The organism is Emcibacteraceae bacterium (assembly GCA_041396985.1).
GTDB lineage: Bacteria > Pseudomonadota > Alphaproteobacteria > Sphingomonadales > Emcibacteraceae > Pseudemcibacter.
This window is the reverse complement of record JAWKXO010000005.1, coordinates 171,706-334,153: the sequence shown is the minus strand read 5'-3', so window position 1 is coordinate 334,153 and position 162,448 is coordinate 171,706. Positions and strand designations below refer to the sequence as shown.

The following is a 162,448-nucleotide window of genomic DNA, read 5'->3' as shown; positions in this document are numbered from 1 at the left end:
AAAAATGAAGTAAAAAGTGGGGCAACTCTTGGAAAACGTTTGCATCGACGCAGCCTGCTGAAAGCAGGGGCCATTGCCGCGCCAGTTGCGCTGACGCTTCATGGTGGTGTGCCACTTGCCCATGCTGACTCAGCCGGGCTTTGTGTGATCAACCTGATGAATATTGCCAACAACCCTGCCGATAACCGCTCTGCAATGCTGCAGGTGCCGATTAAGGGTGGACAGGTTGCGGCACCAAACAATGGGACTCATAAATTTGAACTGTTGCCGGAAGATCTTGCAAATGACTATCCTCCCGGGACACAGCTTCAGCCATTTGATGCCAGCAATTTAAATCACTGGGAATTTATCAAAGATCCGCTTAATCAGCGATTTGGTTTCTCCTGTGTTAATTCCATTGAATTTAATTATAAAATCAAAGGAAATAATGGCTGGGGTAACGGTGATCAGCCGGCACCCGGTGGTTCACTGCCAAATAATAATGCGGAAAACGGCCCTGGCGGCAACCCGAATTAATTGGTTTTCCTGTCTGGTAGGACGCGAAAAAACAATAAATAGAATTTTAATGATTAAAGCTCATGATCAGGGTATGATTCGTGAGCTTTTTTCTTTGGGATTTTATAAAAGGGGTTTTGATTATTTTAACGTCCGCAAATTCATTTGATAGAAAACTGGTCTTTCATGTGCCGGATAATGCCGGTCTGATCTGGTCGGAATGGGAAGATGCCAGTATTGTTTATGACCCGCGCAGTGGTCATACACAGGTGCTGAATGAATTTGCCCGTGAACTTCTTGCCCTTTATGAGGATGGTCCCAAAAGCCTTGATCAGCTGCTTGCTGAATTTTCAAAAATTATTGACGCTGAACCTGATGCGACAACAACACAAAATATTATCGAAACGGTTGCCGGTTTTGATAACATGGGCCTGATAGAACCGATCTGAATTGAAAAGAAAAATAATGTCGCCGACCAGTCTTTTTCACAAAACTGACAATCTGATAAACTTTACCGATCAGCAACTTGATGCCCGTCTTGCAACTCATGGCGCCCAACTGGAAATAGGCCCGTTTACAGTCAATGTGGCGCTTAAGTTCAGGAATATCCGTGATGAATTTATCAAAATTTACCGGGACTATCCTTTTTATGATAATCCGGTGGTTCTGGATAATACGATCAGGATATTCGGCCGCAATCTTTACCGCCAGTATATAAAGCCACAGGCCTTTGTTGATGTGGGAATGAACAGTGATTTTATTCCGCTGCCCGCCAGTATGGGAATGGTCAGCTTAGAGATGGGGCTAAACTGGCAGGTGGCATCCGCCTGCAAACAATATCTGATGTTCCATGCTGGTGTGGTGGCAAAGGATGGTGTAGGGCTTGTCATGCCGGCGATGTCAGGTAGCGGTAAAAGCACGCTGGCAGCGGGTCTCTCTTACCGGGGGTGGCAGCTTCATTCTGACGAATTTGGCCTTCTTGATATGGAAAGCGGGGAGCTGGTGCCTTATCCGCGGGCCGTGTCCCTAAAAAACCAGTCCATTGCCGTGATGAAAGACTGGGTCGGACAGGTCAGTGATAACGCGGGTGATTATTTCACGGATGAATATCACGGCACACCAAAAGGGACGATCTGTTATCTGCGCCCGCCAAAAGCATCCATTGAACAGATGCATAAAAGGACAAAACCAAATGTGGTGATCCTGCCGATTTATGATTCATCCGCCAAACCGGCAATCCGGCCGATTACCAAAACGATGGCCTTTTTCAGGATGGTAATGTCATCGGCCAATTACGGCGATATTGGCGAAGATGCGTTTCGTGCCATTTCGGATATCATCAACGCGTCTGATGTCTGTGAAATTATTTACCCGTCACTTGATGATGCGGTTTCGCTGGTGGAAGAATTTGTCGCCAAAAAGGCGAGCGAAATTAAAGCGGGTGGTGATCATGGCTAAAGTAATCACCGATAAAAATATTCTGATCCGTGTGCTTAAAAATCCGGAACTGATGACGTCTTTGGATGCCAGTGAATGGAACGCCCTTCTTCGTGAGGCGAGAATATCCAACCTGGCCGGGCGCCTGGCGGCAGATGCGGAAAGTTTAAAGATAATTGATCTGCTGCCCGCAAAAGTTCAAAACCTTTTTAAATCTTTTACCTATAACAGTCTTTCATCGGCTAGGATGATCCGCTGGGAAATGAACAGGGTCATGCGCGCTTTAAAAGGCAGTGATGAAAAAGTCATCCTGCTTAAGGGGGCAGCCTATCTTGATAAAGATTTAAGCTGCACGCGCGGGCGCATCAGCGTTGATCTTGATGTTCTGGTGCCGAAAAAGCGAATTGACTGGGTCGAGGAAAAATTCATTGCCGCCGGATGGCAGCACCAGCTTGATAATGATTATGACCAGAAATTTTACCGTGAATATGCCCATGAACTGCCGCCAATGGTGCATCCGGACAGGCGGATCAGTATTGATGTTCATCACAGTATCCTGCCTGTGACCAGCCGGGTTTCACCTGATATGTCAAAGCTGATCGCGGACGCGATAAAAAGCAAAAGCGGGTTTTATGTTTTTTCCGATGTGGATATTATCCTGCACAGCGTCGTGCATCAGTTTCAGGACGGGGAAGTGCGTTCAAGCCTAAGAAACCTGCTCGAGCAACATGATATGCTGAATGAATTTGGCAAAATTGCCGGCTTCTGGGACAAACTGGTGCCACGGGCAATTGAGCTTGGCCTGACCCGGGCGCTTTATTATGCGCTGAGATACACGCAAATTATCATGGGAACCGAAATTCCGGAAGCCGTGATGTCGGATATCAGGCCATTTGGTCCGAACCCAATTGTGCGCAAAATCATGGACTGGATGGTGCCGGGGGTTATTTCACCTTCATTCGGGGCAACGGGCTTTGCCCGCTGGGTTGCGGCAAACGGGCTTTATATCCGTTCCCACTGGTTAAGGATGCCGCCGCTGCTGCTTACCCGACATCTGACGATTAAATTTTTCCGTCGCTTCAGTATGGGCGGTTAAAGTCATTCACCGCAGCAAAAAAATCATCAAAATGATCAATGACAATATCCGGGCCCAACTCGCGGACCGGAATTCTGGTATAGCCGAAGGAAACCCCGACGGTGAGCATTTTGGCATCGCGCCCGGCGGCGATATCATTAATGCTGTCACCAACCATAATGGCATCTTTAGGATCCACATTCATCAGATCGCACGTGGCAAAAAGATGCCTTGGGTCCGGCTTTTTAAATTCAAAACTGTCACCGCAGGTTACGGCCGCGAATAAATGATCAATATCCAGCTTTTCAAGCAGCTCACGGGTCAGCACCTCGTTTTTATTGGTGCAGATCGCCATCGGAATATCCTGATTTTTGAGTGAATTAAGCAATTCAACCACACCAGGGAATAATGTGGTATAATCGGCAATATGGGCCCGATAATAGTCAAGATACTGATCAAATAGGATGTCTACTTCTGCGTCTGACGGCCGGTCGCCACTATGGCTGAAGCCTTTGATGATAAGCGCTTTTGCCCCTTCGCCGACCATATTGCGGACGTCGGCGGGGTCAATTTCGGCCCGTCCGTTATTTTTAAGCATGTGGTTTAAAGTAGCAGCAAGGTCAATGGCACTATCGGCGATGGTGCCATCAAGATCGAAGAGGATGGCGCTCGGTTTATTTTTAAGCATTTATTAGGCCGTTTTTAATATATATTTAAAGCATCTGTAGTAAAAAAGGGTTAGTTATTCAGTATTGATTAATCTTATGACATTATGTTGACCCAATTAATAGTCAGAGTACAAAAAAAATAACAGGAAATAATAAAAAACATGGCTAAATCTGAACTTGCTCTCGTTATACTCGCCGCCGGAAAAGGCACGCGGATGAAATCCTCATTGCATAAAGTGCTGCATCCGCTTGGCGGACGGCCCATGCTTCATCACTTGCTCGCGAGTGCCGAGCCGCTTAATCCGACCCGTAAAGTGATTGTGGTGGGTGCCGGAAAGGAGCAGGTTGAAGCGTCCGTGGGAACACAGGCTGAAATCGCCGTGCAGGAACCACAGCTTGGTACCGGGCATGCGGTACAGATGACAAGGGATCAACTCGCCGGGTTTAAGGGCGACGTGCTTATTTTATATGGTGATGTGCCATTGCTGACCACGGCCACCATGCAGAAAATGATTGAAACACGGCAAAAAAGCGGTGTTGCGGTTGTCGTTCTTGGCTTTACACCGGCGGACGCCAAAGCCTATGGCCGGTTGAAACTGGATGCTGACGGCCATCTTGACGCCATTATCGAATATAAGGACGCATCGGAAGACGAGCGGGCCATAAAACTTTGCAACAGCGGTATTATGGCCTTAAGCGGGGAGCATATGTTTACCCTGCTGGACAGTCTTAAAAATGACAATGCCGCGAAAGAATATTACCTGACGGACGTGGGTGAAATTGCCAATAAAATGGGTCTTGGCTGCGCCGTGGTGGAAGCGGACGAACAGGAAGTCATGGGCATTAACAGCCGCAGTGAACTGGCCGAGGCGGAAGAGGTCTTCCAAAATGAACTCCGCCAGTATTTCATGGATGAAGGGGTTAGCCTTAAGGATCCGAAAACCGTTTATTTCAGCCATGATACACTCATCGGACAGGATGTGACGGTTGAGCCTAATGTGGTATTCGGCCCGGGCACAAAAATTGCGGGTAATGTCACCATTAAAGCCTTCAGCCATATTGAAGGGGCAATCATCGGTGCGGGATCAACAGTGGGGCCGTTTGTCAGGCTTCGTCCGGCGGCAGTGCTTGGCGAAGGGGTTAAGGTCGGCAATTTCGTTGAAATTAAAAAGGCCAGCGTAGAAGACGGGGCAAAGGTCAGCCATCTAAGCTATATCGGGGACGCGCGGATCGGAAAAAACGCCAATATCGGTGCCGGAACCATCACCTGTAACTATGACGGTTATTTCAAATATCATACGGATATCGGTGAAGGGGCCTTTATCGGCTCAAACACGGCGCTGGTCGCACCGGTCACCATCGGTGACGGGGCCATTGTCGGGGCGGGTAGTGTTATTACCTTCGCGGTTGAGGGTGATGCGCTGGCGATTGCCCGTGGCAAACAAAAGCAGCTTGGCGGCTGGGCCGCCAAATTCAGAACAGATAAAAAAGCAAAGAAAATGGTATAACAGGGTAACTGTCAATGTGTGGAATTATTGGAATTATCAGTGAACAGGATGTGGCAAGGCGAATTGTTGAAGGACTTCGCCGGCTGGAATATCGCGGCTATGACAGTGCCGGTGTGGCAACGCTTTTTAATGGAAGAACCATTGACCGCCGCCGGGCGGAAGGTAAGCTGATCAATCTTGAAAATGAACTTGACCGTCATGAACTACCCGGCCATGTCGGCATCGGTCATACCCGTTGGGCCACCCATGGTGAACCAACGGTCAGAAATGCCCACCCCCATGCGTCCGAGAAAGTGGCAGTGGTTCATAACGGTATTATTGAAAATTTCCGCGAACTTCGTGAACGCCTCAGCGCCCGTGGTCATAATTTCATGACTGAAACGGACACGGAAACCATTGTTCACCTGATTACCGATTTCATTGATCAGGGTTTAAGCGCCCGTGATGCGGCCAAAGCGGCACTTTCCGAACTGGAAGGGGCCTTTGCGCTGGCGATAATTTTTGAAGGCCAGGAAAACCTGATGATCGGCGCGCGGCGCGGCAGCCCGCTTGTGCTGGGCTATGGTACGGATGAAAATGAAGGCCACGAAATGTATCTGGGCTCTGACGCGATTGCATTATCGCACCTGACCAACCGGATTTCCTATCTTGATGAAGGGGACAGGGTCGAAATCACCCGCACGACAGTGCAGGTTTATAATGCGTCGGGTGAACCGGTGGACCGCGAAATCCACACTGTTGATGCGGCCAGCGGCAATATCGACAAGGGCAATTACAAACATTTCATGATGAAGGAAATATATGAACAGCCAATGGTGGTGGGCCAGACACTGGGGTCACTGATTGATCCCTTAAACGGCCGGGTCAAAATCACCAATATGCCCTTTGATCTGTCGGCGGTTGACCGGGTGACGATCATTGCCTGCGGTACATCATTCTATGCCGCCATGGTGGCAAAATACTGGCTGGAACAGGTTGGCCGCATCAATGTTGATGTGGATATTGCGTCCGAATTCCGTTACCGCGAACCGGTGATGCCGAATGGTGGCCTTTCCATTTTTATTTCACAGTCGGGCGAAACCGCCGATACACTTGCAGCACTTCGTTATGCCAAGTCACAGGGTCAGCATATTTTATCGATCCTTAATGTGGCGCAAAGCTCGATGGAACGGGAAAGCGATTTTGTTCTCCATACCCATGCCGGGCCGGAAGTGGGGGTTGCCTCAACCAAGGCCTTTACCTGTCAGCTGGCGGTATTGGCCTGTCTGGCGATTGCCCATGCCAAAGCGCGCGGCACCATTGACGAGGACGAGGAAGCACGGCTTTGTGTCGCCCTTTCCGAAGTGCCGGCCCGTATGGCAGAAGTCTTAAATCATGATGATGCCATCCAGAAAATGGCTGAGGACGTGGCGAAAGCCCGCGATGTGATTTATCTTGGCCGCGGCCTTGAATATCCGATTGCCATGGAAGGCGCGTTGAAACTTAAGGAAATATCCTATATCCATGCCGAAGGCTACGCCGCCGGGGAAATGAAACATGGCCCGATCGCGCTGATTGACAAGGATGTACCGATTATTGTCATTGCGCCAAGCGGACGTCTTTATGAAAAAACCGTTTCTAACATGCAGGAAGTGATCGCCCGTAAAGGCCAGGTTTATTTCTTCACCGATCTTGAAGGGGCAAAAGCCGACGGCGGGTCCGCCATTGCCACGGTGGCGCTTCCCATGCTCGATGAATTCGTGACGCCGCTGCTTCACGCGATTCCGGTGCAGCTACTAAGCTATCATGTCGCTGTTGCCAAAGGCACCGACGTTGATCAGCCACGAAACCTTGCCAAGTCGGTGACGGTGGAATAATTTATATCTTTTAAATTATCTGATAATTTAAGGATTTCAGTTATGAACCCTGAAAAGCGCATTGAGGTGCTTGAAAAACTGTTGCTGCAGTCGGAAACACGGGCTTCAAAAACGCAGCTAGATGCTTTGCTTGCGGATGATTTTACGGAATTTGGCAGCTCGGGCAGAAGCTGGACCAAAAATGAAATTATTGAGGCTTTGACCGCTCAATCCGATAATCCGCCGATCAGGTTTCACACAAGCGATTTTTCTGTGAAAATGCTTAGTCCGGATGCGGCACTGGTCCGCTATAAATGTGTCAGCAAAGACGCGAATGGGGTCATCCTACGCTCGACATTGCGGTCATCAGTCTGGCGGTATAAAAATGAAAAATGGAAAATCTATTTTCATCAGGGTACCGTGCAAACGGAGTGAGTGTTATGCTGTTTTTGTCCTTATATATCAGTCGCGTCAGTCTGATTAATTCTTCCCAGCCCGAAGTTTTTCAAGCAATGTGATCCAGCCATTGATATGGGGTTCAAGGCGGCCTTCGCCGATTGCAAAGCGGGCACCGTATATCACATAAGGGGGCAGCACGGTCATGCCGGTAGCACGCATGGTTTGCTCAACCGATCTTAAAAATTCATCAACCGTGTAATTGTTACGGTTTCCGGGGCCGAATTTATCAAGCCCCGCCCCGGTGGAGGTGGCGCAGAGGAAATATTTCCCGGTAAATGCCTTTCCCTCCGGCGCGTAGGCATGTTTGGAAAGGATCACTTTATCCTGATATTCCTTAAGCAACGCGGGGGTGGAAAACCAGTGCATGGGGAACTGGAAAATAATGATGTCATGGTCAAAAAGCCTGTCTATTTCCGCCTCAGCATCGATTTTAAAGTCGGGGTAAAGCCGATAAAGATCAATGAAGGTGATCCCGTCCATACCGAGGGCCGCATCAACCATGGCTTTGTTGATGGTGGAGCTATCATGATGTTCATGGGCATAAATGATCAGGATCTTATTCATTGGCTCTCTAAAATCGGCAAAATCACCCGTGACGGGGCGGCTTTGCTACGGATGACGGTTTGCGTGGTTTTAAGGTAGTCGTCCTTGTCCGCGGTATAGATATTCATGAACTGCCCCGGGTTTCTGTCATAAATGGGGAACCAGGTGCTGTGGACCTGGATCATGATTTTGTGGCCTTTTTTAAAAGTGTGGAATTTATCACGGATTTCAAAATTTATATCGGTCGGCGCATTTGGCGTTACCGGTTCGGGGTCTGATAGGCTGTTTCTATATTTCGCCCGCATCCCCTCGGCGCCGACCAGCATCTGATACCCCGGGTTTTCGCCGCTATTTGGAAAAACATCAATGATTTTAACAAACCAGTCGGCATCGGTGCCGGTGGTTTCAGTCACCAGTCTAGCCAGTACCGGCCCGGCAATGGTGATGTCATTTTCCAGCACATCAGTCTGATAGGTCAGCACATCGCCGCGGGTTGACTGCATCCGCTGATCTTCGATCCGGTATTCGCCCAGGGCATAGCCGAATTCGATTTTGGTTGAATAGGGCACGGGTTTATTGGGGTCATTCAAATAGCTGTCGGCACCGTCTTTTTTTGGTGGCTCAAAGGAAAGCTTGAAATTGTCGGTAAGATATAAGGCTTTTTCCTTCATATTTTTTGGCGGCCATTCAGCAAATTTATGCCATTTATTGCCGCCTGTTTCAAACATATAGGCTTCGTTCGGTTTATAGTCGCCCTTGTCTTTTAAGTAATATTCAAAAAACGGCATAAGCATATTTTTATTATAAAAATCAGACGTTTGTGAACCAAACTTAATGTCGCCTAATTTTGAGCCGTCACCGCTGCGCCAGCCGCCATGCACCCACGGACCGGCGACAAGGGTGGTTTTATTTTGGGGATTTTTTTCCTCAATCGCGTGGTAAGTGGCAATGGTGCCATAAGGGTCCGGTGCATCAAACCAACCCATGACAAAAAGGGCCGGCAGGGTGATATCATTCATCAGTTTTGGCATATTGCGGCGCTGGTAATGCTCATCATAATTGGGGTGGTCGATCACATCCTGCCATACGCTGGTGAGCTGCCCGTCAAAATAGGTTTCATTAATTTTATCAAGCGGGCCAGAGTTCAGGAAAAATTCATAACCCCAGTTGGTGCCGTAATCAGGCTTTACAATTTTTTTATTCGGGTCATGACGGTCGGCGGCGGTGGCTTCGATCATACCGTGGCTCCACGCCATGCGGGCCATCAACCGGTTAATGCCGTTACGGTGGGAATCGTCGCCAATGAACGGATCACCCGTCGTTGCCTGCGGCGAGACCGCCTTTAACGCCGGATGGGGGTTAATCATCCCCATGACTGCGAACCAGCCGGGGTGGGAAATACCCCACTGGCCGACGCGGCCGTTGTTATTTTCAATATTCTTGATCAACCAGTCGATGGTGTCATAATTATCGGTGCTTTCATCGGCTTCACCCGGCACTTCGCTTAAGGGGCGAATATCGGAAAAAACCCCTTCGGACATATAGGTGCCACGGGCATCCTGCGTGACGAAAATATAGCCGTCCCGAACCATATCAATATGGGGGGCAAGGGATGTTGCCTTTATATACTCATCCCCATATGGCCCGGCGGAATAGGGGGTGCGCAGTAACATGATCGGATAACTTACCGATTGATCGCGCGGGGTATAGACAACCGTGTGAAGTTTGATGCCGTCCCGCATCGGAATATCATATTCGGCTTTTTGATAATTTGCTTTTAAATCATAGCTTTCCGCTGCCAGTGAAGTTTGCGAGAGTGCCGCCAACATCATGATAATGGATAAATATCCGATCACTTTTTTCATTATTTCTTCCCCTTATTTTGCCTATAAATGAGTATCATCATTAATGGGCTAATGTCTATTTCTGATTTTATCCTGATCGCCGCTTGACTTTTTGGTTCAGAACGCCACTTTAATGAATAAGAAAATTTAAGGACAAATTAAAATGTATGACTATGATTTCTTTGTGATTGGGGCCGGTTCCGGCGGGGTTCGGGCAAGCCGGATGGCGGCAACATATGGGGCAAAAGTCGGCCTTGCCGAAGATTACCGTGTTGGTGGGACCTGTGTAATCCGGGGATGTGTGCCTAAAAAGCTGTTTGTTTATGCGTCCGAATATTCGTCCCATTTCCGCGATGCGGTCGGGTTCGGCTGGTCGGAAGGCAGTCATGATTTTAACTGGAAAACCTTAAAAGCCAATAAGGATAAGGAAATAGACCGCCTTGAAGGGCTATATGGCAAGAACCTTGATAATCATAAAGTTGAGATCATCAGGGCACGGGCAAAACTGCTTGATCGCCATACCATTGAACTGACTGAAGAGGGCGGCAGCCGGACGGTCACCGCCGATAAAATTCTGATCGCGACCGGGGCATGGCCGTCATACCCTGATATTCCGGGGATTGAGCATGCCATATCGTCCAACGAGGTATTTGAATTTGATGAGCTGCCAAAGAAAATCACCGTTGTCGGTGGCGGCTATATTGCTGTTGAAATGGCCGGAATTTTTAACGGGCTTGGCGTTGAAACATCGCTGCTTTATCGCGGGGAAGAAATTTTGCGCGGCTTTGATCTGGAAATCCGTACCAAGCTGCGTGATGAAATGGTTAAAAAAGGCATTGATGTCCGCATTCATCATGATGTCGACGAAATTCTTAAAAATGGTGACAAATATATTCTGAAACTAAGCGATGGTAATGAAATGGCCACCGACTGTGTGCTTTATGCCACCGGGCGGCAGGCCAACAGCAGAAATATCGGGCTTGAAGAGCTTGGTGTGGAAATGAAAGAAAATGGTGACATTATCGTTGATGAATATTACCGCACCAATGTTGATAATATTTTTGCGGTTGGTGACGTGACCGGAGGAATGCAGCTGACCCCGATTGCCATTAAGGAAGGGGCGGCACTGGCCGCGACCCAGTTTAACAACAAGCCGACTTTTGTGAATTATGATAATATTCCGACAGCGATTTTTTCCCAGCCGCCGATCGGCACTGTTGGCCTGTCGGAAGAAGAAGCACGTGAAAAATATGGCGATGATTTAAAAGTCTATCGCAGCGAATATAAATCGATGAAATTTACCCTTGCCGGGCGTGATGAAAGATCGCTGATTAAATTGCTGGTTGATGGGGAAACTGACAAGGTTGTCGGTGCCCATATGATCGGACCGGACAGTGCCGAAATTATACAGGGTATTGCCATTGCGCTTAAAGTCGGTGCGACCAAGGCGCAGTTTGACGATACGGTTGCGGTGCACCCGTCATCGGCGGAAGAATTCGTTTTAATGAAGTAATGGCTTCACAAGGGCGGATAAAAGCCTTATAGAGTGCAGTAATGTACGAAAATTAATGGAATTTGAACAATGACTAAGAAATGGACCCCTGACAGCTGGAGATCAATGCCTATCCGCCAGGTGCCGACTTATCCGGATGAAGCCAGACTTGCGGAAGTGGAAGCAGAACTGAGAAGGTTGCCGCCGCTTGTATTTGCAGGTGAGGCAAGACGCCTGAAAAAGCAGCTTGGCGATGTGGCCAAAGGAAACGCTTTTCTGCTTCAAGGCGGCGACTGCGCTGAAAGCTTTGCCGAATTCCATGCCGATAAAATTCGTGATACGTTTCGCGTACTTCTGCAGATGTCCGTGGCGCTGACCTTTGCCGCGTCATGCCCGATTGTTAAAGTGGGCCGTATGGCCGGGCAGTATGCCAAGCCAAGAAGCGCCGATATGGAAACAAAAAACGGTGTCAGCCTGCCAAGTTACCGTGGTGATATCATCAATGGTATCAGCTTTGACGAGGAATCCCGCATTCCGGACCCGCAGCGTATGATCAAGGGCTATTCGCAGGCCTCATCTACGCTTAATCTGCTGCGTGCTTTTGCCCAAGGCGGATATGCCAATCTTCGGAAAGTGCATCAATGGAACCTTGATTTCGTGGGTCGCGGTGAAGCGGTTCAGAAATATCAGGACCTGGCCGACCGGATTGATGAAGCGCTATCCTTCATGGAAGCCTGCGGGATTGACCCGAACAGCAATGCGCTGCAGGGAACCGATTTCTATGTTTCGCACGAGGCATTGCTTCTTCGTTATGAAGAGGCGCTGACCCGCGTCGACAGCACCACCGGTGACTGGTACGACACATCGGGCCATATGCTCTGGATCGGCGACCGTACCCGAATTCTTGGGGAAGCCCATGTTGAATTCCTGCGCGGTATTCAAAACCCGCTCGGTATTAAGGTTGGGCCAAAAACAGATCTTGATGAGCTGATTAAAATTCTTGATCTGCTGAACCCGGAAAATGAAGCGGGCCGCATCACACTGATCTGCCGGATGGGCGCGAATATTATTGAAGACAAGCTGCCATCTGTTATTAAACGGGTAGAAGGTGAAGGCAAGGTTGTGGTCTGGTCGTCTGATCCGATGCATGGTAACACCATTACCGCGGCAGGAGGTTTTAAAACCCGTCCGTTTGAAGATGTGCTGACAGAAATTCGCCGCTTTTTCAGAATTCACCGCAGCATGGGAACCTATGCCGGGGGCGTTCATTTTGAAATGACCGGACAGAATGTGACCGAATGTACCGGTGGTGCCGAAGCGATTACCGAAGAAAAGCTTGCCGACAGATACCGCACACATTGTGATCCGCGCCTGAACGCAAGCCAGAGCCTTGAGCTCGCGTTTCTGATTGCCGAAGGGCTTAAGGAAGAGCGGCTTGAGCGGGCAAAAGAATTAAAAGCAGCCGCAGCACGCTAAAAAGGACCGATATGTCAGATGGCCAGTGCACTCGCAATCGCAATAGCGACTATAAACCCCGTCGTCGGGGATATTGACGGTAATGCTGTACGCATCCTTAAGGTGCGTGAGCAGACGCCTGATGCCGATCTGATTGTCTATAGCGAACTGGTGCTGATTGGCTACCCACCCGAGGATCTTGTTTTAAAACCATCCTTCCAGCGTGATGCCATGGATAAGGCGGTCGAGTTGGCCAGACGAACCAGTGATGGCGGCCCGGCGATGTTGATCGGCTCGCTCTGGATCGAGGGCGGAAAGCTTTATAACAGCTCGCTCCTGCTGGCAAATGGCACCATTGCCGCGATCCGCCATAAACGCGATCTTCCCAATTACGGGGTCTTTGATGAAAAGCGGGTTTTTGAAAGTGGCCCATGCCCCGAACCAATTGACTTTAAAGGGGTTAAGCTGGGTGTCCTCACTTGTGAAGATCTATGGTGGGAAACTGTCACTGACTATCTGAAAAATAAACAGGCGGAAATTCTGGTCTCCCTTAATGGCTCGCCTTATGATTTGCCGAAATCGGAAGACCGTTACCAAAATGGACGTGACCGGGTGGCGCAGGCGGGTATTCCGCTTATTTATACCAATCAGGTCGGCGGGCAGGATGAGCTGGTCTTTGACGGTGAAGCTTTCGTGATGGATCGGGACGGGACCGTGATTGTGCGCCAGCCCGCCTTTTTGGAAGTGACCACCATAACCAACTGGGAAAAGGACGTCAAAGGCGACTGGCAGTGTGCGCCACAGGACATCCCGCCAAAAAATGACCGCTTGACCGATATTTATCAGGCGATGATGATCGGAACCCGTGATTATGTGAATAAAAACCGCTTTCCCGGGGTGATTATCGGTATGTCCGGCGGAATTGACAGTGCGCTTAGCGCTATTATTGCCGTTGATGCGCTGGGGGCGGACCGGGTTCATCTGGTGATGATGCCGTCAAAATATACATCGGAAGAAAGCCTGATTGACGCGGCGGATGCGGCGCAGATGATCGGCTGCAAAATTGATAATATTCCGATCAATGACGGGGTTATGGCTTTTGAAAAAATGCTGACCGGATCATTTGCCGGGACGTCACCTGACCTGACGGAAGAAAATATCCAGTCAAGAATTCGGGCCGTGATCCTGATGGGGCTTAGCAATAAATTCGGTAAAATGGTGCTGACCACCGGCAATAAATCGGAAATGTCGGTGGGTTACGCGACCATTTACGGCGATATGTGTGGTGGCTATAATGCGCTTAAAGATATTTACAAGCTGGATGTCTATAAAATAAGCGAATGGCGCAATGAAAATCACCCTGTCGGCGGGCTTGGCCCACGTGGACAGATCATGCCCTATAATATCATCAAAAAACCGCCAACCGCCGAGCTTAGGCCCGATCAGAAAGACCAGGACAGCCTGCCACCCTATGAGGTGCTGGATGATATTCTTGAATGTCTGATCGAACGGGAAATGGCAACAAAAGAGATTATTGCCCTCGGCCATGATGCCGAGACGGTTGCGAGGATACAAAATCTGCTTTATACCGCAGAATATAAAAGACGACAGGCACCCCCGGGTGTTAAAATATCAGAAAAGAATTTTGGCCGTGACAGGCGCTATCCCATCACCAATGGGTATCGAGACAAAAAAGATAAATAGGAAACAGAATGTCTGTAAAAGTTAGATTTGCCCCAAGCCCGACCGGGCGCCTTCATGTGGGGAACGTAAGAACCGCCATTTCAAACTGGCTTTATGCCCGCAAAATGGGCGGTGTGTTTTTCCTTCGTATTGATGATACCGATTTGGAGCGGTCAACAAAGGACTATGAAGACGGAATCAGGGAAGACCTTATCTGGCTTGGCCTTAACTGGGACGAGACGGCAAAGCAGTCAGAACGCTTTGACCGCTATGATGCGGCGGTTGAAAAACTGAAAGCGGACGGGCGGTTATACCCCTGCTATGAAACGGCACAGGAACTTGATTTAAAAAGAAAAATTCAACTGGGCCAGGGTAAGCCTCCGCTTTATGACCGTGCCGCCCTCAATTTAAGCGACGCGGAGCGCGCCAAACTGGAAGCAGCCGGTAACAAACCACACTGGCGGTTCAAGCTTGATATTCCGGCCCGTGTTGAATGGGTTGATCATGTCAAGGGACCTCAGAGCTTTGATATTGCCGCGCTTAGTGACCCTATTCTGGTGCGGGAGGATGGCAGCTATCTTTATACCCTGCCATCGGTGGTGGATGATATTGATTTTGGTATTACTCATATTATGCGCGGCGAGGATCATTCGGCCAACAGCGCGGTACAGACCCAGCTTTTTGAAGCACTGGGCTCAAAAGCGCCGGAAATGGCCCATTTTTCGCTGCTTACAGGGGCAAAGGGCGAGGGGCTTTCAAAACGGCTTGGCTCCGCCAGCATCAAATCATACCGCGAGGAAGAGGGGCTTGAAGCCATGAGCATCGTGAGCCTGCTTGCACGGATCGGATCATCCGACCCGATTGAACCCTTCACCACAATGGAGCCGTTAATAGAAGGATTTGAATTTTCAAAATTCAGCCGCGCAACCGCCAAATTCGACCCAAGAGATCTTGAAATCCTAAACGCCAAAATCCTCCATGTTACAGACTATAATTCGGTAAAAGACCGGCTTCCGGCCGCTGTCACGGAAGACATCTGGAACGTCGCCCGGGCCAATATCACTTACATAAAGGATATTGGTGACTGGCTCCATATCGTCAATGGCCCGATTAAACCGGTCATTGACAATGCCGATTTTGCTTTGAAAGCGGCGGAGCTTCTGCCATCCGGCAAATGGGACGGTGAAACTTGGAAAGCATGGACCGCCGCGGTTAAGGAGCAGACCGGTGCCAAGGGAAAGGATCTTTTTATGCCGCTGCGCCGCGCGCTTACAGGGCAGGATCATGGGCCTGAGCTTGGCATATTGCTGCCGCTGATCGGTGAAGATCGTGTCAGGGCGCGACTGAACGGCCAAGAGGCGTAAATGAGCGGCTTAAAAATTTACAACACACTGAGCAATAAGAAAGAAGAGTTCAAACCGATCGACCCCAACCATGTCACCATGTATGTGTGCGGGCCGACCGTTTATGATTATGCCCATGTGGGCAATGCCCGCCCGGTGGTTGTGTTTGATACGTTGGCAAGATTGCTTCGCCATGATTATGGCGGCCTGACCTATGCCCGTAACATTACCGATATTGATGATAAAATCATTGAAGCAAGCCAGAAAACCGGTGATGATATTTCTGTGATCACCGAAAAATTCACCCGCATTTATGAAGAGGATATGGCTGCCTTAAACGCCGAGCTGCCGGATGTGCGGCCGAAAGCTACCGATTATATTGCGGAAATGATCGCGCTGATCGGTGACCTGGTTGAAAAGGGCCATGCCTATGTTGCCGATGGTCATGTGCTTTTTCAGGTATCAACCATGAAGGATTATGGCGAACTTTCCGGACGCACGGTTGAAGACCTTCTGGCCGGGGCGCGGGTTGATGTGGCCGATTATAAACGCGAAGCGCCGGATTTTGTGCTGTGGAAACCATCGACCGATGACCAACCGGGCTGGAAAAGCCCATGGGGCCGTGGCCGCCCAGGCTGGCATATTGAATGTTCGGCAATGATTGAAAAGAATTTTGGTAAAACCATTGATATTCATGGCGGTGGTCAGGATCTGATCTTTCCCCATCATGAAAATGAAATCGCCCAGAGCAAATGTTCCCATGGTGGTGCAGCGCTCGCCAATTACTGGATGCATAATGGTTACCTTACCGTTGACGGGGAAAAAATGTCAAAATCCCTTGGGAATTACGTGACGGTTCATGAATTACTGGACGAATTCCCGGGCAAGGGCGAAGCCATTCGATTGGCGTTGTTGTCAGCACAATACCGCCAGCCGGTTGATTTCAGCCGTGACGGGATCAGGCAGGCAATGAAGCAGCTTGACCGCTGGTACAGAATTACCAATGACGTAATGGCCACCGAACCATCAGACGCGGTACTGGATGCCCTGCGGGATGATCTCAACACGCCAAAGGCAATAATGGAACTTAACCAGCTTGCCAAGGATGACAGCAAAAAAGGCACTCTTAAAGCATCGGCAAGTCTTCTGGGGCTTCTTGAACAGGATAACTGGTTTGAAGCAGGGCTTGATGAGAGTGGCATTTCAGCAGATCAGATTGAAAAATTAATTTCTGATCGTACTGAAGCCAAAAAAGCAAAGGATTTTACAAAAGCTGATCAAATCCGCAGTGAGCTTGCGGCGCAGGGAATTACTTTGCTGGATGGCCCCGATGGCACATCCTGGGAAAAGAAATAGTGGCCGGAACCAACCATAAGGAAGCATCGGTCATATCGGACGAAGGGCCGGCTATTATTCTGGTCATTCCGCAGCTTGGGGAAAATATCGGAAAAGCGGTTCGCGCCATGTATAATTTCGGGCTTACTGACCTGCGGCTTGTCGCCCCTCGGGACGGCTGGCCCAATCCTGATGCGGTGGCCCCGGCGGCGGGTGCCGATATCGTGCTTGAGCGGGCGAAAGTTTTTGACAGTACGGCGGCGGCGATCGCCGATCTTGATTATGTTTATGCGACCACGGCGCGGCCCCGCGATATGATCAAGGAAGTGATCACCCCCAAACAGTGCAGTGCGCTGATGCGCGGCTTTGTGAATGCTGGTCGGAAAGTGGGGCTTTTGTTCGGGCCCGAAAAAGCGGGTCTTAAAAATGATGATATTGCGCTTTCAACGGCGATTGTGTCGGTGCCGCTGAACCCGGCATTTGCGTCCATCAATCTGGCGCAAGCGGTTGGGCTGATGGCATACGAATGGTTTCAGACAGGCACCGAAATTCCGGACAGTTATACCCCGACCCTTGATACCCGCCCGGCAACAGCGGGGGAGTTACAGAAACTGTTTGATCATATGGAGGCCGAGCTGGAGGAGGCGGGATATTTCCGGTCCGACCAGCGGCGCTCATTAATGCGGCGCAATTTAAGAAATATTTTCACCCGCAGTAACCTGACCCACGAGGAAGTGAGCACCTTACGCGGGGTGGTTAAGGCACTGGCCACCGGCGGCGGACCGGGTTGGCAGGCAGAAAAAGCCGAACTTGCCAGACAAATGGCCAAAAAGAAGCCGAAAAGTAAGGAAAAAAGCCAGATTAAGTTTGACAAGGGCTGATAAATAGCTATATTCCGCCCATCTCGAATGACCTGAGTGAGAGTCTCAGGTTGCGTAAGGGACCACATATTGTTCTTTACGGCGCTGATATTAATATCAATTTTAACACAAGAAGCGATTTGGAAAAATGACAAAACGTACACAAGCCAAGTATAAAATCGACCGCCGTATGGGCGAAAACATCTGGGGTCGTCCAAAATCACCGGTAAATACCCGCGAATACCGTCCCGGCCAGCATGGTCAGGGTCGCCGCGCTAAGCTTTCTGACTATGGCGTTCAGCTTATGGCAAAACAGAAGCTTAAAGGTTATTACGGTGATATCACAGAAAAACAGTTTAAAGGTATTTATACCGAAGCGGTCCGCCGCCGTGGTGATACCGGTCAGATCCTTGTTGGTCTGCTCGAAACACGCCTTGATGCGGTTGTTTACCGTGCGAAATTCGTCCCAACCGTTTTTGCTGCCCGTCAGTTTGTCAACCACGGTCATGTTAAAGTGAACGGCCAAAGAGTAAATATCCCTAGCTATATGGTTAAAGTCGGCGATGTTATTGAGATCCGTGAAAAATCACGTCAGATCCCAATGGTTATTCAGGCAATTGACAGCCCTGAGCGCGAAGTACCGGAATATATCACCGTTGAAGAAGATGGCCGCAAGGCAACCTTTGTTCGTGTGCCGTCACTGGATGAGATCCCTTATCCGGTTGTGATGGAACCAAACCTGGTGGTCGAGTTCTATTCAAGATAAGCTTAGTTTATCACGATTTGCTTAAAAAGCCGCTCTGATCATTCAGGGCGGCTTTTTTCTGCTTTAGTGGATAGTTTTAAAGTGAGGAAATAGCCAATCGCCCCGGTCACGATCAGGGTGATGCTGAAGGCAATTTCCTCCGGGTTCTGCACCGTCAGATAGCCGAGGGTCACTGTACTGATCGCAATGAATATTATCGGCGGAAGCGGGTAGAACGGAATCTTGAAGGTTGCATCATGCTGCCCCACGCCGCGTCGGCGCAGGATGAATACCCCGGCCACAACGAATAATGAATTTAACGCCATGGTCGCCCCTGAAAAAAGCAGGATGCTTTCAAATGTCGCGCTCCAGAGAAACAGAAGCGCCAATATGGATTGAAGCCAGATGGCGGTTGAAGGAATGCCGTGGCTGTTTCTTCTGCCCAAAACCTGAAAAAGGCTGTAATCTTCCCCCAGCATTTGCAGCACCCGGGGTGCCGCCACCAGCATGGCACTTACGGTGGAAATCAGCAATAATGAAAGGGATAGTCCCATAACCGTGCCGCCGACACTGCCGAAAGCATGGTTGGCGGCAATGAAGCCGATTTCAAGTTTCCCGGCCATGGCGTCCATTGGCGCCACAGCCAGAAACACATAATTGAGCAGCAGATAACAGGCCATAACAGTGGCGGTGCCGACAATTAGCACCCGGGGCAGGCTTTTTTGCGGGTCTTCCACTTCGCTGGTAAGGTACGTGGCCGCGTTCCAGCCGGTATAGGCATAGCCGACATAAATAAGCGACACGGCAAAGGCCCCGCCGGTAAAAAGGCTAAGATCGGATGTGCTGGGCATATAATTAATGTTCTGCGGTTCATCAACCGCGATCAGCGCGGCGATGGAGAAGCCGACAATCAGCAGGATTTTACCGGTGGTGAAAAAATCCTGTAACCCGCCACTGTTTTTATGACTGGTTGAATGAATGGCGGTCATGATCAGTATCAGAAAAGTGGCAAGCCATAAGGGGTTCAGCGAGGGAAAAACAGAGCTTAAATATTCGCCGAAGGTCATGGCGGCAAGAGCGGTTGGCGCCGCAAAACCGACAGTGACCGATATCCAGCCGGAAATAAACCCGGCGGCCGGATGATAAATTTGGCTCAGGAAATTATATTCCCCGCCCGAGCGCGGCAGCTTTGCCCCCAGTTCCGCATAACATAAAGCGCCGCAAAGCGACATCAGCCCGCCAAGCGCCCACAATGTCATAATCACAAAACCGGAGTGGATATCGGCAAGCTGAAAACCAAGGCTCGTGAAAATACCGGTGCCGATCATGTTAGCAATCACGATCGCAAGCGCGGTTGCGGTGCTGAATTTTCCCTTTTCCGTCATGGGCTTCCCCTTATTTTAAGCGGGATGGTAACACGGGCAACCCACCCCGGCAAGCGGCAAAGGGCATCGGCTTTTTTATTGCGTGAAGACGATATACTGATAAGATGCATGAAAAAAAGAAGGAGCGATGATGGAACCGGTTTTTGATACGCTGTTAAGCGGTTTTCCCTATTTTATTTCCCACTTCGGGCTGACCCTGATCATGCTGGGGGCCGGGGTTTTTATTTATGAGAAAATCACCCCTTATCATGAGCTGGAGCTGGTGCGGCAGGGCAATGTGGCGGCAAGCATTTCGATGGCGGCGGGGATACTGGGCCTTGCCATTCCGCTGGCATCCTGCCTTGAAGGCAGCATCAGCCTTTGGGATATCTTCATCTGGGGATGGGTAATTCTGCTTATTCAGATCCTCGCCTTTTACTTTGCCAATCTGGTGATTGACAATCTAAAGGAACGGATTCAAAATAACGAAATAGGCCCGGCAATTTTGCTTTTTGCCGGGAAAATTTCTATCGCGCTGATTAATGCAGCGGCAATTTCAGATAAATTTTAGGAGCATAATTTAATGTTAAAAATATACGGCGGCAAAACCTATAACGCGGTTAAAGTGGTGATGACAGCGGAGGAGCTTGGACTTGATTATGAGTATGTGAACCTCGATTTTAAGAAGGGCGAGCATAAATTACCGGAATTTTTAAAAGTCCATCCGCTGGGCAAGGTGCCGGCCATGGAACATAACGGCCACCCGATATTTGAAAGCAATAATATGTGCCGCTATCTGGCCAATATTTCGGGTAAAAGGCTTTATTCCGCCGATCCGCTGGAAGCCGCAAAAATAGACCAGACCGTTGATTTTATCGGCTATCATATCGGTCGCTGGATCACCGTCTATTTCGTTCAGGATATTGTCATGAAAGCCTTTTATGACAAGGACCCTGACCCCGCCGCTATCAAGGAAGCAGCCGGATTTTTAGAAGCACAGCTGCCTTATCTTGAACGGTTGTTGGAAGAAAATGATTTCCTTTGTGGCGATGAAATTACCATTGCTGATCCGATTGCCTTTGCGTTGATGATGGCCAATGAATATACCAGTTTTGATATTAAGCCTTATAATAATATCTGCGCCTGGTATGAGCGGATGAAGGCGCGTCCATCATACGCCGCCACCATGAAACATTTGCCCGAAGGGTATAAACTTTAATCGGCGGCATATGACTATTTCGGCAAAAACGGCATTTATTATTCTGGCAATTGTGGTCATTATCGGGGAGCTTTCAAAAGACCCGGAAAACGCACCGCAGCGCCCGGTTATCGTAAAAAAAGAACCGTCCTACCCGCCGCTTAGCCCCATTAAACCGGAAGGGGTCGGGAAAATCGGCCCGGGCAACGGGAGGGACGCCGAACTGGTGATTGAGGAAGAACCGCGTATGCGCCGTGCCCAATATAGCGGCACGGCTTTTTCCATTGATGATCGGGGGCTTTGGGTGACGGCCCGTCATGTCACCCATAATTGCGACCGGCTTATGCTGGCGCGCCCGTTTAAACGGCCACTGGCGGTTAAGGCATTGGTTGAGCATGATCAGGCCGATGTCAGCATAATCCAGACCGATGGCGGCTATGCCGCGCTTGGGGTTGATGTCAGTGCGCCGGATTATAACCAGGACGGCTTTCATTTTGGGTTTCCGCGCGGGGAACCCGGTGAAGTTTATTCAAAACTGATCGGCCGGCGCACCATGAAAACGGTGGGGGCGGAAAGCTATAAGGAAACGGTTTATGTCTGGGCCGAAAAAATCAGGGTACCCGACAGTGATGAAAGCCTTGGTGGCATTAGTGGCGGGCCGATTTTAAATAAAAGCGGCAAGGTGGTCGGTATTCATGTGGCGGGGTCAATCAGACGGGGACGGTCCTTTTCATCGCTGCCCAATCATATTAATGAGCTGCTTATTCAAAACCGGGTAAGCGTCCCGGGGGAGGAAAACCCTGTCGATATCAGCAAACTAAACCCCGGGGACTTTGCCACTGTGGGCAGTGAGCTAAGGGATAGCCTGACCGTTGCCCAGATTATCTGCCGTATGGATTAACAATTATTTTTCAACCACATCACGGTGCATCGGGGCCATCAATGCCAATAATTTATTTTGGGTTCGGTTTGAAATATTGGCTTCGCTCATTGCCTGCTGAAGATGTTCAACAAGTGCATTAAAATGAGCCGTGGTAAGCCCAAGTCCCACATGAGCTTTTTTCATATCCAGCCCATCATATTTACAGGGTCCGCCGGTTAGCTCGCACGTCTGATCTGTAAGCAGTTGGGTAAGTCTTGCAATATCGCTCTTTTCCAGAGTATGAGCAATGCGTTTATCGTCCAGTGATAAAGCCAATGTTCTGGCCATGATTTTATGAATTGTTTCCTTGCCGCCAATGTTATCATATAAGGTTTGCGCCTGTACGCTGCTCGCGAAACATGAGCAAATTACTGTAATAAGTATAATTTTTAGATTTTTCATTTTAGAACCCTGCCTGTAATGATAGATAAAAGCCTCTCTGTCTTCCTTGAAGCGCAATTTCGCCAAGATCAACTCCAGCTACTGTAACGGATAGGTTTTTGTTGAAAAAATAAGCCAGATAAGCTGCCATTGCGTCCTGTTCTTTGGCAAAGGCGAGATTATCGGGCTTTGATCTGAAATCAACACCTGCGACAATGTTTGGCGTAAATAGATAGCTAAGGGAGACTTCCGTCTGAAGTGTATGACCGGATGTTAAACTGCCATAACCCAATAAGCCAAACTGGTTTGCTTCTGTATATCTTGCCGTAGCATTTAAAATAAGGCTTTGGTCCAGAATTATTTTCGTTGCAGAAATATAAAGATCATAACTTTCATCATTTCTTGCTCCTAGTGCACGAACAAGGGCCTGATCACCGTTTCTCTTATAATTTGCCCCAACAGAAATTTGTGGTATCAAACTATCCTGATCATAAACGGCATTGCCGAAAAGGCGTATTTTTGCGCCGATTATATCCTGATCAAATGTGAAGCTTTCACCGATCCCCAGCCTTGCGCCAGCATCACGGGTATCAAACCACTGATGCGAATAACTGAGTTCAACACGGTCATAAAGACCAACTGCAATACCCGATGAGTTAAAAGTAAAATCATTTAACAATGTGACAGTATGATGAGCATTAACCCCAATACCCTTATCAGTTCCGTAGCCTGTAATCAAAGCCCAATTGGTTAGGCCGGAACCGCCAGTTCCTTCTACCTGTGTTACGCCACCTGTTGCAATAAGCTTGCCTTGATTAAATAAACTATCAGCTGTTGCCGGTTGGTATTGAAATGATATTATTAAAACGAAGATTGGAATTTTTGGTAATAGTGCTGCTAGTCTTAACCCCCCTACATGTAAAACATCAGCAGGATTACGAACAAATTTAAAAAACAATTTTTAATCCTTTGGTTAAACTTAAATTAAGCATTACCCCCTAGGTTGTCTTTTAATTTAAAGACCTTAAATAATTCTAAACCAGAGAATAATATGAAAAAATTTTTCCTTTTGCTTTTATTAATTTTGCCTGTTAATGCCTTTTCAGAAACAGTTTGAATTAATATTCTGGACAAAACCGGGGGACCAGTCAGTAATGCTGTAGTAAGTTTTTACTCAGACGATAAATCAAAAAATACCCAACCGAAGGCTATTGAAAAACCGGTTATGGTTCAGCAGGGGCAGGAATTTGTTCCTCATGTTCTTCCAATAAGACTAGGAAGCAGCGTTGATTTTCCTAATAAAGATAATTTCAGACATATGATTTATTCTTTTTCAAAAGCAAAGAGATTTGAAGTCCAGCTTTATGGCGGCGAGGATCAGGTGGTTGTCAATTTTGATAAGCCCGGTGTTATTACTCTTGGCTGTAATATTCATGATAATATGCTTGGCTATATTTATGTGCTGGAAACTGATAATTTTGTCAAAACCGATGATACCGGAAAATCAGAATTAACAGGCATCGAACCGGGAACTTACAAGGTTTCGGTTTGGCATCCTGATCTAAGTGAAAAACCGGAAACATATGACCGTGAAATCACCATTATACCGGGTGAAAATAAAGCCATTGAATTTTCACTTAATTTAAAAGCAACCCGCACATTAAAAGAAAGATAACTATTATAATCGGATGAGCCGGCTTAACTATTTTGGTTCCACATTGAAGGCTATAATGGTTCTGGGCACCATGCTTTTGCTGGGCGGGGCCTGATGGAGCAGCCATGACGGAAAAATAAGGATATCGGTTTCTTCGACCTGGGGGGTATAAAGCGCGTTCGTATTCATCACATCATTGGGGTCAAGATAGGGGCGGAACAGCATGGTGGCCGTGTGAACCTCCGGGTCATATGAGGCATAAAAAACAAGGCTATAGCCAACGGGCTGATGCTGGTGGGCCGAATGATCGGCAAGATTAATATATTGCTGGGCCCAGATATCCTGTAACTTGGTGCCGGTTAAATCCATAAATTCCCTTACCTGCGGTTCAAGAAATTCGCTCCAGATTTTTTCGCGCCATGGCTGCGGGCGGCCATAATCGGTATAAAAGCCTTCGGACGGACGATATTCCGGTCTTTGTTCATTATCAATCATGTCCATTAAATAGCTTTTGTAATTTTCCCACCCTTTTGTCTTCACTTTATGAACCATGACCGGGAAAAGCCGGAAAGAAACAGCATCCATTTATATCATTCCTTATTTTTATCTTTATGCTTCTATAAGCTGCCGACCACTCTATCTTATGGCCTTGTACTTTGCAATTACCAGATGGAAAATGAAAGTTAAGGAAAATTTCCGATGGTTAATCTACTTATCCAGTATCATATCAAAGCCGCCGAAAATCATCCGTTTTCCGTCAAACGGTATGGGGGTATCGGCCATTTCGTTATGCATATCTTCGACAATTTGATTATGTATCCTATCACGGGTTTCCTTATCCGGCCATACGACCCATGAAAAGACAACTGTCTCACCTTCTTCCTTCAAGACGGCCTTGGTCATGGAAGTCAGTTTTCCATCCGGGACATCATTGCCCCAGCATTCATGAATGGAAAGAGCGCCGCGCTTTATATAAATTTCGGCAATCTTTTCAGCAAGGGCAAGATAGTCACCCTTACGGTCATTAGGCACAGGAATTAAAAATCCATCAATATATTTCATATAACCCTCCAGTTTTCAAAAAACTCATTATTGAACAAATGGCAGTCTATTGCCGATCAATTCTGTAATTTCGGCATCGGTCAACCCGGCTTTTTTTAATTCTGCCAAATAAAGATCATAGCCGATTTCGTTGCTTCCGGGGAACCAGTCACTGCCAAACAGCCAGTTTTTAATATTTAGGGTACGAAACGTTTTTACAAATAATGTTTTTCTGTCATCCGCCAGGGACGGCATTATGATGGCGCCGACCCCTAAATATATTCTGTCGCTGATCTGCCTATTATTATTAATGATTTCAATAAATTTTTGCAATGTCGCATGTGTGGCATCATCATAGCCACCCCAGCCCCCGGCATGAGCAATGATCACACGGGCATTTTTAATATGCGGCATCAGGTTCTTAAAAAATATTTCTGCTTCACTGGGGCCATAGTCAGGATTTCTTGTTCTTAAGTGGATCAGAATTGTCATTCTGTCGTTATCAACGGCGTCCAGTAATTCTTGTATTTTTTCAATATGTTCCGGGTTATGAAGATCAACAGCTGAATTGGCAAAATGCAGTTTTAAGCCGGAAAGCTCACCCCTTTTTATCCAATACTGACTTTCTTCTACAGCAAAGGAGGAAAGGGGATTTACGCTAAAAAAACCAAGCAGCTTTTCGGACTGTGAAATCTGACCGGCAATATAGTCATTTTCCCGCCGGGTCAGCTGTTTCTGCTGATTAGCGGAAAGATTAAATTCGGGCATAGCGGCCTGATAAGCCGTGGACATGATAACAACCCGGTTGATGCGGGAATTTTTTAAGTGAAGTAGCAGATCATCTGCGCTTGAGCCGCGGGAGAGCGTTTCAGGGTCGCACTCTAGCATTTTACCGCAGTAACCGGCGAGAATTGTACCCATTTCCGGTGACTGAATATGAACGTGATAATCCGTGTTAAGCTGCGCCTTCGTATCCTTATTTTCTGCCTGCGAACAGGCGGTTGTTACAAAAATTAAGCTGGCGGCCATCACAAAAAACAGCAGTTTCATAAACAATGCAGGATTTTTAAAAACGGCCAATTGTTTCATGGATCACCTTTTAAATTTATTAAGGGCAGATTTAATATTGCCTCTTTCTGCAAAACTATACCCACTTTCATTCAAAATTGCATTTGCAAAATCTATCGTAATGAAAGTTGACACTTTAAACCATAAAGTGCAATGTTGTTACAGATAGTTCCTAATTAGTTATTACAGATTTAATGTATTCGTTACTCTAAATGTTACATCAACAATATAGGAAGTGATCAGATGTCTATTCAAAAAATTCACGAAGGAAAGAAATTATTTTATAGCTTTGCCATATACAAGCTTTCCGGAACCGTTCTCAGCGAGAATACCCGTAGTGAAACGGAAGTCAGTGGGAAAATTTATGGCGGAGGAACCAATTCAACTTATGGTACAACCGCCCCTGTTCAGGGAAAAATTGAATCCAAAACGACACGGTACCAGACAATTTATTTGAGGGAAGATAACGGGGCGGAACATGCAATTGAACTCGTAGATTTGGTTGTGGGATGTCGGGAAGGGCATAAACTGACTCTTTGGCGATTGGGAGACAATCTCTGGTTCCAGGTCGAGAACCATACCACAAACCAAACTTTTAGATACAATGGCTTCAAAAAAATGATGTATCCAAAGGTCATTTATTTCGTTATTGGGATTATATTTGGCATTTATTATGTTGACCAAAGCCATACCGGGGGAAAGTATTTTTTGGCACTTATCTTTTCTATATTGTTTGGGCTTGCTCTAGCGACCATCCCATGCGGTATTATAGCCTGGTTACGGGAAAAAGCCGTATTTGAAGCGGCTACATAGTGCATTTCAGAATTGGCTGGTATTGAGTGTTTATTATTTTTAAAAAAGAAGGTTAATGGAATTGTCATATGCCCGGATGGCAAAGGTTCCTTCTTAAAAAGTGCCCTGAATGGAAAAGCGTAGCTGGGTCAGCCGTTTCCAGTGCTGGACCTTTCGTTCATAGAGATCATCAAAACGGATATGGTCATAATAATAAAAGACGGTGGATGTTCCGCGCGAATGCCTTAAGCCTTCTGCTTCAAGACGGATTTTATAATCATTAAACACGGTTTTTTCAGCAAAAACCTTGTAACTGGCCGCCGGGCTGTTCGGCCAGAAATAATTGATATAATATCGTTTGTAATCACTTCGGGATGTGAGTTCCAGACCATAGGTAAACTGATAGTCCGGTATATCGTGGCGGAAATTAACGGCCCATGTCTGATCCGGCAGAAGGTGGAAGCTGCGTTCAAGCCCGGTAAACTGGTCTGTGGTTTTTCGTTTTTCGACTGTGTAATTAACGCTGAAAGTGGCATTGGGCAGGCCGATAAAGCCAAGACGCAGATTTGATTTTATCTTGGCACCGAATGATCTGGCTTTAGGAATATTACCCTGTTTTGCGGAATATCCCTCACCGGTATCCCCGACATAATCACGTAAAGCCGTATCAGGCGGAAGCGTGAAAAATTCATCTGCCGTAATGGGATTATGATTAAAATCAACATAGTTTGTGAAATCAACGGCCGAAATATGATCGGTATATTTTCGGTAGAAAATTTCCGCTTCCAGTGAGCCGCCATCATCAGGCAGACGGTGCTCATAGGTAAATGAAAAATCCCAGGTCTGCTCAGGGCGGATTTTTGTGTTTCCTGGTTTGAAAATCTGTTCCATCTGATCAAAGCGGGTGACAAAATTATTAAAATCAAGCTGGCTTACCTTTTTTTCAACCAGTAGACGGATCTGATCAAGGTTTGTCACGTCATAGCGGAAATTAAAGCGCGGCTTAAGATAGGTAAAGCTGGTATCCCGCCGGTCAATAGCGCCGCCAACCAGAATATTATCGGCAACAATTTTTGAAAATTCAGTTGTGAGTGAGCTTTGCAGAACCATTTCTGGTGAAATATTAAAACTGTGAACGGCAAAGATTTCGTAACGGTTTTCTTTGATTTTTACATTATCACTGGTTGAAAGCATATAACTGCTGGCGGCGCTTGATCGGGTAAAGCTGTCAAAGGTTTTGTTGAATTTGTTAAAGGCCGCTTCACCACCAAGTTCCAGATTTTGTTCTTTTGTAATATCTTTACTGATCGAGCCGCGGAATATTTTTTCCCGCTGGTCAAGGGAAGTGTCGTCCTTTGTATATTCGTATTTTTCTGTACCCGACCCCTTAAACCGGTCAACCAGATAATCTTCGGCATTTCGGTTAATGACGAATAATGATTTTAAATTGCCAAGCATGCCAAGGGGGCGCGTATAATCACCGCCAATTTCCCATTTGTCACTGTCCCTTGTGGTCACCCAGGCGAGTGGCCGTAATGTATCGCTGGTTTTGTCCCGGGTTTCCAGACCGTCCTGACCGCCGGGTTCAAAAAGGCCGTTTAAGCGCAACCGGCCGCCATCCTCAAATTCGTAAGCCAGGTTACTGTTAAAGGAATGGGCGAAATTCCGCGTGCCGCTCTTAACAATCTGCAAGGCTTTGTAATTATCCTGCGGGTCAAAAAACTCCTCATCAATATCGAGATGGGTATCCTTGTTTTTTCGTTCGTAACTAAAGGTATAATCCAACTTGTCCAATGACCCGCTGTGGGAAACCAGAAATTCAGGGTAAAATTTATTATATTCGGTATATTCTCCTCTGACCTGCCAGAAGGTGGTGGATGTTGAACCACTTTCTGCCATAACAATATTGACGACCAGTCCCTGACTTTGTACGTCAAGTCCACTTACCGCCCCGCGGATCAGTTCAATATGATCGACCTGTGATGCTGAAAAACGTGTCAGGGTATCAGTGATATTATTTGATTTACCGGCAAGACGTTTGCCGTCCATCAGAATCTGATCGCCGCCAGAGCCAAAACCGCGCTGCGCGGCACCACCGCTTCTGCGCGCCTGCCTGATCTGTTCTTCATTGGCATTAAGGATTTCAGGGACGCCCGGCACTGCTTTTAGCATATCAAGCAGGGTAACCGGCGAAAAAGTTTCAAAATAGGCCTTGTCATAAATAACAATTGCACTGTCAGTGACCGGTTCCTCATCTGAATAGGCCAAAGGAACCCAGCCGCAAAGTGCGGTCGTGACGACAAGCGCCGCGAAAATCCTGTTATTCATCCGCAAATTTTGTCTGATCCAGCTTTAAAATTGTGTGTAAAAGCACATTGGCCCCGTTGGCCATATCCTCGGGCGAGGTATATTCATTCGGTGAATGGCTGATGCCGCCGCGGCTTGGCACAAATATCATCCCCGTCGGGGTAATTTCCGCCATATGTTCCGCATCATGCCCGGCCCCTGACTGCATATGCTGATAGCTTAGGCCCAGATCCTTTGCCGATTGTTCAATAATATTGCGCACGGCCGGATCAGTCAGGGCAGGGGTTGGGGTGCCGGACGGGCCGAAGCTGACAGTTACGCCCATTTCCTTTTCAATCGGTATTGCCGCCTCCTGGATCACTTCATACAAATGCTGGATCTTAGCCGCATCAAGATCCCGGATCTGAAGCGAAAATTCGACCCGGCCGGGAATTACATTCGATGCACCGGGGAATGCTTTAATAACCCCTACGGTGGCGACCTGCCGCCCTTCCATATTGGTGGCAATATCGTTAATAGCAACAATCAGTTTTGAGGCGGCGACAAGGGCATCGCGCCGTCCCGGCATCGGCGTGGTTCCCGCATGGTTGGCAAAGCCATCAACTGTTATTGGCCAGGTGCTGATGCCGACGATGCCTTCAACAATGCCGATATTCAGCTTTTTGGATTCCAGAATACCGCCCTGTTCAATATGAAGTTCGACAAAGGCGTGAATTGGTGTTTTTCGTTTTGCTTGCTGTAATTTGGTATGATCCCCGCCGAGACGGTCAAGTCCGTCAGTACGCATAGTGCCGGGGGTTGTGAATTCTTTAATGGTTCGCTCCGGCAGGTCCCCGCTAAATGAACGGCTGCCGATCATGCTGCTTTCCTCGGCGGTGAAAACCAGCATTTCAAGCGGGTGATCGGTTACAATATTTGCGGAATTCAGAAGGTCCATAACCTCAAGCGCGGCCATTACACCGACATCACCGTCATAATTGCCGCCGCCCGGGACACTGTCAATGTGGGAACCAAACAGAATAGGGGCCAAAGCCGGGTTTTTACCCGCGCGCTTACCGATGATGTTCCCGGCTGGGTCAACAGACACATCAAGCCCCGATGCCTTCATCAGCGATACCATAAATTTATGCCCTTCAACATTGGCATCGGAAAAGGCAACCCGGTCGACGCCGCCATCGGCATTTCGTCCATATTGGCTTAAGTCAATAATGCGTTTTTCGAGCCGCTCTGCGCTTGCCTTTGGTAGCTCCGCCGCCGTTAAGCAAAAGGCGGATACATTAAAAATTATAAGTGATGCTAATCCTATAAGCCGTGACTTCACCATCATCCACCTCCCTATCATTATATTTCCCCGGAATTCTGGCAGTATCCCAAGAATAAAATGAAATAACTATAAAAGATATTGGTCTTTAGTCTATATGTCGGGTAGTCCCCATCATTGGTATGACGGTAAAATAGTGCTTGCCTAGTGGCATGATAAATTATTAAATTTATAGAGAAGGGGAAATAGTCCTCTGATCATTTAAAAAATATAGGTGAGATCAAATGAGCAAACTTGTCATCATTCTGTTGTGCATATTCCTGCCGCCAGTAGCTGTCTTTATCATGCGCGGATTTAGCGGGGCATTGTTTTTGAATATAATTCTCGTGCTGCTTTTCTTTTTTCCGGCTGTGGTTCATGCGCTCTGGCTTGCCCTTAGCGATAAAAAATCCATATAAGTTCCAATAAAAAAGGCGCTAATCCTAGCGCCTTTTTATTTCTGGTTGTGGGCTTTATTTTCTCTGCCCATAAAGCAGGTTTAATTTTATTACGAAGCTCTTTTCTGTATATTTTTTACTTCGTTCAAGAACCCTTCGACATTGGCTGCAATTATTTCCGAAATATTTTCAAGTTCTGATGCCGCACCCATCACGTCATTGGACGCAGACCCGGCCATATCGGCATTGACGGAAACCTGTTTAATTTTTTCATTTACCTGTCTGGTGCCATCAGCCGTATATTGAACATTGCGACTGATTTCGCTGGTTGCCGCTTCCTGTTCTTCAATCGCCGCAGAAATACCAAGCATAACATCATTAAGGTTGGTTATGGCTTCTTTAATGGCACTTATGGAATTCACGGCACCGGAAGACATTGACTGCATTTCTTCAATATGCTTTTTGATGTCTTCTGTTGCGGTTGCCGTTTGTGTGGCAAGCGATTTAACCTCATTGGCCACCACGGCAAATCCTTTGCCGGCTTCGCCCGCCCGCGCAGATTCAATTGTCGCATTCAGCGCCAGAAGATTGGTCTGTTCGGCAATATCATTAATAAGATTAACGACATTCTCGATTGTTTTGGAAGCGTGCGACAGTTTTTCAATGGACTCTGTTCCCGCTTCCGTTGCCTTAACGGCCCCTTCGGAGAGCCTTGTGGCGGACTGGATCTGCTGGTTTGCTTCCCTGATAGATGCTGAGAATTCCTCAATGGCGGAAGCCATTGTTGCAACATTTTCCTGCATTTTTTCAGAAGCATCACTCACAGAAGATGCCTGTGTGCCGGTGCTGTCGGCGACTTCGACCATTTCTCCGGCCGTACTGCGCATCTGTGTTGATGAGGCCCGTAATTTCAACAGTGTTTCCTGAATATTATTGTCAAATGTTGAGATCAGTTTTTCAACTTCCTGATTTTGCGCTTCGCGTTTTTCCATCGCCTCTTTTTCGAGGGCGGCTTTTTGGCGGATTTCTTCCTGTTCTTTTATCAGGCGCTGTTTTTCCTGCTCTGCTTTTTCTTCGGCATCCTGACGTGCTTTTTCTTCCAGGATAACCCTTTCTTTGGCGCTGTCCCGCAGATCGGCAATAACACGCGCCATTGATCCCAGCTCGTCTTTTTGGGCGGTACCGGGAACGTCACTTTCATAATCCCCGCCCGAGATTAATTTCAAAGAAGATTCAAGCGCAACGATAGGCTTAACGGTGGTTCTGATGGTCAGGAATGCCACAACAGAACAGAACAGGCCAAAAAATCCGATGACCGAATAAATGGTGATTTCTGCCAGCATCTGTACATTTTCGTAGCTATCATTTGCGGCTTTGCTGATCTCAGTGGCGCTTACTTTCAATATTTCAAACGGTGCATCAGACTCAGCGTAAATATTTGATAGTAAGGCTGTTTCCTTAACCAGTTGCATGCGTTTTGTCGTATATTGATCAAAGGCATCCAGATAGGTATTTAATTTTTCCACCAGTTCGGCTTTAACAGCTGCCGGAATTTTAGCTTTGCTGAGGATCTGCTTAAATTCATTCTGACGCTCGAGCATACTGGCCACATATTTTGGACCATTGGACAGATTGCCGTCCGCGTCTTTGGTTTCAACGCGCAAAATAAAATCTTTTTCATGGCGTCGCATCATCAGCATTTTGACGGTTAAGGCATCATTCTTAAGGGTTGCCAGCTGTTCTTCAAGTGCATGAACATTTTCCTGCATGACGGCATATAAGCCGTCCTGGGTTGTCAGACCGATTTCCTGCCATAAGCCGGACACTTTTTTAAACTGGGCACGGTGGCGTTCCAGAATATCTTTTAATGTCAGTACGGCATCAATGACTTTTGTCTGATCGGTTACTTCAGCAGCCTGGTTCAGCCAGTCAATCGTCGTTGACATATCCTGATTGTATTTATCGACATACTGTGTTTCAAGACGCAGGAAGAAATCCTTTTCCCGCCGTCTGACCATAAGTGAACTTGCTTCTATATGGGATTGGATGAGCTCAAGCGATGTGCCTTTTCTGGCTTCATTGCGTGAAATTTCCTCATAGTTATTGGAGACAATATTTGTCACCAGAATGATGATAAATCCTGAAATCGCCAGTCCGACCAGTGACCAGATTTTTGTTGAAACGCGAAAGTTATTAAAAACTGAAATTATATTCATTGAACTACCTGATTGACCCTTGTTATTGATAAAATCTGGCACTCAGTAGGTCATAATACTTAACAAAATATTAATAAAAGAATGCGTTTTAGGGTTTTTCTAAAATCTCTTTAAAAATGTAATATTATAACGAAAAATGCATGTATTTAGGAAATATATTCTAATAATTTAACATGTTTAAGATTATTCTAATTTAAGAATAAAACGATGCACGAGATATTGTGTACTGCGTCATTTAATAAAAAAAGGCGCTAACCCTAGCGCCTTTTGAATTTGAATATTTATAAAAAATCTTAGTCTTTCGGCTCGATACCGACGGCCTCGAAATGGGCGACGAGTTCGCCATTGGCGGCCATTTCGCGGACAATGTCGCAACCGCCGATAAATTCACCCTTCACATAAAGCTGGGGGATGGTCGGCCAGTCTGAAAATTCCTTAATACCGTTTCGCAGGCTTTCGTCCTGAAGCACATTGTGGGTCTGATAATCCACATTGAAATAATTGAGGATCTCTACCACAGTGGCAGAGAAGCCGCACTGCGGGAACATACGGTCGCCTTTCATATAAAGGACGATGTCATGCGCGTTTACATCATTTTTGATGCGGTCGAATACTGGATTTGTCATTTTCTTAATTCCTGATAATTATTTTGGTGCGGATGTCTGCAATGATAATGCATGCAGTTCTCCGCCGATTTTTCCTTCAAGGGCCTTATAGACCAATTGATGTTGTTGTACCCTGTTTTTGCCAACGAATTGTTCAGAGATCACATGGGCGGCGAACTGGCTGCCGTCCCCGCGCATATCCTGTACCTCGACAGTTGCCCCCGGTAATATTTCCAATATCATTTTTTCAATTTCACGGGCTGACAGGGCCATGTAATATTCTCCTAAAAACTTCCCTAAACTTCGTTTGACATATAGTTTGGCATCCATGATGTATGGGCGTCAAGCAATTCATTTATAGATATAGTAAAGCCATTTTCAACATCAAGAGCATTACCGCCGACGGTACCGATTTTTTCGACATGGACGGTGGTGTTATTGGCCGCTGTCATAATGGCGTCCGCCTTATCCGACGGGACGGAAAGAATGTATCTTGCCTGATCCTCGCCAAAGCCGTATGCGTGTAGCGGGATATCACCGTTATTCAGTTTAATATCCATGCCGCGGCCGGAGGCCATCGCCATTTCGGCTAAAGCAATGAACAGTCCGCCATCGGAAATATCATGGCAGGCGGTGACATTACCATTTTGGATCTGACCACGGACAAAGTCACCATTTTTCCGTTCTAGTTTAAGGTCAACCGGCGGCGGCGCGCCTTCTTCGCGGCCTTCAATAATATCAAGATACTGTGTGCAGCCGATATGGCCATGGCTTTCCCCGACCAGCAGGATATGATCCCCATCATTTTTTGGGGCGATGGTAACCATTTTTGAATAGTCTTTCAGCAGGCCGACGCCGCCAATGGCCGGGGTCGGGTGAATGCCGGTGCCGTTGGTTTCGTTATAAAGCGATACGTTGCCGCTGATCACCGGGTAATCAAGCACTGTGCAGGCTTCACGAAGGCCGTCGATGGCACCGACAAACTGCCCCATAATATCGGGGCGTTCCGGATTGCCGAAATTAAGACAGTCGGTAATCGCCATCGGCTGGGCACCAACAGCGGTGACATTGCGCCATGTTTCGGCAACGGCCTGTTTACCGCCCTCGAACGGATCGGCATAACAATAACGCGGGGTACAGTCGGTGGAAATGGCCAGTGCTTTTTTGGTGCCGTGAACACGCACCACGGCAGCATCGCCGCCGGGAAGCTGAATCGTATCCGCCATCACCTGATGGTCATATTGCTGCCAGATCCATTCCCGGCTGGAAAGATTGGCGCTTCCGACCATTTTAAGAAGCGCGGCCCCTATATCATTTGGCGCGGCAACGTCATTTGCGTCAATTTTGGCGGGCGGCTGTTTTTTCACCCACGGACGATCATATTCCGGGCTGTTGTCGGCCAATGGCTGGGTCGGGATATCGGCGACCACTTCACCTTTAAACATCAGGGTCAGGTTGCCCGTATCGGTAATATGGCCGATCACGGCAAAATCAAGATCCCATTTGCGGAAAATGGCTTCTGCCTCTGCCACGCGGTCTGGTTTAAGGACCACAAGCATGCGTTCCTGGCTTTCGGACAGCATCATTTCGTAGGGGGTCATGCCTTGCTCGCGCTGTGGCACATTATCAAGGTTCAGGGTAAAACCAACCCCGCCGCCGGACGCCATTTCAACAGAAGATGACGTAAGACCCGCCGCGCCCATATCCTGAATGGCGACAACCATGTCGGTTGACATCAGCTCAAGACAGGCTTCAATCAGCAGTTTTTCGGTAAAGGGATCACCGACCTGTACGGTCGGGCGTTTTTCTTCGCTGTCCTCGGTAAATTCGGCGGAGGCCATGGTGGCACCGTGGATACCATCCCGTCCGGTTTTTGAGCCGACATAAATTACCGGGTTTCCGACCCCGGCCGCAGCGGAGAGGAATATTTTATCCTGATCGGCTAGGCCCACGGCCATGGCATTAACAAGGATATTGCCGTCATAGGATGGATGGAAATTGGTTTCACCGCCCACGGTCGGCACGCCGACGCAGTTGCCGTAACCGCCGATCCCCTCGACCACACCGCTAAGCAAATGCCGCATTTTCGGATGATCAGGGCGACCAAAGCGAAGCGCATTCATATTGGCAATGGGGCGCGCGCCCATGGTAAACACATCACGCAGAATGCCACCAACCCCGGTTGCCGCACCCTGATATGGTTCGATATAGGAGGGGTGGTTATGGCTTTCCATTTTAAAAATGGCGGCCTGATTATCGCCGATATCAATCACACCGGCATTTTCACCGGGACCATGGATAACCCATGGGGCCTTGGTCGGCAGGGTTTTAAGATGCAGTTTTGATGATTTATAGGAACAATGTTCGCTCCACATCACCGAAAAAATCCCAAGCTCGGTGAGCGTCGGTGTCCGGCCCAGGATTTTGACCATCAGCGCCCGCTCGTCAGCGGTCAGCCCATGTTCCTTAACCAGTTCATCGGTGATTTCCGGGTTATTGTTCCATTTTATGTCAGTCATACTTATTTCGTCCTTAAATGCCCGGAAGGGAATTAATTTAATCTGTTGATGATGCTTTCAAAAAAGCCGCGGCCGTCCTTGCCGCCTTGAGCATCTTCGATCAGTCTTTCGGGATGCGGCATCATGCCAAGAATATTGCCGCGCTTATTGATAATCCCGGCAATATTATGCTGCGATCCGTTGGGGTTTGCGGCTTCCGTTGCGCTTCCTGATTTATCGACATAGCGGAAAGCGATCCGTCCTTCGCCCTCAAGCTCGCTTAAGGTATCAGTATCCGCAAAATAATTGCCGTCATGATGGGCAACGGGAATATCAATCACCTGTCCGGATTTATAAGCGTTAGTGAAGTTTGTGTCCGAATTTTCGACTTTCAGCTGCACGGTTTTACAGACAAATTTAAGCGATCTGTTGCGCATCAGCGCCCCGGGCAATAGCCCCATTTCAGTCAGCACCTGAAAACCGTTGCAGATACCGATGACATTGCCGCCGCGTTCAGCATGGGCCATGATGCCCTTGATCGCCGGGGAGCGTGCCGCCATGGCACCACAGCGCAGATAATCCCCAAATGAAAAACCGCCCGGCAGGGCGATCAGGTCAACATCGGGAATTTCAGTGTCCTGATGCCAGATCTGATGTGGCCTTTTCCCGGTAATTTTTTCAAGCGCGTCAAACATATCCCGGTCACAGTTGGAAGCAGGGAAGGTAACAACAGCTGATTTCATTTTTTTGTCCCCTTAAAGGATTAATCGATATCGATGGTGTAATTTTCAATAACCATGTTGGAAAGAAGCTTTTTACACATTTCCTCAACATTGGCTTCTGCCTTCGTGCGGTCGGTTTCGGCCAGGTCCAGCTCGATATATTTTCCCTGTCTTACATCATCAACGCCGCTGAAGCCGAGCGCTTCCAGCGCATGCTGGATCGCTTTGCCCTGCGGGTCGAGAACGCCATTTTTTAAGGTAATATGTACACGTGCTTTCAAGGTCTGTTCCTTTGTTTAAATTATTTATCTTCAGTTTCAAGCGAAATGCCAAGACGGCGGGCCACTTCCTGATAGGCTTCCACTTCACCGCCAAGATCACGGCGGAAACGGTCCTTATCCATTTTTTCGCGGGTTTCAAAATCCCAAAGGCGGCAGTTGTCCGGGCTAAATTCATCGGCAAGCACCAGATACTGTTCGCCGTCCTCACCATTAAAGCGGCCATATTCCAGTTTAAAATCAATCAGTTCCAGCCCGATACCGGCAAAAAGCCCGCGCAGGAAGTCATTGATTTTTGCGGTTGCTTCCAGAATTTCAATCAGTTCCTCGTCGGTGGCAATTTCAAGCGCCAGAATATGATTTTCCGGAATAAGCGGGTCACCAAGGTCATCATCTTTCAGTGAAAATTCGATGATCGGGCGGGAAAGGCGGGTGCCTTCCTCAATACCGAATTTTTTTGCCATGGTGCCGGCGACAGTGTTTCGCACGATCACCTCGAGCGGGATAATCTGAACCGCGTGGCAAAGCTGTTCGCGGTCGGAAAGGCGCTCAATAAAATGGGTGGCAATGCCGATCTGGCCAAGCCGGGTCATGACAAGTTCGGTGATCTTGTTATTGATGATCCCCTTACCGGCAATGGTGCCTTTTTTTACATTATTAAACGCGGTGGCATCATCCTTGAAATATTGAATGATGGTGTTCGGCCGGCTTCCTTTATAAAGAATTTTAGCCTTGCCTTCGTAGAGCTTTTCTTTGTCTGACATGATGGTCCCTGGGCAATTAAAAGTAGCAGAATCAAGCGAGGCCAATTTAGCTTATATGCCCCACAAAAACAATGACACTCGAGGCTTTAAAATATTTTTTTTCATATTATATGAAAAACGTGGAAATAGATGATAAAATAACGTAAACAGTCACACTGTATGAACAGTAAATTTGCAAAATTTAAGGAGCAATAACCCATGACACAGTTTAATGATCGGGAAAAAGCCGCGGAAAATAAGTTTTCGCATGATAAGGAAATTGAATTTAAGGCAACGGCCCGCCGCAATAAACTGCTGGGTCAGTGGGCTGCCGGTCTTATGGGTTTTTCCGGCGAAGCGATTGACGCCTATGCCCGTGAAGTGATTGAAAGCGATTTTGATGAAGCCGGTGATGACGATGTTTACCGCAAAGTGAAAGGCGATCTCGCCGAAGCCGGCGTCGAGCAGTCCGAACACCAGATCCGCCGCCAGATGGACGACCTGATGGTCACCGCCATCGCACAGGTAAAAGCCGAAGTTAAATAAGCCAAAAATTTAGCCAAAAAAAATTCAAGCCGTCTGAACTTCTTCAGGCGGCTTTTTTTGTTCAGATTGCCCTAAAAACTTTTCTTTTATTTGTTTTGGCCCCATTAACCCAATTCTATAAAATTCACATTTATAAAAACTACTATCTTGAAAGGCTATTACAGGACGGATGTCGGTTCCCTCATCTATAACAATGAAGTCACCAGTCGCGAAAAATGTATTATATTGTACGTTACATCCAGTTCCAAAAAAAATATAACCTGGACCTCTAAATTGGCATTCTTTAAAGTGTTTTCCTTTATAAAGTAAATCTCCAGGACTTTCAAAATCAATCAAATCAATTACTTTTTTAGAAAATTGATCTTCTAATGGATTAATTTTGTGAGATTTTATAGAGATTGCATAATTTAGCTGAACTTTCGAAATCAATTCGAAAATTTTAACTAAAATCAAGAAAATTAGAGTTATTATTAATGCTGAAATTAATGCAGCAGCAATCCAGGCGATATTCCCATATTTATCTAACCATGGAGAAGTCGAAGCGAAATATGCTGATAAAAAACTAACTATTGGAGCCAGTATAGTATATAGAAAAGTAGCCAATCCTACATTTTCTTTTAGCTTTTTCACGAAATTTTTAAGTATTTTTAACATAGTCTATATCTTATACTTTCTTATAAGTACAGTCGATATTAAAAATGAACTATTAGTTGTATTGTAGTTAGAAATTTATAGTTTTTAGAATAAAAAAGATATGCAATTAGTCAATATATGATAATTAGTTAAAGTCTAACTAACATTTCATTACTCCCCAAACACCCTTTTGAATATCGTATCCACATGTTTGGTATGGTAGCCAAGATCGAATTTATCATCAATTTCGGCATCGGATAATTTGGCGGAGACTTCGGGGTCGGCTTTAAGCTCGTCCGCGAAGTTGGCGCCGTGTTCCCATACCTTCATGGCGTTTCGCTGCACAAGGCGGTAAGCATCTTCGCGGCTGACACCGGCCTGGGTCAGGGCGAGCAGGACCCGCTGCGAATTATGAAGGCCGCCGAGCTTGTCCATGTTCTTAATCATGTTCTCAGGGTAAACCACCAGTTTATCCATCACACCGGTCAAGCGGGCAAGGGCGAAATCAAGGGTCACGGTGGCGTCGGGGCCGATCATCCGTTCAACCGATGAATGAGAAATATCCCGTTCGTGCCAGAGGGCGACATTTTCCATGGCCGGAATAGCCATACCACGCACCAGACGAGCAAGCCCGGTCAGGTTTTCAGTCAGGATCGGGTTACGTTTATGGGGCATGGCGGAGGAGCCCTTTTGCCCTTTTGAGAAAAATTCCTCCGCTTCCAATACTTCCGTCCGTTGCAGGTGGCGAATTTCAACAGCCAGTCGTTCGATCGAGCTGGCGACCACACCAAGCGTGCAGAAGAACATGGCATGGCGGTCACGTGGGATCACCTGTGTCGAAACGGGTTCAGCTTTAAGCCCCATGGCTTTGGCCACATGTTCCTCAACCCGCGGGTCAATATTGGCAAAGGTGCCGACGGCACCGGAAATGGCGCAGGTGGCGATTTCCTCGCGGGCATTTTTAAGGCGCTGCAAATTCCTGTCAAATTCAGCGTAGGCTTCCGCCATTTTAAGGCCGAAAGTGACGGGTTCCGCATGGATGCCGTGGCTGCGGCCGATGCAGACATCCATTTTATGCTCATAGGCGCGACGCTTAACGACGGTAAGAAGCTTTTCAATATCATCAATCAATATATCGGCGGCGCGGACCAGCTGAACATTCAGGCAGGTATCCAGCACATCGGACGAGGTCATGCCCTGATGGACAAAGCGGGCTTCAGGGCCGATATATTCAGCGAGGGAGGTCAGGAAAGCGATCACATCATGCTTTACTTCGCGTTCAATTTCATCAATGCGGTCAATATCAAAATTGCCCTTTTCCCAGATGATTTTCGCACTTTCCTTAGGGATCACACCAAGTTCGGCGAGGGCGTCACAGGCGTGGGCCTCAATCTCGAACCAGATTTGGAATCTTGTTTTCGGTTCCCAAATTGTGGTCATTATTTCGCGCGAATACCGTGGAATCATGGTGAATTTCCCAAACTAAAATTGATCATTAATGCTCTGGCACAGGCTTTAGCACGGGCGAGGGGGCGGGGCAAGTTTTAATCGCCCAAAATTCCCCCCTTATTATTTTGCCTGATTAAGCTTGAGCGGGTTGCTGAGGAGCAGCACCAGCGGCATGGCGCAGATCACCACCCACATCATCAGATAAAAGTCATTGATATAGCCGATGGTGATGGCCTGATTATTAATGACCCCGTCAAGCAGGCGAAAAATCGCAGAGCTCGCTTCGATCCCCTGAGGCATAAGGTAAGCGGGCAGGCGACTTGTGGTATCGGTGATATTTTCCGCCAGATACGAATGGTTGGTCTGGATGCTTTGTCCCAGCAGGGTGACAGCGATGGAAACCCCGATACTGCTGCCCATATTCCTAAGCAGGTTAAAAAGGCTTGAGGCTTCGGTCCGGTATTTCGGGTCAAGGGTCGAAAATGTAATGGTGCTTAAGGGCACAAAAACAAGACCAAGGCCGAGGCCCTGGGTGATGCCGGTGGTGATGATGAACTGCTCTGGCACAAAGGTTGTAAATTCGCTCATTTCATAAAGGGAATATGCCATCAGCGTCATGCCGATCAGCACGAGCTTACGCGGGTCCACTTTTTGGGTGAGCCGTCCGGCAATCATCATGCCAAACATGGTGCCAACGCCGCGCGGTGCCATCAGCACACCGATGCTCATGACCGAATAGCCCATCTGGTTCTGAAGGAACGGCGGCAGCAGGGCCAGCGTTGCCAACAGGATAATGCCGACAATGAAGATAAAGCAGGAGGCGGTCACATAATTTCTGTCCCGGAACATTTCCACATGATAAAACGGGTTTTTGGCGTAACGAGAATGAATGATATACATCCAGAAAAATGCAACTGTTGCCCCGGTATAGGCGATAATTTCATAGGAATTAAACCAGTCTTCCTGCTGACCGCGGTCCAGCATCAGCTGAATGGAGGCAATGGTCAGCGCCAGCATCATAAAGCCGAAGGCATCAAACGGCCGGTCGCTTCTTTCGGATTCAGGCATAAATTTTGAAATGCCGAGCAAGCAGATTATCCCCAGCGGCAGATTGATGAAAAACACATAGCGCCAGTCATAATATTCGGTGAGATACCCCCCAAGGGTAGGGCCGATGATTGGGCCGACCATCACACCAACTCCCCAGATCGCCATGGCGGAGCCATGTTTTTCACGGGGATTAATATCCAAAAGGACCGATTGCGACAGCGGGATCAGGGCAGCACCGCTTGCCCCCTGTATCACACGAAAGAGAACCATTTCATCAATGGATGTGGCAATGCCGCATAATACGGATGAAATGGTAAAGCCGGTTACGGAGATCAGAAAAAGTTCTTTTTTACCGATCCTCCCGGCGATCCAGCCGGTGGGGAGGGTCATAATGGCGGTCGCCACAATATAGGATGTCAGCACCCAGGTGATCTGATCCTGGGTCGCGGAAAGACTGCCCTGCATATGCGGCAGCGCCACATTGGCAATGGTGGTGTCCAGCACCTGAATAATCGTTGCCAGCATGACTGAGCCGGTCAGCATGGCTTTATTGGGAACGATTGAATGTGTCTTCACATCTGACATTAATTTTATCTTTTAATAAATTGGTTTCATTAATTATTTCAGCTTTTTTCCATCATGCGGTCAAGGCGGGTTTTTCCGGTATCAACGGTGATAACGGTGCTCATGCCGGAAAGAAGCCGTGGTTTATTCTGTGTATCGAGAATTTCAAATTTGACCATGATCCGCTGGACAACTTTAACCCAGTTGCCGGAGCTGTTCTGGGCCGGCAGGATTGAAAATTCCGCCCCTGTCGCCGGTGTGATGCTTATCACACGCGCCTGCCATTTGACACCGGGGTAGGCATCTACCTCAACCTCGGCCAGCTGACCTGTCTCCATATGGGTCAGGTCTGTTTCCTTGAAATTGGCTTCAATCCACTGACCATGCTGCTCAACAATGGTAAAAAGTGGCATACCGGCTATGATATATTCACCCATATCCAGCGACATATTGGCGGCAATACCATCAATGGGGGCAAATATTTTTACGCGGGACAGATCAAGTTCACGTCTGTCCAGGTCTGCTTTTGCCTGTTTGTAGCTTGGATGCTCGGTAATATCCATATCCGGGTCGCCGCCAAGTTTTGATCTTATCACTTCGACTTCGCGTTTGGCAGAATCCCGCTCGCGCAGGGCTTTGTTATAATCATATTCGACCTGGTTCAATTTTTCCTGGGATATGACCTGTTTGCCGATCAGGCTTTGATAGCGGTCATTTTCCCCTTTGCGGAAGCGGACATTTTCTTCTTCAACCGCCAGTTCGGACAGGGTTTTCAGATAATCTGAGCGCAGGCTTTCAATTTCCACCACTGTAGAATTCAGTCGTGCTTTTGCGCTTTCAACCGCAATTTCATATGGTTCCGGATCAATGGAAAGCAGAAGCTGGCCTTTCCTGACCGGTTCATTGTCACGGACTTCCACATCGGTGACGCGACCCGTTACCTCGGTACTGATCGAGGTGGTATCGGCCTTGATATAGGCATTTTCGGTCGAAATATAACGGTCACTTTGCAGATAAAACCATGCGCCGGCAGCAATCAGCACCGTGGGGACGCTGATCAGGATCAGGAATTTTCCTTTTTTGGACTTGCCGTCTTTTTTCCATTTTTTGCCATTTTCGGCCGGATCTTCATCTTTATTTGTTTCTGACATAGTTTTTTCCATTCCTTGGAATTTATTTTTTATGACTGCTGCCTATTTCGCAAGCAGCGGCGTTATAAAACTCTTTAATGATTTTTCAAGTAAGTCTTTACGGGTGTTTTTCGGGAAACGTTTAATGCCAAGCAGCATTGGCCAGATAAAGCGTCCCCTGAAAATGCCGAGCAGATTACAGGCTGTCGCCTCCGGATCCGCAACAACAAGCACGCCGGCATCAACCGCGTCCTCAATCCATTTTTGCAGCTGGTTTTCGGTGGTTGAATAGCCTTCCATGGAGATTTCCTCGCCGCGACGGATTGTCTCAATCATCAGTGAACGGTAAAGTTCAAGCATTTCCCGGCTGACGGACTGGTCCATTATTTGAAGAAAATGTTCAACCAGCTGATCTATAATGCATGTATCACTTACATATTTCAGTTTGAAATTGCTGAATTTATTGATGCGGATATATTCAAACACCTCATCAAACAATTTGTCCTTTGAGCCGAAATGCGAATAAAGGGTCGGTTTTGTGGTCTTCGCCTTTTCGGCAATAATATCCATAGACGAGCCCTGAACCCCGAATTCACGGTAGCAATCCATGGCGGCAAAAATAATTTTTTCACCTGTCTTTGTGATTTTTTTACCCATCAATTTTTCTTTAGCAATGTTCCGGCACGGAATATCCGGAGTCGTTCAGATTTAACGGATTATATAGCTTAACTTTACCGTTAAGTAAAGTTATATTTTATGAAGCGGATTTTGGCCCGAAAGAAAAAGGGATAAGGCTGAATAGCCTTATCCCGGATATCTAAAATTTCCCAGTTGTCAGTCTTTTAAAATTCAGCGCCCAGTGTCACCTGGAAAGTACGGGGCGATAACGGACGGTAGGACGCTGTGCCGTTAATGGTGCCAAATGTAAATGACAGGGTATCCTTATCAAATATATTTGTAACGTTTACCCGGACTTTAAGATTTTTAAGTGGCCCTATTTCCTCAACGCCGCTACCGAATTCAATATAACTGTCGACAACAGTATAGGCTTCCATTTCCTGCGTATTGATGAAATCGGCATACCGTTTCCCTGTATATCTTGCACTGATATTGGCAACAATCCAGTCGGTAGGTTCAATTGTCAGGCCGATGGTCGCCAACCATTTTGGACTATCGGCCAGCTGTTTGCCCGGAAGACCCAATAACGGGCCGGAACCAACAGCAAAGTCATCCTTGAAGGTTGCAACGTTATGAGTAAGGTTGGCTGTGATATAAGCATAGTCATTGAAAAACTCGGGTTTCCAGTTTCCGGTAAATTCAATACCGTAGGCTTCCACACTTCCTACATTTTGCGCAACCGATTCAATAAGACCCGGCTGTCCGGCGACTTCACGCCCGGCTGTTTCAATCCGGTCATCGAAATCAATATAGTAAAAAGCCAGTGCGGCATTATAAGTTGGGCGATTGGTTCTGATGCCAAGCTCATAGTTTGTTGATCTTTCACCAGTTATATCAGGTGGCGTCACGTTAGAGAATAAATCATCGGCGCCTCTTGGAATTGAGAAATTCTGCGAGAAGGATGCAAACATTTGTTCTGTATCAGTAATTTCAAAAACGGCCCCGATCATCGGAAGGAAACCATCATTGAAAGACTGGGAAATTGACTGTGGGCCATAGCCGATGACAGGAACACCACCCACAACACGTGAATAGTCATCGTAATCACGGAAACCTGTTAATTTATAGTCAAGTTGCAAGCCTTTAACACCCACTTCGAGGGTCAACCTTTCATCAGCCAGTTTAATGGTGTCTTTGACATAATATTGAAGAAAATCCCTTTCACTGGTGTAGTTTCGCCGGTAATAAGCAACTTCATCTTCAAGCAATGCACCGGCCGGGTTACCACCTTCTTTGTTAAGACGTAACTGGGTACGGTTATAGGTTTCATTTTCAAACCATCCACCGACTTCGATTTTATGATTCTCAATGTGATAGGCAAAACCGAAAGTTGCTCCCTTTCTATCGCCACCAACAGATGACAGTCCATACTGAACGCCTTTGGGCATGACGAGGGGCAGGTTAAAGGCAGCAGGAACGCCAGCGGCAACCTGTTCATTATATTGTGTCAGGGTATTTGAGTAACTGTCTGGTGAAACACCATATCCGTCTTTGTCTTCATAATAACCTGTGGCCTTTACATCCAGATATTCGGTAATATCAGTGGCAATGGTCAGGCCGAAGAGTAAATCTTCACGCACATTGACCCGGTCAATATAGTAACCTGTATAATTGCTGTCCTGAAACTGTACTGAGCTACCGACACCAAAGTCCGGAACTGTCCCTAAATAGGAAATATTTCTTCCGGTCCCTGCGCGTCCGGCTCCTGCGCCAGTCGGGCTTTCATATTGTGCCCGAGTTACGGACGGTGAGTCATAATCAAAAAAGTCGTTATAGACCATCTGAACACTGACATAGGTATTTTCATCGACATCATATCTGGCTTTTGCCTCAATATGTTCCCGGTCAATTGTTCCGGGTCCTCGCCACAGTTTGCTATCTGTTTTTGAGCGGCTTACATAACCTCTGAACCCATCCATGTCACCTGTTTCGAGCTTTACGAAACTACGTCTTAAATTTTCATCGCCTATTGTCATAGACATAATAGCGTGAAATTCTTCTGATGGTTCAGTCGTAATATATTCGACAAGTGGACCTAGGGATGTTGCTGAGGGAAGGACAACATTACCGGCGCCAGGTGAGGCGCGAACCTGTTGAAGATTTTCGTTATCAACATATCGGAATATCGGGCTGCCACCAAAGGCGTCTGGACGGCCCATGGGGATGCCATCCAGAACAAACCCAACCTGCTGAAAATTAAAGGCGCGAACAGTTACCGAGTTACCGAATTCATAAAGTCCCAACGCACCGTCGGTTTGAACGTTAAAGCCAGGTAGCCCTTCAAGTGCCTTTAATCCTGAGATACCGGATGGTGCTGAAAGCAGTGCTTCACGTGTTACGGAAATTGTATTACTAGCTTGACCTTCGCCAACGGCTTCAGCTGCACTGGACATACGTCTGCCGGTAACGACTACTGTATCTTCCTGACCAGATGATGCATTTGTCTGTTGGGCATGACTTGCCGGAATTATGGCAAATGTACTCGTGAGAGCAATCGCTGAAACGCTCGCTAATATACTTATATTTCTGATTTTAATGGTCATATCATCCTCCGAATATTTGTTGAAATTTGGGTAGGCAAATAAACGTACAAACTACCCCCTTAAGTTTGATTGGATACGGAAACAGAATTCCATCACTTTTTAATCTATAGTAGAATTACGCATAAGTCAATTTAGCCTACAAGTGTATGATTTAAGACTAAATCTCGTATAAGAATATTTGGATTATTTCATTAATTCATAAAATTACATTTTATTTGTAGTGAAAAAATATAGATAATTTGGTATAGAATTTGATCGGGAAATTTTGACGAGGCCACATATGACTGATATCCATTTAAAATGCAGTTGCGGAAAAGTGCAGGGGTGTGCCTATGATGTCTCACCGCATGCTGGTGTAAGGGTTGTCTGTCACTGCGATCATTGTCAGGCATTCGCAAAATATCTTGGACGTGAAAAAGAAATCCTTGATGAAAATGGCGGCACCGATATTTTCCAGATGTCCCCCTATCAGGTTTTAATTGAAAAAGGGAAGGACCAGATCAGATCAATCAGGCTGACCAAAAAAGGACCCTACAGATGGTATGCCGATTGTTGCAAAACGCCGATTGGCAATACGCTTCATTCTGAGGTGCCCTTTGTCGGTATGATCCATAATTTTATGGATGATGATGGAAAACGTGATAAAAATCTTGGGCCTGTCCGGTTTTATGTGCAGGGGAAATATGCCCTTAAAAAGCTGCCGGATGACAAGTATAATGAAGGCTTCCCGCTGGCCAGCTATTTAAAGATCATGTTTAAGATCCTTATATGGCGGTTTAGCCCAAAAAAATTTCCATCCCCCTTTTTTGATGAGGACGGCAAAGCGATTTCAAAACCGGTAAAATTATATTCTGAATAATTTCATCTTACTAGATTTTCCAGAACCGGGGGCTGAATAAAATCAAAACGGTCAGAATTTCAAGCCGTCCCAGAAACATGCCAAGACAGAGCACCCATTTCGCATCATCGGGCAGAGTGCTGAAATTTCCGGATGGTCCTATAATATCGCCTATGCCGGGGCCAACATTGGCAATGGCGGTGGCAGCACCACTTAAGGCCGTATCAACATCAAGACCCACCCAGGTCAGAGCCAGGGTAATAAAGGCATTGAGCAGCACATAAAATGAAATGAACCCGATCACATTAATAAGCAGACTATTATCGACCGGGCGACCCTGATAAAAAGACTGAAAAATACCATTCGGATAGACCAGCTGGTTCATTTGTTGTTTTGATCCTTTTAGAAAGACCAGCAGTCTCATCACTTTAAGCCCACCTGATGTCGACCCGGCGCAGCTTCCCAGATAGGTGAGGAAGAAGAAAATACCCGTTGTAAATGGTCCCCACGCGGTATAATCGGTACTGGCATATCCGGTTGTCGTAATGACCGATACAACGTTGAATGCGGTCAGTACAAAGGCTTCTGAAAATGTACTTACATGATTATAAAGAAGATAGAGAATGATCGGGATTGATGTGACAATAACAATCATACAAAAACCCCTGACCTGTTCGTCAAACTGATAGGCCGACTGCTGCATAAAAACAAATCTTACATGAAGCACGAAGGGTAGACCGCCAAGCAGCATAAAAAATGTTGCCGCCAGTTGCAGGGGCCAGCTGTCAAAATATCCAAATGACAGATCATGGGTCGAATAGCCGCCGGTGGAAAGCGTGGTCATGGCATGATTGACCGCGTCAAATCCGCTCATGCCAAGAAGGTAATAGGTGACAAAACAGGCCACACTTAAAATGATATAAACATAGATCAGACGACTGACCAGATGCCTTGTCTGGGGTATAAATTTATCGGATCGGTCGGATGATTCCGTTTGCAGAAGCTGCATTCCTCCGATTTTCAGAAAGGGAAGCAGGACTATGCCAAAGGCAATAATACCGATGCCGCCGATCCATTGAAGGATTGATCGCCAGAGCAGCACGCCGCGTGACATGCTGTCAAGCCCGGCAAGGACTGTTGAGCCGGTCGTGGTAATACCGGAAAGGCTTTCAAAATAGGCGTCGGTATAGGATAAGTTAAGGTCGGAATAATAGAGTGGCAATGCACCGGCTAGGCTTAACAGAAGCCAGCTTGACGTCGTGATCAGGAAACCTTCTCTTATGCTCAGGCTGGTAAAATTATCCTTGTTGGAAATGAATAGGGATGTTCCGATAAACAGGCTGATGAAAGAGCCCATAAAAAAAGCCGTGGCATTGGGAGCTCCATCAGTGAGGTCAATAAAAGCAGGAATTAACATTGCAAACCCGAGAAGGGCTAAAAGAACCCCACCCGTAAATAATGCAAGTCGAAAACTCATCTGTTACGCTCCCTCATTCACGCCTGGACCCCGTACTAATGGTCGGCATGGTCCGAGAGTATGACTAATGCATTATTTTTTCAACCCTGTAAAAATTGTAAAAATTAAAAAGGTGGGGAAAACCATATGCTGTTTTATAAATTGAACGGAATATCGTTTTTTTTGGTTACGGTCCGAAGCGAGAAATTTGATTTAATCTGGCTTACCCCAGGCAAGCAGCTTAGAACATCCATATGGAGTCTTTCATAATCTGACGCATCAGAGACGATAACCCGAAGAAGATAGTCAGCATCGCCGCTCATCAGATAACATTCCATGATCTGGGGGCAGTTTTTGACCATGCGTTCAAATTGACCAAGCAGTTCTTTGGTCTGTTTTTCCACTGTAATCTGAACAAAAACATTATCGGGAAGTCCTGCTGCCGTCTGATCCAGCACGGCGACATAGCCCTCAATCACCCCTTCATTTTCAAGTCCCTTTACCCGGCGAAGGCAGGCGGACTGGGAAAGACCAACCCGGTCAGCAAGGTCGGAATTGCTAATTCGACCGTCATTTTGCAGATTGTCAATGATCGCAAGATCAATCTTGTCTAACTTTAAATTTCGAAACTTATCTCTCATAATTTCCCTTTCACGCAATATTCTGCGAAAATTCAATATTATTTCGATAATAAAAGCAAGGACATTTTTATTGAAACAGGCTAATCTATGGCCACTTTTATTCACAATTTTATTTCAGGGAAAAAGAAATAATGATCATTGGTTGTCCAAAGGAAATTAAAGTCCATGAGTATCGTGTCGGGCTTACGCCATCTAGTGCGTCCGAATTGATCCGTCATGGCCATAAAGTAATTATTGAAACCAATGCCGGTGCCGGTATCGGTATCAGCGACGCAGATTATGAAGCCGTAGGCTGCGAAATCATTGGCGTTGCAGCCGATGTATTTGCCAAAGCAGAAATGATCGTCAAGGTTAAAGAACCACAGCTTAACGAATGTGCTATGCTTACCAAAGACCATCTGCTTTTCACCTATCTTCATCTGGCGGCAGACAAGCCACAGGCGGAAGCCCTTATGGCATCCGGCTGTACGGCAATTGCCTATGAAACGGTAACTGCAAAGGATGGTTCACTTCCACTTCTGGCGCCGATGAGTGAAGTGGCTGGGCGCATGTCCATTCAGGCTGGCGCCCATGCGCTTGAAAAAGCGGCTGGTGGTCGTGGCATTCTTCTTGGCGGCGTGCCGGGCGTTGCCCCGGCAAAGGTTGTCATTATCGGTGGTGGCGTATCAGGAATGAACGCGGCGGAAATGGCCGTCGGACTTGGTGCTGATGTCACTGTATTTGACCGCAACGTTAATCAGTTGCGTCATCTTGACCAGCGTTTCCGGGGAACTGTCAAAACCGTTTATTCAACGGTTCATACACTTGAGCAGGCGGTACTTGAAGCCGATCTGGTTGTTGGTGCGGTTCTTGTAGCCGGTGCGGCGGCACCAAAACTGGTTTCTGCTGAGACTGCCAAAAAAATGAAGGATGGTGCCGTTCTTGTTGATATTTCAATTGACCAGGGTGGTTGCTTTGAAAATTCAAAACCGACAACCCACTCAAACCCGACATTTGTCGTTGACGGTGTGGTTTATTACTGCGTTGCCAATATGCCGGGGGCTGTTGCCCACACATCAACATATGCACTTAACAATGCCACATTGCCATTTGCTGTGGCATTTGCCAATAAAGGCTGGAAAAAGGCCTGTGCCGATGATCAGCATCTTAAAAATGGTGTTAATGTTCAGAATGGAAAAATTACATTTGAAGCAGTTGCGAAAGATCTTAATCTCCCTTATTCGCCTGTTGCCCTTTAATTTTTTGATCTTTTCTTTAAGGGGAAGGGTGTTTGCCCTTCCCTTTTTTTTTGTTTCGCGATAAATTTGTCAAACCAATTTCAGGAAGAATTAAATGGTTGATAATTTTAAAGAAACGTCCCTTAGATATCATATTGATCCAACGCCGGGAAAGCTGGCGATTATTCCCACCAAACCTCTTGCAAATCAGCGTGATCTGGCGCGGGCTTACTCACCAGGGGTGGCATATGCCTGCGAAGCGATTATTGAGAATCCAGCGGCCGCTGCGGAAATGACGATAAGGGCCAATCTGGTCGGGGTGATTACCAATGGCTCGGCCGTATTGGGGCTTGGCAATATCGGGCCACTGGCGTCAAAGCCGGTGATGGAGGGAAAAGCGGTTCTTTTTAAGAAATTTGCCGGGATTAATGTATTCGATATTGAAATTGATCAGGCGGACCCTGCCAAACTGATTGATACCATTGCGGCGCTTGAGCCGACATTTGGCGCTATCAACCTTGAAGATATCAAGGCACCGGAATGTTTTGTCGTTGAAAAGGCGCTTAGAGAACGAATGAAAATTCCGGTCTTTCATGATGATCAGCACGGCACGGCGATTGTCGCCGGTGCGGCCATTTCAAACGGTCTTCGGGTTGTTGGAAAAAAACTGGAAGATATTAAACTAGTGGCAACCGGTGGCGGGGCGGCGTCTCTTGCCTGTCTTGATCTTCTGGTATCGCTTGGGGTACAGAAAAAGAATATCACCCTTATTGATATAGAAGGGGTCGTTTATGTCGGTCGTGAAAAAGACATGAACGAATATAAAGACCGTTATGCGCAGGATACAAAGGAAAGAACGCTTGATGACGCCATTGACGGGGCAGATGTGTTTCTTGGCCTTTCAGCACCGGGAATATTGAAGCCGTCCATGGTCAAGAAAATGGCCAAAAAACCGTTCATTCTGGCTCTTGCCAATCCGACACCGGAAATCACACCGGAAGAATGTAAAGCGGCCCGCCCCGATGCGGTGATTGCGACCGGTCGGTCGGATTATCCCAATCAAGTCAATAATGTGCTTTGTTTTCCGTTTCTTTTCAGGGGGGCGCTTGATGTCGGGGCGACGGAAATTAATGATGAAATGAAAAAAGCCTGTGTCTGGGCGATTGCCGACCTGGCTTACCGGGAAAGTTCTGATGAAGTGGCCAATGCCTACCGCGGAGAAGATCTGAAATTTGGTCCCGATTATATTATTCCAAAACCGTTTGATCCCAGATTAATCCTTGAAATCGCGCCGGCAGTGGCGGAAGCGGCCATGAATAGCGGTGTTGCAACCAGACCGATTGCAGATATGCAGGAGTACCGGGAAAAAATCGGTAACTTTATTTTCAAATCAAACATGCTTATGTCGCCGCTTTTTGAAGATGCGAAGAAAGACCCTAAAAAAGTGGTTTATGCTGAAGGCGAGGAAGAAAATGTTCTGCGCGCAGTTCAGGCGGCTGTTGATGAGGGCATGATCAAGGCAACTCTGGTCGGCAGACCGGATGTGATCCAGAACAGAATTGAACGCCTTGGCCTTCGTATGGAACGGGATAAGGACTATAAGGTTATAAATCCCCATAAGGATGACCGCTATAAGGAATTCTGGACCGAATATCATAAAATTGTCGGCCGCAAAGGGGTTTCAAAAGAAGCGGCAAGGACCATTATCCGTACCAATTCAACGGTGATTGCGGCCATGGCGGTGAAACTGGGCTATCAGGATGCGATGATCTGCGGCACATATGGGCGCTTTGATTTTCATATTCGCTATATCATTGATATTATCGGCCGTAAAAATCCGGCACAGAAAATTTCAACATTGAGTGTCCTTATTCTGCCCCAGCAGACATTGTTCATTGCCGATGCCTTTATGGATGTTGATCCGACATTGGAACAGATTGTTGAAAGCACTATTGCTGCGGCGAGACAGATCGAGCTTTTCGGGATTAAACCAAAAGTTGCCCTGTTGTCCCATTCCAATTTCGGGTCATCAAAAGCCCCGTCAGCGGTCAAAATGGGTAAAGCCGTAAAAATACTTCGAGAACGGGTGCCGGGCCTTGAAGTGGACGGTGAAATGCATGTGGATGCGGCCCTTAATGAGGAACTCAGGGACAGGCTTATTCAGGACTGCGCCCTTAAAGGGTCGGCCAATTTGCTGATTTTTCCAAATCTTGATAGTGCGAACAGTGCCCTTGGGCTTGTTAAAAGCGTTGAGCGGGGATTACTGGTTGGCCCGATCCTGCTTGGGGCGGCGCTGCCGGCCCATATTGTGACACCAACAGTCAGCGCCCGCGGTATTTTAAACATGACGGCGATTGCGGTGAAGGATGCCCAAAATCTTGAAAAGGAAAAATCCCATAAATGGCCGCTTTAAGGGCCGTTGATTTATGATTTGACAATGGCCATAAGGTGACCGGCGGTCAGCAATATTCCAAGAATGGAGATAAATAAAACGCCGTTCCAGGGAATGGCCCAAAGCTTTCCCGGCTCGGCGGGTTGACGTGATTTATAAAATGCCATAGCCGCCAGAAAAACGGCAACGCAGAACATGCCTATCGTAAAATCAAAATCCATTCCCCTGATATAGGCGGAGGGATGTTATTTTTCAACCGATCTTGTGACAATCATATGGTAAGCGCCTTTTTGCCAGCTTTTACCGTTGTCATAAGATAAGTCGGATTTCATTTCAAAACTGTCTTTTTTAATGTTGAAATAAGTTTCCCGGTTGAGAAAATCACCTTTTTCCTGATTATGGGCAAATATTGTGACGACCATATTGTCGCCTTCAGAATGGGCAGCGGTTTCGCGCCAGGCTCCGCCCTGGTAAATATTTCTGCCTTTCCAGCTTTTTGAACTCATATCATAAAATCTGAACTCGCTGCCGGTAACATCAGGCCCGCGCCACTCCTGCATGACCGCATAGCCGTTAATGATCCAGTGGTTATGCCATTTTGCCCTGTATGTATCAGACGGTCTGTCTTCTGTATCCCAGGTGATGACCACATCCCATTCGCCAATCAGAAAATCGAATGCTTCCCCTTCACCGGTCAGTTCGGGGTTCCTTGATAAGATCGGGCTGTCCGGATCGGGATCAAATATGATCGGATCATTGCGGATCTGCTGGGCCCTGACAGGTAGGGCGCAACAAAAAAAGCAGAGAAAAACAGTGAAAAAAATTTTAATCATTTTATTTCTTCTTAAATTATAATGAGTTATTGTCTTTAAATTAGATTATGATTATAAAATATAAACGATTTAAATTAAATGTGTTGTAACATTTCTGTGAGGAAGATTAGTCTTTTGTTAATAACTTGTTAACCATAGGTCGTTAAGGCAGTTTAGGGGATTATGTTGACTAAATTTTTTGGGGAAGGGAAATGCCTACTGAAAACAGAGATATATTTTTTAGCGAAAATGAGGTTAAAATTGCCCTCATGCAGTTTTCTGCACGCAAAGGATTGAATTTTACAGTCGATAATATTACCGGCTTTAATATGACAAATAATGAAACAGTCAGTATTGAGTTAAAAATATATGATGCCCAGAGCGGTAAAACCGGAACAGTAAAATATGGACATCCGGAAATTGCGGCGGCTCTTATGCGCTATTGCATGTTTTTGAAAATTCCGCTGCCTAAGGCCGGAAAAAAATCATTGCAGTCAGGAAAGAACGGGCTATTTTTGAATATTAAAATTTTATAATTTAATTAATTAAGGCTAATTATGCCACTTGAAATAAAACATATCTATTTTACCGAGGCGGAGCTTAAAAAAGCGCTGATTAATTTTTCCGTACTTAAAAAGCAGTTTTTTGAAGCAGAAGATATAAAAGAAATTATCATCGATAAAGCAAAAGCCTTGCGGGTCATTTTTAAAATTGATCCTATCCTTGGATATGAGGATAATAAAATAGTATACTCCCATGCGGAAGTGGCAGCTGCTTTATTTGCCTTTTGCATGGTTTCAAAAATACCGTTACCACGTAGAGGCGTTAAAGAGCTTCATGCGAATGATGAAAAAGTTTATTTAACCATCACGCTGGAAGAAGATGTACAGTTTGAAAAATATGTCATTAGCAATGTTTTAAAAAATTCGTCAAACGTTAAAAAGTCAAACGTTAAAAAATAACTTTAAGCTTATCAGGGAGAAATAAAATGCAGGATAAACATAAAACTATTCTGTTTAAGGTTTTATTTGTGCTTAGTTTTCTGGGTATGTTGCCATTACTAGGCGGGGTTGGCACCAAACTTGGACTTTGGGAGCCGATGACCGGCTTTATGATGACAATGAAATATATGATACCCGCGGCCATATCAGCGGCAATTTTGCTATTTTTCATTTTCGCTTATTTTATCAAGGACAGAAAAAGGGCTTTGAGTTCCTATATCCTTGCTTTGGTTTTTGCCGGTTTTGGGTATGTTTATGGTGTTAATCAGGAACCAACCGACTGGACTGGTCTAAGGGGTGTTCATGACATCACGACCGATATGGAAAACCCGCCTGAATTTCAGGCACTTCTGGATGCGCCGGGCAGAAGAAACAGTTTTGATTATCCACAGGAAACAGCGGAAAGACAAAAGGCAAAATTTCCGTGGGTCAAACCGCTGATTACCGAAATGGCACCGGTGGATGCCTATAATCGGGCACTGGCCGTCGCAAAAGAACTCGGCTGGAACATCGCCTCGGCGGACCCTTCAGCAGGGCGTTTTGAAGCAACTGATTATTCCAAATGGTTCCATTTTAATGATGATATTGTGGTTCGTGTGACGGCTGATGGGGCGGGAAGCCGGGTTGATATCAGATGCCTTACCCGTGTTGGTGGATCAGATCATGGACTTGGGGCGATCAGAATTATGAAATTTGAGAAAGAGTTTCTGGCCACCTGAAATAAATTGATTTAGGTCCTTTTTTTATGGTTAAAAATAACTTATAAGGCGTTTATCAAGACTTAGTAACCGAGATCAGACGTTGAACGCATATATAAAAGCCAAGGACCGAAATAACCGTCATGTTGCCATTTGGCTGTTTATTGTCTGTGCTTTTGTCTTTGCCATGGTCGTGGTCGGGGGCGTTACACGGCTGACAGAATCCGGACTCAGCATGGTCAACTGGGAACCGATCAGTGGTGTAATACCGCCACTGAATGACCAACAATGGACCACTGAATTCGAAGCCTATAAGCAATATCCGGAATATCAGAAAGTCAACAAGGGCATGTCCCTTGATGAATTTAAAAGTATTTTTTACTGGGAATATTCGCATCGCCTCTTAGGTCGGCTTATCGGAATATTGTTCGCGGTTCCGTTTTTTATATTTATGGCAAGGCGAAAAGTCAAACGGGCCTTAAAACCGCATTTATGGACGATGCTTATTCTGGGTGGCTGTCAGGGACTGCTTGGCTGGTGGATGGTCAAAAGCGGCCTGATTGACAGGCCGGATGTAAGCCACTACCGGCTTACGGCCCATCTGGGTTTGGCCATACTGATTTATATTTATATGTTCTGGGTTGCTTTAAGGCTTGTTATGCCAATAAAGGAAAAAACCTTCTACAGACCGACCAAGCTTGCCGCATTCTATGTCGTGATTATCTTCATTCAAATCCTGCTTGGCGGTTTGGTGGCAGGGCTTAATGCCGGACTGGTCAGTGATACCTGGCCCTTAATGTTTGGCAGCCTGATCCCGGACGGTCTATTGGGCAATAACCCGTGGTACAGTAACCTGCTTGATAATCCGCTGACGCTTCATTTCGAGCATCGTACTTTTGCTTATGCCGTGTTGATTGTTGCGGTCACACTCTGGTGGAAACTGCATAATGAGAATAGCAGGTCGGTCAGAATTGCTTCATTTCTGGTTTTATTAACTATTTTATTGCAAATTACACTTGGTGTGCTAACGGTGGTTAATATGGTTCCTATTCCGCTTGCTGCGGCTCACCAGATTGGGGCAGTGCTTACTTTGTCGGCTGCCTTATTTCTTTTAAACCGGGTCAGGTCGTAGGCGAGATTTATTAAATAAAATTTTACATATTGGGGGTATCTTATATTCGGGGAATATAATAATGGTTTCAGTATAAATGAAATTGAAAATACTCAAATGCACCCTGAAAATTGCAATAATACTATTGCCAGTAATTCTACATTCACAAATTGTCCAGGCACAATCATCAATAAATGATGCTGTAATATTTACCTCTGAAGAACAGGAATGGATTGAAAATCATCCTGTTTTGACGGCCACTTTCAAGGATAATGTTGCTCCTCTTGAATTTCTGGAAAATGGCAAACCGGCAGGGTTTTCAACTGACTATCTGTTAATGGTCGCCGAAAAGATTGGCGTCAAAATAGACTTTATCAGGGGCATTCCGTGGACTGAGCAGATTGACATGCTTAAAGAGCATAAGATTGATATTTCCCATAATCTTGTCAATACGGTTGAAAGAAGAAAATTTCTTAATTTTACAGCACCTTATCTTGATCTGCCGATGTATTATTTTATAAAAACCGGCTCGCCGCCCATAAATGATATTAAAGATTTAGAGGGAAAAAAGCTGGGAAGCGTTGCGGGCTGGGCCAGTACTGAACAGTATAGAAATAAATATCCTCAAGTTAATCTGGTTGAGGTGCCGACCATGTCAGATGGCCTTTCGGAACTATCCCTTGGTCATATTGATGTGCTTGCCGGCATTTCACCCATTACAAATTACCTGATTGCCCAAAATATGGTTATGGGGATTGAGGTTTCCGGCAAAACGCCGATCAGTGAAATGAGCAATATAAACAGTATCAGCATTGCCAGTCGTAATGATGATCCACTTCTTGCTCAAATATTAAAAAAAGGCACTGAAGCTATAACCACGGAGGAGTTTCAGAATTTATCTCAGCGCTGGCAAAGCAGATATAGCCTAAATCGAAAATATTTTCTGACGCCCGAAGAATTGGACTATCTTGAAAATCATAAAGTCATCCGCGTCGCCGCCAATGTTGATATGACACCACTGGAATTTATTGATGAAAGTGGAAAAATCAGCGGTATTTCAGGCAGTCTGCTGGAAGAAGTGGGAAAGCGGCTAAACATCAGGTTTGAATGGACAGGAAACCGGTCCTGGGCGGAGGCACTGGAGCAGATAAAAACAGGAAAAGCCGATATTCTGTCTTCTGCAGTATTAACCAGTGACCGGGAGACATATCTGTTGTTCAGTGATAGCTATCTGGACCTTACCAATATGATATTTACGAAGGAAAACGGTAATACTTATAGAACGCTTAATGAATTAGCAGGAAAATCAGTTGCGGTTGAAAAGGGAACGGCGATTGCGGAACAGTTAATGACCAATTATCCGCAAATTAAACTGGTTGAAAAGGAGACGGCGGCTGATGCCGTAAAAGAAGTGGAAAGCGGCAATGTCGATGCATTTGTCGGGGATATTACTTCAACGTCTTTCTATATGAGCAAGGCCGGGATAATTCCACTGGTTGCGACAGGGGAAACCCCCTTTACGTCAAGCCCCCGTATTGCGGTCAGGAAAGATCTGCCATTACTGGCAAGCGCCCTTAATAAAGCCCTGGGATCAATCAGCAATGATGAAAAGAACCAGATCACAAGCCGCTGGTTTTCATATAGGAGTGCTGAAAAAGGTTTATTTGAACAATATGGTAAAGTTTTTACAGTCGCCTTTATCATTTTTATTGGTGTCCTGATCTGGATTTATGTGCTTTATAAAGAAGTCAGAAGACGTAAACTGGTTGAGCAGGAACTGGTCGAAGCCAAAAAAAGAGCAGAAGACGCGCTGGCCATTGCAGAGGAGGCCAATGCTGCCAAATCAAATTTCCTTGCCAATATGTCCCATGAAATCAGAACACCGCTTAATGCCATTATCGGCTTTTCGGAGGTAATGTCATCAGGGCTTTTTGGTGAAATCAAGGAAGAACGATATAAAAATTATCTTAAGGATATTAATAAAAGTGGTCAGCATCTTGAAACAGTGATCAATGATATTCTTGATTTATCCAAGATTGAGGCGGGTAAATGGCAGTTGATAGAAACAACATTTAATCTGGAAGACTGTTTACGTGAATGTATACGCTTTGTCAGTCCCGATGCCAATAAAAAGCAAATTGAAATTAGTATAAAAAATTTTTTAAATGAGGAAATATTTGTAAACGCTGATCAGCACGGCTTTACCCGTGTGTTTATGAATTTGCTATCGAATGCCGTTAAATTTACCCCAAGCGGTGGACAGATAAATTGCCGAATAATCACAACACAAAATGATTATATCCGTATTGAAATCGAAGATAACGGTATAGGAATTCCCAAGGAAAGAATTGAACAGGTCCTTAGCCCATTTGGTCAGATTCATGAAGTGCGTGAAATTAATGAAACCGGAACGGGGCTGGGGCTTGCGATCGTTAAACAACTTATCGAACTACATAGTGGTCATTTCCGGCTTCAGAGTGAATTGGGAGAGGGGACAGTTGCGATAGTCTCAATCCCGAGATACAGAATGGTTGCCTGATAAAGAAGATTATTTTTCTTTAAAATATACCTTACTCCATCATTTAAATTATTTTATAATGTTTTTAGTGACTTATGTTATGGTATTATAATACCATAATTATAACTTATTGAAAAATAGCTTAAAAATATCGTTGACTTTATTTTTTTTACTGGCATATTGCGCGCAATTTTAAACGTGAATTTAACAGGGATTTAATCCAATGAAAACTTACTCTGCAAAACCTGCAGATATTGAGAAAAAATGGTTTGTTATTGACGCCGATGGTCTTATCCTCGGTCGTCTGGCAGCCATTATTGCGACATATCTGAAAGGCAAGCATAAACCAATGTATACGCCTTCCATGGATTGTGGCGACAATATCATTGTTATTAATGCTGAAAAAGTGGCTCTTAGCGGCGGAAAAAAAGATAAAAAAATCTATTACTGGCATACAGGACATCCAGGCGGAATTAAAGAGCGTACCGCTCGTGATCTGCTGGAAGGCGATTATCCCGAGCGCGTCATTGTTAAAGCCGTAAAGCGTATGCTTAATAATGGTCCACTGGGTCGTGAACAGCTTAAAAATCTTCGTGTATTTGCCGGTCCGGAACATACACATGCTGCTCAGCAACCGGAAGTGCTTGATGTTGCTGCAATGAATGTTAAGAATGCAAGGATTACAGAAAATGGCTGAAGATAAAAAAACATTGGAAGACCTTAAAGAGGTTACGAAAGCCGCTACAGCAAAAACTGATGCTGCCGCAGCAACTCAGGTGGCTGGTGATGATGTTGTGTATGTTAAGAAAATTGACGAACATGGCCGTGCCTATGCAACAGGAAAACGTAAGGATGCAATCGCCCGTGTCTGGATTAAACCGGGTAAAGGTGTGATTACCGTCAATGGACGTGAAGAAGCAAAATATTTTGCCCGTCCGACACTTCGTATGATTATCGGTCAGGCTTTTGAAGTTGCCGGTCGTGTTGGTCAGTATGATGTGATCGCAACTGTTAGCGGTGGTGGTCTTTCCGGTCAGGCGGGTGCGGTTCGTCACGGGATCAGTAAAGCGCTTACAAATTTTGAACCAGAACTTCGTGCAGTTATTAAAGCTGCTGGCTTCCTCACTCGTGATGCGAGGGTTGTTGAGCGTAAGAAATACGGTCGCGCGAAAGCCCGTAAGAGCTTCCAGTTCTCAAAACGTTAATTGTTATATTTTTAAAATTATCATTAAAGACCCGCTTGTAATAATGCGGGTCTTTTTTTATGTATTTCAGTAGGTTATTTCTTAAACAAAAGTAATTTTGTAAAATGAACAGTAAAAGAGTTTCATTTTATCCAAATATTGGATATCGTGAAACCGGGGGAAGTTTCAAAGTACGGGTGAGTTGTTTTATGGTGGATTGGGCATTCATCAACAGGTTATTATTTCAGCAAGTGTCTTTGTTTCGGGTGCTATGCGTCCTAATGCTGGGTGCTTTTTTCGTTCCTTTTCTTAATGCCTATGCCCAGAATGCCTCTGTTTCTGTAAATTTAACGGATGAAGAAATAGAGTGGATTAAAGATCACCCTGTCATCAGAACATCGAACTATACAAAATGGCCGCCAATTGAGTTTATTTCAGAAGGGCGTCCTGCTGGTTTTTCCGTAGATTTTATCAGTCTGGTCGCAGTCAAGGTCGGCTTAAAGATTGAATTTATCAGCAATGATAACTGGCCGAGATTAATGGAAATGGCCGGGAATAAGGAAGTTGACGTATTGCTCAGCACCTTAGAGAGTATGAAAAGGGATATCGACTGGTATTTTTCATCACCTTATCTCAATATGCCGATGACATTTTATGGCAGAATAGGGGCCGATAAGGTTGCAGGAATTAGCGATCTGATCGGCAAAAAAATTGGTGTGGTGAAAGACTGGCCTAGTGAAAAAATATTCCGTGAAAATTATAAAAGGCTGGACCTTGTTGTATTTGACAATATCAGGGAAGCATTGATTGCCCTGTCTGCCGGGAATATTGATGTTCTTGTCAGTCGGCATCCAAATGCCAGCTATATTATCGAAAAGAATTTTATTACCAATATTGATGTAATTGGCACCAATATATTGTCAGAAGCATTGGCCGCAAATGAACTGCGGTTTGCTGTGCGCAAAGACTGGCCGATTTTGCTTTCTATCCTAGAAAAAGGCATGGAGCAGGTTTCTGCGTCAGATTATATGGATCTTAACCGAAAATGGCAGACCGAAAATATAATCGACGATCTGGTCGGCTTGAACGGTGCAGAAAAAGAATGGCTTGATAATCACCATGTCATCCATCTCGTCTCTGAAAAAGGGTTGCTGCCCCTTATTGATATCGATGAAAACAAAAATGTCACCGGAATTGCCGGAGCATATCTTGACCTGATTGCCAAGCGATTAAATGTTCGGTTCCAGTGGATTGGCAATAAAACACGGGAAGAAGGACTGGACGCCATCAATAATGGAGAGGCTGATATAATTCTTTCCTCCGGGGCTATATTGAAAACACAGGAAAATCTGTATTTTACGGATAACTATGTGGTTTTTTCTGAGATGATTTTCAGTAAAAATAATGGTCCGGTCTATATAAATATGGCATCGCTTAAAGATAAAAAAGTCGCCCAGGTTAGAGATTATGCCGTATCCGATGAAATCAGAAATGAATTTCCGGATATAGATGTGGTGGATGCCGATGATATCAGTTCAGCCCTGAAGCTGTTAAATGACGGCAGGGTGGATGCCTATATCGGGATCATACCATTAACGTCGCGGCAAATTGCCCTTGATGGCTATAAAGATATTGTTGTGAGCGGTGAAACGCCCTTCAAGTCCGCATATTCATTCGGTATTCGTAAAGACCTTGATCTGCTGGCCAGTTCAATGCAAAAAGCGCTCAATTCAATAACTGCGAGTGAAAAAGCTGCTTTTTCAAGAAACTGGCTTTCCATCAAAGTAGGGCAGGATCAAAGCAAACTTATCCTGAATATTTTTATCGTTGTTATTGCCCTTCTTCTTATTATTTTTATCTGGATGAACAGTCTGCGCCGTGAAATTTCCCGCCGAAAAGTTGTCGAGGGAGAACTTATAAAATCGCAGAAGGAAGCTGAAACGGCAATGGCGGCGAAATCAACATTTCTTGCGAATATGAGCCATGAGATCAGAACCCCGCTGAACGCTATTATTGGGTTTTCAGACGTCATTACGTCAGAAACTTTCGGGAGAGTATCCCAGGAAAAATACCGTGAATATCTTAAAGATATAAAATGGAGCGGTGAACATCTTTCTGTGGTTATCAATGATATCCTTGATTTGTCAAAAATTGAAGCCGGAAAGTGGCATATGACGGACGTGGATTTTGATTTGCTCAGGACAGTGGAAGATTGTCTTAAACCATACAGGCAGGAAGCTAATGAGCGGCAGTTGGCAATTAACATTAATATCAGCGATGAAGACCGTGACGTTGCTTTGTTGGCTGATGAAGGGTGTATCAGAAGAATAATTGATAATCTTATTTCAAATTCCGTAAAATTCACGGCGGATGGAGGACATATCGACATCAATATATATCGGTTGCCGGATGGCTCACTGACCATTGAAGTGACTGATAATGGTGTCGGGATTACCAAGGACCGGCTTAAAGTCGTATTAAGCCCATTCGGTCAGGCATATGAGCTTAAAAATCTGAATAAGGGGGGCACAGGGCTTGGGCTGGCGATCGTTAATCAGCTTGTCACATTACACGGGGGACGTTTTTCAGTGGAAAGTGAAGTGGGAATTGGGACAAAGGCGTCGGCAAATTTACCAAAAGAAAGAGTTATTGGCTAATTTTTCAGCTGTTCCAATTGTTCAACTTGTCCGGGGAATAGTTTGATTTTATTTGTTAATATAAATTTAAGGTTAATCAAATATTCTACTTATTCCTAGGATGAGTAAGTATGGTAAAGTTAACTAAGATTATAATTAAATTAAAATTCTTCGCAAAAATTATTGCCAATTCGCAATATATATCGGCTCTTTTTCTATTTGTTGTATTAACCCTATCAGGTCAGGGTATTGCCGCAGCTGAAGAGAGTGATAACAGCACACCGCTATTGAATTTGAGCCAGGAAGAAAAAAACTGGCTTGCGGAAAATCCGGTTATTAAAGTGGCTGTTGATCCGGCAATCCCGCCCGTTGAGTTCATTGATAAAAATGGCCAGATCAGTGGCATTGCCGGGGCTTATCTCAGAAAAATAGAAAAGAAGCTCAATGTCCGTTTTGAATGGGTTGGCAATAAAGATTTTAATGAAGGCATGTCTATGGTCCAAAACAGTCAGGCCCAGATGCTTTCTGCCGTATCGCCATCAGAAGAAAGAAATAAATATCTTATATTTACAGACAGTTATCTGAATGTTTCCAGTATGATTTTCAGCCGAGATGGGGCAGATATATACGGGGACATGGAAGGACTTCGTGGGCATAAAATTGCTGAAATTAAAGGGTTTGTGCTCAATAAACAGATCAAAGAGGATTACCCGGATATTGAAATAATTGAAGTGCAGACAATTTCGGATGCCCTAAAGCTGGTGTCAGCCGGAAAGGCGGATGCCCATATCGGCAGTGTACCGATTACAAGCTATAATATGACGGCAGAGTCACTGACCAATTTATCAGTTGTCGGTGTCACGCCCTACAAGGGATATATCTCTATGGCTGCAAGGTCAGAATTTCCCCTACTTGCCAGTTCACTGCAAAAAGCGATTGCTTCTATAACAATAACAGAAAGAAACGAAATTCTGCGAAACTGGCTTGTTTTAAAACCCGGTGAAATCCAAAGTAACAATATGGTTTGGTGGGTTCTGATCATTTCCATAATTATTGTAGCCTTAATTCTTGTATGGAATCTGGGGCTTAGAAAAGAAATAAAGCGCCGCAAAAAAGCGGAGGATGAACTGCTGATATCCAGGCTGGATGCGGAAGATGCGAGAGCGGCTGCTGAACATGCAAAATATCTTGCTGAATTATCGCAGGTGGTTGCTGAAGAAGCACAGATCGAAGCGGAAGAGGCCAATAAGGCCAAGTCTGAATTTCTGGCCAATATGTCGCATGAGATCAGAACCCCGCTCAATGCCATTATCGGTTTTTCCGATGTGATGCTTTCCGGAATTTTCGGGGAAATCAAAGAGCCTCGTTATATAGACTATCTCAATAATATTAAAGACAGTGGCGAACATCTGGCAACGGTGATCAAGGATATCCTGGATCTCTCGAAAATAGAGGCAGGGAAATGGCATCTGGTTGAAACCGATTTTTCACTGGATGAATGTGTTGATGATGCTATGAAAATGCTTGAGCCACATGCGCAGCAGAAAAATATCAATTTTACCAAGCAAAAAGGCGAATTTGGACGTCTTATCAGTATTTATGGTGATGCCCATGCCATTAAACGGGCAATTATCAACATTTTATCCAATGCCATTAAATTCACAGGTGAACTGGGCAATGTCACCTGTAAAATAGAGCTCGATGATAAGGGACAGGCTGTAATCAGTGTTGAGGATACAGGGGTGGGTATTCCAGCAAATCGCATTGCGCTTGTTATGAATGCTTTTGAACAGGGTGATGCGTCTTATGATCTTAACGAGGAAGGGACGGGTCTCGGCCTTCCGATCGTTAAAAAACTTGTTGAGCTTCATGGCGGTCAGTTTGAGTTATTCAGTGAAGTCGGTATCGGAACCAAAGCGGTCATTACGCTACCTCAGAACCGTGTTCTACTGACAAAATATGTGCCGATCAAAAAGGTCATTAATAGCTGATCTGATCAATTCTTCCATTTATTTTGCTCTTCTATGATTTTGAAACTCAATTGACTTGTTAATTTCAAAAACGCTTTCTATAATTCTGTCTGCGGGAAGAGTAATTATGGTTGGGTTTTGTGACAGATTATAGGGCAGTTAAATTCATTTTAGGCTTCATTGCAGGATTTATATCCTTATTCTGCATCGTCGTGTCAGCATGGGGGCAGGATGGTGCATCTGTGTCAAAGGCTGGCGATTTTCTAAATGAAAAGGAAAAGGCATGGGTTGCCGAGCATCCCGTGCTTCGAGCTACAAATTATACGAGTTGGGCACCGCTTGATTATTTTGATGGTGAGAAACCGACCGGATTTTCAGTGGATTATCTTAACCTGGTGGCTGAAAAAATAGGGTTCAGTTTAGACTATAATACCAATGACAGTGTTGAGGAAATACACAGGCAGCTAAAAAATCATGAAGTGGATATTACCCACGCACTGGTTATCAATGATGCGCGAAAAGGCTATCTGAATTTTACAAGTCCATATCTGGGGATGCCGTTATATTTTTTCGGGCGTACCGGTTCGCAGCCAATCAAAACAATTGATGATCTTAAAGGGCGACGTATAGGGGTCATTAACGGGATTGCCAGTGCAACGGTGATCAAGGAATATTACGGATATCTTGATCTGGTTGAACAGCAATCCGTTGTTCAGGCGTTCAAATCCCTTCAGGAAGGCGAGATTGATGTTTTTACGGTGGTGTTGCCGGTTGCCAATTATACCATTTCACGCAATTCGATTACTGGCGTAGAGGTTATCGGACAAAGTGTCTTTCCGGAACTTAATCAGGGAAACCCGATCAGGCTAGCCGCCCGTAAGGACTGGCCAATACTGACACAGATTCTTGAAAAGGGTAAGGCACAGGTGAGTGATGCCGAATTTCGTGCACTCTCAAACAAATGGCAGGCAGAATACAGAAGCGAAAATGATATTGGCCTGACAGATGAGGAAAAAGACTGGCTCGCGAATAACCCTGTGATCAGGGTTGCGGCAGACCCGACTATTCCACCACTTGAATTTATTGATCAGAATGGCCGTGTCAGCGGTATGTCCGGCGCCTACCTAGATGAAATTGAAAAAAAGCTCAACGTCCGTTTTGAATGGGTTGGAAATAAAAATTTTGCTGAAGGCATGACTATTTTTCTAAACGGTGGTGCCGATGTTATTTCAGCCATCGTTAATACTGAAGACCGCCAGCAGCTGATGAATTTCACAGATAGTTACATTTCACTTGCCAATGTAATATTCACCAGAAATGGATCACCGGTCTTTAGTACGATGGATGGTCTATTTGGTCACAAGCTTGCACAGATTAAAGGTTTTCGAAACACTGTCGCCATTCGCCGCGAATTTCCTGGAATTGAAATTGTTGAAGTTGACAGTATTGCGGATATGCTTCGTCTATTGGCAACTGGCGAAGTGGATGCCTCGGTTGGCGATATACTGACCAGCAGTTATGCAATTGCACAGGAAGGGTATACCCAGCTTATCGTTGCCGGGGAAACGCCCTATAATACTGAGCTTTCAATGGCAATAACACCTGATAAACCACTTTTGGCCAGTGCAATGGCAAAGGCAATGCAATCTATCCCGGCCAGTAAAAAAGTGGAAATCTCAAGCAACTGGCTATCCGTTAAACTGGATACAAGACAGAATTATGACCTTGTCTGGGCTTTACTTGCCGGATCAGGTGTCGTGATTTTGCTTTTCTTATTCTGGGCGATCAGTTTGAAACGCGAAGTGGCCAGAAGGCAGCGAATTGAGGAGCAGTTAAAGGAATCAAAAGCGAAGGCGCAGGAAGCAAATAAAGCCAGATCAAACTTCCTTGCCAATATGAGCCATGAGATCAGAACCCCGCTTAATGCCATCATCGGCTTTTCCGAAGTAATGTCGTCGGGTGTCTACGGGGACATCAAGGAAGAAAAATACCGTGAATATATTAAGGATATCAAAGACAGTGGCGAACATCTGGCTACGGTCGTCAATGACATTCTTGATCTGACAAAAATTGATACAGGTAAATGGGAAATATTTGAAGGGGAATTTGATATTCTGAAATGTGTTCAGGATACGGTCAAAATGTTAGGTGTCCAGGCGGAGGAAAAAGGCATAAACCTTTCTTTGAATACGGATTATCTTAAACGTGATATAATAATTTTTGCCGATGAACATGCGATTAAAAGAGCGCTGATTAATCTTTTGTCAAATTCAATGAAATTTACCAAACGTGGTGGCAAGGTTACTTGTTATTTATCAAGTGAGGATGATGGAGCCCTCAGAATTGTGGTAAAGGATAATGGTATCGGCATTCCGAAGGAAAAACTGGAGCATGTGCTTATTCCATTCGGGCAGGGCCATGAAGATCATAAGCAAAAGGACGCGGGTACGGGATTGGGTCTTCCTATTGTAAAGCATCTGGCGGAACTTCATCAGGGACATTTCATTCTTGAAAGCGAGGTAGGGGTGGGGACGACAGCAACACTCTGGCTGCCGCATTCAAGAGTGTTTCAGAACACCAAATCAGGTTGAAGGGTAAAAAAAATAAGTGATGCAATTTGCATTTGCCAGTAAGCCAATATATATGTCACTACAGATTTAATAATTTAATTTGAGAATAATAAATTATGGCTACTGATAAAACTGTATCGGCAAAAGAGGCATTGAAAATTGCGGAAGAGGCCGCAGCCAAAGGTGATCGGGAAAAAGCGATTAAATATTATAATGCTGTTTTACAAAAATATCCGGACAATGAGAAGGCAATAGCAGGATATCAAAAGCTGCATCCAAACACTTTGTTTCGCAGCGATATTGATGATCTTGAAAAGTTATTTTCTGAAGGTAAACACAAAGAGGTGGAAGTCAGGGCAGGTATGTATCTGGAACGATATCCGGATGTTGCCGAACTATGGAATTTACTTGGGTCTGTTACATTGATTAATGGCAATGCTGAAAAAGCATTGGGGCATTTCAAAAAAGCTGCAACTATCGAGCCTTATAATGCTGATATTCAATTTAACCTTGGCAACGCTTTCCGGGCAACTGGCGACATCAAACGCGCCAAAATCAGCTATGATCAGTCAATGAAATTTAATGAGAAACATGTCGGGGCCATGAATGCTCAGGGCACTATTTATATGCAGGAAAAGCAATTTAAAAATGCTGTGGGTATATTCATGAAAGCGGCGAAGCTGGCTCCTAAATCAGTTGGAACTTTAGCTAATACTGCCATAGCTTTAAAGGCAATTGGGGATTATAATCAGGCGATAAACTATTACCGTAGGGTTATTGATTTTGATGGAACTCCATTAAGAATATTTATTGATCTGGCAGATTGTGAATTGCTTAACGGTAATCCGGATGAGGCAAGAAGGATATTTGAAATAATTACTAATGAAGGTCCGGAAAATTATATGGCACATTTCCAATATGGTCTGTTTCTGAAAAAAATTGGCGATGAAGCCGGTGCGGATGAGCAATTCGAAAAAGCCATCAAACTTAATCCTGATTTGAAGGTTCCCGGTAAAGTAAATTAATTTGCAAATTGAAAATTACAAATCAGGGCCAAGTTTTGCGAAAATATTGGCAAATATCTCCATGCCGTCCCAAAGATGGCCGATTTTGATATTTTCATTGGGCGCATGCTGATTATTGTCAAAGTTGGCAATGGGCAAAATAACAATATTGGTATCAAGCGCATTATCAATATAGCTGAGTGGCATACTGCCGCCCATGGTCGGCAGCACGATCATATCCCCATTGGTATAATCATCGATAATTTTAATAAGGGCTTTTGATACCGGGGTTGCGGTAGATGTCCTGATCGCTTTATAACTTCCGCGCCAGGAAACTTTTGCCACCTTTTCATGGGATCTTAATGTGTCCACATCAGGATCCTTATCAGTAATAAAATAGCCCTGTTTTTCAATATGGCGTAAAAGCCGGTCGGCAATCACCTCCGCGTCCATATCCGGCACTGTTCTGACACGGATTTGCATGGAGGCCGAAGTGGGGATCACGCCGCCTGTTTCGCCGGATGTTTCAATGCGGCGAATGTTTAAACCGGGCAACATAATACTTTCCTCATAGCGTTTGCCGGGGCTTTCCTGCCTTTTTATGCCAAGGTCATATTTCAGCGCTACATCATTGTTGGCCTGATTATTTATGATTTCGAGCTCTTCATTCGTCGGCATGATGACCTGGTCATAAAAACCGTCTATCAGGATATTGGAATCTTCGTCACGCATGGATGTGATCAGATAGGCCAGTTCCCCATTGGGGTTCGGGCTAAAATTACCGTAATGGCCACTATGAAGCGGACGGGCGGCGCCATAAACGGTCACAGACATGCTAAATCCGCCACGCACCCCGAATACAAGGGTTTTTTTATCGCTCTGATGCAGTGGTGAATCGCAAAACAGCCAGAGGTCGGCCCCAAGCCGGTCTTTATATTTCTCAATATAGTCCGGCACATGGGGAGAGCCGCTTTCCTCCTCGCCTTCTATGAAGAACTTGATATTCATGGATGGGGAAATGCCGGCTTTTTGCATGGCTTCAAGGGCAATCAGCATGGAAATGATCGGTGCCCGGTCATCCGCGGCTGACCGGGAAAATATCCTGATAGTCGGATCAAGCGGATAGGTTAAATCGGAATAGGCTATATCCTTACCGCCGCGATAGGGAAAATCTGTCCGAAAAACGGGCTCAAACGGTGATGATGACCAAAGGGCAGGGTTGACCGGCTGACCGTCATAATGGGCATAAAACATCAGGGTTTTTGTTGCGCCCGGCGTCATCAGTTCACCGTAAATGACCGGCGGTACATCAGGCAGTTCAAGCAGGCTTGTTTTAATGCCGCGCCTTTCCATCATGGAGCGGATATGGGCGGCATTCCTATCCATATCTGATAGGGTTGAGGGTATATTGGGCATTTTTAAAAGTGCCATATACTCGTCAATAATTTCCTTTTCATGGGTGCTGCGATAGGTTCTGACGATATCCGTTACACTTTGGGCATGGACGATGCTCAGCATAAGCGCGTAGACGATGGCGGCTGCGACTGTTCTGGTGATCATTTTTTCCCCTCTATCCTGTTTCTATAAATATCTTAGTCACACTATGTGTTGTTTGACAAGTGGAGGAGGATGATTAATTATCATAAATGGGAAAAAGAGGGAGGCATATTTGCGTAAAATTATCATCATCAGTCTGTTTTTTATAGGGACAATTTCATCCGGTCTGGCGCAGGATAAGGAAAAGCAGGAAGTAAGGAAAATCACCATCATTCAGGCGGGGACCCTGATGGCGGTGGCCGGGGAAAAGCCGCTTAAAGAACAGTCCATCATCATTGAAGACGGCAAAATTGTTGATGTGCTGCCGTCCTACCGATCAGCTTATGAGGAAGCAGAAGTTAAAATTGTTGATCTAAAAGACAAATTCGTCATGGCGGGATTGATGGATATGCATGTGCATCTGGCAATGGCGGGTGGCCCGGGCAAGGATTCAGGCGATGTGGCGCTGGCCGGGGTCAAGAATGCCTATAAAACACTTATGATCGGTTTTACCACGGTCCGTGATCTTGGCGCGACGGATGATACCATTTTCAAGCTGAGGAAAGATATCAACAGCGGGGAAATTATCGGCCCACGCATTCTTGCCGCCGGGCAGATTATCGGCGTTGGCGGAAGGGCGGACGGGAAAGAATGTAACGGCGTTGAAAGCTGTCGCAAGACCACCCGCGATATGATCAGCCATGGGGCCGACTGGATTAAAATATATGCGTCGTGCAGTGGCGGGCTATTATGTTCCAATAAAGATGGCCCGGCTGTTTTTTTTGATGATGAAATCGGCGCGATCATGGATGTTGCCAAAAAATATAAAATCAAGGTCGCGGCCCATACCCATCCGCGTGACAGTGCGCTTCAGGTATTAAAATTCGGTGTATCATCAATTGAGCACGGCTCTTACATCAATGACGAAGCCATGAAAATCATGGTTCGTGACGGGGTTTATTATGTGCCGACGGTATCGGTTATGGACCTGCTGGAAGATGTGGTGGCAAAGGGGGAAAACCCGCCGGAAATGCTGGCCCATGACCAGGCGTTTCTGGATAATAACCCGGGCAATATTTTTAAAGCCTATAAAAATGGGGTTAAAATAGCCACCGGGACAGATGCGGGGGTTGTCCCGCACGGGAAAAATTACCGCGAAGTGGAACGCTTTGTCGAGTTGGGTATGACAAATGCAGATGCCTTGAAGGCGGGAACCATCAATAGCGCTGAACTGATTGATATGTCAGACAGGCTCGGCACCATTGAAAAGGGTAAAATAGCCGACATTATTGCCGTAACCGGAAACCCGCTTGAGCAGATTAAAGACATTGAAAATGTGATATTTGTGATGAAAGAGGGGCGGATTTATAAAAGTACGAAAGATTAAGTCTTGCATATATGAATTTTTGTGAAATAGTGTGCCAGAATGAATAGACAAGTTGCAGGAGAAATAAAATGGCCATCATGCCCATGTCCGAATTTGAACGGTTTTTGATCATGTTTGATCGTCTGTTTGAATTTGTCGAAACCTATATTCATAAAACACCGGAAGATAAATATGAGTGGATCCCGGTTGAAGGGCCGGGGGTGAGTTTTGGTGACAGGCTCGAAAATATCACGATTAAAGGGCTTTATGTGCACCTGACAACGTCTGAGGATGGCTTTATCAATTCGTTATTGGAAATTCAGGATGGCGGCGAAATCCCGCTTCCGATCAATAAGGAACTGACCAGTAAGGTTTATGATGGTGACTTTATCGCCCTTGGCCGCGAGCTTCATGAAAATGCGATGGAAAAATTGAAGAATATTTCACCGGAACGGCTTTCAAAAACCGTTTATTTTCAGGGCGGCGAATATAGCGTTATGGGCTTTTTATGGGCGCTTTATGCGCATTATGCCTATCATTTAGGTAATATTGATACCTATATGCGGCAAGGCAATATGAACCCGACAGCATTTTTCAACTTCCCGACAAGCGAAATGGCATAAACTATATGAAAACAATTGGATTGCTGGGGGGATTAAGCTGGGAAAGTACCGTTGTTTATTACCGGGAAATCAACAGATTGGTTGGCAAGGCGCTTGGCGGTTATCACAGCGCAAAAATCATTTTAAACAGTCTTGAATTTTCTGGACTTGAGGAAATGATGAAAAAGGAAAACTGGGCCGATATTCAACGTGTACTCGTTGAAGGGGCCCGGGTAGTTGAAGATGCGGGGGCAGATTTCTTGCTTATCTGTTCCAATACCATGCACCGTAATGAAATGGTCATTCGCGAAAATATTGATATTCCGGTGCTGCATATTGCTGATGCCACGGCTGACGCGCTGATCCGGGACGGCATTAAAAAAGTCGGGCTTCTGGGCACCATATTCACTATGGAACAGGATTATTATAAAGGACGGCTAAAGGATAAATTTGGACTTGAGGTTATAGTTCCCCCCAAAGCCGAACGCCAGCGGGTTCATGCAATCATTGATGAAATCTGCATGGGGGAAACAAATGAAAAGTCAAAAGCGGATTATCAGCGGATCATAAAGAATATGGCAAAACGCGGTGCAGAGGCTGTTATCCTTGGCTGCACCGAAATCGGCATATTAATCAAGGACGGTGAAGCGGTCGTACCGCTTTATGACACGGCGCTTATTCATTCGGAAGCCGCCGTGAAAATGGCGATAGAATAAGGAAAGATTATGAAAACCATTGGACTGCTCGGCGGTATGAGCTGGGAAAGCAGCGCGCTTTATTACCGGGACATAAATGAAGGCATCAAAAAATCACTCGGCGGGCTTCATAGTGCACAGATTGCTATGGTCAGTGTTGATTTCGAGCCGATTGAGAAACTTCAGCATGCCGGTGACTGGGACGGGACGGCTGAAATTCTGATCAAGGCGGCAAAGGGAATTGAAGCGGCAGGGGCCGATTTTATGCTGATCTGCACCAATACTATGCATGAAGTTGCGCCGCAGATTGAAAAGAATATCGGTATTCCGATACTCCATATTGCCGATGCAACAGCAGAAGTGATTAAGGAAATGGGGCTTAAAACAGTCGGTCTGATTGGCACCGCATTTACCATGGAGCGTGATTTTTACAAGGGACGTCTAACAGATAAGCATTCCATCAATGTTATTACTCCTGATGAAAAAGACCGTAAAATAATCCATGATGTTATTTATCATGAACTGGTTCTGGGCGTCATCAAGGATACATCAAAGGCGGAATATCACCGTATCATCAAGAAACTGTCTGACGATGGCGCGGAGGCCGTTATCCTAGGCTGCACCGAAATCGGCATGCTGGTCAAACAGGTGGATACGGATGTGACTGTGCTTGATACCACATCAATCCATTCCAAAAAAGCGGTTGAAAAGGCCATAGAATAAATTCTTGAATGACGCATTTTTCAGAATAGGCTTGACATTTGGATAATATATCCATAATTCTCGATATATGGATATAAAAAATGCCCTTTCAGCGTTTCAATCGCTTTCACAGGAAACTAGGCTTCGGACCTTTCGGTTGTTGGTTGAGTATGGTGCTAGTGGCTGTGCGGCAACGGTGCTTAGTGATAAGCTCGGTGTGCCACAAAATACGCTTTCTTTTCATCTTTCCCATTTAAGCCATGCCGGACTTGTCACCTCAAAGCGGGAAGGGCGCAGCATCATTTATTTTGCAGCGTTGGAGCAGATAGAGGATCTGATGGATTTCATGGCTGAAAACTGCTGCATTTCTGCCGATGCGGATTGCCTGACCCCATCACGACTGAAAAATAAAAAACACTGCTAACGGGACTTTTAAATGACTGAGCAAGAAAAATCACCGCTCGGGGCTTTTGGCCGGTATTTAAGCCTCTGGGTCGGGCTTTCGATATTGGGTGGTATTTTACTTGGTAATTTTATACCGGGACTGTTTTCACTGATTGCGGGTCTTGACTATGCCAATGTCAATCTGGTGGTCGCGGTCCTGATCTGGGTCATGATCTACCCGATGATGGCGCAGATTGATTTTACCAGTCTTAAAGATCTTGGCAGCCGACCACGCGGGCTTTTCATAACTCTGGTGATCAACTGGCTGATTAAGCCTTTTTCCATGGCAGCGATCGGGGTTTTGTTTTTTAAATATATTTATACCGGGCTGGTGGATGCGAATGACGCGAAAGAGTATATCGCCGGAATGATCCTGCTTGGCGTGGCGCCATGCACAGCGATGGTGTTTGTCTGGAGCCAGTTGACCCGCGGTGATGCCGGTTATACCCTGGTGCAGGTGTCAATCAATGACCTGATCATGATTGTTGCATTTGCGCCGATTGCGGCCTTTCTGCTGGATATGACCGATATTATCGTGCCGTGGCAGACATTATTTCTGTCTGTTATGCTTTATGTGGTTATTCCGCTGGCAGCGGGAGCGCTTACCCGCCGCATGTTGGTCAGAAAAAATGATTTAAGGGCATTAAACAGGTTTACCAAGTCGCTTGAACCCTGGTCAATGATCGGGTTGCTGGCAACAGTAGTAATTCTATTTGGTTTACAGGCTGAGACGATCCTGGCAAAGCCGCTGATTATACTGCTGATTGCTATACCGCTCATCTTACAGACTTACGGGATATTTGCCATTGCCTATGGCTGGGCCTATTTCTGGAAAATTCCCCATAATGTGGCGGCCCCGGCGGCAATGATCGGCACGTCCAATTTTTTTGAATTGGCGGTTGCCGTGGCGATCAGCCTGTTCGGGCTGGACTCGGGCGCTGCCCTTGCCACTGTGGTTGGCGTTCTGGTTGAAGTGCCGGTGATGTTGTCACTGGTCTCTATCGCCAACCGGACAAGGAATAAATTCGCCTGATTTTTTAATCGGCGGCAATCAGCTTGCCGTAACTGCCCCGATCCATGTCAATAATTTCCACCGTCAGACTTTTGGTGTTGCCAATATGGGGGCCAAGGGCGGCGACTAAATGATCGCTTAAGAAATTTTTTTCTTCCGCCGTCCGCCCGGACAATATCCGCAGCTTAACATGAATATAATCATCTCGGCTTTGACCGGATTTATAAATATCAAACGCTATGGCGCGCGCCTTGATCGAGGCACGGTCAAAATGACCGGAAGACAAAACCGCCTCAAAGGCGACATCTAGCAGAGCAGACATATCAACTTTTTTTTCAATATCGCGGGTATATTCAATGACACAATGGGGCATGGTTACATTTCCCCTTCGCGTTCTTTGATGCCTTCAATCGCGCCGACAACCATGCGGTTTACCGCTTTCAGTGTCACCTGTTCCGGATCTTCCGCAGGAATGGAGGCAAACCCAATGGCGGCGGTTTTGGGATATTTTTTGAATATTTCCTTGAATAATTTGGCCAGCTCATAACTGGTTGGACCGTTTTCGGTCGGATAATTATGAAACGGCACTTCAGACGCATCAAGGATATCAAGATCAATATGGACATAGATTTTGTCGGAAACCTTGCTAAGCGCTTCCATCTGGTCATAGACATTTTTGCTCAGATTGCGGATATCATCGACCGTGATATTCTGAATGCGTGCAACATCAAGCATATGTTGCTCCATCGGGTCAACATCCCGAAGTCCGGCAGTGACAATATGACTTGATGGTAGTGGCGGCTCCAGTTTTGAATCGCGACGCACCTGTTGAAGGGCTAAGCCATTGGCAATTGCCAACGGCATACCGCCCATGGACCCGGACCGGGTGGTTTCCGGTGTGTTATAATCGGCATGGGCATCAAGCCAGAGAATACTGACCGATGACGTATCAGTGGAGGTTAAGGACTGCTGAAGCCCGGCCAGCATACCAAGTGATGACGGACAGGTGGCAAGAAAACCAATGGTAAAATAGCCGTCCGCTTCATTTTGCATGACATTGTCGGCTAGGCGGCCATTGGCATAGCCCATTTTGCGCCAGCTGCCATATTCTGTTTTTTCGCGCTCCGAGAGTTCAGCGTTGGAGACGCGCACCGTCGCGCCCAAATCACGCAGCATATCCTGTATGCCGCCATTGGCCATAATATGTGGACCGTCCGCCGCAAGCTTGCCGCCGGAAGAGGGCATTTGCACCTGTTTGGCAATGGCGATGCGCATGGTGCCGTCGTCGTTAAAATAATTATGGCTTGTTGTGTTATCCTTTTTAACCAGCTGCGCAAACGAGACAGCGTGAAAAAGGGCAATGAAAATAGCGTATTTCAGGGACCCTGATTTCATGAAAAGTTCCTTTTCGGATTTAATTTTGCGATTTTGAAAAGCTACTATATTAACAAAGGATAAGTCAATCAGCAGGACTTGATCATTTCGGTCATTCTGGTGATAATAACGAAATAATTGCTATTACTGGCGGCAATGATTAAAATTAGGGGGTATATAAAAATGGGAGAAAAGCATGGGAACATTATTCAGGCGAATGCTGATCATTCTGTCCTGTGTCATTATAACGGGATGTTCGGATAGTGATACATCCGGTGACATGTCCGTAACGATGGACGACGTAAGAGAGGCGACCAGAGACATTATCGGCAATAATGCCTTTCTATATTATAAGAATTATGATGATGCCGTGAAATTTTACGGTAAAATTCTGGGGCTAAAAAATGTCTTTGAATTTCCCGGATTTGCCATCATTTACCAGACCAGCCCGACCACCTTTATAACACTGGTTAATGATGACGGATCAGGCCGGGGAATGCATTCGGCGGATGAGCCAAAAACCATTGCCATTGCGCTGCTGACGGACCAGATTGACGGCTGGTATCAATATGCACAGTCCAGGAAATTAAATATCAAAAGCCCGCCAAAGCCCCTTGGGGATAGTCCCCATAATGGCTTTCTGGTGACGGACCCCGGCGGATATATTCTTGAATTTGAACATTTTGCCCCGCACGAGGAAAATGTAAAATTTATGCCGCTGCTTGAGACGTCAGAAAATATTTATGCTGATCCTTATGCGCAAAGCTCGCGGCCGATGGATCTGGGCTTTAAAGGAAGCATTTACTGGCTTTACCATAAGGATGCGAAAGAAGCCGCTGATTTTTATCATGATGTCATGGGACTTGAAAAAATTGTAGAGCAGCCTTTTTCAGATATTTATACGTCTTCCAGAACCGGATATATCGGTCTGGTGCTGGACGGGCGCGGCATTCATAATGCGACCCACGAAAAAGCGGTCAATGTCGGGTTCCTGACCTCAAGCGCGAAAGCTTGGTATGATCATCTTAAAAATGAACCGACCTTCAAGCTTCGCACAAAAGATCTTTTTCATGAAGCTGACGATGACGGCAATGTGCTGATTGATATTGTGATCGGTTATGATCCTGATAATTATTATATTGAAATTGATCAGTTTCTTGATGAGGAAGCCAACAAAGCGATCCGTGCGGCGGTTGGCCAGGAATAGGAATTTAAATTTTATATCAGCTTTTAAAACTCTGCCGGAAAACCCGGCGGTGTTTTTTATGTCTGAAATAAAAAAATAAACGGTAGGGCGTAATTTTAAGGTTTGTTTAACATTTGTTAAGATTTGTTAACTAATCTGAAATCAGTGCCCGCATTGAACGCTTACAGAAAAGTATTTTCGCGTTGTAAGAATTATTAAATTTTTTCCAGACTATGAGAAAATGAAATGATTTTTAAAAACCGTACATTCATAAAATCTATCTGCCTGATCACGGCAATAAGTTCTGCTGCCATATTTTGCGCAACGTCACAGGCTCAGGAAAATTCATTAACCCTGGCCCTGATAGAAGAAATTACCCCGATGAAAGGGGATGCGGATAATTTTAATGCGCAGCGCCGCAAATGGCTGGCGACAATCAGAGACCAGAACCAGCATACGGAAATTAGCGACGGTCAAATTCGCGTTGAGGAGCTAAGCAATACCTGCGATGGTGAAAATAGTCTACTATCAAGGGAACTTTTGATCAGTTTTATGGATAAATTTTCTGTAGAGCGCAAGAGCCACTAATATCTTTAAAAAATATTCTACCCTTTGAAAAATATGTCAAATTGGCGTCATAATATTTTGCAATAAGCAAAATGATTTGAACGCATGCCCGAAAAGGGCTATATCAGACACAAATTTAGCGAAGGGCAGGATATGACAACATCTCATAAAAAACTCAGAACCGCCATTCTCGGCGCCAGCGGCTATACCGGTGCGGAGCTTATCCGCCTTTTGCAGCGTCATCCTTATGTTGATATTGTGCTGATGACGGCTGACCGTAAAGCCGGAGAGCCGATTGAACAGGTCTTTCCCCATCTCGGCGGAGAGGGGCTTCCCGACCTGATGGCGCTTTCTGATGTTGAATGGGCCGGGCTAGAGCTTGATGTCGTTTTCTGTGCGCTGCCGCACGCTACATCACAACGCATCATTCGCGGCATATTACATGCAACCGGTCATGATTTTATTGATGAAATGGTGATTGAACAGCCGGACGATTATGCCAACGCCATCAAAGGCAGCGTTAAGGTTATTGATTTAAGCGCAGATTTCAGATTGCGTGATCCGGAAGTCTATGCCCAGTGGTATGGAGGTGAGCATGAGGCCCTGTCGCTTCAGAAGGAAGCCGTATACGGACTGAGCGAATTTTACCGGGAAGAAATCAAAAAAGCCCGGCTTGTTGCCTGTCCGGGCTGTTATCCAACGGCTGCCCTTCTTGCGCTGCTGCCGCTTCTGTCCGAAAAAGCGATCAGCAAGGACGGGATTATCATTGATGCAAAATCAGGGGTGACCGGGGCAGGCAGATCACTTAAGGAAGCAAATTTATTCACTGAAGTTTCCGAAGCGATGCATCCATACGGGATTGCCGCCCATCGCCATGCACCGGAAATAGAGCAGGAGCTTTCGCTTGCCTGCGGTGCTGATCTCCTGGTTAATTTTACCCCGCACCTTATTCCCATGAACCGGGGTGAGCTTGAAACCATTTATGTCAGTCTTGAGAAGGGTAAAACCGCCGCCGACCTTCGTGATATTCTTAAAAAACGCTATGCGGATGAACGGTTTGTCACCATCCTGGAGGAGGGCGTGGTCCCGGCCACCCGGCATGTGCGCGGCTCCAACAATGCCCATATCGCGGTCTTTGATGACAGGATCCCGGGCAGGGCCATCATTGTTGCGGTGATTGATAATCTGGTTAAGGGATCATCCGGTCAGGCCATTCAGAATATGAATATCATGTTTGGCTTTGATGAGGCCTTATCGCTGGAGCAAATGGCACTCTTTCCCTAAGCCTGATTTTTCATTTTGGTTGGTAAATCATTTTAACCATTCCGGCCGGTCATTAGACCGGTCGTTTTGTTTATTATGATAAGTGAAAATATGTTTTGCCAATCCTGCAACGGCTGATGTCTTTTCCCATATTAGCAATTCATGAAAAATTAACCAAAATAGGGGATGATCTGTTCATTACTAAAATAATAGAAGGCGGGGAAAATGAACAATAATCATATTATGCCGATAGACATTGAAAATTCATTTGATGACAATGAAGTAATTGTGTCCAAAACGGATATTAAGGGCCATATTATTTATGCCAATGATGTATTCTGCCGGGTCGCGGAAATGACACCAGACGAAGCGATCGGGGCACCCCACAGTATAATTCGTCACCCCGATATGCCGAGGTCTATATTTTATTTGCTTTGGCAGACAATTCAGGAAAAGAAAGAGATCTTTGCCTATGTAAAAAATATGGCTAAAACGGGACATTATTACTGGGTATTTGCCCATGTTACCCCGACTCTTGACGAAAAAGGCGAAATTGTAGGGTACCATTCAAGCCGCAGAACAGCCCCCAAAAAGAATATAGGAATTATTTCCGAGTTGTATAAGAAGGTCCGCGACGTGGAAAAAGCCTATTCCAACCGTAAGGAAGGGATGGAGGCCGGAGTCGCTTTTATCAACAGTTTGTTAGCTGAAAAAAATATGAGTTATGATGAATTTGTCTGGAGTCTTGGTAACTGATTTTGCTTTTCATGAAAAAAATGAAAAAATTTTTTCAAAATTAAATTTTCACAAAATTTGTTAATATCTAAAATTTTACTAAATTCTGATAATTGGAAAAATATATTAAATGATTTATTGGAATGGTTCTAAAAATAGCCCTCTGACCATTGAAAATACTGAAAAAGTGTATTTAAAATACATCTAAGTTTTTGTAACCATTGCTTAACTATTGCACCATAATATCATCCTCAGCCAATTATGAGTCTTTATAACGCCAGTTCGGATTAGTGTTAATTTATTCAAGACGACGACGCTACAAACAGCATTTTTGGGGCTACTGAAATTAGTAAAATTTTGATTATGAAGTGGAGTGGAAATGTCAAAATCAATGGTTACACCGCAAAATGAAGAAATTGCCTTAAGTGACGGAGAAATTATCGTTTCAAAAACTGATCTGAAGGGTGAGATAAAATATGTCAATGACACATTTTGCCGTGTTTCAGAAATGAATGTGGAAGAAATTATAAATCAGCCGCACAGCATTATAAGGCATCCGGACATGCCACGATCAATTTTTCATTATCTGTGGCATCAGATTAAATCGAAAAAAGAAATTTTCGCCTATGTGAAGAATATGTCCAAGACCGGGAAATTTTACTGGGTATTTGCCCATGTGACCCCGACACTTGATAAAAACGGCGAAATTACAGGATATCATTCGAGCCGTAGAAAAGCGGACCCGGATAAAATATCTGCCATTAGCGATATGTACAGGAAACTTCTTGAAATTGAGAATGGCCCACAAAACCGCAAAGAAGGACTTGAGGCAGCTGTCAGCTATCTTGAAGATTTTTTTAAAAGCAACAACACATCATATGATGAATTTATCTGGTCAGTAGGAAAATAGTTATGTTTGGATTTGGTAAAAAAAATAAATCGCAGGAGAGTGACGTAATGAATTCGAACCCTGCCGAAGATGTCGAAGCTCTTAAAGCAAAACTAAAGTTATATGAAGATGCTTTTGAAGTTTTAAAACAGGTTACGCCTGAATTCCGTAAAGGAAACCTGGAAGCAAGAATAGTTCACTGGAACCAGTTTGAAGAATTTTCAGATGTGTTTTGCGATATCAATTATTTGCTTGATATTACGGATGCCTATGTCAGGGAGGCCGGTGCCTCGTTAAAAGCCGCCGAAAAAGGCCAGTATTATAGAAAATTCCTAAGCCGCGGAATGCCCGGCAGCTTTGAAAGCGGTGCAATAGTAATTAACGCCGCCTGCGAAAGCATAGAAGCCACTGAACTAAAATCCGTAAAAGACAGGGAAACTTTGGCAGAAGGGTTTAATGAAAATATTATGGAAATCATTAATTCCCTGAATTCATCAACTTCGGAATTAAAAGTTCTGGGACATGGCCTGACTGAACTTGCCACAGAAACCCAGGCACTTTCCTCTAACGTGGCGGCGGCATCAGAACAGGCAAGTGTCAATGTTCAAACCGTTGCGGCAGCAACAGAGGAATATGGTGTTTCGGTTCAGGAAATTTCCCGTCAGGTAGAAATTTCAACCAATCAGTCGCATGAAGCGTCTGAGCAGGCGGTTTCTGCCAAAAAGTCCATTGACGCGTTACAGAATTCTTCTGCAACGATTGGCGAAGTGATCAAGATGATCAATGATATAGCGGCACAAACCAATCTTCTGGCCCTTAACGCGACCATTGAAGCGGCCCGCGCAGGGGAAGCCGGAAAGGGTTTTGCCGTTGTGGCATCAGAAGTTAAATCACTTGCCGGACAAACTGCTGATGCAACAGAAAATATCAGTGCACAGATTGACAGCATTCAAACCAATGTCAGCTCTGCGGTCAGTGTGGTTGATGGTGTTGCCTCAATCATTAACGAACTGAATGATATTGCGGTTTCCATTTCACAGTCAACCGCAGAACAGCTTCAAACAACTGTCGAGATCAGTAAGAATATTCAGGAAGCATCGGTTGGAACACAGGAAGTTTCCAAACATATCAATAAAGTCAGTGAAGCGGCTGGGCGTGCCTTAAACAGCGCATCCGAAGTTAATGAGGCTTCCGGCACAATTGAAAAACTGGTTCTTGATCTTGAGCAGAGAGCTGCAAGCTTTTTTGAAGTGCTGCTTGATCGAAAAGCGGGCTGATTTTTTATTGTATCTTCTTAACTGATGCTTTAAGAAAAATTCATAACCTATTCAGAATTAAGGCTTCTTTACCTAAATAAAGAAGCCTTAATTTTTTGTTCGATACATAAATTTTACTATTTCACCAGCCATTGCAGCGGTGCCATTGATCAGAAATTTCATCATCATTTTCCATGACGTTATAGGTGTCATACGCGGCGGCTGTCATACAGGCATGATTTGGCAAGATCCGTAGTTTGGTGCCGATCGGGTATTTTTCAAAATCCAGATCGCCAGTTTTCGTTGTAATAAGCCCATGTTCCTGATTGGCACCAATGACGGTCAGGGTATCAATTATATTACCTTTGATATCGGCAACAATGCCATAGCCACAGTCAAAAGCTGTTCCCCTGGTGCTGTAATCCTTGGACAGGGCCATGCCGCCCGCATCGGTTATTAAGCGGTTCTGGTTTCTTTTATGGCTGATAACGGTTGTCAGAACGCTTAACGCTATATCGGAATTTTTGCAAACGCCGATCCCTGCCTGATAGGCATCCTGAAATACAAAGACACCGGCTCGGACCTCGGTAACCCCGGTTAGGTCTTTTGCAAAAGTGGCTGTGGGTGTTGACCCACAGCTGACGATGGGGCAGGGAATACCGGCTTTTCTGATATTTTTAGCAGCAGTGGTAATGGCGTGACGCTCCTGTTCGGCCATTTTAATGAAAGCGTCCTCACCATTGCCATAATAGGATTCACCGGCATGGGTTAAAACGCCGGTCATTTCCGTTCCTTTTCCATCATGCAGGGCGCGGGCAACATTGATCACTTCTTTAGAATCCGGTGCCAGTCCGGCCCTGTGCATATCACTGTCAATTTCGATCAGAACTTTGAATGTGTAGTTTTCTTTTTCGCCGAACGCACTGATTTCTTTTGCAATATCGGCATCATCGATAATGAGTTTCAAATCAATACCTTTTTTCATAAGGGCGAGGGCACGGGGCAATTTTGACGGAACCATGCTGACGGCATAAATGATGTCCTTAAAGCCTGCATCGGCAAAATACTCGGCTTCCCTTAATGTTGATACGGTGATGGGACCCACTTCACCACCCGCACACATTAACGCGACAGGAACAGATTTGGCGGTTTTTACATGCGGGCGCAATTGAACGCCGAGGGCTTGAAGATGATCCCGCATACGGGAAATATTCCGGCTTAATTTTTTCCGGTCCAGCAACAGGCAGGGGGTATATAAATGGTCAACTTTCATATAATTTATCCGTAACATAGTCAGCAATGGCGAGGGAGGCTGTTAAACTGGGAGATTCCATCCCGAACAGATTCACCAGTCCCTTAATACCATGTTCTTTTTCAAATTGAATGTTAAAATCAAGTCCTTCTTTTGAAAGTTTAGGCCTTATTCCGGCGTATCCCGGGTGTAATTTTTCAGGATCAATGCCTGGAAAATAGCGTTCGACAGAATTTACAAACGCATTTTTAAGTGAGGGATCAACGCTATAGTCTTCATGGTCCGTAAAATGAACATCAGGGCCGAACTTAACACCGCCCGCCATATCAAGGGTAAGATGAACCCCGAGCCCGCCGACAAAAGGGATCGGGTAAACAAGATGCCGGAAGCGGGTTTTCCCGGAATAGGAGAAATAATGCCCCTTGGCCATGACAAGGTCAGGAATGCTGCCCGGGTCAAGGTCTTTTATCAGGTGAGCGATATTCATGGCCCCAAGCCCGGCTGCATTAATCAGCATTTTGGAGGAAATCTGATAATCGTCATTGGTTGATACCAGAAAGACCCCGTCAGATTTTTCAATAGACCGAATAGTCACATTATAGGCGATCTTACCGCCTGCCGCTTCCAAATCCCCGAGCAGGGAGACCATATAGCTATGACTGTCAATAATGCCGCTGGACGGAGAGAAAAGTCCAGCTTCAGCGATAATGTCTGGCTCAATATTTTTACACTGCTCTTTTGTCAGATAGTCAAGATCATTGATACCGCAGTTTTTGGCATTTTGATAAATCTGCCGGAGTTTTGGAATTTCATCTTGGCTGGTGGCAACAATCAGCTTGCCGCATCTGTTATGGGGAATGTGACGTGATTTAGCATAATCATAGAGTCTTTCCCTGCCTTTGATACAAAGTGTCGTTTTCAACATCTCCGGCGCGAAGTAAAGGCCGGCATGGATAACTTCGCTGTTTCGCGAACTGATGCCCATGCCAAAGCCAGTTTCCTTTTCAATTACAAGGACTTCATGACCTTTTTCTGCCAGTGACCTGGCAATCGCAAGGCCGATTACACCAGCCCCGATTATGATTATTTCTATATGGTCGGTCATGAAAAATTATTTTTTCTTTTCATCATAAAAATGTCATGTTATAAACTATCATCTTTGAGAGGAGAGCAAAGCGGGAATTCTATAAAAAATATAATACTATCCCGTTAAATGAGTATTTCAAAGGGCAATCGGGCTACACAAAGGCCCCGGGAAAAACATAAAAGGAAATCAATATGAAAAAATTAAACGGACCAAGTCGTCGTAATTTTATGAAGGGCGCGGCTGGTGTGACGGCGCTTATGTCAGCAGCGGGTGCCAGCGGGGCGCTTGCCATGGGACAATCAAGAGGGGGCGGAAAAGGTTATAACTTTGATGATATATATAGCCGTATCGGCCATAACAGCGTAAAATGGGATGCTGCGATCAAACGTTACGGCAAAGACAAGATCACTGTACCGATGGGTATTGCCGACCTTGATTTCAAACAACCACCATTTGTTGTAAAAGCGCTTCAGGAGCGTGCAAAATATGAGCAGTTCGGCTATGAAACCGTTCCGGACAGCCTTTATCAGTCAATCATTGACTGGAACAAACAGCGTTATGGTCTGGATGTGGAAAAAAGCTGGATCAAATTATCCTGCGCTCTGAAGCCGGGCATGATTTCATCCATGCGTGGTCTAAACCCTGTTAAAGGTAAAGTCATTCTTCAGACACCAACATATAGCGGATTTGAAGGCGCCATCCATAAAGCCGGCATGCGCGTTGAAATGAACCCAATGAAAAAAATCAATGGTCGCTGGCATATGGATCTTGAAGATCTTGATAAGCGTCTTGATTATGAAACAAAATGTCTCATTCTCTGTAACCCGAACAACCCATCAGGTGAGTGCTGGACAGCGGATGAGCTTCGTGCTCTTGGCGATCTTTGTATCAGCCGTGGTGTAACAATCCTTGCTGACGAAATCCACTGCGATTACGTCAACAAAGGCCATAAATTTACGCCATATGCATCGATCGGTGAAAAATATGCGCAGCACAGCATCACTTACCGTTCACCATCAAAAACATTCGGTCAGGCTGCTCTTAAAGTGGCTTACTTCTTCACGAAAAACCAGGACCTTATGAACGCAACCATGATCGGTGGCGGTCATGATGAAGGCTGGAACGTGTTCGGTCTTATTGCCTGTGAAACGGCTTTCCGTGAAGGTGGCCAGTGGGCGACTGATGTTTCTGCCTATGTTGATGCAAACTTTGACTATGTTGTTGATTTCATTAACAAAGATGGCAATATGCCAGGCATCAGTTATTCCAAGCCTGAAGGTACATATCTTGCATGGCTTGATTGTAATGAGCTGATGAAAAAGGTCGTTACACCTGAATATATGAGAGCCTATCATGACAAAATGCGTGATCAGGGCAGAAGACATTCAGGTCTTAAGCCTGAAATGGCGCTCGGTGAGTGGATTGTTGACACATGTGGTGTCCAGCTTAACTCCGGTAACTCATATGGTATCGGTGCTGAAGGCTTCATGCGTATGAATATTGCAGTTCCACGTTCAAGCCTGAAAACAGCGCTTGAGAACCTGGATAAAGCCTGTAAAAAAGCTTTTGCATAAGGCTTAGTAATAGCAAATAAAAAAGAGGGCCGTTCCCGTTTCGGGGGCGGCCTTTTTTATTGCGGGACCTTGCTACCGCGCGCAGTTAGTGCAAAGGGTGATTGATGGATCAAACGCAAGGCGTTTTTCATCGATATCGTCGCCGCAGTTCAGGCAATAACCAAAGTCATCTTCTTCAATCCGTCTCAGCGCAGCATCAATTTTTTTAAGGTCATTCAACCGCCTTCTTTTGACCTCTTCGGCCATGGCCTGTCCCTGCATGGCGTCCATGCGGGAAAGGCGACCGACAGTTGACTGATCAAGGGTTACGGCTTTTGAATTATCCTTTGCCCCTTCGATAATAGACAAAAGCGCCTGCTTTTTTTCAAGCAGACGCTTTTTAAAATGATTGAATGATTGAGACACCTAGGCGATCTCGAATGTTGCGATCACTTCGCAGACAAACCCGACCGGTAAGGAGTTGGTACCGACAGCGGCACGCGCGGCAAGACCGCTATCGCCAAAGACATCACGGAACAGTTCAGATGTGCCATTGATGACCAGATGCTGTTCAGTATAATCGCTGGTACAGCGGACAAGTCCCTGTAGCTGCACGCATTGCACAACCCGGTCCAGATCACCGTCGCAGGCGGCTTTTAACTGGCTTAGTACCAGAATGCCAGCCTCGCGGGCCATTTGATATGCCTGTTCAGTGGTATAATCCTTACCGACGACGCCCTGATCACTTGGACCCTGTCCTGCGATATAAACCATATTGCCGACTTTACGGATCGGGGTATAGGCAGCAATCGGGGTTCTTGCCTCCGGCAGTTCAATACCAAGGTCTGCTAGCTTTGCATCAACTCTGCCACCACTCCCGGCGGCAGGTTTAGATGGCATTTTTTCCTCTGACGCCTGTTCCGATTTACCGCAGGCGGCAAGGATACTCGCAACGATTGATGTGAGGAAAGCCCGGCGGAACATTACGCCACCTCGAAGACGGCGAGGACTTCACAGGCAATGCCAAGCGGCAGACTGTTGGTGCCGACAGCGGCACGTGCGGCAAGACCGGCTTCGCCCCAGATATCACGGAACAGTTCGGATGTGCCGTTAATCACCAGATGCTGTTCGGTAAAATCATCAGTGGAGTTAACCAGCCCCTGAATTTGAATGCATTGTTTTACGCGGTCAAGGTCACCGTTCAGGGCAGATTTCAGCTGGCCTAAAATGGAAATACCACAGGCACGGGCCGCTTCGTACCCCTGTTCCGTGGTCATATTGGCGCCGAGTTTACCGATAATGTTGCCGTTTTCATTATGAGGGACCTGTCCGGCGATATAGACAAGATTGCCAACTTTGCGCCAGCCGACATAGGCGGCAACCGGGGCCGCCGCCGGGGCAACTTCAATCCCGAGTTCGGCCAGTTTGGCATCAATTTTCCCGCCTGACTGGGCTGATGCTTTACCTGATAGCATTGTCGCCGCGAGGGCACTGAGGCCGGCTGCGGCAAAGAAACTTCTTCTTTTCATGATAATATCCTCTTTTTTTATGAATATGATTTTTATTGAATGTAGTTAATCATTCTTATACCGTGAATTAAAGGGAAAAATAAAAAAAATCTGAATAGTTGTGGGAGAAGCTAATGAAATTTTCAAAATTCCTGAAGCTGCTGACCTGTGTTTCAGCCGTTATGATCACTTCGGCCGCCTTTGCGCAGGAAGCAGATAACCGCGCGCCAATGGTGGTGATTGATAAAGATCCGTTTCCAAGTACCTATGTGCCGTGGCCGTCGGAAATGACGGCGATTACAAATGCCCATATCCTGACCGGGGACGGTGGGGAGATCGAAAGCGGCACTGTGGTGATGAATGGTGGTAAAATTATTGCCGTTGGCGAGACGATTGATATTCCGGCCGGGGCCAAAATTATTGATGGTACCGGAAAATGGGTCACCCCCGGGATTATCGACATGCATTCGCATATGGGCATCTGGACCGATGGCGGTAATGAGGTAAAGGCGCCAAACACGGCCGATGTCTGGGGCGAGCATTCCATATGGCCGCAAACCCCGAATTTCCCGGCGGCGCTGGCGGCGGGGGTTACAACACAACAGAATTTGCCCGGGTCAGCAAACCGATTTGGTGGTCGAGGCGTAACCCTTAAAATGGTGCCCAGCCGATCAACGGAAGGAATGAAGTTCCCCGGTGCGCCATACGGCCTTAAAATGGCCTGCGGCGAAAACCCGCGCGGGGTTCATCGTTCGCAGGGGAGATTTGCCACGGCCATGGGGCAGTTTGCCGGATACCGCACATCATGGATTGAGGCAACAGACTATAAAAATGCCTGGGATAAATATTACGAAGATTATAAAGCGGGCAAGGATGTCAAAGCACCGAAACGCGATTTGAAACTGGAAACGCTGATGGGCGTTTTAAACGGTGAGATTAGTATCCAGATGCATTGCTACCGTGCTGATGAAATGGTCGATGTGATTAATATGGCCAAAGAATTCCATTATAAAGTCGCCGCTTTTCACCATGCGGTTGAAGCCTATAAAATTGCCGATATTCTGGCGGAAAATGATATCTGTGCCGGAATGTGGGCTGACTGGTGGGGTTTCAAGCTGGAAAGCTTTGACGGGATTGATGAAAATATCCCGATGATGGCGGCAGCAGGTGGTTGCGCCATTGTTCATTCGGACAGTGATACGGGCGGTCAGCGCCTAAACCAGGAAGCGGCGAAAGCCTGGGCAGACGGGGAGCGGGTCGGGCTTCATTTTACCCGGGGAGAAGTGTTCCGCTGGCTGACCCTGAACCCTGCCAAATCAATTGGCCTTGCCGATCAGATTGGATCGCTAGAGGTCGGCAAAAATGCGGATGTGGTAATTTGGAACGGTGACCCGCTCAGTGTTTATGCACTGGCGGAAAATGTGTTTATCGACGGCGCGCTTCATTATGACCGTAATAATAGTGAAAATCAGTGGATCACCGATCATGCCCTTGGCTATGTAACTGCGGGAGATCACCAATGAGATATCTTGCAATTCTTATAGCCTTACTCGCAACACCAGTCATGGCAGAAACAATCGCCATTGTCGGCGGCAAAATCCACACAGCGGTTGGTGCCCCCATTGAAAAGGGGACGGTGCTGATAGAAAATGGTAAAATCACCGCGGTCGGTGCCAATGTTCAGGTACCAGCAAATGCGCGGATCATAGATGCCAGTGGTAAGGAAGTAACCCCGGGCATTATGAGTAGCAGCAGTATTTATGGCCTGTCCGAAGGGGCAACGCGGATTTTTTCATCGGATACAAGTGCCAATGATTCAGGCATGACCGCGTCATTCGATGTTAAATATGCGCTTAACAGCGGGTCCGTCGTGATTGAGGAAGGACGGCGTCAGGGTGTGACCCGGGCCGTATCATCGCCGACATCATCAGGTGATATTTTCAGCGGCACTTCGGCGATCATTACCATGGATAACAAGCCGGATATGCGCTTTGCTGAAGGGCCGATGCATGCAAAGTTTGAAAATGCGCAGAACCGGGCCGTTGCCTGGAACCGGATCAGGGCTATTTTCGATCAGGTGCTTGATTATGAGCGTAATAAATCACGGGTGATGCGCGGACAGTCACAGGGTTATCTGCTTTCCATTGCCGATATGGAGGCGCTTGTCCCGGTGCTTAAGGGTACAAAAAAGCTGGTCATGGAAATGGGCAGTGAAGCGGAAATCCGCGGTGCCATCGAGCTTAAGAAAGATTACGGCGTGGATATTGTCATTCAGGGCGCACAGGAAGCCTGGAAAGTTGCCGATGAACTGGTGGCCGCCGATATTCCGGTGATCATCGTGCCGGAGGATAATTTATTCGGCAACGTCACCATGGCTGGCACCACATTTTCAAATGCGGCGCGGCTTGAAAAGGCGGGTGTTAAATTTTCGCTTATTTCGGGAAATGGCAGCCTTTATTACGGGCATCACATTTTGCAGTTTGCCGGTATGGCGGTTGCCCACGGGATGAGCCATGACGGGGCGATCCGTTCCATAACCATTAACCCGGCGCAGATATTCAGTGTTGATAGGATCGTCGGATCAATCGAGGTCGGCAAGGATGCCGATGTGGTTGTCTGGGACGGTGACCCGCTTGAAGTTACATCAAACACTGATCATGTCATTATCCGCGGGGTTGAATATGATCTTGTCTCCCGCCGTACGATGCTGCGGGACCGGTATCTTAATCTGGATCGCGGCGAGCCATTTGGCAAAAGATATTATCAGAATTAAAAATTAAGGGCGGCATCACTGTCGCCCTTAGCGCTTAATTATAATAGGGAGAAAAAAATTGGGCGGCCAAACAAGAGAACTCGATAGGGGAAAATGGCCGCCCGAGGTTAAGCGTTCTGCCATAATATCGACAAATCTGTTAAAAAAGTTTAAAAATCAGGGTAAAGAAACAGTTAATTGACAGTTTTCAAAATGTGGCATAGGCTCAGGTCACACAAACTATAGGAGAAAGGGAATTCATGGATCTTGTAACAATCGTAATTGGCATTGCGCTGGTAGAATATGTATTTTTTGCAATGATGGTCGGTAAGGCCCGGGTGCAAAGCGGTATTAAAGCGCCTGCAACAACCGGTAACGACGTTTTTGAACGTTATTATCGGGTGCAGATGAATACACTTGAACTTTTGGTGGCTTTTATTCCCGGAATGGTCATGTTTGCCAGAGCTTATGGCTCCGAAATTGCAGCGGGCCTTGGTATAGTCTTTATCATCGGACGATTTATTTATTATAAAAGCTATGTTGCTGATCCGGAAAAACGCAGCATGGGTTTTGGCTTAAGCTTTTTGCCGACGGTTATCCTGGTGATCGGTGGCATAATCGGCGCAGCGATGAATATGGCAAATTCACCAATGTAAGAATGAAATAATCTTCATTTAAAGGCGGTCTTTTGGCCGCCTTTTTTTGTGTTTTATTATTCCGGCGCCCTTATCCGGTCGCTGGCACCACCATCAAAAGCAAGCGGAACAGCGGGACAGGCGGGGTTTTCAGTATTTTCACCAATGGTTTTAAGATCAAGAAATGTGGAAGCCGCATAGGTCACAATAATTTCTATGCCTTTATAAATATCGGTTTCCATGTTTGAATGCTCCACTTCCAGCATAAATGGCTGCCCGGCAAAAAGTTTGGATGCAGGAACTATGAAGCTTTCAGCACGGAAAGTGAGGCTACCGGGATCAAATGCATGACCACTATGAACGGTTTCGATGCCCATGCAGTTTCCAAACATGACATAGATCATATCATCAATGATGCCGTCCGGGTCTGCGGCCCCTTTTTCAAAAGGGCTCCATGTCACCAGCAGGTCATGTTCCGGGTCAATGGTGGCGGGGTCCACCGGGCTTCCATTTTGGGATAAGGACAAGGTAATCGGTCCGGGATTTAAACTTTCATCGCCGTCTTTTTTAAAAATGGCGGGCAGGTTTCTTATTTTCCCGGCGGGGGTGTCAAAGCTGAAATAATAGGTGGAATCAGGAAATATTTTATCAAGTTCTTCAATGGTTCCGACCCTGCCGCCGGTAAGGTAGCGGGTATCACCATCGGAAAATTTAAGTCCATCCTTTGCTTTGCCCGGACCGGTCAGAACACTATTGGTAACACCGATCCCGTCAATTGCCCTTTTTGTCTGAAAAATTTCAGCGAAAAACACGGTATTGAGCAGATTTTTTTCACCGGATTGTTTCTGCCTCGTGTTGACCGATTTTCCGATCACCACATAATCGGCATAATCAGCGGGGGTAAGGGGTTTATCGTCTGCCTGGTCATTTCCACTACAGGCACTTAAAGCAGTACATATAAGGAGTGGCATAATTTTTTTCATTATTTCATATCTTTCATTACCGTTTTTATACTTACCAGCATAGCAAGGCTTGAACTTGGGTTCAATTGCCCTTAAGCTTTCACAAAATAAAACCAATTTGTCAAAAGGGGACGGCCATGTTACGGGCATTTTTCAGCACGTTAGTCATCATTATTTTCTCAGCTTCGGCACAGGCGCAGACCATATCCGATTTTACCAAGGGGATGGAAAAAAAACAGGGTTTTTTTGATATCTATCTGGATCATCAGAAAGGGGCTGTTTATCTGGAAATTAAAAAATTTGATCAGGATTTTATCTATAAAGTCAGTCTTCCCGGGGCGCTTGGATCCAATGATGTAGCGCTTGACCGTGGACAGCTTGGCGATACCAAACTGGTTTATTTCGGCCGTGTCGGTGAAAAGGTGCTGCTGCATCAGAAAAACACCCGCTATATCGCCACCAGTGACAACCCGAGTGAACGGCTGGCTGCGGTCAATGCCTTTGCCCCGTCTATCGTCTGGAGCTTTAAGGCGGTTGCCACCGATAAGGACGGCAGCACACTAATCAACATTACCGATATGATGATGTCGGACCAGCATGGCATAGCTGATAAGATTAAAAGAAGCGGGCAGGGCGATTTCAGCTTTAACGAGCCCCGTAGTTTTGTCAATTTTGATAAGGTCAAAACCTTCCCCAAAAATACCGAACTTGAAAGCTCGGTTACTTTTATGGGGAATAATCCAGGAAATTTTGTCCGCTCGGTGGCGGCCAATCCGAAAATTATTACTCTTAAACAGCGGATATCCTTTGTTGAGCTGCCGGATGATAATTATCAGCCGCGTATTTTTGACCCGGCCATGAGCTTTAATGATACGGAAGTGATGGATTACGGCACTCCGATTGATCAGCCGATCGTGAAACGCTATATCAATCGTCACCGTCTGGTGAAAAAAGACCCGAATGCGGCGATCAGCGAGCCGGTCAAGCCGATCATTTATTATATTGACCGTGGCGCTCCGCCACTGATCAGGGAAGCCTTACGTGAAGGGGTTGAATGGTGGAACGAGGCATTTGAAGCGGCCGGATTTAAAAATGCGTTTCAGGCGAAAATTATGCCCGAAGATATGGACCCGGATGATGTGCGTTATAATGTGGTCAACTGGGTTCACCGCTCAACCCGTGGCTGGTCATACGGGGCCAGTGTCCGTGATCCGCGTACCGGTGAAATTATCAAAGGGCATGTGACTCTTGGCTCACTGCGGTCCCGACAGGATTTTATGATCGCCAATGCGGTGACCGGCCCTTATAAGGACGGTAAAGCCGATATTGATGACAGTATTGCCCTTGTCATTGCCCGGACCCGCCAGCTTGGCGCGCATGAAGTGGGCCATACACTTGGGTTTGCCCATAATTATATCGCCAGCACAAATGATGATGACGATGTGATGGATTACCCGCATCCGAAAATGTCAGTGGATAAGGACGGTAATATTTCCATCAAAAACCCATACCGTGAAAAAATCGGTGAATGGAATAAAATTGCCGTGAACTGGGGGTATCGTCAGTATGCGAATGAAGGGGAAGAAAAAGCAGGGCTACAGAAAATACTGAAAGATGCCTATGCTTCCGGTCATCAGTTTGTGGCAGACGGACCGGACAGCCGCGGCGTATCAAGCCTTCATGCGGACAGCCATTTGTGGGATTTTGGCGATGACGTTTTGAAAGCCACAAAACAGATGTATGAGGTACGGAAAGTCGCGCTTGCCAAATTCGGGCTTGATAATATTGCGGATGGAACACCGCTTTCCAGCCTTGAGGAAACATTGGTGCCGCTTTACTATCTGCCACGGTTTCAGATTAATGCGGCGGCAAAATCAATCGGTGGCATGATTTACGGCTATGAAGTCAAGGGGGCCGGTCTGGTGCCGCGCCATACCATGGTATCACGCGAGCGTCAGGATGCGGCGATGGATCTGGTCTTAGAAGCACTTTCGCCCGATTATCTGACCCTGCCAAAACATATTCTTGACCTGATCCCGCCCAAGGCATTTGGCTATGAGCTGACGAATGAAAGTTTTCCGCGCGACACCGGGGCAAGTTTTGATGCGTTGGCGCTGGTGGAAGCCCATGCCAATCATACACTCGGCCTTCTGTTTGACAGATATCGCCTGGCACGGGTCAATGATTTTAATGTGCGGGACAGCTCACAAATCAGTCTTGACCGTTATATCGTGAAAATTGCCCAAAATACCATATTGGCATCGCGGCTTGATGATCCGCTAAAAGCGGCGGTTCAACGCCGGGTCGGGCATGTGTTTGTCCATTATATGATGATGACGGCGGCGGATCATGATGCTTCACCGGCGGTGCAGGCAATGGTGGCATCGCATCTGGCCGGGCTTAAGGGGATTTTAGAGGAAAAAATCGCGAAAGAGGAAATGAACCGCGAATATAAAGCCCATTATCAGGCGCAGGCACGGCGGATCGGTCTGTTCCTTGAGGGGAAATATATGCCCAAAGCATCAGACCTGGCACAAATCCCGCCGGGAGAGCCGATTTAATAATAACTATATAGGGACAGCTTTATGCTGTCCCTGAAACTTAGCCTGTCAAGATAAGAATATTCCGTTTAAAGGTATTATTGCTGGGAAAACAACCAACGTAATAATTTGCTGGATTTTTCATCAGGCAATTTAAGTATATTTTTGTAATAATCAATTACGATAGTACATATTTTATTTTTCTCATCCAAAGTTGATGGAACTGAATTTAACAGTGCAAGGTCCTGACCATAGGTCTGACTTAATTTTGCCGTAATAAATGCAAACTGCTGACTATTTTCCTCCTGATCAAAACTTTCCTGAATACTATTTGCATTAATAACAATTTCATTAAGTGCAGATAAATCTTTTTGTTGTAATTCTTGAGGAATAAAGTCTGATATCAAAATGGGACCTTCAGATTCAGGATAAAAAAACTCATAACACTTCCTCCTTTATCCGTTTTTCTAAAACTATTCCTTCTTCAATAATTTATTTTCATATAATTGAGTAGTGCTACTGGAAGTTGTTTCATTTTATTATTTGCTAAATCTCCAATAAGAACAATGGTTTAAATAACAGCAGACTCCGATTTTTTTTGCCCATTTTTTACAGCCAAAAATAATTGCATTGCTTTTCGTAAGTTTCTGTTCATGTATTTCTAAAGTTGTATAAAGTGGAATTTTCGTAAGTTCCTGATCAATTTCTTTTTCAACCGGTTTTCATTTATTATAGGCAGAATGATTTTGAAGCTATATTCAGTAAAAAAAACAATGATATGCCAACAACAGATGCAATAATTTTATGTTTTGGAAATTTAATTATAATAAACGCATACAAGGCGCCGCCAATAGCGCCACTTATTCCAGAAAGAAGACTTGAATAATAATCCATAAAGTTTCCCAATTTATTTTATCAAAATATTCTTTATTTTCTTAATAAACTGGCTCTAACTTTTGTAAATATAGTGGTGGAACTATATTGAGCCCGGTTACCTGCATAAATTAGGAAAAATTGTTGTTAAAACTTATATCTTTGCTGGGTGCCGGGAGGCCGTAATCGGTGGTGACGTTATTAAGGCCGACAACACCGTAAAAATTTACGCCCCAGTGATCATTGATCTGGACATCGGTATAGGCGAAGATTTCTCCTTGGGGTTGTTAAAGCCGGGGTGGCGCTTTCGCGGTACTCATAGCTAACCCCGATGCTGGTGTCATAGGTCAGATAATATGAAGCTCCGACGGAGTAAAGAAGCTGTTCTCCTGAAGGTCATAAAGATGGTTTACCAATAAAGTGTAACCCAATGTGGCAAAAAGGCATAAAATTGCCCATGAGATAGGCGAAATCTGCTTTGACTATATAATCGACCTTGCCTGTTCCCAATCCTTTATATTCATTGGCGGTCGGAATTTTAATTCGGCCGGTCAGATCAATATAAAGATCATTGCTATAAGGATTTTCAATGGAATATTTGGCCGATAGATAGACATCACCAAATCCGTCTTTACGCGGGTTTCTGTATCGGTCGGTCGGGGTCAGATCAACATCAGTCACCAATGGCGCCCCTTCGATCACCGGCACAACATTTTTGGGTGCAGCAAAGCTGATATAGCCGCTGTTTATCTTAAATTCCCATTTGCCTGTCTCATACTGGAGGCTATAGGGGATATAACTGATGTTGGTATTGGCGGGCAGATTGAATTTTCCGCTGCTGTAATCATATCCGGTGGTAAAGGTGATCTGACGATCCTTATAAACGGGAACGGATGTATAATCATCTTCTATCGTTTTGCGGTCATAGGTGCGGGCCTGGGTGTCTTCGTTTTCGTCGGAAAAATCCTGCGAATAAACAGAAGACGGTAATACGCTGAGTGCTAAAATAGTTTTTAAAATTGCCGTTTTCCTGGTCAACATTGCAGCCATTTATCCCAATCCCCCAACTTTAAATATTTAGTCACGTGAATAAATAAAATTGTCATTCATCATATATGATTATTAACTTATTTTACCGTGCCCTTTCAAGCGTAAGTTCAATAAAAATCCCCCATAATTCCCAACTCCAATGCGTACGCTGATATTTTGACAAAAAAAAGGCGACCGTTCAAATCAGGCCGCCCAAGTCTGGGGGAGGAAATAATCATTTTCAGGATAATGCAGGATAGATTTACAAATAGTTAATAAATTGATTGTCTTTGATTTATTGCTCGTTCCATAGGTTGAGATTATTCTTAGTTTTTAGAATCTTACTGATAAGTCAGTTGGTTATGAGAAAATACTGTTAAAATTATTATTGATAATTAACAGGTTTATTATCAAATTGTCTGAAAATTTAAAGAGAATTATTACCGAATCATTAACTGTGGATACATAATTTATTAACATTTTCGGAGAATCGGAAACTAGCGCTTGACGAATGACAGTTTATCGTTAATTTTTTGCACTGATATAGTGTAACAGCAGGGTTATTTTTATGCTTCATAAACGAATATTTGCAATACCGTCCCTCTTCATTCTGGGGGCCGGGGCTCTTGCTGTGAATGCAGGTGCACAGGAAGCGACGGCCAATCCTGAAACAGAATTTGTCAAACCTGACGTCAGGGAACTTCAGCAGCAGATTGATGAGCTTAAAACCACTGTAGAAAAATTGACAGATGAGAAAGCACAGAATGAAGCCGCAAAACCGGATGGTCAGAAGAATAATGATTTTATTCTTACCTGGGAACCGGGCCCGGTGTTAAGTTCTGCTGACGGGCGTTTTTCGTTCGAAATAAACGGCCGTATGACTTATGATTATTCGATCATCACTTTCAAGGATGGGGATGGCACATCACGTCCGCTTGATAAAATAAACGGCACCAACATGCGCCATCTTGAACTTGGGGTTCGCGGAAACTTTCTCGGCAGTTTCAGTTACCGGATAGCGACAAAATTTGTTGATAATGAAGTGGATGTCAAGCTGGCCTATATTGATTATTCATTCGGCAATACGACCATTGTTGCCGGGCAGACCAGAACCTATGCCACACTGGATAAGCTGACACCGCCGCCCAATGCGGCGTTTGCCGAGCGGGCGGCCTTTATCAATGCGTTGCGGATTAATCCACAGGTTGGTGTTGGTGTATCACACCACGGGGAAAATTGGTCGGTCAGCGGCGGATATTTTTTTGAAAATGCCTCAACCGGGAATAGTTCTCTCGACGATAATAACATGGTATCTGCCCGTCTTACCTATAGCCCGCGGCTGGAGAATGGCGTTGGTCTTCATTTTGGCGGCTCAGGTTTTTACCGAAATGAGAATGGTCATGCATATGACCTTAATTACAGTACCCGGCCATTCATAAATCAGGGGGATTTAAAACCGCTGGCATCAAGCAGTTTTATGGTTACGGGTGAGACATTTTTTGACGGTGAATTTGTGGCAACCTATAAATCATTCGGCTTTCAAAGCGAATATGGTTTTGTGAAGGATCATCTGAGCAGTATGGAAACACTGACAGGGACAGATCCCATATATGAAGGCGGCTATGTTGAGGTAAGCTTTTTTCCGACCGGTGGCGAGCGGGTGATCGACGGCAAGGATGGCCGTTATGATAATGTAAAAATTGCCAATCCGGTGGGGGCAGGAGGCATGGGCGAAGTGAGGCTGGCAGCCCGCTATGATGTTGCCGATTTTACCCATGAAAATTTTGGACGAAAGCAGAAATCAGTCATAGTTGCCGCTGACTGGTATCTTAATGACCTGATTAAGCTGCAGGGGAATTATGCCTATACTGTGGTTCGTGATTTCAGCAATGAAAAGACAGATATCATAAATTCTGTCAATACGCGGTTAATGGTGAATTTTTAGAAAATTCTGTATTTTATCATTAAACCGAATAAAATTCGGAAAATAAATATGAAAACCGTATTTTTTTCTGGATCGGTATTTTTTTCTATGCTATCAGCTGTGAAATTTTTTATTGGGATTATCCGGAATGATAATTGATTTACAGCAAAAATCTGATGAGGCGGAGGTTGAAAGGCTGCTTGATCTTGCGTTTGGACCTGATCGTCATAAAAAGGCAGCCTATGCTTTTCGGGACGGCGTCCCGGCGATTGAGGATCTGTCCTTTGTGATCAGGGACGGTGGAAAGCTTATTGCGACGCTCCAGTTCTGGCCTGTGCAGATAAAAGGTCAGGATGTGCTTTTGCTTGGGCCGATTGCGGTTGAGCCATCATTGCAAGGCAAGGGATATGGCATCGGATTGATGCGGCACGGGCTTGAACGGGCAAAAATGCTTGGCCATAAAAGGGTCGTCCTTGTCGGCGATGAACCATATTATGCACGGCTGGGGTTTAGCCGCCAGATGGCAGAAGATTTTACCATGGAAGGACAGAAGGACCTGTCGAGACTGCTGGCTCTCGAGCTGGAACCGGGGGCATTTTCCGGCCTCGCCGGCGCTATTGAAAAACAGCATTAAAAAAGAAGATCTTTAAATTGTCATAATATTTTCATATAGTTGCGGTAGGAGTAGCTTATGGAAAACACTGATTATCATAACGGAAACAGGGACGGCTTTCGACCGGCACATTTCATTTCTGAAGCGATGAAAGCCTTCAATAATCAAAAGCGACCTCCGCTTCATCTCTGGCATCCTGACTTTTGCGGCAATATTGATATTCGTATCGACCGGGCAGGAAACTGGTATTATATGGGAACCCTGATTAACCGGGAAAGAATGGTGAAGCTGTTTTCAACCATTCTGCGCCGGGAAGGCGAAGATTATTTTCTGGTGACGCCGATTGAAAAAGTCGGGATCAGGGTTGATGATGCCCCCTTTACCGCGGTTGAAATGGAAATGGATCAGGGGTCGATCATATTTCGAACCAATCTTGATGATTATGTCAAAGTGGATGACAGGCATCCGATTACGGTGAGTATTAATGATGAAACAGGTGAGCCATCCCCTTATGTGCGTGTCCGGGATAATCTTGATGCACTGATATCACGCAGTGTATATTACCAGCTGGCGGAAATGGCGGTTGAGCATGATGGCAGGTTTGGTGTGTGGAGTTGTGGCAGTTTTTTTTCCCTGGACGGACAGACTATATGAGAAGACAGATTACGCGATTATTTGAACGACATGACCCGATCATGAGACGTGCACTGACCCCTGCAGAAGCAAGGGTATGGATCCGTCCGACAAATGGGGATCATTCACTTTACCGTCCGGATGAAATAATGAAGGATATTGGTGATTTTACCCATGAATTACCGCTTAAGGCTTCGGCAGTGCTTGTTCCCATCGTTGAACGGGGTGATCAGCTTTCAATTCTGCTGACCAAACGGTCGGCCCATCTGAAAAGCCATAGCGGTCAGGTCAGCTTTCCCGGTGGGCGTTGTGACGATGATGATCTGCATGCGATGGCAACGGCTTTACGTGAAGCAAAAGAGGAAATCAATCTGCCGCAAAGCCATGTTGAGGTGATCGGGGCTATGGAAGATTATGAAACAGTGACCGGCTATAGCGTGTCGCCGGTTGTTGGCTTTGTTAATCCCGATTTCAAAATGATTTTGCAGCAAAGCGAAGTGGAAGAAGTTTTTGAAGTCCCGCTGGACTTTATCCTCAACGAAAAGAACCATACGATTGAAAGCATTCACTGGCGCGGCAAGAAACGATATTATTATGTATTTCCCCATGAACAGTATAAGATATGGGGAGCAACGGCGGCCATGCTGGTCCGCTTTGCCAGACTGGTCAATGAATATGAACAATGTGCCGCTTAATATCGCCGGTGAAAAATGGCTTGAGGATGAAACCCTTGTCCGGCTTATGGCTGTGCTTAATCATGAAGAATTAAGCGCGCGGATTGTCGGCGGCGCAGTTCGCGATGCGCTCTTTAATATTTTCTGGAAACGGGAGCGTAAAATTGGCGATATTGATATTGCCTCCAGATATTCGCCTGAGAAAAATAGGAAAATACTTGAAAAAGCGGGGATATCAGTCATTCCAACGGGCTTGAAACATGGCACCATAACCGCCCGGTTAAACGATAAAAATTTTGAAATCACCACGCTGCGCCGTGATGTCAGCACCGATGGCCGCCATGCGGAGGTAGAATTTACTGACGACTGGCACGAGGATGCCAGACGGCGGGATTTTACTATAAACGCCCTTTATCTTGATATTGACGGTACTATCCATGATCCGCTTGGGGGTTTCAGGGATATAAAAAAGGCGCGGGTCCGTTTCATTGGCAATGCGCGCGAGCGAATAAAGGAAGACGGGCTTAGAATTTTGCGTTTTTTTCGGTTTTCATCAAATTATGATGTGGGTGGAGTTGATGAGGCGGGCATGCTTGCCTGTGTTGAACGCAAAGCAATGATTGCAAAGCTTTCCGGTGAGCGGGTCAGGGACGAATTTGAAAAGCTGCTGTTGTCAAAACAGGTTGTGCAAATCATTCCGGTGATGGCGGCAATTGGTATATTGCGTGAAATTCTGCCGGAATATGAACAATATGACGAACTGTTAAAATATGCCAAACGGCAAAAGAAACTGGGACAAAAGGATTTTATCGGTCGTCTTTCCTGTCTTTTGCCCGGTGATAAGGAGATTATTTCTAAGGCGTCAAAGCGGCTAAGGCTGTCAAACAGGCAGCGTGATCAGCTGATATCCTTTACAGAGCCTTATGAAAATCATGATCTTAGAAAGGAAACCCTGAGACGGGTGCTTTACCAATATGGAAAAGATGTGGTCATCCATAACCTTACCCGGTTGGGTAAGCTTGATCTTAAGACGCTGAGCTATATTGAAGAGTATGAAATTCCGCAACTGCCGATCAGCGGCAAGGAATTGATGGAGCAGGGCTGGAAAGCGGGCCGCGAACTGGGCGGGGAACTTAAGCGTCTGGAAGAAATCTGGATCAAGAATGATTTTAAAATGACCCTGCATTAACAGGCGATTTTCCTATTATTTTTCAAGAAATTCAAGCATGGCTTTGATGCTGTCAGGGTGATCCATAATGGTGGTATGGATGACATTGACCAATTTAAAGTCATGGGGGCAGTCAAGGTGGGTTTCAGAAACCCTGACAATACCGTCATTATCGCCGCTGAGTATCGGGTTATAGCCGATATCATTGCCCATGCCACCGGCGATGACCAATGTCGGAATAGGGGGTTCTGGCAGGTTTTTGATTTTTTTCATGGGTCTGACATCCTGTCCGGACGGGCCACTGATAAACTGATAAAGTTTCAAACGATTAAGAAATTCTGCAATCTGAGCCCCTTTATTCGGGGTGCCCATCATGACTAGCTTATATGCCTTAACGCCGTTCCATTCTTGCGCACGGCTTAATATTTCCCGCACCACCAACCCGCCGAGGCTGTGGGTGACGAAGGAAACTTTTTTGATGCCTTTCAAATTTTCAAGCAGATGGGTGAAATGATCGGCATGCTGCTCAACACTTTCAAAAAGGGTCGCGTAATTAAGCGAATGGGCCGAAAAGCCAGCCTTACGCAGGGCTATTTTTGGTTTATACATAATACCGGCATGGCGACCAAGACCATGGATCATCAGGACCAGATGATCATGGTCGAATTTAGGAGAAAGTTCGTTAAGTTTATGAAAACAGTCATCATAATCGGAAAGCAGAATCCTTTTTCGAAGGCCATCAAGCAAACGGTAACTGCCCGTTTTGACATTTTTCTGAATATGATATTTGCCCTGGAGAATGACATCAGTCCAGACATAATTGCCGCCAATATTGCGGACTTCATTTTTTATCTGTGCTTCAAAACTAGCCCATTCCATCGGGATAAGTTATTTCCATTTTGCATGGGGCGGCAGCGACATCAAAATGGCATCGACATTGCCTCCCGTTTTAAGGCCGAAGGCTGTACCACGATCATAAACAAGATTAAATTCGGCGTATAACCCTCTGTAATATAATAATTCTTCACGCTCTTCGGCGGTCCATTCCTTATTCATATGGCGCCGTACCAGTGCGGGATAAATTTCATTGAAAGTGCGGCCAACATCCTGGGTAAAGGCAAAATCACGCTCCCAGTCGGTCGAAAGCTGGTCATAAAAAATGCCGCCTTCACCACGGGCACGCTTTCTGTGCGGCACATAAAAATAGTCATCACACCATTTTTTATATTTGTCGTAATAATCATCGCCGTGACGGTCACAGCATTTTTTAAGGGCTTTATGAAAATCCTTGGTGTCAAAATGATTGGGGATAGCCGCATTAAGATCGGCCCCACCGCCAAACCAGCCGCGGGTGGTGACAATATGACGGGTATTCATATGAACGGCGGGCACCTTGGGGCTGTGCATATGGGCCACAAGCGAAATACCGCTGGCCCAGAAGCGCGGATCTTTATCGGCACCGGGGATTTGTGCGGCAAATTCCGGTGAAAATTCGCCGTAAACTGTTGAAACATTGACGCCGACTTTTTCAAAAACCCGGCCTTTCATCACCGCCATGGTGCCGCCACCCTTGGCCGGGTCATCCTCACGGTACCATTTTGTGCGCTCAAACCGGCCGGGGTCAAGGTCGGTATAGACTCCGGTAATATCATCTTCTATTTTTTCAAAGCTGTGACAGATCTGGTCTCGCAGGTCTTCAAACCAGTTTTTTGCTTTTTCTTTTTGTTCTTCAGTGCTCATTTTTAATCAGGGTTCCGGAAATTGCATCGTTTGTCTTAAGGATTCACCCAGAACCATAGCGGCTGAAAGGGCAATATTCAATGATCTTGTCCCTTTTGCCATCGGAATTTTAAGCCGGTGATCAGCCCTTGCATGGACGTCGTCCGGAACCCCGGCACTTTCCCGGCCCAGCAGCAGTATATCATCAGACTGAAATGTAAATTCCGTATAGGGAATTGAGGCTTTGGTGGTCAGTAAAACGATGCGGCTTTTGCCAATTTTTTCAAGAAAATCTTCCCATGATTGGTGGCGGATTATCTTGCTCTGGTCGATATAATCCATGCCCGCACGGCGAAAGGATTTTTCCCCGAACGGAAAGCCGCAGGGTTCAATAATATTGACCATAACATCAAGACAGGCGGCCATACGAATGATGGTGCCTGTGTTGGGGGGAATATCCGGCTGGTATAAAGCGATCTGCATAGGAAACTATTAATCGCTCACTCCGGGCGATGCAAGGGCAATATGAGCCGATCTAAGAAGAACATATAAATAAAATTCTTTTTATTGATCAGGATCATTCACTTATGAATGATAAGACGGTATAGTTAATTTTAGTAAGTCCTCTGAAAACAAATATTGAAAGGGATTTAAATGAAAATATTATTGGCATTTTTTAGCGGCATTATCGGTCTTCTTTTTCTGGCTAGCTGTGATTTTGGACCGGAGTCTTCCTATGGTTTTACATTGCCGGAAGGAAATCCGGAGCTGGGAAAGCGTTATTTCGTTGAATTTCGCTGTATCGACTGTCACATGGTTGCCGGAATGGAAGACGAATTGATCGCCCCTGAAGGGATTGAGCCGATTATGGCCGTGCCCCTTGGCGGGACAACAACCCATATTGCCACATATGGAGAGCTGGTCACGTCCATTATCAACCCGTCGCATAAAGTGTCGGATCAATATCGCCTGACCCCGGCAGTTGGAGAAGGCCAGTCAATGATGCGTAATTATAATTCGATTATGACAGTGTCCGAATTGATTGATCTGGTGGCATTCATACAGAACCAGTATGTTCTGCAACCCTATGCACCGACCATTTATCCGGTTTATCAATAGGGGATCATTTGAAATAATTGGCTACTGCCTGATCAGAAAGTATAGGCAGTACCGATTATAAAACTGTAATCAAATTGTCGCTCAATGGCGGGATTTTCGAGAATATCACCGTCAAGAGCGGTGATTTTCGCCAGAAACAATGTGTTCCAGTGATCATCAATGCGATAAACATTGGTCATGCTGGCGGAAAAGTTAAACACGGATGTGGTAATCCGGTATGGTTCCAGTGTGACTTCATTCGGGTTCGCCAGCGATTTCAGGTAGGTTTTATTATCTATTCCCCACAGATAATTGGCCAGTCCCTCACTTTGATAGGTGATTTCCAGTTTGGGAATGAATAAGAATTTTTTCCCTGGCGTCTGATAGGGAAAGCTATAGGACGCGTTAATTTCCATTCCGCCGGACTGGGCGGAAATATCATGAAGCAGACCCAAAGTAATGGTCCCGGCTATGGACTGATAGCCGCCACTGACACCACCATCGAGCGATATTTTACGGCGGCTGTCCCCCGGTCGGATTCGCGGGCTTAGAAATACATCTAGGAAATATCCCCCTTCACGCGGATTATCGACTTTCTTGATATGATAACCGCCCCGCAACCCACGAATGAACAGATTTTTACTGCTGTAATCAACAACCGGGATTGGTGTTACCGAAATTTTTTCACCCTTAAACGGCGAATTGCTGACAACTGTGCCAAACCCGAGCGACCATTTGCCATTTTCATCAAGCAGGAATTTCTTATAATTCCAAAGACCGTTGGAATCCTGTTCATTGACTGTATTCGATTGGCCTTCGCCATCGTTAGAGGGAATGTCCTTTTCTTCGGCAAGGCATATATTTCCGACTAGAAGTGTCGATAAAAGGATCGGTGTCGATATATGGATTTTCAATTTGTCTCCGGCAGTCATGTCAATATGGTGTCAGATGTTTATTAAATTTTTGTTATGTTGGATTAGACAGTAGAAAAATGTTGAAAATGTGGCTTTGGGTTGAGTTGTTAGAGAGCTTTTCTGAAAGTGAGGTTGTACCTTATATCACCGGTCAGCGGATGAAAAGCATTTTCCAGTTTTTTTACGCCGTGATAGGCGCGGCGGGCCGGACCGCCGAAAATCAGCAGATCCCCTGAGTGAAGCGGGATGTTCAGGGGGCGGCCACTGCGGCTATCACCAAATACCTGAAAAATAGCCGATACCCCAAGCGAGACAGAGACAATCGGCTGGCTGAAATCCTGCTCATCCTGATCAATATGGGCGGTGAGACGCACCCCGGGGCGATAACGGTTAATGAAGCAGCTGTCCGCGACAAAGCCGGAAAAACCCGCCTTGGCGGCGGCGTCACTGATAATGGTGCTGATATCCACCGGAATTTCCGGCCAGGCTTTGCCGGAAAGCGGGTCATTATGTTCATAACGATATCCGCGCCGGTCCGAATACCAGCCGCATTTGCCGATACTGGTGCCAGCAACATTTATTTTTTTTCCGCCCGGGGTCACCATATGGCGAAAGGGAATCTCCTTCGCGGCATAGTCCACCACATCCATGAATTTCTGTTCGTCGACATAGCGCTGAAACAGGAAGATGCCGGGGGCAAGTTCCTCCATTTCAGGGGCAATGGTGCGAAAAAGATCATTTTGCATCATGAAGTATAATTCCAACTGTATGACGTGAGCCGGATTTAAGCCGGGCGACGCCGTGACGTAATCTGGCACGATAATAGCCTTTTTTCCCCAGCTTTGGAAATTCATTTACGGCAAAAATGATGGCATCACCGCGCTTCGGTTTTTCAATATGGGCGACAGACTGCATGCGGAGCCGCTGTTCAATCAGAGTAAATTCACCGCCCGCATAATCATCAGGATTGCTTAACATGATCGCGACCTGATAGGGGAAGTGGATGTCCCCGTATAGGTCCTGATGCAGGGTATTATAATCGCCTTGCGCGTATTTTAGGATCAACGGAGTCGGGCGGCGCTGGCCGGACCCATGACAAAGGGCAAGATAATCGTCATATTTTTCCGGATATTCTGGACTTAATTTCAGGCGCCTCGCCCATTCATTGGCAACCGGGCGCAGGTTTTTATAAAAATACTGCCGTAAATTCTGAATGATTGCGGGCAGGGGATAAGCATAATATTTATATTCGCCGCGGCCAAAATTATAGCGTTCCATAGTGATGGTGCTGCGGTAAATATTATCATCATAAGCGGCGATCAGTTTGTCGCAGGATTCTGAGCTTAAGACATTGGCGACTTTGGTGTAGCCGTTTGCCAGCAGGTCTTCCTGAATAGCGGGCCAGTTTAATTCCACTTGCATGTTTTTGCGATCCTTCCTAGAGTTTGATAAGCTATAGCGATCGGGCGAGGGCGCGGCTATCCGAATATTGTCAGGTTAAAAAGGAATAAAATATGAATTTAAAACAGGTGACGCTTATTTGTGGTTTATCGGCGGTCCTTTCGGCCTGTGGTCAGGGGGATACGCCGGAAATTGCCTGCGAAGCGGCGGATCTTGTCCTTCATAATACGAAAATTTATACGGCGGATGATGATAACTGGACGGCGGAGGCGGTTGCCGTATTAGGCGATAAAATTATTTTTGTCGGCAGTGAAGCGGACGCAGGTAAATATATGTGCGGCACGGCCCGGGTCATGGATATGGCGGGCAAAACCGTTTTTGCCGGCTTTACCGACAGTCATCAGCATCTGGAACAGATTGGTGAGCGGGATAAGACATTAAGCCTTTTTGGTATCCCGACACTAAAAGATACGGTGACGGCGATTAAGGGTTTTGCTGATACGGTACCGGATGGCCAGTGGGTTGAGGGGCGTGGCTGGATTGAACGGGAATGGAGCGACGAGGAGCGTTTCCTGAATAAACATGACGTTGACTCGTTTACCGCGGATAAGCCGCTTTATATTCCGCGGGCGGACGGTGTTTCGGCGCTGGTTAATTCAAAAGCACTAGAGATCGCCGGAATTACCAAGGATACACCGGACCCTGACGGCGGTAAATTTGAGCGGGAAGCGGACGGCACACCGACCGGTTATATTCTTGCCAATGCGTTGAATATATTTACAGACATTATTCCGCCCAAAACGAAAGATTATAAAAAAGACAGCCTGCTGCGCGGCTTTAAAACCAATGCGTCAATGGGATGGACCCAGACCCAGGATGCGGGGATGGCCTATGATGTTGTTGAAATATTAAAAGAAATCCATGATGAAGGGACTATGGCCACCCGCGTTTATGTAGCGGTTCCGGTGGCGCAGGCAGCGGAAATATTAAAGCGCGGCCGCGAAAAAACGGCCGATGATATGGTCGATATTCGCGGGATCAAGGTTTATATCGATGGCACATTGGGATCGCGCGGTGCGGCACTGATTGATAATTATTCTGATGCCGATCATAACGGTTTTATGAACCGGACAAGCAAGGAAGAACTGGAACCGATTTTGCGTGAAGCGATCAGAAAAGGTATTCAGGTTGAAACCCATGTGATTGGCGATCGGGCCGTTCGCTCCCTGCTGGACTGGTATGAGGCAGCCTATAATGACGTGCCCAAATCCGAATGGGCGGTTGATGATGTCAGATGGCGGCTTGAACATGCGCAGATCATCACGCCCGAAGACCAGCAGCGCTTTGTCGATTTAAAAGTAATCCCGTCGATGCAGCCAAGCCATGCGATTGGCGATCTTAACTTTGCCCCGGCGCGGCTGGGGCCGGTGCGGCTTACCTATTCCTATCCGTGGGAACAACTGGTTGAAAAGGGGCTTGTGATCCTGGGTGGGACCGATGCCCCGGTTGAGCTGGGTGACCCGCGTATTGAATTTTATGCCGCGGTTGCCCGTAAGCGCCTTGACGGGACAAGTGGCGAGGGCTGGCATCATGAACTGGCGGTCAGCCGGGAAACGGCACTCAAAATGTTTACGATCTGGCCCGCTTATGGTGCCTTCCAGGAAAATCTGCGTGGGTCGGTTGAAGTTGGCAAATATGCGGATTTCACAGTCTTTGACCGGGATTTGATGACCGTGCCGGAAGCGGATATATTAACAAGCGAAAATTTAATGACCATTGTCGGGGGTAAAATCACCTATGAAAAACCCAATTTTTAGAAACAGCCTGATCCTTATTTTTGTTGTCGCTCTGGCGATTTATGTCGGCTTTTTTTACCGAAAGGCGGGCGGGCAGGATAAGATGGCGGCGGATCTTGTTATCCATAACGCGGCCATCTATACCGCCGATGATGATAACCCCACGGCGGAAGCGGTCGCGATCAAAGGCGATAAGATCATATTTGTTGGCAATAACGCCGATGCGCAAGGTTATATTGGCGAAAGTACAAAAGCATATGACATGGCGGGAAATATGGTGCTTCCCGGGCTGACCGATGCCCATACCCATATCCGATGGGTCGGGCAGCGCGAAACCGGCCTTAATTTGCAAGGGATAGATGATCTTACCGAAACGGTCCAAAAAATTAAGGACTATGCCGATAATGTCCCGGACGGTGAATGGATTGTCGGGGTCGGCTGGATCGAAAAGAAATGGAAGGAAAACCGCTTTTTAAATAAAGACGACCTTGACCCGTTCAGTGCCAATAAACCGATTGTTGCAAACCGGGCGGGGGAGCATTCCATTGTTGCCAATTCAAAGGCAATGGAACTTTCAGGAATCACCCGGGAAACACCGGACCCTCCTGGTGGTCAAATCCTTCGTGATGAAAATGGTGACCCGACAGGGATGTTTGTCGATAATGCCATGGCGCTGATCAGAAACCATATCCCGGCGCCAAGAAGAGAAAAAAATAAACGCTCGCTTCAGGCGGGCGTTGATTTCATGGCGCGGATGGGCTGGGCCGAGGTTCAGGAAGCCGGCGGTAGTTATGATGATCTGGCGCTGCTTAAGGAAATGCATGAGGAAGGTAATTTGAATGTGCGGGTATATTACGCCATGCTTTGGGGTGAGGAAGCCTATAAACTTCTGGAACGTGGCCGCGAGAAAACACCCGATGATATGATTGACGTGCGCGGGATTAAATATTTTGCCGACGGGGCGCTGGGCTCGCGCGGCGCAGCGCTGCTAGCGCCATATGATGATGTACCAAACAGCAAAGGTTCAGTGCTGATTGACCCGGCTGAGGCGCTGCCGGTGATGGAAGCGGCCTTAAGAAAAGGCATTCAGATCGAAACCCATGCCATTGGTGATTATGCCAACCGTTTTACCCTTGATCTTTATGAGCAGGCGTTTAAAGCGGTACCAAAGTCAGAACGGGTGGACGCGGACCCGCGCTGGCGCATTGAACATGCACAGATTATCGACCCGGCCGATCAGAAACGATACAAAGATCTTGATATACTCGCCGTGGTGGAAGCATCGACGGTCAAGGGCGATTTATATTTTGCCCCGGCGCGGATCGGCTCGGAACGGCTTAAAAATGCCTATCTCTGGAAGTCACTGATTGATCAGGGTATCCGTTTTTCCGCCGGGACCGATGCTCCGGTTGAAGTGGGTGACCCGCGGGTCGAATTTTTCTCGCTGGTGCAACGCACCGATTTTAACGGCTTTTATAATGATGACTGGCATGTGGAAGAAAAACTGAGCCATTATCAGGCGCTTAAGACAATGACATTGTGGGCTTCCCGCGCCGCCTTTCAGGAAGATATGCGCGGCAGTATCGAGGTCGGCAAAAAAGCCGACTTAAGTATTTTCGATAAAGACTGGATGAAAATAAAGCCCATTGAAATTATGGACAGTGAAACGGTTATGACCATTGTTGACGGCAAGGTGCGCTATCAACGCTGACCCCGCCGTCAGGGTCATTACCCATTTATCTGTCCAGTATCAGCAGGTTATCAATAACGCCTTTTGTATTGACGCTTTTAAGCTCATGACATAGGTCGGAACTGACCCGTTTACGAAACAGGCTGAATTTATCGGATTTAACAACATCAACGGGATTATCAAACTGAAATGTATAGCGCTTGATATTCGGCATTTTTGACATATGAACCGAATGGACATGACCACTAAAGGCATGACCAAGATAGGTTCCCGAAATTTTGTCACCGATTTCGGGCCAGGATGGTTCCTCCGGCTCCAGTTTAGAACAAAGCACGTTCCAGTCACGGTAGCCGTGCTGATTGGCGATCGCCTCCAGCGCAAGGCTGTGACCGATTTCAATATTTTTGGATGCAAGGAATTTTCGCAGGCGTGTCGCCTGCTGCTTCAGGTTTGAAGCGGTGAGGTCTTGATTAATCATTTTTGTCTCCATTCTTTAAGGACAAAATCGACAGGGCCCGCTTTGCTGTGAAGTCCAAAATGGATCAACAATTTAATTTAAAGGGATTTCACCATGGCATTCGCCGCGGGCGGCAGGTATCCCAAACCGTGGGCATTCTTTAATCCCGGCCGACATTGAAGTCAAGCAAGGAATAAAATTTATATGATCGCAACTATCGGAACGATGGGAAATTGAATTTCCGTAAAATGGGTTTATTATTAACCTATATGGAGCATTCCAATGACCGAAGAACAGTATTTAGATGCAATAAAGGCCAGAGATAAATCATTCGACGGCAGATTTTATTATGGTGTGATTACCACGGGGGTTTATTGTAAACCGTCCTGTCCATCCCGCCCGGCGCTACGGGAAAATATGCGGTTTTTTGATACACCCGATGATGCGGAAAAACAGGGCCTTCGCCCATGCAAAAAATGTAACCCGCGGGATATTAACCCGCTGGCACGCATTGCCGATTATATTGAAAAGCACGCGGACGAGAAAATAACCCTTGATCGATTGGCCGAAATTTCAAACCTAAGCCCCCATCATATCCAGCGGAAATTTAAAGCCGCTTATGGTGTCAGCCCCAAGGAATATCAAAACGGGCTTCGGCTTAATCATTTTAAATCGGCGCTCAGGAGCGGGGATGATATCAGCGGCGCCATATATGAAGCGGGCTACGGATCATCAAGCCGGATATATGAACAGATTGACGGCCGTATCGGCATGACCCCCGCCGCATACCGCTCCGGCGGACGGGGCGAGGAAATATCATACGCAATCCGCGACTGTTCGCTTGGCCTGATCATTATGGCGGCGACTGACCGCGGTGTTTGTATGATCCATTTCGGGGATAGTGTAGAGGGATTAGAGGATGAGTTAAGGCGCGAATATCCCCATGCGGTGCTGAAAAAAACGCCCAAAAGCAGTGATGATCATTTAAACGACTGGATTGAGGCGTTCGAGCGCCATATCAGTTTCGGGGCAAAACGGCCGGATATCCCGCTTCATTTAAACGGAACTGCCTTTCAGATTAAAGTCTGGCGCTTTTTAATGAGCGTAAAACCGGGGGAGGTCTTGAGTTATAAGGAACAGGCCGAGCGCATGGGTATTCCCAAAGCGGTGCGGGCCGTGGCCTCCGCCAATGCCAGAAACAATATCGGCGTGCTGGTGCCGTGTCACCGGATCCTTCGTGGGGACGGCAGCCTTGGGGGTTTTCGCTGGGGGCTTGACCGCAAACGCGCGCTGATTGACCAGGAACGCCAGCAGGCAGGGTAGGTTATCAACCCATCCCAGCCACTCTCCGGCTTGGCCGGATAGTGCAGACTGTCATTTTGTCGAAAAATTTATATATAATTTTGGAGGCTATAATGACTTTTTGTGGTTTATAGTATATTTCTCACAATATTTAAAAAGTGATCTAGTATTAAAAGCTGAAATTGGAAAATTAGTATGTTTGAGTTAGAAGAATTTGAAAATGATAATCAGATATTCCATTTTGAAGTTGAAGAATGGAGACGATATAAGCTGGATAATGATAATGTTTTGCAAATAAGTATAAAGTATGATTTTAGAGGCGATTATTCCATTCCTTATCAAACATTAAAAGCGACAGGTGCAGATATGGATTTGTATGATCCAAATTGGCATCAAATGGAAGAAGAATTGTCAAATTTAGATTGGCTCAATCTAAAAGGTGTAAAATTTATTATATTCATAATAAAAAATGATTTGCAGGATTGGGATCGTCACTTCGCTGATTTTCATGGATTGCTTGTATATTTTACATCAATTGCAAATTCTTGGAAAGTAAGAGGTATTCATATTAAAGTTTTTTTCAGCCATAACCATTCATTTTTTGAAGAGTTGAAAATTATTGAAGCCAAGAAAAAAAAGCTTTTATCTTCAGCTAATAAGTAAAAAATAATAAGAAGCTGAATTTATGTTTCCTGTCCCCTTAGAAATCAAGGGGGGCGTTGTCGATCACTTCCTTCATGACAAAAAATGTGCGGGTCTGGCGCACACCGGGCAGGCCGAGAAGCTTATTGCCATGCATTCTGCTGAAATCCTTTAAATCCCGCACCCGTATTTTGAGTAAATAATCAAAATCCCCCGCCGTCAGGTGACAGTCAAGCACAAAGGGAAGCTTAAGGACCGCGGCTTCAAAATCATGGAAGCTTTCCTTGGTTGAACGGTCCAGCACCACCCCGACCATAAAAAGGGCGCCATGCCCCACTTTTTCCGGGTCAACGGCGGCGCGGACCGATGTAATCAAACCGTCATCAAAAAGTCGCTGGGTGCGGCGGTGACAGGTGGCGGGGGACACATTGACCATTTCGGCAAGCTCGGCATTATTCAGCCGCCCGTCCCGTTGCAGGGCGCGGAGAATCTTAAGATCGGTTTTATCAAGATTTTGCATGATGAAAGAAGCTTTCAATAAATCATAAAAAAATGAACATTATAATAATAAAAACATCAATTTATTGTCAATAATTGATAAAAACTGTTAAAAATTAGAGAGCACATTTCATTATTAATTTGCTATGATCATTGCAGATTTAATTTAAAGGAATATCCCCATGCTTGAGAAATTTGAACGATACCCGCTGACCTTTGGCCCGACACCGATTGAGGAACTTAAATCATTAAGCACCCATCTGGGCGGCGATGTGGCGGTTTATGCCAAACGGGAAGACTGCAACAGCGGGCTTGCCTTTGGCGGTAATAAAATCCGCAAACTGGAATATATTGTGCCGGATGCCATTGCCTCTGGCGCGGATACGCTGGTATCGATCGGCGGGGTTCAGTCAAACCATACGCGTCAGGTGGCGGCGGTTGCGGCCAAGATCGGTTTTAAATGCCGACTGGTTCAGGAAAGCTGGGTTCCCCATGAAGATGTGGTTTATGACCGGGTCGGTAATATCCTGATGTCGCGGGTGATGGGTGCCGATGTTGAAATGGTCGATGAAGGCTTTGATATCGGTATCCGGGAAAGCTGGGAAAATGCGCTGAAAGATGTGGAAGCCAAGGGTGGAAAGCCATACCCGATCCCGGCCGGGGCATCGGTTCATAAATATGGCGGTCTGGGTTTTGTCGGCTTTGCAGAAGAAGTCCGGGCGCAGGAAGCGGAGCTTGGCTTTAAATTTGATTATATTGTTGTCTGCACCGTGACCGGATCAACCCATGCGGGGATGCTTGTGGGCTTTGCCGCTGATGGTCGCGAGCGTAAAGTCATCGGCATCGATGCCAGTGGCACCCCGGCCCAGACCAAGGCACAGGTGCTTGATATCGCCCAGAAAACGGCAAAACTGGTCGAGCTGGATACGGACCTGGTCGAGGACGATGTGGTGCTGATTGAGGATTATGCCTATCCCGCTTATGGTGTGCCGTCGGAAGAAACCAAGGACGCGATCCGCCTTTGTGCGCGGCTTGAGGGCATGATGACTGACCCGGTTTATGAAGGAAAATCGATGCAGGGGCTTATTGATCTGGTCAAGCGCGGTTATTTCCCGAAGGGCTCAAAAATACTTTATGCCCATCTTGGCGGTGTACCGGCCATTAACGGTTATGGCTATGCTTTCCGGAACGGGTAAAATTCACATATGGTCACATTTTATTGATGCCGATATGGCTAGGCAATTGACCATGGATAAGGTACACTTATTCCCAGAGAGAGAATTATGGGAGGGACTGTTATGGTTGATGTCAAGCCAATCGGCAAAAATGAATATGATGACTGGTACCGGCTTTGGCAGGGCTATCTGAAATTTTATAATGCCAGCCTTTCTGATGATATTTCAAAGAATAACTGGCGCCGCTTTCATGATGCGGCGGAACCGGTCTATGCGCTAGGCGCGTACCGCGAAGGGACGCTGGTCGGCTTTGTCCATTATCTATTCCACCGGACAAACTGGTCCTTGAATGACGGCTGTTATCTGCAGGATTTATATGCCGCCCCGGCAGCCCGCGGTACCGGGGTTGGCCGCGCCCTTATTGAAGCGGTCTATGATGCGGCAAAGAAAAATAAATCGGCCACCGTTTACTGGCTGACCCAGGAAGATAATAAAACAGCCCGGCTTCTATATAACCGGATCGGCGGGGTATCCGGTTTTGTCCATTATGAAAAGCTGCTTTAAAATCAGGCAACTTTACGGTCAGGGGGCAGGTGAATGCTGGCGGTTGTGCCGACATTAAGCTGGCTGCTCAGCTCAAACTTTCCGCCATGAAGTTCGACCAGATGTTTGACGATCGGCAGGCCAAGACCGGTGCCTTCCTCGTTAACCTGATGATCATTATGGCATTGTTCAAACGGCTTTAGGACCTCTTCAATGCGGTCGGGCGGAATGCCGATGCCGCTGTCGCTGATTTTAAGGTCTATCCCCCTGTTATCATTGGCGATTGAGCATTTGATCCGGCTGTTCTGATGGGAAAATTTAATGGCATTCGAGAGCAGATTTATAATACAGCGGCGCAGGGCATGGGTGTCCCCGATCATATTAATGGTAATGCCATTGTCATAATCGATATTGATTTTTTTCAATGAAGCCTGCGGCTCAACAATCTTAAGCGCATCGTAAATACAGTCATTAAGCGAGAAGGCTTCTTCCTTTAAAATCCATTTGCCGCTTTCAATTTTTGAAAGATCAAGGATATCATTCACCACAGTGGCGAGATGATCGCCGCTTTTCTTGATGTCGTTTATATATTCCTTGTGTTTCGGGTTTTCAATTTCACCGCCAAGTCCGGCCAGCATGGCGTCGGAAAAGCCGATGATGGCGTTAAGCGGGGTTCTGATCTCGTGGCTCATATTGGCGAGGAAGGTTGACTTGGCTTTGTTGGCCTCTTCCGCTTTTGCATGTGCGTCCTGCAGTTTTTTATTCCAGATAATAAAAAACACCACGATCAGGGAGGCTATAATAAATATTTTCCAGATCAGGTCATAATCCACGGTCGGGGCGGCGGTCATTCCAAGCCAGTTTCTTGAAATTTCGGTTCGTTCCTGAACGGAAATTGACTGCAATGCTTTTTGCATGGCACTTGCGAGCAAAGGCAGATCGGCGCGAATACCAATGGCATTATCATTTCTGAAATCTGTTTCACCAACGATGGTCATATTTGTCAGCGCCTCGGCCGAAATATAATAAGTGGCAAGCGGCATACTGCCAATATAGGCGTCGGCCCCGCCATTGGCGACAAGGCGCAGGGCATCGGGGATGCTCGGGGTTTCGATGACCTCAATATCCGGATAGCGGCTTTTGACCAATGCCGTGTTGGCAAAACCCTTTACAAGGGCCACGGAATGCCCGCCAAGCGCATCCATATTGCGGTAGATCGGTTCATCATCGCGGGCAAAAATCATATATGAGACATTAAAATATGGATCGGTGAAATTTAAATATTGCCGTCTTTCCTCGGTCGCGGAAAGCAGGGTAATAATATCGGCCTCACCCTTTTTGATCTGTTCCATACCATCCGCGAAGGTTGGGTTGCCGATCCATTGGAATGTGACGTTAAGCTTTTCGGCGATTTTATCAAGATAAGCCCCGGTGACCCCTTCAATTTCGCCCTTTGAATTGACAAATTCCAGCGGGATTTGCGATGGGTCAACCGCCGTATTGATGACTTTATGGTTCGAAAGCCAGGCTCTTTCCTCTGCCGTCAGGTCAAGAACATCACTGGTCAAAATGGCCCGGTTGCTTTGCCATTTTTCTGATATCTCCATAAATTCAGGGTCGCTGACGGCGGTCATGCCTTTTTTCAGAATATCAATCAGGATATCATTTTTTTTAAGCGCCCCGAAACGGTGATCAAGGGTGTTGGCGTCCAGTACATAATCCGGACCGATCACTTCAAGATCAGGAATAAAGTTCTGCAAAATAGAATAATTGATAGAGACAATATTGCCGGTGAAAATATCAATCTTGGAGGCTGACAACGCTTTTAAGGCATCGGTCAGAGTGTCAAATTCAACATAGGTCAGCCCGGGATATTTATTACGGTAGGCATAGCTCAGCACATAGCCGCGGATCAGGCCGATGCGCTTGCCCTTCAAATCATCAATATTGTTAAGATGCGCTGTCCCGGCACGGCCCATATTAACAACGGGAATTCTTAAATAGGGCTGCGTAAAGGAAATATACGCTTCCCGTTCTGCGTCCTTAAGGGCACTGTGGATTAAATCGATTTCCCCGGCGCGGAACAATTGCATCATGTTTGTCCAGCTGCCCGGAGCGGCAAATTTTACTTTTAAGCCGACCTTGGATGCGATCAGTTGAAGATATTCCGCTGCAATGCCCTGTACCTTGCCACCGCGGGTCAGGGAAAAGGGTGCTGAATCCTCCGGATTGGCGGCGGTGATAACCGGGTGGGCCTTGATCCAGGCCTGTTCCTCAGGGCTGAGTGCGGGGATTTCAAAAGGGTTTTGGGCATCAGCCGGCAGGATGAGCAGAAACGTCAGCAAAACGGCAATGATGAGGGATAATCCATATCCAGTGTGCCCCCCAGCAAATCGTTTCTTTACGGCCACTTTTTAAGTAATCCTGACGTTTAGCAGTTCAAAATAATTCTGAGCTTAAAAAAATAAATTAAATAGGTTAATTTTCAATTAGCCGCAAGCCTGTTTTCAGCCATTTTCAAGGTTTATGGCTAAATTTCTGCTAACTATTTATTCTTTGTCAGAGTTTTTGTTCAATTCATAATTCCGGAGGGGGTAATTTTCTAACTACAGGAAAAAAATCTATATTATTTACATTTTCTCTATGGTCATTTAACCTCAAAACTAAGAATTGCTTTTTTGGGGAATATTTTGACTCATTTAGTCTTTGATCTAATTGCAGCACTTACTAGTATTATTGCAGGATATGGAGTTTACCACTTTTATCTTAGAAATGCGATAGAAAGAACGGTTAGCAGGCTTACTCCTTTTTATTTTTTAGCCTTAAGTGTGGGAAGCATAGGTGGTGCTTATATTTTAGGGACGGCAAATTTATACCTTTCCGGCGAATTTCTGATCGGACGGAGTATACTAGGGGCACTGTTCGGTGCAATAATTACAATTGAAATCTATAAAATTTTCAAACACATAAAAGGTTCAACAGGCTATATGTATGTTGTGCCTTTTACAGTAATTGTTATTATCGGTCGTTTAGGGTGTTTTTATGCAGGGCTTGACGATCATACATATGGAATTATAACAAATGTGTCATGGGCAGTAGATTTTGGTGATGGAATTCAACGTCATCCCGTACAGCTTTATGAGAGCTTTTCCATGTTCTGCTTTTTGATTATTAGTTTGCTTCTATTTAAATATCAAACTCAATTCTTCATAGCGAACGGCTTTTACCTTTGCACCGGGTTTTATGCCGCACAACGTTTTTTCTGGGAATTTTTAAAACCATATTCAACATGGATCGGTGGATTGAATATATTTCAAGTCGCCTGTTTAATTCTTATTATTTATAGTTTAGTGATGATCGGCAAAGTAAAAAATGGATACTTTACGTAAGCAAATACCTTATATATTTTACGGTGAGACTACTTCAATGTGTGAAGAATGTCTTGACCTTGTTCCTGCAAAAATACTTATTGAGGGGGAAGATGTTTATTACCAAAAACGCTGCCGCACTCACGGGGTTCAGAAAACTAAAGTATCTTCTGATGCGACTTATTTTAAAAGCACAAAAGAGTATATTAAACCTGGCGATCGTCCATTAAAATATCAGGCAAAAACGGAGTATGGGTGCCCGCTTGACTGTGGATTATGCCCGGATCACGAACAACATAGTTGTGTGGCACTAATTGAAATCAATGAAGAATGTAATTTGACCTGTCCGGTCTGTTTTGCTGGGTCATCGCCAACTAAAACGACGAACTTAAGCTTAGAAACAATTGAGGCAATGCTTGATACCCTTGTTTCAAGTGAGGGGGAACCTGATGTGTTACAAATTAGTGGCGGCGAGCCGACGATACACCCTCAAATTCTTGAAATACTTGCGCTGGCAAAATCAAAACCAATTCGCCATCTGATGGTAAATACCAATGGGCTAAGGATAGCGCAGGATAAAAAATTTGTGGAAGAACTGGTCAAATTCTCCCCCGGATTTGAGATATATTTACAGTTTGATAGTTTGGAAAAAGAAGCCCTGCAAAATCTTCGCGGTGCTGACCTTCGCCGCATTCGTTCACAGGCGCTTCAGAACCTTGAAGAAGCGGGGCTATCAACTTCACTGGTGATGACGGTTAAAAAGGGGGTCAATGACCATGAAATTGGCAAAATAATTGATTATGCCCTAAAATTCAAATGTGTACGGGGTATAACGTTTCAACCGATACAGGATGTAGGACGAAACGAAGGATTTAACAAAAATAATGACCGCTTTTTATTAAGCGACGTCAGACGTTCAATATATGAACAATCATCAAAGTTTGAAGCAGATGATATTATTCCTTTACCCTGCAATCCTGAGAGTATTGCCATCGGGTATGCGCTACGTTCCGGGGATAAAATTACGCCGGTAACATCCATGTTTCCGAAAGAAGAAATGATAAAAACACTGCCAAATGCCGTTTCATTCGAAAAACAGCCCGATTTAAGACAGAAAGTCATTGATCTTTTTTCCATGTCCAGTGGTGATGTAAATACGGCAGAACGCATGGAAAGTCTGCTCTGTTGCCTGCCAAAAGTTCCGGCGATCGAGAATTTAAGTTATGAAAATATTTTTCGGATTTCTGTTGTCCAATTTTTGGACCGTTATAATTTCTGTGTAGGCAATGTAAAAAGATCATGTATCCATTTTGTAACCAGGGAAGGTCAGATTATCCCGTTTGATACATACAATTTATTATACAGAAATGGTGAGGTAGAAAAGTTGAGAGAAAAAATTAAATCTTGAATATTGGGGATGTTTTAAAATGACACGTGAAAAATTTGAGGAATATTTCAAAATTATCATATTAGTGCTTTTTACAGCATTTGCAGGATTGTGTACCAGAGCATTTTATGTAGATGAAGGGCTGGGTCATGCATTGGCAATGTTGTGGGGTTATCCAATAATTTTTGTAGGAACTGTTTGGACGTTTTGGTCGATAATAAAATTAATAAATTTTGATAGAAAAGACGATGAAGAATAGCAAGTTAAGGGGAGCATAAAATGACGTTGAGTAAATTTTTTGCCTATTTATTTTTGATATTGGGGATTGCCATGCTGTTTTTTTGTGGAGGATGCACTCTACTTTTTTTGATATCCATGATTTTTTCCTCTGATGAATATTTGAATTTAGGGATAATCATTGTCATTGGCGGTATTCCAACATTTATGGGTTATATCTTTTATGTAATTGGCTCTCACCTGAAGAAAAATGAGCAATCTTAATCAACCGCTACCTCCCTTAAGCCAGACGCCGTTATCATGATAAACGACGCCGCCGTTGGGGGCGGCGACTTCGGCACTGACCAGCTGGTTTATGCCCTTGCCGCCATTAAAGGCGGCATTCTGCCAGATGCCTTCGGCGACCAGCACGCCGGGTTTGGCACCATCCACGATTTTGGCAAATAACGTAACCTCACCCAGTCTATTACCGATTGAGACGGGGTCACCATCATTAACGCCGTGTTTTTCGGCGTCGGATGCGTGAATTTGCAGTGTCGGGCGTATTTCCCGTTTTAATGAGCTAGGTGTGTTGTTAAAGCTGGTGTTGAGGAAATTCCGCGATGGCGGGGTCACCAGCCGATATGGATGATCATCATCAACACCGCCGGGCGCGACATAATGATCGGGCAGGGCGGGAAGCTCGCCCCCGCGCGGGCCGATAGTTTCCCAGCCCGGCTTAAAGCGGAATTTGCCATCGGGGAAATTAAAGCCATTCAGAAAATGATGATTTTCAAAGCTTTCCGCACAGTCATGAAAATGCTTTTGCCGCATGTCCTCAAGGGACGGATAACCCGATTTTTCAAAAGTCTCGGCAATAATGTCATTGGCGGTCATTGAAAATCCGCGGTGCTTGGCGCCAAGCCGTGCTGCCAAAGCACAGATCACATCATGATTTGAACGGCTTTGCCCCACCGGATTAATGATTTTGGGGCCATAATGAAGGAAAGTATGACCGCCGCCTTTATAAAAATCATCATGCTCGACAAAGGTGGTGGCGGGCAGGACAATATCGGCCATCATCGCGGTTTCGGTCATGAACTGTTCATGGACGCATAAAAACAGATCCTCACGGGCAAAACCCGCCCGTACCTTATTCTGTTCCGGGGCGATCGCCATCGGGTTGGTGCCCTGTATGATCATGGCGGTGATCGGCGGGCCGTCGCCAAGGTCGGTTTTATCGCCGGTCAGGGCCGGACCGACCCGGGAATGATCAATGGAGCGAGTATTTTTTCGTTTATTTTCAAGACCCTGAATAAGGGTTTTATCAATATGATAAATACCGCCGCTGGCAAAAAATATGCCTGAACCCGGCACCTTCCATTTACCCGCCACCACGGGGATGGAGGATACCGCATGAACATTGACCGCACCATTGCGGCATCGCGACAGGCCAAAACCCAGCCGGATATAGGCCCTTTCCGTTTTAAAATAAAGTTGGGCCAGATTTTCAATTTCTTCTGCCCTTAGCCCGGTGATATCCGCCGCCCATTCGGGCGTTTTGGTGGCGAGATGTGCTTCCAGTTCCCCCGGCACATCGGTATATTTTTTCATATAATCCCGGTCGGCATAACCATCGCGAAAGGCAATATGCATCATGGCGCAGGCAAGGGCACCATCGGTACCCGGACGTAAGGAAATATGGATATCGGCGGTTTTTGCGGTCGGGTTCTCATAGGGATCAACAACGATCACTTTGGCACCACGGTTCTTTTTCGCCCGCGCAACATGGGTCATGACATTGACCTGGGTTGAGACGGCATTGGTGCCCCAGATGATGATCAAATCCGCTTCGGCCATTTCGCGGGGGTCGGGGCCGATTTTGCGGCCAAACCCGGCCAGCCAGCCGGTATTCACGAGCCCGCCGCAGGTGGTTGAGCGCATGATGGAATAACCCATTTCATGACGAAGTCGTTCAAGCCCGCCTTCCTGCACTAGCCCCATGGTGCCACCATAGCTATAGGGCCAGACGGTTTCGGGGCCGTGCTTTTCTGCGGCTTTTTTGAAAGCGTCGGCGACAGTATCAAGCGCCTCATCCCACGAAATTTCGGCAAATTCCCCTGATCCCTTGGGCCCGGTGCGCTTTAAAGGAACGGTCAGGCGTTCGGGATGGTGGGTGCGTTCAGCGTATCTTGCCACTTTGGCGCAGATCACCCCGGCGGTATAGGGATTATCCGGGTTGCCATTCACGCGACCGATGGTGTTATCATCAAGTTTTTCGACCACAAGCGCGCAGGTGGACGGACAATCATGGGGACAGGCGCTATAATGAATTTCAGGTTTCATAATTTACTTCACATGCTCCCTTAACCAGCGGCGGACGGTGCCGATGACAAAATCCTTCTGCTCGCCCAGTGTGGCATGACCGGCACCGGGCACCACGACATTGGTGGCGTCCTTGACCATGGCGGCATATTTCGCGCATGATTTGGGTGCCGCTTCATCAAATTCACCGCACATCATCAGCACGGGAACTTTTACCGTATTCAGTTTCGGGCTGATGTCATAATTTTCCAGTGTGCCGTTGGCGGTAAATTCGCTAGGTCCCCACATGGTCATATACATATCACGGTTGCCGGGGGCGCCATTATCCCGAAAGCCATAATCAACGCAGTCATTATGGCACATATGTTCATCATAAAAGGCGGCCTCCGCAGCGCGGTATTCGGTATTATCAAAGGTGCCGGCCGCTTCATTTCGTTCAATTGCGGTGCGGTAATTTTCCGGCAATTGGCGGATCCATTCACGGTTATCGGCGACCCACTGCGGCGTGCTGATCAGCGGGCTGCTGAAAATGGCGGCAACCAGCCCCTTTTCATTTTTAACCGCATATTCGGCGCTTAACGTCCCGCCCCAGCTGTGCCCGGCGATGATCACTTTATCCAGTCCCAGTGCTTTTCTGATGCTGCTGATTTCGCTGACGAAATGCTCAACCGTCCAAAGGCTTTGGTCATTCGGATCATCGACAAATTTGGCCGACATCCCGGTGCCGAGCTGATCATAAAGAATGACGGGGTAAGTATCCGACAGCTCAACATAGGGCATAAGGCCCCGGTGGGTGCCGCCCGGGCCGCCATGCATGACGATAATGGCAGGCGTTTTGCCCAGATGTTCAAGCCCGTTAAGCCGGTACCATATTTTGCCGCCCTCAACATCGATAAAGCCCGACTGGTCCGGGTCCTGATGGGCCAGCGCCGGGCTGACGGCGGTGAAGAGAATAATCAGCAACAGGTGAATAATTTTCATGACAAGGTCCGGTTTTTTTGGTTAAGTGAACTCATTAACAGTTTAAGTACAAATTCAGTTTTATTGCAAGAGTGAGTGAGATAATGACAAAAAAATTTACCCATCGTTTGGCACAAATGTCCGATGTTGAGGATATAAAGGCGTTGATGGCGGCGGCCATTTATGAATTACAGAAAAATTATTTAACCAAGGAACAGCTTGAAATCGCCGGGCAGTTTATGGGGGTTGATACAAGGCTTATTGAAGACCAGACCTATTTTTTAATCCTGCATGGGGAGGGAACGGACGAGGAAACCATCGTCGGTTGCGGCGGATGGGGCAAGCGAAAAACCCTTTATGGCGGTAACCATAGCCCGGGGCGGAGCGATGAACTGCTGGACCCGGCCACCGACCGCGCTCGCATCCGCGCCATGTATTGCCACCCCGACTGGGCCAGAAACGGCATCGGCCGCTATATTATGGGGATTTGTGAGCAGGCGGCGCGGGACGCCGGCTTTAGTAAAATGATTTTGGGTTCAACCCTAGCCGGGCAGCCGCTTTATGAATCATGTGGTTATAAAGTGATCGAAAGCGGGGTGGACACTGCACCGTCCGGGGTGACCGTCCCGGTCCTGACCATGACGAAAGATTTTTAAATCTAAGGAATAAAAATTGATACATCATACAAACAGCACCATTCACCTGACGGATATTGTTTTTCCCAGAAACACCAACCATCATGAAACGCTGTTTGGCGGGGCGGCGCTTGGCTATATGGACAAGGTCGCCTTTATCGCCGCGACCCGTTACGGGCGGCGAAGCTTTGTCACCGCGTCCTGCGACAAGGTTGATTTTGTAAAACCCGCCTATAAGGGCAATATCATTGATTTTGCCGCCAAAGTGATCCATGCGGGCAATAGATCATTACAGGTTGAGGTGATCATGCAGGCGGAAAATATGCTGACCAATGAGCGGCATATCTGCACCCGCGGCATATTTAACATGGTGGCGGTGCCGGATAAGGCCGAAAAGGCGGCGGATATTATACCGCTTTCAGACATTGAGCTTACCCCCGGTATACACGCAGAGCCGGATGCGGACCTGCGGATTGTTGAACTGGTCTTTGCCGATGATACAAACCATCTGGGTACCCTGTTCGGGGGGCATGGACTGTCGCTGATGGCCAAGGCGGGCTTTATCGCTTCCTCCCGAAAATGTAAGGAAGTTATGGTGCTGGCCTCTGTCGAAAAGACCAATTTCCTCGCCCCCATTGCCGTCGGCGGCATTGTGGACCTTTCCGCCAAAGTGGTGCGGGTCGGCCGCAGTTCCATGACCGTCAAGGTCAAAATGTGGGGGGAAGAACTCTTAAGCGGAAAGCGCACCTTCTGCGCCGATAGTGATTTTATCATGGTTGCCGTGGGCGAGGACGGCAAATCAAAACCGTTTAAGAAATCAGATTTAGACTTTAAGGAATAAGAAAAGGAATTGAATAATGGCAACAGTGGGCAATGAAAAAAATGTGGTGTTTGTGGTGATCGATGTGCATAAGGCGGTGCTGAAAAACGCATGGCACGCGGATGAGGTCATTGCCAATATATCCCGCGCGCTGGAGAAAGCGCGGACGGCGGGCATCCCCGTGCTCTGGATCAAACATTCAAGCGATGAAATGCCCAGGAACAGTGACGGCTGGCAACTGGTCGATGGCTTAAGCCCATTGGAAGGGGAGCGGATCATTCATAAAAGAAACGAGTCCTCGTTTGAGGATACCGACTTTGCCGAAGCTTTGGCCGAGCATGACTGCGGCCATATCGTGATTTCCGGGGCGGCAACCAACTGGTGCGTGCGGGCAACGGCCTACGGCGCGCTTGACCGCGGTTATGACATTACCCTGGTTAAAGACGCCCACAGCACCAAAAATATCGAGCTTCCCGACGGCAAAGTCATTGACGCGGGCGGGATAATCACCGATCTTAACATTGTCATGACGTACTTAAGCTATCCCGGGCGGAAGACTGGCACCGTATCCTCAACTGATCTCGATTTTGAAAAGCTGGTTGTTTAAAGCTTACTGATCCGGTTCCGCCTCTGGCGCGGCGGCATCATTTTCGGCTGCGGCGTCCTCGGCGGCTTTCTGGTCGGCAGCAATTTGCTCGGCGCGTTCGGTGATCAGGGCCTTTAATTCCTCGGAATGCTCACTTAAGCGCTGAAAACCCATTTCGCCGCCCTTTTGCATTAATTCCGGAATTTTATTTTTGACATTCTGCCCGGTCGGGGACTGGTAAAATTCAATCAGATCATTCAGCTCATCGGTGGTGAAGGCGTCAGTATAAATTTTAATGAAATCGGGTTTTAAGCTTTCGTAGCTCATATACTGATTGGTGAATTTGATTAAAATATCGCTGAACTGGACAAGGGCGGGGTTTGACTGCACCTGCATCATCAGCATTTGTTCCATGGACTGGTTCATGGTTTTTTTGACGTCAAGAATATCCAGTAGCTTCGCCGCTGCCGCATCGGCCGCTTCATCAGCGCGGGCGGGCAGGGTGATAAAAACCATAATGGCGATAAGAAGTGATTTTAATGTGGTCAACGGGCAGTCCAGTCCAAAAAGGTTAAAAGATGTTGCTGATCATAGCGGCGGTCAAAATTAAAACAAGCCGAAAAGCGCGCAACATTTGAGCTATATCAAGTTATTTGCCTTAAAAATTTAATAGGATTAAAGTATGGTGCATTAGTGCCGGACTTTAAAGGTCAAGGAGCAAACCCCGCCATGCTGGACGTGGTCAACGATAAAAATATGGTTTTTAAAACCGATGCCATTACCAAGCAATATGGCATGGGGGAGCTGACCGTGCATGCGCTTCGCGGGGTGACGCTTGAGGTGCCGCGGGGGGAACTGGTGGTTTTATTGGGCCCGTCCGGGTCGGGGAAATCAACCTTTCTGAATATTATTGGCGGGCTTGACCAGCCGACATCAGGCGATGTTCATTTTGAGGGACATGCCCTTGCCGATATGACCGATCGGGAGCTGACCTATTTTCGGCGGGAACATGTCGGTTTCGTGTTTCAAAGCTATAATCTGGTCCCGAGCCTCACCGCGCTGGAAAATGTCGAGCTGATCACCGATATCGCGGAAAACCCGATGCCGGCCAGGGAAGCGCTTGAAATTGTGAAATTAAAAGACCGGCTTAATCATTTCCCGTCGCAGTTATCAGGAGGTGAGCAGCAGCGGGTGGCGATCGCCCGCGCCATCGCCAAACGGCCGGAAGTGATGCTGTGTGATGAACCGACCGGCGCGCTCGACAGTGAAACCGGCATTCTGGTGCTGGAGGCGTTACAGAAGGTAAACCGCACCTACGGCACCACCACCATCATCATCACCCATAATGCGGCGATTGCCAATGTCGCCGACCGGGTTATTTATTTTGCCGACGGGCAGGTCGCCAAGGTGGTGAAAAATGACCATCCCAAAGATATTCACGAGATCGGGTGGTAAAATGCGTCAGGTGATTACAGCCATGAACCGGAAACTGCTTCGTGATCTTTGGAATATCAAAGGCCAGCTGGTGGCGATCATTTTTGTGATGGCGTCGGGGATTATGTCATTCGTGCTGTCATTCGGGGTGATTGACAGTCTGGCGCTCGGCCGTGATGTTTATTATGACCGTTATGAATTTGCCGATGTCTGGGCCAGCGCCAAACGGGTACCGGAAGGGGTTAAGGAACAGATCGCCGAAATAAACGGCGTGGCGCAGATTGAAACCCGGGTCACCTTCGGCGCCACGGTGCAGGTGGAGGGGATGGACGTTCCCGCCAGCGGGCGGATACTGTCCTACCCGGATGAGCGGGAACCGCTCTTGGATAAACTCTACCTAAAAAGCGGAAGATTGCTCAACCCGGATGAAGAGGATGCGATCCTCGCCAGTGAGGCTTTTGTGGTGGCGCATCAGTTCACCCTTGGCGATCATATCGATATGGTGGTGAATGGCAAAAAACGGTCGCTTAAAATTGTCGGCATTGTGCTGAGCCCCGAATATGTCTATAGCCTTGGCCCCGGGGCGCTTTTCCCTGATGATAAACGCTTCGGGGTGTTCTGGATGAGCCGCCGTGCGCTTGAAGCGGCGGTCAATATGGACGGGGCCTTTAACAATGTGGCCCTGAGCCTTAGCCGCGATGCCAATGTGGAGGAGGTAAAAGCGGAGTTCGACCGGATATTAAAGCCATATGGCGGGCTGATTTCCTTTGACCGTTCGGAACAGATGTCCAACTGGTATGTGGAAAATGAACTGACCCAGTTAAAAACAACGGGGACGATCACCCCGATTATATTCCTGTGTGTGGCGGCATTCCTGGTCAATGTGGTGATGACACGGCAGGTCGCGACCCAGCGGGTCCAGATCGGTATGCTGAAGGCGGTCGGATATTCCAATGCGGAGCTGGCGGCACATTATCTTAAAATGGTGATGGTGGTTGTGGTGATTGGCTCAATCCTTGGCCTTGCCGGGGGTGTGTGGCTTGGCTCGGGGCTCTTAAATATGTACAGCCAGTTTTTCCGCTTTCCCTATCTTCATTATACCTATTCCGTCGATATCATGATTTTATCGGTCGGTTTCTGCGCCGCGGCCGCGACGGCGGGCACATGGATCGCCATGAAACAGGCCGCCGACCTTCCCCCGGCGGAGGCGATGAGGCCCGAAGCCCCCACCGAATTTAAGGAAACCATCCTCGAGCGGCTTGATATTGATAAATTTTTCTCCTTTCTTTCAAGGATTGTGCTCAGGCAGCTGGAAAGGCGGCCGATCCGGGCGTTCCTAAGCGCGGTCGGGGTCGGCTTTGCGCTGGCGATCCTTGTGTTTGCCAACAGCATGACCGACAGCATGAATTATATGATGGATGTTCAGTATAATATCGGCAACCGGGAAACGGTGCTGCTTGGCTTTGTTGAACCGCGGGGCATTTCCGCGCTCGAGGAAATAAAACTGATGCCCGGGGTGATGAAGGTCGAACCGCTTCGCGATATTCCGGTGCTGCTTAAACATGGTCATTTAAGCAAACGGACCGGCATTTCGGGGATCAGGCCGGATCCGGACCTGCACCGCGTATTGGACCAGAGCTTAAAACCGGTCGATGTTTCGGGCGGCGGGCTGGTAATGTCGAGAAAACTGGCCGAGCTGCTCGGCGCCAAGGTCGGCGATATGGTTGATGTTGATGTGCTGGAAGAACGCAGGCCGCAGCTGAGCTTGCCGATTTCGGCGATCTATGATGAATTTATGGGGATTGGCGCCTATATGGATATTGACCGGCTTAATTCGCTGCTTAACGAAGGCCCGGTGGTGACCGGTGCGGCGCTCCAGACCGACCCCAACTGGAACGGGCCATTATACCAGAATATCAAAGATGTTCCCGCCATTATCAGCATGGCGATCATGGTTCGCATGCGGGAAATTTTTGAACAGATCATGGACGAAAACATGATGCGGATGATGGCGGTTTATATTGTGTTTGCCGGGGTTATTGCCTTTGGCGTTATTTATAACACGGCGCGGATTGCCTTTTCCGAACGATCGCGGGAACTGGCGGCGCTTCGCGTGCTGGGTCTTACCAAGGGCGAGGTCGCCTATATCCTGTTCGGGGAGCTTGGCTTTGTCGTCATGGTGGCGATCCCCATGGGGCTTTTTATCGGCTATGGGTTATGCGCAGGGATGGTGGCGGCGCTTGATACCGAACTGTTCCGAATGCCGCTTTATATAAAAAATGATACATATGCCTATGCGGTGATTGTGGTGCTGGTCAGTGCGCTGGTCTCTTTTTACCTTGTCTGGCGGCAGGTGGATAAAATTGACCTTGTCGCTGCGCAAAAAGGGGTTGAATGATGATGCGAATAAAGCATAAGAAAAATGGATGAACAAATATGAAAAAAATTAAGCTTTATATCAAAATTGCTCTTGGTGTTTTTGCCGTCGGGCTGCTGATTTTCGCGCTGATTCCGGCCCGTGTTCCGGTCGATATGGATGTGGTCAAGCGCGGTGATGTGCTGGTGACCCTGGACGGGGAGGGAAAAACAAAAATCCATGATATTTATGTGGTCTATGCCCCGATTGAGGGCCGTGTGACAAGGATCGAAAGCGAACAGGGCGACAGTGTCACCGCCGGTGAAACCGTGATTGCCAACATGAAACCGGCTGATCCGCATTTTATCGACAGCCGCACCGAAATTCAGACACAGGCCGATATTCAGGGCGCGGAAGCGGCACTCGGGTTTGAGGTCGCGAAACTGGAACGCGCACAGGCGGAACTGGATTTCGCCAAAGCGGAACTGGCGCGGACCCAGCGGCTATATGATAACGGCAATGTATCGATCGCCCGGCTTGAACAAGCGCAATTAACGGTAAGACTTCGTGAAACCGAGCTTAACACCGCCAATTCAGGGATGGAGGTTGCGAAGAGCACCCTTGCCGCCGCCAAAGCCCGTTTGGTCCAGCCCGGCACCGCGGCTGACGGCACCGACAGTAGCAATCTGATTGTCCGTGCGCCGATCTCTGGTAAAGTCTTACGCATACTGCATAAGTCCGAAGGGGTGATCCCCTCCGGCACACCTTTGGTGGAGGTCGGAAACCCCGAAGACCTTGAAATCGTCATTGAAATGCTGTCCCGCGACGCGGTCAAGGTGAAAAAGGGCGACATGGCACTCATTAAACGCTGGGGCGGGTCGGACGATATCCGTGCCCAGGTGCGGGTGGTGTCCCCGTCGGGCTTTACCAAAATTTCCGCGCTGGGGGTGGAGGAACAACGGGTGAATATTTATCTTAACTTCATCGACGGTCCCGATAAATGGCAGGGGCTTGGAGACGCCTTTAGGGTCGAGGCCAGCATCATCGTTGACCGCGCCGACAATGTGCCCTACGTGCCGATCAGCGCGCTGTTCCGGTACGAGGGCAAATGGAGCGTCTTTCAGGTGGTTGATGGCCGCACGGTCAGGACAGAGGTCGGAATCGGCCGTATCAATGACCAGATCGCCGAAGTGGTTTCGGGCTTAACAGAGGGCGACACCGTCGTCATCCACCCCGGCACCGACATTGACGACGACATGCGGGTTGTGAAGCGGTAGGGGAAATTTGATTTATGTCAGTGGATAACTGAAAACGGTGCAACCAATTCCTTTTTCAATTTTATTTTTAGGTACTATGATAGACCATTGATGTATTTTGCTAACTCTAACATCTCCTAAATTGCTTAAAAGTTTTCCTGTAGTTAGATTTAGATACCCCTGATTCCTATAACCACGATTATCAAGAAATAGATATAAATTTTTCCCTTCACTATAAATTTCGCCACCAATTTTCTTTGCTTCAGGATCTGTATCAACGGAGTTATTTATTAATTCGAAGGTATATTCTTCAATTTGAGTTACAGTTAATCTTTCATTATTATATCTACTAAATGTAAATGGCTGATCACCTGATAAAAAGACGCAAAATTCTCCTATGAGTTCTTCATTTTTATCACTATTTTCTGCTACTTTAAAAACTCCTGCTTTCATAATTAATTGAGATATATCTCCATAATTATTCCAAAAGCATAGGCTACCAATTTTTACATCAGTAAAATTTACTGTATTTAATGTTGATAAATCCATTTTATTCCCAACCTTCTCTATAATCTCTTCTATGACATTTAGGACAAGAAATTGGTGTATAATTCAATCTTTGTCTTTCGAATTCTCTTTTCTCGTCTTCTGTCAATATATCAATTTCAAATCGCTCACCACAATTGTTACATCTATATTTCATCTTAATCGGCATATGAAATTCCTGCTCTTTGTATAAATCTTTCCCAAAGTAATTTTGCCGCAATCTCTCCGTTTGTAATTTTTTCCTCACTTTGTGTTATCCAGCCGATATTAGAAGTTAAAAACAGTTCATAATCATTGTTCTGAACACTAAACCAGCCATTTGTTGTCCTGGTAGTCCCTGGGCGATCTTCCGAATATGAAATGTCTCCAATTCCATAGCTCTCTCTATTTATAAATACAGTAATGTGAGCTGTTCCATTTTGTAAATTTCTGTTAATGATTGTTGCAGTGAAAGTATATGCGTCTATATCAGTATAACTACCTTTAAAACCTTTTATACTATCAAGTTCTGCAACTGCTTTTCTAAAAAACTCTTTTAATTGATTAAATATTTTTTCTTTAAAATGAATTTTATCAATATCATCAAAGTCTTTTTTGGCCTTATATCGAGCGACAGATAGTGGATTATTTGATGGAGGAGATGATTTACTTGCTACAGGTGTTGAAACGTTATTTTCAATAATTGATCTTATTCCGGTTACTACGTCCAACCAAGCTGTATTTTTGTTCGTCCAAGTTGATATGGCTATTCCATCTTTAGGCAAAGCAAGTAAATCTGATAAAGGTGATTTAATCCATTCGCATGGCTCTACAATTATTGGAATAACTGTAAGTTGGCCTTCTTTATGAAGTTCTAAAGCCTTTATCATTTCTTTATCATAGCAATAGTCAGAATTGATAAAATCAGGACTCACTAAAGCCAAAAAAAGGTCAGAGTCAACAAGGTTAGTCGATATTTCTATATGAATGTTACTGCCAGGAAGAATTTCTCTATCAAACCAAGCTGTAATTTTTCCTTCTCTTCTTAATAAGGCTAAATGCTTGTGTAATTCATCAAGTGCCCATTCATCCTGATGCGAATATGATATAAAAGCTTTCATAATTTTTCCTAAATTATTTAAGCATGAGGAGTTGAAATCCAATGCTAATACAATGGATTAATTTAAAGAATAATCGAATTACTAAATTTTGTAGAATTGAGCAATGTTTCCCCCATGCACTGTAGATATAAATATTAGCAGAAATTATACGAAAAGTAAATTGTTAGTTTATGATTATCTAACATTGGTTGTTTAGTATTATCACATTAAAATGTCTTTACAAAAACATTCCCGCTCGCTCCCTCGGTGGTTGTTTGGTATGGTGGGGGTGTGTTTGATGATTTTTTATGGCGGATGATGGTTTATGATGCGGGTGGTTTATTCCTTTATTTTCGGGGTGGTGATGATGGCGGCAAGTGCAAATGCAGGAACGGTTTATGACCATGTGCCGGAAAACCCGCCGACGGACGCGAACTATATTATTTATTCCCACGGGCTTATTGTTGAGGGGACCGAGGAACGCCCGGTCCACCCGGACTACGGGGTTTATGAATTCCCGGCCATCAGGCAAGCGTTATCGACACCCGATTTTACCGTGATCGCGGTACACCGCCCGGCGGGGATTAAGGCAGAGGAGCACAGTAAAACGCTTGTTAAAATGGTGCGGGATTTGATCGCCAAGGGCGTTAAGCCCGAGCAGATCACCCTGGTCGGTTTTTCCCAAGGCGGCTATATCACCGGCATGGCGTCAGGCATGCTATCCGATACACCGATTGACACGGTGATTATGGCGGCCTGCTGGAGCTGGATCGAACAGCAGCCCGATGTCAAACTGAATGGCAATTTCCTCTCGATTTATGAGCGTTCCGACGCTGTCGGCTCCTGCCAGCGGTTGGCGGACCGGAGTGACCATTTAAAATCATTTAAAGAGGTGGCGATCAACACCGGCAAAAAACACGGTGCCTTTTTCCAGCCGCGTGATGAGTGGCTCACCCCCATAAAAGAATGGATAAAAGAAATTAAAAGGTAGTTGGAATATAAAGGATAATTTGTTATCATAATTCTGTAATAGTTTTTATGTATAAAGGGGTTACCAAAGGAGACAATGGTAAATGAGAAGAGGACTTTATGGATAAAATGACTTTGGGGGGCCCTAAAGAACGGCTCTCTTATGAAGAATGGAAGGCGCGGATCCTCCGTGATCAGCGGCTTTTCCCGGAGGTAAGGGTATTCCCGCCTCTAAGTCAAAAATCCGACCACAGACAGCAAAAAAACAGGGCGCCTTTCGCGCCTTTTTTTGTGGCCGGGTCAAATTCAGCAAACAGCAACCAGATAAAGGAAACAGTGAATGGGCCGAAAAGGGTCAATGAAGCGGCGTCCGCCGATAAATATTCACCTGACAATGCGGCTTAATGCCGCCTTGTTTATGATCCCCAAAAGCATCATGAAAGGGTTTTATTAAAATAACGCCTTAGACGACAGTATCCACCGTCGGCGTCAGCAGGGAAAGGGCCAGTTCCGCATCGCTATAGGAATTGGCCGGGATGACCGGACTTTGTATTTCGCTGTTTATGTCGCTGCTTAATTCGCTGTTTGTCGCGCCACCTTCATTGGTTTCGCCCGTTTCAGCTGCTTCTGAAACGATTTCTGTATCTTCGGCCGGCTCGTTTGGCTCCACTGGTGGCAGCAGGCTGCTTAAATCGCCGCCCCGGGCCAGGGTGGAGACCAGTTTGCCGAAAGGAATCCCCCCAAGGGTAGAAAATTCCTCCGTCAGCAAAGCGGCCTTGGCGCGCTGGGCCGGGGATTTCGGGTTTTTCCCGTTTAAAAGCTCGGTCGCGTCGGTGCTTAAAGTGACCTGATCCGTTGTTGAGTTTTCTGTGCTGCCGTTTTCAACCGTTGTGGAAGGAGTGCTGTTATTACTCTGCGCAAAATGGGCGCTGTGGGTGTAGGCGGCGGCGTTTACATTTGTCATCTGATCCTGTCCATCATTAACCATATTAATTTCAGGGGCTAACTTTAAATGGGTATGGTTAATAAAATGTTAAATATTTGCCCGGCTAATTGCCTTAAAGGACATTTGCCCTGCTTTTTCCAGCATAATTAATCCTTGACATCTTTGGGCCCCCGACTGACCATTTTCATGAAGCGATTTTTATAAAAGGGAACTTTAATCCGGCCTTGCCGGGTTGGTTCTCTTTTTTTGTTTGGTTCCGGTCGCTCACGCGCCCATGAACCGCGCTCAGGGCTGCTTTTGTTTTGGTTCCGTGCGGCTCATGCGCCCATGAACCGGGCAGATTAATAATGACACAAAGATAAAGGATTTAAAAATGACCAACTATTTTTCAAATAAACCACCTTCTGACGAAATATGGGGCTTATTAGTTTTGGTTCCGTGACGCTTCGCGCACATGAACCGAGCTCAGGGCTGCCCGATTACCCTCCAGGAGGGGGGAGTCCGCGAGGCCGGGGGGAGCTCAAGTAGCGCCGAGCGCGGTAGCTCCCCCCTTCAATTATAAAGCGAATATGACAGGCGGCTTGTCCGCGAACTTGGCAGCAAGCGGTCCGGCATCGCGCTGCCATCGAACCATGCGCCGTCATCGGAAATGGTTCAGTATATGAAAAAGCTGCAAAATTACCAGCAGCCGGAAAAACAACCAATAAGTGAATTAGTATTGAATGGTTCAAGCAATGATGATAGTGTTGCTTCCATGAAAATGTCAGAACCACAAAGACCAGCAATTGACCCTGCCATACTTAGCCGCGCGGACCAACAGGCGACGGGGTATAAGCCATTTATCGAGCTAAAGGTGGATGATTATTTAGCCGCGCCACGGGTAGATGCGTCAAAATTACAGGCGAGCAGCCATTTACGCAACCATATCAGAAAACTGGAAACTTATGTGCCAAAAATTGCGGATGACGGATTTGGTAATCCAACGGGCGGTTTTGGTCATACAAAATGGAGTGGTTCAAACAGGCAAATTGGCGATCCGGTATCAACCTATGAAGCAGAGCTTTTGCTAACAAAGGATATTGAAGAAGCGGAAAGAACGGTAAAAAGGCTGGTTGGGAACCTTCCTCTCAGGCAGAATGAATATGACGCCCTTGTTGATCTGGCCTTTAATGTCGGGGCACCAGCCCTGAACAGCACAAATAGCCCTAACCTTAATATAGCCATAAAGGCTGGTGACTATGCAGGAATCGGACAAAATTTAAAATATACAAAAGCAAATAATCAATTTTCATCAGGGCTTGGAAACAGAAGCAAGTCAAGAATTGATCTTTATACTCTTGGAATTTATGCAAGGAGATATGACTAAAAATGACTATTTTAGCATCAATGCTGGTTTTTCTTTCGGCGCTGTCGGTGGGGACCAATTTCCCCGCCAGTATGAGTGATAAGGAAAAAAACTGTCTGCTGACCGTGTGGCAAAGAACCCTGCCGAGTGACGAGGAAAAGCAGTTTGATATGGACCATGATGTGGATATTAATGGGTTATTTTATTCTTGTGAGAATAATATTACGGCATCGGAACTGCAGAAATCACTGACAAAAATAAAAACGGCGTTGAAAAATGATGATGAACAGGCCTTTGCCAGTATGTTCATATACCCTTTTACGTATTTTCCTAAAAGAGAAAAACCGGATGAAAATGGTGATATGTATGATTACAGAAAAGTTAATATTCAGTCTGAATTTTCATTACATTATAAGGATATTAGTGTTCCTTTTTTTAAGGATATTATGGCTTGTGCCACATTATCAAAAATGAGTGCATCCGGTAATTTCGGAATATTGCTGGCCCGAGGTTATATTTATTTTGATCAGGATGCTGCAACGGGTGAGATTAAAATTTCACATATAAATGGCCCGGCAAAAATTCAGGACATGTGGTTTGAGGATCATTGCCAATAATGAATTTGTATGGGGGATATGACTAAAAATGACCATTTTAACATCAATGCTGGTTTTTCTTTCGGCGCTGTCGGCGGGGACCAATTTCCCCGCCAGTATGAGCGAAAAGGAAAAAACCTGTCTGCTGACCGTGTGGCAAAGAACCCTGCCGAGTGACGAGGAAAAGCAGTTTGATATGGACAATGACGTGGATATAGATGGATTATTTTATTCCTGCGAAAATAATATTTCTGCATCGGAACTTCAGAATTCACTGACAAAAATAAAAATGGCCATAAAAAATGACGATGAACAGACATTTGCGTCTATGCTTTCCTATCCTCTTTATTATTTAATTAAAAAGGAAAAGCCGGATAATAAGGGTAGCATTACTGAAAGTAGAACTATTAATAGTCCTTCAGAGATTGATCAGCATTATAAAAATATAGTCACACCGGAATTCAAGGATGTGATGGCTTGTGCTGCTGTAAATAAATTTAGTGTGTTGGAAAATTTTGATATATTGCTGGCCCGTGGTTTTATCCATTTTGAACTGGATAAAACTTATGATGAAGTAAAAATATCCGGAGTAGGTGTTTTTGTTAAAAATCAACAAAACTGGTACGAGAAATATTGCCAATAGAAAGGGTTAGCAATGCATTTGTCCGGGGGAAATGACTAAAAAATAAAAAGGCCCCAAATGATTGGAGCCTTTTTTTAATGTAATGGTTTAGAAAACTAGATGGCGTCGATTGCTTTTTTCATGGCGTTTAGAGCACCGTGCAGTTTTCTATGGGTGGTGGCCAGGTTCATCCGCATATAGTTGACACCATTTTGACCGTAATTTTCGCCCTGGTTAAGGTTGACACCGGCTTTCTGTATGAAGAAATCCTTCAGCATATCGCCAATCCGTTTATCGCCCATTGGTTTGCCAAGCTTTTTGGCAACAGCCGAACAGTCGATAAAGGCGAGGTAGGTGCCTTCCTGCATCTTATATTTAACGTCCTTCATTTCATCGGCGCAGAATTTTTCAAGGAATCTGCAGTTACCGTCAATATAGGCGCGCATATCATCCATATATTCGGCGCCATATTTATAGGCGGCGTTACAGGCGATCATGCCGAGCGCATTGAGCGATCCGCGCTGATGGCCGTGCTTTTTCAGCTCGGTGATATAATCATCATTGTCCGAGAACAGATAGGCCACATGATGGGCGGCGAGGTTGAATGATTTACTGGTTGATTTCAGCGTGTAGCTGTTTTGCGCATATTTGGCGCCGATGGTGGCGTAAGGTGTGTATTTTGCGTGCTTGTTGACAAAGTCGCAGTGGATTTCATCAGCGACAACAAGAACACCTTTGGACAGGCAGAGATCGCCCATCGCCCGCATTTCATCAGCGGTCCAGCAGTTTCCGGTCGGGTTCTGCGGGTTACAGAAAAGCATGACTTTGACATCATTTTCATCAATCTGTTTTGCCATTGTGTCCAGATCCATGGTCCAGCGGCCATCCACCAGCTTAAGCGGGTTTTCAAGAGCCGAGAACTGGGCGGTTCTGATAATGCCGAAGAAGCCGGAATAGCCCGGAGTCTGCACCAGAACGGGTTTTGCTTCCTTGTTATGGGTCAGCAGGATGGAAAGAACGCCATCAAGCACACCAAGGGCATTGAGGATATTTTCGCGTTTCACATCCTGATTATAGCGGTTTTTGTTCCAGGCAATGATATTGTCATAGAAATCAATCGGTGCCGGATGATATCCCCAGTTTTCATGGCCCATGCGGGTCATTAGCGCTTCGGTGATGCGCGGGAATGTTCTGAAATCCATATCGGCAACACCCATTGGGAAGGGTACGTCATAGGGGCGGTTCGCTTTGCGGATCATGTCCCATTTGCTGTCCCCGGCGCCGATACGGTTGAATTCTTCGTTTAGGTCATAGGTCATTGACATGCCCATGCCACCCATGCCTTTGGCAGATGCCAATTGCGGCAGCGCGACACTTCCCCCCAGTGCACTACCGATCAGGGCTGATGCCCCGGCCCCTTTCATAAAAAAGCGGCGATTTAGTTTTGATTTTTCGTCCATTTTATCCTCCCTGATATATTTTTGGGACCTCATCGTGCATCAATCATTGGACGCTGTCAATGTCCTGAATAAAAAAGCCCCGAGAATTCGGGGCTCTTTAGACTAAAGTATAGTATATATGATCAAAGAGCGTTGATGGCGGCTTCGATATTGCTCAGCGCTTTGGTGATCATGGCGCGGTTGGTGGCCAGGTTCATACGCATGAAACCATCACCGCCTTTGCCGTAATCCTGTCCGGCATTGATATCGACCCGGGCCTGATCCATCACCCATTCCTTGACATAGCGACCGGCGTTATATTTTTTAATGACCTCACCTTCGAAAAAGTCCATCTCGGTAATATTGTTTTTGGTGTTATAGTCGGTCAGTTCTTTTGCCTTATTATGGGCGTCCAGTTTGTCATAAAGGCCGGTGCAGTCAAGCCACGCCAGATAGGTGCCTTCATGGGGCTGATATTTGATCAGCGGGATCCGGTCGGCGCAGAATTTTGCCACATAGCGGGTGTTTTCGGTAAGATAGGCATTCTGTTCATCAATATAATCATCGCCATGCTGCAGCGCGACATTTGACGCAATCATCCCCATAACATTCAAAAGAAGCCGTTGATGACCGTTTTCAAGGACACGGTCAATATAGCTGCGATTATCGGAATAGAAATAGGCGGTTCTGTGCGAGGCAAGGTTAAAGGACTTGCTGCTTGATTTTAAAGTGAAGCTGTTTTGTGCGTAAGCCTCCCCCAGTGATGCATAGGGGGTATATTTATGCCCAGCCATGACAAAGTCACAGTGGATTTCATCGGCGATCACAAGGCAGCCGTGTTTGTTGCAGATATCCCCCATTTTACGCAGCTCATCCGCGGTCCAGCAGTTGCCGGTCGGATTTTGGGGGTTGCAGAGGATGAATAATTTTACGCCGCCGGCGATCTGTTTTTCAAAATCGTCATAATCAACCTGATAGCGACCATTAACGCGCTTCATTTCGCTTTCGGCCGAATGCATTCCCGCATCATGGACCGTGTGAAAAAAGCTTGAATAGGTTGGCGTTGTCAGCAACACATGATCCCCTTTTTTGCCAAAGGCCAACAGGATGGACAGAACCCCGTCAAGCACACCAAGGCTGTTTAAAATATTGGCTTTGGGCACATCAATGTTGTAGCGGCGCTTGTTCCAGGCAACGATCGTATCCTGATAATCCATCGGTGGCAGCTCATAACCCCAGTTTTCAATTTCAAGACGCTTTTTCAATGCCGATGTCACCGCGGGCAGGGTGCGAAAATCCATATCGGCAATCCCCATGCCGACATCAAGCGTTTTGCCCGGATTAATCATTTTAATATAATCAAATTTAATACTGTTGGTGCCGACACGGTCATAGCCCGCATCAAAATTGACTTTATTGGACATACTGCTCATCATCCCGCCCATTTGCCCCATAGCGGCTGTTGATAGTGGTACGCTCCCCAAAGTTCCCCCAATGACTGCTCCCGCACCAACGGTTTTCATAAAGAAACGCCGATTTAATTTTGTTTGATTTGTCATTTGAAACTTTCTCCCTTACTCTATTTATCAGAAATTACTTATGAAGTTGAAGGTGCACGATAAAGGTGACGCTGTCAACATGACGTTAAAGGCAGAATTGTAAAATTGACTCAATTTTTTCTATGAAGCCTTGCCACACGGTACTATATAGGTAGGATATTTGAGAATTAATTGACGATCAGGCCCAATTCAGAATGAAAAATAATAATAATGACAATGGTTCCGCTGAAGAAAGGCGGGCTGCGCAGGGGGAGAAGCAGAACCGGCCATCAACCAAAAACCGTCGAAACAGTGAACCGGGCAAAAGCCATGTGTACGGTGTCGTTGATCTTGGCACCAATAACTGCCGGCTTTTGGTGGCGGTGCCGAACGCGAACGGTTTTAAGGTTATTGACAGTTTTTCCCGAATTGTCCGTCTTGGCGAAGGATTAAAGGAACAGAAAAAAATATCGGTGGAGGCAACGGAGCGGACCGTGTCAGCCTTAAAAATCTGTATGGAGAAAATGCGCCGCCGCGGCGTGACCCGCATGTGGAATGTGGCGACGCAGGCCTGTCGGGAGGCGGAAAATGGTGCCGAATTTGTCAAAACCATTGAAGATCAGGTAAAAATCAGCCTTGATATCATCAACCCGCAGGAGGAAGCGCGGCTGGCGGTGATGGGTTGTAAGGAGCTGCTGGACACCAAATATAACAGCGGCATCATTTTTGATATTGGTGGCGGCAGCACGGAAATTATCTGGATCAATTTCTGTAAAAAACGCATTCCCGAAATTATTGACTGGATTTCAATTCCGCTTGGGGTCGTCAACCTGTCCGAGGAATATGGCACACGGGAAGCGCTGCCCATCGCCCACTACGAGGAAATGAAGGAACGGGTTAAGGACCATCTTGTCCCGTTTGAGCAAAAACATAATATTGCCGTCTCTATTGCTGAAAGCCGGGTACAGCTGATGGGCACATCAGGCACGGTGACGACACTGACAAGCATGCATCTTAATCAGGCGATTTATGACCGCAATGAAGTGGACGGTGCCTGGATGAAGGCGGCTGATCTGGTCAATCTATGTCAGGATCTTGCAAAACTTGATTATGCAGAGCGGCTGGCGCTTAACAATATCGGTAATGACCGGGCCGAACTGGTGGTGGCGGGCTGCGCCATTCTGGATGCAATCATTGACGTGTGGCCGATTGATGATGTGCGGGTGGCCGACCGGGGTATCCGTGAAGGGATGCTTCATCATCTGATGGATGAGCAGCGCCAGAAAAACCGGGCTACCCGTAGAAAGCGGTCCCGCAAAAGATATTTCCTGAAACGGAAAAAGAAAAAAGCAGTAAATGCAGAGCAGGGGACAAATGATTAAAAAACCCAAACTCAGCAAAAGCGGTAAGGAAAGAAAGCTTGACCCGCGCGGTATTGTTCGCGGCGAAAAAACACGGGTTAAGACGGCGCGTTACCGCAAATCATCGTCAACACGCTGGCTTCAGCGCCAGCTTAATGATCCCTATGTGGCGGCGGCAAAGCGTGACGGGTACCGCAGCCGGGCCGCTTATAAACTGCTGGAGCTTGATGAAAAATTTAATTTCCTGCACGGGGTTAAATCGGTTGTTGACCTTGGCGCGGCACCGGGCGGATGGGCGCAGGTTGCGGCAAAGCAGTGCGCGGGTGATGTGCGGATTATCGGCATTGACCTGCTCGAAGTGGCGCCAGTGCCGGGGGCCATTATGCTGCAAATGGATTTTACCACCGATGAAGCGGAAAAAGCTCTGCTCGATCTTATTGACGGCCCTGTCGATCTGGTGATGAGCGATATGGCGGCCGCCACAACCGGGCATCAGAATACCGATTATTTAAGGACCATCGGCCTTGTCGAGCTGGCCTTTGATTTTGCCACCAAGGTATTGGTGAAAAACGGTACCTTCGTCGCCAAGGTTTTTGCCGGAGGAACTGACAATAAGCTGCTTGAGGATGTCAAGAAACGTTTTAAATCCGTCCGCCATTATAAACCACCGGCCAGCCGCTCCGAAAGCAAGGAAACATACCTGGTGGCACAGGGGTTTCTTGGGTAACCTATTGCAAATTATAGAAATTTGAAGGGGGAATAAATGCTTAAAAAACCTAATTTTATTATTAGTTTCTTGCATATTTTATTAGTATTTCCCTTTTTTTTGTTAGTTCTTTCCTTGTTTGGCCTTTATGGAGTTCCACTGGTATTCATTTATTGGATGGGAGGAGGTTTGTATTTAAGTTCAAGAAAGTGTGAAAGGTGTAATTCCACTTCATCCTATAATCCTAAGGGATACAGTAGCTATGTGCCAATGTGGTGCCGAGTGTGTGGCAAAAGCTTTATCAGTGACAGATTTGACAAAAAGTTTGATATTAAGCACACACAAAATTCTACAGATAATACTTTTAATGTGTGGTTTTATATAAAATTATTTGGTGAAGCAATTGTTACGATTAGCGGTGTGATTATCCTATTAAGCTTAATATATGATATTATTAATGTAGTGAATGATGGGGAATATTTTATTCCAACCATAATTATTTGGATTATTTTCACAGGAACATTGGTGTCTATCTTACTTTATTGGAGACCAACTAACCAAATTTACAAAACGCTTGTAAATGTAATTGCAAAGTTAGTTTTTATTTCACATGGAATTGTTGGATTTCTCTCAATAATTGATAAGCAATATTTAATCGGAACATTTTTATTCATCATTTCACTATCAGTACTTGCCATTTATGATTTTACTGTGCTTGATAGAAAATAGTATATCATCTTAAATCACTTGCTAACTTTAACCTTCAAAATTCTTGAAGAAAAATTCAAATATAGGAAAAATAAACTAATTATGCGGACTGGCTGTCAAGTGAAGGCTGGATTATATAATTTTCCCAAATTACCGATAGCCATCCATTTCCAATTAATGTTACATAGAAGACTAAGCAATAAGGAAGTGATGAACAGACGGCACCATGGAAGAAGCAGAGATTTTTTTACCGCGAAAAACCCTTGATCTTAACGGTCATGAGGGGGCAGAAGGGCTCTTTCTGGATGCCTTTAATGCCGGGAAAATTCACCATGCCTGGATGATCACCGGCCCCAAGGGGATCGGTAAGGCGACACTGGCCTATAAAATGGCGCGGTTTTTACTGAATAATCCACCCAAAGAGGATGAAGGTCCGGGCCTGTTCGGTGATGTGCTGGAAAAAGTGGCGTTGTCGTCCCTTAATACCAATCTTGAAAGCCGGGAGAATAGCCTGATCAGTGCCGGTAGCCATGCCGACCTGCTGGTTATTGAGCGGACGGAAGACCCGAAAACGGGTAAACTGCGTAACAATATCCTGGTGGATGATGTGCGGCGGATTAATGATTTTTTTCATAAAACATCCACGGCCGGCGGCTGGCGGGTGGCGATTGTCGATACAGCAGATGAAATGAACCGAAATGCCGCCAACGCCATTTTGAAAATACTGGAGGAACCGCCATCAAATTCCATCCTGATTATATTGGCCCATGCGCCGGGGCGGTTGCTGCCGACGATCAAATCGCGTTGCCGGATGTTGCCGCTTAAACCGTTAAAATCGGAAACGGTGAAGGAAATACTGCAAAATAAATTCCCTGCTATGGATGAGCATATCATTGACGGCTATGTCGCCCTGACCAATGGCAGCCCGGGCAAGGCGATATCGCTGATCAATCATGACGGGCTTAAACTTTATGGTGATCTGCTCAGTCTTTTATCATCTATGCCGGATATTAATGTGCCGCTGATGCATGCATTTGCCGATGAGATTACATCGCGGAAATCGGGGGATATGTTCCAGCTTTTTTACGAACTCTTGAGCCGCTTTATCAGCCGCATGATCCGCCATGTCAGTTATCAGGGAACCAGCCATACCCATAATATTAAACCGGCGCTTGAAAATGAATTTGAGCTGATGGAAAAACTGGGGCAAATAATTCCGCTTGATCAATGGGCGGAGCTGTGGGAAAAGATAGCCGAAAAAATGAAGGCGACAGACGCGCTTAATATGGACCCGAAGCAGACGGTTCTTGATATACTGAATATGATCAGTGCGGCGCTTCGCTTAAATTAGACTGTTAAGAAAGAAATTTGTAAATGTCAGGTAAGCCATCCTTTTATATAACCACACCGATTTATTATGTGAATGATATTCCACATATTGGTCATGCCTATACGACGCTGGCATGTGATGTCATTGCGCGCTTCAAGCGGCTCGATGGTTATAATGTCATGTTCCTGACGGGTACGGATGAACACGGGCAAAAGGTTGAAAAGTCGGCGGCGGCAGCCGGGAAGTCACCACTCGAATTTTGTGATACGGTGTCGCAGCGTTTTCGTGAACTTGCCGAATTTATGAATTATTCAAATGATGATTTTATCCGCACAACCGAGGAACGCCACAAACGCGCCTGTCAGGCGCTATGGAAAAAGCTGGAGGAAAACGGGCATATTTACCTTGATAAATATGCGGGTTGGTATTCGGTCAGGGATGAGGCGTTTTTTGCTGAAAATGAACTGATTGACGGGAAAAACGGTGAAAAGCTGGCCCCGACAGGCGCGCCCATTGAATGGGTCGAGGAGGAAAGCTATTTTTTCCGCTTGAGCGCGTTTGAAGAAAAGCTGCTTGATTTTTATGAAAGCCTGCCGCCAACCGTGCTGCCGAACAGTCGAAAAAATGAGGTTAAAAGTTTCGTCAGTGGCGGGCTTCGTGATCTGTCGGTGTCGCGCACCAGTTTTAACTGGGGTGTGCCGGTACCGGGCAATGACAAACATATTATGTATGTGTGGATTGATGCGCTGACCAATTACATGACCGCTGCCGGGTACCCGGATGTGGACAATGAAAAATTCAAAACATTCTGGCCCGCCGATATTCATATGGTGGGGAAGGATATTTTGCGCTTCCATGCGGTTTACTGGCCGGCCTTCCTGATGGGGGCGGGTATTGAACCGGCAAAACGGGTCTTTGCCCATGGCTGGTGGACCAATGAGGGTCAAAAAATTTCAAAATCGCTCGGCAATGTGATTGACCCGTTCCAGATTGTTGAGGAATTCGGACTGGATCAGGTCCGCTACTTCCTGATGCGGGAAGTACCGTTTGGCAATGACGGGGATTTCAGCCGTCAGGCGATGATCAACCGGATCAACAGTGATTTGGCCAATGATCTTGGTAATCTGGCGCAGCGCAGTTTAAGCATGATTTTTAAAAATTGTGATGGTGTTATGCCGTCGCCGGGTGTTTATAGCGATGCGGACAAAGCGATCCTTGCTGCTGCGGATAAAATGCTTGATGAGGTAAGAGCGCATATTGATGTTCAGGCGGTCAATAAATCGCTTGAGGTGATCTGGAAAGTGGTTTCCGATGCCAATGGATATTTTGCGCTGCAGGAGCCATGGGCCTTGAAGAAAACGGACCCAGCCCGTATGGCAACGGTGCTTTATGTGACCGCCGAAATTATCCGCCAGGTCGGCATTCTCATTCAGCCGATTATGCCGGACAGTGCCGAAAAATTATTGGATATCCTGAAAATTGCTGCTGATGAACGTGGATTTGACCAGCTTGGCGGTGGGGAGCGGCTTAAAAGCGGCTGGACAATGGAAAAACCCGAAGGAGTGTTTCCGAGGTTTGTTGACGAATGACGTTTATTGTCGACAGTCATTGTCATCTTAATTATGGCAGCCTTGCCGATGATATGGACGGGGTTCTTAAGCGCGCGGCGGAGGCCGGGGTCGGCACCATGCTGGCGATTAACGCGCGGCTTTCCGAATATGATGACGTGCTTAATATTGCAAAAGCCCATGATCATATCTGGGCCACAGTCGGCAGCCACCCCCATGATGCGGAGGATGAATGGGGGATTAAACCCGAACAGCTGATAGAAATGGCAAAGCATGAAAAGGTGGTCGGGATCGGTGAAACCGGGCTTGATTATTTTTATGAACATTCGCCGCGCGACAAGCAGAAAGAAAATTTCATCGCCCATATTGAAGCCAGCCGGGAAACCGGTCTGCCGCTGATTGTTCATGCGCGGGATGCGGATGATGACTGCGCCGAAATTATGGAAGCGGAAATGAAAAAGGGAGAGTATCCGGCGGTTATTCACTGCTTCACCGCGTCAGAAGAATTTGCCAGACGCAGCCTTGATATCGGATGCTATATTTCGCTTTCGGGGATTGTCACTTTTAAAAGTGCGCGGGAATTACAGGAAGCGGTCAAAATAATCCCGTTGTCCCGGCTTCTGATTGAAACGGATGCGCCGTTTCTTGCCCCGGTGCCGATGCGGGGAAAACCGAATGAGCCAAGTTTTGTCAAATATACGGCAGAATTTTTGAGTAAGCATTTTGATGTCGGTTTTGAGGAACTGGCCCGCGCCACCACGGATAATTTCTTCACATTATTTTCAAAAACAAAAAGACCGGAAAATTCATGAAAATCACCATTCTCGGCAGCGGAACATCACAGGGCGTGCCTAGAATTGGCGGAAAACTGAATAACGGCTGGGGACTGTGTGACCCGAATAACCCGAAAAACAGACGGCGACGTGTGTCCATCATGGTGGAAGAGGGGGATACGAGGATTATTGTTGATACCGGCCCCGATTTTCGGGAACAGGCGTTAAGCGCAGGGATCACGACCCTTGATGCGGTTCTTTATACCCATGATCATGCCGATCATACCCATGGCATTGATGACCTTCGGGCCTTTTCCCAGAATATGAAGAAAAAAGTGCCGATTTATTCCAACAAACACACGCTAAGAATTTTGCAGGAACGGTTCGGTTATATTTTTAAGGGTCGTAAAAATTATGATGCGATCTGTGAAGCCCATGAAATTGACCTTGATCCGTTCCGGATTGGCGGGTTTGATATTCAGCCGATGGAATTGGTCCACGGGGCGATATATTCATATGGCTATCGTTTTGGCAGAATGTGTTACTGCACCGATTTTAACGATATCCCGAAAGAAAGTTACCAGCATTTATACGGTCTTGATTTATGGATCGTTGACTGCCTGCGCGAAGAACCACACCCGACCCATTGCCATCTTGAGCAGACACTGGGTTATATTGAGGAATTTAAACCCAAACATGCAGTGCTGACCCATATGACCGCGGAACTGGATTATGAAACTTTGAAAAATAAGTTGCCAAAGGGGGTCGAACCCGCCTATGACGGGTTGGTTTTAAATATATAGAGTGAATGTGATGGAAAATGTAAAACGCAATTTATTCCTGCTTTCGATGGCGCAGTTTATTTTGCTGTCATCGGTGATTACGGTGATTACCTATTCATCGCTGCTGGGTAAAATGATGACCGGGGATACGGCCCTTGCGACCATACCGTCGGCCACGGCGTTTCTGGCGACGGCGTCATTCGCGTTTCCGGCTTCACTTTTTATGAAACGGTTTGGCCGCAAAACCGGTTTTTATACCGGGGCTTTTTTTGGCGGTCTTGGCGGATTATGTGCTGTCATTTCCATTTATACCAATAATTATTACCTGCTTTGTTTTGCCACTTTCCTGCATGGCATTTATCAGTCATTTGCCAATTATTACCGCTTTGCCGCGATGGAAGTGGCGCCATCACATTATCATAAACAGGCGGTATCATACGTTATTCTGGGCGGGGTTCTGGCCGGGCTTTGTGCGCCGACGCTGGCACGGACATTTGAAAGCCTTTATTTCGAACCGGTTCAGTATGCGGGCACCTATTGTCTGGTGATTGCGCTGAGCCTGGTGGCCCATGCACTTATTTATTTAATTAAACTGCCGCCAAGGAAACCTAGACCGGAAGGATTTGTGCCCGTGGCAAACCCGAAAGTTATGGATGTTCTTAAACGTCCCGCTTTTATCTGTGCGTCGCTTTGTGCGGCGTGTGCCTATCTTTCCATGTCTTTCATTATGACGGCGACGCCGCTTGAAGTGGTTGTGGTCTGCGGTTATCAGATTTCCGATGCGGCGGGGGTCATCCAGTTTCATTCAATGTCGATGTTTGCCCCGGCGATCATTACCGGAACCCTGATTGCCCGCTTTGGGTCAATCCGCATCATCCTGGTCGGGATGGTGGCGATCCTGATATCAACGCTGGTTGCCAAGGCGGGGGTTGAGCTTTATAATTTTTACAGTGCGCTTATATTGATCGGTGTCGGCTGGAATTTCATGTTTACCGCCGGGACAACGCTTCTTGAGCATGCTTACGACGAAAATGAAAAAGCCTATGTTCAGGGATTGAATGATTTGGTGGTCTTTACCCTGGCCGGGCTGGCGACACTGACATCAGGCTTCATGCTTGATAAAATCGGCTGGCAGAATATGAATAATATCGTCATTTCGATACTGGTGCTGCTCATTTTTGTAATTATCTGGTATACGAAAATTGGCAACCGCAAGCCGAAAAAACGCGAAGAGGTCATTATTTTTGACCAGAATTAAGGGGTCAACGATGCTTAGAAAATTTTTAATGCTTTCCATATTTGCCATGTTTTCATCATCGGCTCATGCGGAAAATGTCAATGTAAAGCTTGAGACAACAATGGGCGACATCCATATCGAGCTTTATGCCGATAAGGCGCCGATCACGGTGGCCAATTTTCTTCGCTATATTGATGGCGGCTATTTTGACGGCGGCGCCTTTTACCGTGTTGTCCGTATGGATAACCAGCAGCAGAACAGAATAAAAATTGAAGTGATCCAGGGTGGCATGAGTGGCGACAGCAATATCGGGGCGTTCCCGCCCATTAAGCTTGAGCGGACCACAAAAACCGGGATCAAGCACGAAGACGGCACCATTTCGATGGCACGCGATAACCCGGATTCGGCCAGTTTGGAATTTTTTATTTGTATCAATGATCAACCATCCCTTGATTACGGCGGAATGCGCAATCCGGACGGGCAGGGCTTTGCCGCCTTTGGCAAGGTAACGAAAGGCATGGATGTGGTCCGGGCCATTCAGCAGGTTAAAACCATTGCGCCTAATGACCCGAATGAATATACCGCCGGGCAAAAAGTGATGGAACCGGTCATCTTCAAATCCTTTCACCGCGAATAGTCACAGAAATTACTGATTTACGCGTAAATCCGGAAAACCCGTTTTAAAGATTCTGTCGGCTGCCTTTCTTCATACTTCGTGCAACATTTTTCATGCATCCGGCCCCTCAAATATTAATAAAGAGTTAAATATATCCTGAAAGCGGCGGTTTTTTGCGGCCTTACCCATGCTATTGTTAATAAGCTGTTTACAATGCGGGCGAATAAGGTAAATTAAAATGGATTTTTACCTAAAAAGCATTGCAATATGAAGTTAATATAGGTAAATAAGTCTCGCATGCTATGCGATGGGTAAAGGGAAACACTTAAGCATTGATTTTTTGGTCCTGGACGAAGTCTTTTCCTTTACTTATTAAATAATTAAATAGAACCCTCACGAGGTTTATGTATGACTACACATGATGACGTTGTTGAAGAAAGACGTAATTTTCTTTATATAGCTACCGGTGCTGCCGGTGTGGTCGCTGCAGGTGCTGCAGCATGGCCACTAATTGATCAGATGAATCCTTCAAAAGATGTTCTGGCACTCTCCTCAATCGAAGTTGATTTGACAAAAATTCCACGGGGACAAAACGCCGTTTTCCTATGGCGCGGTAACCCGGTTTTTGTTCGTCACCGTACCGAAGCGGAAATTGCAGAGGCTGTGGCCGGTGATAATACCGATCTGGCTGATCCGGAAAAGGATGAAGACCGTGTACAAAAACCGGAATGGCTGATTATCAGCGCGGTTTGTACCCATCTTGGATGTGTGCCGCTTGAGCATCATGGTGATTTTAACGGATGGTTATGTCCGTGTCACGGGTCGCATTACGATATTTCAGGACGGGTTACCAAAGGCCCGGCACCACTGAACTTGCCTGTTGTGCCCTATGAATTTTTAGATGATTCAACAGTACGTATCGGATAGGATAAAAAATGGCTTCAGAAAATAAATTCGAACCGACAAATCCGACATTGAAGTGGATTGAGGATCGTCTTCCCCTTATGGGACTGATTTATAATTCAATCGGTGGGGGATATAACGTACCACGTAACCTTAACTACTGGTGGAACTTCGGAGTTCTGGCTGGTTTTATGATGGTTGTACAGATCGTAACCGGTATCATCCTTGCGATGCATTATATACCGAATATTGATCTTGCTTTTAACAGTGTTCAGCATATTAAACGTGATGTAAACTACGGCTGGCTGCTACAAGCGATCCACGCCAACGGCGCGTCCATGTTCTTCATTGTTGTTTATGTACATATACTTAGAGGGTTTTACTTCGGGTCATATAAAGCACCGCGCGAAATTCTCTGGTTCCTCGGTATTATCATTTATCTTATCATGATGGCGACAGGCTTTATGGGCTATGTTCTTCCATGGGGACAAATGAGCTTCTGGGGTGCCAAGGTGATTACCAACCTGTTCAGTGTGTTTGACTTTATTCCTTTCATCGGCGACGGAATTGTGAACTGGCTCTGGGGTGGTTTCTCGGTTGGTCAGCCAACGCTGAACCGTTTCTTCTCGCTTCATTATCTGCTGCCGGTTGTTCTGGTCGGTGTGGTGATCCTTCATGTGTGGGCACTTCATATTCCTGGCTCAACAAACCCGCTTGGTATTGATGCAAAAGGCAAACATGACAAGATCCCATTCCATCCATATTACACTGCAAAGGATGCGTTCGGTCTTGGTGTGTTTATTATCTTCTTTGCCGCCTTCGTGTTTTATATTCCGGATTTCCTCGGACATCCTGATAACTATATAAAAGCGAACCCGCTTGTCACGCCAACGCACATTGTTCCTGAATGGTATTATCTGCCTTTCTATGCGATTTTGCGCGCGATCGATAACAAGCTGATTGGTGTGCTTGCCATGTTCTCATCCATCCTGATTATGTTTGCGATGCCATGGCTTGACGGCGCAAGAGTACGCTCCATGCGCTTCCGCCCATTGTCACGCTTCTTCTTCTGGCTGTTTGTTGCAAATGGTATCTTCCTTGGATATCTGGGACAAAGAGCACCGGATGATATTCTGTGGTTCGGGCTTGTCGCGACATCCTATGCACAAATGGCGACATTCTTTTACTTCGCATATTTCATTATCATTATGCCGCTTGTCAGCAGAATGGAAACAACCAAACCGGTACCAACCAGCATTGCCGCTGCGGTACTCGAAGCAAACAAGAAAGGCTGAAGAAATGTTGAAAAACATCAAAATTAAAGGCCTTTTGGCTGGTTTAGTTGGTGCAACAATCGCCTTTTCGGGAGCAACTGCTGCTGAAAGTACAGCGAAGCATCCGGAACGTCATCATTACGAATCTGCCGGTATTTTTGGCAAGTTCGATATTCCGTCCATTCAGCGTGGACTTCAGGTTTACCGCGAAGTTTGCTCTGCCTGCCATTCGCTTGATCTGGTGGCATTCAGAACACTTGGTGATATCGGCTATAATGAAGACGAAATTAAAGCGATTGCCGCTGAATATGAATTTGAAGATACATTTGATGACAGCGGCGAGCTGATTTCCCGTCCGGGTATTCCGGCGGATTATTTCCCGTCACCATATTCAAATGAACAGGCTGCCCGTGCATCAAACAACGGTGCATTGCCGCCTGACTTTTCAACCATTATCAAAGCCCGTGAGCATCTGGCATTCCTGCCATGGTCAAGCGTTTATGGTGAAGATTATGTCGTAGCCCTTATGTCAGGCTACCATGATGAACCACCAGCCGGTTTTGATCTTTTGGATGGTCTGTTCTACAATGATTATTTCGAAGGTAATCAGATCGCCATGACACCACCACTGTCCGACGGCATCATCGAATATGCCGATGGTACAGAAGCAACTGTTGAACAAATGGCATATGACGTTGCCAACTTCCTTGCCTGGGCATCGGATCCAACCATGCAGGCGCGTAAGGAAATGGGCCTTAAAGTTATGCTGTTCATGTTTGTTTTCGTGGTTATGCTTTACTTCACAAACAAGCGTGTCTGGAAAAAAGTGAAAAAAGGCGAAGATATCGATCCTTCAGAAGTTTAAACATTGTTTTTAATTTCTGTTTCGTTTTAAATGTGAGGGCTGCCAACTGGCGGCCCTTATTTTTTTTCAGGAGAATATAATGACAAAAGTGCTCGGGATTATTGGCGGCAGCGGTTTATATGAAATTGATGGTATGGAAAATGGCCAGTGGATTTCAGTTGAAAGTGGTTTTGGCGAGCCGTCGGATGCGCTGTTTGTGGGGGAAGTCGCGGGGCTTGAAGTTGTGTTTCTGCCACGTCATGGCCGTAATCATGTCCTTTCACCGTCCACCATCAATTACCGGGCCAATATAGATGCGCTTAAAAAAGCGGGCGTAACCGACCTGATCAGCATCAGCGCCTGTGGCAGTTTTCGGGAAAATCTGGCCCCGGGTGATTTTGTTCTGGTTGATCAGTTTATTGACCGTACTTTTGCCCGTAAGAAAACTTTTTTTGATGATGGGGTGGTTGCCCATATTTCTGCTGCCCATCCGACCTGCGGCGAGCTTGGCTCGTTAATATTGGAAGCCGCTGCCCTGATGCCATTGACACTGCATAAGGGTGGGACTTACCTCGCCATGGAAGGGCCACAATTTTCAACACTGGCGGAATCGCATCTGTACCGGGCGTGGGGCTGTGATGTGATTGGCATGACCAATATGCCCGAAGCCAAACTGGCCCGCGAAGCGGAAATTTGCTATGCCACCGTTGCCATGGTCACCGATTATGACAGCTGGCATCCTGATCATGGCGAAGTTGATGTGGTTGAAATCATCAAAACGCTGAACGCCAATACCGCCAATGCAAAAATGCTGATTAAAAATATTATTCCGCTTATAAGCACCGCGCAATCGCGCCATCCATGCCCCCAAGGGTGCGATCATGCGCTTGAATATGCTATTATGACAAAAGGGGACATTGATCCGGCGGTGAGGGCCAGGCTTTCATCGGTTGCGGGAAGGGTGCTGAACCGATGAACTGGGTCAAGGATTATGTCACCACCATCGCCAATTATCCAAAACCGGGGATCATGTTTCGTGATGTCACGACCATCTTTGAAAGTGATGTGGCCTATAACCGGATGGTGGAAGAATTTGTCCGGCATCTTGAGAACAAAAAAATTGATAAAGTCGCCGGGATAGAAGCCCGTGGTTTTATCCTTGGCGGGGCGATAGCCCATAGACTGGGGGTCGGCTTTATCACCGTTCGCAAGGCCGGGAAACTGCCGCGGAAAACCCACAGCGTCAATTATATGCTTGAATATGGTGAAGATGCGCTAGAGGTTCATTGTGACGCGATCAGGACGGGCGATAATATCCTGATTGTTGATGACCTGATTGCCACGGGTGGGACCGCCATCGCCACGCACGAGCTGATTAGCATGGCTGGCGGACGGGTTAGCGACTGCGTTTTTATCATTGATCTGCCGGATCTGGGCGGTGCGGATAAATTAAGGGCCAAGGGCTGCGATGTATTTGCCCTGACCAAATATGAAGGGGAGTGATCAGGGTGGCCGCATTTAAAGATCATTTTTCAAAGCAGAGTGATCAGTATAGCAAATTCCGTCCTGATTATCCGGATGCGATGTTCAAATATCTTTCGGGGATATGTTCGGGCCATGATCTGCTTTGGGACTGTGCCACCGGCAGCGGTCAGGCGGCGAGGGGATTTTCCAAATATTTTAAAAAAATAGTTGCCAGCGACGGCAGTGAAAAGCAGATCAGTAATGCGCACGGACCTGATAACATCGACTTTGTCGTGGCCGATGCGGCCAAAAGCGGCCTGGCGGGTCACAGTGTCGATCTTGTCAGTGTGGCGCAGGCGCTCCACTGGTTTGATCTTGCAGCATTTTATGCTGAAGTTAGGCGGGTTTTAAGGCCGGGTGGGATCATCGCGGTTTGGTGTTATGGGTTGATGGAAATTGATCCGGATGTTGATAAGCTTTTCTATGAATTTTATGATGGGGTGGTCGGGCCATACTGGCCACCGGAGAGGGTCCATATTGAGCGGGGATATGCTGACCTTGACTTCCCGTTTGAAAAAATTGAAACGCCGGATTTTTCCATGGACTTAGAATGGGATCTTGATGCGTTTCTTGGGTATTTAAGCACTTGGTCCGCGACCACAAGATATATTGCCGACAAGGGGTACGACCCGGTCGCACTATATGCCGATAAATTCCGTGCAGTATGGCAGGGCGAGCCCCATAAAAAAATCAACTGGCCTATCACATTATTGGTGGGGAGAGTATAATTCTCACAATAAAAAACTAGTTGTATCTAACAACAAACCCTATTATAGTTGTAATATACAACTATAATAGGGAAGTGATTATGACTGAAATAAACGAAATGCAGCTCAGCAATATCCGCTCATCATCAAGAAGGCTGGTTCGTGAGCTTGGGTTCTTAAATTCAACCCTTGCTGACACCCGCTATTCGGCATCAGCAGTTCACGCAATTATCGAAATCGGTGCAAGTGAAGGGGGTATTACCGCAAAAGAACTTTCGGAAATACTGATGCTGGAAAAATCATCGGTCAGCAGGCTTATTAAAAATCTGATCAAAACGGGGGAAGTGGCCGAATTTAAAGCCGAGGGAGATGGTCGACAAAAGGATATCAGGTTAACAGCGCAGGGCAAACAGACCTTAACGGAAATAAACGGGTTTGCCAGAAAAAAGGTCGAAGGGGCGCTTAGCCCGCTTAACCCATATTCAAGAAGCGTGATTGAACAGGGGCTTCAGATTTATTCGGATGCACTTGATAACAGAAGGGTAAGTGCGGATGGGCCAAATATTGAGGAAGGCTATACGCCCGGGCTTATCGGCGGTATTGCCGCTCTACATGGCACATTATATCAGGATATTGTCGATTTTGGCGTAACATTTTGAAGCCAAGGTGGCACTTGGACTGGCCGAATTTATGCCGCGGATCGGGAATTCAAAAAATAACAGCTGGTTTGTGCGAGACGGGAAAAGGATTGCCGCCGGGATCACAATCGATGGTGAGGATCTGGGCGATAATATTGCCCATTTAAGATGGTTTATTGTTGATAAACAGCTGCAGTCTTCCGGTGTTGGCAGGCGTTTGCTTGCAAAGTCACTTGAATTTTGTGAACAGCAGGGGTTCAGGCAAATTGATCTCTGGACTTTAAGGGGCTTGATGCGGCGCGATCACTTTATGAACGAAACGGTTTCAAACTTGTCGATGAATATCCCGACAGTCATTGGGGGGCAGAGGTGCTTGAGCAGAAATTTGTAAAACTGCTCTGAGCTTTATTGTGTCTTTACTATGGCTGCTGCAATCCCGCATACTCAAAAATGTTTGCCGCCTTCGGCAAGAATGGTCAGATCACTCGGTTCATTTTTCCATGCCGCTATCCGCTCGTCGCTGGTTTTAATCTGATCTTCGGTAAGGTTTTCATCAATTTGCGTCACTATCGGTTGGAAAGTTTCAGTGAGTTCCGGGTCATTGTCTTTAAGAAACAGTTTCAGATAGGTTCTGGCATTGACCAGATCCTGTTCAACCATATCACCGCGGAAATTAATAAGGGCCATTGTCTGGAGCGCTTGCGGGCTTCCCTGTTTTGTCGCCAGGTCGAGATAATATGTACCACGCTCAGGGTTGCCGAAATTATAATACATGATCGCCAGATTATATTGGGCGGGTGCATAGCCCTTGTCGGCAGCAAATTTGGTGTTCTGAAAGGCTTTCTGCGGGTCAGCATCCGCTATTTCCCCTTCCTGTCCGGTATAGAAATAGCCAAGTTCATAAGCGCCAAGCGGGTATTTGGCTTCAGCGGATTTTTGGAACCATTTAAAGGCTTCTTCCTTATTGATTTCGGTGCCGACACCATAATTATAAAAATTGCCCAGATGATAGGCGGCTTCACCGTCACCGCTTTGCGCCATTTCAGTGATTTTATTAAAAAGAGCCGAGTAATCCTGTGCAAAAGCAGCAGAATTCAGAAGAAAGAATAGAGCGCAAAACAATAGTTTTTTCATGATGGTTTCCGTGAAATGAGTGGAAGAGCGTTATAGACGGTATTGATCATTTCCTCCAACTGAAATAAGCTTTTATTATAGCCCTTGTCATACATTATTATAGGAATATCGTCATATCCTGTTCAGGGTAATGGCAGGTACAAGAACAGATTAAAAGTTATTTATTATGAAAATGTAATTGGCAGGGTCACCGTAAAAGTGGTGCCGATATCCTTTTGACTTTCAACGCTGACGGTTCCATTTTGTAATTCGGTTAGTTTCTTGACGATGGTAAGGCCAAGCCCGACCCCTTCATGTGTGCGCAGATAAAGTTGAATTCGCCTGCATGAAAGGCAGGAAAATAGCCTCAATTTCATGCTTGTCTATTCCCACACCCTGGTCGGCAATGCTCAGACGATTTTGTTTTTTGTTGATGACAGCTTTATTTTGATGATGCCTTCATTGTGGGAAAATTTAATTGCGTTTGAGAGCAGATTAAGAATAATCTGCCGACAGAGTTTGAGGTCAAGATAGACTTTGTCACCATTATCTTCGAGTTCAGTAAGGTTTTTATGTTTTTGTCTGCCGCTTTTTTGAAAGGCTGTTCAGGGGATATAAATCAAATGGTCAAAGGGAAAATGCTTGGTTGAGGCTCAACCGCATCAAGTTCCAGCCTTGATGTGTCAAGAATTTCTTCAATCAGGGAAAAGCAGATGTTCGCCGCTGCCGTTAATGATTTCAGCATATTCCCTATATTTTTCATGGCCGGTGGTTCCGTATATTTCATCTTTCAGCAAAAAAGAACTGAACCCGATGATCGCATTGAGCGGGGTGCGCAGTTCATGACTGACAACAGCCAGAAACTGGGTGTTTTGCCTGATTGGCCTGCTCGGCACGGGTTTTTGGCAATGATCAGTTCCTGCTCATTCAGCCAGCTTTCCGTAATATCCTGCAGGTGCCGTCCATTCTGGACGGCATTGCCTTTATCGTCCTGAAGACTTCGCCAATTTCGCGTACCACCTTTTCTGTACCATCAGGACAAATTATCCTGTGAATAATGGAATAGGGCTCATCATCCTCCACTACCGCAATGACCGCCTTTTCAACTGTGTCGCGATCATCAGGATGAATTCTTTCAAGAAAGGCGTTCATAGGTAGCCTTGAAATTATTCTTTTCAATTCCGAAAATATTATAAATTTCATCAGACCAGATCAGCTCATTCGGAATTTATTTCCATTCAATTGCCCAGATGGGCAAATTTTCTGGCCCGGGAGAGCCGCTCCTTGCTTTCAATCAGTTGCTTATCCGATTCAATTCGCCTGGTTACATCACGCAGCATGGCGATATAGACGTCTTCATTTTCGATGGTGATTTTGGCAACGGACGCCATTGCGGGAAATATTTCCCCATTTTTCCTTTTAGCGCGTATGTCACTGCGCTGATCCATTGACAGAGTTGATTTCCCGGAATTCTTGAATTTTTCGACATGCTTGTTGTGGGAGTGAACGGCATTTTCCGGCAGAAGAATATTCAGGTGCTTGCCTTTAACCTCTCCCCTTTTATAGCCGAATATTTTATGGGCATTTCCATTCATATACATGATTTTAAGGGCGGGAATTGAACGTGATAACAGCCTGGGGGCCAGCTCCAAGTATGGTTTTCTGACGCAATTCGAGGCGCGTAGCTCTTCCAGAGTATCGGTATTATCTTTACTGGCTTTTTCCCCGCTTCAGCCAGGGCCATTTGCGCTCTTTATTTGCCGCTACCAATTCTTTTCAAATTTTTTCCGTCTTCTTATTTCCTGGTTTTGCTTATAAAAGCCAGAGCAGAATGAATATAAATATTTGCTGCCCAAAGAGATATGTCCCAAAAAATGTTATGACCAGAGGTGGTTGTCTGGAATGCCGTGAACTTTGCAGTTGTATCCTGACTGATGAAATTATTTGCAGAAGTTTGGACCACTTCATTCTTGGAAAACCAAAAGACTGACTAAAGGGATATTTTTAAACAGGATATTATTTTGTTTATTGTTTTTAATCCTAAAATTTTCATCAAGATTTTTCCCCAAAAAATCAGTAAGATGTATTTTTAATACATCAATATTATTTAAACAATAGTAAATAGGGGCTATTTTATTTTATGAGCCGTCTATTCAGCGGCTGTTTTCTGGGAGTTGGCGAGTTGTGGTGGCCAAAACCAAGATCCGCGGCAAAGCGGCGCAGGATAGGTTCGGCCTGATATTCAGCAGCGGGCAAGGGCATCGTTTTCATTGAATTTCTTAAATTATCATCGCTGAAAAATTTTATGATCGGTTGCTGATCTGTTTTTTTTGTTTCAACCAGGAAGCCGTTTTTGCCATCAATGATTAGATCTTGGACCCTTGCAGTTATAGGAAATGACGGGCATGCCGTGGGTGTTTGCCTCTAAGATGACATTACCGAATGTATCAAAGCGCGACGGAAGATGAACAAATCAGCCCGAGATAAAAGGGCGGCAAGCTGTTCTTTTGACTGCCAGCCGGTGAAGACGGCGTCGGGCATCAGTTTTTGAGCTCTTTTTTGGCCGGACCCGATCCTGCAATGACAATTTTAAGGTCCGGTATTTTTTTTCGCGCCCTTTCCATGATTTCCGGCAGTTAAACACGCCTTTTTCCCGGCTTAACCGACAGGCAATGAATAAAACCGGGGTGTCCTGATTGGCGCCGGGGACAATATCGGCTTTCTGGATGGGCTCAATGCTGTAATTTCGCGGTTCACTATGATGGGCAGCGAGATGGATTTTATTTTTATCCAACATCATTTCATGACTGGCAAGCCATTTGCGGTGATCGGTGTTAAGGACAAAGATACCGTCAAATTCATTATAAAATGCCCGAAGCAACCGTCTGACACGGTCGCGTTCATGGATATTAAGATCAGTGGTGTTTTTGATAAAATTGATCCAGTCCGTGTGCATGAAAAAGTAGGACGGCACATTGAATTTCTGTTTAATAAACATGGCGACCAGGGCCATCGGCCCTTCGGTAGAGCAGATAATGCGGTCATACCCCCCTTCATAAAAATGCGGCGATTTCCATCAGATTGGGGGATACGGATGGGCTGACCTCCGAATTTTTCCAATGTGACAGTGGTCAGGGGACGAACAACCCGCAGGTTCTTTTCCTCCACCGCGTCATCATGGCAGATCAGAAAATCAATGGGCATATCAAGGCGTTGAATTTCCCGCAGTTTCCCAAGCAGCGAAGAGGAGACACCATTCTGGTCGCTCCATGTGTCGCTTAAATGCAGGGCTCTTTTCTGGTGGCGGTTTTTGCCGATTTTTTCGGCAAAATCATTCAGCAGGCCGCGGTTCTGATAAAAGCACCCGGTCGCGGCAAAGGCTGGCCCAGTGTTGCCGAAATAAGCAGCGGAAAGGAGAGCGTATCCAAGATCTGGTCAATTTTAATGTTGCTTAAGTTTTTATTTTTCTGGTCCGAGCCAAAAAAGCGCGGTCATCTGGGCAGGGATTTCAAACTTTCTGGTCAGTTCAGCGGTAGAAAATTTTTCAAGCCGGAGATGCTTATTTTTTTTCGGATGCCTTTTTATCCGTTCAATCAGAAGCAGGTTCAGATCATTAAAAGATTAGAACGGCATCATTGACCGTTTTGATGAAGACTTCTAGGGCCGTTCTTGCTTTCAGCAAATTTCCTCAAGATACTTAATAAGAAGCGATAATCTTTCGGGATTTTCCATTTGGTGATACGGTTTATTTTTTTACCATTTAAGGCAAGATGGACAAACTCAAAAAATTTCATGGTTTTTTGTGCTTCTGCATTTCCAGAAGCAGGTTGCTTAAGATGAAGCAGCCGATTTTTGTCACGGGCCGTACCACGGGTGCAGCAGGATGCGAAATAGCCCGGGGTCACTGACCTTACCCACCACTTGCGAAAAAAATAATCAAGCAGGGCAATGGTCAGTTTTTGATTTTCACCAACCCTGCCAACGGGGGCAATGTTACCGTTTCTGATGGCTTCAAGCGCGAGGTCGGAAAGTTTTTCAGTCTTTGATCGTTCGACCAGATTTTCAATATAAAGCTTTGAATAACATTTTCCGGGCAAATATGCCGGTATGATCGTCCGAGCCGCCGGTCAGTATTTTGGGGACGATTGGGATCAACGCCGAATTCAGCAGGAGAAAGATTATGTTTTTTTGCATACTCTAATATTTTCTGCGGGGTCAGGCTTCTGGCCCAATTCAGAGTAAGGACCGATTGCCACAAATCACGTTGCCCGTTAAGCACTTCAAAGCGTTCAAAAAGAACGGCGAATTTTTCAAACAGACTAAAATCGATTTTTCATTTTTGGTATAAAAATAAAGCGGATGCGGCAGGATCAATGGAATATTATGACGGGCGGCATAACGGACAAAGTCATAGATATTCTGGCGGTGATGATCAAGCCGCTCTTCTTCATCCGGGCTAAAGCCATAAGCCAGCACATGGATATAAAGTTCATATTCAGGAAGTAATATAAATTCGCTACCAACCAGTATATCATGACCTTCAGCAATCAGGGTCCAGCAGAGCGGGCATTATTATGGTTGGTGATCGTCACCACATCCATATTATTCTGGCGGAGTAATTTATAAAGCTTGTCGGTTTTAAGCCATGTTTCGGCAGTCTTAAAATCGGCCCCACAGTTCATCTGGTATGTCGCTATTTTCATCATGGCAGTGAAGATCAACAAAAAGGCAGTCATCTGAATGAAACCTGTTTTCCTGCTCTTTCAGATAATCATTAAACTCATCAGCGATCTGTATCCGGAAATTATCATTCTTCAGATAAGGGCTTGGACTGCTCATGCTTGCTCCTGCTTGTTTTAAGGGGAAACTAGCATTTTTTGTTTACAGAACTATTTCAGAAAAAAGACAGTTTTATGTCGATTTAAAGCAAAGCCGTACTAGTTGGCAAAGCGGAAATGCATGATATCGCCGTCAACGACGATATATTCTTTTCCTTCAAGGCGCATTTTTCCGGCGTCTTTTGCGCCGTTTTCGCCACCGAATTTGACATAATCATCGTAGGCAATGGTTTCAGCACGGATAAAACCGGTTTCAAAATCGGTGTGGATAACACCGGCGGCTTTTGGCGCTTTCGTATTGCGCGTAATGGTCCAGGCACGGGCCTCTTTAGGGCCGATGGTGAAATAAGTAATCAGTTTTAGCAGGTCATATCCGGCACGGATCACCCGGCCAAGCCCGGTTTCGCCAAGTCCAAGATCGGCCAGAAACATTTTCTGCTCTTCCGGGTCATCAAGCTGGGCGATTTCCTCTTCCAGTGAGGCGCAGATTTTAACGGTGACGGCGCCTTCAGCTGCGGCTTTTTCCTCAACCCGGCGGGTCAAGTCGTTGCCGCCCACTGTATCTTCCTCATTAACATTACAGACATAAAGAACCGGTTTTGTTGTAATCAGCTGTAATCCATCCAGCAGCTTTTGGTCTTCGTCATCCTTGACGGCGACGTTGCGGGCGGGTTTTCCTTCTTCCAGAACGGTAAGACAGCGGTCGACCATACCCATGATCGCTTTTGCTTCCTTATCCTGACCGCGGATACGGCGCTCAAGGCCGGGTTTTCTTTTTTCAAGGCTTTCCATATCGGAAAGCATCAATTCGGTTTCAACTGTTTCCGCGTCGGCAATCGGGTCGATTTTTCCTTCAACATGGGTGATATCATCATTTTCAAAACATCTGAGTACATGAATGATGGCGTCGACTTCACGGATATTGCCCAGAAACTGGTTGCCGAGCCCTTCGCCCTTGGACGCGCCGCGGACAAGCCCGGCAATATCAACAAAGGAAAGCTGGGTCGGGATGATCTGTTTCGAATGGGCAATTTCAGCAAGCGTGTTCAGGCGCGGATCCGGCACCGGCACCTGACCGACATTGGGCTCAATCGTGCAGAATGGATAATTGGCAGCGGCGGCCTGCGCGGTGTTAGTCAGCGCATTAAAAAGGGTCGATTTACCGACATTGGGAAGCCCAACAATACCACACTTAAATCCCATTATTCATTTTCCTTTTCATTATCGTCTTTGCTTTTCTTTTTTGATTTATCTTCATTGGGTTTCAGGATCAGTCCAATTTCATTTAAAAAATCAATGCCGTCGCGTGAAACGAGCTTGTCTGCAGCGCGGCCAACGGCATCAAGCAGCGGATCAAGCCATTTTTCGTCATTTTTGCTGAAATCCCCTAGCACATGACCGGTCACCATTGATTTGTCGCCGGGATGGCCAATGCCAAGGCGGATACGGTGATAATTTTTATTGATAAACTGATCAAGGCTGCGAAGACCGTTATGCCCGGCATTGCCGCCGCCGGTTTTGAATTTTATTTTTCCGGGTGCTATGTCCAGTTCATCATAAAAGACAAAAATGTCTTCTGATGGAATTTTAAAAAAACTGGCAATTTCACCAACCGATTTACCGGACTGGTTCATGAAGGTGAGGGGCTTTAGGATAAATGTTTTTTCCCCGCCAAGAGTTCCTTCATAAAGGGCGCCCTGAAATTTCATTTTCGGCTCAGAAAAATTATGGCGGAGGATAATTTCATCCACCGCCATAAAGCCAATATTATGCCGGTTGTTTTCGTATTTGATGCCGGGATTTCCCAAGCCAACGATCAGCAACATGGCATTATCCTTTTTTCCGAGGGAAGCTTATTCCTCAGATTTCTGAGAAGTTGCTTCAACTTCTACGCTATGCTCTTCGTCCTCGTCCTCATCAGAATCATCTGATTTAAGACCGCTTGGTGCCGCGATGGTGGCGATGGTGAAGTCACGGTCATCAATAACCGGTTCTACGCCCTTAGGCAGGGTGATTGATGAAATATGGACGCTGTCACCCAATTCAAGACCGGTAAGATCAATAGTAATTGATTCCGGAATGGCGTTTGCAGGACAGTAAAGTTCGATGTCATGACGAACGACGTTAATGATG

166 protein-coding genes (1 of these 166 cut by a window edge) are annotated in these 162,448 nt (G+C 46.2%); 97 read left to right on the top strand and 69 right to left on the bottom strand.

Annotated elements, in window-relative coordinates:
- The 4 genes from R3D86_14365 to R3D86_14350 form a co-directional block, all read left to right on the top strand.
- Nucleotides 1-516: hypothetical protein (locus R3D86_14365; protein MEZ5759402.1), on the top strand; the 516-nt coding region annotated here is incomplete at its 5' end.
- 80 nt (nucleotides 517-596) lie between these two features.
- The gene (locus tag R3D86_14360) at nucleotides 597-944 is read left to right on the top strand and encodes an HPr-rel-A system PqqD family peptide chaperone (GenBank protein MEZ5759401.1); all 348 of its coding nucleotides are present in this window, start codon (nucleotides 597-599) and stop codon (nucleotides 942-944) included.
- Between the two features lie 16 nt (nucleotides 945-960).
- Entirely contained in the window at nucleotides 961-1,953 is a 993-nt protein-coding gene (locus tag R3D86_14355; GenBank protein ID MEZ5759400.1) for an HprK-related kinase A, read from the top strand.
- Nucleotides 1,946-3,028, top strand: coding sequence for a nucleotidyltransferase family protein (locus R3D86_14350; protein MEZ5759399.1), 1,083 nt, complete (start codon nucleotides 1,946-1,948; stop codon nucleotides 3,026-3,028). The genes R3D86_14355 and R3D86_14350 overlap by 8 nt, the downstream gene beginning before the upstream one ends.
- On the opposite strand, the gene R3D86_14345 is transcribed toward R3D86_14350, so the two are convergent.
- Nucleotides 3,012-3,695, bottom strand: coding sequence for an HAD family hydrolase (locus R3D86_14345; GenBank protein MEZ5759398.1), 684 nt, complete (start codon nucleotides 3,693-3,695; stop codon nucleotides 3,012-3,014). The genes R3D86_14350 and R3D86_14345 overlap by 17 nt on opposite strands.
- Before the next feature lie 141 nt (nucleotides 3,696-3,836).
- Between R3D86_14345 and glmU the strand changes: the two genes are divergently transcribed.
- From glmU to R3D86_14330, 3 genes are read left to right on the top strand one after another with little or no spacing between them, the layout of a single operon-like run.
- Nucleotides 3,837-5,183 (top strand): bifunctional UDP-N-acetylglucosamine diphosphorylase/glucosamine-1-phosphate N-acetyltransferase GlmU, encoded by a 1,347-nt coding sequence (glmU, locus tag R3D86_14340; GenBank protein MEZ5759397.1) that lies wholly within the window; start codon nucleotides 3,837-3,839, stop codon nucleotides 5,181-5,183.
- 14 nt (nucleotides 5,184-5,197) lie between these two features.
- Nucleotides 5,198-7,039, top strand: a complete 1,842-nt coding sequence (glmS, locus tag R3D86_14335; GenBank protein MEZ5759396.1) for a glutamine--fructose-6-phosphate transaminase (isomerizing) — start codon at nucleotides 5,198-5,200, stop codon at nucleotides 7,037-7,039.
- A 42-nt stretch (nucleotides 7,040-7,081) separates the two neighbouring features.
- Complete coding sequence (locus R3D86_14330) at nucleotides 7,082-7,453, top strand: DUF4440 domain-containing protein (GenBank protein ID MEZ5759395.1); 372 nt, start codon at nucleotides 7,082-7,084, stop codon at nucleotides 7,451-7,453.
- Nucleotides 7,454-7,498: 45 nt separating this feature from the next.
- Here R3D86_14330 and R3D86_14325 read toward each other — a convergent pair whose 3' ends face one another.
- Both R3D86_14325 and R3D86_14320 read right to left on the bottom strand, forming a co-directional pair.
- A complete protein-coding gene (locus tag R3D86_14325; GenBank protein MEZ5759394.1) occupies nucleotides 7,499-8,041 on the bottom strand; it encodes an NAD(P)H-dependent oxidoreductase in 543 nt (180 codons plus the stop codon).
- Nucleotides 8,038-9,885 (bottom strand): CocE/NonD family hydrolase, encoded by a 1,848-nt coding sequence (locus tag R3D86_14320; GenBank protein MEZ5759393.1) that lies wholly within the window; start codon nucleotides 9,883-9,885, stop codon nucleotides 8,038-8,040. The genes R3D86_14325 and R3D86_14320 overlap by 4 nt, the downstream gene beginning before the upstream one ends.
- 142 nt (nucleotides 9,886-10,027) lie before the next feature.
- Here R3D86_14320 and gor point away from each other — a divergent pair, with 142 nt between their 5' ends.
- The 7 genes from gor (at nucleotide 10,028) to rpsD (ending at nucleotide 18,798) form a co-directional block, all read left to right on the top strand.
- Nucleotides 10,028-11,377: a glutathione-disulfide reductase gene (gene gor, locus R3D86_14315; protein ID MEZ5759392.1), complete on the top strand. Its 1,350-nt coding sequence runs from the start codon at nucleotides 10,028-10,030 to the stop codon at nucleotides 11,375-11,377.
- Nucleotides 11,378-11,446: 69 nt separating this feature from the next.
- Nucleotides 11,447-12,832: a 3-deoxy-7-phosphoheptulonate synthase class II gene (locus R3D86_14310; protein MEZ5759391.1), complete on the top strand. Its 1,386-nt coding sequence runs from the start codon at nucleotides 11,447-11,449 to the stop codon at nucleotides 12,830-12,832.
- Between the two features lie 18 nt (nucleotides 12,833-12,850).
- On the top strand, nucleotides 12,851-14,515 hold the full coding sequence (locus R3D86_14305) for an NAD+ synthase (protein MEZ5759390.1): 1,665 nt from the start codon (nucleotides 12,851-12,853) through the stop codon (nucleotides 14,513-14,515).
- Nucleotides 14,516-14,523: 8 nt separating this feature from the next.
- A complete protein-coding gene (gltX, locus tag R3D86_14300; GenBank protein ID MEZ5759389.1) occupies nucleotides 14,524-15,858 on the top strand; it encodes a glutamate--tRNA ligase in 1,335 nt (444 codons plus the stop codon).
- Entirely contained in the window at nucleotides 15,859-17,193 is a 1,335-nt protein-coding gene (cysS, locus tag R3D86_14295) for a cysteine--tRNA ligase (GenBank protein ID MEZ5759388.1), read from the top strand. It abuts the gene before it with no gap.
- On the top strand, nucleotides 17,193-18,053 hold the full coding sequence (locus tag R3D86_14290) for an RNA methyltransferase (GenBank protein MEZ5759387.1): 861 nt from the start codon (nucleotides 17,193-17,195) through the stop codon (nucleotides 18,051-18,053). The genes cysS and R3D86_14290 overlap by 1 nt, the downstream gene beginning before the upstream one ends.
- Before the next feature lie 127 nt (nucleotides 18,054-18,180).
- Nucleotides 18,181-18,798 carry a 30S ribosomal protein S4 gene (gene rpsD, locus R3D86_14285; protein MEZ5759386.1) on the top strand — a complete coding sequence of 206 codons (618 nt, stop codon included), beginning with the start codon at nucleotides 18,181-18,183 and terminating at the stop codon, nucleotides 18,796-18,798.
- Nucleotides 18,799-18,836: 38 nt separating this feature from the next.
- Here rpsD and R3D86_14280 read toward each other — a convergent pair whose 3' ends face one another.
- Nucleotides 18,837-20,162, bottom strand: a complete 1,326-nt coding sequence (locus R3D86_14280; protein MEZ5759385.1) for an amino acid permease — start codon at nucleotides 20,160-20,162, stop codon at nucleotides 18,837-18,839.
- 127 nt (nucleotides 20,163-20,289) lie between these two features.
- Between R3D86_14280 and R3D86_14275 the strand changes: the two genes are divergently transcribed.
- The 3 genes from R3D86_14275 to R3D86_14265 are packed head-to-tail and all read left to right on the top strand — an operon-like array spanning nucleotide 20,290 to nucleotide 22,240.
- Entirely contained in the window at nucleotides 20,290-20,712 is a 423-nt protein-coding gene (locus R3D86_14275; GenBank protein ID MEZ5759384.1) for a DUF350 domain-containing protein, read from the top strand.
- Nucleotides 20,713-20,724: 12 nt separating this feature from the next.
- Nucleotides 20,725-21,360 (top strand): glutathione S-transferase family protein, encoded by a 636-nt coding sequence (locus R3D86_14270; protein ID MEZ5759383.1) that lies wholly within the window; start codon nucleotides 20,725-20,727, stop codon nucleotides 21,358-21,360.
- Nucleotides 21,361-21,370: 10 nt separating this feature from the next.
- Nucleotides 21,371-22,240: a serine protease gene (locus tag R3D86_14265; GenBank protein MEZ5759382.1), complete on the top strand. Its 870-nt coding sequence runs from the start codon at nucleotides 21,371-21,373 to the stop codon at nucleotides 22,238-22,240.
- Between the two features lie 3 nt (nucleotides 22,241-22,243).
- Here R3D86_14265 and R3D86_14260 read toward each other — a convergent pair whose 3' ends face one another.
- Nucleotides 22,244-22,663 carry a group 1 truncated hemoglobin gene (locus tag R3D86_14260; GenBank protein ID MEZ5759381.1) on the bottom strand — a complete coding sequence of 140 codons (420 nt, stop codon included), beginning with the start codon at nucleotides 22,661-22,663 and terminating at the stop codon, nucleotides 22,244-22,246.
- A gap of 1 nt (nucleotide 22,664) precedes the next feature.
- On the bottom strand, nucleotides 22,665-23,600 hold the full coding sequence (locus tag R3D86_14255; GenBank protein MEZ5759380.1) for a DUF3034 family protein: 936 nt from the start codon (nucleotides 23,598-23,600) through the stop codon (nucleotides 22,665-22,667).
- 267 nt (nucleotides 23,601-23,867) lie between these two features.
- Between R3D86_14255 and R3D86_14250 the strand changes: the two genes are divergently transcribed.
- Nucleotides 23,868-24,317 carry a carboxypeptidase regulatory-like domain-containing protein gene (locus R3D86_14250; protein ID MEZ5759379.1) on the top strand — a complete coding sequence of 150 codons (450 nt, stop codon included), beginning with the start codon at nucleotides 23,868-23,870 and terminating at the stop codon, nucleotides 24,315-24,317.
- Nucleotides 24,318-24,344: 27 nt separating this feature from the next.
- On the opposite strand, the gene R3D86_14245 is transcribed toward R3D86_14250, so the two are convergent.
- The 3 genes from R3D86_14245 to R3D86_14235 form a co-directional block, all read right to left on the bottom strand.
- A complete protein-coding gene (locus R3D86_14245; protein ID MEZ5759378.1) occupies nucleotides 24,345-24,881 on the bottom strand; it encodes a putative 2OG-Fe(II) oxygenase in 537 nt (178 codons plus the stop codon).
- A 123-nt stretch (nucleotides 24,882-25,004) separates the two neighbouring features.
- Nucleotides 25,005-25,358, bottom strand: a complete 354-nt coding sequence (locus tag R3D86_14240; protein MEZ5759377.1) for a DUF1428 domain-containing protein — start codon at nucleotides 25,356-25,358, stop codon at nucleotides 25,005-25,007.
- 27 nt (nucleotides 25,359-25,385) lie between these two features.
- Nucleotides 25,386-26,426, bottom strand: coding sequence for a hypothetical protein (locus tag R3D86_14235; GenBank protein MEZ5759376.1), 1,041 nt, complete (start codon nucleotides 26,424-26,426; stop codon nucleotides 25,386-25,388).
- Between the two features lie 222 nt (nucleotides 26,427-26,648).
- Here R3D86_14235 and R3D86_14230 point away from each other — a divergent pair, with 222 nt between their 5' ends.
- Nucleotides 26,649-27,218, top strand: coding sequence for a hypothetical protein (locus R3D86_14230; protein ID MEZ5759375.1), 570 nt, complete (start codon nucleotides 26,649-26,651; stop codon nucleotides 27,216-27,218).
- A gap of 93 nt (nucleotides 27,219-27,311) precedes the next feature.
- Here the strand turns inward: R3D86_14230 and R3D86_14225 are convergent, their stop codons facing one another.
- A complete protein-coding gene (locus tag R3D86_14225; protein MEZ5759374.1) occupies nucleotides 27,312-29,525 on the bottom strand; it encodes an outer membrane beta-barrel protein in 2,214 nt (737 codons plus the stop codon).
- Nucleotides 29,518-30,831, bottom strand: a complete 1,314-nt coding sequence (locus tag R3D86_14220) for a M20 family metallo-hydrolase (protein MEZ5759373.1) — start codon at nucleotides 30,829-30,831, stop codon at nucleotides 29,518-29,520. The genes R3D86_14225 and R3D86_14220 overlap by 8 nt, the downstream gene beginning before the upstream one ends.
- Before the next feature lie 218 nt (nucleotides 30,832-31,049).
- On the opposite strand from R3D86_14220, the gene R3D86_14215 reads away from it, so the two are divergent.
- Nucleotides 31,050-31,223, top strand: coding sequence for a YqaE/Pmp3 family membrane protein (locus R3D86_14215; GenBank protein ID MEZ5759372.1), 174 nt, complete (start codon nucleotides 31,050-31,052; stop codon nucleotides 31,221-31,223).
- 89 nt (nucleotides 31,224-31,312) lie between these two features.
- Here R3D86_14215 and R3D86_14210 read toward each other — a convergent pair whose 3' ends face one another.
- The 7 genes from R3D86_14210 to R3D86_14180 form a co-directional block, all read right to left on the bottom strand.
- Nucleotides 31,313-33,418: a methyl-accepting chemotaxis protein gene (locus R3D86_14210; protein MEZ5759371.1), complete on the bottom strand. Its 2,106-nt coding sequence runs from the start codon at nucleotides 33,416-33,418 to the stop codon at nucleotides 31,313-31,315.
- A 293-nt stretch (nucleotides 33,419-33,711) separates the two neighbouring features.
- Nucleotides 33,712-34,044: a Grx4 family monothiol glutaredoxin gene (gene grxD, locus R3D86_14205; protein MEZ5759370.1), complete on the bottom strand. Its 333-nt coding sequence runs from the start codon at nucleotides 34,042-34,044 to the stop codon at nucleotides 33,712-33,714.
- Between the two features lie 18 nt (nucleotides 34,045-34,062).
- Nucleotides 34,063-34,296, bottom strand: a complete 234-nt coding sequence (locus R3D86_14200) for a BolA/IbaG family iron-sulfur metabolism protein (GenBank protein ID MEZ5759369.1) — start codon at nucleotides 34,294-34,296, stop codon at nucleotides 34,063-34,065.
- Nucleotides 34,297-34,319: 23 nt separating this feature from the next.
- Nucleotides 34,320-36,542 carry a phosphoribosylformylglycinamidine synthase subunit PurL gene (gene purL / locus R3D86_14195; protein ID MEZ5759368.1) on the bottom strand — a complete coding sequence of 741 codons (2,223 nt, stop codon included), beginning with the start codon at nucleotides 36,540-36,542 and terminating at the stop codon, nucleotides 34,320-34,322.
- Nucleotides 36,543-36,574: 32 nt separating this feature from the next.
- Nucleotides 36,575-37,264: a phosphoribosylformylglycinamidine synthase subunit PurQ gene (purQ, locus tag R3D86_14190; protein MEZ5759367.1), complete on the bottom strand. Its 690-nt coding sequence runs from the start codon at nucleotides 37,262-37,264 to the stop codon at nucleotides 36,575-36,577.
- Between the two features lie 20 nt (nucleotides 37,265-37,284).
- Complete coding sequence (gene purS / locus R3D86_14185) at nucleotides 37,285-37,524, bottom strand: phosphoribosylformylglycinamidine synthase subunit PurS (protein MEZ5759366.1); 240 nt, start codon at nucleotides 37,522-37,524, stop codon at nucleotides 37,285-37,287.
- 20 nt (nucleotides 37,525-37,544) lie between these two features.
- Nucleotides 37,545-38,285: a phosphoribosylaminoimidazolesuccinocarboxamide synthase gene (locus R3D86_14180; protein ID MEZ5759365.1), complete on the bottom strand. Its 741-nt coding sequence runs from the start codon at nucleotides 38,283-38,285 to the stop codon at nucleotides 37,545-37,547.
- 198 nt (nucleotides 38,286-38,483) lie between these two features.
- Here R3D86_14180 and R3D86_14175 point away from each other — a divergent pair, with 198 nt between their 5' ends.
- Nucleotides 38,484-38,810: a DUF1476 domain-containing protein gene (locus R3D86_14175; protein MEZ5759364.1), complete on the top strand. Its 327-nt coding sequence runs from the start codon at nucleotides 38,484-38,486 to the stop codon at nucleotides 38,808-38,810.
- 24 nt (nucleotides 38,811-38,834) lie between these two features.
- On the opposite strand, the gene R3D86_14170 is transcribed toward R3D86_14175, so the two are convergent.
- The 6 genes from R3D86_14170 to R3D86_14145 all read right to left on the bottom strand — a co-directional run bounded on the left by R3D86_14170 (nucleotide 38,835) and on the right by R3D86_14145 (nucleotide 46,857).
- Nucleotides 38,835-39,464, bottom strand: a complete 630-nt coding sequence (locus tag R3D86_14170; protein MEZ5759363.1) for a hypothetical protein — start codon at nucleotides 39,462-39,464, stop codon at nucleotides 38,835-38,837.
- A 150-nt stretch (nucleotides 39,465-39,614) separates the two neighbouring features.
- Nucleotides 39,615-40,910, bottom strand: coding sequence for an adenylosuccinate lyase (gene purB, locus R3D86_14165; protein ID MEZ5759362.1), 1,296 nt, complete (start codon nucleotides 40,908-40,910; stop codon nucleotides 39,615-39,617).
- A gap of 102 nt (nucleotides 40,911-41,012) precedes the next feature.
- Nucleotides 41,013-42,527, bottom strand: a complete 1,515-nt coding sequence (locus tag R3D86_14160) for a DHA2 family efflux MFS transporter permease subunit (GenBank protein MEZ5759361.1) — start codon at nucleotides 42,525-42,527, stop codon at nucleotides 41,013-41,015.
- Nucleotides 42,528-42,565: 38 nt separating this feature from the next.
- Nucleotides 42,566-43,657, bottom strand: a complete 1,092-nt coding sequence (locus R3D86_14155) for an HlyD family secretion protein (GenBank protein ID MEZ5759360.1) — start codon at nucleotides 43,655-43,657, stop codon at nucleotides 42,566-42,568.
- Nucleotides 43,658-43,699: 42 nt separating this feature from the next.
- Nucleotides 43,700-44,293: a TetR/AcrR family transcriptional regulator gene (locus R3D86_14150; GenBank protein MEZ5759359.1), complete on the bottom strand. Its 594-nt coding sequence runs from the start codon at nucleotides 44,291-44,293 to the stop codon at nucleotides 43,700-43,702.
- A 185-nt stretch (nucleotides 44,294-44,478) separates the two neighbouring features.
- Complete coding sequence (locus tag R3D86_14145; GenBank protein ID MEZ5759358.1) at nucleotides 44,479-46,857, bottom strand: TonB-dependent receptor; 2,379 nt, start codon at nucleotides 46,855-46,857, stop codon at nucleotides 44,479-44,481.
- Nucleotides 46,858-47,137: 280 nt separating this feature from the next.
- On the opposite strand from R3D86_14145, the gene R3D86_14140 reads away from it, so the two are divergent.
- Nucleotides 47,138-47,716 (top strand): DUF6151 family protein, encoded by a 579-nt coding sequence (locus tag R3D86_14140; GenBank protein MEZ5759357.1) that lies wholly within the window; start codon nucleotides 47,138-47,140, stop codon nucleotides 47,714-47,716.
- A 10-nt stretch (nucleotides 47,717-47,726) separates the two neighbouring features.
- Here the strand turns inward: R3D86_14140 and R3D86_14135 are convergent, their stop codons facing one another.
- On the bottom strand, nucleotides 47,727-49,172 hold the full coding sequence (locus R3D86_14135) for a TrkH family potassium uptake protein (GenBank protein MEZ5759356.1): 1,446 nt from the start codon (nucleotides 49,170-49,172) through the stop codon (nucleotides 47,727-47,729).
- 134 nt (nucleotides 49,173-49,306) lie between these two features.
- The gene (locus R3D86_14130) at nucleotides 49,307-49,792 is read right to left on the bottom strand and encodes an Lrp/AsnC family transcriptional regulator (protein MEZ5759355.1); all 486 of its coding nucleotides are present in this window, start codon (nucleotides 49,790-49,792) and stop codon (nucleotides 49,307-49,309) included.
- A gap of 131 nt (nucleotides 49,793-49,923) precedes the next feature.
- Here R3D86_14130 and ald point away from each other — a divergent pair, with 131 nt between their 5' ends.
- Complete coding sequence (gene ald, locus R3D86_14125) at nucleotides 49,924-51,030, top strand: alanine dehydrogenase (GenBank protein MEZ5759354.1); 1,107 nt, start codon at nucleotides 49,924-49,926, stop codon at nucleotides 51,028-51,030.
- Between the two features lie 94 nt (nucleotides 51,031-51,124).
- Nucleotides 51,125-53,422: an NADP-dependent malic enzyme gene (locus R3D86_14120; protein ID MEZ5759353.1), complete on the top strand. Its 2,298-nt coding sequence runs from the start codon at nucleotides 51,125-51,127 to the stop codon at nucleotides 53,420-53,422.
- An 11-nt stretch (nucleotides 53,423-53,433) separates the two neighbouring features.
- On the opposite strand, the gene R3D86_14115 is transcribed toward R3D86_14120, so the two are convergent.
- Nucleotides 53,434-53,622 (bottom strand): hypothetical protein, encoded by a 189-nt coding sequence (locus tag R3D86_14115; protein ID MEZ5759352.1) that lies wholly within the window; start codon nucleotides 53,620-53,622, stop codon nucleotides 53,434-53,436.
- Between the two features lie 24 nt (nucleotides 53,623-53,646).
- Nucleotides 53,647-54,234, bottom strand: a complete 588-nt coding sequence (locus tag R3D86_14110; protein ID MEZ5759351.1) for a hypothetical protein — start codon at nucleotides 54,232-54,234, stop codon at nucleotides 53,647-53,649.
- 191 nt (nucleotides 54,235-54,425) lie between these two features.
- Here R3D86_14110 and R3D86_14105 point away from each other — a divergent pair, with 191 nt between their 5' ends.
- From R3D86_14105 to R3D86_14055, 11 genes are all read left to right on the top strand, one after another.
- A complete protein-coding gene (locus R3D86_14105) occupies nucleotides 54,426-54,749 on the top strand; it encodes a hypothetical protein (protein ID MEZ5759350.1) in 324 nt (107 codons plus the stop codon).
- A gap of 21 nt (nucleotides 54,750-54,770) precedes the next feature.
- Complete coding sequence (locus R3D86_14100; protein ID MEZ5759349.1) at nucleotides 54,771-55,175, top strand: hypothetical protein; 405 nt, start codon at nucleotides 54,771-54,773, stop codon at nucleotides 55,173-55,175.
- 26 nt (nucleotides 55,176-55,201) lie between these two features.
- The gene (locus R3D86_14095) at nucleotides 55,202-55,933 is read left to right on the top strand and encodes a DUF1499 domain-containing protein (GenBank protein ID MEZ5759348.1); all 732 of its coding nucleotides are present in this window, start codon (nucleotides 55,202-55,204) and stop codon (nucleotides 55,931-55,933) included.
- A gap of 82 nt (nucleotides 55,934-56,015) precedes the next feature.
- A complete protein-coding gene (locus tag R3D86_14090; protein MEZ5759347.1) occupies nucleotides 56,016-57,044 on the top strand; it encodes a COX15/CtaA family protein in 1,029 nt (342 codons plus the stop codon).
- Nucleotides 57,045-57,120: 76 nt separating this feature from the next.
- On the top strand, nucleotides 57,121-59,562 hold the full coding sequence (locus R3D86_14085) for a transporter substrate-binding domain-containing protein (GenBank protein MEZ5759346.1): 2,442 nt from the start codon (nucleotides 57,121-57,123) through the stop codon (nucleotides 59,560-59,562).
- A 202-nt stretch (nucleotides 59,563-59,764) separates the two neighbouring features.
- Entirely contained in the window at nucleotides 59,765-60,238 is a 474-nt protein-coding gene (rplM, locus tag R3D86_14080) for a 50S ribosomal protein L13 (GenBank protein ID MEZ5759345.1), read from the top strand.
- Nucleotides 60,239-60,350: 112 nt separating this feature from the next.
- Nucleotides 60,351-60,746, top strand: a complete 396-nt coding sequence (gene rpsI, locus R3D86_14075) for a 30S ribosomal protein S9 (protein MEZ5759344.1) — start codon at nucleotides 60,351-60,353, stop codon at nucleotides 60,744-60,746.
- Between the two features lie 260 nt (nucleotides 60,747-61,006).
- Nucleotides 61,007-63,382 carry a transporter substrate-binding domain-containing protein gene (locus R3D86_14070; GenBank protein ID MEZ5759343.1) on the top strand — a complete coding sequence of 792 codons (2,376 nt, stop codon included), beginning with the start codon at nucleotides 61,007-61,009 and terminating at the stop codon, nucleotides 63,380-63,382.
- A gap of 110 nt (nucleotides 63,383-63,492) precedes the next feature.
- Nucleotides 63,493-65,352 (top strand): transporter substrate-binding domain-containing protein, encoded by a 1,860-nt coding sequence (locus tag R3D86_14065; protein MEZ5759342.1) that lies wholly within the window; start codon nucleotides 63,493-63,495, stop codon nucleotides 65,350-65,352.
- Between the two features lie 119 nt (nucleotides 65,353-65,471).
- On the top strand, nucleotides 65,472-67,922 hold the full coding sequence (locus R3D86_14060) for a transporter substrate-binding domain-containing protein (protein ID MEZ5759341.1): 2,451 nt from the start codon (nucleotides 65,472-65,474) through the stop codon (nucleotides 67,920-67,922).
- A gap of 95 nt (nucleotides 67,923-68,017) precedes the next feature.
- Nucleotides 68,018-68,926 carry a tetratricopeptide repeat protein gene (locus R3D86_14055; protein MEZ5759340.1) on the top strand — a complete coding sequence of 303 codons (909 nt, stop codon included), beginning with the start codon at nucleotides 68,018-68,020 and terminating at the stop codon, nucleotides 68,924-68,926.
- A gap of 15 nt (nucleotides 68,927-68,941) precedes the next feature.
- Here the strand turns inward: R3D86_14055 and R3D86_14050 are convergent, their stop codons facing one another.
- The gene (locus R3D86_14050; protein ID MEZ5759339.1) at nucleotides 68,942-70,465 is read right to left on the bottom strand and encodes a M20/M25/M40 family metallo-hydrolase; all 1,524 of its coding nucleotides are present in this window, start codon (nucleotides 70,463-70,465) and stop codon (nucleotides 68,942-68,944) included.
- A gap of 109 nt (nucleotides 70,466-70,574) precedes the next feature.
- Between R3D86_14050 and R3D86_14045 the strand changes: the two genes are divergently transcribed.
- From R3D86_14045 to arsB, 6 genes are all read left to right on the top strand, one after another.
- Nucleotides 70,575-71,828, top strand: coding sequence for an amidohydrolase family protein (locus tag R3D86_14045; protein ID MEZ5759338.1), 1,254 nt, complete (start codon nucleotides 70,575-70,577; stop codon nucleotides 71,826-71,828).
- A gap of 68 nt (nucleotides 71,829-71,896) precedes the next feature.
- On the top strand, nucleotides 71,897-72,430 hold the full coding sequence (locus tag R3D86_14040) for a hypothetical protein (GenBank protein MEZ5759337.1): 534 nt from the start codon (nucleotides 71,897-71,899) through the stop codon (nucleotides 72,428-72,430).
- Nucleotides 72,431-72,435: 5 nt separating this feature from the next.
- The gene (locus tag R3D86_14035; protein MEZ5759336.1) at nucleotides 72,436-73,125 is read left to right on the top strand and encodes an aspartate/glutamate racemase family protein; all 690 of its coding nucleotides are present in this window, start codon (nucleotides 72,436-72,438) and stop codon (nucleotides 73,123-73,125) included.
- 9 nt (nucleotides 73,126-73,134) lie between these two features.
- Nucleotides 73,135-73,827 (top strand): aspartate/glutamate racemase family protein, encoded by a 693-nt coding sequence (locus tag R3D86_14030; GenBank protein MEZ5759335.1) that lies wholly within the window; start codon nucleotides 73,135-73,137, stop codon nucleotides 73,825-73,827.
- A gap of 67 nt (nucleotides 73,828-73,894) precedes the next feature.
- Nucleotides 73,895-74,230, top strand: a complete 336-nt coding sequence (locus R3D86_14025; protein MEZ5759334.1) for a metalloregulator ArsR/SmtB family transcription factor — start codon at nucleotides 73,895-73,897, stop codon at nucleotides 74,228-74,230.
- A 12-nt stretch (nucleotides 74,231-74,242) separates the two neighbouring features.
- A complete protein-coding gene (gene arsB, locus R3D86_14020) occupies nucleotides 74,243-75,283 on the top strand; it encodes an ACR3 family arsenite efflux transporter (protein ID MEZ5759333.1) in 1,041 nt (346 codons plus the stop codon).
- Between the two features lie 4 nt (nucleotides 75,284-75,287).
- Here the strand turns inward: arsB and R3D86_14015 are convergent, their stop codons facing one another.
- Together R3D86_14015 and R3D86_14010 are read right to left on the bottom strand one after the other, a co-directional pair.
- The gene (locus R3D86_14015; GenBank protein ID MEZ5759332.1) at nucleotides 75,288-75,635 is read right to left on the bottom strand and encodes a 5-carboxymethyl-2-hydroxymuconate Delta-isomerase; all 348 of its coding nucleotides are present in this window, start codon (nucleotides 75,633-75,635) and stop codon (nucleotides 75,288-75,290) included.
- A 2-nt stretch (nucleotides 75,636-75,637) separates the two neighbouring features.
- Nucleotides 75,638-76,657, bottom strand: a complete 1,020-nt coding sequence (locus R3D86_14010) for an arginase family protein (protein MEZ5759331.1) — start codon at nucleotides 76,655-76,657, stop codon at nucleotides 75,638-75,640.
- Between the two features lie 175 nt (nucleotides 76,658-76,832).
- Between R3D86_14010 and R3D86_14005 the strand changes: the two genes are divergently transcribed.
- From R3D86_14005 to R3D86_13980, 6 genes are all read left to right on the top strand, one after another.
- Complete coding sequence (locus tag R3D86_14005) at nucleotides 76,833-77,843, top strand: VOC family protein (GenBank protein MEZ5759330.1); 1,011 nt, start codon at nucleotides 76,833-76,835, stop codon at nucleotides 77,841-77,843.
- A gap of 225 nt (nucleotides 77,844-78,068) precedes the next feature.
- Nucleotides 78,069-78,410, top strand: a complete 342-nt coding sequence (locus tag R3D86_14000) for a hypothetical protein (protein MEZ5759329.1) — start codon at nucleotides 78,069-78,071, stop codon at nucleotides 78,408-78,410.
- 132 nt (nucleotides 78,411-78,542) lie between these two features.
- Nucleotides 78,543-79,673 (top strand): N-acetyl-gamma-glutamyl-phosphate reductase, encoded by a 1,131-nt coding sequence (argC, locus tag R3D86_13995; GenBank protein ID MEZ5759328.1) that lies wholly within the window; start codon nucleotides 78,543-78,545, stop codon nucleotides 79,671-79,673.
- Between the two features lie 204 nt (nucleotides 79,674-79,877).
- Complete coding sequence (locus tag R3D86_13990; GenBank protein MEZ5759327.1) at nucleotides 79,878-80,408, top strand: PAS domain-containing protein; 531 nt, start codon at nucleotides 79,878-79,880, stop codon at nucleotides 80,406-80,408.
- Between the two features lie 358 nt (nucleotides 80,409-80,766).
- The gene (locus tag R3D86_13985) at nucleotides 80,767-81,297 is read left to right on the top strand and encodes a PAS domain-containing protein (GenBank protein ID MEZ5759326.1); all 531 of its coding nucleotides are present in this window, start codon (nucleotides 80,767-80,769) and stop codon (nucleotides 81,295-81,297) included.
- Between the two features lie 47 nt (nucleotides 81,298-81,344).
- Entirely contained in the window at nucleotides 81,345-82,553 is a 1,209-nt protein-coding gene (locus R3D86_13980) for a methyl-accepting chemotaxis protein (protein MEZ5759325.1), read from the top strand.
- A gap of 121 nt (nucleotides 82,554-82,674) precedes the next feature.
- Here the strand turns inward: R3D86_13980 and R3D86_13975 are convergent, their stop codons facing one another.
- Together R3D86_13975 and R3D86_13970 are read right to left on the bottom strand one after the other, a co-directional pair.
- A complete protein-coding gene (locus R3D86_13975; GenBank protein MEZ5759324.1) occupies nucleotides 82,675-83,805 on the bottom strand; it encodes an alanine racemase in 1,131 nt (376 codons plus the stop codon).
- Complete coding sequence (locus tag R3D86_13970; protein MEZ5759323.1) at nucleotides 83,795-84,889, bottom strand: NAD(P)/FAD-dependent oxidoreductase; 1,095 nt, start codon at nucleotides 84,887-84,889, stop codon at nucleotides 83,795-83,797. The genes R3D86_13975 and R3D86_13970 overlap by 11 nt, the downstream gene beginning before the upstream one ends.
- A 173-nt stretch (nucleotides 84,890-85,062) precedes the next feature.
- On the opposite strand from R3D86_13970, the gene R3D86_13965 reads away from it, so the two are divergent.
- Entirely contained in the window at nucleotides 85,063-86,445 is a 1,383-nt protein-coding gene (locus tag R3D86_13965; GenBank protein ID MEZ5759322.1) for an aminotransferase class I/II-fold pyridoxal phosphate-dependent enzyme, read from the top strand.
- 72 nt (nucleotides 86,446-86,517) lie between these two features.
- Here R3D86_13965 and R3D86_13960 read toward each other — a convergent pair whose 3' ends face one another.
- Genes R3D86_13960 through R3D86_13950 form a run of 3 tightly spaced genes read right to left on the bottom strand, consistent with a single transcriptional unit; the run spans nucleotide 86,518 to nucleotide 87,953 of the window.
- On the bottom strand, nucleotides 86,518-86,850 hold the full coding sequence (locus tag R3D86_13960) for a TraR/DksA C4-type zinc finger protein (protein ID MEZ5759321.1): 333 nt from the start codon (nucleotides 86,848-86,850) through the stop codon (nucleotides 86,518-86,520).
- Nucleotides 86,851-87,408, bottom strand: a complete 558-nt coding sequence (locus tag R3D86_13955) for a RidA family protein (protein MEZ5759320.1) — start codon at nucleotides 87,406-87,408, stop codon at nucleotides 86,851-86,853.
- The gene (locus R3D86_13950) at nucleotides 87,408-87,953 is read right to left on the bottom strand and encodes a RidA family protein (protein ID MEZ5759319.1); all 546 of its coding nucleotides are present in this window, start codon (nucleotides 87,951-87,953) and stop codon (nucleotides 87,408-87,410) included. The genes R3D86_13955 and R3D86_13950 overlap by 1 nt, the downstream gene beginning before the upstream one ends.
- Before the next feature lie 113 nt (nucleotides 87,954-88,066).
- On the opposite strand from R3D86_13950, the gene R3D86_13945 reads away from it, so the two are divergent.
- The 3 genes from R3D86_13945 (at nucleotide 88,067) to R3D86_13935 (ending at nucleotide 91,340) form a co-directional block, all read left to right on the top strand.
- Nucleotides 88,067-89,455 (top strand): amidohydrolase, encoded by a 1,389-nt coding sequence (locus tag R3D86_13945; GenBank protein MEZ5759318.1) that lies wholly within the window; start codon nucleotides 88,067-88,069, stop codon nucleotides 89,453-89,455.
- On the top strand, nucleotides 89,452-90,705 hold the full coding sequence (locus tag R3D86_13940) for an amidohydrolase family protein (protein MEZ5759317.1): 1,254 nt from the start codon (nucleotides 89,452-89,454) through the stop codon (nucleotides 90,703-90,705). Before R3D86_13945 ends, R3D86_13940 begins: the two co-directional genes overlap by 4 nt.
- Nucleotides 90,706-90,944: 239 nt before the next feature.
- On the top strand, nucleotides 90,945-91,340 hold the full coding sequence (locus tag R3D86_13935; GenBank protein ID MEZ5759316.1) for an MAPEG family protein: 396 nt from the start codon (nucleotides 90,945-90,947) through the stop codon (nucleotides 91,338-91,340).
- 56 nt (nucleotides 91,341-91,396) lie between these two features.
- On the opposite strand, the gene R3D86_13930 is transcribed toward R3D86_13935, so the two are convergent.
- Entirely contained in the window at nucleotides 91,397-92,290 is an 894-nt protein-coding gene (locus R3D86_13930; GenBank protein ID MEZ5759315.1) for a hypothetical protein, read from the bottom strand.
- Between the two features lie 128 nt (nucleotides 92,291-92,418).
- Here R3D86_13930 and R3D86_13925 point away from each other — a divergent pair, with 128 nt between their 5' ends.
- Nucleotides 92,419-94,842 (top strand): zinc-dependent metalloprotease, encoded by a 2,424-nt coding sequence (locus R3D86_13925; protein MEZ5759314.1) that lies wholly within the window; start codon nucleotides 92,419-92,421, stop codon nucleotides 94,840-94,842.
- Nucleotides 94,843-94,919: 77 nt separating this feature from the next.
- On the opposite strand, the gene R3D86_13920 is transcribed toward R3D86_13925, so the two are convergent.
- Nucleotides 94,920-95,228, bottom strand: coding sequence for a hypothetical protein (locus tag R3D86_13920; GenBank protein MEZ5759313.1), 309 nt, complete (start codon nucleotides 95,226-95,228; stop codon nucleotides 94,920-94,922).
- 862 nt (nucleotides 95,229-96,090) lie between these two features.
- Entirely contained in the window at nucleotides 96,091-96,744 is a 654-nt protein-coding gene (locus R3D86_13915) for a hypothetical protein (GenBank protein MEZ5759312.1), read from the bottom strand.
- A gap of 547 nt (nucleotides 96,745-97,291) precedes the next feature.
- Here R3D86_13915 and R3D86_13910 point away from each other — a divergent pair.
- The 5 genes from R3D86_13910 (at nucleotide 97,292) to R3D86_13890 (ending at nucleotide 101,756) form a co-directional block, all read left to right on the top strand.
- Complete coding sequence (locus R3D86_13910; GenBank protein ID MEZ5759311.1) at nucleotides 97,292-98,668, top strand: porin; 1,377 nt, start codon at nucleotides 97,292-97,294, stop codon at nucleotides 98,666-98,668.
- Nucleotides 98,669-98,795: 127 nt separating this feature from the next.
- Nucleotides 98,796-99,281 (top strand): N-acetyltransferase, encoded by a 486-nt coding sequence (locus tag R3D86_13905; protein MEZ5759310.1) that lies wholly within the window; start codon nucleotides 98,796-98,798, stop codon nucleotides 99,279-99,281.
- A 57-nt stretch (nucleotides 99,282-99,338) separates the two neighbouring features.
- A complete protein-coding gene (locus R3D86_13900; protein ID MEZ5759309.1) occupies nucleotides 99,339-99,914 on the top strand; it encodes a DUF1285 domain-containing protein in 576 nt (191 codons plus the stop codon).
- Nucleotides 99,911-100,588 carry a CoA pyrophosphatase gene (locus R3D86_13895; protein MEZ5759308.1) on the top strand — a complete coding sequence of 226 codons (678 nt, stop codon included), beginning with the start codon at nucleotides 99,911-99,913 and terminating at the stop codon, nucleotides 100,586-100,588. Before R3D86_13900 ends, R3D86_13895 begins: the two co-directional genes overlap by 4 nt.
- Nucleotides 100,563-101,756, top strand: coding sequence for a CCA tRNA nucleotidyltransferase (locus R3D86_13890; GenBank protein MEZ5759307.1), 1,194 nt, complete (start codon nucleotides 100,563-100,565; stop codon nucleotides 101,754-101,756). Before R3D86_13895 ends, R3D86_13890 begins: the two co-directional genes overlap by 26 nt.
- A gap of 15 nt (nucleotides 101,757-101,771) precedes the next feature.
- Here the strand turns inward: R3D86_13890 and R3D86_13885 are convergent, their stop codons facing one another.
- Genes R3D86_13885 through R3D86_13875 form a run of 3 tightly spaced genes read right to left on the bottom strand, consistent with a single transcriptional unit; the run spans nucleotide 101,772 to nucleotide 103,937 of the window.
- Nucleotides 101,772-102,614: a hypothetical protein gene (locus R3D86_13885; GenBank protein MEZ5759306.1), complete on the bottom strand. Its 843-nt coding sequence runs from the start codon at nucleotides 102,612-102,614 to the stop codon at nucleotides 101,772-101,774.
- A gap of 9 nt (nucleotides 102,615-102,623) precedes the next feature.
- Nucleotides 102,624-103,475: an oxygen-dependent coproporphyrinogen oxidase gene (gene hemF / locus R3D86_13880; protein MEZ5759305.1), complete on the bottom strand. Its 852-nt coding sequence runs from the start codon at nucleotides 103,473-103,475 to the stop codon at nucleotides 102,624-102,626.
- 6 nt (nucleotides 103,476-103,481) lie between these two features.
- Complete coding sequence (locus R3D86_13875) at nucleotides 103,482-103,937, bottom strand: tRNA (cytidine(34)-2'-O)-methyltransferase (GenBank protein MEZ5759304.1); 456 nt, start codon at nucleotides 103,935-103,937, stop codon at nucleotides 103,482-103,484.
- A gap of 171 nt (nucleotides 103,938-104,108) precedes the next feature.
- Between R3D86_13875 and R3D86_13870 the strand changes: the two genes are divergently transcribed.
- Complete coding sequence (locus R3D86_13870) at nucleotides 104,109-104,573, top strand: c-type cytochrome (protein MEZ5759303.1); 465 nt, start codon at nucleotides 104,109-104,111, stop codon at nucleotides 104,571-104,573.
- A 32-nt stretch (nucleotides 104,574-104,605) separates the two neighbouring features.
- Here the strand turns inward: R3D86_13870 and R3D86_13865 are convergent, their stop codons facing one another.
- From R3D86_13865 to R3D86_13855, 3 genes are all read right to left on the bottom strand, one after another.
- Complete coding sequence (locus tag R3D86_13865; protein MEZ5759302.1) at nucleotides 104,606-105,466, bottom strand: MipA/OmpV family protein; 861 nt, start codon at nucleotides 105,464-105,466, stop codon at nucleotides 104,606-104,608.
- A gap of 107 nt (nucleotides 105,467-105,573) precedes the next feature.
- Nucleotides 105,574-106,215 (bottom strand): alpha-ketoglutarate-dependent dioxygenase AlkB, encoded by a 642-nt coding sequence (locus R3D86_13860; protein MEZ5759301.1) that lies wholly within the window; start codon nucleotides 106,213-106,215, stop codon nucleotides 105,574-105,576.
- Nucleotides 106,202-106,888 carry a 2OG-Fe(II) oxygenase gene (locus R3D86_13855; GenBank protein MEZ5759300.1) on the bottom strand — a complete coding sequence of 229 codons (687 nt, stop codon included), beginning with the start codon at nucleotides 106,886-106,888 and terminating at the stop codon, nucleotides 106,202-106,204. Before R3D86_13855 ends, R3D86_13860 begins: the two co-directional genes overlap by 14 nt.
- 92 nt (nucleotides 106,889-106,980) lie before the next feature.
- On the opposite strand from R3D86_13855, the gene R3D86_13850 reads away from it, so the two are divergent.
- The gene (locus R3D86_13850; protein MEZ5759299.1) at nucleotides 106,981-108,684 is read left to right on the top strand and encodes an amidohydrolase; all 1,704 of its coding nucleotides are present in this window, start codon (nucleotides 106,981-106,983) and stop codon (nucleotides 108,682-108,684) included.
- A complete protein-coding gene (locus R3D86_13845; protein MEZ5759298.1) occupies nucleotides 108,665-110,374 on the top strand; it encodes an amidohydrolase in 1,710 nt (569 codons plus the stop codon). Before R3D86_13850 ends, R3D86_13845 begins: the two co-directional genes overlap by 20 nt.
- Nucleotides 110,375-110,399: 25 nt before the next feature.
- On the opposite strand, the gene R3D86_13840 is transcribed toward R3D86_13845, so the two are convergent.
- Nucleotides 110,400-110,831, bottom strand: a complete 432-nt coding sequence (locus tag R3D86_13840) for a glyoxalase superfamily protein (GenBank protein MEZ5759297.1) — start codon at nucleotides 110,829-110,831, stop codon at nucleotides 110,400-110,402.
- Nucleotides 110,832-111,092: 261 nt separating this feature from the next.
- Here R3D86_13840 and R3D86_13835 point away from each other — a divergent pair, with 261 nt between their 5' ends.
- A complete protein-coding gene (locus R3D86_13835) occupies nucleotides 111,093-112,133 on the top strand; it encodes a methylated-DNA--[protein]-cysteine S-methyltransferase (protein MEZ5759296.1) in 1,041 nt (346 codons plus the stop codon).
- Between the two features lie 174 nt (nucleotides 112,134-112,307).
- Nucleotides 112,308-112,775, top strand: a complete 468-nt coding sequence (locus R3D86_13830; GenBank protein MEZ5759295.1) for a hypothetical protein — start codon at nucleotides 112,308-112,310, stop codon at nucleotides 112,773-112,775.
- A gap of 37 nt (nucleotides 112,776-112,812) precedes the next feature.
- On the opposite strand, the gene R3D86_13825 is transcribed toward R3D86_13830, so the two are convergent.
- Nucleotides 112,813-113,274: an Lrp/AsnC family transcriptional regulator gene (locus R3D86_13825; protein ID MEZ5759294.1), complete on the bottom strand. Its 462-nt coding sequence runs from the start codon at nucleotides 113,272-113,274 to the stop codon at nucleotides 112,813-112,815.
- 160 nt (nucleotides 113,275-113,434) lie between these two features.
- Here R3D86_13825 and R3D86_13820 point away from each other — a divergent pair, with 160 nt between their 5' ends.
- Complete coding sequence (locus R3D86_13820) at nucleotides 113,435-114,448, top strand: 1-aminocyclopropane-1-carboxylate deaminase (protein MEZ5759293.1); 1,014 nt, start codon at nucleotides 113,435-113,437, stop codon at nucleotides 114,446-114,448.
- An 87-nt stretch (nucleotides 114,449-114,535) separates the two neighbouring features.
- Entirely contained in the window at nucleotides 114,536-114,991 is a 456-nt protein-coding gene (locus tag R3D86_13815; protein ID MEZ5759292.1) for a GNAT family N-acetyltransferase, read from the top strand.
- A gap of 2 nt (nucleotides 114,992-114,993) precedes the next feature.
- Here the strand turns inward: R3D86_13815 and R3D86_13810 are convergent, their stop codons facing one another.
- Nucleotides 114,994-117,381: a transporter substrate-binding domain-containing protein gene (locus R3D86_13810; GenBank protein ID MEZ5759291.1), complete on the bottom strand. Its 2,388-nt coding sequence runs from the start codon at nucleotides 117,379-117,381 to the stop codon at nucleotides 114,994-114,996.
- 279 nt (nucleotides 117,382-117,660) lie between these two features.
- On the opposite strand from R3D86_13810, the gene R3D86_13805 reads away from it, so the two are divergent.
- Genes R3D86_13805 through R3D86_13790 form a run of 4 tightly spaced genes read left to right on the top strand, consistent with a single transcriptional unit; the run spans nucleotide 117,661 to nucleotide 120,226 of the window.
- On the top strand, nucleotides 117,661-118,359 hold the full coding sequence (locus tag R3D86_13805) for a prolipoprotein diacylglyceryl transferase (GenBank protein MEZ5759290.1): 699 nt from the start codon (nucleotides 117,661-117,663) through the stop codon (nucleotides 118,357-118,359).
- A gap of 37 nt (nucleotides 118,360-118,396) precedes the next feature.
- On the top strand, nucleotides 118,397-119,746 hold the full coding sequence (locus R3D86_13800) for a radical SAM protein (GenBank protein MEZ5759289.1): 1,350 nt from the start codon (nucleotides 118,397-118,399) through the stop codon (nucleotides 119,744-119,746).
- A 19-nt stretch (nucleotides 119,747-119,765) separates the two neighbouring features.
- Nucleotides 119,766-119,984: a hypothetical protein gene (locus tag R3D86_13795; GenBank protein MEZ5759288.1), complete on the top strand. Its 219-nt coding sequence runs from the start codon at nucleotides 119,766-119,768 to the stop codon at nucleotides 119,982-119,984.
- Nucleotides 119,985-120,004: 20 nt separating this feature from the next.
- Nucleotides 120,005-120,226 carry a hypothetical protein gene (locus R3D86_13790; GenBank protein ID MEZ5759287.1) on the top strand — a complete coding sequence of 74 codons (222 nt, stop codon included), beginning with the start codon at nucleotides 120,005-120,007 and terminating at the stop codon, nucleotides 120,224-120,226.
- Here R3D86_13790 and R3D86_13785 read toward each other — a convergent pair whose 3' ends face one another.
- Complete coding sequence (locus tag R3D86_13785; protein MEZ5759286.1) at nucleotides 120,227-122,287, bottom strand: molybdopterin oxidoreductase family protein; 2,061 nt, start codon at nucleotides 122,285-122,287, stop codon at nucleotides 120,227-120,229.
- Between the two features lie 3 nt (nucleotides 122,288-122,290).
- A complete protein-coding gene (locus R3D86_13780) occupies nucleotides 122,291-123,247 on the bottom strand; it encodes a proline iminopeptidase-family hydrolase (protein ID MEZ5759285.1) in 957 nt (318 codons plus the stop codon).
- An 83-nt stretch (nucleotides 123,248-123,330) separates the two neighbouring features.
- Between R3D86_13780 and R3D86_13775 the strand changes: the two genes are divergently transcribed.
- From R3D86_13775 to R3D86_13765, 3 genes are read left to right on the top strand one after another with little or no spacing between them, the layout of a single operon-like run.
- The gene (locus R3D86_13775) at nucleotides 123,331-123,882 is read left to right on the top strand and encodes a GNAT family N-acetyltransferase (GenBank protein MEZ5759284.1); all 552 of its coding nucleotides are present in this window, start codon (nucleotides 123,331-123,333) and stop codon (nucleotides 123,880-123,882) included.
- A 16-nt stretch (nucleotides 123,883-123,898) separates the two neighbouring features.
- Nucleotides 123,899-124,702 carry an acyl-CoA thioesterase gene (locus R3D86_13770; protein ID MEZ5759283.1) on the top strand — a complete coding sequence of 268 codons (804 nt, stop codon included), beginning with the start codon at nucleotides 123,899-123,901 and terminating at the stop codon, nucleotides 124,700-124,702.
- Between the two features lie 16 nt (nucleotides 124,703-124,718).
- Nucleotides 124,719-125,288, top strand: coding sequence for an isochorismatase family protein (locus R3D86_13765; GenBank protein ID MEZ5759282.1), 570 nt, complete (start codon nucleotides 124,719-124,721; stop codon nucleotides 125,286-125,288).
- Between the two features lie 3 nt (nucleotides 125,289-125,291).
- Here R3D86_13765 and R3D86_13760 read toward each other — a convergent pair whose 3' ends face one another.
- A complete protein-coding gene (locus R3D86_13760) occupies nucleotides 125,292-125,816 on the bottom strand; it encodes a DUF2059 domain-containing protein (GenBank protein MEZ5759281.1) in 525 nt (174 codons plus the stop codon).
- A 144-nt stretch (nucleotides 125,817-125,960) separates the two neighbouring features.
- Here R3D86_13760 and R3D86_13755 point away from each other — a divergent pair, with 144 nt between their 5' ends.
- The 3 genes from R3D86_13755 to R3D86_13745 are packed head-to-tail and all read left to right on the top strand — an operon-like array spanning nucleotide 125,961 to nucleotide 130,334.
- Complete coding sequence (locus R3D86_13755) at nucleotides 125,961-126,722, top strand: ABC transporter ATP-binding protein (protein ID MEZ5759280.1); 762 nt, start codon at nucleotides 125,961-125,963, stop codon at nucleotides 126,720-126,722.
- On the top strand, nucleotides 126,685-129,099 hold the full coding sequence (locus tag R3D86_13750; protein ID MEZ5759279.1) for an FtsX-like permease family protein: 2,415 nt from the start codon (nucleotides 126,685-126,687) through the stop codon (nucleotides 129,097-129,099). Before R3D86_13755 ends, R3D86_13750 begins: the two co-directional genes overlap by 38 nt.
- Before the next feature lie 38 nt (nucleotides 129,100-129,137).
- Nucleotides 129,138-130,334: an HlyD family efflux transporter periplasmic adaptor subunit gene (locus R3D86_13745; GenBank protein MEZ5759278.1), complete on the top strand. Its 1,197-nt coding sequence runs from the start codon at nucleotides 129,138-129,140 to the stop codon at nucleotides 130,332-130,334.
- A 12-nt stretch (nucleotides 130,335-130,346) separates the two neighbouring features.
- Here the strand turns inward: R3D86_13745 and R3D86_13740 are convergent, their stop codons facing one another.
- Nucleotides 130,347-130,862 (bottom strand): hypothetical protein, encoded by a 516-nt coding sequence (locus tag R3D86_13740; GenBank protein MEZ5759277.1) that lies wholly within the window; start codon nucleotides 130,860-130,862, stop codon nucleotides 130,347-130,349.
- Between the two features lie 155 nt (nucleotides 130,863-131,017).
- On the bottom strand, nucleotides 131,018-131,959 hold the full coding sequence (locus R3D86_13735) for a toll/interleukin-1 receptor domain-containing protein (protein ID MEZ5759276.1): 942 nt from the start codon (nucleotides 131,957-131,959) through the stop codon (nucleotides 131,018-131,020).
- Between the two features lie 304 nt (nucleotides 131,960-132,263).
- Here R3D86_13735 and R3D86_13730 point away from each other — a divergent pair, with 304 nt between their 5' ends.
- Together R3D86_13730 and R3D86_13725 are read left to right on the top strand one after the other, a co-directional pair.
- Entirely contained in the window at nucleotides 132,264-132,929 is a 666-nt protein-coding gene (locus tag R3D86_13730) for a hypothetical protein (GenBank protein ID MEZ5759275.1), read from the top strand.
- 98 nt (nucleotides 132,930-133,027) lie between these two features.
- Complete coding sequence (locus R3D86_13725; GenBank protein MEZ5759274.1) at nucleotides 133,028-133,312, top strand: hypothetical protein; 285 nt, start codon at nucleotides 133,028-133,030, stop codon at nucleotides 133,310-133,312.
- Between the two features lie 58 nt (nucleotides 133,313-133,370).
- Here the strand turns inward: R3D86_13725 and R3D86_13720 are convergent, their stop codons facing one another.
- Nucleotides 133,371-133,871, bottom strand: a complete 501-nt coding sequence (locus tag R3D86_13720) for a hypothetical protein (GenBank protein MEZ5759273.1) — start codon at nucleotides 133,869-133,871, stop codon at nucleotides 133,371-133,373.
- 643 nt (nucleotides 133,872-134,514) lie between these two features.
- On the opposite strand from R3D86_13720, the gene R3D86_13715 reads away from it, so the two are divergent.
- Genes R3D86_13715 through R3D86_13705 form a run of 3 tightly spaced genes read left to right on the top strand, consistent with a single transcriptional unit; the run spans nucleotide 134,515 to nucleotide 136,437 of the window.
- Nucleotides 134,515-135,219 carry a lysozyme gene (locus R3D86_13715; GenBank protein ID MEZ5759272.1) on the top strand — a complete coding sequence of 235 codons (705 nt, stop codon included), beginning with the start codon at nucleotides 134,515-134,517 and terminating at the stop codon, nucleotides 135,217-135,219.
- A 2-nt stretch (nucleotides 135,220-135,221) separates the two neighbouring features.
- On the top strand, nucleotides 135,222-135,815 hold the full coding sequence (locus R3D86_13710; GenBank protein ID MEZ5759271.1) for a hypothetical protein: 594 nt from the start codon (nucleotides 135,222-135,224) through the stop codon (nucleotides 135,813-135,815).
- Between the two features lie 28 nt (nucleotides 135,816-135,843).
- Nucleotides 135,844-136,437, top strand: coding sequence for a hypothetical protein (locus R3D86_13705; GenBank protein ID MEZ5759270.1), 594 nt, complete (start codon nucleotides 135,844-135,846; stop codon nucleotides 136,435-136,437).
- 95 nt (nucleotides 136,438-136,532) lie between these two features.
- Here R3D86_13705 and R3D86_13700 read toward each other — a convergent pair whose 3' ends face one another.
- Together R3D86_13700 and R3D86_13695 are read right to left on the bottom strand one after the other, a co-directional pair.
- A complete protein-coding gene (locus R3D86_13700; GenBank protein MEZ5759269.1) occupies nucleotides 136,533-137,876 on the bottom strand; it encodes an aminotransferase class I/II-fold pyridoxal phosphate-dependent enzyme in 1,344 nt (447 codons plus the stop codon).
- A 122-nt stretch (nucleotides 137,877-137,998) separates the two neighbouring features.
- Nucleotides 137,999-139,414: an aminotransferase class I/II-fold pyridoxal phosphate-dependent enzyme gene (locus tag R3D86_13695; GenBank protein MEZ5759268.1), complete on the bottom strand. Its 1,416-nt coding sequence runs from the start codon at nucleotides 139,412-139,414 to the stop codon at nucleotides 137,999-138,001.
- Nucleotides 139,415-139,608: 194 nt separating this feature from the next.
- Here R3D86_13695 and R3D86_13690 point away from each other — a divergent pair, with 194 nt between their 5' ends.
- From R3D86_13690 to R3D86_13610, 17 genes are all read left to right on the top strand, one after another.
- Complete coding sequence (locus R3D86_13690; protein ID MEZ5759267.1) at nucleotides 139,609-140,775, top strand: Ppx/GppA phosphatase family protein; 1,167 nt, start codon at nucleotides 139,609-139,611, stop codon at nucleotides 140,773-140,775.
- Nucleotides 140,768-141,481 (top strand): RlmE family RNA methyltransferase, encoded by a 714-nt coding sequence (locus tag R3D86_13685; GenBank protein ID MEZ5759266.1) that lies wholly within the window; start codon nucleotides 140,768-140,770, stop codon nucleotides 141,479-141,481. The genes R3D86_13690 and R3D86_13685 overlap by 8 nt, the downstream gene beginning before the upstream one ends.
- A 36-nt stretch (nucleotides 141,482-141,517) precedes the next feature.
- A complete protein-coding gene (locus R3D86_13680; protein MEZ5759265.1) occupies nucleotides 141,518-142,189 on the top strand; it encodes a hypothetical protein in 672 nt (223 codons plus the stop codon).
- 205 nt (nucleotides 142,190-142,394) lie between these two features.
- Entirely contained in the window at nucleotides 142,395-143,519 is a 1,125-nt protein-coding gene (locus R3D86_13675; GenBank protein ID MEZ5759264.1) for a DNA polymerase III subunit delta', read from the top strand.
- 23 nt (nucleotides 143,520-143,542) lie between these two features.
- Nucleotides 143,543-145,087, top strand: a complete 1,545-nt coding sequence (gene metG, locus R3D86_13670; GenBank protein ID MEZ5759263.1) for a methionine--tRNA ligase — start codon at nucleotides 143,543-143,545, stop codon at nucleotides 145,085-145,087.
- Nucleotides 145,084-145,878: a TatD family hydrolase gene (locus R3D86_13665; protein ID MEZ5759262.1), complete on the top strand. Its 795-nt coding sequence runs from the start codon at nucleotides 145,084-145,086 to the stop codon at nucleotides 145,876-145,878. The genes metG and R3D86_13665 overlap by 4 nt, the downstream gene beginning before the upstream one ends.
- Nucleotides 145,875-146,642, top strand: a complete 768-nt coding sequence (locus tag R3D86_13660; GenBank protein MEZ5759261.1) for an MBL fold metallo-hydrolase — start codon at nucleotides 145,875-145,877, stop codon at nucleotides 146,640-146,642. The genes R3D86_13665 and R3D86_13660 overlap by 4 nt, the downstream gene beginning before the upstream one ends.
- Nucleotides 146,643-146,652: 10 nt before the next feature.
- Nucleotides 146,653-147,879, top strand: a complete 1,227-nt coding sequence (locus R3D86_13655; protein MEZ5759260.1) for an MFS transporter — start codon at nucleotides 146,653-146,655, stop codon at nucleotides 147,877-147,879.
- A 10-nt stretch (nucleotides 147,880-147,889) separates the two neighbouring features.
- Complete coding sequence (locus R3D86_13650) at nucleotides 147,890-148,495, top strand: peptidylprolyl isomerase (GenBank protein ID MEZ5759259.1); 606 nt, start codon at nucleotides 147,890-147,892, stop codon at nucleotides 148,493-148,495.
- Nucleotides 148,496-148,882: 387 nt separating this feature from the next.
- Nucleotides 148,883-149,401: a ubiquinol-cytochrome c reductase iron-sulfur subunit gene (petA, locus tag R3D86_13645; GenBank protein MEZ5759258.1), complete on the top strand. Its 519-nt coding sequence runs from the start codon at nucleotides 148,883-148,885 to the stop codon at nucleotides 149,399-149,401.
- Nucleotides 149,402-149,409: 8 nt separating this feature from the next.
- Nucleotides 149,410-150,672, top strand: coding sequence for a cytochrome b N-terminal domain-containing protein (locus R3D86_13640; protein ID MEZ5759257.1), 1,263 nt, complete (start codon nucleotides 149,410-149,412; stop codon nucleotides 150,670-150,672).
- A 4-nt stretch (nucleotides 150,673-150,676) separates the two neighbouring features.
- Nucleotides 150,677-151,516: a cytochrome c1 gene (locus tag R3D86_13635; GenBank protein MEZ5759256.1), complete on the top strand. Its 840-nt coding sequence runs from the start codon at nucleotides 150,677-150,679 to the stop codon at nucleotides 151,514-151,516.
- 79 nt (nucleotides 151,517-151,595) lie between these two features.
- Complete coding sequence (locus R3D86_13630; GenBank protein MEZ5759255.1) at nucleotides 151,596-152,471, top strand: S-methyl-5'-thioadenosine phosphorylase; 876 nt, start codon at nucleotides 151,596-151,598, stop codon at nucleotides 152,469-152,471.
- The gene (locus R3D86_13625) at nucleotides 152,468-152,998 is read left to right on the top strand and encodes an adenine phosphoribosyltransferase (protein ID MEZ5759254.1); all 531 of its coding nucleotides are present in this window, start codon (nucleotides 152,468-152,470) and stop codon (nucleotides 152,996-152,998) included. Before R3D86_13630 ends, R3D86_13625 begins: the two co-directional genes overlap by 4 nt.
- A 5-nt stretch (nucleotides 152,999-153,003) precedes the next feature.
- A complete protein-coding gene (locus R3D86_13620) occupies nucleotides 153,004-153,747 on the top strand; it encodes a class I SAM-dependent methyltransferase (GenBank protein ID MEZ5759253.1) in 744 nt (247 codons plus the stop codon).
- An 80-nt stretch (nucleotides 153,748-153,827) separates the two neighbouring features.
- The gene (locus tag R3D86_13615) at nucleotides 153,828-154,385 is read left to right on the top strand and encodes a MarR family winged helix-turn-helix transcriptional regulator (GenBank protein ID MEZ5759252.1); all 558 of its coding nucleotides are present in this window, start codon (nucleotides 153,828-153,830) and stop codon (nucleotides 154,383-154,385) included.
- A 7-nt stretch (nucleotides 154,386-154,392) separates the two neighbouring features.
- Nucleotides 154,393-154,755, top strand: coding sequence for a GNAT family N-acetyltransferase (locus R3D86_13610; protein MEZ5759251.1), 363 nt, complete (start codon nucleotides 154,393-154,395; stop codon nucleotides 154,753-154,755).
- Between the two features lie 53 nt (nucleotides 154,756-154,808).
- On the opposite strand, the gene R3D86_13605 is transcribed toward R3D86_13610, so the two are convergent.
- The 6 genes from R3D86_13605 to R3D86_13580 form a co-directional block, all read right to left on the bottom strand.
- On the bottom strand, nucleotides 154,809-155,498 hold the full coding sequence (locus tag R3D86_13605; protein MEZ5759250.1) for a tetratricopeptide repeat protein: 690 nt from the start codon (nucleotides 155,496-155,498) through the stop codon (nucleotides 154,809-154,811).
- Between the two features lie 164 nt (nucleotides 155,499-155,662).
- Nucleotides 155,663-155,854, bottom strand: a complete 192-nt coding sequence (locus R3D86_13600) for an ATP-binding protein (protein MEZ5759249.1) — start codon at nucleotides 155,852-155,854, stop codon at nucleotides 155,663-155,665.
- Between the two features lie 318 nt (nucleotides 155,855-156,172).
- Nucleotides 156,173-156,373 carry a histidine kinase dimerization/phospho-acceptor domain-containing protein gene (locus R3D86_13595; protein MEZ5759248.1) on the bottom strand — a complete coding sequence of 67 codons (201 nt, stop codon included), beginning with the start codon at nucleotides 156,371-156,373 and terminating at the stop codon, nucleotides 156,173-156,175.
- Nucleotides 156,374-156,404: 31 nt separating this feature from the next.
- Nucleotides 156,405-156,629, bottom strand: a complete 225-nt coding sequence (locus R3D86_13590) for a PAS domain-containing protein (GenBank protein ID MEZ5759247.1) — start codon at nucleotides 156,627-156,629, stop codon at nucleotides 156,405-156,407.
- 86 nt (nucleotides 156,630-156,715) lie between these two features.
- Entirely contained in the window at nucleotides 156,716-157,078 is a 363-nt protein-coding gene (locus R3D86_13585; GenBank protein MEZ5759246.1) for a PAS domain S-box protein, read from the bottom strand.
- A gap of 872 nt (nucleotides 157,079-157,950) precedes the next feature.
- Nucleotides 157,951-158,490: a hypothetical protein gene (locus R3D86_13580; protein MEZ5759245.1), complete on the bottom strand. Its 540-nt coding sequence runs from the start codon at nucleotides 158,488-158,490 to the stop codon at nucleotides 157,951-157,953.
- Nucleotides 158,491-158,759: 269 nt separating this feature from the next.
- On the opposite strand from R3D86_13580, the gene R3D86_13575 reads away from it, so the two are divergent.
- A complete protein-coding gene (locus tag R3D86_13575; GenBank protein MEZ5759244.1) occupies nucleotides 158,760-159,116 on the top strand; it encodes a hypothetical protein in 357 nt (118 codons plus the stop codon).
- Here the strand turns inward: R3D86_13575 and R3D86_13570 are convergent.
- The 7 genes from R3D86_13570 to R3D86_13540 form a co-directional block, all read right to left on the bottom strand.
- Nucleotides 159,110-159,574 carry a hypothetical protein gene (locus R3D86_13570; protein MEZ5759243.1) on the bottom strand — a complete coding sequence of 155 codons (465 nt, stop codon included), beginning with the start codon at nucleotides 159,572-159,574 and terminating at the stop codon, nucleotides 159,110-159,112. The genes R3D86_13575 and R3D86_13570 overlap by 7 nt on opposite strands.
- A gap of 136 nt (nucleotides 159,575-159,710) precedes the next feature.
- Nucleotides 159,711-159,953, bottom strand: coding sequence for a hypothetical protein (locus R3D86_13565; protein MEZ5759242.1), 243 nt, complete (start codon nucleotides 159,951-159,953; stop codon nucleotides 159,711-159,713).
- 71 nt (nucleotides 159,954-160,024) lie between these two features.
- Nucleotides 160,025-160,159 carry a hypothetical protein gene (locus R3D86_13560; protein ID MEZ5759241.1) on the bottom strand — a complete coding sequence of 45 codons (135 nt, stop codon included), beginning with the start codon at nucleotides 160,157-160,159 and terminating at the stop codon, nucleotides 160,025-160,027.
- On the bottom strand, nucleotides 160,137-160,316 hold the full coding sequence (locus R3D86_13555) for a hypothetical protein (GenBank protein ID MEZ5759240.1): 180 nt from the start codon (nucleotides 160,314-160,316) through the stop codon (nucleotides 160,137-160,139). Before R3D86_13555 ends, R3D86_13560 begins: the two co-directional genes overlap by 23 nt.
- A 98-nt stretch (nucleotides 160,317-160,414) precedes the next feature.
- On the bottom strand, nucleotides 160,415-161,518 hold the full coding sequence (gene ychF, locus R3D86_13550; protein ID MEZ5759239.1) for a redox-regulated ATPase YchF: 1,104 nt from the start codon (nucleotides 161,516-161,518) through the stop codon (nucleotides 160,415-160,417).
- Complete coding sequence (pth, locus tag R3D86_13545) at nucleotides 161,518-162,141, bottom strand: aminoacyl-tRNA hydrolase (GenBank protein MEZ5759238.1); 624 nt, start codon at nucleotides 162,139-162,141, stop codon at nucleotides 161,518-161,520. Before pth ends, ychF begins: the two co-directional genes overlap by 1 nt.
- Nucleotides 162,142-162,168: 27 nt before the next feature.
- On the bottom strand, nucleotides 162,169-162,448 hold the final stretch of the coding sequence (locus R3D86_13540) for a 50S ribosomal protein L25/general stress protein Ctc (GenBank protein ID MEZ5759237.1). 374 nt of this gene lie beyond the right edge of the window; only the last 280 of its 654 coding nucleotides appear in the window; its start codon lies beyond the right edge, outside the window; it ends in the stop codon at nucleotides 162,169-162,171.

Coding starts and splice junctions, on each gene's coding strand:
- R3D86_14200 (MEZ5759369.1), bottom strand. CDS start 34,296: ATGGCCCTGTCAGCCCGTGAAATTGAAAAAATGATATTGGAAATATTA.
- R3D86_13650 (MEZ5759259.1), top strand. CDS start 147,890: ATGCTTAGAAAATTTTTAATGCTTTCCATATTTGCCATGTTTTCATCA.
- R3D86_13905 (MEZ5759310.1), top strand. CDS start 98,796: ATGATAATTGATTTACAGCAAAAATCTGATGAGGCGGAGGTTGAAAGG.
- R3D86_14070 (MEZ5759343.1), top strand. CDS start 61,007: ATGCTGGGTGCTTTTTTCGTTCCTTTTCTTAATGCCTATGCCCAGAAT.
- R3D86_13980 (MEZ5759325.1), top strand. CDS start 81,345: ATGAATTCGAACCCTGCCGAAGATGTCGAAGCTCTTAAAGCAAAACTA.
- R3D86_14025 (MEZ5759334.1), top strand. CDS start 73,895: ATGGATATAAAAAATGCCCTTTCAGCGTTTCAATCGCTTTCACAGGAA.
- R3D86_14245 (MEZ5759378.1), bottom strand. CDS start 24,881: ATGGATGCTGTTTCTTTCCGGCTTTTCCCGGTCATGGTTCATAAAGTG.
- R3D86_13560 (MEZ5759241.1), bottom strand. CDS start 160,159: ATGAACTGTGGGGCCGATTTTAAGACTGCCGAAACATGGCTTAAAACC.
- R3D86_13990 (MEZ5759327.1), top strand. CDS start 79,878: ATGAACAATAATCATATTATGCCGATAGACATTGAAAATTCATTTGAT.
- hemF (MEZ5759305.1), bottom strand. CDS start 103,475: ATGAGCACTGAAGAACAAAAAGAAAAAGCAAAAAACTGGTTTGAAGAC.
- R3D86_13925 (MEZ5759314.1), top strand. CDS start 92,419: ATGTTACGGGCATTTTTCAGCACGTTAGTCATCATTATTTTCTCAGCT.
- R3D86_13825 (MEZ5759294.1), bottom strand. CDS start 113,274: ATGCAAAATCTTGATAAAACCGATCTTAAGATTCTCCGCGCCCTGCAA.
- R3D86_14000 (MEZ5759329.1), top strand. CDS start 78,069: ATGATTTTTAAAAACCGTACATTCATAAAATCTATCTGCCTGATCACG.
- purB (MEZ5759362.1), bottom strand. CDS start 40,910: ATGATTCCACGGTATTCGCGCGAAATAATGACCACAATTTGGGAACCG.
- R3D86_13625 (MEZ5759254.1), top strand. CDS start 152,468: ATGAACTGGGTCAAGGATTATGTCACCACCATCGCCAATTATCCAAAA.
- R3D86_13655 (MEZ5759260.1), top strand. CDS start 146,653: ATGGAAAATGTAAAACGCAATTTATTCCTGCTTTCGATGGCGCAGTTT.
- R3D86_13695 (MEZ5759268.1), bottom strand. CDS start 139,414: ATGACAAATCAAACAAAATTAAATCGGCGTTTCTTTATGAAAACCGTT.
- R3D86_14155 (MEZ5759360.1), bottom strand. CDS start 43,657: ATGTCAGAAACAAATAAAGATGAAGATCCGGCCGAAAATGGCAAAAAA.
- R3D86_13630 (MEZ5759255.1), top strand. CDS start 151,596: ATGACAAAAGTGCTCGGGATTATTGGCGGCAGCGGTTTATATGAAATT.
- R3D86_13775 (MEZ5759284.1), top strand. CDS start 123,331: ATGACAAAAAAATTTACCCATCGTTTGGCACAAATGTCCGATGTTGAG.
- R3D86_14110 (MEZ5759351.1), bottom strand. CDS start 54,234: ATGATTAAAATTTTTTTCACTGTTTTTCTCTGCTTTTTTTGTTGCGCC.
- R3D86_14100 (MEZ5759349.1), top strand. CDS start 54,771: ATGCCACTTGAAATAAAACATATCTATTTTACCGAGGCGGAGCTTAAA.
- R3D86_13935 (MEZ5759316.1), top strand. CDS start 90,945: ATGGATCTTGTAACAATCGTAATTGGCATTGCGCTGGTAGAATATGTA.
- purQ (MEZ5759367.1), bottom strand. CDS start 37,264: ATGAAATCAGCTGTTGTTACCTTCCCTGCTTCCAACTGTGACCGGGAT.
- R3D86_14250 (MEZ5759379.1), top strand. CDS start 23,868: ATGGTTCAGCAGGGGCAGGAATTTGTTCCTCATGTTCTTCCAATAAGA.
- R3D86_13700 (MEZ5759269.1), bottom strand. CDS start 137,876: ATGGACGAAAAATCAAAACTAAATCGCCGCTTTTTTATGAAAGGGGCC.
- R3D86_14240 (MEZ5759377.1), bottom strand. CDS start 25,358: ATGAAATATATTGATGGATTTTTAATTCCTGTGCCTAATGACCGTAAG.
- R3D86_13965 (MEZ5759322.1), top strand. CDS start 85,063: ATGAAAAAATTAAACGGACCAAGTCGTCGTAATTTTATGAAGGGCGCG.
- R3D86_14265 (MEZ5759382.1), top strand. CDS start 21,371: ATGACTATTTCGGCAAAAACGGCATTTATTATTCTGGCAATTGTGGTC.
- R3D86_13585 (MEZ5759246.1), bottom strand. CDS start 157,078: ATGTATATGAATGGAAATGCCCATAAAATATTCGGCTATAAAAGGGGA.
- R3D86_13855 (MEZ5759300.1), bottom strand. CDS start 106,888: ATGCAAGTGGAATTAAACTGGCCCGCTATTCAGGAAGACCTGCTGGCA.
- R3D86_14160 (MEZ5759361.1), bottom strand. CDS start 42,527: ATGTCAGATGTGAAGACACATTCAATCGTTCCCAATAAAGCCATGCTG.
- R3D86_14130 (MEZ5759355.1), bottom strand. CDS start 49,792: ATGAGAGATAAGTTTCGAAATTTAAAGTTAGACAAGATTGATCTTGCG.
- R3D86_14310 (MEZ5759391.1), top strand. CDS start 11,447: ATGACTAAGAAATGGACCCCTGACAGCTGGAGATCAATGCCTATCCGC.
- metG (MEZ5759263.1), top strand. CDS start 143,543: ATGTCAGGTAAGCCATCCTTTTATATAACCACACCGATTTATTATGTG.
- R3D86_14225 (MEZ5759374.1), bottom strand. CDS start 29,525: ATGAATAACAGGATTTTCGCGGCGCTTGTCGTCACGACCGCACTTTGC.
- R3D86_14355 (MEZ5759400.1), top strand. CDS start 961: ATGTCGCCGACCAGTCTTTTTCACAAAACTGACAATCTGATAAACTTT.
- R3D86_13575 (MEZ5759244.1), top strand. CDS start 158,760: ATGCAGGGCTCTTTTCTGGTGGCGGTTTTTGCCGATTTTTTCGGCAAA.
- R3D86_14055 (MEZ5759340.1), top strand. CDS start 68,018: ATGGCTACTGATAAAACTGTATCGGCAAAAGAGGCATTGAAAATTGCG.
- R3D86_14260 (MEZ5759381.1), bottom strand. CDS start 22,663: ATGAAAAATCTAAAAATTATACTTATTACAGTAATTTGCTCATGTTTC.
- R3D86_13635 (MEZ5759256.1), top strand. CDS start 150,677: ATGTTGAAAAACATCAAAATTAAAGGCCTTTTGGCTGGTTTAGTTGGT.
- R3D86_13730 (MEZ5759275.1), top strand. CDS start 132,264: ATGATGCGGGTGGTTTATTCCTTTATTTTCGGGGTGGTGATGATGGCG.
- R3D86_14350 (MEZ5759399.1), top strand. CDS start 1,946: ATGGCTAAAGTAATCACCGATAAAAATATTCTGATCCGTGTGCTTAAA.
- R3D86_14220 (MEZ5759373.1), bottom strand. CDS start 30,831: ATGATGGTGAAGTCACGGCTTATAGGATTAGCATCACTTATAATTTTT.
- purL (MEZ5759368.1), bottom strand. CDS start 36,542: ATGACTGACATAAAATGGAACAATAACCCGGAAATCACCGATGAACTG.
- R3D86_13745 (MEZ5759278.1), top strand. CDS start 129,138: ATGAAAAAAATTAAGCTTTATATCAAAATTGCTCTTGGTGTTTTTGCC.
- R3D86_14275 (MEZ5759384.1), top strand. CDS start 20,290: ATGATGGAACCGGTTTTTGATACGCTGTTAAGCGGTTTTCCCTATTTT.
- R3D86_13895 (MEZ5759308.1), top strand. CDS start 99,911: ATGAGAAGACAGATTACGCGATTATTTGAACGACATGACCCGATCATG.
- R3D86_13615 (MEZ5759252.1), top strand. CDS start 153,828: ATGACTGAAATAAACGAAATGCAGCTCAGCAATATCCGCTCATCATCA.
- R3D86_14135 (MEZ5759356.1), bottom strand. CDS start 49,172: ATGAGTTTTCGACTTGCATTATTTACGGGTGGGGTTCTTTTAGCCCTT.
- R3D86_13750 (MEZ5759279.1), top strand. CDS start 126,685: ATGACCATCCCAAAGATATTCACGAGATCGGGTGGTAAAATGCGTCAG.
- R3D86_13840 (MEZ5759297.1), bottom strand. CDS start 110,831: ATGATTAATCAAGACCTCACCGCTTCAAACCTGAAGCAGCAGGCGACA.
- R3D86_13790 (MEZ5759287.1), top strand. CDS start 120,005: ATGACGTTGAGTAAATTTTTTGCCTATTTATTTTTGATATTGGGGATT.
- R3D86_13945 (MEZ5759318.1), top strand. CDS start 88,067: ATGAAATTTTCAAAATTCCTGAAGCTGCTGACCTGTGTTTCAGCCGTT.
- R3D86_13710 (MEZ5759271.1), top strand. CDS start 135,222: ATGACTATTTTAGCATCAATGCTGGTTTTTCTTTCGGCGCTGTCGGTG.
- petA (MEZ5759258.1), top strand. CDS start 148,883: ATGACTACACATGATGACGTTGTTGAAGAAAGACGTAATTTTCTTTAT.
- R3D86_13900 (MEZ5759309.1), top strand. CDS start 99,339: ATGGAAAACACTGATTATCATAACGGAAACAGGGACGGCTTTCGACCG.
- R3D86_13850 (MEZ5759299.1), top strand. CDS start 106,981: ATGAATTTAAAACAGGTGACGCTTATTTGTGGTTTATCGGCGGTCCTT.
- R3D86_13725 (MEZ5759274.1), top strand. CDS start 133,028: ATGGATAAAATGACTTTGGGGGGCCCTAAAGAACGGCTCTCTTATGAA.
- R3D86_14235 (MEZ5759376.1), bottom strand. CDS start 26,426: ATGAAACAATTGGCCGTTTTTAAAAATCCTGCATTGTTTATGAAACTG.
- R3D86_14140 (MEZ5759357.1), top strand. CDS start 47,138: ATGACTGATATCCATTTAAAATGCAGTTGCGGAAAAGTGCAGGGGTGT.
- R3D86_13795 (MEZ5759288.1), top strand. CDS start 119,766: ATGACACGTGAAAAATTTGAGGAATATTTCAAAATTATCATATTAGTG.
- R3D86_13785 (MEZ5759286.1), bottom strand. CDS start 122,287: ATGAAACCTGAAATTCATTATAGCGCCTGTCCCCATGATTGTCCGTCC.
- glmS (MEZ5759396.1), top strand. CDS start 5,198: ATGTGTGGAATTATTGGAATTATCAGTGAACAGGATGTGGCAAGGCGA.
- R3D86_13815 (MEZ5759292.1), top strand. CDS start 114,536: ATGGGAGGGACTGTTATGGTTGATGTCAAGCCAATCGGCAAAAATGAA.
- R3D86_14015 (MEZ5759332.1), bottom strand. CDS start 75,635: ATGCCCCATTGTGTCATTGAATATACCCGCGATATTGAAAAAAAAGTT.
- R3D86_14005 (MEZ5759330.1), top strand. CDS start 76,833: ATGGGAACATTATTCAGGCGAATGCTGATCATTCTGTCCTGTGTCATT.
- R3D86_14280 (MEZ5759385.1), bottom strand. CDS start 20,162: ATGACGGAAAAGGGAAAATTCAGCACCGCAACCGCGCTTGCGATCGTG.
- R3D86_13735 (MEZ5759276.1), bottom strand. CDS start 131,959: ATGAAAGCTTTTATATCATATTCGCATCAGGATGAATGGGCACTTGAT.
- R3D86_13780 (MEZ5759285.1), bottom strand. CDS start 123,247: ATGAAAATTATTCACCTGTTGCTGATTATTCTCTTCACCGCCGTCAGC.
- R3D86_13910 (MEZ5759311.1), top strand. CDS start 97,292: ATGCTTCATAAACGAATATTTGCAATACCGTCCCTCTTCATTCTGGGG.
- R3D86_14170 (MEZ5759363.1), bottom strand. CDS start 39,464: ATGTTAAAAATACTTAAAAATTTCGTGAAAAAGCTAAAAGAAAATGTA.
- R3D86_13940 (MEZ5759317.1), top strand. CDS start 89,452: ATGAGATATCTTGCAATTCTTATAGCCTTACTCGCAACACCAGTCATG.
- R3D86_13580 (MEZ5759245.1), bottom strand. CDS start 158,490: ATGGCCCTGGTCGCCATGTTTATTAAACAGAAATTCAATGTGCCGTCC.
- R3D86_13605 (MEZ5759250.1), bottom strand. CDS start 155,498: ATGAAAAAACTATTGTTTTGCGCTCTATTCTTTCTTCTGAATTCTGCT.
- gltX (MEZ5759389.1), top strand. CDS start 14,524: ATGTCTGTAAAAGTTAGATTTGCCCCAAGCCCGACCGGGCGCCTTCAT.
- R3D86_13600 (MEZ5759249.1), bottom strand. CDS start 155,854: ATGAAATTGAGGCTATTTTCCTGCCTTTCATGCAGGCGAATTCAACTT.
- R3D86_13675 (MEZ5759264.1), top strand. CDS start 142,395: ATGGAAGAAGCAGAGATTTTTTTACCGCGAAAAACCCTTGATCTTAAC.
- R3D86_13685 (MEZ5759266.1), top strand. CDS start 140,768: ATGATTAAAAAACCCAAACTCAGCAAAAGCGGTAAGGAAAGAAAGCTT.
- R3D86_13845 (MEZ5759298.1), top strand. CDS start 108,665: ATGAAAAACCCAATTTTTAGAAACAGCCTGATCCTTATTTTTGTTGTC.
- rplM (MEZ5759345.1), top strand. CDS start 59,765: ATGAAAACTTACTCTGCAAAACCTGCAGATATTGAGAAAAAATGGTTT.
- R3D86_14120 (MEZ5759353.1), top strand. CDS start 51,125: ATGGTTGATAATTTTAAAGAAACGTCCCTTAGATATCATATTGATCCA.
- R3D86_14320 (MEZ5759393.1), bottom strand. CDS start 9,885: ATGAAAAAAGTGATCGGATATTTATCCATTATCATGATGTTGGCGGCA.
- R3D86_13885 (MEZ5759306.1), bottom strand. CDS start 102,614: ATGGAATGGGCTAGTTTTGAAGCACAGATAAAAAATGAAGTCCGCAAT.
- R3D86_13740 (MEZ5759277.1), bottom strand. CDS start 130,862: ATGGATTTATCAACATTAAATACAGTAAATTTTACTGATGTAAAAATT.
- R3D86_14325 (MEZ5759394.1), bottom strand. CDS start 8,041: ATGAATAAGATCCTGATCATTTATGCCCATGAACATCATGATAGCTCC.
- R3D86_13555 (MEZ5759240.1), bottom strand. CDS start 160,316: ATGAGCAGTCCAAGCCCTTATCTGAAGAATGATAATTTCCGGATACAG.
- R3D86_13720 (MEZ5759273.1), bottom strand. CDS start 133,871: ATGACAAATGTAAACGCCGCCGCCTACACCCACAGCGCCCATTTTGCG.
- grxD (MEZ5759370.1), bottom strand. CDS start 34,044: ATGACAAATCCAGTATTCGACCGCATCAAAAATGATGTAAACGCGCAT.
- cysS (MEZ5759388.1), top strand. CDS start 15,859: ATGAGCGGCTTAAAAATTTACAACACACTGAGCAATAAGAAAGAAGAG.
- R3D86_14050 (MEZ5759339.1), bottom strand. CDS start 70,465: ATGATCACCAGAACAGTCGCAGCCGCCATCGTCTACGCGCTTATGCTG.
- R3D86_13590 (MEZ5759247.1), bottom strand. CDS start 156,629: ATGAACGCCTTTCTTGAAAGAATTCATCCTGATGATCGCGACACAGTT.
- R3D86_13890 (MEZ5759307.1), top strand. CDS start 100,563: ATGAATATGAACAATGTGCCGCTTAATATCGCCGGTGAAAAATGGCTT.
- arsB (MEZ5759333.1), top strand. CDS start 74,243: ATGACTGAGCAAGAAAAATCACCGCTCGGGGCTTTTGGCCGGTATTTA.
- R3D86_14180 (MEZ5759365.1), bottom strand. CDS start 38,285: ATGTCAGACAAAGAAAAGCTCTACGAAGGCAAGGCTAAAATTCTTTAT.
- R3D86_14210 (MEZ5759371.1), bottom strand. CDS start 33,418: ATGAATATAATTTCAGTTTTTAATAACTTTCGCGTTTCAACAAAAATC.
- R3D86_14345 (MEZ5759398.1), bottom strand. CDS start 3,695: ATGCTTAAAAATAAACCGAGCGCCATCCTCTTCGATCTTGATGGCACC.
- rpsD (MEZ5759386.1), top strand. CDS start 18,181: ATGACAAAACGTACACAAGCCAAGTATAAAATCGACCGCCGTATGGGC.
- R3D86_13955 (MEZ5759320.1), bottom strand. CDS start 87,408: ATGTTCCGCCGGGCTTTCCTCACATCAATCGTTGCGAGTATCCTTGCC.
- R3D86_13665 (MEZ5759262.1), top strand. CDS start 145,084: ATGACGTTTATTGTCGACAGTCATTGTCATCTTAATTATGGCAGCCTT.
- R3D86_14215 (MEZ5759372.1), top strand. CDS start 31,050: ATGAGCAAACTTGTCATCATTCTGTTGTGCATATTCCTGCCGCCAGTA.
- R3D86_14305 (MEZ5759390.1), top strand. CDS start 12,851: ATGGCCAGTGCACTCGCAATCGCAATAGCGACTATAAACCCCGTCGTC.
- R3D86_13835 (MEZ5759296.1), top strand. CDS start 111,093: ATGACCGAAGAACAGTATTTAGATGCAATAAAGGCCAGAGATAAATCA.
- R3D86_13800 (MEZ5759289.1), top strand. CDS start 118,397: ATGTGTGAAGAATGTCTTGACCTTGTTCCTGCAAAAATACTTATTGAG.
- R3D86_13820 (MEZ5759293.1), top strand. CDS start 113,435: ATGCTTGAGAAATTTGAACGATACCCGCTGACCTTTGGCCCGACACCG.
- R3D86_13915 (MEZ5759312.1), bottom strand. CDS start 96,744: ATGGCTGCAATGTTGACCAGGAAAACGGCAATTTTAAAAACTATTTTA.
- R3D86_14150 (MEZ5759359.1), bottom strand. CDS start 44,293: ATGGGTAAAAAAATCACAAAGACAGGTGAAAAAATTATTTTTGCCGCC.
- R3D86_14145 (MEZ5759358.1), bottom strand. CDS start 46,857: ATGACCATTAAAATCAGAAATATAAGTATATTAGCGAGCGTTTCAGCG.
- R3D86_14035 (MEZ5759336.1), top strand. CDS start 72,436: ATGAAAACAATTGGATTGCTGGGGGGATTAAGCTGGGAAAGTACCGTT.
- R3D86_14330 (MEZ5759395.1), top strand. CDS start 7,082: ATGAACCCTGAAAAGCGCATTGAGGTGCTTGAAAAACTGTTGCTGCAG.
- R3D86_13870 (MEZ5759303.1), top strand. CDS start 104,109: ATGAAAATATTATTGGCATTTTTTAGCGGCATTATCGGTCTTCTTTTT.
- R3D86_14065 (MEZ5759342.1), top strand. CDS start 63,493: ATGGTAAAGTTAACTAAGATTATAATTAAATTAAAATTCTTCGCAAAA.
- pth (MEZ5759238.1), bottom strand. CDS start 162,141: ATGTTGCTGATCGTTGGCTTGGGAAATCCCGGCATCAAATACGAAAAC.
- R3D86_13860 (MEZ5759301.1), bottom strand. CDS start 106,215: ATGATGCAAAATGATCTTTTTCGCACCATTGCCCCTGAAATGGAGGAA.
- R3D86_13715 (MEZ5759272.1), top strand. CDS start 134,515: ATGAAAAAGCTGCAAAATTACCAGCAGCCGGAAAAACAACCAATAAGT.
- ald (MEZ5759354.1), top strand. CDS start 49,924: ATGATCATTGGTTGTCCAAAGGAAATTAAAGTCCATGAGTATCGTGTC.
- R3D86_14010 (MEZ5759331.1), bottom strand. CDS start 76,657: ATGAAATCAGGGTCCCTGAAATACGCTATTTTCATTGCCCTTTTTCAC.
- R3D86_14230 (MEZ5759375.1), top strand. CDS start 26,649: ATGTCTATTCAAAAAATTCACGAAGGAAAGAAATTATTTTATAGCTTT.
- R3D86_13830 (MEZ5759295.1), top strand. CDS start 112,308: ATGTTTGAGTTAGAAGAATTTGAAAATGATAATCAGATATTCCATTTT.
- ychF (MEZ5759239.1), bottom strand. CDS start 161,518: ATGGGATTTAAGTGTGGTATTGTTGGGCTTCCCAATGTCGGTAAATCG.
- R3D86_14175 (MEZ5759364.1), top strand. CDS start 38,484: ATGACACAGTTTAATGATCGGGAAAAAGCCGCGGAAAATAAGTTTTCG.
- R3D86_14270 (MEZ5759383.1), top strand. CDS start 20,725: ATGTTAAAAATATACGGCGGCAAAACCTATAACGCGGTTAAAGTGGTG.
- R3D86_14095 (MEZ5759348.1), top strand. CDS start 55,202: ATGCAGGATAAACATAAAACTATTCTGTTTAAGGTTTTATTTGTGCTT.
- R3D86_14030 (MEZ5759335.1), top strand. CDS start 73,135: ATGAAAACCATTGGACTGCTCGGCGGTATGAGCTGGGAAAGCAGCGCG.
- R3D86_13690 (MEZ5759267.1), top strand. CDS start 139,609: ATGAAAAATAATAATAATGACAATGGTTCCGCTGAAGAAAGGCGGGCT.
- glmU (MEZ5759397.1), top strand. CDS start 3,837: ATGGCTAAATCTGAACTTGCTCTCGTTATACTCGCCGCCGGAAAAGGC.
- R3D86_13875 (MEZ5759304.1), bottom strand. CDS start 103,937: ATGCAGATCGCTTTATACCAGCCGGATATTCCCCCCAACACAGGCACC.
- R3D86_13680 (MEZ5759265.1), top strand. CDS start 141,518: ATGCTTAAAAAACCTAATTTTATTATTAGTTTCTTGCATATTTTATTA.
- R3D86_13705 (MEZ5759270.1), top strand. CDS start 135,844: ATGACCATTTTAACATCAATGCTGGTTTTTCTTTCGGCGCTGTCGGCG.
- R3D86_13640 (MEZ5759257.1), top strand. CDS start 149,410: ATGGCTTCAGAAAATAAATTCGAACCGACAAATCCGACATTGAAGTGG.
- gor (MEZ5759392.1), top strand. CDS start 10,028: ATGTATGACTATGATTTCTTTGTGATTGGGGCCGGTTCCGGCGGGGTT.
- R3D86_14085 (MEZ5759346.1), top strand. CDS start 57,121: ATGAAATTGAAAATACTCAAATGCACCCTGAAAATTGCAATAATACTA.
- argC (MEZ5759328.1), top strand. CDS start 78,543: ATGACAACATCTCATAAAAAACTCAGAACCGCCATTCTCGGCGCCAGC.
- R3D86_14115 (MEZ5759352.1), bottom strand. CDS start 53,622: ATGGATTTTGATTTTACGATAGGCATGTTCTGCGTTGCCGTTTTTCTG.
- R3D86_14040 (MEZ5759337.1), top strand. CDS start 71,897: ATGGCCATCATGCCCATGTCCGAATTTGAACGGTTTTTGATCATGTTT.
- R3D86_13985 (MEZ5759326.1), top strand. CDS start 80,767: ATGTCAAAATCAATGGTTACACCGCAAAATGAAGAAATTGCCTTAAGT.
- R3D86_14105 (MEZ5759350.1), top strand. CDS start 54,426: ATGCCTACTGAAAACAGAGATATATTTTTTAGCGAAAATGAGGTTAAA.
- R3D86_13930 (MEZ5759315.1), bottom strand. CDS start 92,290: ATGCCACTCCTTATATGTACTGCTTTAAGTGCCTGTAGTGGAAATGAC.
- R3D86_13765 (MEZ5759282.1), top strand. CDS start 124,719: ATGGCAACAGTGGGCAATGAAAAAAATGTGGTGTTTGTGGTGATCGAT.
- R3D86_13970 (MEZ5759323.1), bottom strand. CDS start 84,889: ATGACCGACCATATAGAAATAATCATAATCGGGGCTGGTGTAATCGGC.
- R3D86_13950 (MEZ5759319.1), bottom strand. CDS start 87,953: ATGAAAAGAAGAAGTTTCTTTGCCGCAGCCGGCCTCAGTGCCCTCGCG.
- R3D86_13975 (MEZ5759324.1), bottom strand. CDS start 83,805: ATGAAAGTTGACCATTTATATACCCCCTGCCTGTTGCTGGACCGGAAA.
- R3D86_13660 (MEZ5759261.1), top strand. CDS start 145,875: ATGAAAATCACCATTCTCGGCAGCGGAACATCACAGGGCGTGCCTAGA.